The following is a 230686-nucleotide window of genomic DNA, read 5'->3' as shown; positions in this document are numbered from 1 at the left end:
ATCACCGCGCTCATTTCGGTCATGCCGTAGACCTGCATCAGGCTGGCGCCGGGGAGCGCCGCCTGGGTGCGGTCGAGCAGCGCTTCGGAGGCCGGCGAGGCGCCGTACATGATCCGCTTGACGTTGCCGAGATCGCGGCCCTTGGTACCGGGGAAATCGACGACCGCCTGCAGCATCGCCGGCACCAGCAGCAGGTCGCTGATCTTCTCGGCCTCCAGCACATCGAGCACCAGATCCGGGCGGAACACCGGCAGCATCACGTGGCGGCCGCCGCGGAGCAGCAGGCAGGTGATCAGCATCATGTCGGCGAGGTGGAACATCGGCGCGGCGTGCAGGCCGATCGCGCCTTCCGGCAGCGCACCTTCGGCGAGCAGGTTCAGCGCCGAGCTGCAGACGTTGAGATGCGACAGCATCACGCCCTTCGGTTTGCCGGTGGTGCCTCCGGTGTAGAAGACGCCGAACAGGTCGTTGCCGCCGGCATCGACGTCGGCCACCGGCTCGCTTCCGGCGAGCAGCGCTTCGAAACCGATGCAGCCGGCCGGTGCTGCGCCTTCACCGGCAAAGATGACTTCGCGCAGGCTGGGTGTACCGGCGCGGATCGCGTCGATCATCGGCGCGAACTGGTCGTCGACGATCAGCGCGATGCTGTCGGAATCGTTCATCGAATAGATCACTTCCGGCGCGCTCCAGCGGAAGTTCGCCGGGTTGACCACTGCACCGAGCCAGGCCAGCGCCAGGTAGCTTTCGAGATAGCGATCGGAATTCAGTGACAGGATGCAGACCCGCGTGCCGCGCTCGATGCCGAGGCTGCGGAGGCCACCGGCCAGTTTGGCGACTCGGTCGCGCAGTTCGCGGAAGCTGTGGCGGCGGTCCTTGCAGACGGTGGCGATGGCATCCGGCTGCTGCTGCACGGCCCGGCGCAGGCCCTGTGTGAATTGCATGTGCACTCCTCGTTATTGTCTGGTCCGGGCGCGCAATCGGGGCGGCCGGAAGGGTGCCGCATGGTCGCCGATGCTGTCGCCGAATCAAACCCGCCATAAGTTAGGCGCGGTTTGCCCGTCAGCCTCTAGGATTCGCCATCCCCAACGAGACACCCCATGAGCCAGCCGCCGCGCAAAGCCGAGTCCCTGTACAGCGACATCTTCCTGCCCGAGGAAACCAAGGCGATTCGCAAGGAAGTGCGCGCGTTCTGCGACGAAGTGCTGGCGCCGGTCGCCCATCGCCTGAACACCACGCCGGAAGCGAAGGAGAACTTCGCCCGCGCCGAATTCGAGGCGATGGCGAAAGCCGGCATCTACGAAATTCCCTACGCGGCAGACGTCGGCGGCCGTGGTCTCGAGTACCCGACGCTGGCGACCCTGACCGTGCTGGAAGAGCTGGCCTACTACTCGCCGTCGCTGGCCTCGGCGCTGTACGACGGCCAGGCGATTCTGGTCGGCAAGACCCTGGAACGCGCGCCGGCGCACATCCGCAATCACTACCTGCCGAAGCTGATCAAGGGCGAGTTCGTCGGCTGCTTCGCGACCAGCGAGCCGAATGCCAGCACCGATCTGTCGGTGAAGTCGATGGAAACCACCGCGACGAAAGTCGACGGCGGCTACCTCGTCAACGGCATCAAGCGCTGGATCACCAACTCGCCGGTCGGCGATCTGATCCTGGTGCTGTGCAAGACCGGCGAAACCCTGACCATGCTGGCGGCCGACATGCACCAGCCGGGCGTCACGGTCTCCGCACCGGATCTGAAGATGGGCAACCACGTGCAGCTGACAGCCGACATCACGTTCAAGGACGTGTTCGTCGCCGATGACCATGTCGTCGGCCCGAAGGAAGGCAGCGGCCTGCGCACCGCAATCAGCGCGCTGGTGCTTGGCCGCATGGGCATCGGCGCGGTCGGAGTGGCGATGGCGCAGTCGGCCTTCGATTTCTCCAGCCACTACATGACCCAGCGCAAGGTGTTCGGCCAGGAACTGGCCCGCATGCAGCACTGGCAGTACAAGTTCGCCGAGTACGCCACCCAGTTGGAAATGGCTCGCAGCCTGTACCAGAAAGCCGCCATCCGCTTCGACAAGGAAGGCGGTGCCGACATCGAAGCGGCGATGGCCAAGGTTGTCGGCTCGCGCCTCGCCTGCGACATGGCGCGCGACGCGATCCAGGTCTGCGGCGCCTACGGCTTCGTCAAGACCTTGTCCGGCCCGGGCAAGAACTTCCCGCTGGAATCGATCTACCGCGACGCCAAGATCGGCGAGATCTACGAAGGCGCCAACGAGATCCAGAGCTGGGTCATTGCGCGGCACATCTTCGGGCGCGAGTACACCGGCTGATCAATGCTCCAGCAATGACGGCGCCGCTCGCTGCGGGCAACGCTGCCGTTCGCAGACCTTGCAGCCGGTGCCGATCGGCGTTGCGGCCGCGGGGTCAGACAGATCCAGGCCGCGTGAGTAGATCAGCCGATGCGCATGGCGCAGATCGCAGCCGAGGCCGATCGCGAAGGTTTTCTGCGGCCGGCCGTAGCCGACCGGGCCGCTGACCACCTGACGGGCGAGCCACAGATAGCTGCGGCCATCGGGCATCACGGCGGTCTGGGTCAGCACTCGTTCGGGCTGGCTGAATGCTTCGTAGACGATCCACAGCGGGCAAGTGCCGCCGATCCGCGAGAAGTGGAAGTCCGCCGCCGAATGCCGCTTCGAGACATTGCCGGCACGATCGACTCTGACGAAGAAGAACGGTAGCCCCGGCATGCCCGGCCGCTGCAGGGTCGACAGGCGATGGCAGACCGCTTCGAAGCCGACACCAAAACGGTTTGATAGCCGCTCGATGTCGTAAGCCAGTTCCTCGGCCGATTGCAGGAAAGCCGCGTACGGCATCACCAGCGCGCCGGCGAAGTAGTTGGCCAGACCAATCCGTGCCAGGCGCCGCGATTCATCGCTGGTGAACTTGGCATGGGTGATCAGCGAGTCGAGCAGCTCGCCGATTTCCAGCTGCGCCAGCTGCACGGCCATCTGGAACGCCTGCTGGCCGGGGCGCAGGTGATCCGGCAGGCGCAGGGTTCGGGTTTCCGGATCGTAGGCTCGCTTGGCCAGCGCGCTGTCATCAATGCGGTCGTTGCTGGCCGCAATCTGCAGCCGCACGCCATGCCGCGTGTTCAGGCGCTGCGCGAGCCGGGTGGCGGCATCGCCGATGGTCAGGGCGCTGTCGGCGAAGATCGCTTCCGCCGCTTCGTCGAGTTCGGCGATGTGGTTGAGTCGTTGGTTGAAGTAGTCGCGCACCTCGTCGTGAGTTCCGGGCAACGCGAACGAGGCCAGCTTGTGACCGTCGCCGAGGCGCGCGGCGAAGCTGTCGGCGCGCTCGGTCAGGCTGCGGTTGCGGCGATGCAGTTCGACCACCGCGCGCGCCACCGCCGGCATGTTCGAGGCCAGCGAGCGCAGCTCGGCCATCGAGATCGTTTCGGTGCCGGCACCACCGCCGACTTCGGCAAGCACGTCGCGCACGTCGGCGATCAGGCCGGCTTCCTTGTCGTCCGAGAACAACTGCACGTCGACGCCGAACTGGGCGTTGATGCGCAGCAGGATCGGCACCGTCAGCGGCCGCTGGTTGTGCTCGATCTGGTTCAGATAGCTCGGCGAGATATCCAGCGCCTTGGCCAGCGCCACCTGGCTGATGCCGCGCTCCTCGCGCAGACGCTGCAGCCGCACGCCCATGTAGGCCTTGGCCATCTCAGGATTCTTCGCAATCTTTGCAAACGGAGCGGGCTTTCTTCACATCAATTCGCCTTTTCAGTGCTGTTTATTGGCTGCTGGATGCGAATAATGCAAAACATCGCCGCGCTTGAACAGGGCGCGCCCCAGCCCAGCGAATGGGCGATCCACCCGAGGCTTCCTGATGACCGTTGCTGACCGCTCCACCTTGCTGGCAATTCCCACCGTGAAGCTGCTGATCGGTGGCGAATTCGTCGAATCGCGCACCACGCAGTGGCGCGATGTCATCAATCCGGCCACGCAGGCCGTGCTGGCCCGGGTGCCGTTCGCCACGCCGCAGGAACTCGATGCCGCCGTCGAGTCAGGCAGACGAGCCTTCAAGACTTGGCGCAAGACGCCGATCGGCGTCCGTGCCCGCATCTTCCTCAAGTACCAGCAGTTGATCCGCGAGAACATGAAGGAGCTGGCTGCGCTGCTCACCGCCGAACAGGGCAAGACTCTGCCGGATGCGGAGGGCGACATCTTCCGCGGTCTCGAAGTGGTCGAGCACGCGGCCAACATCGGCATGCTGCAGATGGGCGAGCTGGCCAACAACGTCGCCACCGGCGTCGACACCTTCACGCTGAACCAGCCGCTCGGCGTCTGCGCCGGCATCACGCCGTTCAACTTCCCGGCGATGATCCCGCTGTGGATGTTCCCGATGGCGATCGCCACTGGCAACACCTTCATCCTGAAGCCGTCAGAGCAGGACCCGCTGGTGACCATGCGCCTGGTCGAACTGGCGCTGGAAGCCGGCATTCCGAAGGGCGTGCTGAACGTCGTCCACGGCGGCGAAGCGGTGGTCAACGGCATCTGCGATCACCCGGAAATCAAGGCGGTTTCCTTCGTCGGTTCGACCAAGGTCGGCACCCACGTCTATCGCCGCGCTACCCTGGCCGGCAAGCGCGCGCAATGCATGATGGGTGCGAAGAACCACGCCGTGGTGCTTCCGGACGCAAACCGCGAGCAGACCATCAACAATCTGATCGGCGCTGCCTTCGGTGCTGCCGGCCAGCGCTGCATGGCGGCATCGACGGTGGTCTTCGTCGGTGATTCCAAGGACTGGATCGCCGATCTCGTCGCCCGCTCCAAAGCCCTGAAGCTGAACGCCGGCCACGAGTCCGGCACCGATGTCGGCCCGGTGATCTCCTGCGCCGCCGTCGAGCGCATCAGCAGCCTGATCGAACGCGGCATTGCCGAAGGCGCCAAGCTCGAACTGGACGGCCGCAAGCCGCTGGTACCGGGCTACGAGCAGGGCAACTTCGTCGGCCCGACGATCTTCTCCGGCGTGAAGCCGGGCATGTCGATCTACGACGAGGAAATCTTCGGGCCGGTGCTGGTGATCCTCGAAGCCGCGTCGCTCGACGAAGCCATCGAACTGGTCAACAGCAATCCGAACGGTAACGGCACGGCGCTGTTCACCCAGTCCGGTGCCGCCGCACGCCGCTTCCAGGAAGACATCGATGTCGGCCAAGTCGGCATCAACGTGCCGATCCCGGTGCCGGTACCGCTGTTCTCGTTCACCGGCTCGCGCGCTTCGAAGCTCGGTGACCTTGGCCCGTACGGCAAGCAGGTGATCTTGTTCTACACGCAGACCAAGACCGTGACCCAGCGCTGGTTCGACGATGAGACCCTCCATGTCGGCGTCAATACCACCATCAGCCTTCGCTAAGCCGCCGAGCCCGGCGGCCGCGACCATGAACTTCGCACTCAGCGAGGACCAGCTGGCCTATCAGGACGCCGCGCGCAGCTTTGCGCGCGGCGAACTGGCGCCGCATGCGGCGCGCTGGGATGCCGACTGCGAGTTCCCGCTGGAGACCATCGCCAAGGCCGGCGAGCTGGGCTTCTGCGGCATCTACACGCCGGAAACGCTCGGCGGCCTGGGCCTCAGTCGGCTCGATGCTTCGATCATCCTCGAAGAACTCGCTGCCGGCTGCACCAGCACCGCGGCCTACATCACCATCCACAACATGGTCTGCTGGATGGTCGCGCGCTGGGCGCAGCCCGGCATCCGTGACGAGTGGGTGCCAAGACTCGCGCGTGGCGAAGCGCTGGGCAGCTACTGCCTGACCGAGCCCGATGCCGGCTCGGATGCCGCGTCACTGAAAACCCGGGCCGATAAGCGCGGCGACAAGTACGTGCTGAATGGCAGCAAGGTGTTCATCTCCGGCGCCGGCGCGACCCATCTGCTGGTGGTCTTCGCCCGCACCGGCAGCGGCGGTGCCAAAGGCATCTCGACCTTCGCCGTGCCGGCCGACGCACCCGGCATCCGCTACGGCAAGAAGGAACACAAGATGGGCTGGAACAGCCAGCCGACGCGGGCGATCAGCTTCGACAACGTCGAAGTGCCGGAAGGCAATCGCCTCGGTGTCGAAGGCGAAGGCTTCCAGATCGCGATGAAGGCGCTGGACGGCGGCCGCATCAACATCGCCACCTGCTCGGTCGGCACCGCGCAGTCGGCGCTCGATCGCGCCCAGGCTCATCTGAATACCCGCAAGCAGTTCGGGCAGACGCTTTCCCAGTTCCAAGGCTTGCAGTTCCGGCTTGCGGACATGCTGATCGACCTGGTGTCGGCCCGGCAGATGGTGCGGCTGGCGGCCTGGATGCTGGACAGCGGCAGCCCGGACGCCAGCACCTACTGCGCGATGGCCAAGCGCCACGCCACCGACATCGGTTTCGAAGTCGCCAACCAGGCGCTGCAGTTGCACGGCGGCTACGGCTACAGCCGCGAATACCCGCTGGAACGGCACGTGCGCGACAGCCGCGTGCACCAGATTCTCGAAGGCACCAACGACATCATGCGGGTCATCGTGGCCCGCGCCATCTTGCGCGAAGGCGCACCGGAGATATTGCGATGAGCAGCCCCAGCAACACGAGCTACACCAACCTGAAACTCGAAAAGCGTGGCCATACCGCCATCGTCACGCTGAACAATCCGCCGGCTCACACCTGGACTGCCGACAGCCTTGCAGCCCTGAAGCAGCTGGTGCTCGATCTGAACGCCGACCGCGACATCTACGCGCTGGTGATCACTGGCGAAGGCGCCAAGTTCTTCTCCGCCGGCGCCGATCTGAAGCTGTTCGCCGACGGCGACAAGGCCCGCGCTCGCGACATGGCGCGCCGCTTCGGCGAAGCCTTCGAAACGCTCAGCGCCTTCCGTGGCGTCAGCATCGCCGCGATCAACGGCTTCGCGATGGGCGGCGGTCTGGAATGCGCACTGGCCTGCGATATCCGCATCGCTGAAACCCAGGCGCAGCTGGCGCTGCCGGAAGCGACCGTGGGCCTGCTGCCCTGCGCCGGCGGCACGCAGAACCTCGCGGCGCTGGTCGGTGAAGGCTGGGCGAAGCGGATGATTCTCTGCGGCGAGCGCATCGACGCAGCGACTGCGAAAGACATCGGCCTCGTCGAACAAGTCGTGCCGACCGGCACCGCGCTGGAGGCCGCGCTGAAGCTAGCCGAAGCGACCGCGAAGCAGAGCCCGACCAGCGTCGCGATCTGCAAGACCCTGATCCAGAGCACGCGCGGCGTGCCGCTGAAGCAGGTGCTGCCGGTGGAGCGCGAAGCGTTCGTCGATCTGTTCGACACGCTCGATCAGAAAGAAGGCGTGAATGCCTTCCTCGAAAAGCGCAAGGCGGAGTGGTGCAATGGCTGATTCCGCAAACCTGCCCCAATCAAGCTCATTGGCAGCGCCCGTGCTGTTCCGCGAAGCCGCAGCGGCCGTGCTGTTCCGCGAAGCCGCAGCGGCCAACGGCAGGAAGATCGGCTACGCAAGCTTGAACAGCGAGAAATCGCTGAACGCGCTGAGCTTGGCCATGATCCGCCTGCTCGATGCGCAACTGCGCACCTGGGCCAGCGATCCGGCCATCGCCTGCGTGGTGCTGCATGGCGCCGGCGAGAAAGCCTTCTGTGCCGGCGGCGACGTGCGCAGCCTGTATGACGCGATGCGCCGTCATCCGGCCAGCCTGCCGAACCCAGACACCTTGCCGTTCTTCGCCGAGGAATACCGGCTCGACCATTTCATCCACCACTACCCGAAGCCGATCCTGGTCTGGGGCAGCGGCATCGTCATGGGTGGCGGTCTCGGCCTGTTCGCCGGTGCCAGCCATCGCGTGGTCACCGAAACCTCGCGGGTGGCGATGCCGGAAATCACCATCGGCCTGTTCCCGGATGTCGGCGGCAGCTGGTTCCTGCCGCGGATGCCGGGCCGCAGTGGCTTGTTCGTGGCGCTCACCGGTGCCTCGCTGAACGGCCACGATCTGCTGCGCGCCAAGCTCGCCGATCACTTCGTGCGCGCGGCCGATCGCGAGGCGATCTTCGCGGCACTCCCAACGGCTGAATGGACCGGCGATGCCGCGCTGGATCGCAACCTGCTCGGTGCTCAGCTCGAAGGCTTTTCGGCCCAGGCTGTCGACGCGCTGCCGCCCTCGAAGCTGGAAGAACACGCAGCCTTGATCGCCAGCCTGTGTGCAGGTGATTCGCTGGCCGCCGTGGTCGACGCCATCACCGCTTATGCCGGTGAAGACAACTGGCTGCGCAAGGCGGCGGCTGCGCTGAAAGCCGGCTCGCCGACCACCGCTGCGCTGATCTGGGCCTTGTTCCAGCGTGGCGCCGCGTTGTCGCTGGCCGAGGTGTTCCGCCTCGAACTGATCGTCGCGCTGCAGTGCTGCGCACAGCCGGATTTCGCCGAAGGCGTGCGAGCGCTGCTGGTCGACAAGGACAACGCACCGCGCTGGGCAGCGGTGACGCAGGCTCATGTCGATGGGCATTTCCTTGCGCCGGTCTGGCCGGAAGGCGTGCACCCGCTGGCTGATCTGTAGCGCGCCAGTCTCCCCTCTCCCGGAGGGAGAGGGCTATCACGCCTTTTCTTCAGCATTTTCTTCGAATTTCCGGAGTACCCAACATGCAACCAATCGCATTCATCGGCCTCGGCAACATGGGCGCGCCGATGGCCTTGAACCTGCTGAAAGCCGGTTTCCCGCTGCGCGTGTTCGATCTCGCTGCCGAGCCGCTGCGTCGCTTGGCCGAAGCCGGCGCGCAAGTCGCCAGCAGCCCGGCCGATGCCGTCGCCAGCGCCGAGATCGTCATCACCATGCTGCCGGCCAGCAAGCATGTCCGCAGCCTGTATCTCGGCGATGCCGGTGTGCTCGCCTCGGCGAAGCCGGGTGCGCTGCTGATCGATTGCAGCACCATCGCCGCCGATGCCGCACGCGATGTGGCCGCAGCGGCAACGGCGCTCGGCTACACGATGATCGACGCCCCGGTCTCCGGCGGCACCGGCGGCGCTACGGCCGGCACCCTGACCTTCATCGTCGGCGGCACGGCAGAAGCGCTGGAACGCGCGCGGCCGGCACTGAGCGCGATGGGCAAGAACATCTTCCACGCTGGCGGCAGCGGCGCAGGCCAGGTCGCCAAGATCTGCAACAACATGCTGCTCGGCGTGCAGATGATCGGCACCATCGAAGCGATCAATCTGGGCGTGGCCAGCGGCGTCGATGCCAAGGTGCTGTCCGAGATCATGGCGAAAAGCTCGGGGCGCAACTGGACCCTGGAGGTCTACAACCCCTGGCCGGGCGTCATGGAAACCGCACCCGCTTCGCGTGGCTACGCCGGCGGTTTCGGCAGTGATCTGATGCTGAAGGATCTCGGCCTCGCCGCCGAAGCCGCCGAGACTGCACAGCAGCCGATCGCCCTCGGCGCGCTGGCTCGCGAGCTGTACAAGCAGCATAGCGAAGCCGGTCATGGCGCGCTGGATTTCTCCAGCTTGCGCGAGCAAGCGTAGGTCGGGCCACGCCCGAAGGTGCCCCGGCCAACAAAGCGAGGGCCGCAGGGCGGGAAAGCGGTTTCATCGCGCATCCCGCCGTCCGCGAATGGCGGGATGCGCCGCGAGAAGATGCGGCTTTCCCGCCCTACCCCTGGCGGTCACGACCGTTACAATCTCCGGACCATACCGATAAGGGCAGGTCCGGTGGCCAACGACCTCAAGATGCCCGCCCGCAAGGCGAGAGGAGCAAAAGCAGGACGTCTGGAGCCACCGAGCTTCGCGTTCGCGTTGGTGCCAACCCGGCTGGTCGAGGAACTGACCCGCGACGACCTGCCGCTGCCGAAAGTGGTCACCGTCGTAGCACCCACCGGCTACGGCAAGACCGTGTTCTCGACGGCGCTGTACAAGCACGTCACCGCGCACGGCATGCACAGCCGCTGGATCGCGCTCGATGATCGCGACACGACGCTGGAGCGGGTCGTCCATCTGCTCGAAGACAGCCTCGACGCCCATCAGGCCGAGCTTGATCCGGTGCAGCACCTGACCCGCGGCGACGAGCCGATGGAAGGCCGCATCGACGCCGTGCTCGAAGCGGTGGCCCGGCTGCCCGATCCAACCCTGATCTTCATCGACAACCTCGGCTACTGCGCCGACGAGACACTCGGCACCCTGCTCGATCGTCTGGTGTTCCGCACGCCGTCGTCGGTGCATTTCATCCTGTCGAGCACCGAGCAGCTGCCGATGAATCTGGCCCGCGCCAAGCTCGAAGGCCGCTTGCGCGAAGTCGGCTACGCCGAGCTGAGCCTGCGGCCTGCCGAAGTGCGCAGCCTGCTCGGCCCCGAACTCTGCGCGCAGCTGGGGCCGGAGGCGGTCGACAGCATCGTCCGTCAGACCGAGGGCTGGCCGGCGGCGGTACGCCTGACCCAGATCATCCTGTCCGCCGCCGAACGGCCGCTGGAAGCGCTGGAGCGTTTTTCCGGTGCCGACGAGGATCTGTCGGATCTGCTGAATCGCCAGGTACTGGCCGATTTCACACCGGAAGCGCGGCAGTTCCTGCTCGAGATCGCACCACTGCGCAGCTTCTGCGCCGAGCTCTGCGGCCACGCCACCGGCGACGACAACGCGGCCAAGCATCTGGCGCTGCTGTTGCGCCGCAACGTGTTCGTGATCCCGCTCGATCGCAACCGCAGCTGGTATCGCCTGCACGGTCTGTTCCGCGAGTTCCTGATCGAGGAAGGCCAGCGCACCCTGAGCACCGAACGCCGCCACCAAGTGCTGGAACGCGCGGCCGAATGGAGCGAGCGCGGCGGCCATTGGCAGGACGCGATCGACTACGCGCTGCAGGCCGGTTCGGCAGCGCTTGCAACGGCGATGCTGGAGCGTGTCGCCGCCTTGTTCGTCCGCGATCGCGGCGATCTTCGCCAGTACATCGACTGGATCGAGCAACTGCACGCCGGCGGTCACGAGGTCGGCTGGGAAGCCTATTTCTGGTACGTCTGGGCGCTGGTCTTCCATCGCCGCTACGACACGGCGCGACTACAGAACGAGCGTCTGACCCAGCGTGTCGAACGCGAGCAGAAGGCTGGCCGCGATCCGGCGCAGATGGCCGACCTCAAGCGCCGCACCGAGGTGATCCGCGCCTGCGTCGACACCTATACCGATCGCCTGGTCGATGCCCATCGCCTCGCCAACGCCTGGCTGACTGGCATCGGAGCCGACGATCCGTTCAACGTGGCGACCGTCGCCAGTGCCGCCGGCATCTCGCTGAGCAGCGTCCACCGCTTTGTCGAAGCCCGGCAGGTGATGCGCACTGCGCAGGCGGCGATCGCCCAGTCACGCAGCGCGTATGGAATTGGCTGGGTATCGATGCTGACGGCGATGATCAGCATCTTCGAAGGCGATTTCGCCGCCGTCCACAACGACATCCTCGCCGCCCTCGCCCGCAGCCGGGTTGCGCTCGGCGACAACGCCGGCATCACACGCACCATCGCGCTGGTTGGCGCCAAGTGCGCGGTCGAGATGGGGCAGGACGAGGAAGCACGCGGCCTGCTCGCCCAGGGCCTGCACTGGGCGCATACCCACGGCATCGTCGATACCGCTGCGGTTGGTTTCGATGCAGCGCTGAAGCTGTGGTCCGGCCGGCCGGATGATCCAGTGGCGATCCCTCAGTTGCGCGAGATTGCCGCCGGCTATCCGCCACGGCTGGCGCTGATGCTGTCCTGCCTGATCGTCCAGCGTCTGGTGCGGCTCGGCCGGCTCGGCGAAGCGCTGACCGAAGCGGCGCAGATCGGCCTCGGCATCACGCTCAATGCCGATCGTCGTTTGCCGGCGATCGAAGGTATCGACAACCCGCGCGTCCGCGAGCTGTACGCCGCTGCGGAAATCGAGCTGCTGATCGCGGCCGGCCAGTTGCGTCAGGCAGAAACCCTGATCGCCGAGGAAACCCGGCTGGCCAAGCAGGACGGCCGCATTGCCCGGCTGGTCGAGCTGGCACTGGCGGAAACGACGATCGCGATCTGCTCGCACAACCCGCAACCGGCGGCGCGGCATTTCGTCCGCGCCATCGGGCTGGCGGCGCGCCGACGCATCGTCCGGCCGTTCCGGGATCGTGCCGAAACCATCGCCGGCCTGGTCAACGAAACCAAGGCCACCGCCTGGGGCTTCGCGCTGGACGAGGAGCGCAAGTTCTTCTTCGAGATCTGCAACGGCCTGCCGCTGACCAACTCCTTCCTCGTCGATCATCTCGACCAGCTGCAGGGCGACAACCCGTTGCTGGAAACGCCGACCGCCCGCGAACTGCAGCTGCTCAGCCTGATCGAAGCCGGGCTGTCGAATCAACAACTCGCGGACCGCCTGAACCTGTCGGTGGCGACGGTGAAATGGCATCTCTACAACCTGTACACCAAGCTCGGCGTGTCGAGCCGCTCGGCAGCGCTGGCACGCGCCCGAGCGCTCAACCTGCTGGCGCGCTAGCCGTCCGGACTAGGCGCGCGGATCGCCCGGCAGGAAGCTGCCGGTCACCGTCTTGTAGGCGTTCGAGGTCTTTTCGCCGGGCACGCCGTCAACCTTCAGGAAGATCTGCGGGAAGCCGCCGAGCCAGCGTTGCAGCGATTCCACCTGGGCGACAATCGCGACGTCGGTCGATTTCTTCATCGCGTAGCGCGGCACCGCCTGCGCAGCAGCGGGCACTGCAGCCGGCACGGTGAACGCGATCTCGCCCAGTTCGGCCATCCGGCGCAGCAGCACGGCGGCACCGCATTGATCGCTGGCGGCCGTCGGCGACCAGACGCCGTCCTTGACGTACTTGCCGCTGACATAGTGGTTCGAGAAGCTCCACAGATACGGCGACAGCGTTTCCGGATGATGGGTGCGATAGCCCCAGCCGTTGTACAGCTCGAGCCGGAACAGCGTGCCGGCCAGACTCCAGTCGGTGCTGGCGTCGAGCTTTTTCAGGCCCAGTGCATCGGTGGCGCTGACTTCCCAGGTGAACGGCGGCGGACCGAGCGGCCGGCCTTTCGGCACCTGCACGGTGCGCGCGGTCAGCGGATCGCCGTTGTGCAGATGCTTGGTGAAGTTCTGGCTGGACTCCATGTTGTGAGTCGCAGCGATGAAGTGCCAGGGCACGCCGGTCGCCCTCGATACCGCTTCATAGCGAGCGCGATTGCCGATCAGCTTCTTGACCAGATCGTTGACTGTCTTCGCTCGAGTCGGATTGATCACACAGCGGTTGAACAGCGATTCGTACTCGGCGCGGAGCGCGGCAGTCAGGGTCGGCATGGGAGACCTCGGCAATGGATGAGCGTGGTGCCATTGCAGCGACAGCTCGCATGGCCGTTGGAATCTAGCGAACTTGCTGGCCGCGTGATCGGTGATGACCGATGTCGGCCGTGAACCTGATCACGGCTGGACCTTACTTCCTCGAATCCCCGAACAAAAAAAGCCCCGGGACGACGTTGATCGTCCCAGGGTTGAGGTCAGCCATCTGCGGCAGTGCTGCCACGGATGGCTGTGTTGCGGAGTGCGGTGACTCGCTCAGCCCGAGGGCTTGGCGGTCTTGTCCGTCGCAACTGCTGGCGCCTGTGTGCTGCTGGTCTCGGCCGGCGGTGCTTCGCCTTCAGCCGGTGCGGCGGCAGGTGGCGCGACCACGGGTGCCGCAATCGGTGCCCCTAGCGCGGTCACGTAATCCTTGAGCATCGGCGCGCCGTACAGCGGCTTGTAGGCACCCTGATGGCAGGTCGCGCAATTGAGCTTGGCAACGTCGCCAAGCGGGCCCTTGCGCTCCTTCGGAAAGACATCGGTCAGCGACTGCAGGTAATCCTTGTTCAACTCGCGCGCCATCCGGATGCCATGCCAGGCAACGGCACGTTGCGGCGGCGCCTGCGTCCATTCGGCAAAGTTCCGGGAGTTGTGGCAGTACGTACAGTTGACGCCCAGGCTCTGCGACATGTGGGTCATCAGCGCGAACGTCCATTCTCCCTGCTTGATCGACTTGCGATTGCCCGGCGCCAGCGCCGTGGTGCCTTCGATGCGGATCGGTTCGGCGTTGAGCAAGAATGGCGTGAACGGATCGCCTGGCAGCGATGCGCCATTGATTGCGGCAGACGAGCGGTTCTGACCCGCGCGATTGCCCATCCCACCTTGCGCAGTGTTGTCGGCTTCGGTGTACCAGATGTTCGCCGGCACCGGCTGACCGCGATGGCAGGTGTAGCAGGTAACACCGGTCTCCTGGACGTGCGGCTTCCAGGTGCTGTTGATGTGCTGCGTCATCTCCAGCATTCGCCGGGCAACGACCTTCTGGTACTTGCTGTCCTCGGCGAGATTGGCCGGATTGTGGCAGTACGCGCAGCCTTCCTTCGGCGCCACCCAGGAGGTCATCGCCAGCATCGTGCGATTGAACTCGCCGATGCTCAGACCGCCCAGGACCTTGACGTTCTGGTAGATGGTGCCGGCAATCGGCCCGCCTTCCGCAGCGGCCGGCTGAGCCGCCGGCGCTGCGTTATGCGCAGCCTGTTCGGCGACGATGCGCGGGTTGTAGACCTGAACCATGCCGGTGCCGCGATAGCCATGCTGCACGTCCTCCACCGGAGGACGCTCGCAGCCGGCCAGCAACAGCGCTGCAGAAGCCAACGCCAACAGCGTCTTCATTCGATAGCCGGTCTGACTCATGGCAGCGCTCCTGGAAGCGTGGCGGGATCGACCGTTGGCGCCCACACGGCCGGATAGGCCGCGACGATGTGGTGCTTGATGCCCCACAGGTACCAGTTGTCGACGACGGTGCCGGTCAGCAGGATGCCGATGCCGCCGGTGATCGGGCACAGCACTGCAAACCACCAGGCCCAGCGATGCACCGATTCCATCGTGCCGTTGAAGCCCATCGTCCAGCGCCAGAACAGTGCTGCACGTTCCGAGGCCGTGCCGCGGTCGACGATCTGCTCCAGTTCGCGCTCACCGCCGTAACGGCTCACCGCGAGAATGGTGGCGCCGTGCATGGCGAACAGCAGCGTGGCGCCGTACAGGAAGGCGATCGATAGCATGTGGAACGGGTTGTAGAACAGGTTGCCGTAGCGAATGGAAAACGCGGCGGTCCAGTCCAGATGCGGGAAGATGCCGAACGGCACCGCTTCACCCCAGCTGCCCATCAGGATCGGCCGAAAGAAGCCGAGCACCAGATACAGCCAGATCGCCGCACCGAAAGCCCAGGAGACATGCGGGCCCATGCCATGCGCCTTGGCGCGCTGGTAAGTGCGCAGCCACCAGAGCAGCACCGATGACGTCAGGAAGAAGCCGGCGATCAGCCACCAGCCACCCTGATTCAGCGGCGGAAAGCTCAGGCCATACGACGGCGGCGGCGGTTCGAGTGCCAGCCAAGGCAACTGGCGGACGAACTCGATCCAGTTCCAGCCCACCGAGGCCAGCATGTTCAGGCCGATGATCTCGAAGGCGATGAAGCCGAACAGGATCGAAGTCAGGCCCGTCCAGCCGAGATAGATCGGGCCGATCTGGGCATCACCGAACTTGCCGATCAGGTGCGCCAGAAATGGCTTGCCGTCACGTCCGCCAATGGAGCCGTCGTTCGGCAGCGGCACGCCCGGATACGGCGGGGCGGTCACCTGAACTCTAGTGAAGATATTTTGGTATTCAGCCATGACTGCCCCCTTAGCCCCAGACCGGAAGATTGAGCCACCAGCTCCACCATTCCGGCCATCCATGGGTCCAGAACGGGCCGCTGATGACGATGCAGACCGCGCTCCAGAACACCGCGCTCAGCGCCAGGAACAGGCCGAGACGATGGATGCCGAGCGCGCCGATCGAGTAACCGATGATGTCGCGGAAGAAGGTGTTCTCGTGCTCGGCAGTCTTGACCGGCTCACCCTTGCGAGGGTTGGTAGCGGACAGGATCAGCGAGCCATGCAGCGACAAGGCCAGCGTGGTCGCGAAGAAGAAACTCACGCCGAGCATGTGCGCCGGGTTGTAATGAAAATGCAGATACTGGTAACCGGTGTTCGACACCCAGTCGAGGTGACTGGTGATGCCGTACGGGAAACCATGCCCCCAGGCTCCCATCAGCACCGGTCGAACGATGACCAGCGTGAAGTACGCGAGGATGGCAAACGCGAAGGCGAACGGTACGTGCAGACCCATGCCGAGCTTTCGGCATATCTCCACTTCCCGCAACGCCCAGGATACGAAGGAGCCGAGCGCGCAGACCGTGATGATCTGCCAGAGCCCGCCCTCCTTCAGCGGTGCGATGCCCAGTCCATACGACAGATCGGGCGGCGCAATGCTGATCTGCCAGACATTCCAGGTTGGCCCCAGCGAGGCGCCGTAGACGATCAGCGCAGTACCGAGTGCGGCAAAGAACGCGGTCGTGATGCCGAAGAAGCCGACGTAGAACGGCCCCACCCAGAAGTCGAACAGATCACCCCCGAGCAGGGTGCCTCCGCGGACTCGATATTTTCTTTCAAAGCTGAGCATCGCCATGACGAAGACCCCCTGGTCTGTCGGCTGTGATCGGTTCTTCTACCGCACTGCCACCGGTGGCAGATTGGGCAGGACGAGGTCCTGACCTCATCCGCCACCGGTTGCAGGCGTTGCCGTTACGACTTTCCTGCGGAGCCCTGCGAAGGCGGCAGCGGCGACAGCTGGGAAGTGGTGGTCGGTGCTGCAGCAGCCCCGCCGCCAATCCAGTTGTAGCGCCCGGTCCCGAGCAGGATGAAGTGAATCAGGATCGCCAGAACAAACAGGAACGTGAACAACGCAACCAGCGTTCTGCGCGGATCGAAAAGTAGCCAGACTCTCCACATGGGTTTTGCCTCCTAAAAACAGATCAATACGGAATCGACGTGCGCTGGAACAGATGTTCCTGTGCTCGCCAATCACTACACGGACAGCTCAGCCCCAGGGCTTCCAGCTCCAGACGAGATAATGCGCAACCACCGCAATCGCCGTGAACAGGATGAAACTGGTGATGAACACCCCGTGAAACTCCTTCGCTTCCTTTTCCGTCAGGCCCGACAGCGACCCGCTTCTTTCTTCCGACATGTCAATACCTCCAATCAGGCCTTGCGGCCGTTACCGCGCTACCTGCGCGGCGAGGACCCCGAAACGGATTGCTCCATTTCGCCGATTCGCTCGTCCGCCTTGCGAACGACTCCACATTCGATTGCCCGATTCAATATGGCACTCACGCTGAAACACCTTCGCCGAGCGCGCTGCGCGAGCGCTGCACGCGAGCTGCAGTGACGGCTTCTTCGCCCGCGCGACGAGCATCAGCCTCGGCGCGATCGCGCAGCCGCTTGGCCGCCGAGATGCGGACCAGCACCGGCTGCGCTTCAAGCAGTTCATCAAGCAAGGCCTTGGCGTCATCAAGCCAGGGCATCTCGGAAACGAGGCGCGACGGCGTGGGCTCGACCCGGTCCATGTCCGTGCCGAGCGGCAGGATGTGGAACAGCGCATCGAACAACGCGTTGCAGAATTCCTGGATCAGATAGGTCGCCCCGGCGTAGCCCATGAACGGCGTGCCGGTGTGGCGGCGGATGATCGCGCCCGGGAACGAGGCCGGAATGTAAGTGGCCTTCATCATTCCGCCACCGCCTGATTCGGCGAGATACATGCGCTCGTTGTAGCTGCCGTAGAGCACCAGCGGCGGCTTGTCCTTGATCAGCTGACGCACCGCTTCGTTATCGGTCTTCGCGCCGGCAATGCGGGAGATCGCGAAGTTACAGGGCATGCCCATCTCGTCTTCGAGGAAATGGCGCACGCCACGGGCGTAGGTATCGTTGGCGACGATGCCGAAGCTCGCCGTGCCATAAAAATCCTGCGTCACCGAGCGCCACAGATCCCAGATCGGCTTGATCGTCGTGTGCTTCTCTCGCTCGATGAACGGCTCCGGATCGAGCCCCAGCAGCTCGCCCAGCTTGCGCAGGAACTTGGTTGTCGAATGGAGTCCGATCGGCGCTTGCAGATAAGGACGCTCCAGCGTCTCGCAGAGCAGCCGTCCGAACTCGCGGTACAGGCAGACGTTGACGTCGGCGTTGATCAGCTTCGGGATGTCGGCCAGATGACTGCCGAGCGGAAACACCAGGTTGATCTCCGCACCAATGCCTTCGACGAGGCGGCGCATCTCGGCGAGATCGCTCGGCATGTTGAAAGTGCCGTAGCTGGGGCCGATCAGATTGACCCTCGGCTTCTCACCCTCTTTCCGTGCCTTCCGCTCGGGAATCTTCTTGGTGCCGTACTGCGTCCACAGCCAATTCATCGCGCGATTCGCGCACTGCCACTGATCTTCATCGATGGTGCGTGGCAGAAAGCGCATCAGGCCAGTGCCTTCCGGGGTGACGCCACCGCCGATCATCTCGGCGATCGAGCCGGTGACGACGACTGCGGGCATGTCCGGATCGAGTGCGGCATGCGCGCGCTTCATCGAGCCTTCGGTCCCTTCGCGGCCCAGCTGTTCTTCGGCCAGACCGGTGACGACGATCGGCAGTTCATGCGGCGGCAGCGCATCGGTGTAATGCAGCACCGAAGTGACCGGCAGATTCTCGCAGCCGACCGGGCCATCGATGACCACCTGCAGGCCCTTGATCGCCGTGAACACATACACGGCCCCCCAATAGCCACCTGCGCGATCGTGATCGAGGACGAGCATCAGATCGGCTCCTCGACCTTGGAAGCCTTGCGGGCCTTTTCCATCTTCTTGGCGTAGCTGGCCCGGAATTCGGGGCGTGCCTTGGGCAGTTCTTCCCAGACACCGGCGTTGTCGCCCTTGCCGACGCCGCCGAAGAATTCGTCCATCGCCAGGAAGCGGTCGCGATTGGCCATAGCCGCGTTGATGACCGTCGCCAGCGAACCGGCACCGGCCGGGCCCATCAACGGACGCGCGGAGATCAGATTGGTGAAATAGAGCGCCGGCGTCTTGCGTTCTTTCGCGTACTGCACGACCGGTGTGGTGCCGATCGCCAGATCCGGCTGGAATTCGCGGATCGCCGCAATGTCCTGTTCCAGCGAGGCGCGATACTGAACATGCACGCCTTTCGCCAACAGCCATTCACGATCCGGATCGCTCCATTTCGTCTGTGGGCAGGCGGTGCCGACATAGCGGACATCAGCGCCACTTTCGACCAGCAAACGCGCGACCAGCAGTTCGGAACCTTCATAACCGGACAAGGTGATGCGGCCCTTGATCGGCATCTTTGCCAGAGCGCCCTTGATCGCAGGCAGGAAACGGTTCTTCGCGGCACCGATCAAGGCTTGCGAAACATTGGTCGCCTGCCCGATCGCCTGCAGCCAGGCTTCGGTGCCGTCATAACCCACCGGCGCCGAGGCGACGACCTTGCGACCGGCGGCATCGAATTCACGGACGCTTGCGGTGTAGAACGGATGGATCGCGGCGACGGCCGCACAGTCCAGTGCCGAATAGAGTTCACGCCATTCGCGGGTCGGTACCACCGGGCCAGCCGCGAGGCCCATCGGCTCCAGCATCATGCCGATGATCACCGGATCGGCCGGGAACATTTCGCCCAGCAAGGTGATGGTCGGCTTGGCACTGATGCCACCGCGCGGCGCCTGTACCGGGCCGGCTTCGGCTTCGCTGCGGGCGTAACGGAGCATCGCGGCGGCAAGCACATCCTTCGCTTCGGCATGGGTCGGAACGCCGAAGCCCGGCACATCGATGCCGATCACGCGAACGCCGTTGATCTCTTTCGGCAGGATCTGCAGCGGCACGCCGCTGGCCGTCGGCACGCAGAGATTGATGATGACGATGGCGTCGTAGTTGACCGGATCGGCGAGCTTGAAAACCGCTTCGCGGATGTCTTCGAACAGCTTGCCGGTGACCAGCGTTTCGGAGTTGAACGGCACGTAGCCGACGGTGCGACGGGCGCCGTAGAAGTGCGAAGTGAAGGTCAGGCCGTATACGCAGCAGGCCGAACCACTGAGCACCGTCGCCGTGCGGCGCATGCGCAGACCGACTCTCAGCGAACCGAAGGCCGGACACATCGACTGCGGCTGATCGTGCGGCCCTTTCGGGTAATCCTTCGCGTACTGCTCCAGGGTGATGGTCTTGCCGGCAGCCTTCGCCGCTTCGAGCATCTTGTCCTTGCCCGAATGGCAGCCGAGCCCGTCGCTGTTCAGCGCTTGCGGATTCGACAGGATCGGGGCGTCGTCGGCCATGGCAGATTCAGGCTCTGGCTCAGACGTTGTCGTAAACGACTTCGAGCGAGGTCTTGACGATCTCGGTCTTGCCGCACATGTCGAATTCGGTGGCCGGCGTCAGCACGTAATCGCGGCCGGTGGAATGCGCCGAGAACAGGCCAAGCAGGCCGTCCTGGCTCAACGGTGTCGGCCGCATCGGGACGCTGTTGTGGACGTTCTCGGCCAACTCGGCGAACAACGGTCCCCATTGCGAACCCGGCCGGCCGACGATCTCGTAGTTCGCGCTCTTGCGGCGGATGTCGTCGTTGGCAGGAATCGTCGCCAGCACCGGAATGCCGACATGCTGCGCGAAGCTCGCTGCTTCACCAGTGCCGTCATCGCGATTGATGACCATGCCGGCGACGCCGACGTTGCCGCCGAGCTTGCGGAAGTATTCGACCGCCGAGCAGACGTTGTTGGCGACGTACAGGCTCTGCAGATCGTTGGAGCCGACGACGATGACCTTCTGGCACATGTCGCGGGCGATCGGCAGGCCGAAACCGCCGCAGACCACGTCACCGAGGAAATCGAGCAGTACGTAATCGAAGCCCCACTCGTGAAAGCCGAGCTTTTCGAGTGTTTCAAAGCCGTGGATGATGCCGCGTCCGCCGCAGCCGCGGCCGACTTCCGGGCCGCCGAGCTCCATCGCGAACACACCATCGCGCTTGAAGCAGACATCGCCGATCTTCACTTCTTCACCAGCCAGCTTCTTCTTCGAACTGGTCTCGATGATCGTCGGGCAGGCTCTGCCGCCGAATAGCAGCGAGGTGGTGTCGGACTTCGGATCGCAGCCGATCAGCAGTACCTTCTTGCCCTGCTGCGCCATCATGTAGCTGAGATTGGCGAGCGTGAAACTCTTGCCGATGCCGCCCTTGCCGTAGATCGCGATGATCTGCGTTTCCTTGGTCACCGGACCGGTGGCAATAGCGTCCGGTTCTTGCGCGGCTTCCATGCGCAGGTACTCAGTCAACTGGCTCAACGGAATGGCGCTCACGCCATCGTCGGGTGCGCTCATTGGGGCTTGCTCCAGTCGAGAATCATCTTCAGGCAGGCGGGATCGCCAAATGCCGTGCGGTAGGCAGCGTCGGCAGCCGCTACCGGCTGGCGATGAGTGATCAGGCCGTCGAGCGACAGCGCACCGGACTCGGCCAGGTGCTTCACGGCGAGCAGATCCTGCGGCTGCCATTGCGCTGCGATGCGCAGCCGCGCTTCACGCATGAACGCCGGTGGAAACGCGAACGACAGACGCTCGCTGTAGAAACCGGCCAGCACGATTTCGCCGCCAGGGGCGAGACGCGTGACCAGGGTGTCGAGCAGCGCGGAGTCACCGCTGACATCGACGATGGTTCGATAGTCGCGGCGTGTGTCGGCAGCCGGATCGACCACCGGATAAGCGATGGCGCCGCTGGCGCGATCGGGATTGCTTTCCCAGACGGTCGGCGCAGTGCCGCCCAGCGCCACCGTCAGGCGAGCCAGCAGACGGCCCAGCACGCCGTGGCCGACGATCAGATCAGGCAATGAAGCGTCGGCACCGGCCAGCGCGTGATAAGCAGTGGCGGCGAGCGCCAGCAAGGTGGCCTGTTCACCAAGACGTTCGTCGACCGGCATCGCCTTGGCGCCCGGTACCACCACCGTGGCCGCCGCGCCGCCGAACAGACCGTGAACGTGACCGAAGCAGCGGGCGCCCGGCACGAAGACCAGATCGCCGACCTTGCTGCCGGAGCTGGAACCCGCTTCCCGGATGCGGCCGACCGATTCGTAACCCGGCACCAGCGGATAACCCATGCCCGGAAACATCGGCATGCGGCCGGTCCAGAGCAGGCGTTCGGTGCCGGTGGAGATACCGCTCCAGCAGATATCGACCACCACATCGTCGTTGCCAGCCGGCTCCAGCTCCAGGCGCGTCAGCGCCAGGCGTTCCGGTTGTTCAAAGACGACGGCGATGGTGTTGATATCCGATCCCCCGGTTCGCACAGCCTGCGGTTCAGTCCGTTGATCGGACTTTTCCTGTGAGTGTCAGTTTAGTCAGACTATTAATACTGTCAAGATAAATTTACGCTTTCACCCGATTATTTGTCAGGACCAGTGGACAGCCCTCATCCGCTGACCTGCGCGACCATCACCGAGGTCTGCAGCGGCATCGAGGTCGGGATCAGCCGAGGCTTCACGAAACCTGCGTCGATCAGCATTTCGCCGATCCGCGCCGGGCTGCGCGGCCGTCCGCGGCCCATCGCCAGCAGGTAGAAACCGAAATAGGCGTCGCCGACGGTTTCGGCACTCGGCGTGTCCGACATCGGCTCGGCGATCAGCACCCGGCCGTCGCTCGGCAAAGCCGCGTGCGCCGCACGCAGCAGCTGCATCACCGAAGCATCGTCGTGGTCATGAAGCACGCGGACCAGGGTCAGCAGATCGGCGCCGAGCGGCAGCGGATCGCTGAGAAAGCTGCCGCCGATCGCCTGCGTGCGAGTCGCCAGCCCTTGCGCCGCGAAGCTCGCCCGCGCCCGTTCGGCCACCGGCGGCAGATCGAACAGGAACAGGCCGAGCTGCGGCCAGCGAGCGGCGACGGCGCTCAGAAACTTGCCTTCGCCACCGCCGACATCGAGCACACGACGATGGCGGTGCATCGGATAAGCCTGCAGCACGACATCGGCGATCAATGTTTGCGAGGCCGACATCAGCCGGCTGTAAGCGGCGACCCGCTCCGGCGCAAAACCTTCGCCACTGCGATTGGCGCAATACGGCCAGTAGCGCGCCAGCTCACCGTCTTCACGGGCACCATCGCGCAGCAGCGCCACCGGATCGCCGAGATCGGCATAGAACAGCGAGTGATGCTCGACCAGCGCACTGATGCCGGCATCGCCGGCGATCGGCGCACCGAGCGAGCCGAGCCGGATCCGGCCATCGCGATTGCGCGCCGCCAGCTTCAGCGCGACGGCGGCGTCGACCAGGCGTTGCAGGCCATCGATCGGCAAGCCGCAGCGGGCCGCAAGCTGGTCCACCGTCGCCGGCCCTTCCGCCAGCATTTCCAGCAAGCGCAGCCGTACACAGGCGAGCAGCACCTGGGAATAGACGAAGCCGGACACCAGATCGAACACGGCGCGCGCACGGCGACGAGCGATCGGCCGAGTCAGCGGAAAGTTCGCGGCAAAACGCCGGAACGCCGGGCTGGCGATCGCGGCATTGCAGGCCGCATCGAAGCGATCGAGCCAGGAGGCTTCCGGCGGCGCAGCGCCGAGCGTGGCCATGACAGATGGCGGTATCGGTCGCGAACTCAGGCCGCGTGGCGGAGTTCGACCGGCAGCAGGTTCTGCATCTCCAGCCGCATCGCCACTCGCAAGGCATGGGCGCCGATGCAATCCGGAATCGCGGCGATGGCGCCGTCGACCAGTGATTCGAGCCGGGCCAGCGCGCCAGCATGGCCGAGTTCACGCACCGCATTCGGCCGGCCGAGGGTGGCGTCCTGCCCGGTCGGCTTGCCGATCTTTTCCGCATTGCCGGCGACATCGAGAATGTCATCGGCCACTTGAAACGCTTCGCCCAGACGCTCGCCAAGCGCGCGCCAGAGCGTGGGATCAGCAACACCAGCGGCGGCGGCACCCGCCATCGTCGCGCCGGCGAACAGCGCGCCGGTCTTGGCCTGCTGGTAGTCGGACAGCGAGGCCAGCGGCTCGCACTCCCAGGCCTGGCCGGCGACGATGCCGGTCGGCGCGCTGATCGCTCGGCTGATGATCGGCACCAACGCAGCCAGGCGCTGCGCATCGTGGGCGAGCGCCGCCGCCAGCGACTGGAAGGCGACGACGATCAGGCCATCGCCGGCCAGCACTGCCAGCCGTTCGCCATAGGCGCGATGCACCGAAGCTTTGCCGCGACGCAGCTCGGCGTTGTCGAAACAGGGCAGATCGTCATGAACCAGCGAGGCGCAATGCAGCAGTTCGATCGCCGCCGCGGCCGCATCGGTCGCTGCCGGGTCCGGATCGCCATTAGCCATCGCCACGGCCAGGCAGAGTCGCGGGCGTATCCGCGCGCCACCAGGAAACACGGCATAACGCAGCGCCGCAGCGAGCTTGGGCGGGCAACCGGCCGCTTCGCCGGGTGCCAATGCGGAGATCAGGGCCTGCTCGATGCGCGTCACGTTCGCCATGTCGCCTCTCCCGTCGCTGCTGCAGGCCAGTCCAGCGTTCGCCGGGCGGCCATGATGTGTAAATCAATGTTTACGTTTTTAATGTAATTTAATATAGACATCGCACCCAGTCGCGTCAACGTGACGAGAAGCGGCGATGCAGGAGGAAGGCGAGCAATGCGAAAGCGCAGCGTGCTGATCGTCGGAGCCGGCATCGGCGGCCTGTCGGCGGCGATCGATCTGGCAGCGCAGGGTTGCTCGGTGACCGTGCTCGAACGGGCCTCGACCGTCGGCGGCAAGATGCGGACGGTCGCCATAGAGGGTCAGCAGATCGACTCCGGCCCTACCGTGCTGACCATGCGCTGGGTATTCGACGCACTGTTTGCATCCGCCGGACTGGACTTCGCCGCCGCCGTGCCACTCGATGCCGCCAGCGTCCTCGCCCGCCACGCCTGGGACGAAAGCGCGCGGCTGGATCTGCACGCCAACCTCGGCCGTTCCGCCGATGCGATCGGCGACTTCGCCGGCGCCGCCGAAGCGCAGCGCTTCATCGCGTTCAGCGAGCGCGCCCGGGCGATCTACCGCACGCTGGAAGGTCCGTTCATCCGCAACGCCTGCAGCGGCCCGATGGCCTTGAGCCGCGCAGTCGGCCTGCATCGTCTGCGCGAGCTTTGGCAGATCGCGCCATTCACCACGCTATGGCGTGCGCTCGGCGATCACTTCCATGATCCCCGTCTGCGCCAGCTGTTCGGTCGCTACGCGACCTACTGCGGCTCTTCGCCGTTCCGCTCGCCAGCGACCTTGATGCTGGTCGCGCATGTCGAGCAGGACGGCGTCTGGCGAGTGCGCGGCGGCATGCATCGCCTGGCGCAGGCGATGGCCGCCGCGGCGACCGGCCTCGGCGTGCAGATCCGCCAGGATTGCGAAGTCGGCGAAATCCTCGACGACGGTCAGCGCGCCACCGGCCTGCGGCTCGCCAGCGGCGAATGCCTGTACGCCGATGCGGTGATCGCCAATGCCGATCCTTCGGCCGTCGCTGCCGGTCTGTTCGGCGAGCGGGCCCGCCATGCGGTACGGCCGCTGAAGCCGGCGGCGCGGTCGCTGTCGGCGGTCACCTGGTCGATGCTGGCGCGCAGTTCCGGCTTTCCGCTGTCGCGCCACAACGTGTTCTTTTCCGGCGACTACCGCGCCGAGTTCGACGATCTGCGCCGCGCGCGGCTACCGCGCGAACCCACCGTCTACGTCTGCGCCCAGGATCGCGGCGATGGCTTCGACGAACAGGCGCCGGATCGCGAGCGTCTGTTGTGCCTGATCAATGCGCCCGCCACCGGCGACCGCTCCCCATTCGATGCCTCGGATATCGCCTCATGCACAAGTGCGACCTTCAAGCGGCTGGAACGCTGCGGCCTGAGCCTGCAGCAGCAGCCGGAACAGACCGTGCTGACCACGCCGGAGGACTTTCATCGCCTGTTTCCGGGAACTGGCGGGGCGCTGTACGGCCCGGCTTCGCACGGCTGGATGGCCTCGTTCCAGCGGCCGGGTTCGCGCAGCCGGATGCCGGGGCTGTATCTGGCCGGGGGCAGCACGCATCCGGGGCCGGGCGTGCCGATGGCGGCGATTTCCGGGCGGCTCGCGGCAGCCAGCCTGCTGGCGGACTTCGCTTCGACGCAGCCGTGGTTTCCGGGGGCTATCGCTGGTGGTATCTCGATGGACTCAGCGACGACGGCGAACACGCCCTCACCCTGATCGCCTTCATCGGCAGCGTCTTCTCGCCCTATTACAAGCGAGCACGCAAGCACGGCAGCAGCGAACCGCTCGACCACAGCGCCATCAACCTCGCGCTGTACGGCAAGAGCAGCCACCGCTGGGCAATGACCGAGCGCCGCCGCGGCAGCGTGCTGCGCGCGCCGGACGTGCTGGCGATCGGCCGTAGCGAACTGCGCTGGAACGGCCAGAGCCTGGTCATCGATCTCGACGAACGTACCGTGCCCTGGCCATCGCGGATTCGCGGACGCCTACGGCTGCATCCGCGCGCCTTGAGCGGGCATGTCGAAACCCTCGCTGCCAGCGGCCACCACGTCTGGACACCGATCGCGCCCAGCGCCCGCATCGAGGTCGAGCTCGACTCGCCGAAGCTGTCCTGGTCCGGCGAGGCCTATCTCGATGGCAATGCCGGCGACACGCCGATCGAAGATGCTTTCCGTTCCTGGCACTGGTCGCGCAACCCGCTGCGCGATGGCTCGGCCGTGCTTTACGACGTCGCCCGTCGCGATGGCTCGGCGCTGAACCTGGCGCTGCGCTTCGATGGCCACGGCGAGGTTTCGCGCTTCGAGCCGCCGCCTGCCGTGGTGCTGCCGAAAACCGGCTGGCGGATCGATCGCGCGTCGCGCGGCGAAGGCGGCGCTGCCGCGATCGTGCAGACGCTCGAAGACACGCCGTTCTACGCGCGCTCGCTGTTGTCGACGACACTCTGCGGCGAGCGGACCACGGGCGTCCATGAAAGCCTGGATCTCGATCGCTTCAGGCAGCCGGTGGTGCAGTGGATGCTGCCGTTCAGGATGCCGCGCGCCAGGCGCTGAAGCCGGATTTCAGCGCGGCTGATCGCGCTGCCGTTCCGCTTCACGACCGCGTCGCTGCGCCCGGCGCAGCGACCACAGCTCCCAGATCAGAAACGCCAGGATCGCGCCGAACGCGAGCCCCAGATCGAGCACCGCGAGCCAGTCGATCTTCATCGGCCGCTCAGGCCTCGCCGCGACTCAGCAGCAATTCGGTTTCAGTCCACGATGGGCTTGCCCGATGCCGCAGCGCCTGCGATTGCCGCTCCTGACGTTCCAGGCGCTCGAACAGATCCAGCACCCACAAGGCCCGGGCGCGGAAGCGCCACCAAGGCAGAGCCTGAATCTCATCGGCCCGCGCACTTGGCAGCGCGGCGGCCGCAACGGCATCGATCAGGAAACAGGTTTCGGGAATCGCCGGCTCGGCGGCACCGGCACGCACATCGAGCGGCCCGGCATAGGCCTGCATCAGCAGCGCCAGCTTGCGGCTGCCCGGCACCACGGCGCGCTGGCTGACTGAATCACCACCGCGGCGGCGTAGTTCCTGACCGATCTCGGCATACAGCAGGCGTGCAGCGTTGATCCCCGGCCGGCAGCCGGCCGGTAGCTGGGCAATGCCGGAATCGACGCGGGCATAGAGCCGGTCCGCTTCGATCAGCAGGCGTTCGATGACCGAGGCCAGCCGCGCATCGAACACCGGCGCCGTCAGCCAGAGATCGGCGTCGATGCCCGCCTCACGCAACCAGACTCGCGGCAGATACAGCCGGCCGTTGCGGGCGTCCTCGCCGACATCGCGGGCGATGTTGGTCAGCTGCATCGCCACACCGAGATCGCAGGCGCGGGCGATCGCTTCCGATGCGCGCACGCCCATCAGCAACGCCATCATCGCGCCGACCGCGCCAGCCACTCGCGCGGCATAGGCGTGCAATTCGCCAAGGCTTTCGTAGCGGCGAGCGCTGGAATCCCATTCGAAGCCTTCGATCAACGCATCGAGCAAGGTTCGCGGCAGCGCATGGCTGACGACGATCCGCGCCAGCGCACGATCCGCAGCGATGGCCTGCGGCGCGCCGGCATAGACGCGGTCCAGCCGCTCGCGCAGCCGGACGACGGCATGCTGGCCGCCGCCGTCGACATCGACCGCGTCGTCAGCCAGCCGACAGAACGCGTACAGCGCGCAAGCCGGATCGCGTACCGCTTTCGGCAACAGCAGCGACGCTGCGTAGAACGATTTCGAACCGGCGCGCAGCAGGCGCCGGCAGGCGGCGAGATCGGCGGCGGCGAGGTCGCGAGGTTCAGGCGTGGGCATGCGCAAACGTCTCCGCGTTGGGGACCACGGTATCGAGCACGCGCGCCGAGGACAGCACGCCCGGCAAGCCAGCACCTGGATGGGTACCGGCACCGACGAGATAAAGATTGTCGACATCCTCACTGCGGTTGTGCGGCCGGAACCAGGCGCTCTGGGTGAGGATCGGTTCCAGGCTGAAGGCCGCGCCATTGACCGAGTTCAGACGATCCTGGAAGTCCTGCGGCGTCAGCAGCCGGGAGGTCACGATCTCGTTTTCCAGCCCCGGCAGCAAGGTCGCCGACAGCAGCTTTTCGATCGACTTCCGGTAGCGCTCGGCTTCGTGAGCCCAATTCGTGCCGCTGGCCAGATGCGGCACTGGCGACAGCACGTAGAAGGCATCGCAGCCGGCCGGTGCCAGCGAGGGATCGGTCGCGGTCGGCCGATGCAGGTAGAGGCTGAAATCGTCGGCGAGGATCTTGCGGTCGAAGATGTCGGTCAGCAGTTCCTTGTAGCGCGGGCCGAGCAGGATCGTGTGGTGTTCGACCTCAGGATACTGACGACGGGTGCCGAAGTACCAGACGAACAGGCCCATCGAATAGCGCGCCCGCTTGAGCTTGGCGTCGCTCCAGCGCTTGCGCGCCGTGGTCGGCAGCAGCTTGCGGTAAGTCCAGGCGGCGTCAGCGTTGGAGACGACGATGTCGGCGGCCATCGTTTCGCCACTCGCCAGCCGCACGCCAGTCGCGCGGCGGCCATTAAGCGTGATCTCGGCGACTTCGCGATTGCAGCTCACCGCGCCGCCCTGCCCTTCGATCAGGCCGACCAGGCCGGTGACCAGACGGCCGGTGCCACCCATCGCGAAGTGCACACCCCATTTGCGTTCGAGATGCGAGATCAGGCAGTAGACCGAGGTCGTCGAGAACGGATTGCCGCCGACCAGCAGCGGATGAAAACTCAGCACCGTGCGCAGGCGCTCGTCCCGGATGTACTGCGACACCAGCCCGTAGACGGTGCGGTAGCTGGCCAGCTTCATCAGGTCCGGCGCGACCTTGAGCATGTCGAGGATCGAATCGAACGGCACATGGCCGAGCTCCTCGAAGCCGACCTTGAAGATCGCTTCGCTCATCTGCATGTAGCGCTCGTAGCCGGCGACGTCATCCGGCGAGAAGCGGGCGATCTCGCGGCGCATGGCTTCGGCATCACCGCTGTAGTCGAACACTTCGCCGTTGGCGAAACGGATGCGATAGAACGGCGCGACCGGCCGCAGTTCCACGTCATCGGCCAGTTGCTTGCCGCACAGGGCCCACAGTTCCTCGAACAGGAACGGCGCGGTGACGATCGTCGGGCCGGCGTCGAAGGTGTAGCCGTCCTGCCGGTAGACATAGGCGCGGCCACCGGGCGCATCGAGCTTTTCAAGCACCGACACCCGATAGCCGCGCGCCCCGAGCCGTACCGCTGCGGCCAGCCCGCCAAAACCGCTGCCGATGACGACGGCGTGCGGGCGATCGTCAACGCCCGACGAGAACTGGAAATGGCGAGGTGCATTCATTGATTGACAGTACATAAGTCAACTAATGATGACAATCATCGTCGGCCACGAGGACAACAAAAATCGATCGATCGGCCCCGCCGGAGTCCGATCGGCAGACCTCGATGCGATTGCAATGCGCGCGCAGCTTGAACCAACAGGTTCAGACCGTTACCGTGCAGGTATCCCGCGCACGAACCCTGAGCCCCTAGCCCGCCATGAAGTTGATCACTGGAATCATCAAGCCGTTCAAGCTGGACGAAGTCCGCGAGGCGCTCGCGAACATCGGTGTGAGCGGCATCACCGTCACCGAGGTCAAGGGCTTCGGCCGCCAGAAGGGCCATACCGAGCTGTATCGCGGCGCCGAGTACGTGGTCGACTTCCTGCCCAAGCTGAAGCTGGAAGTGGCGGTGCGTGACGAACTCGTCGAACCGACGATCGATGCGATCACCAAGGCCGCGCACACCGGCAAGATTGGCGACGGCAAGATCTTCGTCACCGAACTCGAACAGGTGCTGCGCATCCGTACTGGCGAAACCGGGCCGGACGCGGTCTGACTGATCCGCTTTTCCGGCCTGCCCGCAGCAATGGGCAGATCGGCGGACAACAAAAAAGGCGGCGCCTCGCAGCGCCGCCTTTTTTGTGGCTGAAGGAGCGGCTTGCGCCGATCCCTCAGCTTCCGGTCAGTCTCAGGCCGGGGCGAAGCAGTAGCAGGCGATCTTGTTGCCATCCAGATCGCGGGCGTAAGCAGCGTAGGCAGTCGGCGTGAACGAACGCGGGCCGGGCGCGCCTTCGTCCTTGCCGCCCTGCGCCAGCGCTACTTCATGGAACTTGTGCACGGCTGCGCGCGACGGTGCGTTGAAGCTGATCGTGCCGCCGTTGGCGAACGTCGGCGGCGCGCCGTTGCCTGGCTTGGTGATCATGAACAGGTCCGAACCTTCGGCACCCGTGCTCCACAGTGACGCGGCGTCGAAGTTCATCACCCGCTTCAGGCCCATCGTCTCGAGGACGGCGTCATAGAACTTGCGGCCGGCTTCGACGTTGCTCGTACCCACTACCACATGCGTGAAAATACCCATGTTCATTCTCCTCAATTGGTTGTCGTGTGCTCGATGGCGCAGGCGTCTTGTTGTCGCTCAAGCCTGTCACCCGCAGCTACTCTGGAGCAGCAATCAGCGAACAACAAGATGTGCGGAATTGCGCCAGCTTGGCGGCCACAACTGACACACCAAGCTGTTTGTCTTGCGGGCTAAAAGCTGCCGGACATCGTCGCGAACGATGAGCCCGACACGCCCAGCACGCCCGGCACCGTCGCCGGAACCTCATCGGTCCAGACCCGGAACGACTCCAGCGTGTGCTGGCCGTAGGTGGTGGTGATGGCGACGTCCGCAGCGTCGCGACCGCGTGCGATCAGGATGCGGCCGATGCGGGGCTGGTTGTTGCGCGGATCGAAGGGATGCCAGGCACCGCCGAGGAACACTTCCATCGAACCGGCGAAATCCATCGGCGCGTCGACTGGCGGCACGCCGATGTCACCGAGATAGGCGGTGCAGTAGCGGGCGGGAATGTTCAGGCAGCGGCAGAAGGTGATCGCCAGGTGCGCGTAATCGCGGCAGACACCCTGGCGTTCGTTGAAGGCTTCGAACGCAGTCTTGGTCGGCCGCGCGAACTGGTAGCCGAAGACGATGTGCTGGTTCACGTAATCGCAGACCGCCTGCACGCGCGCCCAGCCCGGCGGCGTGTTGCCGAACAACTGCCAGGCCGCGCCCATCAGCAGATCGGTTTCGCAATAGCGGCTGCCGAGCAGGAACACCAGCGTCTCCTGCGGCAGCTGCTCGACCGGATGTTGCTGCGCGTTCAGCAACACCGGCTCGGTACGGCCGTGATCGCGGATCAGGCCATCGGCCGTCAGGCGGATACGGCCCGCGGGCGCGACGATCCGGCTGCACCAGTTGCCGAAACCGTCCCGGTACATGGTCATCGGCACGGGCGGATCGATGCACAGCAAATCCGGCCGGATCAGGTCGGAGGCACGCGAGTAATGGGCGTGCAGGGTGAGAATCATCGGTGTCGGCTGCGGACACTGATAGACGATTTCATAACCGAAGCGGATCTGCATGGGGTTTCCGAGGGTTGATACGGGGGTGGTTAGCCACCCCTCCGGAAAAGTCGGCGAGGCGCGCTAAGGGAACGTCAGAAGCGAGGGCAGCAAGCGTGCCAGCAGGGCGGCCCAATACTGCTGGCCCGCCTCGTTGGCGATCAGGTCCTGCCGGATTTCCAGCTCGACATGAAGCAAACCGCGTTTTTCGCCATGCACCGGGATCGAATAATCGGTCTCGTCGCTGACGTCATACGGCTCGTTGTAGCCAACTATCGTGCCCGGCTCCCGTTCCAGTGCCGCGCCAAGCGCCAAGGCCAGCCGGGCATCACGGTGGTACAGCACGCCGACATGCCACGGGCGTGCCTTGCCCTGCCAAACCGGCGTGAAACTGTGCACCGCGATCAGCACGCTGCGCTGGCCGCGCGCCTCGCGGGCATCGAGCTGCGCAGTGATCGCCGCGTGATAGGGCTCGAAGATCGCATTACGGCGCTGCTCGGCGTCGGCAAAATTTACCGAGACATTGCCCGGAATTACCGTGCCATCACTGCGTTGCGCGATCGAGTCGGCGACCTGCGGCGGCCGGTTGCAGTCGATCACCAGCCGCGAATAGTTCTGCATCACCAAGGTCGCATCGAGATGCGCGGACAACAGCCTCGACGCTTCCGCTGCGCCGATGTCCCAGCCGATGTGGCGACGCCGTTCAGCGTCCGGCAATCCCAGCGCGGATAACGAACGCGGCACGGCGCAACTGGCGTGATCGCAGATCAGGAACAACGGCGAACTGCCGTCGGCACGAATGATGTCGACGGGCCCCGGCTCATCGGCAGCGATGAGAGGCTGGCTTGTGACCGGATTTGAAGTGTTGTTGATGGCCGAACCCGAGGATGACGACGGTGGGATTCAAGCTTGAGGAATCAGGCGTCTGCTGATTCCAGATATTCAAAAGTGGTCGGGGCGACAGGATTCGAACCTACGACCTCTTGCTCCCGAAGCAAGCGCTCTACCAAGCTGAGCTACGCCCCGCAAACTGCTCCGCTGTACGCGGCTACCGCTTGAACTAGCTTTCCCGTTGCAGGCAGAAATCGACCAGTTCCAGCAACGCTTTCTTGTAAGGGGTTTCGGGCAAACCCTGTAGCGTTGTGCTCGCCGAATGGCTGTACCGCTCGGCGAGGGCGCGAGTGTACGGGATCGCTCCAGTCGCTTCAACAGTTTCCAGAACCTCCTTGATGCGATCGACGCGACCGTTGGCAATGGCCTCGCGAATCATCGCCGTCTGGGCTGGGGAGCCGTTGCGCATCGCCACCAGCAGCGGCAAGGTCGGCTTGCCTTCGGCCAGATCGGTGCCCAGATTCTTGCCGCTGACTTCGGGGTCAGCGGTGTAATCGAGCAGGTCATCGATCAGCTGATAAGTCATGCCAAAGTCATGGCCGAAGTTGGCAAATGCGGCCTGCGTGGCTTCGCTGGCATCGGCACCAATGGCCCCCAGCGCGGCTGCCGCGCGGAACAGCTGCGCGGTCTTCAGCTCGATGACCCGCAGATAGCGCGCTTCGGTGATGTCCGGGTCGTTGCAGTTCATCAACTGCAGCACTTCGCCTTCGGCGATTGCATTGGTGGTGTCGGCCATCACCTGCATGACGCCCATGCGCCGACTTTCGACCATCAGCTGGAAGCTGCGCGAATACAGGAAATCACCAGACAGCACGGCACCGGCATTGCCCCAGACGGCGTTGGCGGTCTGCCGGCCACGGCGACGATCGGAATGATCGACGACATCGTCATGCAGCAAGGTCGCGGTGTGGATGAACTCGATGACCACCGCGAGCAGATGCGGCAGTTCGCCCTTGGCGCCGAGCGCCCGTGCCATCAAAACCAGCAGCGCCGGCCGCAGCCGCTTACCGCCGGCCTGGATGATGTAGCCGCCGATCTCGTTGATCAGCGGCACTTCCGACGACAGCCGCAGGCGGATCAGCGCATCGATAGCCTTCAGGTCATCGGCGATCGGCGACAGGATGGCTAGCAGTTCGGCAGATCGACCGTTGCCAACAGGCAGTTTGGGAAGGCCTGCGACGGCGACTGAGGAATCCACGGAGGTGATCGTCAAGAGAAGAGCTGGTTGAGGATGGCGGTGCCCGGCGGGCGGCCGTTCATCCTGCGCAAGAGGAATGCCGAAATTCTAACATCCGGCCTGACAGGGGCATGGGGCATGCCCGAAGCCAGGGCTCAGAGACCCGCCTCGACGGCCAGATCCTTCAGCAACAGCGTGGTATCGGCCAGACGTTCGGCGGCCACCGTTGCACGGGCACCGACCAGCTTCTTCATCACGCCGAAATCCTTCAGCTGGCTGACCGCATCGGCAGCGATGATCCGGCCGTCCTTCAGATAAAAGGCCGAGAACGCGCGGGTTTCGGTCGAACCGCGGATCACCACCTGGTCGTAGCCGCTCGACAGGCCGCACATCTGCAGCTTCAGCTCGTACTGATCCGACCAGAACCACGGCAGCTCGTCGTAAGCCTTGGGCTGACCGACCAGCAGCCGCGCCGCGTGACGGGCCTGATCCATCGCATTGGGCACCGATTCCAGACGCACTCTGCCGCCGAGCAGCGGGCTCGGCCGGTTCGCGCAGTCGCCGGAGGCAACGATGTCCGGGTCCGAAGTCTGGCCGTATTCGTCGACGACGATACCGTTGTCGACCGCCAGCCCGGCTGCCGTCGCCAGCTCGGTGTTCGGAATCAGACCGATGCCGACGATCACCACATCGGCCGCCACCCGATTGCCATCGGCGAGGATCACGGCGCTGACCTTCTTGCCATCGTTCTCGAGTGCAGCGATCTGCACGCCGACCTGGATATCGACGCCCGCTTCGCGATGAACGCGGGTGTAGAACGCCGACATTTCCGGCGCGGTGACGCGGGCCAGCACGCGCGGCGCCGATTCCAGCACCGTCACCTCGAGGCCAGCCTTGACCGCGACCGCTGCGATCTCGAGGCCGATGTAGCCGCCACCGATGATCACCAGGCGATGGCCGGCAACCAGATGCTCGCGAATCTTTTCGGCATCCGTCTGCGAGCGCAGCGACATTACATTGGCCATGTCCGCACCCATCACCGGCAGCGGCCGGGCGCGGCCGCCGGTGGTCAGGGCCAGCTTGTCGTAGCCGAGCGTCTGGCCGTCTGACAGGGTCACAGTCTTGGCGGCGCGGTCGATCGCGGTCACCGAGGTGCCGCCGATGAATTCGATGTTGTTCTTTTCGTAGACGGCGGCGTTGCGGATCAGCAACTGCTCGGCGGGAATCGCGCCGGTCAGAAAGCCTTTCGACAGCGGTGGGCGCTTGTACGGCAGGCCGGCTTCGTCGCCGATCATCACCACGCGGCCGGTATGACCCTGGGTGCGCAGTTCGGCGGCGAGTTCGCTGCCGGCCTGGCCAGCGCCGACGATCAATACGGTTCCGGTGGTGCTCATGCGCGGGCGTCCTGCGATGAAAGACGGGCGGCTCGGCAGAAGGTCATCGGGGACTCCGGATCGGGTTCAAGTGCGGCCCGAATGGTAGTCGGTTTTGGACGCGATCCTGAAGCAGGCCGCCGCTGCCGTAATCCGCCCCACGAAAAAACGCCCGGCCGAATCAATCCGGCCGGGCGTCGATGACGGCTTCGATGCTCAGAACTGGTAGCGCAGGAAGAAGCCGATGTTGTCGCGATCGCGGATCTGGTTGTTGGCTCCGCCGCGCGTGTACAGGTTGTAGGTGACGGTCAGCGAGGTCGATTTCTCGTAGCGGATCTCGAACAGCGAGTTCAACTGGATACGCCCTTCGACGAAGTTCGCGCCCGGCCCCGGCGAGTTGTTGTAGATGTCGTGCTGGAAGATCAGCAGCGGCTGGATCGAGATGCCCGGCAGCACCGATTCATAGCTGATGCGGCCAATCATGCGATAGCCGCCAGCGAACGAATTGGCGAACTGGTTGCGCTTGGCCTGATAGGGATTGAAACGCAGGCCGTCCGGGCCGATCGAGCAGCTCGGGTTGGTCGAACAGGCCAGCCGCGAACCATCGGCACCGCTGCCGTCGGCACCGGCCGAGGCATGGGTGTAAGCCGCGCCCGGGCCTTCGATCTGCAGCTGATTGAACTTCGGCAGGTTCAGCACATGGGTGGCCGCCACTTCATAGAGCAGGATCACCTGGTCGGCACCGATCCAGTTCTCGGTGCCGCTGAGCACGCGGGTGGCGCCGAAGGTGTACTGCAGCACCTTGCCGGGGATATAGCCCTGGATGTACGAGTTCGGTGCGTTTTCGCCGAGCGTGATGCCGCGATACGGCGTGATGAAGTTCGGGAACGAGCGCGCCGAACCGGGCACCGAGCCGACGATCAGGCTCAGGTTGTCCGGATAGGGATTGTTGCCGTTGGCATCGACGAAGTTGTTGCTCGGATACAGGCTGTACTGGTTGCCGCCGTTCTCGGTGAACGCCACCGTGTTGGTGGTGCCCTGGCAGCCGATGTTGATGTCGTGGCAGCGGGTCAGCGAAGGGCCGAAGGACGCGAACGCCAGATCGACCAGCGCCACCTGCAACGGCAGATTCGGCCGGTAGGCGATCTCACCCTGGTACGAGTAGTCGCCGTACGTGGTGTTGAAGCTGAAGCCGAACAGCTTGCGGTCTTCCGGATACTCGAGCATCACCCGAGCGGTATCGAAGCCGACGGCATCGGAAATCTGCATGCCCGGACGCGGCAGCAGCAGGTTCGCGAAGGCACCGAGATCGGTACCGATATCGAGTGCCGACAGCGGGCTCTGCGCCAGCAGGTTCAGCGTATCCAGCCCCAGCGCGGCCTGGCCGGCAAGCCCGCCGAGGGCGATCGGAAGATTCGGGCAGGACTGCAGGAACTCGGTGGTGTTGCGGGCATCGATGCCGATGGCGCTGCCTTCGCGGCGGGCGCAGCTGGCATTGGTCGCATAGGTGCTGACGTACGGCAGCTGCGAGTGGTAGTTCATGAAATAGCCACTCAGCTCGGTGCCGTTGTTCAGCCAATCGGCGTAATAGCTGAGCTTGAAACCGTACTGGCCCTGATCCGAAGCCTTGCGATCCGGCAGCCGCGGAATGATCAGCGCCGTAGGCGTGACCGCGGTCAGCGGATTGTCGAGCATGCCGCCGGCCAGGCTTTCCGGATCGTCGGCCGCCGAGCCGAAGCTGGCGTTGACGAAGTTGCGCAGATTGGTGGTGCCGAGATCGACGAAGGAATTGAAGGTGCCCGGCGTCGGGATCTCCACGTGCCGCGATTCGAACTGGTAATAGCCCTCGACGCTGAGGCCATCGACGATGTTGGTCGATATCCGGAACATGTTGACCGGGATGTACAGATCCTCGAGCAGGCCGTTGCCGCTGCGGAAGAAGTTGTTGGCGTTGATCGGCTGCGCCTGATTGATCGAGTTCAGGATCGCCACCGTCGACTCGCCCCACTGAACGGTCTGGCGGCCGAGGCGGAACTGCAGTTCGCGGTCGCCCGGAATCGGGATCGAGCCGAAGAAATTGGTATCGAGAAAGTCGTAGCGCAGGCCGATCTGCTGGGCCTCCTGCTCGTTGCGGTTCTCGCTGAACGCACCGCCCGGGCCGTAAGTGCGCGAGAAGTAGCGGTTCGACGTCCGGTTGCCGGCCTCGGCGGTGCCCACCGAATTGACGTTGGCGCTGGTGATCCGGTTTCGGTACTGCACCTGACCGTGGTACAGCGACGGATCGTAGATCGCGCGGCCGCGATAGAAGAAGCCGAACTTGCCCGATTCGATCTTCAGATCGTGAGTCCATACGACCGGCGACTGGGTGATGTCGCCCCGGTCGAAATTGAGGTCGCCATCATCGAAGTTCATCGAGGCGGCACCGGGCGAGCGGCGCAGCTTTTCGGCCGGATAGGTCTGGGTACGGTTCAAGCCCTGGCAGAGCTGGTAGACGCCGGTGCAGACGTTCGGGTCGATATTGCTCTTGCCGATCAGCCGCGAATCGCGCTCCTCGATTCGGAACGCCACGCCGGCGGTCAGCGTCTGGTTCAGCACCGCGTTGAAATCCTGCTCGCCGAAGTTGAAATCGAACTCGGACGCCGTCGCCGACATCGGCAAAGCCGCGCCCACTGCAACAGCCACGGCCAACGCCGCAAACTTGCTCGAAGCCATCTGCACCCCTCCCATTGATCCCGCCGCCACAGGCCCCTGCTGCTCGGTTCGGCATCCGGGTCATGGCCCGCCGCCGCCTTATCGATATCGCCGCCTTTCTGGCCGCGTGGACTAGAAACTACACGTTCATTCACTGGATTTGGATGGCTTTTCGAAGGAAGCCTGCAAAACCAGACTTTCGGCTAACCGACCGCAGGATCATCGGCTGCATGGACTCTGGCTCTATTTTCTTGGGCATTCATCCATTTATTTGACACATGTCTAATTTATCGGCAGCCTTCGACCATGGAAGGAATCGAAAGTCGCCGTCTGGAAGAGAAGGAACGCCGCCGCGAGGACATCCTCGATGCCGCCGAAGCCGTGTTCGCGGCCCGGGGCTTCGACGGCGCCAAGATGGATGACATTGCCCGCGGCGCGCGGGTCTCCCGAGCGCTGCTCTACATCTACTTCAAGGACAAGCGCGAGCTGCAGTTCGCACTTTGCCTCAGGGGTCTGGACCTGCTTCGCCAGCGCTTCGCCGAAGCTCGTGGCCGGCATGCTCGCGGTGTCGACCAGATCAAGGCGATCGGCCGCGCGTACATCGGTTTCGTGCAGGAATTTCCTGTCTATTTCAATGCATTGGCTAGCGCTGAAGCCCAGCACACCGAGCTTGAGGACGAGCGCAGCCTGTGCCACCAGATCATGCGCGCCGGTGGTCTGGCCCATGCCGAAACGATCAGCGCGCTGGTGGCGGGCCAGCGCGACGGCAGCGTCCGCAAGGATCTCGGCGAATTGCTGATGGTAGCGATGACCCTCTGGGGTTTCAGCCACGGCGTCGCTCAGCTGGCGATGACCAAAGGCGAAATCTTTGCCCATGAAGGCGTGCCGCTGACCACCTTCATCGATCATGCGATCGACATGGCCACACGCTCGATCGCCGCATGATCTCGGGCCCGGAGACTGACATGTGTCTAATTAATGGACGCAAATACAAGAAAAATGCCGTTCCCGGTCCTGTTCGAAGCCGGCTCTCCGGCCGGTGCTGGCTGACCATCCAAGCACTGCTCATCGGCCTTGCAGCGCCGGTAATCGCGCATTCCGACATGAACTCGGCAGCCGATTCCGCCGCCAGCTCGAGCGACTATCTCGCCGTCTATCTGGCCGAAGCGCTGGCCAGCAATTCGGCCCTGCAGGCCCAGGCTTTCGCCGTCGAAGCCGCCGCCCAGGGCTTGAGCGCCGCCCGCGCGCGCCGCGCACCGCAACTGGCATTGAACGCGCGTTACACGGTTGCCGAAGGTGGACGAGTCACCCGAATCCCGACTGGCGATCTGGTCAATCCGGTCTACCGCACCCTGAATCAGTTGACTGCCGGCACGCCGAACGCGACCAACTTTCCGGAGATCGGCAACAACGACATCAACTTCCTGCGCCCGCACGAGCAGGACACCCGGCTGACGCTCAGCGCGCCGCTGTACGCACCGCAACTCGCCGAACAGGTGCAGATCCGCGCCGCCGAGTTCGAAGGCAGCCTGGCGACGCGCGAAGCCTTTGCCCGCACCCTGGTCCGCGATCTGAAGCAGGCCTATTACCAGCTGGCTCAGTTGCAGGCCGGCATCGGCGTGCTCGAAGCCAGCCAGGCGACGCTGGCCGAGAACCGCCGGGTCGCCGATTCGCTGATCGCCGCCGGCAAGGCGACCCGCGACCGCGCGCTGCGCGCCGAAGCCGAACTGCTCGCCGTCGAACAGCGTCTGCTCGCCGCCCGCAACGATGAACGTGCTGCCCGCCGCTACCTGAACCTGCTGCGCAATCGCGATGAGGCCGAAGCCGTGCAGGTCTCGAGTACAGCGCTATCGGTCAACGGCGTTGCCGGCGATGAAGCGACGCGGCCGGAACTGCGCCGCCTCGATCACCAGATCGACGCCGCCGACCACGCCCGCAAGCTCGCCGGCAGCGGCTTCCTGCCGACCCTGTCCCTGGTCGCCGACAGCGGCATCCAGGGCACCGGTTACGCGGTCAATCGCGATTCCGATGTCAGCACCGCGTCGCTGGTGCTGAACTGGACCTTGTTCGATTTCGGCGCCCGCCGCGCCGCCGAATCGCAGGCCCGCGCGCAGACCTCGCAACTGCAGGCCACACGTGACGATGTGCGCCGCCAGCTGGTCCTCGCCAGGCTGTCCGCCGACGACAGCGCGCTCACCGCCGAACAGGCGTTGCGCACCGCCGAGGCTCGCATCGCTGCCGCCGAGGAAGGCTTCCGCATCGCCGAACGCAAGCGCGACGCCGGCCAGTTGTCGCAGATCGAATTCCTCGACGCCGAACGCGCCCAGACCGAAGCCCGCCTCGGTCTCGCAATCGCCCGCAGCAGCCTGCAAAGCGCACGCGCCGAGCAGGAATACAGCCGCGCCGCCTATCCCCTGCCCGCCACGCTCGCCTCCGGAGCAACCCCGTGATCGCTCGCCGAAATCTGTTGTTGCTGCCGATCGCCGCGAGCCTGCTGCTGGCCGGCTGCAGTCGCAAACCTGCGGAGGCGCCCGCCGCCACGCTGCCACGTGCGGTCCGGATCGCCACAGTCCGAGAAGGCCCGGCCGAACCGCCGGTGCTGGCGACCGGCCTCGCCGCCAGCCGAGACGAAGCGCGGCTCGGCTTCAAGGTCGGTGGCGTCATTGCCGCGATCGAGGTGCGCGAGGGCGACCAGGTGAAAGCCGGCCAGCGGCTGGCGCGCATCGAAGCCGCCGAGATCGACTCGTCGGTGACCCAGGCGCGCGCCGCACTCGACAAAAGCCGGCGTGACCGGGTGCGCGGCGAGAAACTGTTTGCCGACGATGTCGTGACCCGCGAGCAGCTCGACGATCTCGGCACCGCCGAAACCGTCGCGAAAGCGCAGCTCGATGCCGCCAGCTTCAACCGCCGCTACGCCGAGATCACCGCGCCCAGCGACGGCCGCGTACTGGCCCGGCTCGCCGAACCGCGCGAACTGGTGCAACCCGGCGCGCCGGTGCTGGTGCTGTCGGCCAGTGGCAGCGGCACCGTGCTCGAAGTCGGCCTGGCCGATCGCGATGCGCTGAGAGTGAAAGTCGGTGATGGCGCCGAAGTCAGTTTCGACGCCCTGCCCGGCCGCCGCTTCCCGGCCAAGGTGCAGGAGATCGCCCGCGCCAGCGATCCGCGCACCGGCACCTATCGCTGCGAACTGGCGGTCGATACCTCGGGCGCTGAACTGCCGGCATTCAGCGGCCTGATCGGCCGCGCCCGCATCGTGCCGGCGAGCAGCGCCGCGAGCAGCCGCAGCTATCTGCCGATCGAAGCCTTGGTCGAGGGCGATCAGGCGAAAGCGCGGCTGTATTTGTTCGATCCGACCACGTCGACCGTGAAAGCTGCCGAGCGCAGCGTCGCTTTCGTCAGCGGTGCTGATGTCGCGCTCGACGAAGCCCTGCCGGCTGGCACTCAGGTGATCACCGAAGGCGCGGCCTATCTGCGTGACGGCGAGACCGTGCGCGTCGTTGCGGATGAGATCGCTGCGCCATGAGCCTGTCCGAGTTCTCGGTCAAGAACTTCCCGTTCACCCTGGTGATGTTCGGCCTGCTGGCCGCGCTCGGCATCAGCAGCCTGCGCAGCATTCCGCGCACCGAAGATCCGTACTTCCCGATCTCGGCGTTCTCGGTTGTCGCCATCTATCCCGGCGCCGATCCGCTGGAAATGGAGCGCCAGGTCACCGAGCCGATCGAGGACGCGCTGAACGAGATCGATGACGTCAAGCATCTGTTCGCCAGCGCCGACGATTCGCTGTCGGTGGTTCAGGTCGAGTTCCAGAGCGACGTCGATGTCGCCAAGAAGTACGACGAGGTGACGCGCGAAATCGCCAGCCTGCGGCCGAAGCTGCCGGCCGGCGTGACGCGGCTGGAGGTCAAGAAGATCAATCCCGGCTTGGTCAACATCGTGCAGATCGCGCTGGTCTCCGACACCGCGAGCTACGGCCGACTGGCCGACCTCGCCGAAGCGCTCGAAGACCGGCTGGAAACCGTCGCCGCGGTGCGCGAAGCGAAGACCTGGGCGTATCCCGAACGCGAGCTGAGAGTCGCGCTCGACTTCCGTCGCCTCGCCGAACTGAAGCTGCGCGCCGCCGATGTGCTCAACGCGGTCTCGGGCGAGAACACCAACCTGCCCGGCGGGCCGGTCGAAGTGGCCGGGCGGCGCTTCAACCTGCAGACCAGCGGCAGCTATCGCTCGCTCGATGAAGTGCGCAACACCGTCATCGGCGGCAGTCCGGGCCGGCTGATCACCGTCGGCGATGTCGCCAAGGTCGACTGGGACTACGAATCGCTGGAATACACCGCGCGCTACAACGGCAAGCGTGCGATCTGGGTCACCGCGAACCAGAAGGATGCACAGAACATCTTCGTCACCCAGGAAAAGATCGAGCAGGTGATCGCCGAGTTCATTCCGACCCTGCCGGCCGATGTGAAGCTGGAACGTGCCTTCGATCAATCGAAGAACGTCGACCGCCGGCTGTCACGGCTGACGCTGGATTTCGCCTTGGCCATCGCCCTGGTCGCGATCACCTTGCTGCCGCTAGGCCTGCGCGCGGCCGGCGTGGTGATGATCTCGATTCCGCTGTCGCTGGCCACCGGCGTTGCGGCGCTGCAGTTCGCTGGCTTCTCGATCAATCAGCTGTCGATCGCCGGCTTCGTCGTCGCGCTCGGTTTGCTGGTCGACGACTCGATCGTGGTCACCGAGAACATCGCCCGCTTTCTGCGCATGGGCTATTCGCGGCGTGATGCCGCGATCCAGGCGACCAAGCAGATTTCGCTGGCGGTGATCGGCTGCACCGCGACTCTGCTGTTCGCCTTCCTGCCGCTGCTGATGCTGCCGGAGAACGCCGGCAAGTTCATCCGCTCGCTGCCGGTGGCCGTGGTGTTCACGGTGCTGGCCTCGCTGCTGGTCAGCCTGACCATCATTCCGTTCCTCGCTTCGCGGCTGCTGCCGGTGCATCAGCACGAGGATGGCAATGCCTTCCTGCGCGCCACCCTGAAGCTGATCCGCAAGGTCTACGCGCCGCTGCTGCATCGCGCGCTTGCCGCGCCGAAACGCACGGCGCTGGCCGCCGGTCTGCTGTTCGTCGTCAGTCTGGCGCTGGTGCCGGCGATCGGCTTTTCGCTGTTCCCGAAGGCCGGCACGCCGCAGTTCCTGGTCAAGATCACCTTGCCGGACGGCGCCAGCCTGAACGCCAGCGATCGGGTGCTGAAGCAGGTCGAAGCCGAACTGCGCGCCGAGCCAGATGTTGCCAAGACCATGGCCAATCTCGGCCGCGGCAATCCGCAGATCTACTACAACGTGTTCCAGAAGGAACTGGCCGCGAACTACGCTGAAGTGTTCGTCGAACTGACGCGCTACGACGAGCGCCGGACCACGGCGATCTACGACCGGTTGCGCACCCAGTTCGCGGCGATTCCCGGCGCCGAAATCGTGCTCAAGGAGTTCGAGAACGGCCCGCCGATCGCAGCCCCGATCGCGATCCGCATCGTCGGCCCGGGCTTGAGCGAACTGCGTCATCTCGCTGGCGAAGTCGAGGCCATCATCGCGTCGGTGCCCGGCACTCGCGACGTGATCAATCCGCTGCGCCGCGCCCGGCTCGATCTGGAACTGGCCGTCGACCCACAGCGCGCCGGCCTGCTCGGCGTACGGCCCATCGATCTCGATCAAAGCCTGCGCCTCGCGGTGGCGGGCCTGCCGGCTGGCGATTTCCGCACCGATAGCGGCGACAACTATCCGGTGGTGCTGCGCGCGCCGATGCAGGGCCGCAGCCGGCTCGACACGCTCGACGGCCTGCATGTCGGCACCGTCAACGGCACGCAGGTGCCGCTGGCGCAGCTTGCCGAACTGAAGCTGGTCGAATCACCCGCCGGCATCGAACGCTACGACCGCGCGCGCTCGGTGACGGTGTCGGCCTACTCCGGCACCGGCTACAACACCGATGCGCTGACCAGGGCAGTGATCGCCAAGCTCGACGCCTACAGCTGGCCGGCCGGCTATCGCTACGACGTCTCCGGCGAAGCCGAAAGCCGCGCCGAAAGCTTCGCCGGCTTCGGTGCGGCGATCACCATCACCGTGTTCGGAATCCTCGCCGTGCTGGTGCTCGAGTTCGGCAGCTTCAAATCGACGCTGATCGTCGCCACGGTGATTCCGCTTGGCGTCATGGGCGGCCTCGTCGCGCTGTTCCTGAGCGGCTATTCGATGAGCTTCTCGGCGATCATCGGCTTCATCGCCCTGATCGGCATCGAGATCAAGAACTCGATCCTGCTGGTCGATTTCACCAACCAGCTGCGCCGCGAAGGCATGGCGCTGAACGCCGCGATCGAACAGGCCGGCGAAGTGCGCTTCCTGCCGATCCTGCTGACCTCGCTGACCGCGATCGGCGGCCTGCTGCCGCTGGCGCTGCAGGGCTCGGGGCTTTACTCGCCGCTGGCCTGGGTGATCATCGGCGGCCTGGTCAGCTCGACCCTGATCGGCCGTCTGGTGACGCCGGTGATGTATCGCCTGCTGCCACCGGTCATTGAGCCGACAGAATCCGCAACCGCGAGCCTGCCAGCACGCGCCTGATCGCCCTTCAGGCGCGTGCTGGCAGGCAACGAACTTGGCGCCAGATCGCCTGCCCGGCGCGGTCGTAGGCGCGCACGGTTTCGACGAAGGCGTGGCGCGCGTCGACGTCGACCATCGGCGCCGGCAGCAGCGGATCGAACACCACCTGGCGGATCGCGTTGCGGCCCATCAGCAGCGATTCCCGGGCGGCGACTTCGGGTTCGAGTTTCGCCGCGCGCTGCATCCAGCTTTCCAGCTCGCGCCGCAGCTTCGCGTAGCTCGCATTCAGCGCCTTGCCGTCCCAGAGCCTGGCGATGCGCTTCTCGCGCGCGGCATCGAACTGGCTGGCGACGAAGACGCCGGCGCTGGCTTCCAAGCCCAGTTTCACCAGCCGCGCACGCACGGCGTCGACGCCGTTCTCGATGTTGTCCGGCCGCAGCCACAGGCCGGGATCGAGTTCGCGGAAGCCGAGCATGTCCAGCGCCCGCTGCCTGGCCTTGAGCCGTGCGCGATCGCTGCGTGCCAGCGGGCCGCTGTGCACCACCAGCCAGCCGCCGCTCCACGACCGGGTGCGCGCTTCGGCAGTGCGCCAGGTGGCGACTTCGTCGGCCAGTTCGTGGGCCGCGCCGCACAGCCGGTAGACGCCGCGATCGGTCGCTTCGATCAGGCCCTCGGCCGACAGCCGCAGCAGCACGACGCGGACGTTGTTCTCGCGGATGCCGAACAGCGCGCAGGAGCTGATCGCCTCGCGCGCCGACAGCGGCTCGCCTTCGGTCGCCAGCAGCAGGTCGAGGATCAGGGTCTTGGCGCTGAGTTTCATCGCTGAAAGGCTGACGGACAGTGGCAAGGATTGCAGATCGCGATCATTACAGATATTGTCGGTTTACGACTATTTTTGTAACGATATGAAAGCCACCGTCCATCTCGAACGCCGCCCGCCGCTGCTGATCGTCACCATCGATCGGCCGGAAGTGCGCAACTGCGTCGACCGGCCAACCGCCAACGCGCTCGCCGCAGCCTTCCGTGACTTCGATGCCGACGCCGAGCTGAGCGTGGCGATCCTCACCGGCGCCAGCGGTCATTTCTGCGCCGGCGCTGATCTGAAGGCCGTTGCTTCGGGCGATTCGGCGCGAGCGAATCAGATCACTGTCGACGGTGACGGACCGATGGGCCCGACGCGCATGCGCTTGTCGAAGCCGGTGATCGCTGCTGTCGAAGGTCATGCCGTTGCTGGCGGGCTGGAACTGGCGATCTGGTGCGATCTGCGGGTGGCTGCCGAGACCGCCGTGTTCGGCGTGTTCTGCCGCCGCTTCGGCGTACCGCTGATCGATGGCGGCACCGTGCGCCTGCCGCGCCTGATCGGCCAGAGCCGGGCGCTCGATCTGATCCTCACCGGCCGCGCCGTGGCTGCCGACGAAGCGCTGGCGATCGGCCTGGCCAATCGCGTCGTGCCGACCGGTACCGCGCTCGCCGCCGCCGAGGCGCTGGCCCTGCAGATCGCCGCGTTTCCGCAGGCCTGCATGCGCGGTGATCGCAGCAGCGCACTGGCCCAGAGCGAGTTGAGCGAGGCCGATGCGCTGGCGCAGGAATTCGGTTTTGGCCTGGCAACCCTGCGCTCCGGCGAAACCCTGGCTGGTGCCGCGCGCTTCAGCGCCGGCAGCGGCCGTCATGGAACCTTTACTGACGAGACTGCGAAATGACCACCGCCACCCGAAGCTATGTGCTCGATCCAGCACTGCGCGAGCAGTTCAAGGCGCGCTCGAACGGGCGCGGCGCGCTGTCGGTCGCCAAGGATTACGGCCTGCTGATCGCCGCGTTCGCCATCAGCATCGCCTGGCCGCATCCGCTGACCTGGCTGATCTCGACCCTGATGCTCTGCGGCGTCCATGTCGGCCTGGCGATCCTGACTCACGAGACCGCGCATCGCTCGCTGTTCGCCAATGCCAGGCTCAACGACTGGATCGGCCAGTATCTGTGCGCGCTGCCGAACTTCAACAACATGCCGATGTACCGCGCCTATCACATGGCTCATCACCGGCTGGCCGGCACGCCGGATGACCCGGATCGGGTGATGGTCGATCGCTATCCGGTCAGCCGCGCGAATCTGCGCCGCAAGCTGCTGCGCGATCTGTCCGGGCAGAGTGGCATCAAGTTCCTGATCGGCATCATCGGCATGAGTTCGGGCTACTGGAAGTTCCAGCAGAACGGCATCGTCGAAAAGCTGGCCTACGAGCGGCCGCAGCGCTTCGCCGATTATTTCAAGCGCTTCATCGCCAACGGCGGCGCGGGGTCGATCGCCTGGCAGCTGGCGATCTGGGCACCGTTGTACGCGCTCGGCCACGGCTGGCTGTATGCGCTATGGGTGCTGGCTTTCGTCATTCCATTCCCGCTGACCATGCGCATCCGGGTGCTTGCCGATCACGCCGCCGTGCACGATCCGGATTCCACCGATCCGCTGCTGCATGCGCGCAGCACGTCGGCAAACTGGCTCGAGAAGCTGCTGTTCGCGCCGCATCACGAGCACTACCACCTCGAGCATCATCTGATGCCGTCGGCGCCGCACTGGAATCTGCCGAAGCTGCACGCGGTGCTGATCCGCGATGGCGTGATTCCGCCGGCCAATCAGGCCAGCGGCATGATCGATGTGCTGAAGCGGGCGACGGCGATCTAGCTTCGGGAACGGCGGGCTCAGTCTCTTGGCGGTGGCGGCATATCCGGTGCGTCTGGCGACATCGGCCCGCGTAGCCTGAACTCGCCGCCGCCGATGCCGGGCGGTCCGCCACCGGCCATGCCAGGCGGCCCCATCGGCAAGCGGCCCATTGCTTTCGCGAAGGCCTTGCGGTCGTCGGCCGACAGTGTTTCCGCCAGCCTGATCACCCGTTGACCCATGGCCGTGGCGAGGCCCTGCTCGGCGGTTTCCATCTGCTTCTGAGCGACGTCGAAGGCCGCGCGATCGAACGGCTCGGAGCCGAAAGCGCTGGTCATCGCCATCCGCGCGCTGTGCAGCGCCTCGAGTTGCGGCCGTAGCGTTTCCCGATCTTCCTGATGCAGCTTGTGCAGCTGTTCGCGGCCGGCGGGCGACAGCATCCGGGCCGGGCCGAAGCCTTCCGGTGGAAAGCCGCGCTCGCCGAATGGCCCGCGCGGCGGGCCGAGCAGCACGGCACCGGCAATGCCGCCGAGCAGAAACAGATTCAGGGCGACCGAGGCAATCAGCCAGTTGTTGCGCTTGCGCGGCGGGTCGCCGTTCATGGCGGAGGTCATGGCGTGCTGCTCTCCAGATCAAGCATCAGGGATTCGGCGAAGCCGGGGGCGGCCAGCGTGTTGCTGCTGGCGCTCGCCGTTTGAGTCTGGGTTGCCGCGTTTGCAGTCCAGTTGCCGAGATCGGCATGCGAGCCGACGTTGACGCCGACGATCAGCGCCACGGCCATCGCCGGCAGTGCCAGACGCCAGCCACCGAGCAGGGCCAGCAGTTCCTGCCAGCGTCCCGAATGGATAGCGGGGCGGACCGAGATCGGCAACGGCATCGCTGTACGGCGCAGCGCCGCACCTGCGGGTTCGGGAATCGGCAAGGCGTCGAGACTGGCATCGAGCGCCAGCGCGTCGGCGAGCAGCACGGCGGCCTGCGCATCGCTGGCGGCGAAGCGCTGCGCAGCATCGCGCTCGGCCGCCGGCCAACGGCACGGGTCAGCGCCATAGGCGTCGACGATGACGGCAAATCGTTCCAGGTTCATGGCAGAGCTCATGTCAGATCTCCGATCAGCGACTGGCGCTCCGGCAACAGGGCCGCACGCAGCGCGCGGCGGCCGCGAGCCAGCAGCGACTCCAGCGCATCGACGGAAATCTCCAGGGTGGCTGCGGCTTCGATGTTGGTCATCTCCTCGTAGTGGCACAGGATAACCGCCGCCCGCTGGCGCTCGGCGAGACCGGCCAGCGCCAGCTGCACGCGCTGTGCCACGGACTGCTGCTGCAGGCCGTGATCGGGCGGCATATCGGACGACGCCAGCAGCGAGATGTCGTCCAGCGAAGTTTCGCGGCGGCCACGAACGCGGTCGATGCAGCGGGTCATCGCCACCCGATGCAGCCAGGTGGAGAACCGGGCTTCGCCGCTGCGCCAGTTCGCGGTCTGCTTCCAGGCGCGCAGGAAGACGTCCTGGACAACGTCTTCGGCTTCGGCGCGACTGCCGAGCATGCGCTCGGCGAAGCGGATCAGCGCATCGATATTGCGGCCGACGATTCTTGCGAACGCCAGCCGATCGCCCGCGCCGGCCAGCACGACATCGGCGAGATCCGCATCATCAAAGGCTGGGGGCGATAACAGGGCCATCATCGATGCGGGCTGCAAGGAGGACCGGGGCTCCGGCCTCTGAAGGCAGACCTCGAAACCGGTGGCACAGTTCGCCATCGTCGGATCATCGACTGTCGGCGGACGACTGCTCGGTCGACACGCTCAGCACCGGCAGGAAGCTCGACCGCTCGTGAAACACGCCTCGCGGCGGCACCGACGCCGGCAGATCGATCTGCGCCGTCAGCCGCTGCCGGCCACGCGCGGACAGCTGGACATCGAGCGGTGCGAACGGCCCGCGAGCATCGACCTTCAGCGGCTGGCGCGAGCCGTTCGCCGCCTCCAGCCAGGCACTGTCGGCAAACACCAGACGCAGGCCGACATAGTGGCCCGGCTGAACGCGGCCGCGCAGCGCCAGATGCAAGGGCGCGCTCCGAGCCTGCGGCGCAGACAGATCGATCTGGGCCGCATCGCGCAGCCGCAGCCGATGCAGCCGGCCATAGGGATCGAGCAGTTCGACGGCGACCGGCCGCACCAGCAAGTGACTTTCGGCAAGGCTGCCCTGCACGCTCAGCGACAGGTCCAGGCTCGTGTGACGCTGGCAGCCGCCGAGCAGCAGCAAGCTCAGCATCAGGGTGAGCGTGGCGCGCATCACTTGGTCCCGGCCGGATAGCCGCGCAGCACGGCGAATTCGCTGGCGTCGTCGACCGCGGCGGCGATCGTCGCGGTGACCGTGGTGGTCACCTCGGAATTCGGCACGGTGACCTTGCCCGCGTCGTCGACCAGGCCGGTGGCGAACACCACCGCCGTGTCATCGCTGCTCCAGGCCACGTGCCGGCTCACCGGCCGGCTGACGCCGTCATCGAACAGACCCACCGCTGTGAACTGGCCGGTGGCTGGATAGATCACGTTCAGCGTATCCGGGCTCAGGACAAAGCTCAGCAGTTCGGCGTCGGTGGTCTGCCAACGCTTGCTGGCGACGCTCAGGCTGCGATCCGGGAGCCGCAGCGTGAAACCGGTATCGGCGATCGTGTCCAGCGCCTGCACGTACAGCGCGTCGGTGCCGGGCGTGATGCTCAGGCGATCGTCGTCGAGCCCGTCGATCTCGACCAGGGTGCTGAGGTTCTGGGCGATGCTGCCCTCGGTCGCGAACTCGGCGTAGACGCTCAGCGCTTCGCTGTAGCCCACTGGCAGACGCAGTTCGCTGCCCTGTTCGTAATCGACTCTCAGATTGCGTGGCGTCGAGACCCGCAACGGCAGGCCGTATTCGCGGCCGCAGCCGAGCAGCCGGGCGCGCAGTTCGATGGCATCGCTGCTCGCCGAGTTCGCGGTGACGATGCCGGTGGTCGACTCTACCGCCGCACTCGCCGTCGGCCGCGCGAACGACCACACCACCGAACTGGTTTCGTCCTGCTCGGGGCTTTCGGCAGTCGGCCGCAGCAGCAGATGGAACGGCTGGGCCAGACGTTCGGTGATGTCGGTCAGCTGCGGATCGATGCGGGCGCTGTCCAGCGCGCGAATCTCGACGCTGGCGGTGGCGGTGAAGCTCGAGAAGGTCGCCGACAGCTGCGCCTGCCCGGGCTTCAGGCCGACGAGCGTGCCGGCCGCCAGCAGGATGCCGTCCGGGCCGGCGTTGATGCCATCGGCCACGTAGAGAATATCCGGCGCGTTCGAGTGCCAGACCACGCGACTGGTGAAATCGCCATTGCTCGATTCATCACCGCCGAACTGCAGGATCGCCGTCGCCTGCGTCGCCAGGCATTCGGGAATCTCGAACGCGCTGCTGCGCACGCCATAGGCGATGTACAGCCCGGTCGGCCCCGTGCCGGTGCCGACGTCGAGCGATGCGCCGCCGCAGGCCGTCAGCAGGCCGGCGGACGCCGCCAGCAGCCACCTCCAATACTGGGATCGCATGAGCCCAGTCATCAACCAGGGAACGCCAGAACCCGATGGTTGTTGCGATCGACCACGTACAGGGTGTTGGCGAACACGCTGACGCCGGTCGGCGAGGACAGGGTGCGCGCGCTCGGCGTGCTGTCGGTGACCGCGTCCTGGTTGTCGTCGTTCGGCGTGCGGTTGGTGAAGCTGTCGCGATCCTGGCCGTAGATGTCGGTGGCCAGCGCGCCGCTGGCGATCGGGAAGGCGTCGAATTCCAGCACGCGGTTGTTACCGGAGTCGGCGATCCAGATCCGGGTGCCATCGGAAGCGACGCCGGACGGCGTGCGCAGCGAGCCCTGGCCAACGCCGGCGGTGATCCGCGAGAAATCGCTCTGGCCGATCACGAAGCTGGCATCGGCACCGCTGGTGCGCGGCAGCTGCGTCCACAGCATCACGCGGTTGTTGCCCGAATCGGCGACCAGCAGGCGGAAGCCATCACTCCAGATGCCGGACGGCGTGGTCAGGCCGTCTTCCTCGTCGCGGGCGCTGCTGCCGGTGAAATCGGTCTGGCCGAGCACGACATCGGCTGGCGTGCCGTTGGCGGTCGGCACGGTGTTCCAGATCAGCACCCGGTTGTTGTCCTGATCGGAGACGATCAGGCGGTTGTTGGCGATCGTCGCGGCGACCGGAAACGACAGCTTGTCCGCCGCCGTACCGGGATCATCGGTGTTCAGATCGAGCTGCCCGACAACCACGTCAGGCGCGACATTGCCGACCGGCAGCGTGTTCCAGATCAGCACGCGATTGTTGCCGGCATCGGCGACGATCAGGCGACCATCGACGATCGACACGCTGGCCGGCAGCGCCAGCCGCGTCGGCCCGGTGCCGGGCAGATTGCCGGTGAACGATTCCTGGCCGAGCACGAACAGCGCCGGCGTCGTCGGGCCCGGCACGCTGGCGTAGCCGAGCACGCGGTGATTGCCGTAGTCGGCGATGAAGAAGTTGGTGCCGTCGGTGGCGATGCCGCCGAGCGGCTGGGCCAGACCGAGCGCCGAGACGCTGGTGGCGCGGTTGGCGCTGCCCGACACGTAATCGGCCTGGCCGATGACGTTGGTGGCGCTGATCAGTTCCAGATCGTCACTGCTGCTGCCACCGCCACCGCAGGCGGCCAGGGTGGCGCCGAGCACCACGCTCAGCAGCGGCCGCAGGTACGACGAAGGACGACGACGATCCAGCAGACGCAGCGAAGGCAGAGGCATGCGAGGCAACTCCATGAAGGTTCACGAGGGAACGGCCAGAGCCAGCCCGGCATTGGGTCTGGCTCTGGCCTGTGAACCTTCAACGGGGCTGCGTGGGGATTCCGTCGCTGCTTTGCGAAGTTTTTCTGAAGCGAATTTCTGTCATTCCCGCGCAGGCGGGAATCCGGTTCTGATACGACGCGCTACGGCCCAGACTGGATGCCCGCCTTCGCGGGCATGACGGAACTGTTTTTCAGGTGGTACGCGGCAACAAGCTCCGCATCCACACCAGCAACACCGGCATGCCGACAATCTCGATCGCGGTGGCGAGGATCACGAAGTTGCGGCCGAGGTCGGACGGCGGAAAGCCGAACTGGAACACCGAGGCCACGCGCCCCAGCCCACCGATGAACACGATGATGAAAGCGCCGCGAACGATGCTGGCGTACTTCGGCAGATCGCCCAGGCAATGCCAGAGCAGCACGCCGAAGCCGAACCAGACGGCGCCGAGGTAGCGCAGCTGGCTGTTCAGCAAGGGATCGGTGTAACCCTCGGCCAGAGCCGCGCCGATCTTCTGCTGGCCCGGCAGGCCGATCAGTACATCGACTGCGCCGGTGAGCAGCGCCAGCACGGCGAGTGCACGTACGACAACGCGAAAAGCCTTCATCAGCTTGCTCCAGTCAGCATCGGGATCCGGATGATGCGCCACTCAGTCTTCGAGCAGCACGTACTCGGATTTCGGTGCGCCGCAGGCCATGCACAGCCAGTCCTCGGGCACGTCTTCCCAGCGCGTGCCCGGCGCGATGTCGAACTCCGGCACGCCCAGCGCTTCGTCGTAGATTTCGCCGCAGAGCACGCACTGGAACTTGCGATACGGCTTGTTGAGTGGCAGTCATCGCGGCATCCTCAGTGCGTGGTTTCGAGCGTGTAGCGGATCGGCACCGACTTCGGCCCGGTGACGAATTCGGATTCGGTCATCCGGCCCTCGCCCGCCATGCTCACCGACGCCAGGCGCGGAATCAGTTCTTCCCAGAGCACCTTCATTTCCAGCCGGGCCAGATGCTGGCCGAGGCAGATGTGCGGCCCGTAGCCGAAGCCGACGTGGCGATTCGGCGAGCGAGCCGGATCGAAGGTGAACGGGTCCTTGAACACGTCCTCGTCGCGGTTGCCGGAGATGTACGACAGGTACAGCAGATCGCCTTTCTTGATCTGCTGGCCGCGCAGCGTGTAGTCCTCGGTGGCCGAGCGGATGAACTGCTGCACCGGGCTGGTCCAGCGGATGGTTTCCTCGACGAAACCGGGGATCAGCGCCGGATCGGCCTTCAACCGCTGCAGCAGGTCCGGGTTTTCGGCGAGCACCCACATGCCGGTGGCGGTGGTTGCCGAGGTGGTGTCGTGGCCGGCGGTGGAGGCGATCACCAGGTAGCTGATCATGTTGCGCTCGGTCATCGGGCAGCCGCCGATCTTGCCGTTGGCGATCGCCGAGGTCAGATCGTCGACCGGGCACTGCTGGCGCTCGGCGATCATCGATTCGTAATAGGCCTTGAACTCGTTGTAGACGATGTCCCAGGTCTTGATGATCTCGGCCGGGTCGGTGATGTTCGCGCCCGGCCGGCACAGGTCCGGATCGGCGTAGCAGAACAGCCAGTGGGTCAGATCGAGCATCTTCCTGTGATCCTGCTTCGGCACGCCGATCAGGGTCAGCACCACCTCGGCTGGATACGGGAATGCCAACTCGGTAGCGAAGTCGCCGGTGTTGTCGTTCTGTGCGCCCTTGGCCAGGAACGCGGTGATGTAGCTGCGCGCCATGTCCCGCACCATCGGCTCGACCTTGGCGATCGCCTGCGGATAGAAATGCGGCTGGGTCACGGCGCGATGCTCGGCGTGCTCCGGATCGTCCATGTGCACCAGCGTCTTGAAGATCGTCGGCAGGCCGCCGGAGTACTGGCGCATCAGCTGCTCGGCGATCTTTGAAGCCAGCGTCTTCGAGCGATCGGCGCTGTGGAAGATGTGGTCCTGCCGGGTGATCTCGCGGATGTCGTCGTACTTGGTGACGATCCAGTGCGGGTCATAGCCCGGCACTTCGGCGATCGCCAGCGGATAGTCCTTGCGCAGCCGCGTGAACAGCGCATGCGGCGCGCCGCGGATGCCGAAGGTGGCGGGATTGAAAGCGGGCGCAATCAGCTCGACCGGAATGATCGGTGCGTTCGACATGGTTCTCCTCCATTGTCTGGACGCCAGGCGGCGTCGGAACGGTTTCCGGCTGCCTTCTGCAGAAGCAGTCCCGAACCGCGCAGCGACGTTAACGCGCCGGTTTCACACACGCAATTTTGCGTATATTGAATACGCATTTTTCCGGATGCTCCTAATGAAGATGCGCGAGCTGGAGCGCCGCACCGGCGTCAATCGCGAAACCATCCGCGTCTACCTGCGCCACGGCCTGCTGCCGGACCCGCTGCGGCCGAAGGCCAATGTCGCCGACTACGGCGAGGAACATGTGCGCGGCATCTTCGCGATCCGCCAATTGCAGAAGGACAAGCGCCTGCCATTGCGGCGGATCAAGCGCGCGGTCGACGGCGATGCCAGCGCGATGCCGAGCGACGCCAGCCAGTTCTCGCAGCTCGACAGCCTGATCGCCGCCCGGGCCGGCATCGACGAAGCGCTGTTGCCGCTGGCGACGGTGCAGACACGCCATCCGAAGGCGGGCGACGACATCCGGCGGCTGGAGAAGATCGGCGCGATCAAACGCATCAGGCGCCGAGACGGTTTCTACCTGAGCCGCATCGACGCGCAGCTGGTCAGCCTCTGGGGTGACATGCGCGCCGCCGGCTTCACCGAGGCGCTGGGCTTCACGCCCGAGGTCTGCAAGCTGCACGTCGAGGCCGCCCAGGCCCTAGCCCATGAAGAGCTGAAAATCTTCCTCGCCCACCTCAGCGGCCAGCGCCATGAAGATCCGGCCGCCGACATGGCCCAGGCGGCGCTGACCCATCTGCTCAGCTTCTTCAGCCTGATCCGGATCAAGACCGTGCTCGATGATCTTCGCAAGCGCGGCTGAGGTCATCGAGCAGTAGCTTCGCGGCCACCGTCGCGCCATCGCTGCGGATCGTGCCGGCCACGGCTGCCGCTCGTTCGCCAGTCTCGGGCGTCAGCGCCATTCGGAGCGCGGCCGATAGCGAATCGAAGCTTGGTATGGCGCCATCATGGGCCGCGCCGATGCCCAGCTCGGCCACCCTTCCAGCCCAGAAGGGCTGATCCACCACCTGCGGGACGATTATCTGCGGCGCGCCTGCCTGCGCGGCCGCCGTCGTCGTGCCCGCGCCACCGTGATGGACGACGGCGGACACTCGGCCGAACAGCGCCTGCTGGTTGACCTCGCCGGTGATGAAGCAGTCATCCCGATCGTCGATCAGCGCCAGATCGGCCCAGCCGCGCAGAAGAAGCACGCGGCGGCCTTGCGCGCGGATCGCTTCGATGGCCACCTGGGCGGTGTCCTTCGACGCGCTCATCGGCATGCTGCCGAAGCCGACGCAGACCGGCGGCGTGCCGGCCTCGAGGAAGGCCTGCAGCTCGGACGGCAGCGGGCGTTGGTCGGGCAGGATCCAGGCACCGGTCTGCACGGCATCGACGAGGTCGCTCGCCCGCCAGGGGCTGAGGACCGGATCCGACGCCAGCCACGGACGATGCGTGAAGACCTGGTCGCGGACATTGTCGAGCGGCGGCAATCCGATCGCGGCGCGATGGCTGTTGACCGCCTCGCCGAACAGCGCGTTCTTCGCCTGGACATTGAACGCCCACAACGCCCGGTTGTCGGCGACGCCCGGCGGATGCGGCTGGCCGGGATACTCGAACGGCGGGTGGTGCGGCGATGGCAGCAGGAGCGGGCAGAAGCTTGCGAACACGTAGCGGATACCCCGCGTTTCGGCCACCGCTTGCGCAGCGGCCACGGACGGGAACAGACCGGTCGCCACGATCGCATCGCAGCCGTCGGCTGCCGCGGCCATCACCTCGAACTGGGCGGCGACCATGATCGCCGCGAGCCGGGGAAGACCGAGCGCCGCACGCCTCGCCATCGCCACCCATTCGCGCACCGACGAGAAGGCCGGCACCAGCGGCAGGCCGGCACGGTCGAGCAGCGCCACGAATTCCTGATCCGGCGGCGCGCACAGCTGCACGTCGACACCGTGCGCCTGCAGCGCCACCGCCAGCGCCGCCATCGGCTGGACATCGCCGCGTGATCCATACGTCGATAACAAAACGCGCATTTCATCGCTCCTGTCGGCCGCCATTTCTGGCGAGAGCCGGCGATGCTGCAACAGGCCCCGGGCCTTCCCGCAAGCCCCGGGGTCAGCGATAATCTGAAAGTGCCAGGACGTGCAAAGGAGCGATTCATCTCCTTCCCATCGATCGTCCGCCACGGCCAGCCAGCAGACGCTTCGACCAGGTTCAGCGTGATCTCATGCTGACGAGACGCTTGATCTGATCGCAGTGTCCTTCGAGCTTCCAGTCCGCTCGTCTGCAGCCACACCTTCCCACCGCCCTACCGGAGCCCCCATGCCTTCCTTCGATGTGATCTCGGAAGTCGACAAGCACGAGCTGACCAATGCCATCGATCAGGCGCGGCGTGATCTGGGCAACCGTTATGACCTGCGCGGCACCGATGCCCGCTTCGAGCAGGAGGACGACAACGTCATCACCCAGTTCGCGCCGACCGAGTACCAGCTCGACCAGCTGCTGGAGATGCTTCGCCTGCGCCTCGCCGGCCGGCATATCGATCTGCGCTGCATCGAGCTGGGCGATGTCGAAACCAACCTCGCCGGTGCCCGCCGCAAGATCACCATCAAGCAGGGCATCGAACAGCTGCAGGCGAAGAAGATCATCGCCAAGATCAAGGAAGCCAAGCTGAAGGTGGACTGCCAGATCCAGGGCGAGAAGCTGCGCATCAACGGCAAGAAGCGCGACGACCTGCAGACCACGATCGCCTTCCTGAAGAAGGCCGAGCTGGAAGTGCCGCTGCAGTTCGAGAATTTTCGCGACTGATGGAGCCGAGCCCGCCCATGTCCAACCATCAGAATCCGCCCGCGAAAGTTCCGCGCGACAAGGCCAACGACTACAGCGCCGAGATTGCGGCGGCGCGGCGCAGCTTCGTCGAGCAGCAGACCGGCGCGGCCCTGAACCACGTCGGCCATTACTCGTTCGATCCCGGCGTGCTGCCCGGCAATATCGAGAACTTCGCTGGCGTTGCCCAGGTGCCGATCGGCATCGCCGGGCCGCTGCGCATCAACGGCGAGCACGCGCGCGGTGATTTCTACATTCCGATGGCGACCACCGAAGGCACGCTGGTGGCGAGCTACAACCGTGGCATGCGGCTGCTCAGCGAATGCGGCGGCGTGAAGACCACGGTGGTCGAGCAGCACATGCAGCGCTCCCCGGTCTTCATGTTCGAGGATGCGCTGGCAGCGCGGGTTTTCGGCGAATGGATCGAGACGCATCTCGATGCCATTCGCGCCGTGGCGGAAGCGACAACCCGCGTCGGCAAGCTGCAATACATCGGCCAGTACGCGCTCGGCAATCTGCGCTATCTGCGCTTCAACTATTCGACCGGTGACGCGGCCGGTCAGAACATGGTCGGCAAGGCGACCCTGGCCGCCTGCCAGTGGATCCAGAGCGAGCATCCGGATCATCCGAACTTCATCCTGTCCGGCAACATCGACACCGACAAGAAGCACTCGCAGATCAACACGCTGCTGACCCGCGGCAAGCGCGTGGTCGCCGAGATCGTGCTCAAGGACTCGGTGCTGAAGCCCTTGATGGGCGTCACCGGCAAGCAGCTGTTCCATGCCCGGCAAATTTCTCAGGCCGGCGCCTTCATGGCCGGCTCGTCGAACAATGCCGCGCATTCGGCGAACGGCATCACCGCGCTGTTCATCGCCACCGGGCAGGACGTGGCCAACGTCGCCGAATCGCATGCGGCGATCACCTACTGCCAGCTGCTCGACAACGGTGACTACTACTGGTCGATCACCCTGACCTCGCTGATCTGCGCGACCTACGGCGGCGGCACGGGCCTGGCGACCCAGCGTGAATGCCTGGAGATGCTCGGCTGCTACGGCCAGGGCGGTGCCGACAAGTTCGCCGAGATTTGCGCGGCGACCGTGCTCGCCGGCGAAACCAGCTTGAGCAGCGCGATCCTGGCCGGCGACTGGGTATCGAGCCACGACCAGCTGGGCCGCAACCGGCCCTGAGTCTTTTGCCGGACGCGGCAGCCGCGTTACGGCTTCGAGCACGCACTGCACCATTTGCGCGCAGCGCCGCACGGCGCTGTCGTTCATCTGTCTCGCGCTACCGCTGGTCTCTGCGCGTGCACCGATTTAGGCCGCCGGCAGGCGGCTTCGCTGCCGTCCATCGGTACTCCATTTTTGCCGCCGACCGGGTTTCTACAGTCCGTTCACCGCCGTGCGCCTCAGGGGCTGTAACGGCAGGAACGGCAGCATCCCGATCGCAACACCGTGGAGACCAACATGCTCAACAAGACCCGCTACGTCCTCGCCTTTGCCACGATCACGCTGGTTGCCTGCGGCGGCGGTGGTGGCGGCAACGATTCGACTGCCCCAGGCAGCACGCCGAGCACCGCGCCGGCCGTCGCCGGTCCGCTGGATCCGGCGCAGGACGCAGTGGCCAACTCGGTGTTCGCGCCGCTGGTGGAAGCCACCGTCGGCACGCCGCTGCAGGGCGTCCTGGCCTGCGGCAATTCGATCGTCACCCGCAACGTGCTCGACATCGCCGATGCCTACGCCAACGGCCTGATGTCGCCGTCGACGCTGGTCAGCACCGCCCCGGCAGCGGCGCAAGGCGCTCTGACTGCGCTGGTCGGCAACCTGTCCGGCCTGCTCGGCTCGCTGACCGGTGCCACCACCTGCTTCGGCGGCAGCGCCGGCGACATCCCGGTGCCGACCACCAATCCGCTGGCCGGCACGCCGCTGGCACCGATCGGCGACGCCTTGCTGCCGGCACTGACCGCTGCCTCGCAGCAGCTCACCGCTTCGTCCAGCGGCACCGCGCCGCAGATCGGCGCCACCCAGCTGGCCACCATCGTCGCCCAGCTGTCCGATGCCTACAGCAGCGCGCTGACCCAGATCCCGCCGGAAGCGCTGACCGCGCCGATACTCGGTGGCACGCTGACCTCGATCGGCAACTCGCTGGCCGGTCTCGAAACCCTGACCACCCAGGCCGCCAGCGGCGCCGCCCCGGACGTGCTGGCAGCTTCGTTCCAGGCGCTGGCGACCGGCTCGCTCGATGACCTGCTGACCCTGGTGCTGCCAGTCGGCGTGCTGCAGGCCGGCGCCGGCAGCGGTGCCTCGACCAATCTGGTCACCACCCTGCAGGCCGCTGTGGCTTCGCTGACCGGTGGCCTCGCGGCCAATCCGACCACCACGCTGCCGGCCAATCCGCTGGACGCGACCAGCTTCGCGGTGCTGCCGGACATCATCAGCCAGCTGACCGCAGCCTTGCCGGCTGGCCTGGCCGGCACCGCCGGCACCACGCCGTTGGCCGCTGCCACCGGTCCGCTGCAGACCCTGCTCGGCTCGCTGCTGGCGCCGATCACCGGTGGCGGCTGCCTGCTGGCCATCCTTGGCCTCTGCTGATCCTTCGCAAGCTGTAAAAAGAGGCCGCCTGGTGCGGCCTCTTTTTTTGCCTGCGATCCGGTACGTCGCAATCAGCCGCAATGCAGTCGACACCAACCCGCTTGCGTCAACGTCCGCACGCAATCGGACACGCACTGCACCATTTGCGCGCAGGACAAGTCGCGATGACGTTCGTCCCCCGCAGACGACCGCCTGTCCCTGCCTACGAAACTCCGTCGGCCGCTTGCCAGCGCTTTCGTCGCCGTCCATCGGTTAGGCAATTTTGACCACAGAGGCGGTTTCTAAAGTCCGTCCATCGCCGAGGGCCGCTCACCGCGCTCCGGCCGAAACGAAGCGTCCTATAACCCCGGTGTGTGGAGAAAATCATGCTCAAGAAAACCAGCTGCGCCCTCGCAATCGCTGCCGTTCTGGTCGCCGCCTGCGGCGGCGGTGGCAGCGGTGGTACCGATGCCGGCACCGGCGGCGGCGGCTCCACCCCGGGCGGCACGACGACCCCGGCCCCGGCTGCGGTCGCCGGTCCGCTCGATACCGTGCAGACCTCGGTCACCGATACCGTGATCGCGCCGCTGGTCACCGCCACTGCCGGCACGCCGCTGCAGGGTGTGCTGCTGTGTGGCAACTCGATCGTCACCCGCAACCTGCTCGACATCGGCGACGCCATCGCCAACGGCCTGGCTTCGCCGTCGACCCTGGTCAGCACCGCGCCGGCTGCCGCCCAGGGCGCGCTGACTGCGCTGGTCGGCAACCTGTCCGGCCTGCTCGGTTCGCTGAGCGGCTCGGTGACCTGCCTCGGCGGCAGCACCGGCAGCACGCCGGTGCCCACCACCAATCCGCTGGCCGGCACGCCGCTGGCCCCGATCGGCGACGCCCTGCTGCCGGTGCTGACCGCCGCCATGCAGCAGCTCGCTGCCGCGTCCAACGGCACGATCCCGCAGATCGGCGCCACCCAGCTGGCGACCATCGTCGCCCAGCTCGCCACCGCCTATGACTCCGCCCTCGCCCAGCTGCCGGCGGATGCGCTGACCGCTCCCGTGGTCGGCGGCACCCTGGTCACGGTCGGCAATTCGCTGGACCAGCTGGTGGTGCTGACCAACCTCGCCGCCACCGGCGGTTCACCGACGGCGCTGGCCGGTGCCTTCCAGACGCTGGCCCAGGGTGCGCTGAATGATGTGCTGACCCTGGTGCTGCCGGTCGGCTCGCTGCAGGGCGAAGCCGGTGCCGGTGCGCCGACCGATGTCGTGGCCATGCTGCAGGCCGCGATCGCCAGCCTGACTGGCGGCCTCGGCACCAGCCCGACCACGCCGCTGCCGGCCAACCCGCTGGGCGGCACCGGCTTCGCTGCGCTGACCGGCCTGGTCACCCAGCTGACTTCGCTGCTGCCGACCGGCCTGACCGGCAGCGCCGGCACCTCGCCGCTGGCCACCGCCACCGGCCCGCTGCAGACCTTGCTGAGCTCGCTGCTCGCCCCGCTGACCGGCGGCGGCCTGCCCGGTCTTCCTGGCCTGCCGGGTCTCCCGGGCGGAACCACCGGCGGGACCACGGGTGGCACCACCGGCGGTTCGGGCGGCGGCTGCCTGCTGGCCTTCCTCGGCCTCTGCTAAACGCCGAGCTGCTGTGAAAGGAGGCCGCCTTGTGCGGCCTCTTTTCGTTATGCGCTGGCTCTACTGATCGTGGCAGGTGCCGATCTCGCGGACTTCCACCGTCGCCCAGGCCGTGGCCGGACATTCGGCCGCGATGGCGATCGCTTCGGCACGGCTGGCGACATCGAGCAGGAAGAAGCCGCCGATCATTTCCTTCGATTCCGCGAACGGCCCGTCGAGCACCAGCGCCCGGCCGCCGCGCGCACTGACCCGCACGCCCTCGGCATCCGGCTTCAGCGCCTCGCCGCTCTTGAGAATGCCGCGCGCGGCAAGGCCGGCACCGAAGCCCTGCATGGCGTCGTATTCGGTCATCGCATCCTGGCGGCTACGGCGACCGCGGCGGGCTCGTTCTTCGAGAATCAGCAGGGCGTAGGACATGGCGGTCTTGTTTCGCTGATGGAGTAAGGATTGCGAATGCTACGGCGGTAGCGCGGCGCCGTCATGACGCGGCGCTCTCGGCAGCCCGCTTGCGCAGGAAACGTTGTTCGCGTTCGTTCTGGGTCAGGCTCGCCGCGCGCAGGAATTCGGCTTCGGCTTCGCGATGCCGGCCGAGCTTGGCGAGCAGATCGCCGCGTACGCTCGGCAGCCAGGGATAGGCCGCGAGGCTGGCCAGGGCGACCAGCTCATCGACCTCGGCCAATCCGGCCGCCGGCCCTTCGGCCATGCCGACCGCCACCGCCCGATTCAGTGCCACCACCGGCGACGGCATCAGGTCCAGCAACTCGTCATAGAGCCTGACGATGCGCGGCCAGTCGGTGGCGGCGGCCGTGGCGGCGCGGGCGTGGCAGGCGGCGATGCCGGCTTGTAGGGTGTAGCTGCCGCGATGCTCGGCCAGCTTCTCGGCAGTGGCCAGCGCCGCCAGGCCGCGGCCGATCAGCAGCCGATCCCAGCGGGCACGGTCCTGATCCGGCAGCAGGATCGGCTCGCCTTCCGGGCTGGTGCGGGCACGCAGCCGCGAGGCCTGGATTTCCATCAGCGCCAGCAGGCCGTGCACCTCGGCAATACGCGGCGCGAGTCCGGCCAGGATGCGGCCCAGGCGCAGCGCTTCCTCGCACAAAGCCGGGCGCAGCCAGTCGACCCCGGCGGTGGCTGCATAGCCTTCGTTGAAGATCAGGTAGATGACGCCGAGCACCGAATCCAGCCTTGCGGCCAGCGCTTCGGCATCGGGCAGCTCGAAGGCGATCTGCCGTTCGCCGAGCGTGCGCTTGGCGCGGACGATGCGCTGGGCGATGGTCGGCTCCGGCACCAGGAACGCGCGGGCGATCTCGTCCGTACTCAGGCCGCCGAGCATGCGCAGGGTCAGCGCCACCCGCGCTTCCGGCGACAGCACCGGATGGCAGGCGATGAAGATCAGCCGCAGCAGATCGTCGCCGACCGTTGCACTCGGCGCGGCATCGGCATCCGGCTGCTCCTGGGCGTCGCGCAGCTGGGTTTCGATCTCGGCGGCCAGCGAGCCGGCCCGCTCGCGATGGAGGATGTCGCGGCGCAGGCGATCGATCGCCCGATGCTTGGCGGTGGTCATCAGCCAGGCTCCGGGATTGTCCGGCACGCCGCCTTCCGGCCATTGTTCGAGCGCGGCGAGCAGCGCGTCCTGAGCGAGATCTTCGGCGAGCCCGACATCACGCACCAACCTGACCAGCGCACCGATCAGCCGGCCTGATTCGATGCGCCAGATCGCCGCGATGCGCTCGGCGACCGCAGCCTTGGCCGAGGCGTGAACCGGGGCCGACATCAGTGCACAAGGCCGGTCGCCGCGCCTTCCGGCGACGGCGCCATCTTCGGCCGCAGCAGCACGCCGCCGATCAGCGCTGCCAGCAGCGCGAAACCGGTGCCCCAGACGAAGGCCAGCCGATGGCCGGCAGCCAGGGCGGCGATCTGTTCGACGCCAGAAGTGATCGCCTGCCGCGTCTCGCCATCGGCGAGGCTGGCCAGCACCGCTAGACCGAGCGCACCGCCCATCATGAACGCGGTGTTGACCACGCCCGAAGCGAGGCCCGCATCGGACGGCGGCACATCGTTCATCGCCGCCAGCAGCAGGGGATTGAAGGCCAGGCCGGCACCGAGGCCGAGCAGCAACATGCCCGGCAGCACGTCGACCAGGAAACGGCCCTCCAGCGGTGCCCGGGCGAACAGCGCCAGCCCGACTGCCGCCAGCAGCAGGCCGACCCACATCGGGCTGCGCAAGCCATAGCGGACGACGATGCGCGCCGAAAGCCCCAGCGAGAACGCCGCCATGATCAGATCCGCCGGCACGAAGGCGAGGCCGACATCGAGCGCCTTGTAGTCCAGCACCAGTTGCAGATACAGCGCCGAAATCACGAACCAGGCGAACATCGCCGCCGACCACAGCACGGCCACGACATTGGCCACCGCGATGTTGCGATGGCGGAACAGCGACAGCGGCATCAGCGGCTGGCGAACCCGCGATTCGATGATCAGGAAAGCGATGAACAGCAGCGCGGCGATGCCAAGCAGGGACAGCGTCTGCATCGAACGCCAGCCGGCTTCATTGCCGCCGACCACCGCGTAGACCGCGAGCATCAGCGAGCCGGTGATGGTGACCGCACCGGCCCAGTCGAGCTGCTGGCCGGCACCGACATCGTCCGCCGCATGCGGCAGCAGACGCCCGCAGCCGATGTAGACGAAAACGCCGATCGGCAGGTTGACCAGAAACACCCAGTGCCAGCTCAGGCCCGTGGTCAGCACGCCGCCAAGCAGCGCGCCGATGCTGCCGCCAGCGGCGCAGACGAAGCCGTAGATGCCCATCGCCTTCGCGCGTTCACCGTCTTCGGTGAACAGATTCATGATCAGCGACAGCGCCACCGCCGTGACCACCGCGCCGCCAAGCCCCTGCACCGCTCTGGCCGCGACCAGCATCAGCTGAGAACCGGCCAGTCCGCAGGCCAGCGAGGCCGCGGTGAACAGCACCAGGCCGGACAGGAACAGCCGCCGGTGGCCGTAGAGATCGCCAAGCCGCCCGCCGAGCAGCAGGAAACCGCCGAAGCTCAGCATGTAGGCGTTGACGACCCAGACCAGCGAAGTCTCGCTGAAGCCGAGATCGGCTTTCATCGATGGCAGCGCGACGGTGACGATGGTCGTGTCGAGCACAATCATCAACACGCCGAGGCAGAGCATGTACAAGGCCCGCCAGCGGCGGGCTCCTTCGAGTGGAGCAGTCATGAGCTCAGTGTCTTCCGAGGGTTCTGCGGCATTTTTTATCCACTTCTAGACCATAGTCATTCCCGCGCAGGCGGGAATCCAGTTCTTCTTTGCCAGCGGTGCGCGGAAGGCGAAACTGGATGCCCGCCTTCGCGGGCATGACGGTAAAACTCAGGACATCGGCTTCAGGCAGTTGATCATCCACGGCGTGCCGAAACGATCGCTGGCCATGCCGAAGCGCTGTGCCCAGAAAGTTTCGGCGATCGGCATGAACACCGTGCCGCCGGCACTCAAGGCCGCGAACAGGCGTTCGGCTTCATCGACGCTGTCGACGGTGATGGTCACACAGCCATTGCCCTGCGAAGGGCCGCAACCCTCTGCGTTCTCGGGGGCATCGGCGCCCATCAGCACCTGATCGCCGACGTGCAGCTGGGCATGCATGATCAGGTCGCGGCTGGCGGCCGGCAACTCGGCGGCTATCGGCGATTCGCCCTGGCTCATGATCATCGCGATCTCGCCGCGGAAGGTTTTCGCATAGAACTCGAAGGCTTCGCGGCACTGGCCCTTGAAGCTCAGGTAGGGATTGATACGCATGGTCTTGCTCCGTTGATGTTTGGGTAGGTTTGAATCAGTGCTGCGCTTCGATCTGCGCGCGCAGCTTGGCTTCCTGTTCCTGCAGTTCCGGGGTGAAGGCTTCACCGAAATCCGAGGCCTCGAAGACCTGGCGAATCTCGACTTCCGACTCGCCGATCATTGGGCAGGGGCAGCGCTTCAGCCATTCGATTGCTTCCTGCATCGAGCGCAGCTCCCACAGCCAGAAGCCGGCGATCAGTTCCTTGGTCTCCGAAAATGGGCCATCGATGACTGTGCGTTTGCTGCCTGAAAAGCGAACCCGCGCGCCCTTCGAGCTGGGATGCAGGCCTTCACCGGCGAGCATCACGCCGGCCTTGACCAGCTCCTCGTTGAACTTGCCCATCTCGGTCAGCAGTTTCTCGTCCGGCATCACGCCGGCTTCCGAGTTCGCATCGGCTTTGATGATCACCATGAAGCGCATTGGAATCTCCTGTTCGTGTCTGTCGTGAGCCCGGATTGTTCTGGGCTTTCAAGACAACGACGAAGCAGGCGCAGCGAAATCGACAGCCCGCGCGAAGATTTTTCGGGAAATTTCACAAGACGCTGATCGGCATCAGATTTTTATCGCCCTTCATGAGCCCCCGAGCAGTGCTTGTTAGGCTTCGCGCCATGAAGTCATCGCGCCCGACCACGAAGTCCGCACAGCAGCCACCGCGCCACGGCCTGGCCCGCGTGCTGTCGAAACTCGGCGTCTGCTCGCGCAGCCAGGCGGAGATCGCGATCAAGGCCGGACGGGTCAGCGTCGACGGCCGCATCGAGCGCAATCCCGAACGGCCGAGCGATGCCCAGCGTGAACGGATCGCGCTCGACGGCGTCGACGTGCAGGCCGCCGCCAAGCTCTACATCGCCGTCAACAAGCCGCGCGGCATTGTTGTCAGCGCGGCCGATGAACGTGGCCGCGACACCGTCTACAGCCTGATCGCCGACGCCGGCCTGCCCTGGCTCGGCCCGGTCGGCCGGCTCGACAAGGCCAGCGAAGGGCTGCTGCTGCTATCGAACGACACGGTCTGGGCGGCCGGCATCACCGAACCTGCCGGCGCGCTGGTCAAGACCTATCACGTGCAGATCAACGGTCTGCCGGATGCCGCGGCACTAGCGGCGATGGTGGCTGGCGTCGTCGATGGTGGCGAGCGCCTGTCAGCGGTCAGCGCCAGCCTGCTGCGCGCGGGCGAGCGCAATTGCTGGCTGGAAATCGTCCTCGACGAAGGCCGCAACCGGCATATCCGCCGGCTGCTCGAAGTGCTCGGTTACGACGTGCTGCGACTGCTGCGGGTGTCGATCGGCAGCCTGGCACTCGGTGATCTCGCCAAGGGTGCCTGGCGGCATCTGACCGCAGACGAGGTTGCGACGCTACACGTGATCGCCGGGTAGGGGCCGCCACACCCGGCTCGTCTTAAGGGCATCCCGCTCTTCAAGACGACGCCATGCGCCTGTTCCGTCTCGCCTTCGCCCTCTCCGCGCTGTCCAGCCTGCCGACGCTGGCCGCAGCGAGCTTCGCCGTCGAGGAAGCGACCATCGCCGACATTCAGAAAGCGATCCTGGCCAGGCAGATCACCGCCACCGACGTGGTGAATCTGCATCTGAAGCGCATCAAGGCTTACGACGGCGTCTGCGTGAAGCAGCCGGACGGCGTGCTCGGCAAGATCGAGACGATTCCCAACGCCGGCCAGATCAACGCCTATGCCACGCTCAACCTGCGCCCGGCAGCACTGAAGAAATGGGGCTTCAACCCGCACAAGGCGCGCAGCATGACCGACAAGGCCGACGCCGATCCGGCGCTGCCGGATGCGCTCGAAGCCGCGGCCGAACTCGACCGGCAGTTCGCCGCGACCGGCAAGCTGGTCGGCCCGCTGCACGGCATTCCGATCTCGGTGAAGGACCAGTACGACACCGCCGATCTGCGCACCACCTCGGGTGCCGATGCCCCTTACGCCAACGATCGGCCACCGCTGGACGCTGAGTTCGTCAAGCGCCTGCGCGCGGCCGGCGCCATCATCATCGGCAAGGCCAACATGGGCGAGTACGCCAGCGGCGATCGCAGCAGTTTTGGCGGCGTGCTCTGCAATCCCTATGACACCGAGCGCAGTCCCGGACGCTCCAGCGGCGGCTCCGGTTCATCGGTGGCGGCGAGCCTCGCCGTCTGTTCGATCGCCGAGGAATCCGGCCCTTCGGCACGCAACCCGGCGAAGAACAACAACGTCGTCGGCATCGCCGCGACGCAGGAACTGGTCAGCCGCGCCGGCATGATCAAGGCCAGCACCATGAACGATCGAGTCGGCCCGCTATGCCGCACGGTCGAAGACACGGCGACCGTGCTCGATGTGATTTCCGGCTACGACCCCAAGGACGAACTCACCGCCTTCGGCATCGGCCGCAAGCCGCCGCAGCCTTATGCGAGCTACACGCATGAGAAAAGCCTGAAGGGCCTGCGCATCGGCGTGCTGCGCGAATTCATGAACAAGGCGCTGTTCACCAAGGCCGACGAGCAGAGCATCGACCTCGTCGAGCGCGCGGTAGCGGATCTGCAGAAGCTCGGCGCGACGATCGTCGATCCCGGCGCCAGCGGCGCACTGTTCCAGCAATGCGTGGCCAAGTACGCGCCGTCGGCTTATTCGCGCGCCCTGATCCAGCAGAACCCGAAGCTGTTCCCGGCCGACAGCGATCACATTCCGCAACTGGTGGCGATGGCGGCCGACCCCAAGCTGTTTCCCGCCGACAGCCCGCTGACCATCCGCGATCTGGGCGCTGACAAGACCATCGGTGAAGGCCGCTTCGTGCTCGACCAGTATCTGAAGGCGCGTGGCGACGCCAACATCAGGAATACCGAAGACCTGATTAACAAGTCCCGCTTCTATACCGACGTGCGCGCCGGCACCGGCTTCTCGGACAAGAAGAAAAGCCTGGAAGAGAAGTTCAAGGACAAGACCCTGGATATCTCCGGCCGCCTGGAACAGCGCTTCGCCCTGCAGCAGATCGGCATCCAGTGCATGGCCGAGCAGAACCTCGACGCGGTGGTCTATCCGACCAGCAATATCCCCTCGCCCAAGCTCGGCATGCCCACAGAACCGAACAAGAACGGCCGCTCGGCGCTGGCCTGGACCTTGCTCGGCGCCAACGGCTTTCCGGCGCTGTCAGTACCGGCCGGCTTCACCACCGAGGTCTACGACCGCGTGCCGGACAAGAACGCTGAAGGCGGCACGAAGATGATCGGCCCGATCGCCGCGAAGCTGCCGGTGAACGTCGATTTTCTCGGCAAGCCTTTCGACGAAGCGACGCTGTTCAGGATCGCCGGCGCCTACGAGGCGGCAACCCGACATCGCCAGGCGCCAGCGGGTTTCGGGCCGGTGAAGAAGTAGCGCTCAATCGATCGGCCTGACCCGGAAGTTCTTGCCCTTGATCTTGCCGGCGCGCAGGCCGTCGATCGCGCCCTTGGCAAAGCGGCGGTCGATCGCGACATAGGTGCGGGTATCGAAGGTGTTGATCTTGCCGACTGCTTCCTTGGCGAGCCCGGCAGCGCCGGTGAGCGCACCGAGCAGATCGCCCGGCCGCAGCTTGTCGCGCCGGCCGGCGTCGACGCAGATGGTGACGAATACCGGCGGCACCGGACGATCCGGTGACAGTGCCGACATCGGCAGCTTGCCGATCGCCGCCTTGAAGCCGAGCTTGGCTTCGATCGCGGCAACGCGGCTGCGCTCGCGCGGCGCATACAGGTGCAGCGCCAGACCGCTCTTGCCGGCACGGCCGGTGCGGCCCACGCGATGCACGTGCTGGTCTGGCTCCAGCGGCAGCTCGTAGCTGATCACCAGCGCCAGATCCTTGATGTCGAGGCCTCTGGCGGCGACGTCGGTGGCGATCAGCACCCGCGCCGAGCCATTGGTGAAGCGCACCAGCACTTCGTCGCGATCACGCTGGTCAATATCGCCATGCAGGGACAGCACCGAGAAGCCGCGCTTGGCCAGCTGCACTTCGATGTCCTGGGCGTCGTTCTTGGTGTGCGCGAAGACCAGTGCCGATTCCGGCCGCTGGGTGCTGAGCAAATGCGCCAGCGCATCGAGACGCTTCATCGGATCGACCTCGTAGAAGGTCTGCTCGACCTGCGCGGTGACGATCTCGTTGTCGACGGTGATCTCCACCGGATTCAGCTGCAGGCGGCGGCTGATCGCGCGCACGGTGTCCGGGAAGGTGGCCGAGAAGAACAGCGTCTGGCGCGTCTTGGGGGCCAGATCGACGATCGCGCGGCTGGCCTGTTCGAAGTCGGAATCGAGCATGCGGTCGGCTTCGTCGAGCACCAGCACCCGCAGGCTATCGAGCTTGAGATTGCCTTCGTCGAGCAGCTCCTGCACGCGGCCGGCCATGCCGACGACGATGTGCGGATCGTGCTCCAGCGAAGCGACCTGCGGCCGCTTGGAAATGCCGCCGCCGAGCACGGTCAGTTTCACGTTCGGCATGCAGCGCGCGAGCCGGCGGATTTCCTTGGCGATCTGATCGGCCAGTTCACGCGTCGGGCAGAGCACCAGCGCCTGGGTCTTCATCAGGGTGGCGTCGATCTTCGACAGCAGGCCCAGGCCATAAGCCGCGGTCTTGCCGCTGCCGGTGCGCGCCTGGCCGATCACGTCACGGCCTTCCAGCATCGGCGGCAGGCTCATCGCCTGGATCGGCGTCATCGCCTTGTATTCGAGGGAATCGAGCGCCTGCAGCAGCAGCGGATTCAGCGGCAAGGACGAGAACGGCGAAGTTTCCACGGGGCACCTGGGGCAGTCGGCTGACGCATTCCGCGTCGGCAAGCCGCGAATTGTGAGGCCAGCGGGCGACGCGTGCCGGCCGACGATGCCGAGCAGCGTCGAGCGTGCCTCGGGCAAAGACTGAAACAGCTGCTCTCGGCTAGGCTCTGCTGGCACGAACCCTCATCAAGGAGCGCAGACATGGCACAGGGCGAAACCACCAGCAGCAGTGCAACCACGACCCACAAGGGCAGCTGCCATTGCGGGAAAATCGCCTTTGAAGTCGATGGCAGTTTCGACTCGGTGATGGAATGCAACTGCTCGCACTGCAGCCGGAAAGGCTACCTGCTGTCGTTCGTGCCACGCACTGCGCTGCGGATCACGACAGACGAGGCGGCCATCAGCACCTACACCTTCAACCGCCACGCGATCCGCCATCAGTTCTGCCCGCAGTGCGGCTGCGCGCCGTTCGGCCTCGGCACCGGCCGCGACGGCGTGGCGACGGCGGCGATCAACGTCCGCTGCCTGGAAGGCATCGAGCTGACGACCCTGGAACGCAAGTTCGTCGACGGCCGTTCGTTCTGAGCGACTGTTGCTGGACTAGGCTGTACCGGCATCCCGCCCGCAGGAGTGAGTCACCGTGAACCGCAAGACCATCGATGAGCTGACCGCTCGCCTCGCCGTCCAGGGCCATGAGGTCAGCCGCAGCGAGAAACGAGTCATCGAGCGGGTCGCCAGGCGGCTGCACATCAGCCGCGATGCCGGGCAGGAATTCGACGAGTCGATGGGCTTCGGCGAGCGCGTTGCCGATCGCATCGCCGCGTTCGGCGGCTCCTGGACCTTCATCCTGAGCTTCCTCGGCCTGCTGGTGGTCTGGGTGGTGCTGAACGCGGTGCTGCTGACCCGCAGCAAGGTGGGGCCGTTCGATCCCTACCCGTTCGTGTTCCTGAACCTGATCCTGTCGATGCTCGCCGCCCTGCAGGCGCCGGTGATCATGATGTCGCAGAACCGCCAGTCGGCGAAGGATCGCAAGGCGGCCGAGCACGACTACGAGGTGAATCTGAAATCGGAGCTGGAAATCCTCGGCCTGCATCAGAAGGTCGACAACCTGCGCGAGCAGCAATGGCTGGAACTGGTCGAGATGCAGCGCGAACAGATCGCACTGCTGACCCGGCTGCTGGAAGCGAAAGCCTGAGCGACAGGCCAGACAGCCTGATACCTTGCGTCGCCTTCCCGTTGCCCCGCCCCGATCACCGCCCATGTCCCGCAGCCATTCCGAACTGCATCGCTCCGACCGCATCAGCTGGCTGCGCGCGGCCGTGCTCGGCGCCAACGACGGCACCATCTCGGTCGCCAGTCTGGTGGTCGGGGTCGCAGCGTCCGGCACCAGCCAGCACAGCCTGCTGCTGACCAGCGTTGCCGGGCTCGTCGCCGGGGCGATGTCGATGGCGGCTGGCGAATACGTGTCGGTGCAATCGCAGGCCGATACCGAAAATGCCGATCTGGCCCGCGAGCGCGACGAGCTGCACCAAGAGCCCGATCACGAGTTGGAGGAACTCAGCGCGATCTACATGAGCCGCGGCCTCGACGCCGCGCTGGCCCGTCAGGTCGCCGAGCAGCTGACGTCGCACGACGCGCTGCAGGCCCACGCGCGGGACGAACTCGGCATCACCGATACCTTGCGCGCCCGTCCAGTACAGGCGGCGCTGGCCTCGGCGCTGGCGTTCACGCTCGGCGCCATCGTGCCGGTGCTGACGGTGCTGATCGCGCCGCGTGAAAGCGTGGTCGTCGCCACCTCGGTCGCGGCGATGGCCAGCCTGCTGGTGCTTGGCGCCGCCGCCGCCTGGGCCGGCGGCGCTTCGAGGGTCAAGGGCGCGCTGCGGGTCGCGTTCTGGGGCGCGCTGGCGATGGCGCTCAGCGCCGGTGTCGGCAACCTGTTCGGCGCCGCCGTCTAGGGCCATGAACGCCAGTCCACCAGACCTGTCGACCAGCCTGCCGCGCAACCCGCTGCTGGAACGTGGCCTCAGTTTTCTGGCCCGCTATCCGGCCTTGCTGCCGACTTTGAGTCTGGCCTTCGGCATCGGCAGTTTCGTGCTGGTGCAACGTGGCGAAAGCATGGCGCGGATGATGGCGTTCATCGCGCTGATCGGCTGGCCTTGGTTGCTGCTCGAAGACCTGATCGGCGGCTGGCTGAGCCGCCATTCGCGCGGCAGGCTGCCGCCGGCAACAGCGCGTTTCCTGACCCAGCAGGTGCAGCAGGAACTGCTCTATTTCTCGCTGCCGTTCCTGTTCATCGCTATGAACTGGGTGCCCGAGCAGATGGCCTTCGTCGCCCTCGCCGGCGGCCTGGCATTGGCTGCGACCCTGGACCCGCTGTACTGGCATCGGATCGCGCCGAACGCCAGCCTGTCGCTGGCTTTCCATGCTGCCTGCAGCTTCGTCGCTGCGTTGAGCATCCTGCCGATCGCCGTGCATCTGCCGGTGGAGCAGGCGCTGCCGATCGCCTTCGCGACCACGGCCGTGATCCTGCTCGCCAGCCTGCCGCGCACCGTCGTGCCGGCGCTTGACCTTCGTGCCGCGAGCACCGATCCGCTGCGCTGGCGCCAGCGGCTGCGTCGCTTCGCGATGCCCTTGGCGCTGGCCACGGTGCTGGCGCTAGCCTGGTTCGGCCGCGCGGCGATTCCGCCCGCCGGCCTGTGGGTACGCGATGCCCGCATCACCACCGCGATGGACGGCCACGAGCCCGGCCCGGCAATCACTTCGGTGGATGCCGCGACCCTGGTCAGCGCCGACGCTTCCCTGAGCGCCTTCGTCGCGGTGCGCGCGCCGCAAGGTTTGTCGCAGGCGGTGGTGTTCGAGTGGGTGCACAACGGCCTGGTCGTCGACCGCATCCCGGCCCAGATCGACGGCGGCCGCGAAGCCGGTTTCCGCACCTACAGCCGCAAGCAGCACTTCGGCCTGGCGCCACAGGGCAAGTGGCGAGTCGATCTGCGCACACCGCAGGGTCAGCTGATCGCGCGGCGGAGCTTCGAGGTCCGCTGAGCCCAGACAGCTTCCGGGCATCTCGAGTCTGGCGGGTTCCTTGCTGCGGCTTTTTCATCGCCGCCCCGCCATCACCCGAAACCATGAAAACTCTAATTAGCTTATCCAAGCTGCGCGCCTTCCTCGCGCTCGCGCTGAGCCTCACGCTCGCCTTCAGCGCAGCGGCTGCCGAGGCGAAGCGCAAGATCATCATCGACCAGGACGCCTTCGGCCCGGCGTCCTCGAACCTGCAGGCGATCCTGATGCTGATGCAGGCGCCGGGTGTAGAGGTGCTCGGCATCACCGTCACCAGTGGCGATGGCTGGCGCGACGAGGAAGTGGGCCATGTGCTGCGCCTGCTCGAAATCGCCGGCCGCACCGAGATCCCCGTCTACGCCGGCGCGGTCTTTCCGCTGGTCAACACGCAGGCGCGCAACAAGCTCTGGGAGCAGCTTTACGGCCCGCTCTACTACAAGGGCGCGTGGACCGAAGTCTGGCCCGATCAGGGCGCGCTGCAGCGCTCGCCGTATCACGCCGATCCCTACTTCGTTCCGCCATCGCCGGCCGGCACGCCGAAGCTCAAGGTGCAGAAGGAAAGCGCGGCGAACTTCCTGGTGCGCAAGGTTCACGAATTCCCCGGCCAGGTCACGGTCTGGGCCGGCGGGCCGCTGAGCAACCTCGCCGTTGCGGCCGCGCTTGATCCGCAGTTCGCATCGCTCGCCAGGGAACTGGTGTTCATGGGCGGCAGCTTCAACCCGATCGCCGCCGACAACGCCTTCGCCGCCGAGTACATCAACGCGCCCCGGCGCGAATTCAACATGCGCTGGGATCCGGAAGCCGCATCGATCGTGCTGCACCAGCCGTGGCCGAAAATCCTCCAGGTACCGGTCGACCCGACCACGAAGACCTTCTTCAAGCCGGAATTCTTCAAGCAGATCGCGAAAGGCAAGGCGCCTTTCGACGATTACCTCGTCAAGTTCGGCCAGTCATTCCCGATGTGGGACGAACTCGCCGCCGCGGTCTGGCTCGATCCCTTGATCGTCACCAGGAGCAGCACCGTGCTCGAAGACGTCGACACCAGCTTCAGCGCCAGCTACGGCAACACACTTAGCTGGGCCGTCGGCAGCGGCCCCGGCCTCGGCGAGCGCCCGGTGCAGGCGGTGCTCGATATCGACCTGCCGAAGTTCGAGCAGATGACCATCGACCTGCTGAGCAGGCCGAAGCGATAAGCGAGTAGCGAATCGCCACGGAACCTTAACGACCCTGGGAGAATGGGTAAGCTGTCACCGTAATTCGCAACATCGGATTAGGCGACAAGGTGACGCCTAAAATCATTCAGGCCGGGTTATCCGACATTTTTGTAGCTAATTGGCGTTGGGCATGAAATACCGATGAGCGAAGACGTCATCAGAGAGGTTGGCATCGACAACGAAGGTCGGCTCTACGTCCGGCCATCGCAACAACGCTTTCCTTATATCTATCGCGAGGCCATGGAGGTTTCCTGGCATGAGAGCAGCGGCACGCTAAGCGCACCAGTGCCTCGTGAGTGGTCTCATGCGCGTTGGTTTCAACAGATTCATACTGCGGCAAAACAACAAGGCTGCTTTCTTACATTGTCGCCAGGTACCGAGTGGCATTCCGTACCAGAGAGCACCCACCAAGAAATATGCGCCTACGTCGGCTCCGTTCATGCCCAACCACGCGCTCCAGCGGACGGGCTTCGCCCGCCGCTGAGCTAAGGCGTTAGGCCTCTTATGAACACAGTGTCACGTGGCAACCGCTTCGAAGATCGAGTCTTCGCCGCACTGCGCACCGAAGTCAATGCAGAGCGACTCGGCCTACTCCCGCGTCAGTGCGCGCTTTATCAGAAGAAGGGTTACTTCTCCCGGGACAGGAACTCCGATGTCATCGTAGACATCTCGATTGAGGTAACGATTCCTGGAGCAAAAGAGTGGTCCTTACTCTGGGTTTGCGAATGCAAGGACTACTCAGGTGCGATCCCAGTTAATGACGTCGAGGAATTCAAGGCCAAACTCGATCAGATTGCTGGAAAGAACGTCAAGGGGCTAATGGCGATAACTGGAGTACTTCAGACCGGCGCATCCTCCTACGCTCGTTCTCAAGGCATCGGAGTTGTCCGACTACTTCCATCGGACCAAGTGGAGTGGATGATGCATCTTGAGACGGGTTTCTCCGCCGAGCGGCGAATTGACGCCGGCGAGGTCAGCCGAGCACTCACTATTCCAGGTTATCGCAGCCGGGGCCAGGAGTTTTTTGGGCGCTCTGACGGATACGTCTTTGGGAACTGGGGAAGCCTGCTGAGGAAAGCCCTTGTCGCTGCCGAAGAGGCCTAACCCCTCGCTCAACCGGACCCGCTACGGCAAGCGCCGTAAGCCGGTTAGTTCGAACGTTAGGCCCCATGAACACCCTCCAACTCCGCCTAGCTAACTGGTTCCTTCCCAGAACTCTGCGCTGCCCGTGCCCCCAACTCGTACCGAGATCCGGTGCTGCAGGCGCCAAGGTGAACTGTTTCACTATTTATGTCGACAAGGCTAGCGATCCCTATCTCATCGTTCACACACTAACTGGTGGCATGCTCGAGTGTCACGAGTGGACAGGAGCCCAATTCGAAAAGCCAGTCGAAGTGGCTCTAGCGGATATTTCTGCGAACGACATATCCATCACGCACTTCTACGGCTTCGGTGAAGTCCAGTACAAGGGACTAGTCGACTTTGCGCTCGGCCGCACCTTCCTGCTTCCATACGCAAAGATTCACCTCGTTCGTGCGGTTGAGGCAGTCGACCAGTACTTCTTCAACAAGAAGAAGTTGATCACCAAGCAGCGAATCGATCTCCTCCGCTTCATGGTCCAGCGGCAGATGGACGGAAGCCCAATCTCGAGCCCGACCGATCTGATGACGGGTCTGTACTCAATCAAGTGGGTCTTCCATCCTGACAAGGACCCACAGCACAAGCGCCTCCGCTTCTACCTGGACTCGCTGGTCGATACCGGCGAACTTCGATTGAGAGACCATAAGTACGAACTGACTGGCGAGGCGCTGAAGGCTATAGAGATCTACGAAGAGCAGGAGCGAAAGCACACCGAGAACGTCAAGATCCAGCGCAGAATGCTCTGGCTGACCGTGGCCATAGTTCTCCTCACCGCAGCGCAGGCTGGCCTGTACAAGCTTCCAACCCTACTGGACCTCAGTAGCGCATGGGGCCTAACCACTCGTTCAACCGGACCCGCTACGGCAGGCACCGTAAGGCCGGTTAACTCGAACGTTGAAGGACATGAGAAAAATCTCGTCGTATTCCTAGAGACTCGAGATCATTCGAGGATTCATCAACGCCAGTTGGCATTCGCTTCCCAGAACGCAACGCTGCGCTGATAAGAGATGCGATCCAGCGCCACACCCGATCCACCTTCAGCAACGCCAAGCGAATTGCGCATCATCGTGATCGGTGCCATCGGGATGTCTTCCGGCTGCTCGGTGTACAGGCAGCCGACAATGCCCCAGTCGGCGGCGATCGGCGAACCCTCGCGAGCCAGTTGTTCGCGGCTGTAGAGGATCACCACCAGCCAGTTGGCGATCGGTGCTTGCACCCCTTCGAGCCAGCGGGTGAGCACCGGCAGCTCGTCCTGGTTGCGGGCCTCGTAGGCGCTCTTCAGCAGGTGGCGATTGCTGTCGCTGATCGGCACCGTCAGGCAGCGCGTGCTCGTCCAGTTGCGATGCACGTGCAGCTTGCAGAACGGTGCATAGCCGTCGAGCACCCGGTCCGGCTCGTGGCGGTTCAGGTGCTGCTCGAACTCGGCGGCGCTGATGTCCTGGATGGTGTTCGGGCGCGGCTTCTTCGGGAACAGGCGCGGGCGGGCAAACGGCGTCAGGACGATCGACATGGTGCGACAGGGTGGCGGCAGGGCAGCTCACCGTAGCGCATTGCCGGCGAGCTAGAGTGTGCTCCCGCTATCCATCTGCCCCGAGCCACCATGCCCCGCACACGCGTACCCGCCGCCGCCGCCCAAGCTGTCCGTCCGCGCGCTGTCAGGAAAGCACCGCCTGACACGGTGATGGTTGACGGCAAGCCGCGCTATCACGAGCCGGCACCGGTGGGCATCGACGTCGAAGCCTTCCGGCAGGTGGTGACCAGCCGGCGCTCGGTGCGCAAGTTCACTGACAAGGCGATTCCGAAAGCGGTGCTCGATGATTGCCTGGACATGGCCATGCTCGCGCCCTGCTCGTCCGGCCTGCAGCCCTGGGATTTCTATGTCGTGAAGTCGGCGGACAAGAAGCGAAAGCTGGTGAAGGCCTGCATGAGCCAGCTCGCCGCGAAGACTGCGGCCGAGCTGATCGTCTGCGTGGCGCGCATGGATCGGGTCGGCGCGTTCTCCAAGCAGATGCTGCGCGACTGGCCGATGCCCGACGTGCCGCCGCTGGTGAAGCGCTACTACCAGCTGATTCCCTACAACTACGCACCCGGCCCGCTGAACAGCTTCGCGCTGGTCAAGAAAGCGGCGTTCGCGGCCGGCGGCTTGGTGGCACCGGTGCCGCGTGGCCCCTGCACCCGCGCCGAAGTGCGGCTCTGGGCCGCCAAGAGCACGGCGCTGGCCTGCGAAAACCTGGTGCTGGCGCTGCGGGCGCATGGCTACGACAGCTGCATGATGGAAGGCTATGACGAGGTGCGCGTGGCCAAGCTGCTCGGCCTCGACGACGACCAGGCCTTCCCGATCATGGTGATCGGCGCTGGCGAGCGCGCCGAAGATGGCGTGTTCTGGCCGCAGCTCCGCTTCGAGCGCAGCCTGTTCGTGCACGAGGTCTGAACGATGCTGCCGGCCAACCATCCGCAACGCCTGATCGTCGCCGACGAGGTTCATGCCCGGCCATCAACCTCCGCGTTCACACCGAGCCGCGCGACTCACATCGCGCTGCTGGTTGCCGCCGAGGATCGCGAGCGGGAGTTCGCCCATCTGCAGCGCTTGTGCGCCGAATACGGCGTGACCTCGCCACCGGACGGCACCCTGCAGTTCAGCGTGCAGCTCGGCGACATCACGCTGAAGTGGGAACGGCATGGCGAGTTCTCCGGCATCACGCTGTTCGTGCCCGGCCCAGGTGCCGCGCCGTTCGCGGAGTCGGCCGTCAGCCTGCTGCCCAGGGGCTGGCTGGCCGGCTTGCCGGGCCAGACCCTGGTCGCCGCCAATGCGCTGCTGATCGAAGCCGATGACGGCCCGGCACCCAGCGCGCTGCTCGACGAGCACTTCGAGAACAACATCGCCGTCGGCGGGGAGATCGGCGATGGCGCTGGTCAGGCCTATACCGATTTCCGGATTCACGACGACGGCTTCTCGCGCTTCCTGATCCTCGATCGCAGCTTCACGCCGCGGCAGGCCGGCCGGATGCTGCAGCGGCTGTTCGAGATCGAGGTCTATCGAGTGCTGGCGCTGCTGGCCTTGCCGGTGGCGCGTGCGCAGGCGCCGCGGACGCGGGCGATCGAGCAGTCGCTGGGCGCACTGACCGAGCAGATTGCCGCCGAAGACGGCGCGGTGGCCGATGAAGCGCTGCTGCACGAACTGACCCAGCTGGCCGCCGCCGTCGAAAGCAGCCTGGCGACCACCGAGTTCCGCTTCAACGCCTGCATCGCCTATCACGCACTGGTCAGCACCCGCATCGAGGAACTGCGCGAACGCCGGCTGCCGGCCGTGCAACCGATCGGCGAATTCATGGCGCGCCGCCTGAGCCCGGCGGTGTCGACCTGCCGGCACACGCTGAAGCGCCTGCACGAGCTGTCCGATCGCGTCGCCAAGGTCAGCGGCCTGCTGTCGACCCGCGTCGACATCACTCGCGAGCGCCAGAACCAGGCGCTGCTGGCGTCGATGGAACGCCGCACCGGCCTGCAGCTGCGCCTGCAGCAGACGGTGGAAGGTCTGTCCGTGGCAGCGATCGTCTATTACGCCTCCGGGCTGGTCGGCTACCTGGCCAAGGCCGGCAAGGCGGCGCATCTGCCAATCGATCCGGATCTGGTCGTCGGCCTGGCGCTGCCGATGCTGTTCATCAGTGTCTGGTTGGGCCTGCGGCGCATGCACCGGAAGCTGCACGCCGCGGATGCGTGAAAGGCCAGCCGCTATACTGAAACCATCAACAGCAACCTGACCGGCAAGCACTCGTGACCACCAAACGCGCCAGGAAAACCCCGAGCAAGCAAGCCATCATTCGCGCCGTGGCCAGCTCGACTGCGATTGAAACCGGGCAACGCATCGAGCAGATCGAGCAGACGTTGCGCAGCAAGACCAGCAAGTTCGACAAGCTGCGTCTCGCCCGCTGATCCCGACAGATCAAACCCCGAGCGCAGTCGCTACCAGCTGCTTCATCGGCTCGTAGTCATTGGCTAGCCCTCGCCGGATCGCATCGAAGTAGCTTTGTCGATCGGCATCCCAAGGGCTGTAGTCCAGCGGATCGCGCCCAGCCTGCACCGCCATCACGTCTGCAAGCAGACGAGACAAGCGGCCGTTTCCCTCGCGAAACGGGTGGATCAGGATGAATTCGACATGGGTCACGGCAATCGCTTCGATCAACGCCTCATCCGTCAGGGAATCACAAGGCGTGAAGCGCAGCAGACAGTCCCGCTCCAGAACGCTCAACAGCCTTGGAATCTGCGCTGCAATCGCAAAATGGAAGTCGCCCTTGCTCAGATTGACCGAGCGCTCCTCGCCAGCCCAGGAATAGACGTTGCCTAGCCAGCGGCGATGCCAGATCCTCAGATCGGCCACCGTCAATGCGCGTTCCGGCAGCGCGTCGACCAGTACTGCGTCGTAGAGCTTCTCGAGCAGTATCAACTCGGCTTCTTCGATGTCGGCGATTTCGGTGATGCCCAGCTTGTTGGCCAGCACCTGCCCGCCTGAACCTGGCTCGAAGTCCACTTGCGGACCATCGGCTTGGTAGCGGTCAGTCATCGACTGTTCTACGGCCAGTGACTGGCAGGCTGCCCGCTTGAACTGACTTTCCAGAGCCGATCGGTGATTGCGCCACGGAACACGCCCTCAGTGCAGAACTGTCGCGCAAACATACCGTAGCTCGCAACGATCGCTCGGTTTGCACCATTAAACGCGGACAACTAAACTCCGCGTTATGGCGCATCTGGGAAATAGTGTCGAATACGGGCTGCATTGCCTGCTCTGGCTGTCGGCGCCCGATGCGGCGCCCGCCAGCAGCCGTGATCTGGCCGAGTTGCAGGGCGTGTCGCCCTCGTTCGTCGCGAAGATCTTTCCCAAGCTCGAGAAGGCCGGGATCGTCAGCGCCAGCGCTGGCATCCACGGCGGTTACCGGCTCGCGCGCCCGGCGGCGAAGATCACCGTGCTCGACGTGGTCGACGCCATCGAAGGCCACAAGCCCTTGTTCGACTGCCAGGAAATCCGCGGCCGCTGCGCGATCTTCAAGGGCAAGGCACCGGCCTGGTCGACCCAGGGCGTCTGCTCGATCCACGCGGTGATGCTGCGTGCCGAGCAAAGCATGCGCGCCGAACTCGCCAGCGCCACGCTGGCCGATCTGGCGACGACGGTCGCCCGCAAGGCACCAACCGGCCTGCCCTCCGAAATCAAGGTCTGGCTGAGCGGACGGATGGCCGCGCGATCCGAAGCGCAAGCGGAAGGCCGTACTGCGCAAGCGAAGCAAGCCGCTGCGTCGAAGCTGCGACGACGGCCGGAACATTAGTCCACCGAACCCATGAGATTCCACCCCCTGCTGGACGCACGCCTTGGGCGCGCTGCGGCGTCAGAAATGCTCGCAATAGAACAACTATTGCTGTGCTTTCTTCCTTGCATCGCATCCCAATTCGCACGCCCTTCAGGGGGTGAACTCACCGGTTCGGCGGACCAGGCAAAAACTCAAACGACAAAACCAAGGGGAGAACAACCATGATCGAGACCAGAAACACCCGTCAGGCAGCAGCGGTGCTCAGCACCTTCGCCGTCATTCATTGCGCAATCGCGCTCTGGCATGGCGGCGCTCATCTGTCGGTGCCGGTGGAACTGGACCCGCCGAAGATGGCTTTCGTTGGGCTGGTAGTTGTCATCCTGCCGCTGCTGGCCGCGGCGCTGCTGTGGACGAAGCTGAAGAAAGTCGGCGTGGTGCTCTACACCGGATCGATGGCGGCGGCGCTGGTGTTCGGCATCGTCAATCACTACATCCTGATTTCGCCGGACAATGTCACCTGCGTGCCGCCCGGCGATCACCAGATGACCTTCATCGTCTCGGCAGGATTCGTCGCTGGCAGCGAACTGATCGGCACGCTGCTCGGCGTGCTCGCGCTGCGGCGCTGGTTCAACTGAACATCGGCCAAAAATAAAGCGGGACGAAAAGAACGCCGCCGGGTCTCACGGCTTTGAAGCCTTGGCATAGTTGGTTCTCCTAGTTGGCAGAAATCGGCCGAGGCCCCGTTCTTTTATCGGCTCTGAAGCGTCTCTGGCAAGCTGTATTCCGCGAACTGCTTGCGTAGCGCGAGCTTGTGAACCTTGCCGGTTGCTGTGTGAGGCAACTCGTCAACGAACGCCACATCGTCCGGTGTCCACCATTTGGCAATACGCCCGGTGAAGTGGGCAATCAGTTCTTCCTTTGAGACTTCAAGATTCGTGCGCTTGACCACGATCAGCAATGGCCGTTCGTCCCAACGTGGATGCACGATTCCGATGACCGCGGCCTCGGCCACCGCCGGATGGCTCATCGCCACGCCTTCGAGTTCGATCGAACTGATCCATTCGCCGCCGGACTTGATCACGTCCTTTGAACGATCCGTAATCGTGAGCATGCAATCCGCATCGAGCGTAGCCATATCGCCGGTGGGAAACCAGCCGTCAACCAGTGCGCTGCTGTCGGCCCTGAAGTAGCGCTCGACGACCCATTGACCACGCACCATCAGGTCGCCCGCCGCGACGCCGTCGTGCGGCAGCGCATCACCATCGGCGTTGACGATTTTCAACTCGACGCCAAAGGGCGGGCGCCCTGCCTTGAGTTCGATATGGCCTTGCGCTTGCGCCGGCAAACTGCGATGACGAGACTTGGGGCTATTGCAGGTGCCCAGCGGCGACGTCTCGGTCATGCCCCAGCTTGATTGCAGCTTGATGCCGTACTCTTTTTCGAAAGCCTCTTTGAGCGGCGCGGGACAAGCCGAGCCGCCCACCGAGCAGCGCTTCAAGCTCGGTACTTGCATTTGTCGCTCGCGGAGATGATTCAGCAGCGCAAGCCAGATCGTTGGCACGCCTGCTGAAAAACTCACCGACTCGCTGTTGAACAACTCGCAAAGACTGGCGCCGTCCAGCGCGGGGCCCGGCAGCACGAGCTTGAAGCCGACCAGCGCAGCAGCGTAAGGAATGCCCCAGGCATTGACATGGAACATCGGCACCACCGGCAACACGGTGTCGCAGGCGGAGACATTGAGCACATCCGGCAGCGCCGAGGCATACGTGTGCAGCAAAGTCGAACGATGCGAATACAGCACTCCCTTGGGATTGCCGGTGGTCCCCGAGGTGTAGCACAGGCAGCACGCCTGATTCTCATCAAACTGCGGCCAGCTGAATGCGTCGTCCTCGGCCACAAGCAGCGTTTCGTAGCAGAGCAAGTCTGGAATGTTATGAGTCGGCAGGTGCGCGGCATCGGTCATCGCCACCCAATGTTTGACCGTTGGGCATTGCGGCACGAGTTGCTCGACCAGCGGTGCCAGATTGATGTCGAAGAACAGCACCTGGTCTTCGGCGTGATTGATCATCCACACGATCTGTTCCGCAAACAGGCGCGGATTGATCGTGTGAGTCACGGCGCCACTACCGGAGATGGCGTAGTACAGCTCGACGTGTCGGTAGCCGTTCCAGGCCAGTGTTCCGACGCGATCGTCTTGCTGAACACCCAAACGCTTCAAGGCATTCGCCAGCTGCCGAGCTCTCGCCGCAAGGTCTTTCCAGCCGTAACGATGGAAGCGTGCATCGCCGCTTGCCGGTTCGACGATACGCGACACGATTTCCGTGTCGGCGTGACAGGTTTCGGCGTGGCGCAGCAGTCCGCTGATGAGCAGCGGCTGATTCATCATCTGGCCCTTCATCGCGGGGTCCTCTTCAACGCGGATTGAATCAGGCGACCGATCTTATCCATCGCTGTCGCCGCTTCGGGGATGGCCGCGTCCATCAACAGGAATCCGTGAATCTGGCCCGAGAATCGCAGTTCCTGCACTGGTACACCGGCGCTCTTCAATGCCGCGCTGTAGGCAAGGCCGTCGTCGTGCAGCGGATCGTGGCCGCAGACGAGAACCGTCGCCGGCGGCAATCGCGCATGACTTTCCGCCAGGGCCGGAGATGCGCGCCAGTCCTTGGCGTCCGCTTCCGAGCCCATATAGACGGCCAGGAAGTGACGCATCATCGCCTCGGTCAGAAACAGACCGTCGATCGGCTCAGCGGACAAATTGGTCGCGGGATAGATCAGCGTCTGGTGCGAGATGGTTGGCGCGCCAGCTTCACGGGCCATCAGGCAGACCACGGCGGCGAGGTTGCCGCCGGCGGAATCTCCCGCCACTGCAAGCCGCTCAGCGTCAATAGCGAGCCGGCCTGCGTTTGCCGCAATCCACTTGAGGGCAGCAAAGGCGTCTTGCGGTGCCGCAGGGAACTTGTGTTCCGGCGCGAGACGATAATCGACCGAGATCACCACGCAGTTCGCTGCCCGACACAGGCGACGGCACTGGCGATCAAACACTTCCAGGTCTCCCAGGTAAAAACCACCGCCGTGGAAGAACACGATCGCGGGGGCCGGCGTCTGCGGGTCAACGCTCAGCGGCCTGTAGCTGCGCATCGGAATCGCGCGATGCGCGGTTTCCGCAACCAGATCCTGGATCGGACCCACCTCGATCGGCCGGGCCTGAAGCATCGACATGCCGATCGCGAAGGCTGCGCGAGCCTCTGCAGGAGACAAGGTTTCCAGGCCGGGCTGGCCGGCTGCCGCCATCGCATCGACGACTAGCCGGGCCGAGGGATCGAGCTCTGTCACAGGTCTTAGCTCCAATGAAAGTCGTGATGGTTGTCGCGTGAAAACGCTTGCGTTCGCGCAGAGAAAATCGACGGCTGAACCAGCCGCTTTTCGTGAGCGCTTGCCAGCGTGGCTCTGCAGCGTGATGTTGAGGGCGCTGCCGCGAGTCGGGATGGACACGGGGTCCTTGCTAACCGCTTGCTCAGACAATGCTGGCGCCGCCGTCGACCGCCAGAACCTGACCGGTAACGTAGCGGCTGGACTCTGCTGCAAACATGAGTACGGGGCCGATCAGATCCTCGTCACCACCAAGGCGCCCCACAGGCACATTGGCCGTCATGCGCTCATTGCCGACCGCATCGATCAAGCCATTGGTCAGATTCGAGGGAAAGAAACCCGGGGCCAGAGCATTCACAGTGATGCCGTAATGCCCCCATTCCGCGGCGAGCGCACGGGTAAAATTGATCAGGGCACCCTTGCTACTGTTGTAGGCAATCGCCCGCATGACGTCGGGCATCGTACCTTGCAGGCCACCGACCGAAGCGATGTTGATCACGCGCCCGTAGCGGGCGGGGATCATGCTTTGCTTGGCAATGTTGCGGGTCAGGATGAACTGCCCGCGCACGTTCAGGTTGAAGACACGATCCCAGCCATCGGTTGGATAGTCCTCCGCCGGAGCGCCCCAGGTGTTGCCCGCGTTGTTGATGAGAATATCGACGCGCCCTGCAAGCTTGAGGGCCTCCTCCGACAGTTTGGTGATGTCTGATTCCTTGGAGGAATCCGCGGCAATCCAGTTCGCCTCGATACCCATACCCGTCAGTTCCGCCGTCGCCGCCTCCAGTTCTTCGATCTTGCGGGCGGAGATGACGATACGCGCGCCCTGCTTGCCGAGCGCCTTGGCCATCTGCAATCCAAGATTGCGCGAGCCTCCGGTGACCAGCGCGGTGCGGCCGGACAGATCAAACGGCGAGGTGTTTGTGTTCGCGCTCATAGCATGTCCTCGCTGGCGTCCAGAGTGATGCGATCCAACCGCTCCAGCAGTGCAAGCTGAGGCTCGATCCTCGGCAGTTCGTAGACGAAGAAAAACTTGCAGGCATTGCGCTTGGCCCGATGGAACGGGCTTTGGGAATCGCCACAGGCCAATGCCTGATCCAGCCAGATCCACGCCAGTACGATGTGCCCGAAGGCTTCGAGGTAAGCCGTTGCATTGGCAAGACGCTGCGCGGGATCCTCGCAGTCGAGCAAGATTCGGGTGACCTGCGCCAGACGCTGCATCTGCTCGGACAATGCCTCGGCCATTGGATGCAATTCGGCGTTCGCAGATTCACGCGCCTTTGCGATGCTCTGCCCGATGCGCTGCGTGAGCAGGACCAGTGCAGTGCCGTTTTCCATCACCACCTTGCGTCCCAGCAGATCCAGTCCCTGAATCCCGTGCGTGCCTTCGTGAATCGGATTGAGGCGATTATCACGGTAGAACTGCTCCACCTTGAACTCGCGCGTGTAGCCGTAGCCGCCGTGAATCTGGATGGCCATGTCGTTACCCACCACGCACCACTGTGACGGCCAGCTCTTGGCAATCGGCGTGAGAATTTCCAGCAGTAGATGCTGCCGCTTTTTCTCGGCCTCATCCTCTGAAGTGCTCATCTGATCAATCAGCACCGAGCAGTACATGTTCAGCGCCATCGCACCTTCGGCGTAGACCTTCTGCGCCAGGATCATGCGCTTGACGTCTGCGTGGTCGGAGATCCGCTGCTGCGGCGTGCTCGGGTCTTTCAAGCTGCGGCCCTGCAGCCGCTCCTGCGCATATTTTCGCGAGTGCAGATAACCGGTGTAGCCCAGCGCTGTGGCACCCAGGCCGACGCCGATGCGCGCCTCGTTCATCATGTGAAACATGTAGCTCATGCCCTTGCCGGCCTCGCCAATGCGATAGCCGATCGCACCGGCACGACCACCTGGCTGATGCTCGCGTCCTTCACCAAAATTGAGCAAGCAATTGGTGGTGCCGCGATAACCCATCTTGTGGTTCAGACCACCGAGGACAACGTCATTGCGCTCGCCATCGCTGCCGTCGGCATTCACCACAAACTTGGGCACGATGAACAGCGACAAACCCTTGACGCCGGGGATTGATGCGCCGCTTTCATCGACCGTTCTTGCCAATACCAGATGGACGATGTTTCGCGTGATCTCGTGCTCGCCGGCAGAGATCCACATCTTGCTGCCGGTTAGCCGATATTGCAGGCCGAGTTCCGATTCAGCCTCAAACTCCGCGCGGGTTTTGATATCCGACAGCGAGGATCCGGCCTGCGGCTCGGACAGGCACATGGTTCCGAAGAACTCGCCCTTGAGTGTGGGCTCTGCAAAGCGTTTGATCTGCTCCTCGCTGCCCAGCGCCACCAGCAGGTTGGCATTGGCGATGCTGAGGAAAGGATAGGCGGCAGTGCCCACATTGGCCGCCTGCAGATACGCCATGCCGGTACGCTCGATCACCGAAGGCAACTGCATGCCACCGCGGTCATAGTCGTGTCCGGCCGCCATCAGTCCTGATTCCGCAACCGCCTTGAGCGCGGTAGCGATTTCCGGAATCAGTCTGGCCTTGCCATCAATGAACAGCGGCTCTTCGCGATCGGATTTCTGATAATGCGGCTCGAACAGATCGGTGGCGATGCGCTCGAAAGTATCGAGCACCGCATCAAATGTTTCTCTGGAATGATCTGCGAAACGCGGCGCCTTGGTCAGCGCCTCAACATCAAGCCATTCGTACAGCATGAATTCGAGATCGCGCCGGGAAAGCAACAGAGACGTTGTGCCAGACATAAAAGGTATTCGTTTGAAATTGGGCAGGGATCAGCCGGACGGCCACCAGGGATCTGCATGATCCGGTTCCGTTGCGCATCACAGCGGGGGTGGGAGGCGGACGATGATTCCGTCCAGCGCCGGGGACATCCGGATCTGGCAGGTCAGTCGGCTGTTGGGCTGCTCATGGTCGGCGCCATCCAGCATCAGGCGCTCGTCATCACTCTGCTCGCCGGCGGCCAGCTGCCAATGTGTATCAATGTAGCCGTGGCAGGTGCCACAGCTGCAGCAGCCGCCGCAATCGCCGACGATACCGGGCACGCGGTGGTTCAGCGCGCACTGCATCAGGCTCTCGCCGCTTTCGGCCTCAACGATGTGCTGGCTGCCATCGTGCTCGATGAAAATGATTTTGCTCATGGCTTTCGCAGGCTGCTCGGAAACGTGGATGCAGTTCAGGGAGTCACTGCTCAGGGCTGCGAAGATGGCAGGTGCACCACCATGCCCTCGATTGCTGCGGATACCAGAATCTGGCAGCTGAGGCGGCTGTTGGGACGATAGTTCTCGGAGAATTCCAAGAGCATTCTTTCGTCCTCGCACGCCGTGCCGGTCGCGTTCAGCCAAGGCTCGTCGATGTAGCAATGGCAGGTGCCGCAGACGCGGGCACCACCGCACTCGGCGATGATCCCGCGCACACCATTCTGTGTGGCGGCCTGCATCAAGGTCTGTCCGTCCACAGCATCTATGATTCGGCTACGGCCATCGTGTTCAGTGAAAGTGACCCGACGCATATGACGATCCCCTATCAGCGGCTGTCATCGCTCGCGACACGGACGACAAGCTTTCCAAAGTTCTTCCCTTCGAGAAGTCCAATGAACGCTTCTGGTGCCTTGTCGATTCCCTCGACGATGTCTTCGCGTACCTTCATCTTTCCTTCGGCCAGCCAGCCCTGCATGTCGCGAAGGAAGCTGGCGTGGTGCTCCGGATACTGGTCAATGATCACGAAGCCCTGCATCTGCACACGCTTGACCAGCAGGGGTGTCAATACTTCTGCTGCGAGCACAGGCTTGGCCGACTGATCGCCGTTGTACCAGGCGATCAGGCCGCAAAGGGAAATACGGGCAAAGTCATTGAGCAGTGGCAAAACAGCACGCAGGATCTCGCCGCCGACGTTCTCGAAATAAACATCGATCCCATCGGGACAGGCTGCCTTGAGCTCGGAAGCAAAGTTGGGCGATCGATGGTCCAGGCAAGCATCGAATCCCAGTTCGTCGACGGCATAGGCACACTTGTCCGTCCCACCCGCGATGCCCACCGCACGGCAGCCCTTAAGCTTGGCGATCTGACCGACCACGGATCCGACCGCCCCTGTGGCAGCTCCGACGACGACGGTGTTTCCGGGCACAGGCTTGCCGATATTGAGCAGTCCGTGATGAGCCGTGAACCCCGGCATTCCGAGCAGGCTCAGCGCCAGGGAGGGTTGAGCCATCTTGCGCGGCAAACGGGCCAGGGTTTCGTCAGCGGTGACGCTGAAACTTTCCCAGCCGGTATAGCCGGTGACCAGGTCACCGGCAGAAAACCCGTCGCGACGAGATTCCACAATCCGCCCCACGGTGCCACCGAACATCACTTCGCCAATCTGTACCGGATCGGCATAGGAATCGGAGTCACTCATGCGCATGCGCATGTAAGGATCAAGCGATAGATACAGCGTCTTGACCAGGACCTCGCCGTCCTTCAGTTCTCGGATCGGCGCCGTTTCGAGTCGAAAATTCTCCAGCGTTGGCGAACCATTGGGACGGCTCGCCAGTACCACGCGTTGGTTGTTCATGGTGTCATCGATAAGTGGTGGATCCGGCGGATTGCCAACTCAGACAGCAAGTTCGTACTCGGCAAGATTCGGCTCGCGCAGTTCCTTGCGGAAGCGATTGCCGCTGTACGGCCAGGCCGACGGCACTCCGTTCTTGCTCATGTACCAATTCGTGCAGCCCGTCACCCAGATGGTGTCGGGCATGGCTGCGCGAATGAAGGCGTTGAACTTTTCGGTGGCCTCCGGCGTGGGATGAAGCGTCCGGAACTTGCCGTCCCGGAACATTTCGATGCAGCGCAGGATGTAATTGATCTGCGTCTCGGAGATGCTGATCGCAGAGAAATTTCCAATCGGACTCTGCGGCCCCAGCGTGAAGAAGAAGTTTGGAAAGCCCGGCACTGCAACGGTACGCAATGCATAAGGACCTTGCTTCCAGGCCTCACTTAAAGTTCTGCCCTGGACATTGCGGAGTTCGAGTGGACGGAAATAAGCATGCGCATCAAAGCCTGTGGCAAGCGCCAGCACATCGACTTCATGCAGAACACCATCCTTGGTCACTACACCCCGGGCGTCGATATGGTCGATTTCATCGGTGACAAGGGAAACGTTTTCGCGCTGGATCGCCGGATAAAACTCCATGCTCATGACGAGGCGTTTGCATAGCGGCTGATAGTCCGGCGTGAGCTTCGCTCTCAGCGCGGGGTCCTTGACGGTATTCAGATTCCATTTGCAAAGCCAGCTCATCAGGCGTCGTTGCCAGCAGGGCTTGAGCACCGCCGCAGCAAATAGATTCTCGAACGCCACCCGGTACACATGGTGGATGATCCGCCCGACCCAGGGAAAAGCTCGTAGCAACGATTTTTCTATCTGCGAGTAGCGGCGATCCGGGAGCGGAAAGATCCATTGCGGTGTTCTCTGGAACACTTTCAGATCCAGCTTGCGCTCTGAAAGCTTGGAGATGATCTGCGCGCCGGTGGAACCGTTGCCGATAACGCCGACCCGCCTACCCTCCAGCGGCACCGAGTGGTCCCAGCGCGCGGAATGAAACTTGGCGCCCTTGAAATCGCCAAGTCCTGGAATGTCGGGATAACGCGGATGGTGCAGCAGGCCGCAGCAGGCAACCACGAAATCCGCCTCAACCACCTCGCCATCCTTGAAACGCACTGTCCAGCGCTGCCCATCGTGATCGGCCCGGGCGACTTCCTTGTTAAAAGCGATACGTCGACGCAGGTCTCGCTGCTCGGCCACGCCGAGCAGGTATTTCTGGATTTCGGCACCCTGCGGTAGGCGCGTGCTCCACTCCGGATTAGGAACGTCCTGGTAGGTGTAGTAGTGCGCCGCCACGTCGCAGCCGATACCGGGATAGGTGTTCTCACGCCAGGTGCCACCAATCTCGCTGGCCTTGTCGTAGATCTGGAAATTATCCATTCCCGACTCGATCAGCTTGATCGCCATCAGCATGCCGGACATGCCGGCACCGATGATGATGACCCGCGGTTCGCGCTTGCCGTTCACAGGACTTCGAAGATGTCGTAGACGACATTGCCGCCGCCGAAGCTACGCATCTTGCCGACCGCAACGACGTTATTCAGCCAGCCATATTTTTCCGACGGTGTCTGGAAGTAAGGTGCGCTGCGGAAATACAGCTCGCTGCCCGGAATCTCCTCGCCGCTGGCCAAGCGCTCGCCGAGACCGGGATCCATGCGCAGGATTCCGCTGTACTGCGCGTAGATCGGACAGCCGTCATCGGCTTCCATCAGCAAGCGAACATCGAGCTTCCAGTTACCGTTGTCCTGCACCTGAACCCAGTCGCCGCTCGGCGGAAGAATCTTGGCCTTGAGTCGTGGACTGTCGATCGTGGCGTCCAGCACATTGAAGATCATCAGCGAAGGAGAGATGACGACCGGCTTGGGGATACTGCCCTGAAGCGTCATCAGCCAGCGGGTTTCGAGTGTCGATTGAGTCATGGTCGGTTTACCTTTGCAGTTTCAGCGTGATGGCAGGAGATTCGATGTCATGCGAATTGGCGAACAGTCGGCCGTTAAAATTGATCGTTCAAATGGAAGCGTCGCTGGCCGCATTTGCACGGAGCACGTAGCTAGCGCTTGCGACCGCCGCGATAAAGCAACCGAGGACGGGCCGCCACATCGCGCCGGTGAACAGCGAAGTCAGCGAGTGCGCGAGGTCGGGACAATTCAGCGGAATGCGATCGGCAGACTTGCCATCACGCGGAAGAACGAGTGCGACCATTCGAGCTTGCCCTGCTCGATACGCAACCCCTTGGTTCGCTGCGCGAATTCGCTGAAGGCATGACGCGCTTCCATCCGGGCCAGGGTGTTGCCGATGCAATGGTGAATGCCACCGCCGAAGGCCTGGTGGGACACGTCCTTGCGCTCGATGTCGAATACGTCTGGATTCTCGAATCGGGCGGGATCGCGATTGGCCGAGGCCAGCATCTGCCAGATCACGGCATCCGCCGGCAGGGTTTTGCCTCCGACTTCGAAGGGTTCCTGTAGCACGCGCCAGTTGAAAAGAATCGGCGTGTCGTACCGCAGGCACTCGTTGACCGCGTTGTTGACCAGATCCGGTTGCACGCGCAGTTTCTCGGTCTGGTCCGGATGGTCCAGAAGCGCGCGCATGCCGTTGCCGATCAGGCCAATGGTGGTTTCGTAGCCGGCAATGATGATGCCGATGGCCTGGATCACCAGGGTGTCATCGCTGAGTTTGTCGGCGGAATCATTGGCCCGGATCATGGTGCTGATCAGATCGTCGCCGAGATTCTTGCGTCGTTCGCGCATCAGCGCTTCGAAGTAGTCCGCCATTGCATTGCCGGCGTCTCGCGTACGCTGCTGTACCTCAGGTGGCAGGAACTTGGCGAAGAACGCGTTGGTACGTGCTGCCGTCCATTCATTGAATTTTTCCCGGTCGCACTCCGGGATGCCCATGATCTTGCAGACCATGCGAGACGGCACGTTGTGTGCCATGTGCGGGACCACGTCCATGCCGCCGCGCTTGAGCGCCTCGTCCATGGCGTCCTTGACGGTCAACTTGACCTCGTCCTCCATCATCCGCGCGGTCTTCGGATTCAGCGTTAGCGTGGCTAGCCGGCGCAGCACCAGATGCTCGGGATCGTCCTTGTTGAGCATGAACTCGAGGAAACTACCGCGCTTGTCGAGTGGATCGAAGTTCGGCGACTCGCCATTGGACAGCGTCATACTGGTCTTGGCTGTGCGAAATATTGCAGCCACGTCGTCGTAGCGACTGATGCGCCAAGTGCCGACCGGGGTCAGGTTGACCGGATCGCGCTCACGAAGACCATGCAGCGCGGGATAGGGATCGTCGCGAAAACTCGGGGCGAAAGGGTCTGCACCGCACCAGTCTCCAGCCGATTCGGTTGCCGGTTCCGTGACGTTCGTATCGATTGCGGATGTCATGACTGCTTCTCCAATGTCGCGTATTGATCGGCTTACTGTGCAACCCAGCCGCCATCGATGGGCAAGGCTGCGCCTGTGACAAAGCTCGATTCCTGGGACAGCAGCCAGGCCACTGCATGAGCGATTTCACTCGGCTCCGCGATGCGGTTTTGAGGGGACATTGCCGCGAGTGCGGTGTCGGTGATGCCGGCCTGTTCGAGATGACGCAGGATCGCCGTGCGCACGGCGCCGGGACAGATCGCGTTCACCCGGATATTGCTGGCTGCGCCTTCCACGGCCGCTGCCTTGCTCAGCCCGACGACGCCATGCTTGGTGGCGGTGTAGGCACCCTGACCCGCCAAAGCAACTAAGCCGGACACCGAAGCGTTATTGACGATCGAGCCGCCGCTGCGGCTGCGCATGTGTTGAATCTGGTGCTTCATGCAAAGCCAGACGCCTTTGAGATTCACCGCCACGATACGGTCAAAATCCGCTTCGTCGAGGCTATGCAGCGAGATTGTCGGCACGCCGATACCGGCATTGTTGAAGGCTCCGTCGACGTGACCCAGCAGGTCCACCGAACGCTGCATCGCTTCCTCGACTTGAGCATTGCTGCTCACGTCCACGCCGAGGCCGATGCACAAGCTGCCTGACTGCCGAAGCGTTTCCGCAATGGCGGTCACTGCGGAAAAGTCGATGTCCCAGAGCGCTAGGCTCGCCCCGCGAGCAGCCAGTTCCAGTGCTGCGGCATGGCCCATCCCGGATGCTGCGCCTGTCACCACGATATGCCGCCCAGTCAGCGTGTCAGCCATGCTGCTTCTCCTCCGTCCGCTTCTGCGGATCGCATTTATTAGAGCAATTACTCTAATTAAAATAGAGAATGTGCTCTAGTTTTCAACCTGTCAAGGGGGAGCGCGATAAATTCCTTCGTGCACGCGGCGACAACCGGAAGACAAGGAATGTCTCGGTTAACCGTGGAAAACCTGGCAGCTCTACTGCATCAACTGGTCAGGGAGAGCGCTTACCGGATGGTGCACATCCACGCCGTCACTAAAGATGCGCACGATCCGGCAACGGACACGCGTCCCGTAAGCCCTACCGACTCGGGCCGTCACTATTTTGAGAGAGTCGGCCCGAAGAATGAGTCGCCGACGTAACAGATGCTTTGTGCTCAGCTTTTGTCGCGTTGCAGCTCGGCGACGAAGCGGTGCAGTTGTCGCTTGGTCTTCTGGTAGTACGCGGCGTCGAGATAGGGCGACAGCAGGAAGGAGATCTGCTCCAGGCCTCGGCCGATATCCGATTCGCCCAGTAGTTGGCCGGGCATGCTCAGTTCCGAATAACGAGGCCAGCTCACCCACACTACCCACATGGTTTCAGCGATATGTTCGCATTCGCGCACGGTCGGTCGACATAGGCCAGGTGCATCCCTTACAGCTCCCTGGATGATGAGCCGCATGTAGCTTTTCGAACGAGCGCTGAACTCCTGGTACTTCTTCGCCAGACTTTCGTCGCGACTGATGAAATCAGTGGCCGAAGCAAAAAAGAAGCGGTAGCGCCACAAGACCTTGCTGCCACCGATGTAGCAGGACACGAGCCGCTCGACCGGGATCGACTCGCCGGGCTGCACCCTTAGGACCTCATCCAGATCCCGGGTCAATCCGTCGAACAGTTCGCGCAGAATCTCCTCGCGGTTGCGAAAATGATAGTAAAGATTGCCCGGACTGATTCCGAGAAATTCTGCAATCTGCGAGGTGCCTACCGCCCCGCCGTGCTCGTTCATGAGCTTGACGGTGGCCTCGATGATCCGTTGCCTGTTACCTGGCTTCGGTTGGGATCTTGCTGACGGCATGTTCCTTTTTGTCAGTCCGGTCTTGATTGTCCTGAGATTATCGCCGTTATCGATCCGGACATCGGATCGAAACCCACCTTAAGTGCTCGCGAACCGGTCCAACCCCATCAGGACTGAAACTAAAAAATCAGAGATCAGCCTTCTCGCTTGTTGGTGCTCGTGATGGTATCGGGCATTCCCCGTTAGAGGACGGATGGCAGCTTCGGGCTACGGATTCAACCGGTAGATGCAACAGCTTGGCGATACCATCCGGCCGCTCGTTTCCGGACCTCTGGACAAAGACTCCGAGGCGCTCTGCATGGCTTCATCGGCTCAAATGCGGGGCCTCAATGGAACTCGAAGATATTTTGTTGACGATGTTACGTTAATCATGTTTACTCAAACGCATGCCCCGCCCAAAGTTCACTGACGACCAACGTGCGCATAAGCGCGACCAGATTCTGGGTGCCGCCATGTCGGTGTTCGAGAAAGAGGGTGGCGAAGACGCAATCAGCTTCCGCCGCCTCGCGACGGAACTGGGCTTGAGCTATACCGCGCCCTACCGCTACTTCGCCGACAAGCAGGAGTTGATGAATGCCCTGCGCGCCCGCGCCTTCCGCTGGATCGAGGCCGAGATGCGAGAGGCCATAGCGGGCTTGAGCGAGCCGAAGCAGCAGCTGGAATCCCTCGCGGCCGCCTACATCCGCAGCGGCATGGCTCATCCGCACCGCTACGCGCTTATGTTCTTTGCTCTCGACCAGCTCGAGGTGGCAAAGCGTTCGATAGAGCTGAAGGCTGCCAAGCGTGATGCGCTGGATGTGTGCACTCAGGTCATTGCCGCTGGCCAGGCACGCGGCGACTTTCCACGGGCCTTCGACCCGCTAACGGCCAGCCATCTGTTCTGGATTGGTGCACACGGTCTGGTGTCGCTGCAGGTGGCCGGGCAGTTCGTGATGGGTCGCGATGTGCAGGTGCTTGTGCCCACGTTGATCCACGCGCTTCGCACCGGCATGGAGCACGCCGATGCCGCAGAAACAGTCCCTACCAAGGAGAAACGTCATGGTTGAAGCCCCAAACGGCCTGGCCCCGCTGGCGATTGAGCCCACGCCCGTTCCGCGTCGGATCGCCTTCGAGTTTCCCGACGACATCGACCCCCAGTGGATCCCGGGCAAGCCCGAGCTGGCCGCGATGATGAACGGCGGATCGCTGACCATGCCGTATCTCGAACCGTTTCTGATCCGCACCGTGCGTGAGGTCACGCAGCTAATCGGCGATGAGCACCTGAGCGAACAGGGCCGCGTCTTCAACATCCAGGAGCAGCATCACTACCAGGTCCATCGGCGCTTCAACGAGATGCTGAAAGCCAAGCGCTACCCGGAGCTTGCCGCCATCGAGCGCGACATGCAGGCGGCCTATGCACGCCTCGCCCAGCGTCCACTGCGCACCCGCATGGCCTACACCGCGGGCTTCGAGTCGATGACCCTGGGCGTGACCAAATGGCTCATCGAGCAGCGCGTGGCCTTGTTCAAGGATGCGGACACGCGCGTGGTGTCCTTCGTGCTCTGGCACATGGTGGAAGAAACAGAGCACAAGTGTGTGGCCTTCGATATCTATCAAGCGGCCTTCGGCCGAAGCCTGAGCGGCTACCTGGCGCGGGCCTATGGGGTCTTTCACGGCTCGCTGCAAGTGATGTGGTTTTCGATGCGCGCCTATAAGGCCATGTTGCAGCATGAAGGCCTGTGGCGGCAGCTGCGCTCGCGGCTGCGGTTGGCCCGGCACATCACCTCTTTCATTCGCCACGTCGGCCCCTACCTGCTGCGCGCCGCGCTGCCTGGTCATTCGCCACGCAGCGAGAAAGATCCGCAATGGGTACTGGACTGGATCGCCGGTCACGGTGCCGCGCCGCTGGATCAGATCCCCCTGCTGGACACTCACTCGCCGCAGATTCCTGTCCCCTATTCCCAGTCGCTGGCCAAGGCCGCCTGAACACACATAACGACCGGTACAACAAAAGGAGAGCGCGGTGAATAACGAAACGTGGGTGGTCGCGGGCCAGGGACTATCGAGCCGTATCGGCGGCAAGCTGCTGGTGCATTGCTTCGTGATGATGTTTCTGGGTTTCTGCGGAGGTTTTGTCTGGCTGATCGCACTCGCCGACAACGTGCTGCACATCTTGCCTATGCCGCGCTTCGAGATACCGGTGCCCGACCAGAAGGAGCTGCTGCGCAACGCCCACGTCGGCCCCTTGATGAACTCCATGTATGTGATGGCGATGGTGCTCTTGAGCTCGCGGCTGCACTTCAGCATGCGGCAGGCCCAGTGGTTCTACTACGCGGCGATTGTGATGCTGTGGGGCAACGCCATCGGCTACGCGACCGCCGTCTATGCTCCGGAACGCGGCCTGCAGCCCATCGGTGACTGGCCCAATCTGGTGAGCTACGGCACGTTCTATGTGGCGGTGATAGGAGCCACGATCACGACAGGTATTTGCCTGACGAACGCACTGCGAGCAGCTCGAGGCTGACCCATCCTGCTTCATCAGGCGTCAAACGACCTTTTCAGAGATCTTCAGGGACCGATCGGTGAGCGATGCGTGCAGCCGGCTGTAGCCGTAGCACCCTCCCGAGCGACCTAAACGGTAATCGCGGCCGGAAAATCTGTGGGGGCATTTGTGGGGGCACAGAGCGAAAATGCCGTCTGACCCACAATGCACAATCATCTTAAGCGATTGATTTATATGGTCGGAGAGACAGGAATCGAACCTGCGACCCCCTGCTCCCAAAGCAGGTGCTCTACCAAGCTGAGCTACTCTCCGACTGGGCGCGCAGTCTAACCGTTTTGGTGGCCGGATTTGGCACTCAGCCCGGAGATATTTCAGATTGGCGCTGCGTTCAGGTTCGTCCGGCGCTCGCGGCGGCGGCGGCGCCAGCCGGTGATCTTCTCGAAACCGAGGTAGACGATCGGGGTGGTCAGCAGGGTCAGCAGCTGACTCAGCAGCAGACCCCCGATGATCGCGACGCCGAGCGGCTGACGCAGTTCCGAGCCCGTGCCCAGGCCGATCGCCAGCGGTACGGCGCCGAATACGGCGGCCATGGTCGTCATGGTGATCGGTCGGAAGCGGGTCATGCAGGCTTCGAAGATCGCGTCGCGCGGGCTCATGCCGCGGTGGCGCTGGGCTTCCAGCGCGAAATCGATCATCAGGATGGCGTTCTTCTTGACGATGCCGATCAGCAGGATGATGCCGATGATCGCGACCAGGGACAGTTCCATGTCGAAGGCCAGCAGCGCCAGCAGCGCGCCGATGCCGGCCGAGGGGATCGTCGACAGGATGGTCAGCGGATGCACCCAGCTTTCGTAGAGCATGCCGAGCACGATGTAGACCGCGAGCAGCGCGGTGAGCAGCAGGATCGGGAAGGCATCGAGGCCGCTGGCGAACAGCGCGGCACTGCCGCCGAAGCCGCCGCGTATCTCGCCCGGCATCTGCAGATCGACCATCGCCTTGCCGATCTGCGCTTCGACCTGCGGCAAGCTGGCGCCCGGCATCAGATTGAAGGTCAGATTGACGACGGTGAACTGGCCTTCGTGATTGATCGACAGCGGCGCGGTGCCGAACTCGAAGCGGGCGATCGCCGACAGCGGCACCGCGACACCGGACGGCGTGGCCACCTGGATGCGGGCCAGTTCGGAAGGATCCTGCTGCTCGTCCGGCGTGGCTTCGAGGATTACCCGATGGGTGTTGGTACGGTCGTAGATCAGCGCGATCTGGCGCTGGCCGAAAGCGTCGTACAACGCTTGGTCGACGGTGGCCGGACGCAGGCCGAGACGTGACGCAGCATCGCGATTGACGATGACATTCAACTGCAGCGCGCCGGTTTCCAGATCGGAGGAAACGTCGACCAGCTGCGGCATCTTCTTCAGGCGCTCGACCAGCTTCGGCGTCCACTCGTACAAGTCCTTCGCTTCGGGCGCGCGCAACGCGTACAGGTATTGCGAGCGGCCGGAGCGGCCACCGGCGCGCAGATCCTGCACCGCCTGCAGATACATCTCGATGCCTTCGACTTTCGCGGTCTTCGGCCGCAGCCGTTCGATGACCTTGTCGGCGCTGATCTTGCGGCCCTGCTCAGGCGTCTTCAGGTTGATGAACATGCGCCCGGAATTCGAGGCGCCGCGGCTGCCGCCGACGAAGTACACCGCCGACTGCACGGCCGGATCGGCGAGCACGACATCGGCCACCTTCAGGGTCTTTTCGGCGATCGCCGCGAACGAGGTGTCCTGCGCGGCCACCAGATTGCCGGAGATGAAACCGGTGTCCTGCTGCGGGAAGAAGCCCTTCGGCACGATCGTGTACAGGTAGCCGGTGAGGAACACGGTGCCGAGCGTGAACAGCGCCATGATCCGCGTGTGGCGCAGCGCCCAGAGCAGCAGCACCCGATAGCCGGACAGCAGCCAGGCCAGGCCGGCTTCCAGGCCGCGTTCGAGCCGGCCCGGCACGCGCTCATGATTTTCGGGGCGCAGAAACTTCGCGCACAGGGTTGGCGTCAGGGTCAGCGAGATCAGCGCCGATACCGCGACGGCAACCGCCAGGGTTACCGAGAACTCGCGAAACAGCCGGCCGGGAATGCCGGCCAGGAACAGGATCGGGATGAACACGGCGATCAGGGACACGGTGATCGACAGCACCGTGAAGCCGATTTCCTTGGCCCCGCGCAGCGCGGCATCCCGCGGCTTCTCGCCGGCCTCGATATGGCGAACGATGTTCTCGATGACCACGATCGCATCGTCGACGACGAAACCCACCGACACCGTCAGCGCCAGCAGCGACAGGTTGTCGAGGCTGTAGTCGAGCAGCCACATCGCCGCGAAGGTCGCAGCCAGCGCCAATGGCACGGTGACGCCGGCGATCGCCGTCGGCACGCCCCGGCGCAGGAACAGGAACATCACCAGGATCACCAGCGCGGTCGACAGCACCAGCGCAATCTGGACCTCGTCGACCGAAGCGCGAATGGTCTGCGTGCGATCGGCCTGGATCGACAGCTCGACACCCGGCGGCAGGCTGGCGCGCAGGGCCGGCAGCTGATCGAGAATCTGGTCGACGGTCTCGATGACGTTGGCATCGGCCTGCTTGCGGATGAACACCAGCACCGCGCGCTTGCCGTTGTACCAGCCGGCCAGGCGGGCGTTCTCCTGGCCATTGATGACCGTGGCGACCGAGGACAGCGGAATCGGCACGCCGTCACGGGTGGCGATGATGGCATTGCGGAAATCCTCGACGGTGGCCAGCTGATCATCGGCATCGATGACCCAGGTCTGCGCCTCGTCGCTCAAGGAGCCCTTGGCGCGATTGACGGTCAGCGCGTTGACGGCGGTGCGCACCGTCGCCAGCGACAGGCCCATCTGCGCAAGCTGCGCCGGGTTCGCCTGGATGCGGATCGCCGGCTTCGCAGCGCCGGAGATCTGCACTTCGGCAACACCTTCGACCTGCGACAGACTCGGGTTCAGCTGGTTGTCGGCGAACTCGTAGACCTTGTCCAGGCCGACGGTATCGGAGGTCAGCGCCAGGATCAGGATCGGTGAATCGTTGGGATTGGCCTTGCGCCAGGTCGGCGGCGCCGGCAGGCCCGCAGGCAGATCGGCGAGCGAGGCATTGATCGCCGCCTGCACGTCCCGCGCGGCACCATCGATGTCGCGATCGAGATCGAACTGCAGCACCACGGTGGCGCTGCCCAGCGCGCTCGACGAAGTGATCTCGTTGACGCCGGGAATCTGCCCGAAGCGCCGTTCCAGCGGCGCGGCCACGGTCTGCGCCATGGTTTCGGGCGAAGCACCCGGCTGCTGGGTCGAGACAAAAATGATCGGAAATTCCACCTGCGGCAGCGGGGCCACCGGCAGCCGCGCGTAGGCGATCACGCCGAGCAGGAAGATGCCGATCGCCAGCAGCGAAGTGCCGATCGGCCGCGCGATGAAGGGCGCGCTGAGGTTCACTTCAGGTGCACCACCGCGCTCGGTTCGGCTTCGCCGTCCTTGCGGCTGAAGCGCTTGGCCAGCTTGTCCATCGCCAGATAGATGACCGGCGTCGTGTACAGGGTCAGCATCTGGCTGAGGATCAGGCCGCCGACGATGGCGATGCCGAGGGGATTGCGCAGCTCCGAGCCAGTACCCGATTCCAGCGCCAGCGGCAGCGCGCCGAGCAGCGCGGCCATCGTCGTCATCATGATCGGCCGGAAACGCAGGCAGGCCGCTTCGAAGATCGCCTCATGCGGCGGTTTGCCCTGATCGCGCTCGGCCTCCAGAGCGAAGTCGATCATCATGATCGCGTTCTTCTTGACGATGCCGATCAACAGCACCACACCGATCAGCGCCACCACCGAGAAGTCCTGCCCGGTCAGCAGCAGCGCCAGCAGCGCGCCGACGCCGGCGGACGGCAGGGTCGACAGGATCGTGATCGGGTGGATGTAGCTCTCGTAGAGCACGCCAAGCACGATGTAGATCACGACAATGGCCGCCAGGATCAGCCAGGGCATGCTGGCCAGCGAAGTCTGGAATTCGGCGGCACTGCCGGAGAAGCTGCGCTGCACCGAGGTCGGCAGGCCGATCTCGGCGGCCGCTGCATCGATCGCCGGCAAGGCGTGGCTCAGTGACTGTCCGGCCGCGAGATTGAACGACAAGGTGGCCGCCGGCAGCTGGCCGAGATGGCTCAGCACCAGCGGGCCGCGCACCGTCGTCGCCGTCGCCACCGCGGACAGCGGCACCAGGCTCCCGGTGGTCGATTTCACATAGAGCTGATCGAGCGCATCGGGCCGCTTGCGGAACTCCGGAGGCACTTCGAGCACCACCCGGTACTGGTTGATCGCGGTGAAGATGGTCGTCACCTGGCGCTGACCGAAGGCGTCATACAGCGTGTCGTCGATCGCCTGCACCGGCACACCGAGGCGGCTGGCGCGATCGCGCTGGATGTCGAGCTTCAGGTACAGGCCATCGACCTGCTGATCGGTGGTGACATCGGTCAACTCGGGCTGGCGTTTCAGCGCATCGATGAACTTCGGCGTCCACTCGGCCAGCTCGGCGGCATCGAGGCTTTTCAGCACCAGTTGAAACTGGGTACGGGCGATGCGGCTGTCGATCTGCAGATCCTGCACCGGCTGCATGAACAGGGTGATGCCTTCGACATTGGCGGCGAGCCGCTTCAGCCGGCGAATGACGCCATCGGCACTCGTGCTCCGTTCGCCACGCGGCTTCAGCACGATGTTCAGGCGGCCGGTGTTCAAGGTCGGATTGATGCTGCCGGAGCCGACGAACGCGGCAACGCTCTTCACGTCCGGATCGACGCGAATCGCCTCAGACAGCGCGAACGTACGCGCCTGCATCGCCGGGAACGAGATGCTCGCCTCGGCTTCGGCAACGCCGACGATCACGCCAGTGTCCTGCTGCGGCAGCAGGCCCTTGGGAATGCTGATGAACAGCCAGGCGGTGGCGATCAGGGTGAGGCCGAAGACCAGCAGGGTCTGCTTCGGCCTTGCCATCACCCAGCGCAGGCTCCGGGAATAGCCATCGAGCAAGTTGTCGAACTGCCGCTCGCTCCACTGGAACAGCTTGCCGTGCTTGGCATTCGGGTCTTCGGCCTTGAGCAGCTTGGCGCACATCATCGGCGTCAGGGTCAGCGAGACGAAGGCCGACAAGGTCACGGCGATGGTCAGCACCAGCGCGAATTCGCGGAACAGCCGGCCGATGACGCCGCTCATGAACAGTAGCGGGATGAACACCGCGATCAGGCTGACGGTCAGCGACACCACGGTGAAGCCGATCTGCTTGGCGCCCTTGCGCGCCGCGGTTTCCGGGTCTTCACCGGCTTCGATGTAGCGGACGATGTTCTCGATCATCACGATCGCATCGTCGACGACGAAACCGGTGGCGATGGTCAGCGCCATCAGGCTCAAATTGTCGAGCGAGAAGCCGCACAGCGCCATGACGCCGAAGGTGCCGATGATCGACAGCGGCAGCGCCACGCTGGGGATCACCGTCGCCCACAGCTTGCGCAGGAACACGAAGATCACCATCACCACCAGCACCACGGTGAGCATCATCGTGAACTGCACGTCGTGCACCGAGGCGCGGATGGTTTCGGTGCGATCGGCGAGCACTTCAAGATGGATCGACGCCGGGATGTTCGCGGTCAGCTGCGGCAGCAGCGCCTGGATGCGCTGCACGGTTTCGATGATATTGGCGCCGGGCTGGCGGCGGACATCGACGAGCACCGCGCTGCGGGCACCGACCCAAGCCGCGAGCTGTTCGTTCTCGATACCTTCAATAACCGAGGCGATGTCGCTCAGGCGCACCGGCGCACCATTGCGGTAAGCAATGATCACCGGCTTGTATTCGTCCGCCGAAATGATCTGGTCATTGGAGCCGATCGTGAAGCTCTGCTTCGGGCCATCGAAGCTGCCTTTCGGCGCGTTGACGTTGGCCTGCTGAAGCGCGGTGCGGATGTCTTCCAGCCCCAGCTGCAGCCCGGCCAGCGCGGTCGGATTGGCCTGGATGCGCACCGCCGGCCGCTGGTTGCCCTGGATCGACACCAGACCGACGCCACTGACCTGCGACAGCTTCTGCGCCAGCACCGAATCGGCGAAATCAGCGACCTGGTTCTGCGGCAGCACTTCGGAGCTGATCGCCAGCTGCAGGATCGGCGCATCGGCCGGGTTGACCTTGTTGTAGACCGGCGGATACGGCAGGTCATTCGGCAAGGTGCCGCGCGCCGCGTTGATCGCTGCCTGCACGTCCTGCGCGGCATTGTCGATGTCGCGGTCGAGCACGAACTGCAGCGTGATCGTCGACAGGCCGAACGCCGAGTTCGAGTTCATCGACGACATGCCGGCGATGGTGCCGAACTGCCGCTCCAGAGGTGTCGTCACCAGCGATTCGATCACCTGCGGGCTGGCGCCCGGCAACTGCGTGGTGACCTGGATGGTCGGGAAATCGACGTCCGGGAGAGCCGCGATCGGCAAGCCGCGATAGCCGAGTGCACCGAGCAGCAGCACCGCGATCATCAACAGCGTGGTCGCGATCGGGCGCGAGATGAAGGGCTCGGAGACGCTCATGGCTGGGTCGCTCGTCCGAAGCTGGTCGGTAGGCTCAACGTGACGCCGCTGCGCCAGCGCCTGCGCGCTCACTAGCCTTGCCGGCAGCCTTGGCATCCGGTGCCGGATCGCTGGCCAGACGAATCTTCGAGCCCGGCTGCAGGCGGTACTGGCCCTCGACGACGATGCGATCGCCGTCGTTCAAACCCTTGGCGATCAGCGCCGTGCCGTTCTCGCTGCGGGCGACGGTGACGTCGCGCTTGTCGGCGATGCGGGCGCCCTGGTCGTCGGTCTTCTCGACATAGACGAAGTCGCCGTTCGGGCCGCGCTGCACGGCGCTGGCGGGAATCACCAGGCCGTTCTTCTCGGTGCGCACCAGCAACCGCATGTTGACGAACTGGCCCGGCCACAGCGCGCGATCCTGGTTGGCGAACGTCGCTTTCATGCGGATGGTGCCGGTGGTCTGGTCGATCTGGTTGTCGACCACGGTCAGCTCGCCGGTGGCGATCTGCTTGCTGTTGTCGCGATCGAAGGCCAGCACCTTGACGCCTGACTTCCCCGCTCCGCCCGCGGCGCGGATATCGGCCAGGCTCTGCTCGGGCAAGGTGAACACCACCGAGATCGGCATCACCTGGGTGACCACGACGATGCCGGTGCTGGTGCCGGCGTCGACGATGTTGCCGACATCGACCAGCCGCAGGCCGGTGATGCCGGAGATCGGCGCGGTGACCCGCGCGAAGCCGAGCGAGATGCGCGCGCTCTGCACGGCGGCCTCGTTGGCGCGCACGGTTGCTTCGGTCTGGGCCACGGTCTGGGCCTGGGTGTCGAGCTGCTGCTTCGACACATAGCCATCGCCCACCAGTTCGCTGAAGCGCTGCAGATCGCGTTTGGCGGTATTCAGCAGCGCCTGGTTCTGGGCTTTCTGCGCCTGGGCCTGCTGCAGCTGCGCCTCGAAGTTGCGCGGATCGATCTGCGCCAGCAGCTCGCCGGCCTTCACCGTCTGGCCTTCCTCGAAGGCCACCGAAACCAGCTGGCCGCTGACCTGCGGCCGCACCGTCACCGTGTTGAACGCCTGCACGGTGCCGAGGCCATCGAGATAGATCGGCACATCGCGGCGGCCGACATCGGCGATCAGCACCGGAATCGGCCCATTCGCGCCGGAGTGACCGCCCTTGCCCGCGCCGGGCTCGGCCGCGCTGCCAGCGGCGGCCTCATGACTGGCGCCGGACGCGGCCGGCTTGCGCAACACGAAATACCCGGCCAGCAGGGCAATCGCGCCCAGCACCAGCGCGACGGCAATGACTCTGCGCATGCGTTTGTTCTCATCCATCAGAAAGTTTGCTTGCCATGAAGCCGGCCCGCACCCAGCGGGGTGCGATTGAGCCGGTTGGACGTGCCGCGCCCTCAATGGTTCGCGGTGACGGCCGGAAATCGACTGAAAATCAACTGGAAATTCACTCGACGATCCCGATCGCTACCTTGCGTCAGCGCGGCGCCGGCCTGCAAGCAACCGGAAGTGAAGTTCGGTAACGACGCTCAGATCCATTGAATCACCAGGCCAACCAGCAGGCCCACTTCGACCAGTTCGATGCCAGCGCCGAGCGCATCGCCACACTGGCCGCCGAGCCGGCGCTTCAGGAACAGGCCCCAGCCGGCGATCAGGATCGGCGCGATCAGCAGCCGCGGACTGAGCCAGGCGCTGGCGACTGCCAGGGCCAGCGCCCACAGCAGCACCGCCCAGGGCTGGCGATCCCAGGCGAAGCGATCGCCCATGCCGCCATGCAGCGGCGGCAGCCACCAGACCCAGACCGGTGGCGCCAGCCGCGCCCAGGCCGGGATCAGCAGCAGGGCCGCGAAACTGGCTCCAGGCAGGGTCAGCAGCACCAGCTTGGCGAGCAGCATCAGCACTAGCGCCAGCACGCCGAAGCTGCCGAGGTGCGGGTCCTTCAACACCTCGAAGAAGCGCTTCGGATCGCGATGCGAAGCCCCGAGCGCATCGGCGAGATCGGCCAGGCCATCGAGATGCAGCCCGCCGGTGACCCAGACCCAGAGCGCCAACACCAGCAGCGCGGCAAACGCCGGATGCTGATCGCGGACCAGCATCGCCAGCCCGGCCAGCAACGCGCCGATGATCAGGCCGACCAGCGGAAACCAGGCCGCGCAGCGGGTCAGATCGGCAGGCTCGAAGTCGCGCACCTGAGGCGTCGGCAGGCGGGTCAGGAACTGGATGGCGAGGATCAGACCGCGCATGGCGGCCTCAGCGCGAGCAACACCGGATCACCGCCCTCCGGCAGCAGAAATTTCAAGGAAGTCGCCGGCGGCACCGCGATCCGCCAGTGATCCTCGACCCGCAGCCATGCCTGCAACAGCACGCGGATCACGCCGCCGTGGGTCAGGCACAGCCAGTCGCCGTCCGGGGCAGTGGCACGCCATTGCGCCAGCGCGGCGAACACACGCGAGCGGAATGCCGGCAGCGCTTCGCCTCCCGGCGGCATCAGCGTTTCCGGATCAGCCTGAAACGCGGCGTAGCGCGCGCCATCGCTGGCCATCACCTCGGCCGGTGTCAGGCCCTGCCAGACGCCGAAGTGCATCTCGCGCAGGTCGTCGATCACCTGGCAGTCCGGCTGCAGATCTTGCGCAAAGCTTCGGCAGCGCTGCAGTGGCGAACTGATCACACCGGTCCAATGTTGGCCGGCAACCGCACGCTGCATCGCCGCGTGGCCGGCGGCGCTGACCGGCGGATCGAGCTGCCCCCAGAGCACGAACGGCCGCTCATCGACCGCACCATGACGCAGCAGGGTCAGGCTCAGCATGGCGGACCTTCACTGACACCCGCACTGGCGAACGTCGCCATCTGGTTGTGTAGCGCGCAGGCCAGGCGCAGCAGCGGCACCGCGACTGCCGCGCCGCTGGCTTCACCGAGGCGCAGGCCGAGATCGAGCAGCGGCTCGGCATTCATCGCCGCCAGCATCCGCGCATGGCCGGGCTCCGCCGAGCGATGGGCGAAGATCAGCCAGGGCAACACGGTGGGGTTCAGGCGCACGGCGCACAGCGCGGCACTGCTGGCGATGAAGCCGTCGACCAGCACCGGCACGCCGCGTTGCGCGCAGGCGATGGTGCTGCCGGTGATCGCCGCGATCTCGAAGCCGCCGAGTCTGGCCAGCACCGCTTCCGGCGAAACCAGATGTGCAGCGTGCAGCGCCAGCGCTTCCGCGATCACCACCGCCTTGGCCCGGACCCCTGCGGCATCGAGCCCGGTGCCCGGTCCGGCCAGCTCGTTCGGCGCGGCACCGAGCAGCGCGCTGGCCAGCGCCGTCGCGGCACTGGTGTTGGCGATGCCCATGTCGCCGGCGATGAACAGGTCGACATCCCCTGCCCGCTCAACCGCCCCATGCCCGGCGATCAAGGCCTGCTCAAGCTGCGCCGCGCTCATCGCCGGCCCGCGCGAGAAATCCGCAGTGCCCGCCGCGACTCGCGCATCGACGACACCAGCCGGCACCACGCAGATGTTGATGCTGCCGACATCGACCACTTCCAGACTCGCGCCCAGCGCCCGCGCCAGCACGCTGATCGCCGCGCCGCCACCCGCAAAATTGCCGATCATCTGCTGGGTCACCGCCTGCGGAAACGCCGATACGCCACGCGCAGCGATGCCGTGATCGGCCGCGAACACGGTGATCGCGATCCGCTCGGCACGCGGCTGTTCGCGGCGCTGCAGAGCCGCCAGCCGTATCGCCATAGTCTCCAGTTGCCCGAGCGATCCGGCTGGCTTGGTCAGCTGGGTCTGTCGCAGCCTTGCGGCCTGTTCGAAGCCGGAATCCGGCGTCTGCGCGGCTTGCGTCCACCAGCTCATCGCGTCACCTCCTTCAGCACCATCGGCAGGCCGGCAACGGTGAACACCACCCGCTCGCATTGCGCCGCCAGTGCCTGATGCAGCCAGCCGGCTTCATCGCAGTAACGCCGGGTCAGCTCGCCGAGCGGCACCACGCCGAGACCGGTTTCATTGCTGACCAGGATGATCTCGCCGGGCAGGGTCGGCAGCGTCGCCAGCAAGGCATCGCGCTCGGCGGCGAGACGGCTGCCGTTCTCGAAGAGCAACAGATTGGTCAGCCACAAGGTCAGGCAGTCGACCAGGATGCAGCGGCCCGGTGCGGCGACCGCGCGCAGGGTCGAAGCCAGTGCCAGCGGCTCCTCAACCAGCTGCCAGTTAACAGGCCGAGAAGCGCGGTGATGAGCGATACGACTGGCCATCTCGCCATCGCCAGCCTGCGCGGTGGCGACGTAGCTGACCAGCAGGCCGCTGGCCTCGGCCAGGGACTGGGCGTGACGGGTCTTGCCGGAGCGGACTCCGCCGAGGATCAGGCTGCGCATGCTTTGAGAGATTTGAACAAGAGATCAAGGTCGAGGTGTTGTTCGATGCTGTCGGCGAGGCGGTCGATCGCCGTTTCTCGCCGCGCCGCATGATCGCTGACCACAGGCTTGGCGAGCCCGGCCCAGCGCAGCAGCGCGGTGCAGGCTTCGGGGCGATCGAACAGGCCGTGGACGTAGCTGCCGAGGATCTGGCCGTCGACACTGATCGCACCATCGGTGCCGGCATCCAGCAGCGCGCTGGGCAAGGACAGCGCCGGGCCGCTGCTGACGCCGCCATGAATCTCGTAGCCGGCGATCGGCACGCCGCCGTCGAGCAGCAAGCTGCCGGCGACATTGCGCAACTGCTTGGTCGCTGCAAGCCGGGTCTCGAAATCGAGCCAGCCAAAGCCTGCGCTACCACCTGCGGCGCCTTCGAGACCGAGCGGATCGTCGATGCGCGTGCCCAGCATCTGGAAGCCGCCACAGATGCCGATCAGCTTGCCGCCGTAGCGCAGATGCCTGGCGAGATACGCCTCCCAGCCCTGGGCGCGCAGATGGGCGAGATCGGCACGGACCGACTTCGAGCCCGGCAGGATCACCAGATCGGCCGGCGGTGGCGTTTCACCCGGGCCGACGAAGTGCAGGTTCACCTGTGGCAGCGTGCGCAGCGGCTCGAAATCGGTGTGATTGCTGATCCGCGGCAGCACCGGCACGACGACGCTCAGCGCCGCACCGGGCTGGCTCTGGGCGTTGCCGGCAATCGCATCCTCGGCATCAAGCGCCAGACCGTGGAGATAGGGCAGCACGCCGAGCACCGGTTTGCCGGTGTGCGCTTCGAGCCAGCGCAGGCCGGATTCGAGCAGCTTGATATCGCCGCGAAAACGGTTGATGACGAAGCCGGTGACTCGCGCCTGCTCGGTCTCGCTGAGCAATTCCAGGGTGCCGACCAGATGCGCGAACACGCCGCCGCGATCGATGTCCGCGATCAGGATCACCGGGCAGTCCACCGCTTCGGCGAAGCCCATGTTGGCGATGTCGCCGTCTCTGAGATTGATCTCGGCCGGCGAGCCAGCACCTTCGACGATGATCGCGTCGTAAGCCGCGCTCAGCCGCGCATGCGAAGCCAGCACCGCTTGGTGGGCGACCTTCTTGTAGTCGTGATAGACGCCGGCTTCCATGTTGGCGACGGCGCAGCCGTGGATGATCACCTGGGCGCCGGTATCGCTGTTCGGCTTGAGCAGCACCGGGTTCATGTCGGTGGTCGGCAGCACGCCGGCCGCCAGCGCCTGCAGGGCCTGCGCGCGGCCGATCTCGCCGCCATCGGCCGTCACCGCGCTGTTCAGCGCCATGTTCTGTGGCTTGAACGGCGCGACCCGGATGCCGCGCCGAAGCAGCACACGGCAGAGGCCGGCGACCAGGGTGCTCTTGCCGGCATCGGAGGTCGTGCCCTGCACCATCAGCGTGTTCGGGTTCATGCGCGCGCCGCGGCCGTGATCAGCGCATGCAGCTGCACCAGCCCATCGCTCAGCGCCGCCGGGCCCGGCTGCAGGATGTCGCAGGACTTGATCTCGTGCAGCTGACCATTGCGCACTGCCGGAATCGCCTCCCAGCCCGGACGCGCGGCGACTCTTTCGGCACTGAATTTCTTGCCGCACCAGGAGCCGATGATCAGCTCCGGCGCGCGGCGAATGATCTCAGTCGGATCGGCGATGATCCGTGCCTTGCCACCCGGCTCCGCAGCCAGTTCCGGGAACACGTCATCGCCACCGGCGATGCCGATCAGTTCGGAGACCCAGCGGATCGCCGAGATCTGCGGCTCGTCCCATTCCTCGAAATAGACCTTAGGCCGGCGCGGCAGCTTGGCGGCGGCGGCGCTTACCTCGTCGATGCCGCGCTGAAGTTCATCGAGCAGCAGCGCGGTGCGCGCCTGCGCACCAACCATCGCGCCGAGCATGCGGATGAATTCGAGGATCTCGGCGACGCTGCGCTGATTGAACACGTGCACCGGAATGCCGGCGCGGATCAGTTCGGCAGCGATGTCGGCCTGCAGGTCCGAGAAGCCGAGCACCAGGTCCGGCTTCAGATCGGCGATGCGCCCGGTCTTGGCGCTGGTGAATGCCGAAACCTTCGGCTTCTCCTTGCGCGCCTGCGGCGGCCGCACCGTGAAGCCGGAGATGCCGACAATGCGATCCTGCTCGCCGATCCGGTACAGGGTTTCGGTGGTTTCCTCGGTCAGGCAGACGATGCGCTGCGGGCCGATGCTCAACGCGGCCATCGGTTCTCGTGCAGCAGTTCTTCAAGCGGCCGCGGCTCGCGCCAGCGTTCCTGCTGCAGCATCGGCGCTGCGTAGAAGGCCTTGACCGGGCCCAGGCAGAGCACGGCGATCGGCTGGGTATCGGCCGGCAACTGCAGCAGCCTGGCCAGTTCGGCAGGCTCGAACATCGACACCCAGCCGAGGCCCAGACCTTCGGCGCGCGCCGCCAGCCACAGGTTCTGGATCGCGCAGGCGACCGAGGCCGTCGACATCATCGACGGCATGGTCCGGCGGCCGAAGATTTCGGTATCCGGCCCGGCATCGTGGACGGCGGCGATCAGCAGCTCGGCGCAGTCGCGGATGCCTTCCACCTTCAGTTTCAGGAACTCGTCCTGCCGCGAGCCGAGGGCTACTGCGGTGCGCGCCACTTCCTGCTGAACCTGCGCGTATACCGCCTCGCGCAGCGCTTCGTCGGTAATCCTGAGGAAGCGCCAGGGCTGGCTCAGGCCGACGCTGGGTGCCGCGTGGGCGGCTTCGAGCAGGCGCTGCAAGGTCGCGGCTGGGACCGGCTCGCGGACGAAATGGCGCATGTCGCGCCGCTCGTGGATGGCGCGGTAGACGGCCGCGCGTTCGGCGTCCAGGAAATCGGGTTCGGTCACGGAAATGGTGGCGCAGCGGCCTCGGGATGAGGCGCAGGCTCGCAGTTTGCAACACTCCGTGACGGCCTGAAGCCAAGGCATACTCCGCCCCATCGCGGGTGCCAAACTCGCCCCCTCTTCGCAAAGGATTCCGACGTGGCTGGATCTAGCCTGTTTCTGTTGATCGACGATATCGCGACCATGCTCGACGACGTCGCCACGATGACCAAGGTGGCGGCGACCAAGACCGCCGGCGTGCTCGGCGACGATCTGGCATTGAACGCGCAGCAGGTCTCCGGTGTTGCCGCCGATCGCGAGCTGCCGGTGGTCTGGGCAGTGGCCAAGGGCTCGTTCGTCAACAAGCTGATCCTGGTGCCGGCGGCACTCGGCATCAGTGCCGTAGCGCCGATGCTGATCCAGCCGCTGCTGATGTTCGGTGGTCTGTACCTGTGCTTCGAAGGGGTCGAGAAGCTGGCCCATCCGCTGCTGCATCCGGCCGATGGCCACGAGCAGGAGGAGCGTCTGAAACTGCTCAGCGATCCGAAGCTCGATCTCGTCGCCTACGAGCGCGACAAGATCAAGGGCGCGATCCGGACCGATTTCGTGCTGTCGGCGGAAATCATCGTCATCAGCCTCGGTACCGTCGCCACGGCCACGCTGACCGAACAGCTCGCAGTGCTGGCTGGTATCGCGGTGATCATGACCGTTGGCGTCTACGGTTTGGTCGCCGGCATCGTCAAGCTCGATGACGCCGGCCTGTATCTCAGCCGCAAGCCGAGTGCCGCGCTGCGCGGCTTCGGCCGCCTGCTGCTGGCGGCGGCGCCGAAGCTGATGAAGACGCTGTCGATCGTCGGCACGGCGGCGATGTTCATGGTCGGCGGCGGCATCCTGGTGCACGGCGTGCCGGCCGCCGGCGAAGCGATCCATCATCTGCTCGAAGGCAGCAACGGCGTGATCGCCTCGATCGCCAATGCAGCGATCGGTGGCGTCGTCGGCCTCATCGCCGGTGCGCTGGCGCTGGCCGTGTTCCTGCTCGGCAGCAAGCTGTTCAGGCGCGACAAGGCTGCGTCCGCGCACTGAATCGGCCCGTAAGCACAGCGACCTCAATCCCCACTTACTTGATCGTTTCGCCCATGCCCAGCGATATCGAGATTGCCCAGGCCGCGCGCCTGCAACCGATCATTCCCCTGATCGAAACCTGCCTCGGCATTCCCACCGAAGCGATGGAACCCTATGGCCATTACAAGGCCAAACTGTCGCTGAGCTACATCGACACGCTGAAGGATCGGCCGGACGGCAAGCTGGTGCTGGTCACCGCGATCACGCCGACGCCGCCCGGCGAGGGCAAGACCACAACCACCGTCGGCCTTGGCGATGCGCTGAACCTGATCGGCAAGCGCGCCATCACCTGCGTGCGGGAACCGTCGCTCGGCCCCTGCTTCGGCATGAAGGGCGGTGCCACCGGCGGCGGCCAGAGCCAGGTGCTGCCGATGGAGGACATCAACCTCCATTTCACCGGTGATTTCCACGCCATCGGGCTGGCCAACAACCTGCTCGCGGCGATGATCGACAACCACATCCACCACGGCAATGCGCTGCAGATCGATCTGCATCGCATCTCCTGGCGAAGAGTGGTCGACATGAACGACCGGGCGTTGCGCGACATCGTCGTCGCGCTCGGCGGCAAGGCCAATGGCCTGCCGCGCGAGGATCACTTCAGCATCGTCGTCGCTTCCGAAGTGATGGCGATCCTGTGCCTGGCAACGTCGCTGGCCGATCTCAAGGCGCGCCTCGGCCGCATCATCATCGGCTACAGCACAAGCGGCACGCCGATCACGCCGCGCGATCTGAAATGCGATGGCGCAATGGCCGCGCTGCTCAAGGACGCGATCAAGCCGAATCTGGTACAGACCATCGCCGGCAGCCCGGTGCTGATCCACGGCGGCCCGTTCGCCAACATCGCCCACGGCTGCAATTCGGTGATCGCGACCAAGGCGGCGCTCAAACTCGGCGACTACGTGGTGACCGAAGCCGGCTTCGGCGCCGATCTCGGTGCCGAGAAATTCATCGACATCAAGTGCCGACAGGCGGGCCTCAATCCGGCGGCGGCAGTGATCGTCGCCACCGTGCGGGCGATCAAATTCCACGGCGGCGTGGCGATGGCCGACATGGGCCACGAGAACCTCGATGCGGTGAAGAGCGGCCTGTCGAACCTGCGCCGCCACATCGAGAACATCCGCGAGGTCTACGGTCTGCCCTGCGTGGTGTCGATCAATCATTTCACCGCCGACACCGAAGCCGAACTGGACCTGATCCACGCGGCCTGCGCCGAACTCGGTGTGCCCTGCGTGGTGTCGCATCACTGGGCGCTCGGCCCGGCCGGTGCCGAAGCGCTGGCGCGGATCGTCGTCGAACTCTGCGAAGCCGCACCGGCCTCGCCAAGCTTCGTCTACGACGATGCGCTGCCGCTGCTGGACAAGATCGAAACCGTCGCCCGGCGCATCTATCGCGCGTCCGGCGTCAGCGCCGATGCCAAGGTCCGCAAGCAGCTCAAGGAATGGACCGACGCCGGCTACGGCCGCCTGCCGGTGTGCATCGCCAAGACCCAGTACTCGTTCTCGACCGATGCCGCACTGAAGGGCGCACCGGAAGGCCATGTGTTGCCGATCCGCGAAGTGCGGCTGTCTGCCGGTGCCGGCTTCGTGATCGCGATCTGCGGCGACATCATGACCATGCCCGGCCTGCCGCTGCATCCGGCGGCCGAGCACATCGATATCGATGACGACGGCAACATCACGGGCTTGTCCTGAGCGATGTAGATCGCCCCATGGATGACTGCGCGCCCGCTCGCCGGCAAAGGCGTGTCGGGCGTGGCCCGACCTACGAAAGCACGGCTACCAGATCAGATCGTCCGGCACCTTGAAGTCCTTGTACGGATCGTTCTCGTCGACCTTGTCGGCTTCGCGGTTGATCGTTGCAACCGCGCGCGGATCGCGCTCGCGGATCTTGTCGGCGACTGCGCCCGGCACCAGCGAATAACGGCCTTCGCAGCGAGCGATGCCGATACGGCCATCGATGATCTGCGCGCGCAGTTCCGGCGTCACGGCAATGCGGCGGATGTTGTTCTTGTGGTCGACGAAGTTGTAGAGATCTTCGCTGACCACCGGCGGCAGCTTGTTGGCTTCGACCAGTTGCTTGATCTCGGCGTACTTCGCTTTCAGTGCCTGCTTTTCCTTGGCCTTGTCCATCAGCTCGCGATCCTTCGCGGCCTTGGCCTTGCGCGCTGCTTCCGCGGCTTTCAGCGCTTCGGCGTTCGGCGCCTGCGCGGTGATCTGCTTGCCGTGGTTGTGCTGGCCACGCGGCTTGTCCTTGCCGGTTGCGGCTTGCGCCTTTTCGGCCTGCTTCTTGGAGATGAGACCGGCCTGCAGCAGCTGGTCGCGCAGCGAAAGACTCATGGGGTTCGACTCGAAAACACGAAGGACGATGGCAGTCTGCGCGAGGCTTATTCCGCGCGGACCGCCATCGTCCTGATTCCGCTGCCAAGGCGCAAGCCTTGGCTGATGACCGAGGCGGTGCTGGCTCGATTCAGACCAGGCGATAGTCACGCAGTTCGAAGCTCGCCATCTGCCGCGCGAACTGGGTGGCGAAGCCCGGATACATCGTCGAATTGAAGCCGTCTTCAGACAGATACCAGCTCTTGCAGCCCGAGTTCCAGTTGGTTTTCGCGAGCCGCTTCTGGATGCCCTCGTTGTACTTCTTCTGCGCATCGGCCCGCACGTCGACGTACTTCAGCTGGCCACCGGCCACCTGGCCAACCGAGCGGACGATGTAATCGATCTGCGATTCCATGTAGACCAGCGCGGAGTTGTGGCCGGGGCCGGAGTTCGGGCCGAAGGTGAAGTACAGGTTCGGATAGCCGGACACCTGCACGCTCTTGTAAGCCTGCGCGCCGCGCGACCATTCGGCGTTCAGATCGCGACCGCCAAGGCCATGCACCGGGAACGGCGTGCCGTTCTTCGATACTTCGAAACCGGTGGCGAAGACGATGCAGTCGACCTGATGTTCTATGCCTTCGACGCTGCGAATGCCCTTTTCCGAGAGATTGGCGATCGGCCAGGAGATCAGTTCGCAGTTCGGCTGCTGCAGCGCCGGGTAGTAGTCGTTGGTCATCAGCACGCGCTTGCAGCCGATCTTGAAGTCCGGCGTCAGCTGGCGGCGCAGCCAGGCGTCCTTGACCTGCGCTTCGCGGAAACGGGTGCCAAGCAGTTCCAGCGCGCGAGTCATCGGCGTGTTCCAGATCATGCCGAGCGCCATCGACTCGTGAACCCAATACATCGCTTCGCGCACGGCGGTCTGGCTGAACGGCAGCTTCTTGAACAGCGCCTTGGTCCATTCGGGAGACTGGAAATCGAGACGCGGCAACACCCAGCCCGGCGTGCGCTGGAAGACCTTGACCTTGTCGGCGACCTTCACCAGCTCCGGGATGATCTGCACCGCACTCGCACCGGTGCCGATCACCGCGACTCGCTTGCCGGTGAAGTCGTAGGAATGATCCCAGCGGGCGCTGTGAATCATCTTGCCCTTGAAGCTTTCGATGCCGCGCATGTTCGGAAAGCCGGCGTTTGACAGCGGGCCCTGCGCCATTACCACCGAACGCGCGGTAATTGGATCACGGCCGGTCAGCGTCACCGTCCACAAGCCCTTGCCGCCGTCGAAGCTCAGCGCTTCGACGTTGTGCTGGAAGCGGATCAGCGGCAGCAGATCGTTGTCGCGCGCCAGGCCGCGGATGTATTCGAGGATTTCCCGGCTGCCCGAATAGCCGCGCGTCCACTCGGGGTTCTGGGCGAACGAGAACGAGTAGAGGTTGGACGGGATGTCGCAGGCCGCGCCCGGATACTGGTTGTCGCGCCAGGTGCCGCCGACTTCGCTGCCGCGCTCGACGATCGCGACATCGGTGATGCCGGCAGCGCGAAGGCGGATCGCCGCGCCGAGTCCGGCAAAGCCGGCGCCCACGATCAGCACTTCCACCACTTTCACGGCAACGGGATCGACCGCGCGGCGTGAACGGCGGCCGGCGACGGGGGCTTCATCTTGGTACTGGGTCATCGAATGATCTCTTGCTTGTGCGTGTGCTCCTTCCCCTCGTGCGAGGAAGGAGAAAGGCGATCAGGCCGCCGTCTTCCAGGTCAAACCCTTGACCCAGGTCGGCGTCGCCTTCAGCCAGCGGCGCGGGTAGAAGTCGGTGAGGCGGACCAGCGCGTCGACGGGCACGTGGTACAGCGACTTGCGATTGACCACCATCGCCGACTGGTTGCTGATGATCTGGAACCAGGGATTGCGGCGCCCCTGCTCGGTACGGCCGCCGATCTTCTTGTACTTGTTCATCGCTTCGTACAGGCGCTCTTCCTTGAGGCCGAGCTTCACCAGGTTGTCGCGCATGCGATTGAGCAGCGGCAGATAGGCCGCGATGCCGATCAGCAGCTTCGGATTCAGCAGGGTGCCAGCGGTGCGCACGGCGAGCTGGTACGTCTTGCCGTAGCCCATCATTTCGAGCACGTGGAAGCCGACGCCGAGATGGCGCGCTTCGTCCTCGTTGATCTTCTCGAACGCGGAGTGGCAGACCGGATCCTTGACGGTGTCGAGCAGGAACTTGCAGAGCGCGCCGTCGAGGGCGATCTCCAGGCTCGGAATCACCGAGCCGAGCACTTCCAGCGGCATCTCGTCGCTGTAGGTATCGAGCCAGTCGATGACCAGCCGCAGGTTGATGTTCGGCTCCGGCAGGATCGGATTGTCATGATCGCCTTCGAGCATGCCCCAGCGCTTCATCAGCGCCATTTCGACATTGGCGTGGCGCTGTTCTTCGGCGTGGAAGTAGCGATAGATCTCGGCCAATGTGTCGTTCGGCGCCTTCTTCGCCATCGCCGCGAACGCGCGGGCGCCCACGTGCTCGATCCACATCAGATCGGCCATGAACACTTTCAGCTTCGCGTACTGCTCTTCGTTCTCGGTGACCAGTTCACGGCCGGGCGCATCCCAGTCGATATCGGCCAGCGCCCACTGGGTGTTCTTGATCTTGACCAGCATCTTGTCGATGTCGAGTTGCATGGTTTCAGTTCCTGTTTTTGAGAGGGGAATTCGGGCTCAGGCGCGATTGCCGGCGAGGCGATTCAGCCAGCCGATGCCGCGGCCATAGCCGACCGGCGCCAGGCGCTTCATGCGCCAGATCAACTTGGCGTCGACCTGCGGCAGCACGTAGAGCTGGTTGCGGTCGAGTGCGTCGAGCGTGGTCTTGGCGACACTTTCGGGGGTGACCGAAGTCCACTGCATCAGCCGCTCGGCCATCTTCGAGGAGCTTTCGCTGATCCGGCCGTCCTTGACGATGTTGGTGGCGACGAAGGTCGGGCAAAGGGCGGTGATCTTGATGCCGGTGCCGGTGAACTCCGAGGCCAGCGTTTCGCTGAGCGCCAGCACGGCGGCCTTCGACACGTTGTATGGCCCCATCAGCGGGGCAGCGGCGAAGCTCGCCGTGGAGCCGACATTGACGATGCCGCCACGACCCAGCGCACGCAGCTTCGGCGCGAACACATGGCAGCCATGGATCACGCCCCAGAGGTTGACGCCGAGCACCCAGCGCCAGTCGTCGATCGGCGTCTCGCCGACCACGCTGCCGCCAGCGCCGACGCCGGCGTTGTTGATCACCAGATCGACCGGCCCGGCCAGCCACTGTTCGGCTTTTCCGGCGAGCTTTTCGACCTGTTCGAGCTTCGATACGTCGCAGGCAATGGCGGTGGCCTGGCCACCGGCAGCCCGGATCTGGGCGGCGGTTTCCTCGGCGGTCGCCAGCTTCAGATCGGCACAGACCACACGGCCGCCACGGACGCCGAGTTCCAGCGCAAACGCCCGGCCGATGCCGCTTCCAGCGCCGGTGACCACGGCCGATGCGCTTCTTGATACCTTCCTGCCTGCCATCGCTGCTCCTCGTTATTGGCCTGACTTAATGTCAATGTCACGAAATGACAGTGACATTGAGTGATGGCACGATAATCCGAGCTATTGTTCGGATTCAATTCGGAATCAGGATCGAGCGGGAGAAGCATGGCCAGAAAGCCACAGCAGGAGCGTTCCAAGGCGACGATGCAGGCGATCGTCGAAGCCGGCTTCATCAGCCTGCAGACCCACGGCCTGGGGCAGACCACGACGCGGCATATCGCCGACATCGCCGGCGTCGGCGTCGGCTCGCTGTACGAGTACTTCCCGAACAAGGAAGCGGTGTTCAAGGCGATGAACGCGCACCTGACCGCCGAGATCGTGGCCATGGTGCGCGAGCTGATGCCGAGCCTGGTGCGCCTGGACATCCGCCCGATGGTGATCCGCCTGCTCGGCCATTTCCGCGAGCTGCTGAACCGCAACGACGGCCGTTATCTGAAGTACGCCGGCTTCACCATGCAGGCCGAACGCGGCCGTCAGCTCGAAGCGATCCAGCAGCTGCTGGTCGAATTGATCATGCAGTACGCGCTGCACAACCCGCAGCTGACGCGGCTGAAGAACCTGCCGGTGATGAGCTACATCTTCATCCACGGCAGCGTGTTCACGATCATCCGCCACCTGAGCGAACCGAATCCGAACATCAGCTTCGAGCAGCTATCGGAAGGCCTGGCCGAGATGATCGCCAGCTATGCGGAAGCGGAACTGGCGAAGCTCGACGCCGCGCCGCTGTCCTGACTAGTCCGCTGCCTGACCGCCGTACGGCACCTGCACGCTGAACCTTGTGCCGCGGCCAAGCACCGACGACACCTCGAGCGGCACCTGTAATTGCAAGGCCGCCTGCTTGACCAGTGCCAGGCCCAGACCCAGCCCTTCGCTTTCCGGATTCAATTGCTTGAACGGGGAGAAGATCGCCTCCTGGTGGCTCGGCGCAATGCCGACACCGGTGTCGTAGACGCAGACCTCCAGTCCCTTTCTCCGCCGCCGGCAGCCGATCAGGATGCGGCCGGTGCGGGTGTACTTGATGGCGTTGCCGACCAGATTGCCGAGGATCGAACTCATCAATCGCCGATCGCTGAGCACTTCGGCGCTGGACGGCACCACGTCGAGCTGAATGCCCTTCGACGCGGCGTGCGATATCCAGCCGGGGCCGAGTGCATCGAACAGCTCGGCCATCTGGAAAGACACCCGCACCGGGGCTGTTTCCACGGTCGAGCCGCTGCTGGTGGCGGCCGTCACCAGACCATCCAGTTGCTGGACCAGCGAATCCACCGCGCGCTGCGCCAGGCCAAGCTGACGCGGCATCGAGGGATGATTCGGCGCAGAGAGGCCCGTGGCTATTGCATTGGAGATGATGCCTAGCGGCTGGCGAAGATCGTGCCCGGCAACCGCCATCAGATGCGCCTGTCTCTCGACGATATCCAGCGACAACCGCAGCGCCCTGCGCAATTCCAGCAGCGCCATCGTCTGCCGCGCCAGACCTTTCAGGAAGCCACGCTGATCTTCGCTGAGTTGCCGGGGCTTGCGATCCAGCACGCAAACCGTTCCCAGCGCGATTCCTTCAGACGTGCGCAGCACCGCGCCGCCGTAGAACCGCACGAACGGCTCGGCAGTCACCAGCGGGTTCTGGGCAAAACGGGGATCCACGGCCAGATCGGGGATTTCAAAGAACTCGTACTGGCGAATGGCATGCGCGCAGACGGAAGCCGAGATCGGCGTTTCACGGCAGGCCAGGCCCTGCTCGCTCTTGAACCACTGCCGGGATTCGTCGACCAGACTGATCAGGGCGATCGGAACATCCAGCGCAAACATCGCCGAACGGGTGATGTCGTCGAACGCGGGCTCCATCGGCGTGTCCAGCACACGGTATTCGCCGAGAACCGTGATTCGATCCCGTATGGGTTCCTGATCGCTGCCCGTCATGATTGGCGGAGGGTGTGCTTGGATGCGTCTGGGATGAAGGCGGGTGACCACTTGGCTTCGCAGCGCCACTCGTTTCCGAACGCCTGCGCCACTGCGGATTCCCTCGCGATCTTACTTCGCCCGTCACGCAGCCTGCCTAGACAATAAAAAACCCCTGATCTCTCAGAGGTCCAATAAGTCCAGCGGTGTGAAGCTGCGCAAAAGTGGTGGGTCGTCTGGGACTCGAACCCAGGACCAACGGATTAAAAGTCCGATGCTCTACCGACTGAGCTAACGACCCCCGTTTCGCGAGGCGCGGATTATAGCTGCAACAGCCTTGCCGTCGGCGAGCGGCTCAGGAAACGGTGTAGCGGGTCGGATCGGGCAAACCGGCGGCGGCAAAACCCTCGCGGCGCAGGCGGCAGGAATCGCAGCGGCCACAGGCGCGGCCTTCACTGTCGGCCTGATAGCAGGACACGGTTTCGGCGAAGTCGACGCCAAGTGCAGTGCCGCGACGGATGATCTCGGCCTTGCTCAGCTTGATCAGCGGGGTTTCGATTTTCAGCGCCGTGCCTTCGACGCCGGAACGGGTCGCCAGCTGGGCGACTTTCTCGAAGGCTTCGATGAACTCGGGCCGGCAATCCGGGTAGCCGCTGTAGTCGACGGCATTGACGCCGATGTACAGCGCTTCGGCACCCTGCACTTCGGCAAGGCCCATGGCCAGCGACAGAAACAGCGTGTTGCGCGCGGGCACGTAGGTGATCGGGATGCCAGGCGTCTCGCCCTCGGGCACGTCGATCGAGCTGTCGGTCAGCGCCGAGCCGCCGATCAAATCGAGATTGACGTGGATCAGGCGATGGGAAGCCGCGCCGAGCCTGGCCGCGACCCGCACCGAAGCATCGAGCTCGGCGCTGTGGCGTTGACCATAGGCCACGCTCAGGCAATGGCAGACATAGCCTTCGCTGCGTGCGATGGCCAGCGCCGTCGCCGAATCGAGCCCGCCGCTGAGCAATACGACGGCTTTTCGTTGTCCCGCCATCTGCAACTCCTGTCGAAAGATTTCCTGCCATCCCTGGCGAGACGACGCACTGCTTGAACAACTACCGGCACAGCGTCGCGCGGAGCGGTGCCGCGCTAGCGTCCCGGCTCTGTGCCCCAGAGCAGCTTGTGCAACTGCATCTGGAAGCGCACGTGCAAGCGATCGGCGACGATCCAGTCGGCCAAGTCACGGGCGGCGATCTGGCTTGCGCTCGGCGAGAACAGCACCGTCTGGCGTTCGCACAAACCGTGCTCGGCAACGATGGCTTTCGCCCAGTCGTAATCGGCACGGCTGCAGAGCACGAACTTGATCTGGTCCTGCGGGTTCAGCAGCGGCAGGTTCGACCAGCGGTTGCGCTCGACTTCGTCGGAACCCGGCGTCTTGATGTCGAGAATCTTGACCACGCGCGGGTCGACACCGGACACATCGATGGCGCCGCTGGTTTCCAGCGATACCGTGTAGCCGGCATCGCAGAGCGCGGTCAGCAGCGGCAGGCAGGCTTTCTGGGCGAGCGGCTCGCCGCCGGTCACGCAGACGTGGCGGACGCCGTGGCTGGCGACGCTGACCATCACCTCGGCCAGCTCGTGCCAGTGGCCGCCGTGGAAGGCGTAGGCGGTGTCGCAGTACTGGCAGCGCAGCGGGCAGCCGGTCAAGCGCACGAACACGGTCGGGCAACCGACGAAGGTCGACTCGCCCTGCAACGACAGAAAGATTTCAGTGAGCTTGAGACGCGTCGCCGATGCTGCCGGGCGCGTCTGGCGCCCGGGCTCGACGGCGATGGAACTCACGTCATGACTCAGTGCAGCTGACTGAGCCGCGTGCGTGCCTGAGGGGCAGCGCTGGAATTCGGGAACTCCTTGATCACGCGGTTATAGGCCGCCTTGGCCTGATCCGCCTTCTTCTGATCCTGCTGGATGATGCCGGTCTTCAGCAGCGCATCCGGAACCTTCGGACTCGCCGGAAATTTCTCGAGCAACGAGCGATAGCTGGTCAGCGCGTTCGGATAATCCTTCTTGATGTAATACGACTCACCAGTCCAGTACCAGGCGTTATCCGAGTAATTACCCTGCGGATACTTGGCGAGCATGGCCTTGAAACCGGCCGTTGCGTCGTCGTACTTGCCAGCCTTGAGCTGGTCGAAGCTCTTCAGGTACAGCGCTTCTTCATCGGCAGAGGTGCTGAGCGGTACGTTCGCCGGCGGAGCCACCGTGCCGCCGAACGGCTGCGCAGCGGGATCGCCCGTTGCCCCACCGATGCTGCCGTCGGCCGTACCGATGGCATGCGCTTCGAGCGCCTTGATGCGGGCGTCGAACGATGTGATCGCTTCCTGCTGACGCCGTTCCGACTGATCGAAGTCGTAACGCAGCTGCTCGATCAGGCCGCGCAGCTTGCCGAGATCCTCGCTGACCTTCTGATCACGGCCGGCATCGACCGTGGTCTGACGTCGCGAGACTTCCGCGAGCTTGGTCTCTACAGCCTGCAGGCGTCGCTCTTCAGGACTCAGCGCCTGCTGGCCGTTGATCGGCCCGCCGTAATTGTTCGCAGCACAGCCGGTCAGCGCCAGCACCGCAAGCAGCGGTGCCAGTCTGGCCGAACGGGTGATGCGATGACGTGCAGCAACAATCACGGCGGCCGACATTCGACTTACTGACCGACGATTTCGACGCGGCGATTCTGCGACCACGACGCTTCGTCATGGCCCAGCGCGACCGGCTTCTCTTCGCCGTTCGAGGTCAGCTCGAGCTGGCTGGCGCTGACGCCGGCAGCCTGCAGAGCGGCGCTGACGGTGGCCGAACGACGCTCGCCGAGCGACAGGTTGTACTCACGCGTGCCGCGCTCGTCGGTGTTGCCCTGCAGCTGGGCCTTCGAGGTCGGATTGGCGGTCAGATAGCGCGCCCAGGCAGCGACGACGTCCTTCGACTCAGCCTTCAGATCGCTCGAATCGAAGTCGAAATAGACGATGCTCTGAGCCGAGGCCGGGGTGCTGGCGCCGGTGCTCTTGCCGCCAGCCGAGGTGGCAACGCCGCCCTGGGAGGTGGACGTCGGCGAAACCGCATCCGCCGGGGCGTTGGCGTTCTTGTCACCGGTGCTGGAGCAGCCTGTGGCGATGGCGGCGACAGCGAGGGTTGCGCAGACGAACCACTTGTTGTTCAACATTTTTCAAACTCCTTGACGACGATTTTGTTGGCGATGATGAACCCTTGCGGGTGACAAGCTGAAGAACCGCAATGAAGCAGACAAATCAGGGCTTGGTGTACGGTGCCCAGGCCGGTTCCCGGACATCGCCGGTGTGCCGCAAACGTTGGCGGATGGAGCCATCGGTCGAAACCGTGGCTAACTCGGCACCGGAGGAACCTTGTCGTGTGTAAATCACGACCGCGCTGTTGGGCGCAAAACTGGGACCTTCATCCAGGGGGCCGTCGCTGACCAGGCGCATGACGCCCGTTGCGATATCCACAAGCCCGATACGATAACCGGAACCATTGTAATTAACCAGTGCAAGAGTCTTGCCATCCGGTGAAAAACGTGGCTGCTCGTTGCGGCGGCCCTCGAAAGTGAGCCGTTTGGCTTCGCCGCCATCGATGCTCATCGTGTAGATCTGCGCGGTACCGCTGCGATCGGACAGGAAGGCAACCGTGCGGCCATCCGCCGAGACTGTCGGCGAAGTATCGATGGCGAAGCTGTCGGTGAGGCGGCGGCGGCTCTTGGTCGCCAGATCGATGACGTAGATGTCCGCGTTCTTCTGGAAGCTCAGCGTCACAACGAGCTTAGTGCCGTCTGGCGTCCAAGACGGCGCGCTGTTGATGCCTTTCTCGCCGAGAAAGGTCACGTATTCGCCGGTTGCCGGCGTCTGGATGATGATCTTCGAGCGACCGTCCTCGAAGGTGACATAGGCGATACGACGGCCATCCGGCGACCATGACGGCGACAGCAGCGGCTCGAAACTGCGGGCGATCTCGCGCGGGTTCTCGCCATCGGCATCGGCCCAGATCAGCTTGAACTGGCGGCGTCCGCCGGTCTGGATCGAGGTGATGTAGGCAATGCGGGTATCGAAGATGCCTTTGGTGCCGGTCAATTTCTCGTAGATCTGATCAGCCACCTTGTGCGCCATCGACCGCCATTCGGTCGCCCGCGTCGCGGTCGCCTCGATGGTCATGATCTTCTGGGTGCGGAACACGTCGTACAGCTCCGCTGTTGTTTTCGCACCACCACCCGGCAGGATCTGCACCTGACCAATCACCAGCGCTTCCTGGCCGAGTGCGCGCCAGGTGCGGTAGTCGACCTGCGGCTCGGTCACCGGCAGCGGATCGAAACCTTTCATGTCGGCGCGTGCCAGCGACAGAAACTGGCCGCTGCGATCGAGATCGGCGGCGACGATCTGGGCGACATCGACCGCCCCGCCCGGCGCCTGCTGGAATGGCACCACGGCGATCGGCTGGGCGCGCTTGGAGCCGCCGACCACGGTGATGTCGAGATCGGCCTGCGCCGCGAGACTCGCGATCAGCAGGCATCCGGTGAGCAGTCTTTTGAGCATGTCGTGATCCGTTTGTACGAGTAGGTCGCGGGGACTTACTGCGGTTTGAAAGTGATGTTGACGCCGGACTGGAACGCCCGTGGATCCTTGGGCAGCGGCATCGGGCTGGCCTTGTAGACAGCGCGAATGACCGAATCGTCGATCAGTGCGTTGCCGCTTGATTTCCGGATCGTTGCCGATTGCACGTCACCGGTCGCCGACAACTGCATATTGACCACGCAGACGATGCTTTGATCGGCTGTGCCAGGCGGACGAGTCCAGACCCGCTGGATCGCAGCCACCAGCTGCGTACCCCAGATGCTGACTTCCTGCGCGGTACGTTCGGCCACTTCAGCACCCATCGCTGCCGACAGCTCCGCCTCCATGGCGCGTTTCGCTTCGGCCTCGCGCTTGGTCTGCTCGGCTTTTTTCTTCTTGTCGGCGGCGAGGCGCTTTTCCTCTTCCTCGATCGCCGAGCGCGCCAGATCGTCCTGGCGCTGCTTGTCTTCCGCTTCCTTCTTTTTCTTGGCGTCCTCGGCGACTTTCTTCTTGTCGGCAAGTTCGTCGGCCTGCTTCTTCAGCAGCGCCTCCTGCGCAGTCTTCAGCTCGGTGGCTTTCTGCTCAGCCGCTTTCTGTTGCTGCTGCTTGGCTTCCTGTTCCTGCTGCTGCTTGCGCTGGGCTTCGGCCGGGTCCGGCTTCGGCGGCTCGGGCGGCGCTTCGGGCTTCGCCGGTTCCGGGGCCGGCGGCTCGGGTGTCGGCTCCGGCTTCGGCGCAGCGTTCGGCTTCGGCAGCTCGTTCGCGGAAATCAGCTGACCCTGGATGATCGACACCGGCTCGGGCACGCGGCCGCACTGCACGCCGCTGAACAGCAGCCCGAATACCGCGAGATGCAGCGCAACGGCTGCAACGATATGGCGCGTCTGAACCTTCATCCGCGCTCGGATTTGGAGGAGGTTGCCCGTGGCACCGTCGGCGCATCGGTGACGAAGCCGATCTTGGCCGCACCGGCGGCCTGCAGCAGCGACATGCCGTTGGCGACCCGGTCGTACCTGACGCCCTTGTCGGCGCGGATCAGCACCATCGTCTGCGGCTTGTTGCGCAGGATCGCACCGACCCTGTCGATCACCGTCTGGTCTTCCAGTGCCTTCTTGGCATCACCGCCGGCATCGAGGAAATACTCGCCGCGAGCACTGACGAACAGGGTCAGTGGCTCGTCGTCGGCAGACAGCGTTTCCGCCGTCGCCTGCGGCAGCTCGACATCGATGCCCTGGGTCATCAGCGGCGCGGTGACCATGAAGATCACCAGCAGCACCAGCATCACGTCGATATACGGCACCACGTTCATCTCGGCGCTCAACCGCCGCTTGCCCTTCTTGGGCGAGACCGAACCCGCCATCAGCCGGCCCTCGAACCGCCGCGCAGGCCGCGATCGACGATGCCGGTCAGCTCTTCGGCGAAGGTCGAGAAACGATTTTCAAGGCGATCGACGCGGGCGACGAAGAAGTTGTAGGCGACGACTGCCGGAATCGCGGCGAACAGGCCGATGGCGGTGGCGATCAGCGCTTCGGCGATGCCCGGGGCGACCGAAGCGAGCGTCGCCTGCTTGACGTTGCCGATCGAGACGAAGGCGTTGACGATGCCCCAGACGGTGCCGAGCAAGCCGACATAGGGGCTGGTCGAGCCGATCGTCGCCAGCAGGCTCAGGCCACCTTCGAGCTTCTCGGTTTCGCGGGCCATGACCACGCGCATCTGGCGCTGCACGGCGGCCAGCGCGTCATCGGGCGGGATGTTGGCGACCTGCTGACGTTTGAATTCCTCGTAGCCGGCGCGAAAGATCAGCGGCAGGCCTTCTTCCGGCGCGCCGCCACGGCGGTGGGATTCGTACAGGTCATCCATCGAACCACCGGACCAGAAGCGCGTTTCGAACGCGACCGCCTGATTCTCGATACGGGAAAGCAGGCCGCGCTTGGCGAGGATCACCGCCCAGGACGCCAGCGAAGCGGCAATCAGCACACCCATCACCAGCTTCACCGGAATGGTGGCCTCCAGAACCAGCTGTGTCAGCGAAAATGTGCCACTCATTCGATACCTACCCCTGTGTTCGTTTACGTGTTCGGTTGCGGTTATGCGGCGCTGCTTGATGGGTTGCGAGATGCAGCATTTTCCACTGTCTGGACGCGATTGCGAAAGCCGTCCGGCAGCGCGCAGGGTTTGAAGCTGGCGGCATCGACGCTGACCACTTTGACTTCGGCCTCGGCCAGCAGTCTGCCGTCGATATCGCCGAGTCGCAGTTGCTGCGTCATCACCAAGCTGGCCCGCTTCAGTTCCGTCACGGCAACTGTGGCAATCAGCTGGTCATCGAGCCGGGCGGGAGACCGGAAAGCGACTTCCACACGGCTGACCGTGAATGCCACCTCCACCTCGTGCCGCAGGCTTTCTTGAGAATAGCCGAGCGAGCGCAGCCATTCGGTACGGGCGCGCTCGAAGAATTTCAGATAGTTGGCGTGGTAGACCACACCGCTGACATCGGTGTCCTCGTAATAGACCCGCAGGGGCCACGAGAAGCCTGATGAGCTGATCGACATCCAGTGATTATCCCTGTTTTTGCGGCAGCGCAACAATCGACCTTGCAAACGGGCGCGAGTTCAAGATTTTCGACCCGGCACCGGTCACTCGGCACCGGTCTCCGTGAACAGGTCCGGCTCATTGCGCTTCGGCAGCGGAATTCCGTAGTGCTGATAGGCCAGCTTGCCGACCATCCGGCCACGCGGTGTGCGCAGCAGATAGCCCTGCTGGATCAGGTAGGGCTCGATGACATCCTCGATGGTGTCGCGCGCCTCGCCGATCGCGGCGGCCAGATTGTCGAGCCCGGCCGGGCCGCCGTCGAAGCGTTCGATCAGCGCCATCATCAGTTTGCGGTCCATCAGATCGAAGCCGTTGGCATCGACGTCGAGCATCTTCAACGCCGCGGCAGCGATCACCGCACTGATCACGCCGGTGCCGCGCACTTCGGCGTAGTCACGCACCCGGCGCAGAAGGCGATTGGCGATGCGCGGCGTGCCGCGCGAGCGACGGGCGATCTCGTAGGCACCTTCTTCCTCGATCGGAACGTTCAGGATCGAGGCCGAGCGCTTGACGATGGTGGTCAGGTCGGCCACCGAATAGAACTCCAGCCGCTGGATAATCCCGAAGCGATCGCGCAACGGCCCGGTCAGGCTGCCGGCGCGGGTGGTGGCACCGATCAAGGTGAACGGCGGCAGATCGAGACGGATCGATCGCGCCGCCGGCCCTTCGCCGATCATGATGTCGAGCTGGTAATCCTCCATCGCTGGATACAGCACTTCCTCGACGACCGGGCTCAGGCGATGGATTTCGTCGACGAACAGGATGTCGCGCGGTTCCAGATTGGTCAGCAGTGCGGCCAGGTCACCAGCCTTCTCGAGCACCGGGCCGGAGGTCTGGCGCAGGTTGACGCCGAGTTCGGCGGCCAGGATGTGCGCCAGGGTGGTCTTGCCGAGACCGGGCGGGCCGAAGATCAGCACGTGATCCAGTGCTTCGGCGCGAGCGCGGGTGGCGCTGATGGCGATGCTCATCTGTTCGCGCACCGCCGGCTGGCCCACGTAGTCCTCGAGCCGCTGCGGCCGAATGGCGCGATCGACCCGTTCCTCGTCGCTGCGCGCGCCTGAAGAGATCAACCGTTCCATGGGGCGGTCCGGCGGGCTGTCATCGTGGGTACGGGGCATGCCGCATTGTAGAGGGCCTTCCGCGAGTGCGGACATGCTGCGGCTTCGGCAACTTCTGAGCGACTTGCTGTCTCACCGGTGCAGCAGGCAGTGGACTATGGTGTTGTCAGCGCTTCAGGGCAGGCTTCATCCCGGCAGAACCATCTCGCAACAATAACGAGGAGCAAAGGCATGAACAAGGTCAAGGCAGTCGTTGCCTATCACAGCGGCTACGGCCACACGAAGAAGCAGGCGGAAAGCGTCGTCGCCGGGATTACCGGGGCCGGCGGCGTTGGCGTGCAGCTGATCAACGTCGCCGATCTCAACGACCACGTCTGGACGGCGCTCGAAGAAGCCGATGCCATCGTCTTCGGCTCGCCGACCTACATGGGCGGCGTGTCGGCGGACTTCAAGAAATTCGCCGATGCCAGCTCCAAGCCGTGGTTCGGCCAGAAGTGGAAGAACAAGATCGCCGGTGGCTTCACCAACTCGGCGACCATGAACGGCGACAAGTTCTCGACCATCCAGTACATGATCACGCTGTCGATGCAGCACGGCATGATCTGGGTCGGCACCGGCATGATGCCGGCCAATTCCAGCAAGGCGACGCGTAACGACGTCAACTACGTCGGCGGCTTCTCCGGCGCGCTCGCCCAGTCGCCCAGCGATCTCGGCCCCGACGAAGGCCCGCTGCCCGGCGATCTGGAAACTGCCCGCCTGTACGGCGAGCGCATTGCGCAGATCACCAAGCAGTTCAAGGGCATCACAAGCTAGCCAGGACTACGGTGGGCCGTAGCTCACGGCCGCCAGTTCCACCTCGGCCTCGCCACCGGGCAGCATCAGCTTGACCACCTCGCCGGCCCGGCGCTTGAGCAGCGCACGGGCCAGCGGGGAATCGATCGAGATATAGCCGCGCTCCGGATCGATCTCGTCCGCACCGACGATCCGGTAGCGCTTCTCGTCACCGTGATCGTCGTGCACCTGCAGCCAGGCGCCGAAGTAGACGCGCTCGGGATCGCTGGGCACCGCATCCACCACTTTCAGTTCCGGCAGCCGCAACTGCAGGTAATGGACTCTCCGATCGATCTCGCGCAGTTCCTTCTTGCGGTAGATGTACTCGGCGTTCTCGGAGCGATCCCCCTCGGCCGCTGCGGCCGACAGTGCCCGCACAACTTCGGGCCGGCGCACGCGCCACAACTGCTCGTACTCGGCACGCAAGCGTGCCGCGCCTTCTGCGGTGATGTACGGCGAACTTTTCGGTGGCGGTTCCCGGTAGCGACTCATTCAGACAGTGTGGCTGGTTCAGCCGTCGCGAGGCGGATTGAGCAGGCTGGCGTGCACACGAGCGACGAAGTCGGCGCTGCGAATCGGGCCCTGGCCCCAGCGCGCATCGAGATCGGCGGTCAGGCGGGCGGCCTGGATCTGCTTCAGCGTCTGGCCGTGCTGCATCGCAGCCTGAACCCGACCGCGAACCGTCGACAGCATGTCGCGATAGGCGATCAACTTGTCACGCGACACCGGCTCGCCGCGCGCCGGCACGAACAGCACTTCCGGCCCGCCGATATTGACCAGCCGGCCGACTGCAGCAATCAGCCCGGATATCGAGCCGCCGCGAGCGACATCGATCGCCGGGTATTGGCCCGGCGTGTACAAGCGGCCGACGTGCAGCAGATGCGCCGCCGGAAACAATGCCGCGCAAGCACCCGCCACAAGGCCGCTCTGCACCCGGAACAAGCCGATCTCGTCGCCATTCAGATGCACCGTATCGCTGTCGGCGAGCGCCACGATCATCCTGGTCGGTGCCGCCGCTGACACTTTGCTGGCAGGTACCTTCAGCAGGCCATCGAGCGTTGCATGGCGCAGTCGGCCATTGGCCATGTAAAGCACCGAGCCGTCGCCCCGGCTCATGATGAAACCGGCATCCGGATCGGTATCGACGATGACCTTCGGCACGTCGCCGCCCAGCATCGCGACGATGTCACCCTGTCGCTTGATGTCGACATCGCCGACCACCAGCAGGCCATCGCGGCCTTTGGAGACGATCAGATTGCCGGTCGGCTGCTTGAGGATCGTCACGCCGCGATCAAGCGCTGTTGCCGCGGCAACCGGAAACAGCAACAGCCAAGCGGCCGCCATGCCGAGGCGGCGCATCATTGGTACGGTCATCTCCCCTCCTCCCACTCGACGTTTTGTCTTGCTGTTTTTATTTTCCGCAGGCCTTCAGACCTGCTGGTAAACACCCGGCGACAGTGACTGGAATCACCGCCGACTGCGCCTAGCGTAACAGTGCTGTCATACGCGCGATGCGTTCGGCCTGGATACGGTTCAGATTGCGGAACACCGTTGCAGCGATCGAGGGATAGCGTTCGCGCAGTCTTTCCAGGTCCTGCGAGTTGAAACGGAGCAGGCGTACCGGGCTGGTGGTATCGACACTCGCCGTGCGCCGCTGGCCGAAATAACCGGCCTCGCCCATCACTGCGCCGCGAGTCATCGTCGACAACACCAGCCGTTCTTCGTTGCGTTCGATGGTCGCTTCGACCGCACCATCGACGACCACGTAAATGTCCCGCGACAGATCGCCTTCCTGGATGATCCGGGTACCTGCCGGATGCTTTTCCAGCCGCGACATCAGCGCGAAAAGCCTTGCTTGGCGCATCGACAGACCGGACAGCAGCGGAATCGTGTGCTGCGGACTTTTGCCTAGATCGAGCCGCAGCAAGTCCCACAGCGTGACGATGCGCAAGCGAGAACCGAGCGCCGGCGTCAGGGTCATGTCGACGATCCAGGCGACGAACAAGGTCCAGGCCGCCAGCCCACCGAACTGCCGCTGGTTGTTCAGTTCCGAACCGGCGAAAACCAGAAAGCCGAGGCACAGGCAGACCGTCGCCAAGGTGATCGGCCGCAGCACCGAGCCCAGCGCCGAGCGCACGGCTCCAGCCTCGGTGCCTTGCTCGCGGGCGTCCGCATTGAAGCGTGCGAGAAAGTGCACGGTGTCGTTGACGGCGATGCCGAGCACGATGCAGGCGATCAGGCTGGTGGTCGGGTTCAGCGGAATGCCGAGTGCGCCGAGCGTGCCGAAGTAGACGGCGATCGGCACGATGTTCGGCACCGTCGCGATCAGGCCGGCCTTGATCGAAGTGAACATCAGCGACAGCAGCGCGCCGATGGCGACCACGGCAATCGCGATCGACGCCAGATGGCCGCCGGCCAGCGCTTCGACGGCGCGGGTGGCGAGCACCGCGCTGCCGGTGAAGCGCGCGTCGATCGGCGACGGCAATTCGGCAGCGCGCGCTTCGACGCGGCGCAGGAAGGCGCCGATCGCCGTCGAGCCATCGACATTGAGACGCAGCGAGATGACCGCGGTGCGGTACTGCGGATCGATGACCCGGTTCAGCGCTTCGCTGCTGGCAAACAGCAGGATCTGCTTCACCGCCGCGCCATCGGCCGGCACGCCGAAGTACAGCGGCTCGTTGTTGTGCAGGACCAGATTGGTCAGCTTCAGCTGATCGACGAAGGACACCGCCGCGCCCACTTCGGGCTGGGCGCGCAGCCAGTCCTGAAAGCTGTCGACAGCATCGATCAACGTCGGGTTGGTCAACGCATCGGGCGCTTTGCCGTCGATCAGCACGGTGACGAAATTGGCACCGTTGAACGCCTTGGCGACTGCTTCGAAATTCTGCCGGACCGGCGTGTCTTCATCGAAGCTGTTGATGAAATCGGCACCACCTTCGATGCGGCTCGCGGAGATGAAACCGCCCACGATCAGCAAGGCCGATGCGCCGATGATCCAGCGCCGCCAGCGCAGATCGAAGCCGGTCAGCAGCTCCGCGAAGCGGCCGAACACGCGGGTGGCGATCGGCGGCGTCTCGCGATTGCAACCGGTGGCATTGAGCAGTGCCGGCAGGAACAGATGGGTCAGCGCGCCAACATACAAGGTGCCGAGGCTGGCCAGCACCGCGAAGCCGCGCACGGCGGGCAACGGATTCAGCAACAGGCTCAGGAAGCCGATCACCGTGGTTGTTGCCGACAGGGTCAGGCCGGTGGAGATGCGCTTCATCACCCAGTCGGCGCGCTGCGAATCGCGCGCATCGGGCAGCACGCTGCGCGACAGGAAATGCGCGGCCAGCAGATGGATCGTGTACGACAGGCCGATGGTGATCACCAGCGGCGGCACGATGGCACTGACCAGGTTGAACTCGATGCCGAGCAGCACCGCCGAAGCCACCGTCCAGATCAGCGCGATCGCCACCGACAGCAGCGCGGAGGCCGCCGCCATCGGGCTGCGGAAAGTCGCCAGCAGCAGCACGGCGATCACCGCGAACACAGCCGGCACGGTGAAACGCAAGGTGCGATCGAGCGCGCCACTGGTCGCTGCACGAACCGGCAGCGTGCCGGTCAGATAAACCGCATCGGCACCGCCAACCTCCTGCACCGCACGCCGCACCTGACCATCGAAATCGAGCGCCACATACTGCTTCGGCGTCAGTGCCGCCGTGGTGCTCAGCGCAAACGCGGCCGTGGTGCCGTCGTCCGATACCAGGGTGCTGCGATAGAGCGGATTGGCGAGGATCTGCGCGGCAAAAGTCTGCACCACCGCCGGATCGCGCGCGGCCTGATCGGTGAACGAAGTGACATCGATCTCGTCGCCGCTGGCCAGCAGGTTCGGCGCCGTCGCCAGCGAGAACACTTCGCTGACTTCAGGCAACTGCTTGAACTGCGCCGAGAGCTTGGCGATCCGTTCAAGGTTCTCGGCGCTGTAGACATTGGGCTCGAAACGCACCGCAACGATCAGCGGATCGTCGATGCCGAAGGTTCTGCGCACCTGGTCGAGCACCGCACGGCCGGGATCATCGACCGGCAGCAGCGCTTCGGCGGACGGATCGATGTGGAAGCGCACCGTGCGCGTGACCGGATCGATGCAGAGCAGCAGGCCGATGATCGTCGCCAGCGCCACCGCCAACAGCACGCGGCGCGGATGCTGCGCGACCGAGCCGAGCCAGGCAACGGTGTTCATCGGGCGCCCGCGGCCTCAGTTGCCACGATAGAACGAGGTGGGATCGAACAGCCGCGACGGCAGTTCCTGCTCGCTGCCGACGACGCCGACCACCTTGAGCCGGGTGCTGGTGTTCTCCTTGACGTCACGCATCGTCAGATCGGACAGATACCAGTAGCCATCGGCACGCTTCAGGCTGTCGGCCGGCGCGCTGAGTTCCTTGCGAAGCACGTTGCCTTCGAAGAATTCGGCCTTCAACGCGACGCAGGTTTTCTGGTCGACATAGGTACGAACGCGGCTGTAGCGAGCGCCGGAACCAGCTGGCGGCTGCAGTTGCAGCACGTGGACCGGACGCTGTTCCAGGATTGTCGGCTTGTCGAGGCTGGTCTGGGAATCGCCGAACGCCGCCTGCAGCTGCTTCATGTCGTTGTAGCTGAAATCGGTGCCGAGCAGCGGCGCATCGGCGGAGCCGCCACTGATCTTGCGCACGCGCTGGAGTGCCGGCAGATACAGGAAGATGTCGTCCTTCTTGCTGGCGCCACCTTCGCGCATCAGATAAGCCGCGCCGTCGAGATCGTTGGGCTTGGAGATGCGCAGCAGCACGCGGATCAGGCCGTTGTCGCGGCTGACATAGACCTTGCCTTTGAGCAGCCGCTCTGCGCCGCTGCGATCGACCGAAGCCAGTTCCACTTCCTTGATCTGCAGCGAGGGCGGAATATTCGCCCGCATGCAATTGAGCACCTTCTGCGTCGCATCATCGGCGCGCGCGCCGAGGCTTGCCGCCAGCAGGCCTGAGCACAGCCATCGACCAGCATTCATGGTGATCCCCAAGTCCCCGACGACAAGATTACCGCGCTGCCGTGAACCGGGCAGTCCCTCAGCTTTTCGGTTTTGCCGCCTCGAACGCCGCCTGCTGCGCGGGCGTGGCTTCCTGCTGATGCAAGCGCTTCCAATCCGCATAAGGCATGCCGTAGACGCGCTCTCGGGCTGCGTCGTCGCTGACTGCCACGCCGGCATCTTTCGCCGCCGCCGCGTACCACTTGGACAGGCAATTCCGACAGAAGCCGGCGAGATTCATCAGCTCGATGTTCTGTACGTCCTTGCGCTCATCAAGGTGCTTGAGCAGGCGCTGAAGCACGGCGGCATCAAGACGGTCCCGAAGTTGCTGGTCCATGGTCGTTGCTGGGTTCCGAAAGGGGAAACGATTGTGCGCGGATTGTGCGCGAAGCCCCGAATACCTGCGACAAGCCAGCGACTAAACTCCGCCCCCATTGCCTTTGCGTTGCTTCCAGACCACCCCCTCATCATGTCTACCCTTCCCCGTGTCGTCATCGTCGGCGCCGGCTTCGGCGGCCTCACTGCCGCCCGCGCGCTCGATGGCGCGGCTATCGAACTGACCGTCGTCGATCGCCGGAATTTCCATCTTTTTCAGCCACTTCTGTATCAGGTCGCGACCGCCGGCCTGAATCCTTCCGATGTCGCCTGGCCGGTCCGCGGCATTCTCAGCAAGCAGAAGAACGCCCGTGTGCTGCTCGGCCAGGTGACCGGCATCGACAGCGACGCTCGTATCGTGCTGCTCGATGACGGCCGCAGCCTGCCTTACGACTGGCTGATTCTCGCCACAGGCGCCACCCACACCTACTTCGGCAATGACCAGTGGGAGACACACGCCCCGGGACTGAAACGTGTCGATGACGCCACACTGATTCGTCGCCGACTGTTGCTGGCGCTGGAACGCGCCGAGAACAGTGACGATCCCGTCGAGCAGCAGCGGCTGATGACCTTCGCGATCGTCGGCGCCGGGCCGACTGGCGTCGAACTGGCCGGCGCAATCGCCGAACTGTGCAAGCGCGTGCTGATTCATGATTTCCGCGCCATCGATACCCGCAAGGTCCGGGTCGTGCTGATCGAAGGTGCCGATCGGGTGCTGCTGTCGTTCCCGCCGGAGCTGTCGACCTTCGCGCTCAAGGAGCTGCAGAAGAAAGGCGTGGACGTGATGCTGAATACCAAGGTCAACGGCTGCGATCCGGGTGGTCTGAGCTTCGGCGACGGCAGCGGCCTGGCCGCCGCGACCATCCTCTGGGCCGCTGGCGTCGCGGCCTCGCCGGCAGCGCGCTGGCTCGGCGCACCGGCCGATCGCGCCGGCCGCGTCCAGGTGCTGCCGGATTTGTCGGTGCCAGGCCACGAGCGCGTGTTCGTGATCGGCGATACCGCCACCGTGCAATCGAACGGCAAGGCCGTGCCGGGCGTTGCGCCCGCCGCCAAGCAGCAGGGTCAGCATGTGGCAAAAACCATCCGCGCCGCATTGTCCGGAAAATCCGCGCCGGGGCCGTTCCGCTATCGCGATTTCGGCAATCTGGCGACTATCGGCCGGCATTCGGCGGTGATCGATTTCGGCTTCCTGCGCATGAAGGGCCTGATCGCCTGGTGGCTGTGGGGCATCGCCCACGTCTACTTCCTGATCGGCGCCCGCAACCGCATGCTGGTGGCCACGCAATGGTTCTTCAACTATCTGAGCTATAGCCGCGCAGCAAGACTGATCGTCGGCAGCGATGACGATGCCGACAGCCACCGACCGTTGCAAAGCCAGTCGCAGACCCAAACTCAAGCCAGACGATGATCCTGCCCGCCATCACGCCTCGTTTCGCCGCACTCGGAGAGCCGTACTCGACGGCCATCCCGGCCCGCCCATTGCCCGCGCCGAGCCTGCTGCACGTCAATGCGGCCCTGGCCGATCAACTCGGGCTGTCGCCATCGATCGCCAGCCCCGAGTTCATTGCGCTGATGGCCGGCAACACGGCGTGGCCCGGCTACGAATCTCGGGCTTCGGTCTACGCCGGCCATCAGTTCGGTCAGTTCGTGCCGCAGCTCGGTGACGGCCGTGCGCTGCTGATTGCCGAGATCGACGATCGCAACGGCCAGCCGCAGGAAGTGCAGCTGAAAGGCGCCGGGCCAACACCGTACTCGCGCCATGCCGATGGCCGCGCCGTGCTGCGTTCGTCGATCCGCGAATACTTGTGTTCGGAAGCGATGCACGGCCTGGGCATTCCGACCACGCGGGCGCTGGCGCTGGTCGGCTCGCCGCAACCGGTGCGCCGCGAGACCGTCGAGACCGCCGCCGTGGTCTGCCGTGTCGCGCCAAGCTTTCTGCGCTTCGGCCATTTCGAGTTCTGGTACTACCGCGGCGAAACCGAGCGCCTGAAACCGCTGGCCGATCTGCTGATCGATCAGCACTTCCCCGAGTTCACCGGCAAGCCGGATCGCCACGCCTTGTGGCTGACCGAAGTGGTGCGCCGCACCGCCGTGCTGATGGCGCATTGGCAGGCGGTGGGTTTCTGTCACGGCGTGATGAACACCGACAACTTCTCCGCGCTCGGCCTGACCATCGACTACGGCCCTTTCGGCTTTCTCGATGCCTTCGACAGCCACCACATCTGCAATCACAGCGACGACAGCGGCCGCTACGCCTGGGATCGCCAGCCGGTGATCGGCCACTGGAACGCCACCAAGCTGCTGCAGGCCTGCCTGCCGCTGCTGGCCGACGAACCGAAGGCCGCCGTCGAACGCGCCCAACCGATCGCCGACAGCTATCCGGACGCCTATGGCAAGGCGATGCTGAAGCAATGGACGGCAAAGCTCGGCCTTCGTGAAGTGCGCGATGGCGACGAAACCTTGATCAACGGCTGGCTGAACCTGATGCAATCCAGCCGTGCCGATTTCACTCGCAGTTGGCGACACTTGTCGCGAGTCAAGGCCAATGAAGACGGACCAGCGCATGGCCTGCGCGACGAAATTCTCGACCTCGTCGCACTCGACGCCTGGATTCCGGACTACCGCAGCCGGCTGCGCGCCGAACAATCCGAAGATGCCGAACGTGCCGTGCGGATGAACGCGGTCAATCCGAAATACGTGCTACGCAATCACCTCGCGCAGCGCTCGATCGAACGCGCTGAAGCGGGTGACCTGTCCGAGGTCGCGACGCTCTTCGAACTGCTGCAACGGCCGTTCGACGAACAGCCGGCGTTCGAGGCTTATGCCGCCGAACCACCGCCGGAAGCGCGGATGATCGAGGTCAGCTGCTCGTCCTGAGCACCAAGCGCGCTTAGGCTTAGAACGCTGCCGCGCGCACGAACTCTTCCACGCTTCGCGCCAGCGCGAACAAGTCATAACCGCCTTCCAGCGTCGCCACAACGCGGCCCTGCGCATGCTCATCCGCCCACTCGCGGATGCGCCCGCCGATCCAGGCATAGTCGGCGAACGTCAGGTTCAAGCCGGCCAGCGGGTCCTCGCCATGGGCATCGAAGCCGGCGGAGACCAGGATCAGCTCCGGCTTGAATGCGGCGATCGCCGGGGCCCAGTGGGCTTCGACGGCGGTTCGGAATTCGGCGCTGCCATCGCCGGCGCGCAGCGGCGCATCGACGAGATGCCGGTTCTCCGGATCGCTGACCCAACCCGGGTAGTACGGGTCCTGGTAGGTGTTGCAGACCAGCACGCGGGGATCGTCGCGGAAGATGTCCGAGGTGCCGTTGCCGTAGTGGACGTCGAAATCAAGTACGGCGACTCGCTTCAGACCACAGGCCAGCGCATGCGCCGCACCGACGGCCACGCTGTTGAAAAGACAGAAGCCCATCGCCCTGCGTCGTTCGGCGTGATGGCCGGGCGGACGCACTGCGCAGAACGCGAAGCGGGTATTGCCGGCCAGGACTTCGTCGACGCCGTGGATCACCGCGCCGGCCGCCGCCTGCGCGGCTTCGGCGCTGTGCGCATTCAGCGCGGTATCCGGATCGATGCGGACCAGGCCCTGGGCTGGACGCGTCGCGAGAATGCCGTCGACCAGCCGCGCATCATGGACGCGGACCAGCGCCTCGCGCGGTGCCAGCGGTGCGGTGACGGTGCGAAACATCGGCAGCAGGCCGCTGGCGTTCATGCGGTCCTGGATCGCGTGCAGGCGGGCAATCGATTCGGGATGGCCGGCGCCCATCTCGTGCTGGCTGCAGGCGGGATGGGTGATCCACAAGGGAATGGCGGCGTTCATGAGCTGCATTTCGGGTAGCCGGCCGTTGACTGTCAAGCGCGTTAGCCTCGAACGTTCCTTCGCCCGTGGTTTCGTGCTTTGCTTGCCGCCGTGAACAACCCTCCCGAACCACCATCGGCATGAGTAACGACGATCACCCGAATGCCGCCTCGGCACCGGAAACCCTGGGCGCCGCGGCGCGCCGCGTGCCGGTGCTCGACTGGCTGCTGCTGATCCTGGCGCTGGTGTCGATCGCGCTGCTCAGTTACGAGACCTGGGGCGACGTCACGCCGGAATGGCGCCGCTGGCTGATCCGAGGCGATTACGCGATCTGCGCGATCTTCGCGGTGGAGTTCACCTGGCGCTGGTCGCGCGACGGCTGGACGCGCGGCTATCTGCTGCGCAACTGGTACGAGATCCTCGGCATGATTCCGGTGTCCGAGCCGGCGCTGCGCGGCTTCCGGCTGTTCCGCGTGGTGCGCATCGTCATTTTGCTGTCGCGCTTCGGCATGGCGGCGGATCGGGCGCTCGGCGACGAATTCACCTACCGGCTGGTCAACCGTTTCCGCGACAGCATCATGCGGGCGGTCGGCGGCATGATCACCCTGGCGGTGCTCGCCGAAGTGTCGGACGTGCTGAAGCGTGGCACCTACACCCGCAACGTCGCCCGGGCGCTGGAGGAGAACGATCGCGAGCTGCGGGCGATGATCACGGAGAAGCTCAGCCACAACGCCCGCACCAAGACCCTGAGCCGGCTGCCGTTCTACAACGACATCGTCAATTCGGTAGTCGATGCGGCACTGGAGCTGGCGCACGATGTGCTGAACGATCCGCGCACCGACGAGCTGGTGGCCGACATCCTGCGCGAGAACGTCGACCAGCTGCGTGCCGCCGTCCAGGCCAAGGAAGACGCCAAGCATCAGGCGGTGTCGCCCGTTGCTCAGGAATAGCCGGCCAGCCATGCGGCGCAGGAATATCGTGCGGATTGGCAGCCTTGGACGCCGGCCAGGCACCAAAGACTGCAGGAGAGGCAAAACGCGGTGATCACCAGGCGCAAGCGCCGATTGGCATTGATTGCGGTCGCCGCGGTACTGGCGGGCATCCTGCCGGCCGGGCTAATGCTGGCGATCACCTATCGCCAGGCGACGACGGCCGCCGGCGTTCGTCTCGATCACTACGCCGCCGTGCTCGAGAACCACGCCGACGAAATCTTCGGCACCGCCGAAAACGTGCTGGAAACCATCGGCACGACTATCGATCGCAGCTGCAGCGCGGCCAGCGTCGATACCTTGCGCAAGGCGGTCTACAACTCGCTGTACTTCCGCGAAGCCGCGCTGATCTATCGCAGCGCCGTGCAGTGCACCAGCGTGCGGGTACCGGAAACCTCGATCCTGATCAGCAATGCCGATCTGCTGATCTGGCCGACCGCCGGCATCCATATCGCCGCCCCCGATCTGACTTTGGAAGACGAGGTATCGATCACCGTGCTGCGCGGCATCGACCGGGCGCCCGGCATGGCGGTCAGCCTGATGATGAATCCGCGCCAGTTGCTGGAGCCGGTGCGGGCGGCAATCGTCGAGCAGCAGATCGCGCTGCGTATCGAACGCAACGACGGCATCGTGCTGTCGCGCGCCGGCAGTCTGCTGGTCGGCGATGACGATCCGGCCAGCCTGGTCAGCAGACGCAGTTTCAAGCATTACCCGCTGCGCGCCGTTGTCGCCGGCAACCGCGATGCGCTGCTCGAAGGCTGGTGGGAGAACGCCACGCTGTTCGTGCTGCTCGGCCTCGGCCTGTCGCTGCCGCTGTTCCTGGTGCTGGCCTATGTCGATCGCCGCGAGCGCTCGATGGATGCGCAGCTCAGCGATGCGCTGGAGAATGACGAGCTGCATGTCCACTACCAGCCGATCCACGAGACCGGCAGCCTGCGCACCGTCGGCGCCGAAGCGCTGCTGCGCTGGCAGCATCCGCAGCGCGGCATGATCCTGCCCAGCGTGTTCGTGCCGCTGGCCGAAGCCAGCGGCCTGATCAATCCGCTGACTGACTGGCTGATGAAAAGAGTCGCCGCCGACCTCGACGGCCCGCTCGCCGATCACCCCGATTTCTACGTCGCGCTGAATCTGAGCCCCGCGCACTTCAGCGATGCCGAACTGCCGGAACGGGTGCGCAGCATCTTCGGCAAGGCCTGCCGCGCGGGGCGCGTCGTGTTCGAGGTCACCGAACGGGAAATGCTTTCGTCGTCCGACGATCTCGCCCGCACCGTCATCGACACCTTGCGCAGCGACGGCGCCCGGATCGCGCTCGACGACTTCGGCACCGGCTATTCCTCGCTGCGCTATCTCACCCAGTTCCCGTTCGATCTGCTCAAGATCGACAAGAGCTTCATCGACGCCATCGGCACCGAATCGATCACCGCCGGGCTGGTCGACGACATGGTGGCGATGGCGCGCCGTCTCGGGCTGGCGACGGTCGCCGAAGGGGTGGAGACCGCTGCCCAGCTCGAGCATCTGCGCAAGATCGGCGTCGAGTACGTGCAGGGCTGGTACCTGTCGCGGGCACTGCCGATGGATGAGTTGAAGGCCTATCTCGCCAGAACCTAGGGCGGACCCGATGACGAGCCTGATCCCTGGCCACGGTGGCCGAACCCGGGAACCTCGCTGCTAGACTCCTGCGCCTGAGTCCAAGCCACGAAAATGCCGCAATGAACCCACCCAAGACTGAGGCAAGCGCCGCCAGCCCGCTCGACACCGCCGGTGCCGTGCGCGACGAAAACGCCTTCGATCCGGCGCTGATCCTGCCGTTCCTGAAATCGCAGATTCCGGACCTCGTCGAGGGCTCGGTCGAGCTGCGCCAGTTTCCCGGTGGCGCCTCGAACCTCACCTATCAGCTGACCATCGGCGGCCGCGAGATGATCCTGCGCCGGCCGCCGGCCGGCACCAAGGCCAGGGGCGCGCACGACATGGGCCGCGAGTTCCGCGTGCTGCAGCGCCTGCATCCGCACTTCAAGTGCCCCAAGCCGCTGGCCTACTGCGAAGACACCGGCCTGATCGGCTCGGATTTCTACGTGATGGAAAAGCTCGCCGGCATCATCCTGCGCCGCGATCTGCCGTCCTCACTCCGCTACAGCCCGGAGCGCGCCCGTCAGCTGTGCCTGAACCTGATCGACACCCAGATCGCGCTGCATGAACTGGATTACGAAGCCGCCGGCCTCGCCGACATGGGCAAGCCGGCCGGTTACGTGGCACGCCAGCTCAGCGGCTGGAGCGAGCGCTGGAACAAGGTGCTGACCGATGACATCCCCAGCTACGACGCGATCATCGCCTGGCTGACCAGCAACCAGCCGGCGGACTCGGCGCGGCCGGGCATCATCCACAACGATTACCGCTACGACAACGTCGTGCTGTCGGCCGACGACCAGCTCAGCGTCATCGGCGTGCTCGACTGGGAAATGGCCACGCTCGGCGATCCATTGCTCGATCTCGGCTCCTCGCTGGCCTACTGGGTGGAAGCCGGCGATCCGCAGGAGATGCAGTCGATCCGCATGCAGCCGTCGAACATCCCCGGCATGCTCAGCCGCGCCGAGATCATCGACCGCTACGCCGAAAAGACCGGCCGTGAAGTGCGCAATGCCGACTGGTACTACGTGTTCGGCCTGTTCCGCCTCGGCGTCATCGCCCAGCAGATCTACTACCGCTACAAGCTCGGCCAGTCGAAGAACCCGAAGTTCGCCGCCTTCGGCCTGTTCGTGACCGTGCTCGCGCAGGTCTGCGAGCGGGTGATCAACCGGGCCAAGGTCTGAAGGCATGCCGCTGCGCGAACCGATCAGCGCCGAAGATGCGGCGCGCCACGAGCGCATCCTCGAACGCCTGCTGAGCGCCGCCACCAGCATGACCGGCATCTGCGTCGGCCTGCTCGGCGCCGTCAACGCCTTCGCGCGATCGCAGAACACCGAAACCTTCGCCGACGACGTGCTGGCGATGAACGCGATGCTGTTCCTGGTCTGCTGCTACCTGATCGTCTGGGGCCTGCGCTCGAACAGCCGGCAGCTGACCGCGAGGCTGCTGCGCATCGTCGAGTACACCTTCCTGGGCGCGATGAGCCTGCTGGTGCTGATCGGTTTCTTTGTCGTCTATTCGGTGTTGTAAGAGGCTGTCATTCCCGCGAAGGCGGGAATCCAGTTTTCTCGTCGAGGAGGGCGAACCGCTGGACAAGGAACCTTGCATTTACATTCTCGCCAGCGGACGCAACGGCACCTTGTATATCGGCGTGACCAGCAACCTGCAGCAACGTCTGTGGCAGCATCGCGATGGCGCGGTTACCGGTTTCAGCACGAAGCACCGAACGCAGAGGCTGGTCTGGTTCGAGCGCTGCGATGACATGCTGGCCGCCATCACGCGTGAGAAGCAGTTGAAGAAGTGGAACCGGATGTGGAAGCTGCGGCTGATCGAGGAGCAGAACCCGGAATGGCGGGATCTGGCCGTCGATATGGGCCTCTTTGCTGATGACGGCGGCACTGGCAGCAAAACTGGATTCCCGCCTGCGCGGGAATGACATTCAAAAAATCAACACGGAATCAACATGGCCACCCAACTATTTGACCTGACCGGCAAGGTCGCACTGATCACCGGCGCCTCGCGCGGCATTGGCGAAGCCACGGCGCGCTTGCTTGCCGAGCAGGGCGCCCATGTGGTGATTTCCAGCCGCAAGCAGGAAGACCTCGACGTGGTGGCTGCCAGCATCATCGCCAACGGCGGCAAGGCCACGGCGATCGCCGCGCATCAGGGCGAATCGGCGGCGCTGAAGGCGCTGATCGGCGAGATCGAAGCGGGCCTGGGCCGGCTCGATATCCTGGTCAACAACGCAGCCACCAATCCCTACTTCGGCCATATCAGCGATACCGAGATGTCGATGGTCGACAAGACCATGCAGGTCAACATCAAGGGTTATTTCGAGCTGGCCGCGCTCGCGTCCAAGCTGATGAAGAAGGGCGGCGGCGGCGCGATCGTCAACATCGCCTCGATCAATGGCGTGAAGCCCGGCATGTATCAGGGCATCTATTCGATCACCAAGGCGGCGGTGATCAACATGACGCAAGCGTTTGCCAAGGAATGCGCGATCTGGAACGTGCGCTGCAATGCCGTGCTGCCGGGCCTGACCGAAACCAAGTTCGCCTCGACCCTGACCAAGAACGAGTCGCTGATGAAAGCGGTGCTGCCGCAGATTCCGCTCGGCCGCGCGGCCCAGCCGAACGAGATCGCCCCGGCGATCCTGTTCCTCGTCTCGCCAGCCTCGAGCTATGTGACCGGCACCACCTTGACCGTCGACGGCGGCCTGATCGGCTGCGGCGGGCTCTGAGCGGAGTCCGCGCGGCAATGGAAATTCCGATCTTCCCGCTCGGCACTGTGCTGTTTCCCGGCGGGCGGTTGCCGCTGCGCATCTTCGAGCCACGCTATGTCGAGATGACCAAGGCCTGCATTCGCGACAAGCAGGTCTTCGGCGTCAGCCTGATCCGCGCCGGCTACGAGGCCGGCACGCCGGCCGTGCCGTCGGACATCGGCTGCACGGCGCGGATCATCGAATGGGAAGAGCCCAGCCCCGGCCAGTTCACGCTGAACACGCAGGGCGAAACCGCTTTCCGGCTGTTGTCTCGCCGGATTCAGGCCGATGGCCTGATCGTTGGCGAAGTCGAATTCATCGAGCCGCCCGATCCCATCGGCATGCCCGAGCGCTACGAAAAGCTGCAGCAGCTGCTGACCGATCTGGTCAAGGAAATCGGCCCCGAGAACTTCACCCGGCCACCGCGCTTCGACGACGCAGCGTGGGTCGGCAGTCGGCTCGCCGAACTGTTGCCGGTGCCGCCGGAACGCAAGCAGAAACTGCTCGAAGAAAACGACCCGCTGTGGATGCTGGCCGAAGTGGAGAACATGCTGCGCGACCTGCGCGAAGATCCCTCCGAGAGCTGATCAAGGATGATTGAGGACTGCCGATGAGCCCTGCCCTGCACCCCGTTGAAACCTCCGTGCGCGGCTGGCTGGAAAGCATCGTCATCGGCCTGAACCTGTGCCCGTTCGCCGGCAAGCCGTTTCGCGAGAACCGCATCCGGGTTTTCGTCAGCGAAGCGAAGACACCGCTGGACCTGCTCACCGATCTGCAGCTGGAACTGACCCGGTTGCACGACACGCCGGTCGAGCAACTGGAAACCACCTTGATCGCCGTGCCGCTGATGCTCGCCGACTTCGCCGATTACAACGATTTCCTCGACGAAGCCGACGCCCTGCTCGATCAGTACGAATGGTCCGGCGATTTCCAGGTCGCCAGCTTCCATCCGGACTATCAGTTCGCCGACACCCTGCCGACCGACGCCAGCAACTACACCAACCGCTCGCCGGTGCCGCTGCTGCACCTGCTGCGCGAAGACAGCGTGGAAACCGCGATCGCCCTGCATCCGGACCCGGATGGCATCCCGGAAACCAACATCGCCAAGATGGAAGCGATGACCTTGAGCGAGCGGCGGGCGTTGTTCGCGTTCCTGGAACCGCGCTGAACCGGGTCTGCCCTGCATCGTCGCCCGCAGCCCTCGCCGGCTATAGTTCGCGACACCGCACGGCCCGCCGGATCGCGGCCTGCGACAACAACGATCCGCCTGCCGCAGCCTCGTTATGAGTGCTGCGGACTCGCCGGACCCAAAGCCAGAGCGCATTGACAGCGCATCAACAAGGAGACTGCCCGTGACCCGTCTTGCACCGATCGAACGCACGCCATCCGCGTACGACTACCAGCTGCTGATCAAGCACCTGCTGACCAGCCCGATCGCGCGGGCCTCGAAGAACGAGATCGTCTATCGGGACAAGGCGCGCTTCAGCTACCCGGCCTTCGTCGAGCGGGTCAACAAGCTGGCCAACGTGCTGAGCTCGCTCGGCGCCAAGCCGGGCCAGACCATCGCGGTGATGGAGTGGGACAGCCACCGCTATCTGGAACTGTATTTCGCGATCCCGATGCTCGGCTGCGTGATGCAGACAGTGAACATCCGCCTCAGCCCGGACCAGATCCTGTACACGCTGAACCACGCCGCTGCCGACATGGTGCTGGTCGCCACCGATTTCGTGCCGGTGCTGGAATCGCTCTCGGACAAGCTGGAAACCGCGAAAACCTTCGTGCTGATTTCCGATGACGGCTCGAAGCCGAACTCGAAACTGCCGTTCGCCGGCGAGTACGAAACCCTGCTCGCGCAGGCCGGCGGCAGCTTCGAATTCCCGGAGTTCGACGAGAACGCACGGATGTCGACGTTCTACACCTCGGGCACCACCGGCTTACCCAAAGGTGTCTACTACAGCCATCGCCAGATGATGCTGCACACGCTCAGCGTGGCCGCGACCTTTGGCACTGCCGCCGTGCAGGGCCGCGTCCATCAGGACGACGTGTACATGGCGATCACACCGATGTTCCATGTCCACGCCTGGGGCATGCCGTACGTCGCGACCATGCTCGGCATCAAGCAGGTCTACGCCGGCCGCTACACGCCGGACATGCTGCTGCAGCTGATCGCCAAGGAAAATGTCACCTACTCGCACTGCGTGCCGACCATCCTGCACATGATCCTCAGCCACCCGATGGCCAAGGAAGTGGACCTGTCGCGCTGGAAGGTGCTGGTCGGCGGCTCGGCCTTGCCGAAGGGCCTGGCCAAGGCCGCGCTCGATCGCGGCATCGACGTGTTCACCGGCTACGGCATGTCTGAAACCGGCCCGCTGCAGATCATCAACCACATCCCCACCGACCAGCTCGGCGGCGACAACGATCACCAGGCGTCCTTGCGCGTGCGCACCGGCCGCCCGGCCCTGCTCTGCGATGTGCGTGCCGTCGATGCCAACGTCAAGCCATTGCCGAACGACGGCAAGTCCACCGGCGAAATCGTCTTCCGCTCGATCTGGACCACCCAGGGCTACTACAAGAACCCGGCTGCCTCGGAGGAACTCTGGCAGGGCGGCTGGATGCACAGCGGAGACATCGGCAGCTTCGGCGACGACGGCGTGCTGGTGATTTCGGATCGCGTCAAGGACGTGATCAAGACCGGCGGCGAATGGGTGTCCTCACTCGACATCGAAAACCTGATCTCCGCCCACCCCTCGGTCAGCGAAGTCGCCGTGATCGGCATCAAGGACGCCAAATGGGGCGAACGCCCGGTGGCGCTGGTCGTACCGAAAGCCGACGCCGTGCAGGACGAAGCCGAAATCAAACGCTACATGATGACCTTCGCCGACAAGGGCGTGATCTCCAAATACGGCGTGCCGGAACGCGTGCTGTTTGTTGAAGCGTTGGACAAGACCAGCGTCGGCAAGCTTGATAAGAAGGTTTTGCGGGTGAAGTACGCGGAGGCGGGTTCGGCTTGAGGCGGACGTAGGACGGGTCGCGGCCCGCCCTACTCGTGCTTCCAGCTGACGTATTTTCCTCCGCTTTGCTCTCGCCAATCTGCAGTTTAAGCAGCGTTGGGTCTCTCATCATCCACAGAGCATGCCTAGGCTAAGCCACAAACAAGACGTCTTGCGGGCGCTCTTCGCGCGCTCGGGAAACCGATGCGCGTTTCCTGGTTGTACGGCGGTTCTAGTCAACGAGAAGAATCAGTTCGTAGCACAGATATGCCACATCAACGCCGCCGAACCTGGCGGTGAGCGCTTTGATGCATGTCAGTCTGACGAAACGCGACGAAGCTATGACAATCTGCTAATTCTCTGTTATCCACATCATGTAGAGACAGACGACGTGGATGCCTTCCCTGCAGAAGTTCTGAGGAGCATGAAGTCGGACCACGAGGCGGACTTCGGGCGGAAGGTCTACAAGATCAACGAAAGCCTTCTGTACAAGATCGCGTCCGAGATGGAGGCTTTTTGGCAGAAGGCAGAGCGGCTCCATCAACAGCACCAGGCAATGTCTGATCTGGCGCTGGAGATCGAAGTCAACGCAATTTACGCGGAGCTTGCGGATGCGGCGCACCTGAGCGTTAAAGACATACTCTCTTTGCGAGACATGCTGATCGGAAATGACGACGCCATGGGCCGCTACATTGCTTCGCTACGTAGTGCTTTATTAAGTGGAGGAGTCGCGCTGATTGACGAACATCCCAAGACTTCTGGACCAAACAACTTTGAATTGCTGAATCTCGGCATTACCAACACTGCGACCAAGCTCTCCGTCCTTCTAGTGCAGATGGAGTTACGTTTTCTCGAAGCACATCTGAAGCTCAATCCGCTGGACGCTGCTTCTCGAAGTCGACTCGATAAGGCCAAAGCAAGGTTCTCGGAACTGGCTGCATCGGCGGGCTACGTCGACTGAGCCATAGCCGGACAAGGGCGGGGAGCCGCAGGCGCGTTCTGCAACGAAATAGACAAAAGGGGCCAGGCTCAACGCCACCCTATCCAGACAAAGCGTCCGACGCTTCCTTACTACCGCCAGCACCCACCAATGCGGGTCCACCCTCATCGACCCCCCGCCCGCTTCGCGCTCAAGCTCCCGAGACCAACCATAACGACGGAGCACGATCATGAATCAGGGCGGATTCGCGGTATTCGGCGGCAGCGGCGGTCTCGGCGAGGTCGTGGCGCGCCAGTTGGCGCAGCGCGGTCCGGTGCAGGTCGGCTACCTGCGCAATCAGGCCAAGGCCGACGCACTGTGTGCGGCGATCAACGCTACCGGCGGACGCGCGCACAGTGCTGCAGTGGATATCCGTGATCCCGCGTCCGTGCAGCAGTTCATCGAGCAGGCGCGCGGCACGCTCGGGCCGCTGGCCGGTGTGGTGTCGGTGACCGGTCCGGCAATTCCATTGCGGCCGTTGGCCGAGGTCGGGCTGGAGGATTTTCGGCGGATTCTCGAAATCGACGTGCTCGGTAGCTTCAACATCCTGAAGGCGGTAGTGCCGGTGCTGAAGGCCGATGGCGGCGGGGCGATCGTGATGTTCGTGACCACCGCCGTGCTGCGGACGCTGGAGAACGACGGCATGTCGTCTACGCCAAAGATGAGCGTTGCCGGACTGGTACGGCTGATGGCGCGCGAGGCCGGGCCGGACAATGTGAGGGTCAATGCCATCGCGCCAGGCGTGATCGACGCGGGCATCGTGCACAGCTCTTTCGAGGTCGATGAAGTGGCCAAAGGCGTGATCGAGTCCTGCCTCGCGCAGACGCCGATGCGGCGCATGGGCCGACCGGAAGAGATTGCTGCGACGGTCGATTTCCTGATGTCGCCGGGCGCGGGGTACATCAGCGGACAGATTCTGGCGGTGGACGGCGGTTACAGCGCCTGAATCGGTCTGGCGTCGGCATCAATGCCTGGCAAGGGCCGAGTCAAGAGGGCTAAGCCCGTGTAGCAACCCTATCTCGTCGGGCGCGAGGGACGAGACAGGATTGCTACATTTCAAATCAGCGCCAACACCATGTCGCAACGATCGATACCCGGTGCAAAGCCTCCGGGCACGATCAGCTTGGTGACAAAGCCGAAGCGCTGATAGAAACCGGCCGCGTGCTGGCTGGTGCTCAGGCGGACTTCGCGCACGGAGCCTTCGCTGCGGATCGCCTGCAGGCGGGCATCAAGCAGCAGCCTTCCCAGCCCTGCGCGGTGCTGCTGGCGGTGGACCATGGCCCAGCACAGATCGGCGGCATCGCCCGCCGTGTTGAGCGCGTAGCCGGCACAGCCCTGCACTTGGCCATCGGCATCCACGGCGACGAAGTAGCGGCCCGGATGCTGATCGAGGAAGGATTCGAAATCCGCCCGCTCGGAGGCATCGAAGTAGACCGGCACATTGCTGTCGAAGGCCGCGAGGCAGGCCGCGCGGTCCTCGGGGCGATAGGGACGGGTGCCAGCAGTTTGTGGGGCTACGGTCATGGCGATGGCTGGACGGGAGACTCAGGCCGCATCGTGCCAGACAACGCCGCTGCGGCGGCGCGCCCAGTCTTCGAAGAACGGCGTGTAGGCGTCCTCGACGGCGTTGCGCTTGATCTTCAGGGTCGGCGTGATGAAGCCGTTCTCGACGGTCCACGAGCCGGGCACGACGACGATGTGGGTCAGGTGCTCGTGCGGGTCCGCCTGTTCGTTGGCAGCGCGCATCGTCTCTTTCAGACTGCCGCTCAGCGCTTCGCGTAGTTCCGGCTTGGCGAAGGCGGCCGTGGCCTCGGGGCTGAGGATGACGATGGCGAACGGCTGCGGGAAGCCGGAGCCGGTGACGCACACCGCTTCGACGCTGCTGTTGGCTTGCAGGCGGCTTTCAATCGGCGCCGGGGCCACGTACTTGCCCTTGCCGGTCTTGAACAGCTCCTTCACACGGCCAGTGATCCGCAGGCGATTCTGGGCGTCGATCTCGCCGCGATCGCCGGTGTGCAGCCAGCCGTCTTCGGTCAGGGCTTCGCGAGTTTTTTCCGGCTCCTTGAAGTAGCCGATCATGTTGCAGTGGGAACGGACCAGGATTTCGCCGCTGTCGGCAATGCGGTGATCGACACCCTCATACGGCACGCCGACATAGCCGGGCCTGCCCTCGCCCGGCTTGCTGCCGTGCGAGACGCCGAAGTTCTCGGACATGCCATAGCCTTCGAGCAATTCCAGGCCGAGCTTGCCGTACCACTCGATCAGGCTGCCCGGCATCGGCGCGGCACCACCGCCGGCAAAGCGCACCGTGTCGAAGCCGAGCTGGGTCAGGATTTTCTTCTTGACCATGCGGCCCAGGAACGGGATGCGGAACAGGCGATCGAGCTTCTGCTTCGGCGCCTTGGCGAACACGCCCTGCTGGAATTTCACCCACAGGCGCGGCACCGAGACGAACAGCGTCGGCCGGGCGCGCTGCAAGTCCTTCAGAAAGGTTTCCTGCGTTTCGGCGAAGAAGATCTGCATGCCGCAGCGGATCGATACCGATTCCACCGTCCAGCGTTCGGCGATGTGCGACAGCGGCAGGTAGGACAGCACGCGGTCGGCGGCGGTGGGGTTGATGCGCTGCTCCATCGTGATCGGCGCGCGGGCCACGGTGGCGAAGCTGTGCATCACGCCTTTCGGCATGCCAGTGGTGCCGGAGGTGTAGATGATCGTTGCCATCTCGTCGGGATCGCGGCGGGTCTCGCCGGTCATCGGCGGATTGCTGGCGATGATGTCGCCCCACTGGCGGTGATCGTCCTGCGGTGACAGCACGCAGCCGAAGCGCTGCACGTTGTCCGGAATGCCCGGCCGCATCGTTGCGTAGTCGTCGAGCTTGCCGACGAAGATCGCCCGCGCTTCGCTGTGCTCGAGGATCTGCCGCACGCTGTGCGCGGTCAGCGTCGGGTACAGCGGCACGCTGACGTAACCGGCCATCCAGATCGCGATGTCGGCCATGATCCAGTGCGCGCAGTTCTTCGACAGGATCGCCACCTTGGCGTCCTTGTCCCAGCCTTGGGTGCGGCCCTGCGCCTGCAACCATTCGGCGATCCGCCGAGATTCGTTGACCGCTTCGCTCCAGGTCCAGGTGCGCACCTGACCGGCGCCCATCGGCTGGGTCAGCCAGGGCTGATCGGCCAGCTCTTTTTCCCAGCGATAGACGCGGGCCAGCGGCATGCTGTCGGGGGCAACGGGGCTCAGGATCTGCGCCATCTTGGGTATGTCCTTGGTGCTGTTACGGTAATCAGCGTTGTTGTAACGCATATTGTTGTGGCGTGATGGTACGCCGAGCCCCTACAGTATTGGTAGTTTTCACAGAAACAGGATGATTACCGTGACCCGTGCCATCAGCCCCAGCATTGCCTCCCCGTTCTACACCGATGAGCACGAAGCCTTCCGGACCCAGGTCCGTCGCTTCGTCGAACGCGAGTGCGTGCCGCATATCGAAACCTGGGAAGCGGCCGGCGAACTGCCGCGCGCGCTGCACGAGAAAGCCGCGGAAGTCGGTCTGCTCGGCATCGGTTTCCCGGAGGCCTACGGCGGCATCGCGGTGCCGGACCTGTTTTATCTGGTCATCGCCGTCGAGGAACTGGCGCGCACCGGCAGCGGCGGCCTGATCGCCAGCCTGCTGTCGCACGGCATCGCCACGCCGCCGCTGGTCCACATGGGCTCGCACGAGCAGAAGGAAAAATTCATGCGTCCGGTGCTCGCCGGCCAGAAGGTCGCCGCACTGGCGATCACCGAGCCGGGCGGTGGTTCAGACGTCGCCAACCTGCGGACCAAGGCGGTACGCGATGGCGATCATTACGTGGTCAACGGCAGCAAGACCTTCATCACCTCCGGCATGCGTGCGGACTATCTGACCGTCGCCGTGCGTACCGGCGGCGACGGCATGGGCGGCGTCTCGCTGCTGGTGATCGAAGCCGGCACGCCGGGCTTCTCGCGCTCGCCCTTGTCGAAGATGGGCTGGTGGTGCTCGGACACCGCCACCTTGTACTTCGAGGATTGCCGGGTGCCGGTCGCCAATCGCATCGGCCCGGAGAACGCAGGTTTCATGGCGATCATGATGAACTTCAACAACGAGCGGATCATGCTCGCCGCGCAGGCCTGGGCCTCGGCACAGGTCGCTTACGAAGATGCGCTGGCCTGGGCTCGCGAACGCCAGACCTTCGGCAAGCCGCTGCTGATTCGGCAGGTGATCCGCCACAAGCTGCTCGACATGAAGATGCGCATCGACGCCGTGAAGGCGCAACTCGACATCCTGTGCTGGCGCATCGCGCAGAAGCAGCTGCCGGTCGCCGATGTCTGCCTGCTGAAGAACCTGGCGACCTCGACGCTCGAATACGTGGCTGGCGAAGCCGTGCAGATTCTCGGTGGCGCCGGCTATCTCAGGGGCGCGAGAGTCGAGCGCATCTTCCGCGAGACCAAGGTGCTGTCGATCGGCGGCGGTGCTTCGGAAGTGATGAAAGATCTGGCAGCGAAGCAGCTGGGCTGGTGATCGGTTTGTATTGGGCAGGCGAGGCAGTGAGACAATCGCGGCATGAACGATCAAGCCTCTGACCCTCTGGCCGCGCTCGCAGCCACCGATTTCATCGATGCCGATCACCCGACGATCCGCGCCTTCGCGGCCGAGGTCATCGGTGATCTGACCGATCCGCGCGAGAAAGCCGTGGCGCTGTATTACGCGGTGCGCGATCGCGTCCGCTATGACCCGTACTCGATCGACCTGTCCGATCACGGCCTGAAAGCCAGCACCACCTTGCAGGCCGGCCGTGGCTGGTGCCAACCGAAAGCGACCCTGCTTGCAGCGGCCTGTCGTGCGGTCGGCGTGCCGGCGCGAGTCGGCTTTGCCGACGTGAAGAATCATCTGTCGACCGAGCGCCTGCGCCAGGTCATGCAGACCGACACCTACTACTGGCATGGCTACACGGCGATCCTGCTCGATGGCCGCTGGGTCAAGGCGACGCCGGCGTTCAATATCGAGCTGTGCCGGAAATTCCAGCTGCAACCGCTGGAGTTCGACGGCCGCGAGGATTCGATCTACCACCCCTTCGATCTGAGCGGCAATCGGCACATGGAGTACGTGAACCTGCGCGGTGATTTCGACGAGGTGCCGATCACCGCGATACGCGAAGACTTCGCGCGCTACTACCCGCGGATGATGGGCCTCGACACGGCGGCGAACTCCGGGGCGGACTTCGACGCCGATGTCGAAGCCGAGATCGCGGCCCAGCCGCGCGGCTGAGTCGCGTCTTCGATCAGGCCGCTGGCGTCATCTTCACCAGCAGCTGCCGCGCTTTGACCTGATCACCCGCAGAGACGCTGACCGCCTCGATGCTGCCGGCGATCGGCGCCGCCAGCTGGAACTCCATCTTCATCGCTTCGAGCACGGCCAAGGTCTGGCCTTTGGCGACGGTCTCGCCCGGCTTCACAAACACCGCGACGATCTTGCCGTCGCTGTGCGCGACGATGCGGCCATCCGAGCCAGCGGCCGAGGTTTCCGCCGGCGCGTAGGTGCGATCGACGAAGGCTTCGGTGACGCCTTCGGCCATCAGCCACAGCGCGTCGCCGGTGCCGCGTGCGTAACGCGCGCTGCCCTGCACGCCGTCGGCTTCATAGCGGAACGCGCCGGGCTGCAAGGCGGAGATCGCCAGCTCGATGCGGGCGCCGGCGACTTCGGCATGGAAGCGTCGGCCCGCATCGGCCAGCACTTCGATGTCCTGATCGACCGTGCCCCAGCGCAGGCGGAAATCGATCGGCGCTTTCTGAGAGGAATGCCAGCCGAGCATCTCCTCGCTCAAGCCATGCTCGGCGGCAAGCTTCTGCGCATCGTCGAGGTACAGCGCAACGGCTGCGAGCAGCCAGACTCTCGCTGAAGGCTGCGCGACAGCGATCCGTTCCTGCGGGAAATGCTGGCCGACGAAGGCGGTGCTGAAGGCACCGGAGGCGAAGGTTTCGGTGGCGAGAATCTCGGCGAGATAATCCTTGTTCGAACGCACGCCGAGCAGCGCGGTATCGCGCACCAGCTTCAACAAGCGCGTGCGTGCGGTTTCGCGATCCTCGCCCCAGGCGATCAGCTTGGCCTGCATCGAGTCGTAGTAAGGCGAGATCGCGCGGCCGGTTTCCAGATAGCTGTCGATGCGCAGGCCATCGCCAGCCGGCGCATCCCAGAGCAGCACCGGGCCGGTCTGCGGCAGATAGTTCTGGCGCGGGTCTTCCGAACACAGGCGCACTTCGATCGCATGGCCATGACCACGAGCAAGAATCTGGTCCTGCGTCATCGGAAGCCGCTCGCCCTGCGCGACCTTCAACTGCCAGGCAACGAGATCGACGCCGTAGACGAGTTCCGTCACCGGGTGCTCGACCTGCAGCCGCGTGTTCATCTCCAGAAAATAGAAACTGCCATCGGCACCGAGCAGGAACTCCACGGTGCCGGCGCCGACGTAGTTCACCGCTTTCGCGGCAGCGACCGCAGCCGCGCCCATGCGCGCGCGCAGCGCGGCATCGACAGCCGGGCTCGGCGCTTCCTCGACCACCTTCTGATTACGGCGCTGGATCGAGCAATCGCGCTCGCCGAGGTGGACGACGTTGCCTTGGCGATCACCGAACACCTGGATCTCGACATGGCGCGCGTCGATCACCGCTTTCTCGATCAGCAGCTGGCCGCTGCCGAACGCGTTCGAGGCTTCCGAGCGTGCCGAGGCAATCGCTTCGGCGAGCTGCGCTGGGTCGTGCACCAGACGCATGCCGCGGCCACCGCCACCGGCTGCGGCCTTGACCATCACCGGCAGACCAGCCTTCTTCGATTCGGCGATCAGGATCGCATCGGTCTGATCGTCACCCTGATAGCCCGGCACGCAGGGCACGCCGGCCGCGAGCATGCGGATCTTCGAGGCGCTCTTGTTGCCCATCGCATCGATCGATGATGGATCGGGGCCGATGAAGATCAGGCCGGCGTCCTGCACGGCGCGCGCGAAGTCCGCGCGCTCGGACAGGAAGCCGTAGCCCGGATGGATCGCTTCGGCGCCGCTGGTCTTCGCTGCGGCGATGATCTGTTCGATGACCAGATAGCTGTCCTTCGCCGGCGCCGGGCCGATGCGCACCGCTTCATCGGCAACGCGAACATGCAGCGCGCCAGCATCGGCATCGCTGTAGACGGCGACCGTGCGATAGCCCTGGGCCTTCGCGCCACGCAATACGCGGACGGCGATCTCGCCGCGATTGGCGACCAGCACTTTGGTGAAACGCTTCATGGCAGTGGTGTTCAAGCAGGCATTCCTTGGCGATCGATTGCCGGGGGGAAAGCCGCGAGCCAGTCGGCGCGGCGGCTTTCGAAATACGCGAGCGGGCCGCAGCTCACGAGGTTTGGATGGGGGAACTGGCGGTCGGCCAGACGCGTGAGCCCGATGTTGCTCAGCACGCGCTGCGAGACCACGTGGTCGAGATCGGTGATCGCGCTGATCACTTCGAGATCTTTGCGCGTGTAGCCGTAAAGCATCAGCGCCAGCGCCATCTCGGTGGCGTAACCCTGGCCCCAATGCGCTCGGGCGATGCGATAGCCGACCTGGATCAGCGGCTCGCCGTGGATGTGGTTCAGGCAGTGCATGCCGATGGTTTCGCCGCTGCGGCGCAGGGACGTCACCCAGATGCCGTAGCCCGGATGCTGATCGTAGTAGGCGGTGATCCGGTGCTCGAACATGGTCTGCGACTGCTCAGGCGTCAGCACGCCACCGAGATAGCGCATCACCGCCGGGTCCGCGTTCATTGCGATCAGCGATGGCAGATCGGCCTGCGTATAGCGGCGCAGCACCAGACGCGCCGTGCTCAGGCCATCGCCGGCATCGGCAGGCAGGTGCACGGCCAGGCTCACGCCGGGTTCGCCCACTTCGGCTTGCGCTTCTGCACGAAGGCGGCCACGCCTTCCGGCGCTTCGCTGCCGCGCACGGCCTCGGCGAATTTCTGCGCCGCGTCGTCGAGCACTACGCTCATCGGCTTGTGGCCGACGTCGAGGAGGATTTCCTTGGTGACGGCATTGGCCATCGGTGCGCAGCTCAGCACCTGCGCCAGGGTCGCCTCGAGCTTCGCCGACAGCTCCGCTTCATCGGCAAAGCCCTCATGCACCAGTCCGAGCCTCAGCGCTTCGGCACCGTCGAACAGTGCACCGGTCAGGCACAACCGACGCGCCTGGGTCAGACCGATGCGCTCGACGACGAAGGGCGCAATCTGCGCCGGCAACAGGCCGCGCACAGTCTCTGGCAAGCCGAACTTGGCGTCGTTCTTGGCAAAGGCGATATCCGAGACGCAGGTCAGACCGACACCACCACCCAGCACCGCGCCTTCGCAGATGACGATGACCACCTGCGGCGCCGCCTGGATCAGTTGCAGCGTTTCGCCGAAGACCCGGGAGTTCAGCGCGATCGGATCGGTTGCACCATCGACGATCGGGCCGATGCCGCTGGCCAGCATTTCCTTCAGGTCACCGCCAGCACAGAAATGGCCACCAGCACCACGCAGCACGATGGCCCGCACGCTGCGGTCGTCGCGCACCGCTTCGAACAGCGCGCGGATCGCCAGGACCATGTCCTGGGTCATCGCATTGCGCGCTTCGGGGCGATTCAAGGTGGCGTACAGCACGCCGCGCTCGAAGCGAGTTGGAAAGTGGGGGTGTTGCGGAATCGTCATCGAATCGTCCTCAGGATGGGATGGCCCGTTGATGTCCGGCGATCCCTGTCGCACCTTGCCGCTCTATTGCTGCTGTCACGATGACGATGCTTCTCACGAAGCCTTCCGCTTGCCCCCGTACCCCAAACCCTTTGCCAGAATTCTCAGCATGATTTCATCGGCGCCACCGCCGATCGAATGCAGGCGCAGATCGCGATAGAACTGCGCGACCGACGATTCCCACATGTAGCCCTGACCGCCCCAGTACTGCAGGCAGCTGTCGGTCACTTCACGCGCCAGACGGCCGCTCTTGAGCTTGGCCATCGACGCCAGCATCGTCGCGTCGCGGCCGGCGATGTGCTCGGCGGTGGCGCGGTAGGTCAGCGCGCGCAGCGCTTCGACTTCGGTGGTCAGCTCGGCGAGCCGGAAGCTGATCACCTGGTTGTCGAGCAGGGAGCCGCCGAAGGCCTTGCGCTGGCGGGTATAGGTGGCCGTGTCGTCGATCACCCGCTCCATCGCCGCGATGATGCTGGCCGACAGGAACAGCCGCTCTTCCTGGAACTGCTGCATCTGATAGACGAAGCCGCGGCCTTCTTCGCCAATCAGGTTGCGGGCCGGCACACGCACTTCATCGAGGAAGATCATCGCCGTGTCGCTGGAGCGCTGGCCGAGCTTGTCGAGCTTCTGCGAGCGATCAACGCCCTTGGCATCGAGCGGCACCACAATCAGCGATTTCGAGGCGTGCTGGTTGATGCTCGGATCGCCAGTATTGACCAGCATGCAGGCCCAGTCGGCCTGAGTGCCATTGGTGATCCACATCTTCGAGCCGGTGATCACGTACTCGTCGCCAACCTTGCGAGCGACGGTCTTGATGCCGGCGACATCGGAACCCGCACCCGCTTCGCTGACCGCGATTGCCGCGACCATGTCACCCGCGACGGCCGGCTTCAGGAAGTTCTCTTTCAGATAGTCACTGCCGAAGCGCGCCAGGGCAGGCGTGGCCATATCGGTCTGCACACCGATCGCCATCGGCAAGCCGCCGCAGCTGCAATGACCCAGCGCTTCGGCGAACGCGACCTGATAGCTGTAGTCGAGCCCGAGACCACCGACGCTTTCCGGCTTGGCGATGCCCAACAGACCGAGATCGCCCATCTTCTTCAGCACTTCACGCGCCGGCCAGATGCCCGCTTCTTCCCATTCCTTGACGTTGGGATTCAGCTCGGTCTCGACGAACTTCTTGGTGGTGTCGTAGAGGGATTGGTGTTCGTGGGTGAAGTTCATCGTGCTCTCCAATTTGTTCGGATCGTCATCCCCGCGAAGGCGGGGATCCAGTTCTCGGTTGCCAGCGACGCGCCAACGTCAGAACTGGATTCCCGCCTTCGCGGGAATGACGGAATTCGTGGTATCGGCCTAGAAACGAGCAACACCAAAGCTGTTCGGCGTCACCTGCCGCCCCTGCGCTTCGCGGCAGATCGACAAGGTCATGCCCAGCACCTTGCGGGTATCGCGCGGGTCGATCAGGCCGTCGTCGAACAAGCGGGCGCTGGCGGCGAATGCAGTGCTCTGCGCATCGAACTGCTTGACGATGTTCGACTCGATCGCCGCCAGTTGCGCTTCTTCCGCATCACCGATCACCTTGCCTTCCTTGATCCACTTGTCGCGAGTGACGATGCTCATCACTTTCGCAGCCTGCTCGCCGCCCATGACCGCCGTGCGCGAGTTCGGCCAGGCGAAGATGAACTCCGGGCCGAAGCCGCGGCCGCACATGCCGTAGTTGCCGGCGCCGAAGCTGCCGCCCATGACGATGGTGATCTGCGGCACGGTGGCGTTGGCCACCGCCTGAATCATCTTCGAGCCGTGCTTGACGATGCCGCCCTGCTCGCTTTCGGTACCGACCATGTAGCCGGTGGTGTTCATCAGGTAGACCAGCGGAATATCCGACTGGCAGCACATCTGGATGAACTGGCCGGCCTTGGTCGCGCCACGCACGGTGATCGGCCCGTTGTTGCTGATGATGCCGACCTGATGGCCGTGGATCACCGCGCGGCCGCAGATGGTCTGCTGGTCGTACTCGTTCTTGAACTCGAGGAATTCCGAGCCATCGACCAGACGCGCGATCACTTCGCGGCAGTCATAGGGCTTGCGGTAATCGGCCGGGACGACGCCGCAGAGTTCGTCGATGTCGTACAGCGGCGCGCGAACTTCGCGCAATACGGCGGCCGGCTTGTTCCGGTTCCAGTCGAGGTTGCGGACGATGTCCCGCGCGATGCGGATGCCGTCGGCATCGTTCTCGGCCAGGAATTCGCCGGTGCCGGCAACCTGGGTGTGCATCTCGGCACCGCCCAGGTCTTCGTCGATCGCGATCTCGCCAGTCGCAGCCTTCAACAGCGGCGGCCCGGCGAGGAACACCTTGGCGTTCTTGCGGATCATCACCACGTAGTCGGACAGGCCGGGCATGTAAGCGCCGCCGGCGGTGCTCGAACCGTGGACGATGGTCACCTGCGGAATGCCGGCTGCGGACAGCCGCGCCTGGTTCGCGAAGGTGGTGCCGCCGGGGATGAACAGCTCGGCCTGGTACATCAGGTTGGCGCCGCCGGATTCGATCATCGAGACGACCGGCAGCTTCTGATCGAGCGCGATCTGCTGCAGGCGCAGGGTCTTCTGAACGCCGAACGGCGTCATCGTGCCGCCCTTGATCGCCGAGTTCGAGGCGATGACCATGCAGCGCACGCCGGAGACATAGCCGATGCCGGTGATCATGTTGCCGCCGGCCAGCGAGCCGTCCTTGTCGTCATGCATCTTGTAGCCGCACAGGGTCGAGAGTTCGAGCCATGGCGAGCCGCGATCAAGCATCAGGTGCACGCGCTCGCGTGGCAGCAACTGCTTGCGCTGGTGATAGCGGGCACGCTTGGTTTCTTCTTCGGCGCGGCCCTTGTCCTCGATTGCGCGGAACTCGGCAATCTTCGCCAGCAGGTCCTCGCGATGCTGCTTGAACTGAGGACTGTGGGTATCGACCTTCGATTCGATGACAGGCATGAGCGGCTTCCAGAGCGCATTCCAATTGGCGAGCGGAATCTAGCACAAGAAATGAAGTAATCTTCATTTCTTGAATTCCCAATCATTTGTAGACCTTTCCTTTGGCCTATCGTCGTTCCCCGCTGATGGAAGAACGCCTCGCGAGCAATCGCGAGCGAATCCTCGACGCCACCCGCGGCCTGATTGCCGGCGGTGGCTTGCGCGGCGCACAGATCAGCGCCGTGGCCAATGTCGCCGGCATGTCCACCGGCGTGATCTACCGTCACTTCAAGGCCAAGACCGATCTGTTCGTCGAAGTCCTGGCGGCAGCGGTGACCTACGAAATCGAGATCCTCGACGCGATCCGGACCGGCCCCGGCACCGCCACCGAGCGCCTGTTCGCGGCCGTCGAATCCTTCACCCGCAGGGCGCTGAACGGCCCCAATCTGGCCTATGCGTTCATTGCCGAACCGGCCGATCCGGAAGTCGACATCGCCCGCATCCGCGAGCGCAAACGCTTCGCCGACGTGATTCGCGCGATCCTGGCCGATGGCATTGCCAACGGAGAATTCCCGACCCAGAACCTTGATGCCAGCGCCGCCTGCATCGTCGGCGCGTACACCGAAGCGCTGGTCGGGCCGATCGGCCCCGCTCGCGAAGTGGTCAAGGATCGCGAGGCGCTGATCCGCTCGATCTGTGTGTTCTGCGTGCGGGCGGTCGGGGGAACGGCCGCGGCACGCTGACGATTAACGATTAAGCTCGAAGTTCTTACGAGGACACACCGATGGTGCGCATTACCCGCCAGACCGTCGCGAGTTGTGTCCTGGGGCTGACCAGCCTCGGCAGCCTGCCCTGCTTCGGCCAGCTTCCAGCCGACGATCCGAAGCTCAATACCCCGTCTCAGCAGAAGGCACCGAACGCCTTTGCAGAAGGCTCGCCGAAACCGGTGCTGAACTGGGGCAAGGGCGACGGCAAGAGCTACTGGCTGACGGCCTTCGACATCATCACTTTCGACATGCTGCTGAATCGGGTCGACCGCTACTTCGTCGACAAGGACGAATACAACGTCACCCTGGATTCGATCCGCCGCAACGTCGGCGGCAAATGGGTGGTCGACAATGATCCGTTCGCGATCAACCAGTTCGGCCATCCGTATCAGGGCTCGATGTATCACGGCTTCGCGCGCTCGGCCGGTCTGGATTACTGGCAGGCCTCGGCGGCCACCCTGCTCGGCAGCCTGTTCTGGGAGCTGGCCGGCGAAACCACGGCACCGTCGATCAACGATCAGTTCACCACCGGTATCGGCGGCAGCTTCCTCGGCGAGCCTTTGTTTCGCATGGCCAGCCTGCTGCTGGAAAGCGGTACCGGCCGTCCGGGCGTGCTGCGCGAGATCGCCGCGGCGCTGATCTCGCCGTCCACCGGCTTCAACCGTGCGGCCTATGGCGACCGCTTCGACGGCGTGTTCCGCAGCCACGCGCCAGCGGTCTACACGCGTGTGCAGCTGGGCGTGAACTTCGATGCCGACGTCAGCTCGAACGTCAACAGCAACCGCACTGTCGGTGGCCCGGTGATTCCGCAGAGCTATCGCAACGGCGAAGGCACGGCTGATTTCACCATCGCCTACGGTCTGCCCGGCAAGCCGGACTACCGCTACGACCGGCCGTTCGACTACTTCCACTTCCAGTTCACGGCCTCGACCGCCAACGTCTTCGAGAACGTCATCACCCGCGGCCTGCTGCTTGGCGAACCGTACTCGGCCGGCGCCAACGTGCGCGGCGTCTGGGGCCTGTATGGCAGCTACGACTACATCTCGCCGCAGATCTTCCGGGTGTCGACCACTGCAGGCGGCCTCGGCACCACCAATCAGTGGTGGCTGTCGCGCACGATCGCATTGCAGAGCACGGCGCTGGCCAGCCTCGGTTACGGCTCGGCAGGCGCGGTCCGCGGTGCCGGCGAGCGTGACTATCACAACGGCATCGCGCCCCAGGGGCTGCTGACCTCGCGGCTGATCCTCGGCGATCGCCTGTCGATCGAAGCGACCCTGCGTGATTACTACGTCGGCAGCCTGGCCTCGAAGGACACGTCGGGCGAAGAAAACATCCTGCGCGCCGAAATCGGCCTGACCGGGCGCATCTACAACCTGCACGGCCTGACCCTGAAGTACACGATGTCACGCCGTGACGCGAGCTATGTCGAGACCGGCAATACCCGCCAGAGAGTCGGCGTGTTCAGCCTGGCCTACAGCTTCCTGGGCCAGACGCGCTTCGGTGCTGTCGACTGGCGACCGAAGCTCGGCGAGCCTTAGAGCTTCAAACGCCGACAAGTAACCGACGGGCAAGACCGCTTGCTTCCTTGCGGCAGAAAAGACGAAGGCCGGTTTCCCGGCCTTCGTGGGTTCAGCTAGCGATGTTGCCGCGAATCAGACCTTCGATTCGAGTTCCGGCACCAGCGTGAACAGATCGCCGACCAGACCGTAGTCCGCCACTTCGAAGATCGGAGCTTCCGGATCCTTGTTGATGGCGACGATGGTGCGCGCGTCCTTGATGCCGGCGAGATGCTGGATCGCGCCCGAGATACCGATCGCGAAGTACAGCTCCGGCGCGATGATCTTGCCGGTCTGACCGACCTGCATGTCGTTCGGCACGTAGCCCGAGTCGACGGCAGCGCGCGAGGCGCCGACGCCGGCCTTCAGCTTGTCGGCCAGCGAGTAGATGATCGAGAAGTTCTCGCTCGATGCCAGCGCACGGCCGCCGGAGACCACGCGAGTGGCACTCTGCAGTTCCGGACGCTCGCTCTTCTGCGCTTCCAGCTTCACGAAGCGGGTGTGGGTCGGCAGGGTCACGTCGAGGGTCTGCTTCTCGATCGGCGCGGCAGCGGCGGCATCGCCGGCTGCCTGGAACGAGGCCAGACGGATCGTCGCGACGACGCAAGGCTCGGCCGGGGCTTCGACGGTGAGGATCGCGTTGCCGGCGTAGATCGGGCGATCGAAGCTGGTGGCGCCGTGCACGGCCATGATGTCCGACACCTGCTGCACGCCGAGCTTGGCGGCAACGCGCGGCAACAGGTCCTTGCCGAAGGTGGTGCCGGCCGCGAACACGTGGCTGTAACCGGTCTTGGCGAGGGCGACGATCTGCGGCTCGACGATCACGGCGAGGCCGTGGTCGTTCTCGGCGCGGTCGATCTGGATGACCTTGGTGACACCGTCGATGGCGGCGGCCTGGGCGGCAGCGGCGCTGCCATCGGCTGCGAAGACGACGACATGGATTTCGCCGCCGATGGCCTTGGCCGCGTTGACGACCTTGGCGATACCGCTGTTCAGCTTGCCTTCGGCCTGCTGGCCGATGATCAGAATCTTGCTCATGAAAATACTCCTAAGGTTGAAGACGGTTAGATCAGGCCCTTGCCCTTGAGCGCGGTGACCAGTTCGTCAACCGTCTTCACCATCACGCCCTTCGAGCGCTTCGGCGGGGTGGCGACCTTGACGCGCTTCAGGGCGGCGGCGGCGGTGACGCCGAGATCGGCGAGGCTGACCACTTCGATCGGCTTCTTCTTCGCCTTCATGATGTCCGGCAGCTTCAGATAGCGCGGCTCGTTGAGGCGAAGATCGGTGGTGATGATCGCCGGCAGATCGATTTCCAGCGTTTCCAGACCGGCATCGACTTCACGGGTGACCGTGGCCTTGCCGCCGTCGATGTCGACCTTCGATGCGAACGTCGCCTGCGGCAGATCAAGCAGTGCGGCAACCATCTGGCCGGTCTGCGCGGCATCGTCGTCGATCGCCTGCTTGCCGAGGAAGAAGATTTCGGTGCCTTCCTTCTTGAACACGGCGGCCAGCGCCTGTGCGGCGGTCAGCGACTGGATTTCTTCATCCACCTTCACGTGCACGGCGCGGTCGGCGCCGAAGGCCAGTGCGGTGCGCAGGGTTTCTTCGCACTTCGCGCCACCGACGGTGACGGCGATGATTTCCGTGACCTTGCCTTTCTCTTTCAGACGAACCGCTTCTTCCATCGCGATTTCGTCGAACGGATTGACGCTGTGCTTGACGCCGTCCGTGACCACGCCCGAGCCATCAGGCTTGACCTGGATGCGAACGTTGTAGTCGATCACTCTTTTGACGCTGACCAGTGCTTTCATCTTTTCTCTCTAGCGGGCAACGGGAGGTAATAAAAACTTGCGGGAAAGTTTGCCGGGACTGACGCGATGACGGCTCAGGCAGTCAGGCCGGGGACGCCATGTTGCCGCAGACGTGCGAATTCTGCGGCGCTGCCGGCGCTGAAGCCGGTCTCGCGAGCCAGACCATCCTTGAGCCCATAGACCCAGGCATGAACGCGCAGGTTCTGACCGCGTTCCCAGGCATCGCGAACGATCGTCGTTTCGCAGATGTGGCTCGCCTGCTCCAGAGCATTGAGTTCGCAGAGCAGATCGGCGCGACGATCGTCGTCCGACTCCGCGGTCAGACGCTCGCGATGCTTGGAAGCAATGTCGCGCACATGCTGCAGCCAGTTGTCGGCGAGACCGACGCGGGTGCCATCCAGTGCCGCACGGACGCCGCCGCAGCCGTAATGGCCGACCACCAGCACGTGCTTGACCTTCAGCACGTCGACCGCGTACTGCAGCACTGACAGGCAGTTGAGATCGGTCGGCACCACAACGTTGGCGATGTTGCGGTGAACGAACACGCCGCCCGGATCGAGGCCGATGATCTCGTTGGCCGGCACCCGGCTATCGGCGCAGCCGATCCACAGATATTCCGGCACCTGCTGCTTGGCCAGCCCGGCGAAGAAGCCAGGACGGGTGCGATCAATCTCGGCCGCCCAGCGGCGGTTATTGTCGAGCAGATGCTGGATGTCGGACATCGGAGCGCCGGTGTGTGCGGATTACATCGCCGCGTAGTTGGGGCCGCCCGAGCCTTCCGGAGCGATCCAGGTGATGTTCTGCGCCGGGTCCTTGATGTCGCAAGTCTTGCAGTGCACGCAGTTCTGGGCGTTGATCTGGAAGCGCTTGGCATCACCCTCGCCGATCACTTCGTAGACGCCGGCCGGGCAGTAGCGCTGCGCCGGTTCGTCGTACATCGGCAGGTTCTTGTCGATCGGGATCGACGGATCGGCGAGCTTCAGATGCACCGGCTGCTCTTCCTCGTGATTGGTCGAGGACAGGAACACCGACGACAGCTTGTCGAACGTCAGCTTGCCGTCCGGCCGCGGGTATTCGATCTTGGTGCTCTGCGCCGCCGGCTTCAGGGTCAGATAGTCCGGCGTGGTGTCGTGCAGGGTCAGCGGAATCTTGCCGCCGAACAGATTCTGGTCCACCCAGTTGAAAGCGCCGCCGAACAGGATGCCGAACTTGTGCAGCGCCGGGCCGAAATTGCGGCTGCAGTACAACTCTTCATGCAGCCAGCTGGCCTTGAACGCGGTCGGATAACCGCTCAGCACGTCGCCACCCTCGGCGCCGGCCAGCAGCACCTGGGCTGCGGCTTCGGCGGCGAGCATGCCGCACTTCATCGCCGTGTGGCTGCCCTTGATCTTGGAGAAATTCATCGTGCCGAGATCGCAACCGACCAGCGCGCCGCCCGGAAACGCCATCTTCGGCAATGAATTGTAGCCGCCCTTGGCAATTGCGCGCGCGCCGTAGGAAAGACGTTCGCCGCCTTCCAGATGCTGCTTGATCACCGGGTGCTGCTTGAAGCGCTGGAACTCGTCGAACGGCGACAGATACGGGTTCGAGTAGGACAGATCGACGATCAGACCGACCGCGATCAGATTGTCTTCGAGGTGATACAGGAACGAGCCACCGGTCGATTCCGAACCGAGGCCCAGCGGCCAGCCGGCGCCGTGGACGACCAGACCCGGCTGATGCTTGGCAGGATCGATCTTCCAGAGTTCCTTGAGGCCGATGCCGTAGTGCTGCGGATCGGCGTCCTTGTCGAGCGCGAAATCCTTGAGCAGACGCTTGCCGATGTGGCCGCGGCAGCCTTCGGCGAAGAAGGTGTACTTGGCGCGCAGTTCCGGGCCCGGCGCGAAATCGGCGGTCTGGTTGCCGTGACGATCGACGCCCTTGTCGCCGATGGTGATGCCACGAACGATACCGTCTTCGATGATCACGTCCTGAGCGGCGAACTCGGGAATGATGTCGACGCCGAGGCCTTCGGCCTGCGTCGCCAGCCAGCGCACCAGCTTGCCGAGGGAAATGATGTAGTTCCCTTCGTTGTGCATGGTCTTAGGCACGAACAGGCCGGGCAGCTTGATCGACGCCGATTCGCTGGTGAACAGATAGATGTCGTCGCGCTTGACCGGCGTTTCCAGCGGCGCGCCAAGCTCTTTCCAGTTCGGAAACAGTTCGTTCAGCGCACGCGGCTCGAACACCGCGCCGGACAGGATGTGGGCACCCACTTCCGAGCCCTTTTCCACCACGCAGACAGAAATTTCGCCCCCGGCTTCGGCGGCTTTCTGCTTCAGACGGCAGGCGGCGGCAAGACCGGCAGGGCCGGCACCGACGATGACAACGTCGTACTCCATCACATCGCGTTCAACAGTCATGTTGGCTCGAATCAGGCAGTGGCTAGTTATGGATACTGCAGAGTATGGGTTGGCAATTGTACCCGCGCGTGACGCATTGCAACATGCAGATCAGCCGAAAATTGGTATGCAATCATACTATCTGGTCGCCGAACTGTGCATCCCAAGCCGGATGGAACAGCCAGACCGCTGCCAGATCATTGAACCAAGGCTGGTTCCATCAACAGAGCCGCCGGCACCAAGATCGGAAATTCGAGCAGCATCTGGGCAAAGCATTTGCCCTGCGGATCGCTGCGCAGACTGGCCGCGCCGCCGCCGCCGAGCGCGTGGTGAAGCAGGAAATTCAGGCTGGATGTACCCGGCAGATCCCAGCGCTCGACCTTGCCCGGTGCCGCCAGCACTTGGGCGAACCAGCCGGCCACGGCGGCTTCGCTGAGCGCCGCGCGGATCGCCGGCAGGAACTCGGGTTTGCGCGCGGCGACGCCGATGTTGGCGTGGTCGCCCTTGTCGCCAGACCGAGCGATTGCCAGCCGGATCAGCGGCACGGTCACCGTCTCGTCACTCGACAGAATCTTCGCATCGCTGACCCGTGACGGCCCCGGATGGACGAAGCCGCCAGCGGTCGGCACCACGACCGGGAAACGCTGATCGCCGATCACCACTTCGATCGCCAGCCGGTCTTTCGCGACCAGGGTCGTGAACAGGCGCGGGATCATGCTCGGCTCCGGTCGGCCGCCGCCGAAGTAGCCGGTGTAGCCGGGTGCCATCGCCGTCGCTGCCTGGACGATCTCGCGGGCGAACAAGCGCGTCGCTTTCGAGTTCGGATGCTGAACCGCGATCTTGACCACCACTTCGCGGGTTGCCGCCGCTGCAATCCGGGCCTGCGCGCCGTAGCTTTCTTCTGCGCCGATGCAGTGAATGTCGACGCCGGTGAAATCACCGAGCTTCTGTTCGAGCAGTTGCCGGCGCACCTTCTCGATGATCGCGTTCGCCGAGGCCCTGCCCTTCTTCGCCGCGTCGATGCCGCCGATCATGAACAGCGCGGCACAGCGCATACCGGCCGGATAGGTGGCGCTGACCTTGTAGCTCGCTGTCGGCGCCCGGCCGATCGCGCCGCTGACCCGCACCCGATCCGGCCCGATCTGTTCGAGCGCAACGTCCGAGAAATCGCAGGACACGTCCGGCAGCAGATAGGCGCGGGGATCGCCGATCTCGTAGAGCATCTGTTCGAGCACGGTGGGCACCGAGACGAGGCCGCCGGTGCCCTCGGGCTTGGTCACGACGAAGCTGCCATCGACGGCGCATTCTACGATCGGAAAACCCATGTCGGTATAGCCCGGCGCCACCAATTCCCAGTCGGTGAAGTTGCCGCCGGTGCACTGCGCGCCGCATTCGATGATGTGGCCGGCGAGACTGCCGGCGGCCAGGCGGTCGTAATCGGTCTCGGCCCAGCCGAACTCGTGCATCAACGGCCCGAGCACGACCGCGGAATCGACACAGCGGCCGGTGATGACGATGTCGGCACCAGCCGCCAGCGCTCGTGCGATCGGAATCGCACCCAGGTAGGCGTTCATCGACAGCAAGGTCGCAGGCGCGGCAGCACCGGTTTCCCATTCGACCAGATCGGCGAATGCCGGCTTGCGTGGCATCAGGTCATCGCCGAGCACCACCGCGACCCGAAGATCGACACCGGCCTTCACCGCCGCTGCTTCCAGCGCGGCCTTGCAGGCCAGCGGATTCACGCCACCGGCGTTGGCGACCACCTTGACGCCCTGCCGCTTGATCTCCGGCATCAGCGGCGCCATCACGTGCTCGACGAAATCGGTGGCATAGCCGTCGTTGGCATCCTTCATCCGCTTGGCGGCGAGGATCGACATGGTGATCTCGGCGAGGTAGTCGAAAACCAGGTAATCGAGCGTACCTTTGCTTAGCAACTGCGCCGCTGCAGTGTTGGTGTCACCCCAGAACGCGGAGGCGCAGCCGATACGGATTTTCCGGGTAATCATCAATTTTGATTGCTTGAATCGGCAATGGCCGAGACGCCAATCTGCACGATGTACAGATGGATTGCCAGAACACGGCTGCTTACCGCCTTGGCTTCAGATGGCCAGCAAAGCCAGCAGCACCAGCGCCGCGAATACGCCAGCGACCAGATCATCGACCATGATCCCGACGCCGCCCTGCATCCTGGCATCGAGCCAGCTGATCGGCCAGGGCTTCCAGATATCGAAGATGCGGAACAGCACGAACGCGGCGATCAGTCCCGGCCACAGCCCGTGGCGGTTCAGCGCCAGCACTGGCAGCAAGGGTGCGGCGGCGATCACATAGCCGACGATTTCATCGAAGACGATGCCGCCGTAGTCATGCACGCCGAGCCGGCGCGCCGATTCACCGCAGACCCAGCAGCCGAAGATCGAGAGCACCACGGTCAGCGCAGCGAAGACCGGCAGGCTCAGATGCATCATCGCCAGGAACAGCGGAATGCCGACCACGGTACCGGCGGTGCCCGGCCCTTTCGGCATCAGGCCACTGCCAAGCCCGAACGCGAGCAGATGCACCGGCGACGTCATGATCTCGCGGGCGTTCGGGCGCCAGGCGTTGCGGGCCGATTTCGATTGCATGCTCAGCGGGCTCCGTCGTCTTCAGTAAGTGCATCCGCGTTGATCGCACCGCCCCACAAGCAGCTGCCGACGCGATTCATCTGCTGCAACTCGCCCGAGCTGTACCAGCGAAGCGCACCTGCCGCGGCGGCGGAATCAACGGCTGGCAGCAGGCTGTCGACTCGCCTCGCAACCGCCTCGCCGGTATCGAGCAGCACCACGTCCGGCCCGACGATCTGCGCCAGCGCCTCGCGCAGAAACGGATAGTGCGTGCAGCCGAGCACCAGCGTATCGGCACCTGCCGCCAGCAGCGGCAGCGCGTACTCGCGCAGCAGCGCCACGGTAATCGGGCCATCGAGATCACCGGCCTCGACCTGCTCGACCAAGCCCGGACAAGGCTGGGTGATCACGCGAACGCTGCCGCGATGGCGGTCGATCAAGGTCAGCAACTTGTTGCCGGCGAGCGCAGCACCGGTAGCCAGCACGCCGATGACGCCGGAGCGCGTGCGGGCTACGGCCGGCTTCACCGCCGGCTCCATGCCGACGAAGGGGACCGAATAGTTGGCGCGCAGGTATTCGACGGCGGCGATCGTCGCCGTGTTGCAGGCAACGACAATCAGCTGCGCGCCCTGCGCGAGCAGGAAATCGGTGATCACCGTCGCCCGCTCGATGATCTGATCGGCGGACTTCACACCGTAGGGGCAATGGCCGGAATCGGCGACATAGATCGCCGACATATCCGGACGCCTGGCAACGATCTCGCGCAGCACCGACAGACCGCCGAGGCCGGAGTCGAAGACGCCGATCATGGGTGAGCCGTCATGCTGCGCGAGCATGTCTCGCGATGACGGCGAACGACCGGCCATGGATGGCCGGGCCGGCGGTGGTGATAAGGAACTCAGTCTCGCCATGGATGGCCGGGAGGATCTCAATCAGGTAAGCAGCGGTCATCGAAGTGCTGGTAGCTGTGCAACTCGGGGTCCAGCAATGCGCCATCGGCGGCATGCCAGCGCAGGCCGGGTTCGGCGCTGATCGTGCCGATCACCGTCAGCGGTAACGGTGAGATGGCCGCCTGTGCCGCGGCCAGACGATCAGGCGACAAGCAGATGCAGAGTTCGTAGTCATCGCCGCCAGCGGCCTGCAAGGCGAGACGGTCGCCCGCTTCGGCCTGTCGGGCGAAAGCTTCGGACATCGGCAGCGCATCCGCCCGAAGACCGGCACCGACACCGCTGGCCGCGAGCACATGGCCGAGATCGCCAGCGAGGCCGTCGGACAGATCGATCGCGGCATTTGCGAATCCCCGAAGCGCGAGGCCTGCTTCGATGCGTGGCACTGGCCGATCCAGCCGCGCACGCAGTGCGACGAGATCATGTTCGTCCTGTGCGCAGGGCGAACGGCTTTCAATGCCATTCAATCTCAGACCCAGCGCGGCATCGCCAAGCGTGCCGGTGACGCAGATCTGATCGCCGGGCTTGGCGCCATCGCGGCACAACGCGGAACCCGCGGGCGCCGACCCGACAGCGGTGATCGTGATCGACAGATTGCCGCGCGTGGTGTCACCGCCGACCAGCGCAATGCCGTGCTTGCGGGCCAAGCTGCCGAGGCCAGCCGCGAAGCCGGCGAGCCAGGCTTCATCGGGTTGCGGCAGGGTCAGCGCCAACAGGAACCAGAGTGGCTCGGCGCCCATCGCCGCGAGGTCGGACAGGTTCACGGCCAGCGCTTTCCAGCCGATGTCGTACGGCGCAGTGGTTAGCGGGAAATGCCGACCGGCGACCAGGGTGTCGCTGGTCATCAGCAGCTCATGGCCGGCTGGTGGCGCAAGGATCGCGGCATCGTCGCCGATGCCGAGCACCACGCCTTCGGCCGCTGGGCTCAGTGGCGCGAAGTAACGGCGAATCAGTGCGAACTCGTCCATGGATCGGCCGAGCGCGCGCTTGCTCAGCCGCCGATTTCGGTGGCCCGCACCTGGCGCGCGATCTTGTCGAGCACGCCGTTGACGAACTTGTAGCCGTCTTCGGCACCGAACACCTTGGCCAGGTTCACGGCTTCGTTGACGACCACGCGATACGGCACTTCCGGCCGGTTGTTCAGCTCGTACACGGCCATCAGCAGCACTGCATATTCGACCGGATCGAGCTGATTCAGCGGGCGATCGAGATGCGGCACGATCTGCGTGGTCAGCGTTGCGGCATCGGCGACGGTGCCGCGCAGCAGTTCACCGAAGTATTCCGGGTCGGCACGGCCGAGGCCGTCCGGCATTTCGCGGAATTCCTTGATCAGGGTTTCCGGCGCGGTCTGATTGAGAATCCACTGGTAGACCGCCTGCACGGTCAGACGCCGGGCCAGGCCGCGACGGCTGGTCGGGTTGACACCCAAGCTGGCAGCGTTGCTGGCTGAACTGTTCGGTGAATGGCTGGGCACAGGCTCAGACATCGATCGAATCCAGCAGGCGAATCATCTCGAGCATCGCGGCGGCCGCTTCGTAGCCCTTGTTTTCCTTGCCCGGCTTGCAGCGCTCGTAAGCCTGCTCCGCCGTGTTGACGGTCAGCACGCCGAAGCCGAGCGCAACACCGTAGATCTGCGCCGCTTCGCGCAGGCCGCGGGAGCATTCGCCGGCAACGAACTCGAAGTGCGGCGTATCGCCGCGGATCACCGCGCCGAGTGCCACCACGCCATCGAACTTGCCGCTGTCCATCAGCGCCGAGGCCGCCAGCGGCAGCTCGAAAGCGCCGGGGACCATGAACGACTGCACGCTGCGCGGCGACACGCCCCAGTCCTTCAGACACTTGTGAACGCCGACGGTCAGCGCTTCGACAACTTCGACGTTCCACCGCGTCGCGACCACGGCGATACGCTTGCCTTTGAACTCGCCTTTCTCCGGCTTCGGCGGCGCGGCGTAGCCACTCTTGTGGGCGCCCTTGTGAGCGACAGGCTGCGGCAGCTTCACCGTAGCTTTCTGGACAGCTTTCTTGACGGCTTTGGGCACGGAGCGCTCTGCGGTGGACATCAGTGGGTATGAACGTATTCGACGACTTCGAGACCGAAGCCGGACAGTGCCTGCATCTTGCGCGGCGCGCCGGACAGCACGCGCATCTTGCGCACGCCGAGGTCGGTGAGGATCTGCGCGCCGATGCCGTAGGTGCGCAGGGTCTGCGCCTCGTCCGAGGTCTGCGACGGCGCCGAAGCGTGCGGCGTGCTCAGGGAAACGATCTGCTTGACGACATCGCGCGGCGAGCTGTTCTTGCGCAGCAGCACGATGACCCCGCTGCCCGCTTCGGCCACGCGCTGCAGCGCCTTGCGGATCGGCCAGGAGAAATCGCTGTGCTCGACGCAGAGCACGTCGGACAGCAGGTTGCCGATGTGGACGCGGACCAGGGTCGGCGTTTCCGCATCGACCGTACCGCACACCATCGCCATGTGCAGCGTGTTCTCGACCGCATCCTGGTAGGTGACCAGGCGGAAATCGCCGAACTCGGTATGCACCGTGGTTTCGGCAACGCGCTCGATGGTGTGCTCGTGATGCAGGCGGTAGCGGATCAAATCGGCGATGGTGCCGATCTTCAGGCCGTGCTCGCGGGCGAACACTTCCAGATCCGGACGGCGGGCCATGGTGCCGTCGTCGTTGAGAATCTCGACGATCACCGAGGCCGGCTCGACACCGGCGAGGCGGGCCAGATCGCAGCCGGCTTCGGTATGACCGGCGCGGGTCAGCACGCCGCCCGGCTGGGCCATCAGCGGGAAGATGTGGCCGGGCTGGACGAGATCTTCCGGACGCGCATCGGCCTTCACCGCGGCCTGCACCGTGTGGGCACGGTCATGCGCGGAAATGCCGGTGGTCACGCCTTTCGAGGCTTCGATCGACACCGTGAACGCGGTCTGATGCAGGTCGTCGCCATAAGCGACCATCGGTGGCAGACGCAGCTGGCGGCAGCGTTCGGCGGTCAGGGTCAGGCAGATCAGGCCGCGGCCAAAGCGCGCCATGAAGTTGATGTCCTCGGCGCGGCAAAGGCTCGCCGCCATGATCAGATCGCCTTCGTTCTCGCGATCCTCGTCGTCCATGATCACGACCATCTTGCCGGCGCGGATGTCGGCAACGATGTCTTCGATCGGATCGAGCGTGCGCCCGCGCGCGTCGGCAGCGCGAGCTTCGGAAATCGGATGGATGCTGCTGATCTTGCTCATGCTTGTCTCGCCTCCAGCAGGCGTTCGAGGTAACGGGCAATCAGATCGACTTCGAGGTTGACCTTGCTGCCCGGCACCAGCGCGCCCAGCGTCGTGTTTTCCCAGGTGTGCGGCACGATATTCACTTCAAACCGGCTGCCGGCCACTGCATTGACCGTTAAGCTTACTCCGTCGATCGCGATCGAGCCCTTGCGGGCGATGTAGCGGGCGATGAGTTGCGGCGCTTCGAACGTCAGCCGCCAGGAGCGCGCATCGACGTGTTTCTCGACCAGATGGCCGACGCCGTCGACATGCCCGGACATCATGTGGCCGCCGAGTGGCTTGTGCGCGGTCAGCGCCCGCTCGAGATTCAGCGGCGTGCCGGCGACCCAGCTGCGCGCAGTGGTCGCGTCCAATGTCTCCACCGAAACATCGGCGACAAACGCCTTGCGCGGCAGCGCGACGGCCGTCAGGCAGACGCCGTTGGAGGCGATCGAATCGCCGAGATTGACGCCATCCAGATAGGCGCCGTCGGTGGCGATGGTCAGGCGCACATCACCGCCGACCGCTTCCAGCTTTTCGATGCGCCCCAGCGCTTCGACGATTCCAGTGAACATCCTTAACTTCCCTTGCTCGTCAGGCGAGCGGTGATTTTGAGATCCGGGCCGAGCAGCTCGGCCGAAGTGAATGCCAGCGCCACATGATCGGCCAGTCGCTCCAGGCCCGGCAGGCGGACGAGCCCGCGGGCGGCGTCACCAAGCAGTTTGGGAGCCGCGTAGACGATCAGCTCGTCGACGAGATTCGCGCGCAGCAGGCTTCCGGCGAGGCGCGGGCCGCATTCGACCAGCACTTCGTTGATGTCGCGCGTGGCGAGGAAAGCCAGTGCTGCGGCCAAGTCGACCTGGCCGTTGGCGTCGCGCGGCATGACTACGGTTTCGACGTTTTCGGCTGCGTTCATGCCGGCTTCGGCGGTCAGCCAAAAACGCCTCGCACCTTCACGCCAGACCTTCGCCGTCGTCGGCACGCGGGCGCTACTGTCGAGCACGATGCGATCCGGCTGCCGGAGATAAGGAACAGTGCCTTGAATGGCACTGTTCCCTCCGGCAGGCGACGCTAGGGATGGCGTCGCAGGGGGTCGATCGGCGTGACCGGCCTCGCCAGGGAAGGCATGACGAGGCCAGAAATAATCGGTCGGCAAACGAACATTCAACTCGGGATCATCGGCGAGCACTGTTTCGCTGCTGCTGAGCACCGCGCCGGCTTCGGCGCGCAGGCGGTGCACGTCCGCGCGCGCCTGCTCGCCGGTGATCCAGCGGCTTTCGCCATTGGCCATCGCGGTGCGGCCGTCGAGGCTCATCGCCAGCTTCAAGCTCACCCAGGGCCGGCCGCGTTCGATGCGTGACAGGAAGCCGCGGCACAGGGCGCGCGCTTCGGTTTCCATCAGCCCGGAGGCGCATTCGATACCGGCCGCGCGCAGCTTTGCAAAGCCCTTGCCGGCGACCTTATCGAATGGGTCGCCAACGGCCGCGAACACGCGGGCAACGCCGGCGGCGATCAGCGCATCGGCACAGGGCGGCGTGCGGCCGTGATGGGCGCAGGGTTCCAAACTCACGTAGACATCGGCGCCACGCGCTAGCTCGCCAGCAGATCGGAGCGCGAATACTTCGGCATGCGGCTCCCCAGCGCGTTGATGCCAGCCTTCACCAATGATTCGCCCATCGCGAACGATCACGCAGCCGACCCTGGGATTGGGATGAGTCGTCGCTCGGCCCTGCGCGGCCAGCGCCAATGCGCGGGCCATGAACGTCCGCGGCTCGATTGGCGACTCGCTCACTTGACCCGCTTGGTCGCCCTGGCAGGCTTTTCGTGTTCGGTGGCGAGGCGCTTGGCGGTGGCGGCGGCGATCGCTTCCGCGGCGGGCAGTTCAGCGGCGATCAGCGGCAACTGGCTGCGCCGGGCTTCCGGCGTCGGCAACTGTTCCAGGCGGTTGATCTCTTCGCGGAAGGCGTTGACGTCCTGAAACGAGCGATAGATCGACGCGAAGCGCACATAGGCAACGTGGTCGAGATCGCGCAATTCGTCCATCACCCATTCGCCGATCCGCATCGATGCCACTTCGCGTTCGTTGACCGCGCGCAAGCGACGCATCACGTTCTCGATCGCGTGATCGACCTTGTCCGGAGGCACCGGCCGCTTGAAGATCGCGTGCTCGATGCCGCGGCGCAGCTTGTCCTCGTCGAAGGGTTCCGGCGTGCCCGAACGCTTGAGCACGTAAGGCATCTGCAGCAGCGCGCGCTCGTAGGTCGTGAAGCGGGCATCGCAGACCGGGCACTCGCGGCGGCGGCGAACCTGGGTGCCGTCCTCGAACAGCCGCGAGTCGATGACCCGGGTGTCGGTGGCTTTGCAGAACGGGCATTGCACGCGCGCGCCGACCTCAGTTCGAGGACGACAGGTAGCGCAGCAATGCCCTGTTCATCGGCTCACGCAGCCTTTTTCAGGGCGCGATAGACCGGGAAGCGCGTGCACAGCGCTTCGACTTCGCCGCGCACGCGCAGCACCGTGGCATCGACGTCACCGCCGCTGCTCATCGCATCGACGATGTCGGCGATCCAGCCGGCGACCGAGGCCATTTCCGCTTCCCTGAAGCCGCGCGTGGTCGAGGCCGGCGAGCCGAGGCGCAGGCCCGAGGTCACGAACGCCGACTTCGGATCGTTCGGTACCGAGTTCTTGTTGGCGGTGATGTGCGCCTTGCCGAGCGCAGCTTCGGCGTCCTTGCCGGTGATGTTCTTGGCCACCAGATCGAGCAGGAACAGATGGTTGTCGGTACCGCCCGACACCACCTTGTAACCGCGATCGAGGAACACCTTGGCCATCGCGCGGGCATTGGCGACGACCTGCTTCTGATAGACCTTGAACGACGGCTGCAGCGCTTCGCGGAAGGCCACCGCCTTGGCGGCGATGACGTGCATCAGCGGGCCGCCCTGGATGCCGGGGAACACCGCCGAATTGAGCTTCTTGTACAGTTCCTCGCCCTGCCCCTGCGCGAGGATGATGCCGCCGCGCGGGCCGCGCAGCGTCTTGTGCGTGGTGCTGGTGACGACGTGGGCGTACGGCAGCGGGCTCGGGTATTCGCCGGCAGCGACCAGACCGGCGACATGCGCCATGTCGACCCAGAAATAGGCGCCGACCTTGTCGGCGATTTCGCGCATCCGCTTCCAGTCCTTGACTCGCGAGTACGCCGAGAAGCCGCCGATCAGCAGCTTCGGCTGGTGCTCCAGCGCCAGACGCTCCATCTCGTCGTAGTTGATCAGGCCGGTTTCCGGGTCCAGACCGTAGGGCACGATCTTGTACTGCTTGCCGGAGAAATTCGCCGGATGGCCGTGGGTCAGATGACCGCCCTGCGCCAGGTTCATGCCCATCACCACATCGCCCGGATTGACCAGCGACAGGAAGATCGCCGCGTTCGCCTGTGCGCCGGAATGCGGCTGCACGTTGGCGTAATCGCAGTTGAACAGCTGCTTGACGCGATCAATCGCCAGCTGCTCGGCAACGTCGGCGAACTCGCAGCCGCCGTAATAGCGCTTGCCCGGATAACCCTCGGCGTACTTGTTGGTCAGCTGGCCGCCCTGCGCTTCCATCACGGCCGGGCTGGCGTAGTTCTCGGACGCGATCAGCTCGATATGCGCCTCCTGACGGCCGGCTTCGGCGACCAGGGCGGCGTTGAGTTCGGGGTCGGACTGGGCGAGTGACGGAGCGTTGGTGAACATGGGCTTCTGAGTGAGGCGTGGAGTAGTACGTGATTGGGGCGAGGCAAAACGGCGACGGCGTTCGGCCTTTACGCCTCACGCCATCGCCAGACAGATCAGTCGACGACTTCCATCATCAGATCGAGCGCGCGCCGAGCCGGCACGGCGATCTCCTGCGGCACCCGGATGCGGTTGACGACCTGGCCGGCGACCAGGTTGTCGAGCACCCAGGCGAGATGCTGCGGATCGGTGCGGAACATCGTCGAGCACATGCAGACCATCGGCGACATGAACTGCACGGTCACGCCTTTCGGCTTCATCTCGTCGCGGAGACGGTTGACCAGATTCAGTTCGGTGCCGACCAGCCAGTGCGAACCCGGCTCGGCGGCGCGGACGATGCGCAGGATGTATTCGGTGGAACCGACGAAATCCGAGGCCTGACAGACCTCGTAGGAATTCTCCGGATGGCTGATGACGTGGCCGTTCGGCACTTCCCGGCGGAATTTCTCGATCTGCGCCGGATGGAACATCTGGTGCACCGAGCAGAAGCCCTTCCAGAGAATGATCCGGGCGTTGCGGATCTCGTCGTCGGTCAGGCCGCCGCGGGGCTTCATGAAGTCCCAGGTGACCATCTGCTCGAGCGGGATGCCCATGGTCAGGCCGGTGTTGCGGCCGAGGTGCTGGTCCGGGAAAAACAGCACTTTCTCGCGCCGGCCGAACGACCATTCGAGCACCGCGCGGGCATTGCTCGACGTGCAGACGATGCCGCCGTGGTTGCCGCAGAAGGCTTTGAGATCGGCCGCCGAATTGATGTAAGTGACCGGCGTGACTTTCTCGTCCGGATCGAGGATCGCAGACAACTCTTCCCAGCACTTGCGGACCTTGACCAGGTTCGCCATGTCGGCCATCGAACAGCCGGCGGCGAGATCGGGAAGGATCACGTTGCGCTGGCCGTCGGTGACGATGTCGGCGACTTCGGCCATGAAATGCACGCCGCAGAACACGATGTATTCGGCCGTGGTCTTGGCGGCAAGCTGCGACAGCTTCAGCGAATCACCCGAGAAATGGGCGTGCTTGAACACTTCGTCGCGCTGGTAATGGTGGCCGAGAATGGCCAGACGATCGCCGAGAATCGCTTTCGCGGCCTCGATGCGGGCATCGCAGGACTCGTCGTCCAGCAGGTTGAACTGATCGATCTTCAAAGCGGCTGACATGCCGGACCTCCTTCGATCGCCGCCAGCGGCGCTGTGCGGCAGTGCGTCATTTTAGTCGAACTACCCCGCCCGAGCGCTGCTCCGACCGGATGGCACCATCGTCGATGGTGCCATCCGGCCTGGAACCGTCCCTGCTACGTCTTCAGGGCGCGGGTGTAGGCGCGGCGGTCGTCGTGAATGATGCGGTAGCAGTGAACGGCATCGTGCCCGCGGTATCGGTCGGATTGGCCACCGAGGCGGTGATCTTCGCGGTGCCAACGGTCGGACCACCGGAAACCACCTGGCCGGCGGTCTGGGTGTTGTTGCTGACGTTGACGATGGCCGTGTTTTCCGAGGTGAACAAGGTCCGGCGCGTGACGTCCTGCGTCTTACCGCTGGCGTAGGTACCGGTGACGACCAGCGGCGTGATCAGGTTGCTGCCGGCCGGGAACGTCACTTCGGCCGGCGCCATCGAGATACCGTTCAGCACGTCGACCGCCGTGGAGACCGATACCACCTGCGTCGGGAACACCGTCCCGTCGGCGGTGGCCGTCTTGCCGACGGTAAACGTGGCACTGACATCGGTCGATCCCGCCGTCAGCGAGCTGAGCAGGTTGGTGATGCCGGGTACCAGATTGAATGCCGCGACCGCCGTGTTCGTCGACGTGTACACCGCCTGAAGGCTGATGTCCTGCTGCGGTCCACCGTCGCCGAAGTCGGCCAGCACGGTGAACGGCTGGGTATTGCCGACGATCAGGGGATCGCTGGCCAGCGCCGGCGGCGGCACCATGGTGATCGCCGTGATCGGCGCCACGGTGATCGCGGTGTCCACGGTGTTCGAGCAGGACGCGAACGAGACGCGGGCGGTCAGCGGATCACCAGCGGCGACTCCGACGATCACGCCACTGGCTGGATCGATCGTCGCAACCGCGGTGTTCGGCGTCACGAATGCCCAAGCCGCAGCCGCATCGACATTGACTGTCGCCCCGTCGAGGATCGCCTGGACGTCGAGATCGATGGCCGTGTTCGGACCGATGCGCATTGCACCACCGGGAATATCGGTGGCGATATTGGTCTGCGGATTCTTGGCCTGGACGAAGAAGCCGCTCGGGGTGCCGACGGTGATGACGATCGAGTCGGAGAAGCCGCTGAACGTCGCAGTGACCGTCGAAGTGCCCGGCGCGACCGGCGTCACCACACCCGGCTGGTAGAAACCGACTGCCGGCGACGGCAACGGTTCATCGCCATTGCTGATGCGCAGCACTTCCGGGTTCGAGCTGGTCCAGCGCACCCGCTGGGTGAAGTCGGCGAGACCACCGTCATCGAAGATCAGGGTTGCCGAAACACCGGTGCGCAGACACTGGAACACCCGGCCGGCCGCGGCATCGGTTGTGCCGTCCGGCGAATTGACGACCAGACGGACCGGACCGGCACCGCTGCCGATCGGATCGCAGCCCGACAGACCGAGCAGGCTCGCTCCAAACAGCAGCGGCAACAGAAGACGCACAGCCGACAGGCGAAACTTGATCATTGGACCTCAGGCCTCGGTAACGGAAACGGCACGCGGAGCCGCTGCCGGAGAGACAGTGGAACGGATCGACAGTTCGCGCAGCTGCTTGCCGTCGACCGTGCCGGGGGCATTGGTCAGCGGGCAATGGGCGGTCTGGGTCTTCGGGAAAGCGATCACTTCGCGGATCGACTGGGCGCCGGTCATCAGCATCACCAGACGGTCCAGACCCAGCGCGATACCGCCATGCGGCGGCGCGCCGAACTTCAGCGCATCGAGCAGGAAGCCGAACTTCTCGCGAGCTTCCTCATCGGAAATGCCGAGCAGGCGGAACACCGCGCTCTGCACATCGGCGCGATGGATACGGACCGAACCGCCGCCCACTTCCACGCCGTTCAGCACCAGGTCATAGCCCTGCGACAGCACGGTGCCCGGGTTGGCTTCGATGTCGGCAACGTCGAACACCTTGGGCGCGGTGAACGGATGATGCAGCGCCACCCAGCGGCCTTCGTCCTCGTCGAACATCGGCCAGTCGACCACCCAAAGCGCGCGCCAGCCCTGCGCGGTGAAACCGTGGTCGAGGCCCACCTTGATGCGCAGCGCGCCCATGGCGTCGCAGACGATCTTGTACTTGTCGGCACCGAAGAACAGCAGATCACCGTCGACGGCGCCGCTGCGGCTGATGATGCCGGCGAGTGCAGCATCGGACAGGTTCTTGACGATCGGCGACTGCAGGCCGTCACGGCCCTTCGCGGTCCACTCGTTGACCTTGATCCAGGCCAGGCCGCGGGCGCCGTACTGGCCGACCATCTTGGTGTAATCGTCGATCTGCGAGCGCGGAATCTTGCCGCCACCCGGCACCCGCATGACCACCACGCGGCTCTTCGGGTCGGCAGCCGGTGCGGCGAACACCTTGAACTCGGAATCGGCGACGAGATCCTTGATCTCGACCAGTTCCAGCGGGTTGCGCAGATCCGGCTTGTCCGAGCCGAAGCGGCCCATCGCGTCGGCGTAGCTCATGTGCGGGAGCTTGCCCAGGTCGACATTCATGACCGACTGGAACAGGTCGACGAACATGGTTTCGATCAACGCCATGATCTCTTCCATCGACAGGAACGAGGTCTCGACGTCGAGCTGGGTGAATTCCGGCTGGCGATCGGCGCGCAAGTCCTCGTCGCGGAAGCAGCGGGCGATCTGGTAGTAACGGTCCAGCCCGCCCATCATCAGCAGCTGCTTGAACAATTGCGGGGACTGCGGCAGCGCGAAGAACTTGCCTTCGTGCGTGCGGCTCGGCACCAGATAGTCGCGCGCGCCTTCCGGCGTGGCACGAGTCAGGATCGGCGTCTCGACGTCGATGAAGCCGAGCTCGTCCATCTTGTTGCGGATGCGGCGGATCACGTCGTGACGCAGGCGCAGGTTCTTCTGCATCAGCGGCCGGCGCAGATCGATGTAGCGATACTTCAGGCGCGTTTCCTCGCCCACCGAATCATCGTCGAGCTGGAACGGCGGCGTTTCCGACTTGTTCAGCACTTCCACCGAGCGGCCGAGCACTTCGATGCGGCCGGTCGGCAGATTGGCGTTGACCGTGCCTTCCGGACGGGCGCGAACCAGGCCGGTGATCTGCACGACGTATTCGCTGCGCAGGCGTTCGGCGGCGGCGAAGGTTTCGGCGTTGTCCGGATCGAAGACGATCTGCAGCAGGCCTTCGCGGTCGCGCAGGTCGATGAAGATCACGCCACCGTGGTCGCGGCGGCGCTGGACCCAGCCGCAAACCTGGACGGTCTGGCCGGTCAGCGCTTCAGTGACCTGGCCGCAATAATGGGAACGCATCATCGAAATCACACAACGATATGAACAGGGCGGCGATTGTACGTCAGGCGCTTCAGCGCGGGCTGACGGGCAGCCCCGATTGCGTAACGGCCGGCGTGGTGCCGGGCGCGACGACGCCGAGCGAGATGATGTAGCGCATGCCTTCCTCGACCGTCACATCGAGGAATTTCAGTTCGGCGGCCGGCACCTGCATGATGAAACCGCCGGTCGGGTTCGGCGTGGTCGGCACGAACACCGGGATCAGATCCTGGCCGGTGGCTTCACGCACCACTTTCAGCGGATCTCCTGCCTGGAAGCCGATCGTCCACAGCCCGGCGCGCGGCCATTCGATCAGCACCACGCGCTTGAACGCCGTCGATTCCCGCGAGAACAACGTCTCGGCGAGTTTCTTGACGCCGCCGTACAGGGTCCGCACCAGCGGAATGCGGAACAGCATTTCCTCGGCCCAGTGCAGCAGCCGTCCGCCGAGGTAATTCGCCGCCAGCGCGCCGGTGCCAAACACCAGGCCAACGCTCAGGAACACGCCGAGCCCGGGGAAATCCGGGCGCAGCGACGGCGGGATCAGCAGCAGGCTGGTATCGAGCAGGCCGATCAGGAAGCGGATCACCAGCAAGGTGGCCGCCAACGGCACCCAGATCAGCAGCCCGGCGAAGAACCATTGCCGCAGAACCACGCGCAGCAGGCGCGGCGCAGGTTCGGGCGGCGGCGACGCTTCCGGCAGCGGCTCGCCGAGGTCGCTCACCGGCTCAGGCAACCGGCGTGGTCGGTGCCGGAGGAGCAGCGGGCGCCGCAGCAGCGGGCGCAGCGGCTGGCTTGTCGGCAACCTTGTCAGGCTTGACGGCGCTTTCGGCACTGTCGCCGGCGAGATTGCGCTTGTTGTCCGACTTGAAATCGGTCTCGTACCAACCCGCGCCCTTAAGGCGGAAGCCGGCGGCGGAAATCTGCTTGGTCAGGCTGGGCGTGTGGCAAGCCGGGCAATCGACGGCCGGCGGATCGGACAGCTTCTGCAGGATCGTCGTCGGCTTGCCGCAGTTGGTACAGGCGTATTCGTAGAACGGCATGGTTCACCTCTAAAACGCGATTCTATTCCGAGATGGCACGGTGGGACTGCCAGCGCCGAATTCAAGCCAGAAACGGGCCACCGTCGACGTTCGCCGCAGAGGCCTTCAAGGTCGGGTATCCACGGGCGAGGCCGTCTACAGGGCAGTGCGGCCGTTCCGTTCCGCACTGGACGCTACCGGAGACGACCTTGAAAATGCTCGCAGTCCTGGCAATCCCTGCCGCGCTGTTCCTGCAGGCAGCAGCGCCGGCGCAGGCCGCGCCGACGGTGCACGACCTGAAGGCGACGCCGACGACCGTGCATCGCGGCTTCTTCGATGCCTCGCTGCCGCCGGTGCTGAGCATCGACTCCGGCGACATCGTGCGTCTGGAAACCGCCAGCGGCAATCCGCGCTACTTCGAGAATCTGGGCGTACCGAAGGACAAGATTCCGAAAGAGCTGTACGCGGCCTTCGAGGGCGTCGAAGGCGCCAGCCGCGGCGACCACACCTTGAACGGGCCGATCCTGGTCCGCGGTGCCGAGCCCGGCGACGTGCTGGAAATCCGCATTCGTTCGGTGGAGGTGCGGCTGCCGATCGCCGGCCAGGGCTTTCGCCCCAAGCGCGGCGTGCTGCCCGACGAATTCGATTACCAGAAAGACCGCGTGCTGTGGATCGACATGAAGCGCCAGAGCGTCGAATACGCGCCGGGCGTCGAAGTGCCGGTCAAGCCGTTCTGGGGCGTGATCGCGGTGGCCCCGGCCGCCAGCCGCGGCAGAGTGCCCAGCGGCCCGCCGGATGTGTTCGGCGGCAATCTCGACAATCGCGATCTCGGTGCCGGCAGCACCGTGTTCCTGCCGGTACAGAGCTCGGGCGGGCTGGTATCGATCGGTGACGGCCACGCCGTGCAGGGCCACGGCGAGGTCTGCCTGTCGGCCGTGGAAGCCTCGCTGAAAGGCGAAGTGCAGATCATCCTGCACAAGAACAAGGCGCTCAAAGGTCCACGCGCGGAAACCGCGACCCACTACATGAGCATCGGCCTGAATCCCGATCTCGATGAAGCGGCCCGCCTGGCGACCAGTGACATGGTCGACTTCCTGGCGACCACCAAGGGCCTGTCGCGGGATGACGCCTACATGCTGTGCAGCGCGGCGATGGACCTGATCATCTCCGAGGCGGTTGACGGCACCAAGGGCGTGCACGCGATGCTGCCGAAATCGATCTTCCGCAAATAGCCGCGGTATCGCAGACAGCAGAAAAGCCCGGACGACTCGCGCCATCCGGGCTTTCGGCGCATCAACGGCTCGGCAGGCTCAGAACGAGTCGCCCGGCACTCGCACCCAGCCCTCCATCAGCACGCGGGCGGAGCGCGACATGATCGCTTTCTTGACCACCCACTGACCGTTCTCTTGCGTCGCTTCCGCACCCACCCGCAAGGTGCCGGATGGATGACCAAAGCGCACCGCCGTCCTTGCGCCGCCACCGGCTGCGAGATTGACCAGGGTGCCGGGAATCGCCGCCGCGGTGCCGATCGCCACCGCCGCCGTGCCCATCATCGCGTGATGCAGCTTGCCCATCGACAGCGCGCGGACGTTGAGATCGATCTCGCCGGCCTTGATCGACTTGCCGCTCGACGAGACGTAGTCGGTCGGCGGCGCCACGAACGCCACCTTCGGCGTGTGCTGGCGCTTGGCCGCTTCGGACACATCCTTGATCAGGCCCATGCGCAGCGCGCCGTACGCGCGGATGGTCTCGAACTTCGCGAGCACTTCCGGCTTGGTGTTGATCGCTTCGCGCAGCTCGGTGCCGGTGTAGCCGATCTCCGCCGCGTTGATGAACACAGTGGGGATACCGGCGTTGATCATCGTCGCCTTCAAGGTGCCGATGCCAGGCACTTCGAGATCGTCGACCAGATTGCCGGTCGGGAACATCGACCCGCCGCCGTCGCCATCGCCGTCGTCGGCCGGATCGAGGAACTCGATCTGCACCTCGGCCGCCGGGAAGGTCACGCCGTCGAGCTCGAAATCGCCGGTCTCCTGCACCGCGCCGTTGCTGATCGGCACGTGGGCGATGATCGTCTTCAGGATCTGCACCTGCCAGATGCGCACCGTGCAGATGCCGTTCTGCGGAATCCGCGCGGCATCGACCAAGCCGTTGCTGATCGCGAACGAACCGACCGCCGCCGTCAGATTGCCGCAGTTGCCGGACCAGTCGACGAAGGCCTTGTCGATCGACACCTGACCGAACATGTAGTCGACGTCGTGATCGGCCTTCGTGCTCTTGGTGAGGATCACGGTCTTCGAGGTCGAAGACGTGGCGCCGCCCATGCCGTCGATCTGCGCGCCGTAGGGATCAGGCGAACCGATGACCCGCAGCAGCAGCTTGTCGCGTGCCTCGCCCGCGACCTGGCAACGCTCGGGCAAGTCCGTGAGCTTGAAGAACACGCCTTTGCTGGTGCCGCCGCGGACGTAGGTGGCGGGGATTTTGATCTGCGGAACGTGAGTCATGAGAAGTCAGCTCGGTTGTAATCGTTAATTGCTTTAGTCACCCCTCTCCCCTCGCGGGAGAGGGGCCGGGGGGAGAGGGGGATACCGCCGCCCAAATCAAATCCAAAACGCTGTCCGTGCTCTGCAGAATCTGATCATTCCAGAAGCGCAGCACCTTGAAGCCCTGACCTCTCAACCAGGTGTCGCGCACTTCGTCCGACTCGCTTTCATTGTGCTGGCCTCCATCTGCCTCAACGATCACTTTCGCGCCAAGATGTACGAAGTCCACCACATAAGGCCCGATCGGCTGCTGGCGTCGAAACTTCTGACCATCCAGGCGATGCGCCCTCAAATGCTTCCACAACAGCCTTTCGGCTTCCGTCATGTTCAGACGTAGATATTTGGCGAACTGTTGCTGGTTCATCGCGCCCCCTCTCCCCAACCCCTCTCCCGCGAGGGGAGAGAGGCTAAGTGCCCGCCAATTCGACGAACCGGTTACTGACGCGCAAGGTCCAACTCCACTTGCACGTCCTTAAAGCAAACCAAATTGCCGCTGAGGCGGCTCGAGCGCTGCCGCAAGCGGCCAGCGACCAACCACTTCATACCGATACGGCTGGCCGCAGCCGCGGACCAGCAGCAGTTCATCGACTGTCCACTCGATCGGTTCAATGGCCACCGATGGCAGCGGAGACGGCGCCTTGTAGCTGATGGTCAGATGCGGGCCGTGACCCGAATCGTCATCGATGCCTTCGGCCAGCAATGCTGCTCGCACCGAGGTCAGCACGGCCTCCAGTCCCTTGGGTTTGCCCATGGCGCGAAACGCCCAATGAATGCCCCTTGGCCCGGCGCCGGTTCCGTTGATGCGATTGAGCGTCATCACGAACGATGGCGCTGAAACCCGGGCACCGGCACGCAACATCGCAGCCCGGATCTTCGGCTTGTCATCCTGGCGATCGGAGAAAGACTGATGCCAGTTGCCCGACTCGAACTGCGCCGAGCCAAGCCGCTCGTCAAGACCATTGGCGGCAACTGCAGCTTCCATGCGCGTACGAATCGCAAGCTGTGGCTGCGCCATGAAGATCAGTGGATCCAGCTTGGCCACGACGAAGTCTCAGGCCGCCTTCGTCTGCGCCAGGAAATCCATCGCGAAGCGCTGCAACACGCCGCCCGCTTCATAGACCAGCACTTCCTCGTCCGAATCCAGACGGCAGGTCATCGGCACTTCGAGCTTCTCGCCGTTCTTGCGGGTGATGACCAGGGTCAAGGTCGTGCGCGGTGCGAGCTTGCCGGTGACGTCGAAGGTCTCGGTGCCGTCAATGCCCAGGGTCAGGCGGGTGGTGCCCGGCTTGAACTCCAGCGGCAGCACGCCCATGCCGATCAGATTGGTGCGGTGGATGCGCTCGAAGCCTTCGGCGGCGATGACTTCGACACCGGCCAGACGCACGCCCTTCGCGGCCCAGTCACGCGAGGAGCCCTGACCATAGTCGGCACCGGCGACGATGATCAGCGGCTGCTTGCGCTCCATGTAGGTTTCGATCGCTTCCCACATGCGCACGACCTTGCCTTCCGGCTCGATGCGCGCCAGCGAACCCTTCTTGACCTTGCCGTCGACCACGGCCATTTCGTTGACCAGCTGCGGGTTGGCAAACGTCGCGCGCTGCGCGGTGAGATGGTCGCCGCGATGCGTTGCGTAGGAATTGAAGTCTTCTTCCGGCAGACCCATCTTGTGCAGGTACTCACCTGCGGCGCTGTCCATCATGATCGCGTTCGACGGCGACAGATGATCGGTGGTGATGTTGTCCGGCAGCACCGCCAGGGCACGCATGCCCTTGAGCGTACGGGCACCAGCCAGCGCGCCTTCCCAGTACGGCGGACGGCGGATGTAGGTGCTCATCTTCCGCCAGTCGTACAGCGGGCTGATCTTCTCGTCGCCGAGCACCTTGAAGGTGAACATCGGGTCGTAGACCTTGCGAAACTGCTCCGGCTTCACGGAGCTGGCGACCACCGAATCGATCTCGGCATCGGTCGGCCAGATGTCCTTCAGGGTGACCGGCTTGCCATCCTTGTCGATGCCGAGCACGTCCTTCTCGATGTCGAAGCGCACGGTGCCAGCGATCGCATAGGCAACGACCAGCGGCGGGCTGGCGAGGAAGGCCTGCTTCGCATACGGATGAATGCGGCCATCGAAATTGCGATTGCCGGACAGCACGGCGGTGGCATACAGATCGCGGTCGATGACTTCTTTCTGGATCTTCGGATCGAGCGCGCCGGACATGCCGTTGCAGGTCGTGCAGGCGAAGGCGACGATGCCGAAACCGAGCTTTTCAAGCTCACCCAGCAGGTTCGCTTCCTCGAGATAGAGCTGCACGGCTTTCGAGCCGGGGGCCAGCGAAGACTTCACCCAAGGCTTGCGCGTCAGACCACGGGCATTGGCGTTGCGCGCCAGCAGCGCGGCGGCAATGACGTTGCGCGGGTTCGAGGTATTGGTGCATGACGTAATGGCCGCAATGATCACGGCGCCGTCCGGCATCTCGCCCGGCACTTGTTCCCACTTTGCGGCGATGCCGCGCTCGGCGAGTGCCGAAGTCGGCAGACGCTTGTGCGGGTTCGACGGGCCGGCCATGTTGCGAACCACGGTCGACAGATCGAACTTCAACACGCGCTCGTATTCGGCGGTCTTCAGATCATCGGCCCACAGGCCTGTGTGCTTCGCGTACAGCTCCACCAGCTTGACCTGCTCGTCGGCGCGGCCGGTGAGCTTCAAGTAGTCGATGGTGTTCTTGTCGATGAAGAACATCGCGGCGGTGGCGCCGTATTCCGGCGCCATGTTGGAAATCGTCGCGCGATCACCGAGCGTGAGCGCGGACGCGCCTTCGCCGTAGAACTCCAGATAGGCGCCGACGACTTTCTGCTGGCGCAGGAACTCGGTCAGTGCCAGCACCACGTCGGTCGCGGTGATGCCTTCATGCGGCTTGCCGCTCAACTCCACTCCGGTGATGTCCGGCAGGCGCATCCACGAGGCACGGCCGAGCATGACGTTCTCGGCTTCGAGGCCGCCGACGCCGATCGCGATGACGCCCAGCGCATCGACGTGCGGCGTGTGGCTGTCGGTGCCGACGCAGGTATCCGGGAACGCCAGACCGTCCTGCGTGTAGATCACCGGGCTCATTCTTTCCAGATTGATCTGATGCATGATCCCGTTGCCTGGCGGGATCACTTCCATGTTCTTGAACGCCTTGCGAGTCCATTCGATGAAATGGAATCGATCGTCGTTGCGGCGATCCTCGATCGCACGATTCTTCTTGAACGCATCCTTCTCGAAACCGCCGTGCTCCACCGCCAGCGAGTGGTCGACGATCAGCTGCACCGGCACCACCGGATTGACCTTCGCCGGATCGCCACCCATGTCGGCAATCGCATCACGCAGGCCGGCGAGATCGACGAGTGCCGTCTGACCGAGAATGTCGTGGCAGACCACGCGCACCGGAAACCACGGGAAATCCAGATCCCGCTTGCGTTCGATCAGCTGGCCCAGATAAGCGGTGAGCTTCTCCGGCTCGCCCTTGCGCACCAGATTCTCGGCATGCACGCGCGCCGTGTACGGCAGCGTCGCGTAAGCGCCGGGCTTGATGGCATCGACGGCCGCGCGGGCATCGAAGTAGTCGAGCGAAGTGCCGGGGAGGTTCTTGCGATACTGGGTGTTCATGGCTCGGGGAATCCGTAGGGTGGGCAGGTTCATCTGCCTACGCGGGACAACGGTCTGGCTGGGGTGCAGCGGCGGACAGATGAGGCTTGCCCGCCCTACAACGGCGTCATTCCCGCGCAGGCGGGAATCCAGTTTCGACTTGCACGCACCGCCGGCAACCGAAAACTGGATCCCCGCCTTCGCGGGGATGACCTTCGCTTCAGGCGAAGGTCACTTGCGGTCTTTCAGCGGCACGAAAGTCAGATCTTCCGGCCCGACGTAATTCGCGCTCGGACGAATGATCTTGCCGTCGATGCGCTGCTCGATGATGTGCGCACTCCAGCCGCTGGTGCGGGCAATGACGAACAGCGGCGTGAACATCGCCGTCGGCACGCCCATCATGTTGTAGCTGACGGCGCTGAACCAATCGAGATTCGGGAACATCTTCTTGATGTCCCACATCACCGTTTCCAGACGCTCGGCGATGTCGAACATCTTGGTGCTGCCCGCTTCCACCGACAGATCCTTGGCAACCTGCTTGATCACCTTGTTGCGCGGATCGCTGACCGTGTACACCGGGTGGCCGAAGCCGATCACCACTTCCTTCTTCTCGACTCTCGCCTTGATGTCGGCTTCGGCTTCGTCCGGATTGTCGTAGCGCTTCTGGATCTCGAACGCCACTTCATTGGCGCCGCCGTGCTTCGGGCCACGCAGCGCGCCGATGCCGCCGGCGATGGCCGAGTGCATGTCCGAGCCGGTGCCGGCGATCACGCGAGCAGTGAACGTCGACGCGTTGAACTCGTGTTCGGCATACAGCACCAGCGAGGTGTGCATCGCCTTGACCCAGGAATCGCAGGGCTTCTCGCCATGCAGCAAGTGAAGGAAGTGGCCACCAATGGAGTCGTCATCGGTCTCCACGTCGATGATGTTGCCGTTCTGGCTGTAGTGGTACCAGTACAGCAGCATCGAACCGAGCGAGGCCATCAGCTTGTCGGCGATGTCGCGGGCACCCGGATGATTGTGGTCGTCCTTCTCCGGCAGCACGCAGCCGAGCACCGAAACGCCGGTGCGCATCACGTCCATCGGATGGCTCGCCGCCGGCAGCGCTTCGAGCGCAGCCTTGACCGCAGCCGGCAGGCCGCGCAGCGCCTTCAGCTTGGTCTTGTAGGCCTTCAGTTCGGATGCCGTCGGCAGCTTGCCGTGCACCAGCAAATGGGCGATTTCCTCGAATTCGCAGGCGTTGGCGACATCGAGGATGTCGTAGCCGCGGTAGTGCAGGTCATTGCCGGTACGGCCGACGGTGCACAGCGCCGTGTTGCCGGCAGTGGTGCCACTGAGGGCAACGGACTTCTTCGGCTTGAAGCCGCTCGCGGGGGCAGCGGTTGTTTCGCTCATGAGGTCTCCTGAGACTGTTCGGGTGTTGTTATTCGAGGTCGCTTTCGGGGCGGGGTAGCACGCGTCAGTGCTTACTTCTTCTTCGCCGCAAACAGGGCGTCGAGCCGGTTCTCAAACGAGTGGTAGCCGATGCGGTCATACAGCTCGGCACGCGTCTGCATCAGCTCGATGACGTCCTTCTGGTGCCCCTCGCGGCGGACCGCAGTGTAAACGGCCTCCGCCGCCTTGTTCGCCGCGCGGAACGCCGACAGCGGATAGAGCTGGATGGCGACACCGACCGAGGCCAGCTCGTCACGGGTGAACAAGGGCGTGGCGCCGAATTCGGTGATGTTGGCCAGCACCGGCACCTTCACGGCATCGACGAAGCGCTTGTAGGTGGCGAGGTCGTAGGCGGCTTCGGCGAAGATGCCATCGGCACCGGCTTCGACGCAGGCGATCGAACGCTCGATCGCGGCATCGACACCTTCGGCCTGGATCGCATCGGTGCGGGCGATGATGAAGAAGTTGGCATCGGTCCTGGCATCGGCAGCGGCCTTGACGCGGTCCGCCATCTCTTCCTTCGAGACGATTTCCTTGCCCGGACGATGACCGCAGCGCTTGGCGCCGACCTGGTCTTCGATATGGCAGGCGGCAGCGCCGGCCTTGATCAGCGCCTTCACCGTGCGCTCGATGTTGAAGGCGCTGGCGCCGAAGCCGGTGTCGATGTCGACCAGCAGCGGCAGGTCGCAGACATCGGTGATCCGGCGGGTGTCGATCAGTACGTCGTCCATCGTGTTGATGCCGAGATCCGGCATGCCGAGCGAACCGGCAGCGACGCCGCCACCCGACAGATAGATCGCCTTGAAACCGGCGCGCTTGGCCAGCAGCGCGTGGTTGGCGTTGATCGCGCCGATGACCTGCAGCGGCTTTTCGGCAGCAAGGGCGGCGCGGAATGCGGCTCCGGCGGAATGGGTCATGGACAGCTCCTCAGATGGCGGACGGGCGACGGGTGCGGCCTGAGCCGGACTTCGCGACCCGCCGATGGTGACGGGTGGCCCTGTTACTCAAGAGCCGTGCCACCATCGAGGAAGATCCGTCGGCAACTTTTCATCGCTCTCAACATGCTGAATCGATTATCTATTCTCGATATTCATCAGCACCGACGATGACTGAACGCCACGTCTCGACCGCATGACACGGTGTCTCATGAAACATTTGAAACGTCCAATGGAACATAATTCGCGACATGCAGAACAACGAATCCTTCCTGCCGGCGATCTGGACGGTCAGCGTCACCCGGCTGTCGCGATTGATGCGCGAAGTCACCACCGAGTTCGACGGCCGCGCCCATATCGAGACCATCGACCTCGGCTTCGAAGAGGCGGTCACCCATATCCGCGAACGGCTGCGAGATGAGGACTGCGATGTCGTGCTGTCGGCCGGCTCCAACGGCGAGTACCTGCGCAATCGCATCGACAAGCCCATCGTCCTGGTTCGGCCGGACGGCTTCGACCTGATGCAGGCGCTGACCCGCGCGCGTCGTCATTCGAGCAAGGTCGGCATCATAAGCTACGGCGACGCCCTGCCCGCGTTCAGCGCCTTCAAGCAGGAGTTCGGCCTGGCAATCGAACAGCGTTCGTACAGCAACACCGAGGAAGTGCGCGACTTGGTCGCCGAACTGGTTTCGCTCGGCTGCGGCGTCATCGTCGGCACCGGTTACGTCTCCGAACTCGCCGACCGCGCCGGCGCCATCGGCATCCTGATGTACTCGCCGGACTCGATCCGCCGCGCCTTCGAGCAGGCCATCGATCTCGCCCGCATGCTGTCGGCGGCACGCAGCGGCGTTCGTCGCGCACCGACCACGCCGGACTCGCGCTACAGCCTGCGGCGCCTGATCGGCAACAGCGACAAGATGGTCGCGCTGCGCGATCAGGTGCGGCTCTACGGCGCCAGCGACCGCACCGTGCTGATCACCGGCGAGACCGGCACCGGCAAGGAACTGGTGGCGCAGGCGCTGCATGGCGCCAGCCCGCGACGCAGCGCGCCGTTCATCGCGGTGAACTGCGGCGCGATCGCCGAATCGCTGCTCGAATCGGAACTGTTCGGCTATGCCGACGGCGCCTTCACCGGCTCGCGCCGCGGCGGCCGAGTCGGCCTGATCGAAGCCGCCAATGGCGGCACGCTGTTTCTCGACGAGATCGGCGAGATGCCGCTGGCGTTGCAGACCAGGTTGCTGCGCGTGCTCGAAGAACGCGAAGTGCTGCGGGTCGGCAGCGTGCGGCCGACACCGGTGGACGTACGGGTGATCGCCGCCACGCTCTGGGAACTTGACGCGCTGGTTGCCGAGAACTGCTTCCGCCGCGATCTCTATTACCGGCTCAATGTGCTGCGCCTGGCGCTGGCACCGCTGCGCGAACACGCAGACGACATCCCGCTGCTGCTGATGAGCTGCCTGCGCGCAGTGGGTGTCGGCGCGATGGTGATCGACGGCCCGGCGCAGGCCGCGCTGCAGCAGCACACCTGGCCCGGCAATGTCCGCGAGCTGCGCAACCTCGCTGAACGCATCGCCGTGCTCGGGCTGGCGGAGTCACCGCTGTCGGCGCTGACCCGTCCGCTGCTGCTGCGTTGTGCGCCGGAGTTGTTTGCCAAGGCGGCGCTGCCCGATCCTGCAGCCGCGATCGATGGTGACCCTGCAAAAGATCGCGAGGCGATCAGCCCATCACGCAAGCGTCCGGAAGCGGCTGCCTTGCGCGCCTTGCTGCAGCGACATCGCGGTCAGCGCGGCGCCGCGGCCAAGGCGCTCGGCGTTTCGCGCAGCACCTTGTGGCGCTGGCTGCAGGAAGACGGCAACAGCTGACGAAGCGCTTCAGGCGCCGTGCGCATCCATCAGCACGCGCGCAGCATGCAGCGCGCTGGATACCGGCCCGCCCTTCGGGAAGGTCAGCCGCGCCAGATAGCCGCCTTCCATCAGCAGCATCAGCGCATCGCCGAGCTGTTCGGGATCACGCGCCTGCATGGCTTTCGCCAGCGCCCGGAAGCGGCGGCGGATTTCGCTCTTGTGGGCGATGACCACGGCGCGGCCGGGATGCTCGTCCTCGACGATCTCGACCGCCGCATTGGCCAGCCCGCAGCCACGCGATTCCTTCGAGCAGGTCTTGTTGACGTGAGCCTCGAACAGCGCTTCGGCCTGGGCACGCGGCTGGCCCTGATGGGGCGCCACGATGCCATCCCACCAGATCCAGAAGTTGCGATCCTTGAAGCGCAGATATTCGGCGACCAGCTCATCCTTGCTCGCGAAGCTGCGGTAGAAGCTCATCTTGTTGGTGCCGGCTTCGCAGGCGATGGCGTCGACACCGATCGCGCGAATGCCATGCCGATAGAACAGTTCGCAGGCAGTCTCGAAGATGCGATCACGAACGCGCGGCCGGCCGGCCTGCTCGGCAAGGGTCGGGTCTTCGGACTTCACGGTGTTCATCATCGCATCCACTCCAGCAGCAACCTGACCGCATTTTCGCACGTGACGGCCCCGTCAATGGGGCGAACCCCTGGCCGGCTTGACAGCCTTGTTACCGATCAGTAACGTACCGCCACTGTTACCGATCGGTAACAACCTCAGGTTCGCGGTGTTGCAGCTTGATGTCAAGCCGCTGCACCAGCAGAACCGCAGTTACGGAGAGACAGATGAGCAAGATTGCCTTGATCACCGGTGCCAACAAGGGCATCGGCTACGAAACCGCCAAGCAGCTGACCCAGGCTGGCGTGCAGGTGCTGGTTGCCGCCCGCTCGCAGGACAAGGCGGATGCCGCCGTCGCCAAGCTGGCCGCCGAAGGCTTCAAGACCGAAGCGCTGGCGCTCGATGTCACCGACGCCGCCAGCATCGCCAGCGCCGTCGCTGTCGTGCAGAAGAAGCACGGCCACCTCGACATCCTGATCAACAACGCCGGCGTGATGAACGACGACGGAAAGAAGAAGGTCAGCGAGCAGAGCCTGGACATCTGGCGCAGCACCTTCGACACCAACGTCTTCGGCGTGATCGCCGTCACCCAGGCGTTCCTGCCGCTGCTGCACAAGTCCGCAGCCGGCCGCATCGTCAACCTGTCCAGCATCCTCGGCTCGAACACCTTGCACAGCGATCCCGCCTCGCCGATCTACGACTTCAAGGTGCCGGCCTACAACGTTTCGAAGACCGCGCTGAACGGCTGGACCGTGCAGCTTGCGTATGAACTGCGCGACACCAACATCAAGGTCAACTCGGCCCATCCCGGCCACGTGCAGACCGACATGGGCGGCCCCGAAGCACCGATGGCGATTCCCGATGGCGCGAAAACCAGCGTCGAGCTGGCACTGCTGCCAGCCGATGGCCCGAACGGTGGCTACTTCCACATGGGCCAGGCGCTGCCCTGGTAACCCCGCTGCAAAGCTCTCGAACAACCCTCAGATAAATTCAGGACTTCACTCATGACCCAGCAACTGCTCACGCCGATCAAGGTCGGCCATCTCACCCTTCCGAACCGCCTGGTGATGGCGCCGCTGACCCGCGCCCGCGCCGGCACCACGCATGTGCCGCATGCGCTGATGGCCGATTACTACTCGCAGCGCGCCAGCGCCGGCCTGATCATGACCGAGTGCACGATGGTCGCCGATGACGCCAGCGCCTTCATCGCCGAAGGCGGCATCTTCAGCGACGAAACCGTGGCCGGCTGGAAGCTGGTCACCGATGCGGTTCACGCCAAGGGCGGCCGGATCATCATGCAGATCTGGCATCCGGGCCGCGCCGCGCATTCGGGCATCAACAACGTGCAGCCGATCTCGTCCAGCGCCAAGGCGATCAACGACAGCACCCACACCTTGAAGGGCAAGCTCCCGTACGAAGTACCGCGCGTGCTCGCCGAGTCTGAGATGCCCGGCATCGTCGAACTGTTCCGCAAGGCTGCCGAGCGCGCCAAGGCCGCCGGTTTCGATGGTGTGCAGATTCACGGCGCCCACGGCTATCTGGTCGACCAGTTCCTGCGTGACAGCCAGAACGATCGCAGCGATGGCTACGGCGGCACGCTGGAAAAGCGCGCCCGCCTGCTGCTGGAAGTGACCGACGCCGCGATCTCGGTGTTCGGCGCCGGCGGCGTCAGCATCCGCATCTCGCCGCTGGTGGCGTTCAACGACATGAGCGACTCCGATCCGAAGGCGCTGGTGAAGTACGTCGCCCAGCAGATGTCGGCCCGCAAGATCGCATTCTTCGAACTGCGCCACGACCAGCATGATCGTCCCGCGGAAATCGAACTCGCCAACATCGCCCGCGCCAACTTCGATGGCGTGCTGATGCTCAACGGCGGCTTCGATCAGGCCTCCGGCGAAGCCGCCGTCGCCAGCGGTCTGGCCGACGCGATCGTCTACGGCAAGCTGTTCATCGCCAACCCGGATCTGGTCGAGCGCTTCAAGCAGCACGCCGAACTGAATCCGCTGGACATGGCCTCGCTGTATGGCGGCAACGAAAAGGGCTACACCGATTACCCGACGCTGGAAACAGCGGCAGCGTAGAGGCGAGCTCACGCAAGGACGTCGAAGGCGCCGAACAGAAAAGCTTTCCCCCCGGAGCTTTCCCCGCGTCTTCCGTCCTTGCGTGAGGCAAGCTTGCGCGACACCGCACAGGCCAGCCTGATGAATGACACCCGGCAACACGACCCTGCCCTGCCAGCGCATCGCGATGCGCAGGGCAATTTTCACAATCCGCCGAGCGCGCCCCGCGTCCGCGGCACCACCGCGGACTGGCTGCGCTTCTTCCGCGATATCAGCTTCGGCGCCAAGAGCTTGCGTCAGCCGGCAATCCCGGCTGGCCATGTGCTCGATGAAAAAGCCGCACTCGCACAGCTCGCATCATTCGGTGATCGCGACACGCTGACCTGGCTCGGCCACGCCTGCTTCCTGATCCGGCTCGATGGCAAGACCATCCTCACCGATCCCTATCTCAGCGCTCACGCATCACCGGTGCAGGGCTTCGGGCCAAAGCGCTTTGCCGGCAGCGGTATCGCAATTGAACACCTGCCGAAGCTCGATGCGATCCTGCTGTCGCACAACCATTACGACCATCTCGATGCCGTGGCGCTGCGCAAGCTGGCCCGACACAGCAGCGAGGCCTGCTTCGTCATTCCGCTCGGCCTGAAGCCGCTGATCGAAAGCCTGGGCTACACCAACGTCCACGAACTGGACTGGGGCGATCAGCACGTCGAGAACGGCCTGACCGTCACCGCCGTTCCGGCCGTGCATTTCTCGTCGCGTACGCCGTTCGATCGTAATCGCACCCTGTGGTGCGGCTTCGCACTCGCATCGGAGAAGCACCGCGTCTACTTCGCCGGCGATACCGGCTGGGGCGAAGTGTTCGAGCACGCAGGACGACGCTTCGGCCCGTTCGATACCGCACTGGTGCCGATCGGCGCCTACGAGCCACGGCCGCTGATGCAGGCCGTGCACGCCAATCCCGAAGAAGCGGTACGTATCGGCAAGGCCATGCAGGCGCAGCGCCTGGTGGCGATGCACTGGGGCACGGTCGCGCTGACCACCGAGCCGGCCTTCGATCCGCCGCCGCGTTTCCTCGCGGCGGCTGACCGGTCCGGCTATGCGCCGGAGCAAGCCTGGGTCATGAAGATTGGCGAGACACGGGCCTTGGCAGGCGCAGACTGAATCTGAAGCGGGGCCGGCGGCTTAACTTGAGGCCTTAGGCGCCACAAGAACCGTCCTTCATGCCGGGCTCAGTCGCCATCTTCATTCTCCTGCGCAAGCTGCGACTTGAGATGATAGGCACCGATGTCGAAGTCGGTACTGTCCGAGGCCGCCTCCAGTACCAGAGGCAGAACGCGCTCGCGTTCTTCCTCGGTCTCGAAGCTTGTGAAGCCGGCCTCAGCCGCCTCAGCGAACAGTTGCACCGACAGCCGTTTTGCCTTGGCTTCGTAGCTCTCCAGGTCGGGATTGGCGCCGGGAGGAATGTTGTCCTCGATCCATGTGTGGACCCACCTCAGGAAGCGATTGCTCATGATTGCCCATCTCCTGCGTCGAGTTCGGCGCCGGGTTCCCGGCCCACTGTGACTCGCCCGATGCTTGGGTCCGAGTCAGTAAAAGCTTAGCCCTTCTTCTCCGCCAACCACTTCGTCACCACCTCATCAAGCACCGGCAAAGGCAAGGAGCCACTGCCGAGCACCACCTTGTGGAATTCCTTGAGGTCGAATTTGTCGCCGAGTTGAGTCTTGGCGCGCTCGCGCAATTCGAGGATCTTCAGCATGCCGAGCTTGTAGCCGAGCGCCTGGCCGGGCCAGACCAGATAACGCTCGATCTCGGCGGTGGCTTCGGTGTCGTTCATGCCGGTCTTGTCGATCAGATAGGCCAGCGCCTGTTCGCGGCTCCAGCGCTTCGCGTGCATGCCGGTGTCGACCACCAGACGCACGGCGCGGAACAACTCGGCCTGCAGCCGGCCCAGGTTGTCGAACGGATCTTTCTCGTAGCCGAGTTCCCAGGCCAGACGTTCGCTGTACAGCGCCCAGCCTTCGGCATAAGCGTTGAACGGCAGCACGTTGCGAAAGATCGGCACGTCTTTCAGTTCCTGGGCGAGCGCGATCTGGAAATGATGGCCGGGAATCGCTTCGTGATAGGCCAGCGTGCGCATGTGGAATTTTTCTATTTCCCCCAGCTTGCGCAGGTTGACGAAGAACACACCGGGGCGTGAGCCATCGAGCGCGCCGGGTTCGTAGTAGCCGCCGGGTGCATTGGCTTCCTTGAATGCCGGCACCGCTTTCACTTCCACACCTAGCTTGGGCCGTGCTTCGAAGTAAGGGGCGAGGCCGGTGTCGATCTCGTTGATGATCTTCTGGAAATCATCGAGGCATTGCTGGCGCCCTTCCGGCGTGTCCGGATACAGGAAGCGCGGCTCCTTGCTCAGCGCCACCATGCGCGCACCGATGCTGCCTTCGGCATAACCCTCGGCGACCAGCAGCGCATTCATTTCGCTTTCGATCCGCGTCACTTCGGCAAGACCGATCGCGTGGATCTCGTCAGGCTTCAGGTTCGAAGTGGTCTGGTCCTTCACCGCCCAGGCGTAGAACTCGTCACCGGCCGGCAGCGCCCAGACGCCGTTGTTCTCGGTGACCGTCGTCGCCAGCGCTTCGAAGTTCTCGATCAAGCGGCCGTACGCGGGATAGACCACGCCCTGGATGATGGTCGCCGTCTTGATCAGCGCATCCTTCTGCTCGGCATCGCTCATGTCCTTGAGCTTCTTGATCTTGTCTGCGAACGCGACGTACAGCACGTTCTCCTCGGGCTTCCTGGCGATGAACTCGCGCATCTGGATGAGTGTTTTATCGACGACGAACTTCGGCGGCTTGATGCCTTTCTCCGCCCTCAGCTTCAGGCCTTCGAGCACCTGATCGTAGTAGCGGCCAAACAGATTCAGGCGCGCCATGTAGCTGTCGACATCGGCTTTCGAATCGATCGGATGCTGGCCGGCCAAGAAGCTCGGCAGCTCGCTCTGCAGGCCGGCCGTGGGGTTCAGCGGATAGTTGTAGAGCAGCCAGCGCTCGCCTTCGACCGTGGTGCTCAGGAAGTAGTCGAGGATGTCGAACGACAGCTGCTGGCCCGGGTTGAGCGCGGCGCGATCATAGGAGTGCAAGGTCTCCAGTTCGCGCTTGACGAAGGCCGCCTGCTGCTCCTGCGTGGCCGGCGAAACATCGCCGAGGCGGCGATCGAAATAGCGGATGCCGAGCGGATGCGGCACCAGGCTGGTGACCAGTTCCGGGTTCTGCAGCGCGAAGCGCACGAACACGCGGTTGTAGAACAGATCGATCGAATACGGCTTGTACCAACCGACATTGACGATCCAGACGCCGGCACCGATCACCAGGATCAGCAACAGCGCACCGACGATCTTGAAAAACTTCTTCATGGTCCATCGCTCCTTGATTTCACTCACTGCCGTGCACGGACTGCCGCGCCGACTCTTGACCGAGTTTCGCAGCAATCGAGTCGTATGGGGCCGTGTTGGCACGAATCTCGGTTGCCATCTGCCCGGTCAGACCCCGTTGGGTCTCAATCGCTGGAATACATGGTTTGGGGGAAGCACATGAAAGCAGTCATCACCAAAAAAGGGCGGCGGATCGGTCTCGCATCGCTCGCGTCGGCACTGATCAGCAGCATGATCCTGTTCGGTAGCGGTGCAGCGCAGGCGGCCGACGGGCCGGCGCAGCGCCTGATCGTCAAGTTCAAGGACTCGTCGAAGCTGCCTACCACGCACCAGACGCAGGCCACTGCGCTGGCGAGCCGCATCGGCGCGCGTCGTGGCGTGGCGCTGCAATGGCTGCGGACCACCGGCACCAACGCCGATGTGCTGCGCATCGGTCGCACGATCGACGCCAGCGAACTCGCGGCGCTGATCGCCGAGTTCAGGGGCGATGCCCTGGTCGAGTACGTCGAGGAAGATCGCCTGCTGCAGCCGACGCTGACGCCGAACGATCCACGCTACAGCGAGCAATGGGGCTATTACGAAGCGATCGGCGGCATCCGCGCGCCGGCTGCCTGGGACGTGACCACCGGTACCGGCGTGATCGTCGCGGTGATCGATACCGGTTACCGGCCGCATGCCGATCTCGCCGCCAACATCATCGGCGGCTACGACATGATCAGCGACCTCGACATCTCCAACGACGGCAACCTCCGGGATTCCGACGCCCGCGATCCCGGCGACTGGGTCGGCAACTTCGAGTGCGGCATCAATCTGGCCACCACCAGTTCCTGGCACGGCACCCACGTGTCCGGCACCATCGCGGCACTGACCAACAACGCCCTCGGCGTTTCCGGCGTGGCCTACGGCGCCAAAGTGCTGCCGGTGCGCGGGCTCGGCAAGTGCGGCGGCTACACCTCGGACATCGCCGACGGCATCATCTGGGCCTCCGGCGGCACGGTGCCCGGCGTGCCGGCCAACCCGAACAAGGCGCAGGTCATCAACATGAGTCTGGGCGGCTCGGGCGCCTGCGACAACACCACGAAGCTGGCGATTCAGGGCGCCAACAGCCGAGGCACCACCGTGGTGGTCGCCGCCGGCAACAGCAATGCCGATGCCAGCAAGTACAGCCCGGCCAGCTGTCCGGGCGCGATCGCCGTCGCCGCCGTCGGCCGCAACGGTGGACGCGCCAGCTATTCCAACTTCGGCAACGTGGTCGCCATCGCCGCGCCAGGTGGCGACAGCAAGGCTGCCGGCAACGGCGTGCTGTCGACTCTGAACGCCGGCACCAAGGGCCCGGGCGCAGATGCCTACGCGCTCTATCAGGGCACCAGCATGGCGACGCCGCATGTCGCCGGTGTCGCAGCACTGCTGTACAGCATCAAGCCGACGATCACGCCCGCCGAAGTGAGGACCGCACTGACCACCACCGCGCGCGCGTTCCCGGCCACCTGCACTGGTTGCGGTGCGGGCATCGTCGATGCGGCAGCGGCGGTTGCCTACGTCCAGGGCACGATCGTCGTCGAGCCACCGCCCCTCTGCCCGACCGGCTTCACCGCCTATCCGGGCGAACTGACGACCAAGGGCGCACTCGCGGCGCATCCCACCGAGGCTGGCTTCACGCTGACGGCGACGACCTTGCTCGATGGCACGCTCACCGGCCCGGCCGCCAGCAACTTCGATCTCTACCTGCAGCGCAAGAGCGGCAGCGCCTGGGTGATCGTCGCGCGCTCGGATGCAGCCGCCACCTCGGACGAGAGCATCAGCTTCAGCGGTGCTTCGGGCAGCACCTATCGCTGGGGCGTGCGTGCCACTTCGGCAGCCGGTGCCTACACGATGTGCGGACGTCCGCAGTAGCAACACGCCGTTCGATCACCAAGCCCCGCAGATGTTTGCGGGGCTTCTTCTTGCCCGGTATCCGGCTAGCTCAAGATCATCTGCGTGCAGCGGAACGCCGCGATCAGCTTGCCGGCGTCATTGCTGACTTCGGCATCCCAGACCTGCGTCGTCCGGCCACGATGGCGCGACGTCGCCGTGCAGTGGATGTAGCCATCGAGCGCAGTGCCGAAGAAATTGCTTTTCAGCTCGATCGTCGTGAAACCCCTGGCACCTTTCGGCAGATGCGCGAACGTCGCGTAGCCGGCGCAGGTATCGGCCAGCGCGATGATGCTGGCGGCGTGCAGGAAACCGTTCGGCGCATGGTGCCGACGCTCGACCTTCATGCGGCCTTTCAACAGGCCCTCGCCCACTTCGAGCACTTCCAGGCCCAGCAGATCCGGCAAGGTGCCGGGCTGCAGCTTCATGAAGTAGTCCAGCGTGGCTTCGGGAAGGAGATCGCTCATGAGGCTCGTGGAAATCAAAGGTCCCGGGAAGCTTAGCTGCCCGGGTCCTGGTTACGACAGCGTGCGAGCGATCAGCGTGAGTTCACCGTCCACGCGGCCGAGAAGGTGCCGACGGTCAAGGTCGCCGTCACCGAACCACCCGGAGCTGATGAAGCCGCCACCAGCATCTGCACACGATCGCCGTTGACCACCGTCGACGGCCCGGTGAACGGCCGGTTGTTGATGCTGTAGCTGCGGGCGCCGGCATCGATGCTGATCGGCGCAGGGCCGTTGAGGCCACTGATGGTGATCTCCTTCGAAGCGACAAAGGCACTGCGCTGGGCATTGCTGCGTGCCGGGAACTTGAAGCTGTCCGGCGTCTGGTCGAGGCCGGTGGTCACCGACCATTCATCGCTGACGCCGCCGACGGTGATCGTTGCCGACACCACATCGCCGGCATTCGGACCCGAAACCGCCTGCAGCAGGATGCTGTTGTTGCGCGAGATCAGGCCCGGTTCGCGAGTCAGCGGTCCGTTGTTGATCCGGTACATGACGTTCGGATTGCCACTGATGCTGATCGCCGCAGGTGCCGCGATACCGGTGATCTTCACCCGTTCGCTGCGCACGGTGGCCGACGAAGCCTGATCACTCAGATCGACGAAGCGGAACTGATCCGGCGTGGTGTCGACCGCCGAAGTCACGGTGGTGACCTTGAAGTCGGCACTGACGGAATCGATGCTCAGGGTCACCGTCGTCGTGGTCGCCGGCAGGTTCGAGGCCGTCTGGCGCAGCCGCACGGTGTCGCCATCGTTGACCACGGCGCCGACCAGGCTGCTGAACGCGCCGTTGTTGATCGAGTACTCGCCACCGCTGACGGTGATCGCCGCCGGCGCATTGATGCCGAGCACGACGATCGAATCCGAAACCACCACGGCGCCGAGCGCGACATCGGTCTTCGCCGCGAAGCTGAACGGCAGCGGCGTGGTGTCGACCGGCGGCCGCACCGTGACGCTGGTGCTGGCCGAGTCGGCAGCGCCTTCGTCATCGCTCACTTGCAGTGTGAAGCTGAGCAGGGTCGTGCTGCTGACCGAGGGCGCGGTGAAACTGGCCGTAGCGCTCGTGGCGCCGCTCAGGCTCACGGCCGGTCCGCCGGTCTGCGTCCAGGCGTAGGTGGCGATGCGGCCGTCACTGTCGGTCGAGGCAGTGCCATCGAGGCTCACCAGGTTGCCGCCGGTGGTCGTCGCCGGCACGGCCGTGGCAACGGCAGACGGCGCGGCATTGGCCGGCAGCAGGAACGAGGACAGCAGCGCGTCGTGATCGCTGGCCTGGTCGGCGTACTCGGCGTTGATGTGCAGCGCTTCGTACTGCGCGCCGGCGTTCAGCAGGCGCGGCGTCGACAGGATGTGATCCAGCTCTTGCGAGTTGCCTTCGAACACGTAGCTGTAGCGCTCGGCCGGATTGGCGACCAGCTCGGTGCCGAGATTGCGCAAGGTGTCGCGCGTGCCGTCCGTGCCGGTGCGCAGGATGCGCAGCGGCGCGCTGAAGTCGAAGTCATTGAGGTCGCCGAGCACCATCACCCGCGCCTGTGGATCGAGGCTCTGCAGGCTGTCGACGAAGCTGTTGACCAGGGTCGTCTGCTGGCGGCGCTGCACTTCGCTGCTCAGCACGGCCGGCTGGTTGACGCCGAACAAGGGCTGATCACCGCCCTTCGAGTTGAAGTGCACGTTGATGATGACCACGCGGCGGCCGTTGAAATCGTAAGTCACTGCCAGCGGCTTGCGGCTGGCGTTCCAGGCGCTGTCGGTGGGCGCCACTCGGCCCGGCGAAAGCGTCAGCGCCAGCTTGCCGCCGGCCAGAGTTGGCGCCGTGGCGTCCAGCGAACCACCGGAGCCGGCGGTGCCCGGCACGAACGTCACCCGCAGCGGGTTGTAGAACTGCACGACGCGGATGTTGCCGCCGGGCTCGCCGCCATCCTGGTTGTTGACCGGGTTGATCTGCACCGCTTCATAGCTCGGACCACCGGCTGCGACGATCGCATCGTGCAGCAGCGCGATGGTCTGGTCGGCGCTGATAGTGCCGTTGTTGGTTGCACCGTTGTTGTCCTGCAGCTCGCTCAGCGCCAGCACGTCCGGCGCGCCGATGGCGTTGACGATCTGGCCAGCGAGACGCGCGAACGAAGTGTCGTTCGGGTCGAGATTCTCGACGTTGTAGGCGCCGACGCTGAGACGGTCGCCGCCGACCTGGATGCTGCGCACGCCTGGCGGCAGCGGGTTGACCGTCACCGTAGGCGCCTGGGTCAGCAGCAGCTCGTAGTTGTCGAACGAGTAGCTGATCACGCCGGTCACCGTGCCGAGGCTGTCACCGGTGTTGATGCCGGCCGGCATGGTGATGCCGTTGAGGCCGTCGTCGAGCTGGATGCGCTCCGGGTTGTAGTCGATGCCGGTCGCGCGTTCGACCAGCGCAACGCCGCCGCGCGCAGTGACGCCGGTGGCGTTGCTGCCGTTGTCGCCCAGCACCCAGACCTCGCCGAAGCTGTTGCGCGGGCCGGTGGCGCGGGCGTTGTTGACCTGTACCAGCATGCCTTCCAGCGATTCGTCGAAATCGAGACCGTCCTGCGCCGGATCGAACAGGCTGGTGCCGCTGGTCTCGACATTGCCGAGGCTGTCGTTGTCGATGATGTCGGTCGGCGGGATGCGGCCGCCGTTGCCGAGGATCGTCGGCGTGATCACGGTGTTGGTGAACAGCGCATTGCCGACGTACGGCGTCACCGTCGGCGAGCCGATCTGGGTGACCGTCAGGTTCTCGGCGTCGTTGCCCGGGCGGAACTCCGACACCGTGCCGGAGACCAGCACCTGAGCACCGACTGCCGCAGCCACCGGCGGTGCCGTAGAGGTGAACACGAAGATGCCGTCCGAGGTGGCGGGATTGCCGTCACCATCGCCGTCCTGCATGTAGAAGCCGTTGGCAGCCCGAGCGGTGACGATGCCCGGCACATTGCTGACCGCCATGTTGACCATCGGCGAGCGGTGCTGCGCGCCCTGGATCTGGTAGATGCGCGCGCCGACCGTTGGCGGCGGCGCTTGATCGTTCTCGACGATCGTCGCGGTGACATTGTTCGGCGTGCCGGCGCTGGCATTGCTCAAGGTGCCGAGCGTGGCGGTGATGGTTTCGTCGCCTTCGAAGATCGAGTCGTCGATCGCGCTCAGGGTGAGCGTGGCGGACAGCTCGCCGGCCGGAATGCTCAGCGACGCGCTGCTAGCCGAGTAGTCCGTGCCACTGCTCGCCGCGCCACCGAATACCAGGTTGACGGTGACCGGCGAGGTGGAGGCCGCCGACAAGGTCGCGGTGACCACGGCCGAGCCGCCGAGCTCGCTGAACGCAGCCGGTTCCACGGCCAGGCTGACGGTCGGCAGGTTGCTGCCACCGCCGCCGATGATCGTCGCGCTGTTGCGCGGAGCGCCCGCTGCGGCTGGGCCGGGGAAGTCGGTGGCGTTGTCGTTGCCGTCCTGCACGACACCGGCGACCAGTCGGCGCAGGAACGCCGTGTTCGCGCCGGTGGTGCTGGGGGTGACGATGCCGCTGCCTTCGCGGCAAGGGCTGGCACCGCTGCCGACACCGTCGACCGCGACGCCGCTCAGCGCAACGGAATTGCTCGGCACCAGGCGGATGCCGGAGAAGCCGGTGGTGGACAGATCGGTGATGCCGGTCGCGTAGGTCGCATCCGGCGCAACACCCAGCGAATAGCCGGCGGCCGCGGTGTTGGCGAACAGGTAGAACTGGCCGGCCGCCAGGCTGGTGCCGCCCGGCACCGTGGCGCGCACCGAAGGATTGCCCGGTGTGCCGTTGGCGCAGCCCTGCAAGGTCCAGCCGCCGATGGCGATCGGTGAGGAACCGGTGTTGAAGATTTCGACGAACTCGTCGTTGCCGCCCGCAGGTCCGCGCACCGCGAACTGCGAGATCACCACGCCGCCGGCCGCTTGTGCGAACGCCGAGCTCGCCGAAAAGAGCGTCGCCGCTGCCGCCACCAACACCTTCACCCGATTGCCTTCCATAACGCCCCCAAGTCTGTTTTTTGAATGTCGAATCGCTAGTGACCGGAGCCTGCCGCCGCGACGTGACGAGCAGGCGACAGGCATTTGACAGTTCTCGGGCCGGTACACTCGGGCTCATGCACGCGAACCCGGCAAGCAATGACGCGATCCTGGCCTCGATAACGGGCGAGGCCGATGCGCTGCGCGACACGCTGCTGCGGCTGTCGAACCAGAACTCCGGCAGCTTCAATGTCGACGGCGTCGATGCGGTCGGCGCCAGCCTGCTGACGCTGTTCGCGCCGCTCGGTGCCAGCGCTGAAACCATCGCGCTGCCGCAGTACATCGCAACGGGTGATCGCGGCGAGCGCAGCAGCCGGCCGATCGGCCATGCCCGCCGCTTGCGGCTACGGCCGGAGGCGCCGCTGCAGGTCTTTCTCTGCGGCCATCTCGATACCGTGTTCGGCGCGGCGCACCCGTTCCAGCAGGCGCGCTGGCTCGATGCCGACACGCTCAACGGCCCCGGCGTCGCCGATCTGAAAGGCGGGCTGCTGACCATGTTGCTGGCGCTCACGGCGCTCGAGCGCAGCTCGCAGCGCGAACGCATCGGCTGGGAAGTGCTGCTCAATCCGGACGAGGAGATCGGCAGCCAGGGTTCGGCACCACTGCTGCTCGAAGCCGCCAGTCGCCATCACTTCGGCCTGATTTACGAGCCGGCTTATGCCGACGGCGGCCTGGCTTCCGAGCGCAAGGGCAGCGGCAATTTCGATCTGGTCATCGAAGGCCGCGCCGCGCACGCCGGGCGCAATCCCGAAGATGGCCGCAACGCCATTGCAATCGCCGCCGAGCTGGCGCTGCAACTGCATCGCCTGAACGGCCAGCGCGATGGCTTGACCCTGAATCTGGGCTACACCCACGGCGGCGGCGCGCTGAACATCGTGCCGGACCGCGCGGTGCTGAAGTTCAATGTGCGCACCTCGCAGCCGTCCGACGAATGCTGGCTCGATGATCAGCTCGATCTATTGCTGACCCGCGCCAACGATCGCAATGGCTTCAAGGTCGAACGCCACGGCGGCTTCACCCGGCCACCGAAAGTGATCTCCGCCGGCACCGCGCAGCTGCAGGCCTTGCTCGGCGACTGCGGCCGCGACCTCGGCCTGGAGCTGCAATTCCGCCCGACCGGCGGTTGCTGCGACGGCAACAACCTCGCCGCCGCCGGGCTGGCCAATGTCGACAACCTCGGCGTGGTCGGTGGCGATATCCATTCGGATCGCGAATGGATGCGCTGGTCCAGCCTCGCCGAACGCGCGCGGCTCAGCGCCAGCCTGCTGCTGAAGCTCGCCAGCGGCGAACTTCACTGGCCGCTGTCGACACCACGACCATGATCGACCAGACCCCGGCTGCACCGACCGACATCGACACCTTCTTCGCCTGTGATCTGCGCGTTGCCACGGTGCTGGCTTGCGAGCCGAACGCCAGGGCGCGCAAGCCGGCCTACCAGCTGACCTTGGATTTCGGCGCGCTCGGCATCAAGACCAGCAGCGCCCAGATCACCGAGCGCTACACGCCTGCCGATCTGATCGGCAAGCAGGTGATCGCCGTCATCAATTTCCCGCCGCGCAAGGTCGCCGCCGTCGTCAGCGAATGCCTGGTGCTTGCCGTCGATTCGCCGACCGGGCTGGTGACGCTGAGCGTCGATCAAGTGGTCGAAAACGGCCTTCGCGTCTATTGAAACGAGCCCAATGAAATTGATCCGCCCGATTCGCGCTGCCGATCTGTCCGCCCTGGTCGAGATGGCCGAAACCGCTGGCGCCGGCTTCACCTCGCTGCCGCCGGTGCCGGAGTATCTGGCCGCGAAGATCGCGCTATCCGAAGCTTCGTTCGCGGCCGATGTCGATGAACCCGGCCAGCAGCGCTATCTGTTCGTGATGGAGGAAACCGACACCGGCGAGATCGGTGCCTGCTGCGCGATCGAAGCCTCCTGCGGACTCGATGAAGCGTTCTACAGCTACCGGGTGGGTACCACGATCCACGCCTCGCGCGAACTCGGCATCTACAACCGGGTGCCGACCCTGTACCTGTCGAACGATCTGGTCGGCACCAGTGTGCTCTGCTCGCTGTATCTGAAACCCGGCTTCCGCGGCGAAGGCGCCGGCAAGCTGCTGTCGAAATGCCGCTTCCTGTTCATGGCCAATTTCCCGGATCGCTTCGCGAAGAAAGTGATCGCCGAGATGCGCGGCGTCTCCGACGAGAACGGCCATTCGCCGTTCTGGGAAGGCCTGGGCCGGCACTTCTTCACCGTCGACTACGACCGCGCCGAGCACATCGTCGGCACCGGCAACAAGGCCTTCATCGCCGAGCTGATGCCGCCCCACCCGATCTACGCGGTGCTGCTGCCGAAAGCCGCGCAGGCGGTGATGGGCAAGGTGCATGCGCAGACCGAGCCGGCGCTGCATCTGCTCGAACAGGAAGGCTTCCGCTATCAGGGCTACATCGACATTTTCGATGGCGGACCAAGTGTCGAAGCGCCGCTCGACGAGATCCGCACGATCCGCCGCGCCCAGGTGGTGACCGTGTTCATCGGCAAGCCGCTGCAGGGCGCGCCCTGCCTGATCGCCAACACCCAGCTCGACGCCTTCCGCTGCGCCTACGCCGAGATCGCGATCAAGAACGGCCACATCACCCTGCCACCGGAGCTGGCCAAAGCGCTCGATGTCGATAGCGGCGACGAGGTGCGGTTCAGCTCGCTGGCTTGAGCGAGCACTACGGGTTTTCCTGATTGGCGAGCACCGACCAGGCGCGGCTGCATCGAATGTGGCTGCGTTCCTCATCACGCAACCCGTCATGCAGCACATAGCGCACCGCCAGCCCCAGCTGATCAGCCAACCGCAGCCCGGCATCGGGCCCGAGCACGCTCAGTGCCGTCGACCAGCCATCGGCTTCTCGGCACAACGGATGGATGACGGTGACCGCCGTCGGCGCATCGGCGAGTGGTGCGCCGCTGCGCGGATCGAGCGTATGCGCGTAACGCTGGTCACCATGCTCGAAGTGTCGATAGGCATCGCCTGAGGTGGCGACGCTGAGGCCGTCGAGCGCGATGCGGGCGAGTGCCTCCATCGCTGCACGGCCATCGATATCGACCCACCACGGCGAGCCATCGGGCTTGACCCCCTGACCCCGGAGTTCACCGCCGATCTCGACCAGGTGATGCGGCAGGCCGGCGCTGTGCAGCCAGAGCGCCACGCAATCCACCGCATGACCTTTGGCGATCGCCGAGAAATCCAGTGCGATGCCGCCCGGCTGCTGCAGACGATCGCGATCACGGCGCAGCTTCTGCCAGCCGATGCGACTGCGCGCAGCTTCGATTTCGGCCTTCGATGGCGGCTGCGCACGCGGCCCCGGCGGGCCGAAGCCCCAGAGATCGACGAGCGGGCCGGCGGTGGGATCAAGCGCGCCGTCCGTGGCTGTGGCGATGCGCAGCGCAGCGTCGAGCACTTCGGCGAAATCGCCCGGCAGTTGCTGCCAGCTGCCGGCCGGTGCCGCGTTGTAGCGACACAGCGCCGACGAAGGCTCCCAGTGACTGAGCTGGGCAACGAGATCGGCCAGCACCGCTTCGATGCCGACCTTGACCGCGTCCTGCCGATCCGCGGCGCGCATCGCGCAGCGGACCGACCAGGTGGTGCCCATCGTGATGCCGGACAGCGCCACCACCTGGGCCGAGCGATCCGGCCCGGCGTGGGTGGCGGCGCTGAACTGCGCCGGAATCAGCAGTTCGACCGGCCGATCCGCGGGCGGCGCGCCATCGTCCATCAGAGCGCCGATCCCTGGCGCATTACGGCGACAGCACTTCCACGGTCGCGGTGTAGCTGGCGCGACGTTCCTTGGCCTGCGGCACGCTGGTCCTGGCGTCCTGCACGCTGGCGCTGAGGTAGTGCAGGCCGGGCTCGGTCCAGCTCAGTTTCACCTGGCCTTCAGCATCGGTCTTGAAGGTCTTCTCGCCGATGGCATTGCGGTAGCGGGTACCGTCGCGGATCACTTCCACTTCGAGGTTCGGCGCCGGCTTGCCGTCGAGCAGGAAGCGGAACGTCGCTTCCTCGCCAACGAACAGATCGGCGATACCGCTGACCGGCACCAGCTCCAGGCCCTTGCCGGTCGGCTTCAGGGCGGTGTCGTTCGGCTTGCCGGCAGTGGCAAAAGTTTCCAGACGGCCCTGCGATTCGCTGACCTTCAGGCCTTCCGCCTTGGCCGGCACTTCGGCCGCGAACTTGTCGGCCGTACCGCGCCAGCGCTTCGGCTTGCCATCTTCGGTCCAGCTGGCGTTCAGGCCTTCGTTGAGGATGGCGATGCGGTAGGTGCCAACCTGCTTCAGCTGCAGATCGAAAGTCGAACGCAGCTTGCCGCTGGCGGTGTTCTCGGCAGGCACTGTGCTGCCGTCCGGCGCGGTGATCACCAGGTTGTCGAGCTTCATCGCGTTGTGATCGCGAACGAAAGGGTCGGTGGAGACGCCGGCATCGACGGTGATCCACTGATCGACGTTGAGCACGGTCTTCGACGGCGCCAGCCAGCCCTTGTGGGCGTGTGCGGCGAACGGCAGCGCGGCAGCGAGCAGCAACAGCGCGAGCTTGGGCATGGGCTTGGTCATGAGGGACTTCCGGTTCATGGTTTGACGGCGACGCGAATGGCGCCGAGTTCTGATTTGCCTTGCGCATCGACACTGGTCGCGGCCTTGGCCGGCCACTCGAAGGCAAGGTCGACGAGTTCACGGCCGCCGTCCTCGCGTGCCGCTTCGACGACCAGCTTGTAGCGGCCCGGCGGCAGTGCGGCGAGCGGGCTCTTGTCGCCAAAGCTCTGCTCGTAGGTGCCGACCGGCTTGGTGGCGCTGCTCAGGCCGTCGCTCGGCATCGTCAGATCACGGCCGCCGCGGCGCCACCACTGGCGCAGATCGGGCAGCCACTTGGTGCCGGATTCGCTGCTCGCCGGCTTGGCGCCAGGTGCCAACGGCTGTGCCTGCGGCGGACCTCCGCGCTTGACCTGGTACCAGACGCTCAGATTGGCAGCGACGCTGCGATCCTCGCGCTCGACCCAGACGGCGACATACGGCCGGTGATATTCGGCGACATCGAGCTGCGGAATCTGCACGCTGACATCGAGCTGGGCGGCGCTGGCCGGCAGCGCACCGAGCGCGGCGAGCAGCGGCAGGAGGTGGTTCTTGTTCACTGATTTCTCTAGTCGTGAGTGGATTTCAAATGGAAGACGTCATTCCCGCGCAGGCGGGACCGATTCGCCGGGAGCGAATCGGAGCGCGAGCCTGCGCAAGCAGGTCGAGTACAGGGATGCGCTCGACAATCCAGTTCTGATGCTCGCGCACCGCTGGAAGCAGGTGAACTGGATCCCCGCCTGCGCGGGGATGACGCTTGAATGGGGATGCGTTCATTCGGCGATCAGTGAATGAAGATCAGTGCGACGACGACCGGCACCAGCATTCCGAAGCCGACCAGCGGCCAGGTGAGCTTGCGGCCCTTGGAATGCAGGTGCAGCAGCCACAGGCCGGTCAGCGAAAACAGCAGGCAGGCGACGGCGAAAGCATCGAGAAACACGCTCCACGCGAAGCCGGTGTGACGGCCCTTGTGCAGATCGTTGAGATAGCTGATGACGCCGCGATCGGTGGTTTCCCGTTCGACTTCGCCGGTGGCCAGATCGACGTTGATCCAGGCGTCACCGCCCGGCCGCGGCAGCGAGACGTAGACCTCTTCGGCCGACCATTCGACGGCGTGGCCGGCGACGTGGATATCGAGCGCCTTCACCAGCCAGTCGGCGGCAGCTTCCGGCATCGCCGGCGTCGCGCCGTCGTCCACCGCCTGCTTGGCGACCACGCGCAACTCATCGAGCAAGGACTCCGGCAGCGCAGCCTGGCTGCGCGCCACGACCGGCTTGGTCGGGATGTCTGCCGCGTGATTGAGCGTGATGCCGGTGACCGAGAACAGCAGCATGCCGATCAGGCTGATCGCGGCACTGATCCAGTGCCAGGTGTGCAGCTGCTTCAGCCACCACGCGCGGCGCTTCTGCTTGGCGCGCGGATCAATGGCCGGCGTCGATCGGGTGCTGGCAGCGTTCACGGCTTGTTGGGCGGCGTGGCCGGCTTCTCGGCCGCACTGGAAACCGGCATCACGCTGGCCAGCGGCGCGCCGCTGGGATCGGTGACGAAGCCGACCTTGGTGACGCCGGCCTTCGCCGCTTCGCTCATCACCGTGGCGATGATCTCGTAGCGGGCATTGCGATCGACCCGCAGATGCAGTTCCGGCGATGGCGTCTGGCTGCCGGCCGCGCGCAGGTGTTCGATGGTCTGTGCCTCGTCCACCTTCTCGCCGTTCCACCAGCGCTGGCTGTCGGCGTCGATCGCGAACTGGATGTTGTCGGCCTGCTGCACGTTGGTGGTGCTGTCGGCCTTCGGCAGATCGATCTTCACCGCGTGGGTCAGCAGCGGTGCAGTGATGATGAAGATCACCAGCAGCACCAGCATGATGTCGACCAGCGGGATGACGTTGATCTCAGCCATCGGCGCACTGTTGCGGGCGCCGCCGCCAAAGCTTCCGAAGGCCATCTCAGCGCGCTCCGCTGACCTTGAGCGGCGTGACGTTGCCGCCGGCCGAGTCGATCTTGGCACCGGTGCCGAGGAAGGCGAACAGATCGTGCGCGAAGGCATCGAGCTGCGCCAGAGTCAGGCGATTGGCGCGGACGATCAGGTTGTAGCCGAGCACCGCCGGAATCGCGACCGCCAGACCGATGGCGGTCATGATCAGCGCTTCGCCGACCGGGCCCGCCACCTTGTCCAGGGTGCCGGCACCGGACACGCCGATCGCGACCAGCGCGTGGTAGATGCCCCAGACCGTGCCGAGCAGGCCCACGAACGGCGCGGTGGAACCGACCGAGGCGAGCACCGTGAGGCCCGATTCCAGACTCGCGGTTTCTTCATCGATGGTCTTGCGCAGGGTGCGGGTGACGAAATCGCTGCTGCTGCCAGCTTCGTTCAGGCGATTGATGCCATGACGCTCGTGATGCCGGCTGGCGACGATCGCGTGATAGACCAGATGCGAGAACGGCTCGTCCGGATGCTTCTGCTCGATCTGCGCGGCGACCACGTCCAGCGACGGCGCGTTCCAGAAGAAATCGAGAAATGCCGAGCTGCGCCGCTTGGCGCGCGCATAGCTGACCAGCTTGGTGACGATCAGATACCAGCTCGCCGCCGAGGCCACGGCCATCAGCACCAGAATGAATTTCGCCACGCCATCGGCCTGAGCGAGAAAATGGCCGAAGCCGATACCGGGTGTTGCTGCGTCCATTTCAATTCCTGATCTTTCAATTCAAAACAGCTCTAGCCCTCTCCCCTCGGGAGCGGGAGAACAACAGTCTTCTCGACCGCCTTACGCCTTCAGCTTGAACTCGATCGGCACGATCACCCAGGCTTCCACCTTCTGATCGCCGCGCTTGGCCGGCACGAAACGCCAGCGCTTGAAGACGATGTCGCGCCCCGCGTTGTCGAGGCTCGATGAACCGCTGGACTTCTCGATCGTCACGTTCCCGGCAACGCCTTCCGTGGTCACCAGCACCCTCAAGAACACCGTGCCGGATTCACCGCGCTGCTTGGCCGAAAACGGATAGATCGGCGCCGGGTTGTTCAGATACGCGGCAACGAAGTTCGGCGGCACGATCGCCGGCTCTGCAGGTGGCGACGATGCGGGCGCTGCCGGAGGTGCTGGCGGACTCGGTTCTTCGGCCACCGCTTCGGTCACCGGCTCGTCATCCGGTGGCGGCGTGACGATCGCCGACGGTGTCGGCTTGGCGGTCGCCATCAGCCGCGGCTGGGGCTTCGGCTTCACTGGCTCGGGTGGCGGTGGCGGCGGTTCGATCATCACCACCGGCGCCTCCGCGATCATCGTCACCTGCATCACCACCGGCTCCGGCGCTGGCAAGGCTTCGCTGCGGGCGATCAACAAGCTCGTGAAACCGCCAAGGTGCAGACCGATCACGACGATGGCGGCAATGACGCGACCCCGCGCCGACATCCGCTGGCCGCACCGATAACCGTGTTCCTGGATCGCGATCGTGCTCACAGATCAGACCATTTGCGCAGCAGGTTGTGATACGTGCCGGTCAGACGGATCAGCGCCGGATGGCCTTCGGGATGCAGTTCGCGCAGCGTCATCAATGCCCGGTCCATGTCGTACAGCAGACGCCGGTTATCGTCGTCGCGAACCATGCTCTGCACCCAGAAGAATGAAGCCAGACGCGCACCGCGCGTCACTGGCCGCACTTCATGCAGATGCGTCGCCGGATACAGCAGCAGATCACCGGCCGCGAGCTTGATCGCCTGTACACCGCCGATCTCATCACTGTCGCCAATGACCAGTTCGCCGCCGTCATAGCTGTCCGGATCGGCGAGAAAAAGAGTTGCCGACAGATCCGTACGTACCCGATGCGGCGGCTGCCGGCTCAGGCGTACGGCGGTGTCGATATGTGCACCGAAATGCCCACCGCCGGTGTAGCGGTTGAACATCGGCGGGAACACCTTCAGCGGCAGCGCCGCCGAGGTGAACAAGGCACTGCGTGACAAGGCCACCAGCACCACTTCGCCCAGCTCCTTTGCCAGCGGATGGTCTTCGGTGAGCTGGTCGTTGTGCTTGACCTTCGCCGCCTGCGGCCCGGCCGTGACTCGTCCGTCTTCCCAGTCGACCGTGGCCAGCCGCTCGCGGATGAACGCGAGCGGACGGGCTTCAAGCAGACCAGGAATTCGGACGATCATGAGCGGGCAGCAGATCGGAACATCAGTACGTGAAGTTCAGCGCCAGCAGGAACGAACGCGGGATGCTCGGCTGATAGCGCTGGCCATTGTTGTTGACCGCACCGACATAGTCCTCGTCCAGCAGGTTGTAGATGTTGGCCTGGAGACCGAGGTTGGCCGTCACTTCGTAGCTCACAACCGCATCTACAACGAAATAGTCCTCGACCTTGACGACGCCGGTGGTCACGCTGCCGAGATTGTTGTTGATCGTGCGTGCCTGGCTGTCGATGTAACGCAGGCCACCACCGATGGTCAGCGGACCGGTGATCGGACCGAAGGCGAGCGGCAGCTTGTAGCTCGTCCAGGTCGTGATGCTGTTCTTCGGCGAGAAGTTGACTGCGGCGCCGCTCTGCGTCGAGGTGCCGTCGGTGGCAATCGTGCCTTCGGAGACTTTCGCATCCTGGAACGTGTAGCCCGCCGACAACTGCCAGGCCTCGGTGAGATTGCCAACCACTCCGAGTTCCACACCCTGGATACGGCGCTTGCCGTACTGGACGATCTCGTTGCCGGACTGACGGGCGATGTCGTTCTTCGATTCGGTACGGAACAGCGCGCCGGTCACCGCCAGCTTGTTGTCGAGCAGATCCCACTTGGTACCGACTTCGACGCTGTCGGCCTTCGATGGCGCCAGCGCGGTCGAATTGATGTTGGTCGTCGTCGCGCTCAGTGCGAAGTTGTCTCCGCTCGGCGGACGCTTGCTGGTGCCGTACGAGGCGTAGACCGAACCATTCGGCAGCGGCTTCCACAGGCCACCGGCCTTGTAGGTGACCAGCGTGCCGCTCTTGGTGAGCCGCGAGCCGAGCAGCGTGCCGACCGGCGTCACGCCCGGGTTCGCAGCGGCGGTCGACAGCGTGCCGGCCTCGGTTTCCGTGCGATAGCGCTCGAAGCGCAGGCTGCCGCTGAGCTGGAACTGGTCCCGCTCGCCGAACTTCGCGGTGTCATTCAGGTAAGCCGCACCGGTCTGCGTGCGGCCGTCGGTGTACGCACCGTTGTACGACAGATCGACACCCGGATCGGAAGCGTTCGGGTTGTAGACGTCGGCGCGCTGCTGCACCTGCGCGGGCGTGGTGGCCGTGACGGCGTAGGTCGGCTGACTCTGCGATTCCTGGATGAATTCGAAGCCGCTGGCGAAATCGTGCTTGATCACGCCCGTGGTGAGCGAACCGCGCAGATTGGTCTGGTTGGTCAGCAGCTCGTTGTGGCGGACGATGCCCTGACGCGAGCGGCCAACGGTCCAGGTGGAGGGATCGTTGACATCGCCGAAGGTCGGCGCACCGCTCGGTGCGGTGAGCACGCGCCACTGGGAAGCCCGGCTGTAACGCGAGGTGTTGGTGACCGTGTAGCCCGGCTTGATGTCGTGCTCGAAACGTCCCGTGTAGGTGTTGACGTCGATGTTCTCGTAATCGGTGTCGAGACCATAGAAGTTCGAACTGTCGACCCGCTCGGCGACAACGCCGTTGGGATTGGTTTCCGGACTATCGAGCGTCGGATTGCGCCAGCCGGAGACACCGACCGACACCACGCCGCCATCCGGCACATTGTCGTGGAAGATGTGCTGGGTGAACAGCGTGATCCGCGTCGGGGTGCCAAGCCCGAAGGCGATGCTCGGTGCCACACCCCAGCGCTGGCTCTCCACCTTGTCACGGCCGGCAACACCGCCGTCCTGGCCGACCACGTTCAGGCGCACGGCGATGTCGTCGGTGATCTTGCGGTTGACGTCGACGGTGCCGCGGCGACGGTCACGCGTGCCGTAAGCCAGCGAGCCACCGATGGCGTCATCGGCGAACGGCGTCTTCGACACCAGATTGATGTAGCCCGAAGCGACGCCGCGGCCGTTGTCGGCACCGGCCGGACCCTTGACGATCTCGACCTGCTCAAGATTGAACAGATCGCGCGTTGCCGGCGAAATGTCGCGGATGTTGTCGACGAAGATGCTGCCCTGCGAATCGAAGCCGCGCAGGAACACGGCGTCACCGCTGGTGGTGTTGCCGTTCTCGCCCTGCTGGAAGGTGATGCCCGGGGTCAGGCGCAGCGCGTCGCTGAGCGTCAGTGCGCCCTGCTGCTTCATCAGCTCCTTCTTCACCACGCTGATCGTCTGCGGCGTGTCGAGCAGCGGCTGGGTGAATTTCGGCGAGCTGACCTTGTCGGCCTTGATGCCGCCAGCGGCGGAGTCTTCAACCTTGACCGTCGGCAGCGTCGTTGCCGGTTCGGCGGGGGCCGTCTGGGCTGCGGCGGGGCCAGCATGGAAAGCGAGGACGGCAGCGGCGATCGGGCTCAGGCGAAACAGGGGCGACGACATTGACGAGTTACTCCGAAAGGGGTCAATAAGCCCCGCGCCGCCGTCTTGACGAGGCTGCGGGACAGTGGATCTTTTCGGTATGTACCGAAGCGATGCCGCTGCCCGGTTGTGCCTGACGAGATGCAGGCATGATAAATGATAGGCGTTCTCATTTGCAAAGACTTGCAGGCTTTAGGTGCGAAATACCCGCGAACACGCCGATATCTCTACGCAAAATTCACAAAATCGCCCTTTTCCGACGCCTTGATCGCCTCAAAGGCTCCGGAATTGCTTCACCGAACGCTGCTGCACCGCGGCGCTGGTTGATGACCGCTCCGACATAATCGCCACTGACCTTCATCGGAAGACACGCGATGCTTTACATCGCTGGCCATTGGCAAGCCGGACACGGTCCCGAGTTCACCCGGCGCAATCCTTCGACCGATGCCGAAATCTGGCGTGGCCAGGCGGCTGACGCTGCTGACGTCGACGCCGCTTTCGCCGCCGCACGCACTGCCTTCGAGGCCTGGGCGGACACCGGCTTCGAGCACCGCGCCGCCCTCGCCCGCCGTTATGCGGACCTCCTGCGCGAACGCAGCGAAGCGATCGCGCTGACCATCGCCCGCGAAGTCGGCAAGCCGCTGTGGGAAGCGCGGACCGAAGTGGCGACGATGGCGGGCAAGATCGAGCTGTCGATCCAGGCCTGGAACGAACGCACCGGCCACAAGGAGCAGACCACCGCCTTCGGCCGTCACCGCCTGGAGCACCGTCCGCATGGCGTGGTCGCGGTGTTCGGCCCGTACAACTTTCCCGGCCATCTGCCGAACGGCCACATCGTGCCGGCGCTGCTGGCCGGCAATGCGGTGATCTTCAAGCCCAGCGAGCTGACGCCGATGACCGCGGCGGCGATGGTCCAGACCTGGATCGATGCCGGTCTGCCGCCGGGCGTACTGAACCTGCTGCAAGGTGAACGGGCGACCGGCGAAGCGATTGCCCGTCATCCCGATCTGGACGGTCTGTACTTCACCGGCAGCTCGCGCACGGGAGCCTTGCTGAATCAGCAGTTCGCCGCCCATCCCGGCGCGATCCTGGCGCTGGAGATGGGTGGCAACAATCCGCTGGTGGTCGGCAGTCGCTACGACATCGCCGCCGCCGTGCATGAAATTGTTCAAAGCGCCTGGATCACCAGCGGCCAGCGCTGCACCTGCGCACGCCGGCTGTTCATTGCCGACGATGCCCAAGGCGATGCACTGGTGGCCGCGCTCATCGATGCGGCAAGCGCGCTGACCGTCGGCCCGGCGGAAAGCCTGCCGCAGCCGTTCATGGGGCCGGTGGTGTCCGGCCGGGTCGCCGAAGCCCTGCTCGCGGTGCAGGCCGATCTCCTCGCTCGCGGCGCGACTGCCTTGCTGCCGATGACCCAGCTGTCACTCGGCGCGGCCTACGTGACGCCGGCGCTGATCGACGTGACCGCGATCGCTGACAGCCTGCCGGACGAAGAACACTTCGGCCCGTTGCTGAAGCTGATCCGCTACTCGAGCTTTGACGCAGCGCTGCGTGGTGCCCGCGCCACCCGCTACGGCCTGTCCGCCGGCCTGCTGAGCGATGACGACGCGGAATGGACCGCCTTCCAGCGGGCCAGCCGCGCCGGCATCGTCAATCGCAATCGCCCGACCACCGGTGCCAGCGGTGCCTATCCCTTCGGCGGCGTCGGCGCCAGCGGCAACCACCGCGCCAGCGCCTACTACGCCGCCGATTACTGCAGCTATCCGGTGGCGACGACCGAAGCCGATCGCCTGTTGCCGCCGCCGGGCTTCGACGCCGTAGATCCATCTGCCTACGGCGTGCACTCAGCGGCCGTGAAGCCGTACTGATAGCGAACTCCGAGAATCGCGCCGCTGGCGTCGACCGACAGCGACAGATTGGTCGTGTTCAGTGTGCCGTTCGGCGTGTAACCCACCGAGATCACCTGCTTGTGCGATGCGAAGGCATTGTCGGCAGGCGCATAGGTGGTGCTGTCCTCGAAGTAATAGCTCTTGTACTCGTTGTACTGCGCCGGGCTGACCGAAAGGACGCCGAGGCTTATCGAGCCATCCGCCGCGATCGAGAACGCGGTGCTGCCGCTGGGCACGCCGGCCGCAGTGCTTGCCGGGCAGTTCAGCGTGGCGGTGCGGGCATAGCCGCCGACGATCGCCGCAGCGTTCACAGCCGCAAGATTGGCGCGGCCGCTGACACCCGTGCAGTTGCGGCTCTTGCTGGTCTCGAAGGCAATGACGTTGACGGCTGCGGGCTGGATGCTGCCATCGGGCAGGAACTGCAGCAGGAAACGCGACGTATAGCTGCCGGACTGGCGTAGCGAGCTGTAAGCTCTGTTGCCCTGCAGGATCACGCCGCCACCGTTGCCGGCATCGACGCTGGCCAGGCCGTCGACACTGCCGGTGCCATCGGCATTGATGACGATCGTGCGGTTGACCGTGCCGCCGCTATCGGTCGGACAGGCGACAACGTACTGGCCGACATAGGCGGCGCTGAGCTGTGCCGCCAGCGAGTCTGCAGGCGTGGTGGGTGTGAGAGGCGGCGGCGTGACATCGCGCTGCCTGGAGACCAGTAGCACCCCGCTCTCGGCACCGGCGAAGCCCTGCGCGGTCAGCGTCAGATAGCCCAGCGCCGGCTCGTAGGTGATGAACAGATCGATCGAACTGCCGTTGGCGGCGTAGTAGCGGGCGATGTCCTTCTCGGTGGCAGTGCCCGGGTTGTCTTGCGTGTAGTCGCTCAGCGTGCGCTGGACATAGCGATAGCTGACGGTCTGCGTGTTGCCGATCAGGTTCACCGTACCGTCGGCGAGGATCTGGACACTGTGCAGGCTGGCGTTCGGGAACTCGCCCTCGGCGCCGCCGTAGACGTTGCTGACCTGCAGCCGGTAGTCACCGGCCAGTGCACCGAAGAACGCGCCGAGGGTGGCCGAGCCCGGCGCGGTCAGCGGGCCGGACACGACATCGGTAACCGGCGGAGGGGGTGTTGAAGGTGCGGCTGCCAGCGCGCCACCCGAAGTGAAGTCGCCGCGTGCCGCTGCGTAGCTTCGGCTCGCAGTGCTGAGCGCCTGGGCGTAGAGATCGAGCAAGCCGTCATAGGCGTCGCCGGCCGTGCCGGGTGCGATCGCGGCAATGACAGGATCGAAATCCGCCGCGGGCAGCGTGTAGCCGGCAGTGGTCAGCGCCGCGCGCAGGGCCGCGACGGCGGCATCGATTCCGCTGGCGACCTGCGGCAACTGGGTGGCGAGATTGGCGCCGCCGAACCAGGCATCGAGCGCCAGCCCGGTCGCGGTGTTTACGGCTTGCGCCAGCGCCAGATCGGTCAGCGGCGTGGTGTTGGCGATCGCCGCCGCGCTGCTGCCACGGGCCAGCGAGTAGAAGGTCTCGGCATTGGCAGCCACCGCCACCGAACCGCCGGACAACTGGATCGCGCAAGGCAGGGCCGTAGTCGGCACCTGCACGGTCCAGGCCCCATCGCTGCCGCTGCTGGCGCTGGCCGTGCTGCCATCGCCGCAGCGCAGGCTGATCGCGGCAGCCGTGATCGGCGCGCCGATCGCAGCGCGGCCGCTGACCGTGGTCATCGCGACCGGCGTGGGTGGTGAAGGTGGTGGAACACTGCCGGCATCGTTGCCGTTGCAGGCCGACAGCAGCGCCGTCAGGGCCAGAAAGGCGCCTGCAGCAGGCGACGGAATTCGCATCGGACTCATGATTTCTCTCCTCGGATTGAAACGTGTTTTTGGTTTTTTTTGCGGCCCTTCAGGGCCTTCAGTGAGCGCTGCCCAGCGCCTGCAGGAAGGCCGCCGTGGTCTCGCCGATCAGCTTGTCGAACGTCGCCTTGTAGGCGTCTTCGCTTTCAGGCTTCGAGACGAAGCTCTTGGTTTTCTGGGTGCCGCTGCCGAGCAGGATGCCGAGCGCGTTGGTGACGCCGTCGCCCTTCTTGTCGGCGGCCGAGGTCGATTCGCTCATCGTGAAGATGTCTGGCTCGGCGACGGACGGATCGTCCAGGTAGATCGCGCCGCCGAAACGGGCGCGCTTGCTGGTGGTGAAAGTGCGGGCGCCGCCCGGGCCGTTGATCTGCCATTCGGTGTCGCCCGCCAGCAGCACCGGCGCCGACTGGATACTGGCGTGGCTCGAGGTGCCGGCAATCAGGCGCCAGCCGCGCTTCGGCTTGGAGGTGAGGCCGAAGCTGGCCAGGTAATGGATGTGCAGCAGGCTGGCATCGAGCGCCTTGGCGATCTCGCCGGCCTTGGCGCCGCGGCCCTGATTCTGGGAGTCGACCCGCTGGCCGAGGCTGCCGCGGCCGATGCTCGACGAGAAGAACGCCTTCATGCCGGCCGGCGCGAAGATCTTGCTGATCTGCGGATTCTTTTCGCCGAAGCTCGAATCCGAAAACGTGAACGGTGATTCCAGGCCGTACTTGGCGAGTTGTCCCTGCCAGATCTCGTTCGCCGCCAGGGTCGCCGGATCGACGACTTCGTAGCCCGCCGCCTGCAGCGCAGCGACGGTATCGGCGTAAGCCTGGTCGGTGATCGCCTGCATGGTGGCGTCGCTGACGCCTTCGAGCGTCGCCGTGACCATCGCCGTCGAACTGCCGAAGGCGCCGCCGTTGCCACGATCCTGCGCGTAGATCTGGGTGTAGAACTCGACGCCGAACTCGGCAATCGCCACCCGCTTGGCACCTTGCACCGCCCCGACGTTATCGGTGCCGACATCCGGCGCTGCCGACACCGCCGATGAAGTCATCGCCAGCAGGCCCAGCAGCAGCCCCGCTCCCTGTTTCCAGATCTTGTTGAAGCCCGTCATGGTCATCCCCGGTGTTGCCGAACGGGCCGTTTGCCCGCTGCGGAAACTCTAGGGATCGCCGGTTCCGGCCGAACCCCCTAGCTGGGGGGTGTGGCTTGACGCCGACAAGACCGGATCGCCAGTCTCGCTGCATCAGAACTTGGGGCTGCAGGCATGAAGACCGCATTGATCGTCGAAGACCAGACGCCGCTGGCGCAGTGGCTGGAGCAGACGCTGCGCGAGGCCTTCGACGGCATCGTGGTCAGCCGGGTCGACAGCCTGCTGTCCGGCCGGCGCTGGCTGCGCGGTCTCACCGCAGAGACCGGGCCGGAACTGGCGCTGATCGACCTCGGCCTGCCCGACGGCTCCGGCGTCGAACTGATCCGCGAACTGAGCGCGGCGCACCCGCGCTGCCAGTGCATCGTCTCGACGATCTACGCCGACGATGCCCACGTGTTCCCGGCGCTGCGGGCCGGCGCGCGCGGCTACCTGCTCAAGGATCAGCCGCGCGAAAAGATGGTGGCAGCACTGCGTGGCATCGCTGCCGGTGAGCCGCCGCTGTCGGCGACCATCGCCCGCCGCCTGCTGCGGGTGTTCGGTGATGAACCGGGACGCGCCGCTGGCACCGAGCAGCCGCTGTCGCCGCGCGAGCGCGAAACCCTGGTGCTGATTGCCAAGGGCTGCCGGCTGCCGGAAGTCGCGCTGCACCTCGGCGTGACCCGCAACACCGCCGCCGGCTTCATCAAGAACGTCTACCGCAAGCTCGAAGTCAGCAGCCGCGCCGAAGCGACGATCGAGGCGACGCGGCTCGGCCTGGTCAATCCGCAGCTCTGAAGCGGCCTCGCGAACCCCGGTTCGCGCAGTCTTGACGCGGTCCGTTACGATCGCCGCCCAAACTCCGTGAGCGCCTGACGATGGTCGAAGCCGACAACGACGCGATGCCGGCGCGGATTGGCCCGTATCGCATCCTGCGCCTGCTCGGTGAGGGTAGCCACGGCCGCGTCTATCTCGCTGAGGAAAGCGATCCGCCACGCCGCATCGCGCTGAAAGTGCTGCGCGCCGCCAGCGCCGGCGAGGACCTGCGCCGCCGCTTCCGGCGCGAGATCGAGCTGCTGGCCGCACTCGAACATCCGGGCATCGCACGGCTCTATGCCGCCGGTGTTGCCGACAGCGATGCCGGCCCGCTGCCCTGGCTGGCGATGGAATACATCGAAGGCCAGGACCTGCTGGCCTATGCCGACAACGCGAAGCTCGATCTGCGCGAACGGCTGGCGCTGCTCGCCGAGATCAGCCGCATCGTCCATTTCGCGCACACGCGCGGCGTCGTCCATCGCGACCTGAAGCCGGCCAATCTGCTGGTCGACGCATCCCGCAAGCCGCGCGTGCTGGACTTCGGCATCGCCCATCTGGTGCTCGACGAGGCCACGCCGATGACCCGGGTCGGCCAGGTGCTCGGCACCGTGCCGTACATGAGTGCCGAGCAGTTGGCCGGCACCGACCGCGCCGATCCGCGCAACGATGTCTATTCGCTCGGCGTCATTGCCTACGAGCTGCTCAGCGGCCACCTGCCCTATCCCGGCCTGTCGAAATCGACCGTGCTCGAAGCGTTGGCGATGATCCGCGCCGGCCGCATCGAGCGGCTGTCGCAACATCTGCCGGCCGCGCGCGGCGATACCGAAACCGTGGTGATGAAGGCGATGGCGCAGGAGTCCGCGCATCGCTACGGCTCTGCTGCCGAACTGGCCGGCGATCTCGATCGCTTGCTGCTGAGCCAGCCGATCGAAGCACGGCCGCCGACCGCCGGCTACCTCGCCGGCCTGTTCGTGCGCCGGCACAAGGCGATCACCGCGGCCGCGGTTGTCGCGGTGCTGGCGCTGATCGGCGGTGCCGCAGTCGCGATCCGCTACGGCCTCGCCGAAGCCGAAGCGCGGCAGCAGGCCGATGCCCGCAGCGCCGAGGCCGAAGCGGTGAACGCATTTCTCGAAAAGATGCTGACCGCCGCCACGCCGGACGAGGAACTGGGCCGCGATCTGCGCGTGCGCGAAGTGCTGGATTCGGCCCGAGCCTCGCTCGGCGCCGAACGCAACGAGGCCTTGTCGTCGACCCTCTACCGCACGCTCGGCGCCAGCTATCTGGCACTGGCCGACAGCGATACCGCGCTGACGCTGCTCGATGAAGCTCGCAGGCGCGCCATCGCGTCCTACGGTGCCGACAGCACCCAGGCTCGCGCCGCGAAACTGCTGCACGCCGAAGCGCTGGTGCAGAAGAATCAGCTGGCCGAAGCCGGTAGCGAAATCGCCGACATCACCACGGCGACACAGCCCGAGCTTGACGCCCGCAAGCAGGCACTGCGCGCACGCCGTCTGCAGGGCACGATCCAGCGCGAGCAGGGCCAGTTCGCCGAGGCGGAAAAGATCTGGGCTGGCGTCCATGCCGACGCTCTGAAGCTGCTCGGGCCAGACGATGATTTCACCCTGACCGTAGCCGGCGATCACGCCGTGGCCTTGCAGGACAACGGCGATCTCAAGGGCGCGCGTGCCGAGCAGGAACAGTTGCTGGAGCAGCAGACGCAGCGGCTCGGCCCTGATCATCCGGACACGCTGACCGCGCGCTCCAGCCTTGCTGCGACCACCGCCTATCTCGGTGATCTGCCAGCCGCCGTGGCGATGATGCGCGAGGTCGTCGCCGGCATGCGCAAGACCTTCGGCGATACGCATCCGGAAACGCTCACCGCGATGGGCAATCTCGGCGCGATGCTCAATGACACCGGCGCCGAAGCCGAAGGCCTGAAGCTCAGCCAGGAAGTGCTCGACGCGCGCCTGCGCCATCTCGGCCCGGCCAGCCGCAACAGCATCGATGCCTATACGACAGTCGGCGTCGCCCAGGCCGCGCTGGGCCAGAGTGACGCGGCCGAAAAGACCTTCCGCACTGCGCTGGCGGCTGCCGATACGCAACCCCAAGTGCTGGCCGAATCGGCACTGCTGGTGCGCGCCAATCTGTCCTCGCTGCTGATGAAGCTGAACCGGCTTGCCGAGGCGCGGCACGAACTGGAGCTGACCGTCGCCAGCAGCATCGCGATCAAGGGCAAGGACAACTGGCAGACCGCCGCGTCGCAAAGCCTGTACGGCGAATGCCTGTTCCGGCTGCGCGACCTGCCAGCCGCCGAAGCGGCACAGCAAGCGGCGCTGACCGCCTTCACGGCCACGCTCGGACCGGAACACGATCGCAGCCAGCTGGCGCGTGAACGTTTGCAGAAAGTTCTGCTCGCCGAAGGCAAGGCCGATCAGGCCGCCGCGCTCGCGCCAGCGAAAGTGCCGGCCGTGACGCCATGAGCATCGCGGTGGTGATCGTCATCCTGTTGGCAGTGGCCTGCATGTGGCTGCTGCGCCAGCGCGCGCAACTGAAGCGCGAACTCGCCGTGCTGGAACTGCACAAGACCGGCGAAGCCGACAGCCGTCGCCAGGCGATTGCCAGCGAACGCAGCCGCCTGCTCGGTGATCTGCATGACGACATCGGCGCCAAGCTGCTGACCCTGATCCACAGTCTCGATCGCCCGGAGCAGGCCGACCTCGCCCGCGCGGTGATGCAGGACCTGCGCGACATCGTCAGCCGCAGCCAGCTCGAACCGCTGAGCCTGCTCGAAGCACTGGCGCAGATGCGCGAGGAAACCGAGGAGCGGCTGGCGGTGATCGGCAGCAGCCTGGAATGGCAGCAGGATGGCGAACTGCCGGACCCGCCACTCGACGAAGCGCAGGCCCTGCATCTGTTCCGCATTGGCCGTGAAGCGGTGACCAACGCGCTGCGCCACGGCCATGCGACGCATCTGCGTATCCGCATCCGCGCCGCCAGCGGCATGCTGCTGTTCGATCTCACCGACGACGGCCCCGGTCTGCTTGCCGATGGCCCTTCCGGCCGCGGCACCACCGGCATGCGTCGCCGCGCCGAGGAACTGCAGGGCTCGATCGCCTGGACCGCCGGCACGCGCGGCGGCACCAAGGTGGTGCTGCAGTTCCCGCTGCCGGAATCGAACGGGATCAACAGCCCCTAGAATCGGCTCAATCCCGGCACATCCAATCCCATGTCGCAAACCCTGATCGACCTGCGCAGCGACACCGTCACCCGCCCGACCACCGCGATGCGCGCGGCCATGGCCGCTGCCGAAGTCGGCGATGACGTCTATGGCGACGACCCCAGCGTCAACCGTCTGCAAGCGATCGCCGCCGAGCGCTTCGGCTACCAAGCGGCGTTGTGGTTTGCCACCGGCACGCAGTCCAACCTCGCGGCGCTGATGGCTCATTGCGGGCGCGGCGACGAGTATCTGGTTGGCCAGGACGCGCACACCTACAAGTACGAGCAAGGCGGTGCCGCCGTGCTCGGCTCGATCCAGCCGCAGCCGATCAGCAATCAGCCGGATGGCTCGATCGCGCTGGCCGACATCGCCGCGGCGATCAAGCCGGACGATCTGCACTTCGCACGAACGCGCCTGCTGGCGCTGGAGAACACCATCGGCGGCAAAGTGCTGCCACAGACGTATGTCGCCGATGCCACGGCCTTCGCGAAATCGCGTGGCCTGGCGACGCATCTCGACGGTGCGCGGCTATGCAACGCGATGGTTGCGGGTGGACTGAGCGCGCGCGCAGCCGTGGCCGGTTTCGATTCGGTGTCGCTGTGCCTGAGCAAGGGTCTGGGCGCGCCAGCCGGTTCGCTGCTGTTCGGCAGCACGGCGTTCATCGCTGCGGCGAAGCGCTGGCGCAAGGCGCTCGGCGGCGGCCTGCGTCAAGCCGGCATCTATGCGGCAGCCGGGCTATACGCGCTGGAGCATCACGTCGAACGGCTCGCCGAAGATCACGCCAATGCCGCGCATCTCGCGGCCGGCCTGGCGGCGCTCGGGCTGAAAGTGGAACCGGTGCAGACCAACATCGTGTTCGTCGAGATCGCGTCAGAAGACCTTCCGGCGCTCAAGCTCTACCTGCCCGAACAGGGCGTGATCGCCACACTCGGTACGCGTACGCGGCTGGTCACGCACCTGGATTTGCCGCGCGCGAAGATCGATGCCGCACTGGCGGCGTTCGAGCGTTATTACGCGGTCAAGAAGCACGCTTCGACCTTGTTTTCAGCACCGAAACCGGGCGGCACCTTGCCGCCGGGCATGGCCGAGTTGTACGGGAAGATGACGTGAGCGCCGTGGACAGCAGCGACGAGAAAAAGCCGGTCAGCATCGAAGCGAACTTCGATGGCCTGGTTGGCCCGACGCACAACTACGCCGGGCTGGCGCAGGGCAACAAGGCCGCGGAGAAGAACGCCGAGCAGCCGTCGAACCCGCACGCCGCGGCCTTGCAGGGATTGGCCAAGATGCGGGCGCTGGCGGCGATGGGTTTTGCCCAGGGCGTGCTGCCGCCACAGGAGCGGCCGCATATCCCGACCCTGAAGCTGCTTGGCTTCGAAGGCCGCGATGCCGAGGTGCTGATGCGCGTGCGTCGCGATGCGCCGGAACTGCTGGCGGCGATGTCCTCGGCTTCATCGATGTGGACCGCCAACGCGGCCACCGTGTCACCAGGCGCCGATACTCGCGACGGCCGCGTCCATTTCACGCCGGCCAATCTCGCCACTCACCTGCATCGCTCGATCGAACCGGTGGTCACCGGCCGCGCGCTGGCGACGATCTTCCGCAGCGAGAAGCACTTCGTGCACCACGCGCCGTTGCCGGCGACGCCGCAGATGGGCGACGAGGGCGCGGCCAATCACACCCGGCTCTGTGCCGAGCACGATGGCCACGGGCTGGAGCTGTTCGTCTATGGCGAAGCTGGCGAGAAAGACCCGAAACCTGCGGTACACCCGGCGCGCCAGAACCGCGCAGCCGGCGAAGCGATCGCCCGTCTGCATCATCTCGATCCGGACTATGTCCACCACGCCCAGCAGAAGCCGGACGCGATCGATGCCGGGGTCTTCCACAACGACGTCATCGCGGTCGGCCATCGCCATCTGCTGCTGCATCACGAGCAGGCTTTCGTCGACGGCAAGGCAATCCGCAACTGGGTCAAGCGGCGCCTGAAGGGCCGCGATCCGGTGTTCATCGAAATCAAGGATCGCGAGCTGAGCGTCGAAGACGCGGTCAATTCCTACCTGTTCAACAGCCAGATCCTCAGCCTGCCTGATGGCACGATGCGGCTGATCTGCGCCCACGAATGCCAGGAGAACCACAAGGTCTGGGCGGCGATCCGGCGCATCGTCGACGACCCGCTGAACCCGATCACCGACGTGCAGTCGTTCGACCTGCGCCAAAGCATGCGCAACGGCGGCGGCCCGGCTTGCCTGCGCTTGCGCGTCGTCCTCGACCCGGCCCAACGCACGGCAGTGAACCCGAAGGTGTGGATCGACGATGCACTCGCCATCCGGCTCGAAGCCTGGATCAGCAAGTACTACCGCGACCGCCTGGTACTGGCCGATCTCGCCGATCCGCAACTGCTCGACGCTTCGCGCAGCGCGCTGGACGAGCTGACCCAGATTCTGGGTCTGGGCAGCTTGTATGACTTTCAGCGCTAGATCAGGGGCTGGACGCGCAAGGCGGCTCCTCATCGCCTTCAGACAATTACAGGCACTGCACCAAGGCTAGACCGGAGATCGCGGAACCAACCCGATCTCCGGTCTTTGCAACAGCCTACAGAAGCTAGCTGCCAGGCCTGCCTCTACCTGAGCGAAGGCAGGATGCCGATCCTCAGGAAGAAATCGAGTTCCTGAGCACGCGACTCTTCCGTCTTGCCCGGAGTCTCCGGCCAGTCGTGACCCAGTCCCGCTTCATTGACGAAATCGCAGACTCGTCCCATCGCTCGCAGCGAAGTACAGAGACGCAGGTTCGCCGTCTCGGCGAAGACCATATCGCCGTCCGCGTGGAAGATCAGATAAGGCGGTATCTGACTGTCGATTCCCAGTTCGGGGCTGATGGTATCGGCGAACGGTCCAAAGCGATCCAGCTGAGTCTGACCGAGCTGCGCATCCGGTGCCGTGGAACTGACACCTGAACGCAATACCACGGCGCCTACACGGAATGGCGGGGTGTTGCGGAACGAGGTCGTCACCGGCGGCTCCAGCAACGAAGCCCATACCGCGTTGCCGCCGCCGGAACTGGTTCCGGTCACGACAATGCGCGACGGATCAATACCCAGCTGTGCAGCATTCTCCTGAGCCCAGCGCACCACCAGTCGTGCATCGTCGGCGTGGACATAAGCGTAGGTGCCGAATCGATCGTTGACGCGCTGATCCGGTGCGATCACGACCATGCCCTGCTCTGTCGCCCAGTAGCGGGAACGAGAGCCCGGGAGACCGCTGCGCGCCCAACCGCCACCACTCCAATCGATATATGCCGATCGACGATCCGAGGGCTGCCAGCCTGCCGGATTGAATACAAACGCACGCAGCGGAATGATCCCGTCTGTACGCAGGACATAGTTGGCCGAGGAACCTCCGACATTCGCTGGCGTGTTGGCGACTGGATCAATCGTCGTGGAGATGCTCTGCGTCGATTGGGTATTACCCAACCTCAGGTTCACCGACGTACTCGTCGAGTAAGTGGACGGCATCACGAACCGAACGACCACCCGATCACCTTCGGCGACCGTACCCGCTGCAGAGGTGTAGGGGCCGCCATTGATGCTGTACTGCCCTCCCGTCACCGTAACAGCCGTGGGACCAGTGGAATTGGTCACCACAACAGGCTGAGTGAACTGCACCGAACCAGGCACCACCAAGGCACCAGGATACGTGGACGCAATTGCCAGAGTGAACCGGGCAGGACGGGTAGCGGAGCCAACCGTGCGCACCGGCCAGTTGATCACCGTCTGACCAATCGATATATCCACTGAATAGCTACGCCCGAAATCAGGCCCGGTTACCACCTTTACTCGCAGTACGTCCCCCGCCACAACAGTCCCCGCCGCTCCGGTGTAGGGGCCGTTATTCAGGCTGTACATATAAGGGGCGTTGATCGAGATCGGAACCGGCACATTGATGCCATTGACCGTTGTCGGCGGAGATACCACCTCGCTGTTGACGGAGGCACCCTGCGTAGTCGGGAATCGCAGCAGATCCACCAGAACATCGACAGGTGCTTGCGTCGTTACCGTCCACGATGTGCTGTAGCTGCCGACCGAGACCGTACCGGTGCGCTGGTCATTGAGCATTGGACCTGCCGTCACCAGCAATTTAAGCGTGTCTCCGTTACGAATAAGGCCGGTCGTCGAACTGAAGGGACCGCCATTGATGCTGTATTGGCCTCCAACGATCTCGACACGACCCGCTCCGGTAATCCCGGAAACCGTCACGGTATCGCTGAAGGTTCCGAGCAACGGGAAGCCGGAGCTTGCCGCGAACGTGAAGGCTGACGGCGAAACGATGCCGGAACCTGTCAACGCTCTGAAACTTGCGCTCACGTCGCCAATCGTCAGTTCCACATTCGACTCCGACCCTGGCACGGCCAGCGTCGATAGCTGAACCCGCGCGCCCGGTTGAACGGTTCCAGAGTCCGTCGTCAGAGGACCGCCATCGATCCGGTAAGAGCCCCCGTTGACTGAAATCGGAGTGCCGGTGTTGATGCCGGACACCGTGATCTCGTCACTGAACTGAATGAAGAATGGCGTTGCGTTGAACGCTGGCGCGAACGCGAACGCGTTGGGGTGCGTGTCGGCCGCAAGAGTCTCAACCGAGTAGGTGGCGCTGTAATCACCCACGGTCAGCACCGCACTCGCAGGAAGGCCAAACGCTTGCGATGACTGCAGCTGGATATCGACGACGTCGCCGTTGACCACGGTACCAACCGCCGAAGTGCGCGGCTGGCCATTGATGCTGTAGCTACTGCCACCCGTGATCGAGATCGGCGTAGGTACATTGATCCCGCGAATCTGCTCAGGCTCACTGGTATAGGCCGTATCGCGCGGCACGCTGTAAACGTTCGTGAACGTGAATGGATCAGGCGAGCCATCCGCGACGAACGCTTTGGTAGTGACAGAGAAGTTTCCGGAAACCCCACCGATCGTCAGCACCGCCTCCGTCGTCGTGAGGAAACTGGATGAGGCCACCAACTTGACGGATACGATATCGCCGTTCCTGACCACAGACGCAGCGCTACCGAACGGTCCGCCGTTGACGTTATAGCTGCCGCCCGTCACGGAAATCGGCGTCTCTACCGTGATTCCGGTGATGGGAACTGAATTGCTGGTCTGTTCGGACCCAGGTTCGACATTGGTGATCGGCATGAAGCTGAACGCGTCCGGTGTCGTGTCCGCGACCACGGATTTCGTCGTCACTCTGAAGTCAGCACTCACGCCGCCAATGTTCAGTGTCGCAGTTGCCGTTGTGGAGCCTGTGAACGGTGCCAACAACTGAACGGACACCGTATTCCCCGGACGGATAGTGCCCGGATCGCCCGAATAGGCACCGCCATTGACGCTGTACAGCCCCCCAATGACCGAGACCGGGGACGGCACATCAATGCCTGTGATCGCGATCGAGTCACTGTTCTGGGTACTGCTAGGATCAACATCGACCAGCGCGCGGAAACTGAAGGCATCGGGAACGGAATCGCCGGCACGCGCCGTCGTGACCGAGAAGCCGGCGCTGACACCACCGATCGTCAAGGTCGCTACCGTTGTCGTACTGGCTGAGCTAGAGGCGGTCTGCCTGACTCGCACGGTCTGGCCCACAGTCACAGTCCCCGCCGCAGCCGTGAAGGCACCGCCGTTCACGCTGTAGCTGCCGCCAGACACAGTGATCGGCGTATCCGTGTTGATACCACTGACGATGACGCCGTTGCTTGTTTCAACGCTGCCCGTTGCGGAATCGACAACCGCGCCGAACGAGAACGCATCCGGTGTCCGATCACCGTCGTCGTCAATGATCGTGCCAGTAGCAACGCCACGCCCGATCGCTACTCCACTTGACGCACCGCTGAGCGTGACGAAGAAAGTTTCATCGGGCTCAATGGTCGTGTCACCACGCACCGAGATTGGAGCACTCTTCGACGTCTCGCCGGGTGCGAAGGAGATGGTCACCGAGCCGCCACTGTAGTCAGAACCATTAGTCGCGGTGCCGTCTGATGTTGCGGCGCGAACCGTCGTGGTGGTTGCCGAAGCGGGACTCAGCGTGATCAAGAACACGATGTTCCTGGATCCGGAATTACCCTCGATGACCGAGGCGTCCGCCACGCTGAGTGTGGGCAGCATGACGTCATCGTTGGTGATCGTGATCACGCCTTGGCCGTCACTGATCGCTGCGCCCGATGCGCCAGTCAGATTCACCAACACCGTCTCATCACTTTCAAAAACTGTGTCGCCCAGTATTCCGATGGTCACCGGCTGAGTGGTCACGCCAGGTGCGAACGTCAAGGTTCCACTGGTCGCCACATAGTCGCTTCCCGCCGTCGCAGTGCCGTCCGCTGTCGCGTACATCACCGTCACCGTCGTCTGGCTCGCAGAAGACAGACTGACCGTCAGCACTGCGTTCGTCGTACCACTATTGCCTTCAACCAGGCTCGCATCGTTGATGCTCAGCGTTGGCTGAACGACATCGTCATTGGTGATCGTGATGACTCCCGCGCCACGACCAATGGTCGCGCCGCTGGCATTCGTCAGGCTAACCAACACTGTCTCATCGCTTTCAAAGACTGTATCGCCCAGTATTCCGATGGTCACCGGCTGAGTGGTCACGCCAGGTGCGAACGTCAAGGTTCCACTGGTCGCCACATAGTCGCTTCCCATCGTCGCAGTGCCGTCCGCTGTCGCGTACATCACCGTCACCGTCGTCTGGCTCGCAGAAGACAGACTGACCGTCAGCACCGCGTTCGTCGTACCACTGTTGCCTTCAACCAGGCTCACATCGTTGATGCTCAAGACCGGTCCGACCGTGGTCACCGAGTAATTCGCACTGACGCCACCGATGGTCAGCGTCGCAACCGTCGTCGTGCCCGCCGTATTCGAGGCGGTCTGCTGCACCCGAACCGTCTGGCCTACCGTCACCGTGCCCGACGTCGTCACAAACGCGCCGCCGTTGACGCTGTAGCTGCCGCCCACAACCGAGATCGGGCTCGCCGCGTTGATCCCCGCCACCGTGATCGGATTACTCGTCTGCACGCTGCCCAGCGCCACATCCGTTACCGACGCGAAGCCAAACTGATCCGGCGTCGTGTCCGCAGCGACGTCGTCATTCAGAATCGTGCCCGTCGCCTGCGATCGGCCCA

The 230686-nt window shown here is 64.7% G+C and carries 209 protein-coding genes, 3 tRNA genes and 2 pseudogenes (1 of these 214 cut by a window edge); 76 read left to right on the top strand and 138 right to left on the bottom strand.

The features are described 5' to 3' along the window. Positions 1-941 carry the 5' portion of a long-chain-fatty-acid--CoA ligase gene (locus G513_RS0114620; protein ID WP_022977600.1) on the bottom strand. Its footprint begins 616 nt before the window's first position, so only the first 941 of its 1557 coding nucleotides appear in the window; it begins with the start codon at positions 939-941; its stop codon lies off the left edge, out of view. Positions 942-1097: 156 nt separating this feature from the next. Between G513_RS0114620 and G513_RS0114615 the strand changes: the two genes are divergently transcribed. After that, a complete protein-coding gene (locus tag G513_RS0114615) occupies positions 1098-2321 on the top strand; it encodes an acyl-CoA dehydrogenase family protein (RefSeq protein ID WP_022977599.1) in 1224 nt (407 codons plus the stop codon). Here the strand turns inward: G513_RS0114615 and G513_RS23210 are convergent, their stop codons facing one another. Further along, complete coding sequence (locus G513_RS23210; RefSeq protein ID WP_022977598.1) at positions 2322-3713, bottom strand: short-chain fatty acyl-CoA regulator family protein; 1392 nt, start codon at positions 3711-3713, stop codon at positions 2322-2324. A gap of 166 nt (positions 3714-3879) precedes the next feature. Between G513_RS23210 and G513_RS0114605 the strand changes: the two genes are divergently transcribed. From G513_RS0114605 to G513_RS0114580, 6 genes are all read left to right on the top strand, one after another. Continuing rightward, entirely contained in the window at positions 3880-5406 is a 1527-nt protein-coding gene (locus G513_RS0114605; protein ID WP_022977597.1) for a CoA-acylating methylmalonate-semialdehyde dehydrogenase, read from the top strand. 25 nt (positions 5407-5431) lie between these two features. Further along, positions 5432-6592 (top strand): acyl-CoA dehydrogenase family protein, encoded by a 1161-nt coding sequence (locus G513_RS0114600; protein WP_022977596.1) that lies wholly within the window; start codon positions 5432-5434, stop codon positions 6590-6592. After that, positions 6589-7386 carry an enoyl-CoA hydratase gene (locus G513_RS0114595; protein WP_022977595.1) on the top strand — a complete coding sequence of 266 codons (798 nt, stop codon included), beginning with the start codon at positions 6589-6591 and terminating at the stop codon, positions 7384-7386. Before G513_RS0114600 ends, G513_RS0114595 begins: the two co-directional genes overlap by 4 nt. Next, a complete protein-coding gene (locus G513_RS0114590) occupies positions 7379-8551 on the top strand; it encodes an enoyl-CoA hydratase/isomerase family protein (protein ID WP_084711549.1) in 1173 nt (390 codons plus the stop codon). Before G513_RS0114595 ends, G513_RS0114590 begins: the two co-directional genes overlap by 8 nt. An 83-nt stretch (positions 8552-8634) precedes the next feature. Then, positions 8635-9513, top strand: a complete 879-nt coding sequence (gene mmsB, locus G513_RS0114585; protein ID WP_022977593.1) for a 3-hydroxyisobutyrate dehydrogenase — start codon at positions 8635-8637, stop codon at positions 9511-9513. Between the two features lie 186 nt (positions 9514-9699). After that, positions 9700-12468 (top strand): helix-turn-helix transcriptional regulator, encoded by a 2769-nt coding sequence (locus G513_RS0114580; protein WP_169560659.1) that lies wholly within the window; start codon positions 9700-9702, stop codon positions 12466-12468. Positions 12469-12477: 9 nt separating this feature from the next. Here the strand turns inward: G513_RS0114580 and G513_RS0114575 are convergent, their stop codons facing one another. From G513_RS0114575 to G513_RS0114520, 12 genes and pseudogenes are all read right to left on the bottom strand, one after another. Beyond that, a complete protein-coding gene (locus G513_RS0114575; RefSeq protein ID WP_022977591.1) occupies positions 12478-13272 on the bottom strand; it encodes a hypothetical protein in 795 nt (264 codons plus the stop codon). Between the two features lie 255 nt (positions 13273-13527). Further along, positions 13528-14661 carry a photosynthetic reaction center cytochrome PufC gene (gene pufC, locus G513_RS23205; protein ID WP_022977590.1) on the bottom strand — a complete coding sequence of 378 codons (1134 nt, stop codon included), beginning with the start codon at positions 14659-14661 and terminating at the stop codon, positions 13528-13530. Then, entirely contained in the window at positions 14658-15641 is a 984-nt protein-coding gene (gene pufM / locus G513_RS0114565; protein ID WP_028475577.1) for a photosynthetic reaction center subunit M, read from the bottom strand. The genes pufC and pufM overlap by 4 nt, the downstream gene beginning before the upstream one ends. A 10-nt stretch (positions 15642-15651) precedes the next feature. Continuing rightward, positions 15652-16476, bottom strand: a complete 825-nt coding sequence (pufL, locus tag G513_RS0114560) for a photosynthetic reaction center subunit L (RefSeq protein ID WP_022977588.1) — start codon at positions 16474-16476, stop codon at positions 15652-15654. Between the two features lie 116 nt (positions 16477-16592). Continuing rightward, positions 16593-16799, bottom strand: coding sequence for a light-harvesting antenna LH1, alpha subunit (gene pufA / locus G513_RS0114555; protein WP_022977587.1), 207 nt, complete (start codon positions 16797-16799; stop codon positions 16593-16595). Positions 16800-16893: 94 nt separating this feature from the next. Further along, a pseudogene (pufB, locus tag G513_RS25525) lies at positions 16894-17037 on the bottom strand (light-harvesting antenna LH1, beta subunit); the annotation flags it as partial. A 142-nt stretch (positions 17038-17179) separates the two neighbouring features. Beyond that, complete coding sequence (gene bchZ / locus G513_RS0114545; protein WP_022977585.1) at positions 17180-18643, bottom strand: chlorophyllide a reductase subunit Z; 1464 nt, start codon at positions 18641-18643, stop codon at positions 17180-17182. Continuing rightward, a complete protein-coding gene (gene bchY / locus G513_RS0114540; protein ID WP_022977584.1) occupies positions 18643-20166 on the bottom strand; it encodes a chlorophyllide a reductase subunit Y in 1524 nt (507 codons plus the stop codon). Before bchY ends, bchZ begins: the two co-directional genes overlap by 1 nt. Positions 20167-20185: 19 nt before the next feature. Further along, positions 20186-21202 (bottom strand): chlorophyllide a reductase iron protein subunit X, encoded by a 1017-nt coding sequence (locus G513_RS0114535; RefSeq protein ID WP_022977583.1) that lies wholly within the window; start codon positions 21200-21202, stop codon positions 20186-20188. Beyond that, positions 21199-22140, bottom strand: coding sequence for a chlorophyll synthesis pathway protein BchC (gene bchC / locus G513_RS0114530; RefSeq protein WP_028475574.1), 942 nt, complete (start codon positions 22138-22140; stop codon positions 21199-21201). Before bchC ends, G513_RS0114535 begins: the two co-directional genes overlap by 4 nt. A gap of 143 nt (positions 22141-22283) precedes the next feature. Further along, on the bottom strand, positions 22284-23432 hold the full coding sequence (locus G513_RS0114525; RefSeq protein ID WP_022977581.1) for a methyltransferase: 1149 nt from the start codon (positions 23430-23432) through the stop codon (positions 22284-22286). A 26-nt stretch (positions 23433-23458) separates the two neighbouring features. Continuing rightward, positions 23459-24328, bottom strand: coding sequence for a polyprenyl synthetase family protein (locus G513_RS0114520; protein ID WP_022977580.1), 870 nt, complete (start codon positions 24326-24328; stop codon positions 23459-23461). Positions 24329-24484: 156 nt separating this feature from the next. Between G513_RS0114520 and crtD the strand changes: the two genes are divergently transcribed. Both crtD and G513_RS23195 read left to right on the top strand, forming a co-directional pair. Beyond that, on the top strand, positions 24485-26053 hold the full coding sequence (gene crtD, locus G513_RS23200) for a 1-hydroxycarotenoid 3,4-desaturase CrtD (RefSeq protein ID WP_022977579.1): 1569 nt from the start codon (positions 24485-24487) through the stop codon (positions 26051-26053). Further along, a complete protein-coding gene (locus G513_RS23195) occupies positions 25981-26886 on the top strand; it encodes a carotenoid 1,2-hydratase (protein WP_033417843.1) in 906 nt (301 codons plus the stop codon). Before crtD ends, G513_RS23195 begins: the two co-directional genes overlap by 73 nt. Positions 26887-26895: 9 nt before the next feature. Here G513_RS23195 and G513_RS25835 read toward each other — a convergent pair whose 3' ends face one another. Genes G513_RS25835 through G513_RS0114495 form a run of 3 tightly spaced genes read right to left on the bottom strand, consistent with a single transcriptional unit; the run spans position 26896 to position 29693 of the window. After that, positions 26896-27039: a hypothetical protein gene (locus tag G513_RS25835; RefSeq protein WP_022977577.1), complete on the bottom strand. Its 144-nt coding sequence runs from the start codon at positions 27037-27039 to the stop codon at positions 26896-26898. A 7-nt stretch (positions 27040-27046) separates the two neighbouring features. Then, positions 27047-28168, bottom strand: coding sequence for a phytoene/squalene synthase family protein (locus tag G513_RS23190; protein WP_022977576.1), 1122 nt, complete (start codon positions 28166-28168; stop codon positions 27047-27049). Beyond that, complete coding sequence (locus G513_RS0114495; protein ID WP_022977575.1) at positions 28155-29693, bottom strand: phytoene desaturase; 1539 nt, start codon at positions 29691-29693, stop codon at positions 28155-28157. Before G513_RS0114495 ends, G513_RS23190 begins: the two co-directional genes overlap by 14 nt. Before the next feature lie 197 nt (positions 29694-29890). On the opposite strand from G513_RS0114495, the gene G513_RS0114490 reads away from it, so the two are divergent. Then, positions 29891-30229 carry a P-II family nitrogen regulator gene (locus G513_RS0114490; protein ID WP_022977574.1) on the top strand — a complete coding sequence of 113 codons (339 nt, stop codon included), beginning with the start codon at positions 29891-29893 and terminating at the stop codon, positions 30227-30229. A 132-nt stretch (positions 30230-30361) separates the two neighbouring features. On the opposite strand, the gene G513_RS0114485 is transcribed toward G513_RS0114490, so the two are convergent. The 7 genes from G513_RS0114485 to G513_RS0114450 all read right to left on the bottom strand — a co-directional run bounded on the left by G513_RS0114485 (position 30362) and on the right by G513_RS0114450 (position 37923). Next, positions 30362-30751 carry a VOC family protein gene (locus tag G513_RS0114485; RefSeq protein ID WP_028475573.1) on the bottom strand — a complete coding sequence of 130 codons (390 nt, stop codon included), beginning with the start codon at positions 30749-30751 and terminating at the stop codon, positions 30362-30364. A gap of 170 nt (positions 30752-30921) precedes the next feature. Beyond that, positions 30922-31791, bottom strand: coding sequence for a transglutaminase-like domain-containing protein (locus G513_RS23185; protein ID WP_022977572.1), 870 nt, complete (start codon positions 31789-31791; stop codon positions 30922-30924). A gap of 63 nt (positions 31792-31854) precedes the next feature. Beyond that, positions 31855-32643 carry an N-formylglutamate amidohydrolase gene (locus G513_RS0114475; protein ID WP_028475572.1) on the bottom strand — a complete coding sequence of 263 codons (789 nt, stop codon included), beginning with the start codon at positions 32641-32643 and terminating at the stop codon, positions 31855-31857. Between the two features lie 76 nt (positions 32644-32719). Further along, positions 32720-32796, bottom strand: a tRNA-Pro gene (locus G513_RS0114470). 34 nt (positions 32797-32830) lie between these two features. Further along, positions 32831-33793, bottom strand: a complete 963-nt coding sequence (locus G513_RS0114465) for a polyprenyl synthetase family protein (protein ID WP_028475571.1) — start codon at positions 33791-33793, stop codon at positions 32831-32833. A 200-nt stretch (positions 33794-33993) separates the two neighbouring features. Then, a complete protein-coding gene (locus G513_RS0114460; RefSeq protein WP_022977569.1) occupies positions 33994-35232 on the bottom strand; it encodes an NAD(P)/FAD-dependent oxidoreductase in 1239 nt (412 codons plus the stop codon). A 195-nt stretch (positions 35233-35427) separates the two neighbouring features. Beyond that, on the bottom strand, positions 35428-37923 hold the full coding sequence (locus G513_RS0114450; protein ID WP_022977567.1) for a DUF1302 domain-containing protein: 2496 nt from the start codon (positions 37921-37923) through the stop codon (positions 35428-35430). Positions 37924-38208: 285 nt separating this feature from the next. On the opposite strand from G513_RS0114450, the gene G513_RS0114440 reads away from it, so the two are divergent. The 4 genes from G513_RS0114440 (at position 38209) to G513_RS0114425 (ending at position 44496) form a co-directional block, all read left to right on the top strand. Then, positions 38209-38847: a TetR/AcrR family transcriptional regulator gene (locus tag G513_RS0114440; protein WP_022977565.1), complete on the top strand. Its 639-nt coding sequence runs from the start codon at positions 38209-38211 to the stop codon at positions 38845-38847. A 158-nt stretch (positions 38848-39005) separates the two neighbouring features. Next, positions 39006-40352: a TolC family protein gene (locus G513_RS0114435; RefSeq protein ID WP_022977564.1), complete on the top strand. Its 1347-nt coding sequence runs from the start codon at positions 39006-39008 to the stop codon at positions 40350-40352. Further along, positions 40349-41425: an efflux RND transporter periplasmic adaptor subunit gene (locus tag G513_RS0114430; protein ID WP_022977563.1), complete on the top strand. Its 1077-nt coding sequence runs from the start codon at positions 40349-40351 to the stop codon at positions 41423-41425. The genes G513_RS0114435 and G513_RS0114430 overlap by 4 nt, the downstream gene beginning before the upstream one ends. Then, positions 41422-44496, top strand: coding sequence for an efflux RND transporter permease subunit (locus G513_RS0114425; RefSeq protein ID WP_022977562.1), 3075 nt, complete (start codon positions 41422-41424; stop codon positions 44494-44496). Before G513_RS0114430 ends, G513_RS0114425 begins: the two co-directional genes overlap by 4 nt. A gap of 7 nt (positions 44497-44503) precedes the next feature. On the opposite strand, the gene G513_RS23180 is transcribed toward G513_RS0114425, so the two are convergent. Then, entirely contained in the window at positions 44504-45295 is a 792-nt protein-coding gene (locus tag G513_RS23180) for a PaaX family transcriptional regulator C-terminal domain-containing protein (RefSeq protein ID WP_022977561.1), read from the bottom strand. 85 nt (positions 45296-45380) lie between these two features. Between G513_RS23180 and G513_RS0114415 the strand changes: the two genes are divergently transcribed. Together G513_RS0114415 and G513_RS0114410 are read left to right on the top strand one after the other, a co-directional pair. After that, a complete protein-coding gene (locus G513_RS0114415; RefSeq protein ID WP_022977560.1) occupies positions 45381-46175 on the top strand; it encodes a crotonase/enoyl-CoA hydratase family protein in 795 nt (264 codons plus the stop codon). Continuing rightward, positions 46172-47146, top strand: a complete 975-nt coding sequence (locus G513_RS0114410; protein WP_022977559.1) for a fatty acid desaturase family protein — start codon at positions 46172-46174, stop codon at positions 47144-47146. The genes G513_RS0114415 and G513_RS0114410 overlap by 4 nt, the downstream gene beginning before the upstream one ends. Before the next feature lie 17 nt (positions 47147-47163). On the opposite strand, the gene G513_RS0114405 is transcribed toward G513_RS0114410, so the two are convergent. The 9 genes from G513_RS0114405 to G513_RS0114365 form a co-directional block, all read right to left on the bottom strand. Further along, positions 47164-47736 carry a periplasmic heavy metal sensor gene (locus G513_RS0114405; protein WP_022977558.1) on the bottom strand — a complete coding sequence of 191 codons (573 nt, stop codon included), beginning with the start codon at positions 47734-47736 and terminating at the stop codon, positions 47164-47166. Then, positions 47733-48218 carry a hypothetical protein gene (locus G513_RS25030; protein ID WP_156891693.1) on the bottom strand — a complete coding sequence of 162 codons (486 nt, stop codon included), beginning with the start codon at positions 48216-48218 and terminating at the stop codon, positions 47733-47735. The genes G513_RS0114405 and G513_RS25030 overlap by 4 nt, the downstream gene beginning before the upstream one ends. Next, positions 48215-48802, bottom strand: coding sequence for an RNA polymerase sigma factor (locus G513_RS0114395; protein ID WP_022977556.1), 588 nt, complete (start codon positions 48800-48802; stop codon positions 48215-48217). The genes G513_RS25030 and G513_RS0114395 overlap by 4 nt, the downstream gene beginning before the upstream one ends. Before the next feature lie 82 nt (positions 48803-48884). Next, complete coding sequence (locus G513_RS0114390) at positions 48885-49409, bottom strand: hypothetical protein (protein ID WP_022977555.1); 525 nt, start codon at positions 49407-49409, stop codon at positions 48885-48887. Further along, entirely contained in the window at positions 49409-50671 is a 1263-nt protein-coding gene (locus G513_RS0114385) for a hypothetical protein (RefSeq protein WP_022977554.1), read from the bottom strand. The genes G513_RS0114390 and G513_RS0114385 overlap by 1 nt, the downstream gene beginning before the upstream one ends. An 11-nt stretch (positions 50672-50682) precedes the next feature. Continuing rightward, positions 50683-51894 carry an NHL repeat-containing protein gene (locus tag G513_RS0114380; RefSeq protein ID WP_022977553.1) on the bottom strand — a complete coding sequence of 404 codons (1212 nt, stop codon included), beginning with the start codon at positions 51892-51894 and terminating at the stop codon, positions 50683-50685. Positions 51895-52126: 232 nt separating this feature from the next. Beyond that, positions 52127-52540 (bottom strand): DUF4345 domain-containing protein, encoded by a 414-nt coding sequence (locus G513_RS0114375; protein ID WP_156891692.1) that lies wholly within the window; start codon positions 52538-52540, stop codon positions 52127-52129. A 42-nt stretch (positions 52541-52582) separates the two neighbouring features. Then, positions 52583-52765 (bottom strand): rubredoxin, encoded by a 183-nt coding sequence (locus G513_RS0114370; protein WP_028475568.1) that lies wholly within the window; start codon positions 52763-52765, stop codon positions 52583-52585. A 14-nt stretch (positions 52766-52779) separates the two neighbouring features. After that, positions 52780-54087 (bottom strand): cytochrome P450, encoded by a 1308-nt coding sequence (locus G513_RS0114365; protein WP_022977550.1) that lies wholly within the window; start codon positions 54085-54087, stop codon positions 52780-52782. Between the two features lie 154 nt (positions 54088-54241). On the opposite strand from G513_RS0114365, the gene G513_RS0114360 reads away from it, so the two are divergent. After that, positions 54242-54928 carry a MerR family transcriptional regulator gene (locus tag G513_RS0114360; protein WP_022977549.1) on the top strand — a complete coding sequence of 229 codons (687 nt, stop codon included), beginning with the start codon at positions 54242-54244 and terminating at the stop codon, positions 54926-54928. On the opposite strand, the gene G513_RS0114355 is transcribed toward G513_RS0114360, so the two are convergent. Next, the gene (locus G513_RS0114355) at positions 54891-56135 is read right to left on the bottom strand and encodes a glycosyltransferase (RefSeq protein WP_028475567.1); all 1245 of its coding nucleotides are present in this window, start codon (positions 56133-56135) and stop codon (positions 54891-54893) included. The genes G513_RS0114360 and G513_RS0114355 overlap by 38 nt on opposite strands. Before the next feature lie 289 nt (positions 56136-56424). On the opposite strand from G513_RS0114355, the gene G513_RS0114350 reads away from it, so the two are divergent. The 4 genes from G513_RS0114350 (at position 56425) to G513_RS0114335 (ending at position 61117) form a co-directional block, all read left to right on the top strand. Continuing rightward, the gene (locus G513_RS0114350) at positions 56425-56910 is read left to right on the top strand and encodes a YajQ family cyclic di-GMP-binding protein (RefSeq protein WP_022977547.1); all 486 of its coding nucleotides are present in this window, start codon (positions 56425-56427) and stop codon (positions 56908-56910) included. 17 nt (positions 56911-56927) lie between these two features. Next, the gene (locus tag G513_RS0114345) at positions 56928-58115 is read left to right on the top strand and encodes a hydroxymethylglutaryl-CoA reductase (protein ID WP_028475566.1); all 1188 of its coding nucleotides are present in this window, start codon (positions 56928-56930) and stop codon (positions 58113-58115) included. 276 nt (positions 58116-58391) lie between these two features. Beyond that, positions 58392-59516 (top strand): hypothetical protein, encoded by a 1125-nt coding sequence (locus G513_RS0114340; protein WP_156891690.1) that lies wholly within the window; start codon positions 58392-58394, stop codon positions 59514-59516. Between the two features lie 365 nt (positions 59517-59881). After that, positions 59882-61117 carry a hypothetical protein gene (locus tag G513_RS0114335; protein ID WP_022977544.1) on the top strand — a complete coding sequence of 412 codons (1236 nt, stop codon included), beginning with the start codon at positions 59882-59884 and terminating at the stop codon, positions 61115-61117. Positions 61118-61177: 60 nt separating this feature from the next. Here the strand turns inward: G513_RS0114335 and G513_RS0114330 are convergent, their stop codons facing one another. The 5 genes from G513_RS0114330 to G513_RS0114310 all read right to left on the bottom strand — a co-directional run bounded on the left by G513_RS0114330 (position 61178) and on the right by G513_RS0114310 (position 65369). Beyond that, positions 61178-61534, bottom strand: a complete 357-nt coding sequence (locus G513_RS0114330) for a YciI family protein (RefSeq protein WP_022977543.1) — start codon at positions 61532-61534, stop codon at positions 61178-61180. A gap of 61 nt (positions 61535-61595) precedes the next feature. Then, positions 61596-62888, bottom strand: a complete 1293-nt coding sequence (locus G513_RS0114325; RefSeq protein ID WP_022977542.1) for an RNA polymerase sigma factor — start codon at positions 62886-62888, stop codon at positions 61596-61598. Beyond that, on the bottom strand, positions 62888-64336 hold the full coding sequence (locus tag G513_RS0114320) for a DHA2 family efflux MFS transporter permease subunit (protein WP_022977541.1): 1449 nt from the start codon (positions 64334-64336) through the stop codon (positions 62888-62890). The genes G513_RS0114325 and G513_RS0114320 overlap by 1 nt, the downstream gene beginning before the upstream one ends. 150 nt (positions 64337-64486) lie before the next feature. Further along, positions 64487-64909: a VOC family protein gene (locus tag G513_RS0114315; protein WP_022977540.1), complete on the bottom strand. Its 423-nt coding sequence runs from the start codon at positions 64907-64909 to the stop codon at positions 64487-64489. 34 nt (positions 64910-64943) lie between these two features. Next, positions 64944-65369 (bottom strand): YciI family protein, encoded by a 426-nt coding sequence (locus G513_RS0114310; protein WP_022977539.1) that lies wholly within the window; start codon positions 65367-65369, stop codon positions 64944-64946. Between the two features lie 188 nt (positions 65370-65557). Between G513_RS0114310 and G513_RS0114305 the strand changes: the two genes are divergently transcribed. Both G513_RS0114305 and G513_RS23170 read left to right on the top strand, forming a co-directional pair. Next, a complete protein-coding gene (locus G513_RS0114305; protein ID WP_022977538.1) occupies positions 65558-66319 on the top strand; it encodes a pseudouridine synthase in 762 nt (253 codons plus the stop codon). A gap of 53 nt (positions 66320-66372) precedes the next feature. Beyond that, positions 66373-68304: an amidase gene (locus G513_RS23170; protein WP_022977537.1), complete on the top strand. Its 1932-nt coding sequence runs from the start codon at positions 66373-66375 to the stop codon at positions 68302-68304. A 3-nt stretch (positions 68305-68307) separates the two neighbouring features. Here G513_RS23170 and dbpA read toward each other — a convergent pair whose 3' ends face one another. After that, on the bottom strand, positions 68308-69690 hold the full coding sequence (gene dbpA / locus G513_RS0114295) for an ATP-dependent RNA helicase DbpA (protein ID WP_022977536.1): 1383 nt from the start codon (positions 69688-69690) through the stop codon (positions 68308-68310). 180 nt (positions 69691-69870) lie between these two features. Here dbpA and G513_RS0114290 point away from each other — a divergent pair, with 180 nt between their 5' ends. The 8 genes from G513_RS0114290 to G513_RS0114260 all read left to right on the top strand — a co-directional run bounded on the left by G513_RS0114290 (position 69871) and on the right by G513_RS0114260 (position 76081). Next, entirely contained in the window at positions 69871-70254 is a 384-nt protein-coding gene (locus G513_RS0114290; RefSeq protein WP_022977535.1) for a GFA family protein, read from the top strand. A 55-nt stretch (positions 70255-70309) separates the two neighbouring features. Continuing rightward, a complete protein-coding gene (locus tag G513_RS23165; protein ID WP_033417841.1) occupies positions 70310-70864 on the top strand; it encodes a DUF1003 domain-containing protein in 555 nt (184 codons plus the stop codon). A 64-nt stretch (positions 70865-70928) separates the two neighbouring features. After that, positions 70929-71624, top strand: coding sequence for a VIT1/CCC1 transporter family protein (locus G513_RS0114280; RefSeq protein WP_022977534.1), 696 nt, complete (start codon positions 70929-70931; stop codon positions 71622-71624). A 4-nt stretch (positions 71625-71628) separates the two neighbouring features. After that, a complete protein-coding gene (locus tag G513_RS0114275) occupies positions 71629-72711 on the top strand; it encodes a DUF5924 family protein (protein ID WP_022977533.1) in 1083 nt (360 codons plus the stop codon). Between the two features lie 83 nt (positions 72712-72794). After that, on the top strand, positions 72795-73919 hold the full coding sequence (locus G513_RS0114270; protein ID WP_022977532.1) for a nucleoside hydrolase: 1125 nt from the start codon (positions 72795-72797) through the stop codon (positions 73917-73919). 162 nt (positions 73920-74081) lie between these two features. After that, on the top strand, positions 74082-74429 hold the full coding sequence (locus tag G513_RS25830; RefSeq protein ID WP_156891688.1) for a hypothetical protein: 348 nt from the start codon (positions 74082-74084) through the stop codon (positions 74427-74429). A 15-nt stretch (positions 74430-74444) separates the two neighbouring features. Then, positions 74445-75044, top strand: a complete 600-nt coding sequence (locus tag G513_RS23160) for a restriction endonuclease (RefSeq protein WP_022977531.1) — start codon at positions 74445-74447, stop codon at positions 75042-75044. Between the two features lie 65 nt (positions 75045-75109). Beyond that, entirely contained in the window at positions 75110-76081 is a 972-nt protein-coding gene (locus G513_RS0114260) for a hypothetical protein (protein WP_156891686.1), read from the top strand. Here G513_RS0114260 and G513_RS0114255 read toward each other — a convergent pair. Then, positions 76036-76590 carry a DUF3228 family protein gene (locus tag G513_RS0114255; protein WP_022977529.1) on the bottom strand — a complete coding sequence of 185 codons (555 nt, stop codon included), beginning with the start codon at positions 76588-76590 and terminating at the stop codon, positions 76036-76038. The genes G513_RS0114260 and G513_RS0114255 overlap by 46 nt on opposite strands. Before the next feature lie 171 nt (positions 76591-76761). Here G513_RS0114255 and G513_RS0114250 point away from each other — a divergent pair, with 171 nt between their 5' ends. Genes G513_RS0114250 through G513_RS25965 form a run of 3 tightly spaced genes read left to right on the top strand, consistent with a single transcriptional unit; the run spans position 76762 to position 79010 of the window. Beyond that, on the top strand, positions 76762-77511 hold the full coding sequence (locus tag G513_RS0114250) for a nitroreductase family protein (protein ID WP_022977528.1): 750 nt from the start codon (positions 76762-76764) through the stop codon (positions 77509-77511). Positions 77512-77514: 3 nt separating this feature from the next. After that, positions 77515-78798, top strand: a complete 1284-nt coding sequence (locus G513_RS0114245; protein WP_028475561.1) for a DUF3422 family protein — start codon at positions 77515-77517, stop codon at positions 78796-78798. Positions 78799-78851: 53 nt separating this feature from the next. Further along, positions 78852-79010 (top strand): hypothetical protein, encoded by a 159-nt coding sequence (locus tag G513_RS25965; RefSeq protein ID WP_022977527.1) that lies wholly within the window; start codon positions 78852-78854, stop codon positions 79008-79010. A 10-nt stretch (positions 79011-79020) separates the two neighbouring features. On the opposite strand, the gene G513_RS0114235 is transcribed toward G513_RS25965, so the two are convergent. Continuing rightward, entirely contained in the window at positions 79021-79638 is a 618-nt protein-coding gene (locus G513_RS0114235) for a Fic/DOC family protein (RefSeq protein WP_022977526.1), read from the bottom strand. Between the two features lie 175 nt (positions 79639-79813). Between G513_RS0114235 and G513_RS23155 the strand changes: the two genes are divergently transcribed. Then, positions 79814-80395, top strand: a complete 582-nt coding sequence (locus G513_RS23155) for an RrF2 family transcriptional regulator (RefSeq protein WP_022977525.1) — start codon at positions 79814-79816, stop codon at positions 80393-80395. 203 nt (positions 80396-80598) lie between these two features. After that, entirely contained in the window at positions 80599-81012 is a 414-nt protein-coding gene (locus tag G513_RS0114225; RefSeq protein ID WP_022977524.1) for a hypothetical protein, read from the top strand. 113 nt (positions 81013-81125) lie between these two features. Here the strand turns inward: G513_RS0114225 and G513_RS0114220 are convergent, their stop codons facing one another. The 12 genes from G513_RS0114220 to G513_RS25025 all read right to left on the bottom strand — a co-directional run bounded on the left by G513_RS0114220 (position 81126) and on the right by G513_RS25025 (position 93554). Beyond that, a complete protein-coding gene (locus tag G513_RS0114220; protein WP_022977523.1) occupies positions 81126-82775 on the bottom strand; it encodes a 3-(methylthio)propionyl-CoA ligase in 1650 nt (549 codons plus the stop codon). Beyond that, positions 82772-83869: an alpha/beta hydrolase gene (locus tag G513_RS0114215; RefSeq protein ID WP_211219680.1), complete on the bottom strand. Its 1098-nt coding sequence runs from the start codon at positions 83867-83869 to the stop codon at positions 82772-82774. Before G513_RS0114215 ends, G513_RS0114220 begins: the two co-directional genes overlap by 4 nt. A 22-nt stretch (positions 83870-83891) precedes the next feature. Then, positions 83892-84680 (bottom strand): SDR family oxidoreductase, encoded by a 789-nt coding sequence (locus G513_RS0114210; RefSeq protein ID WP_022977521.1) that lies wholly within the window; start codon positions 84678-84680, stop codon positions 83892-83894. Further along, on the bottom strand, positions 84677-86506 hold the full coding sequence (locus G513_RS0114205) for an acyl-CoA dehydrogenase (protein ID WP_022977520.1): 1830 nt from the start codon (positions 86504-86506) through the stop codon (positions 84677-84679). The genes G513_RS0114210 and G513_RS0114205 overlap by 4 nt, the downstream gene beginning before the upstream one ends. A 78-nt stretch (positions 86507-86584) precedes the next feature. Next, positions 86585-86902 (bottom strand): 2Fe-2S iron-sulfur cluster-binding protein, encoded by a 318-nt coding sequence (locus G513_RS0114200; protein ID WP_022977519.1) that lies wholly within the window; start codon positions 86900-86902, stop codon positions 86585-86587. A 50-nt stretch (positions 86903-86952) separates the two neighbouring features. Further along, a complete protein-coding gene (locus tag G513_RS0114195; RefSeq protein WP_022977518.1) occupies positions 86953-87273 on the bottom strand; it encodes a 2Fe-2S iron-sulfur cluster-binding protein in 321 nt (106 codons plus the stop codon). Positions 87274-87287: 14 nt separating this feature from the next. After that, positions 87288-88313 (bottom strand): NADPH-dependent curcumin/dihydrocurcumin reductase, encoded by a 1026-nt coding sequence (curA, locus tag G513_RS0114190; protein WP_022977517.1) that lies wholly within the window; start codon positions 88311-88313, stop codon positions 87288-87290. A 39-nt stretch (positions 88314-88352) separates the two neighbouring features. Continuing rightward, complete coding sequence (locus G513_RS0114185; protein ID WP_022977516.1) at positions 88353-89807, bottom strand: flavin-containing monooxygenase; 1455 nt, start codon at positions 89805-89807, stop codon at positions 88353-88355. Beyond that, positions 89804-90259 (bottom strand): DUF3237 domain-containing protein, encoded by a 456-nt coding sequence (locus G513_RS0114180; protein ID WP_022977515.1) that lies wholly within the window; start codon positions 90257-90259, stop codon positions 89804-89806. The genes G513_RS0114185 and G513_RS0114180 overlap by 4 nt, the downstream gene beginning before the upstream one ends. Before the next feature lie 228 nt (positions 90260-90487). Beyond that, positions 90488-91726, bottom strand: coding sequence for a cytochrome P450 (locus tag G513_RS23150; protein WP_022977514.1), 1239 nt, complete (start codon positions 91724-91726; stop codon positions 90488-90490). Positions 91727-91758: 32 nt separating this feature from the next. Further along, the gene (locus G513_RS0114170; protein WP_022977513.1) at positions 91759-92517 is read right to left on the bottom strand and encodes an SDR family NAD(P)-dependent oxidoreductase; all 759 of its coding nucleotides are present in this window, start codon (positions 92515-92517) and stop codon (positions 91759-91761) included. 359 nt (positions 92518-92876) lie between these two features. Continuing rightward, positions 92877-93554 (bottom strand): TetR/AcrR family transcriptional regulator, encoded by a 678-nt coding sequence (locus tag G513_RS25025; RefSeq protein ID WP_022977512.1) that lies wholly within the window; start codon positions 93552-93554, stop codon positions 92877-92879. Positions 93555-93940: 386 nt separating this feature from the next. Between G513_RS25025 and G513_RS25020 the strand changes: the two genes are divergently transcribed. Genes G513_RS25020 through G513_RS0114150 form a run of 3 tightly spaced genes read left to right on the top strand, consistent with a single transcriptional unit; the run spans position 93941 to position 96057 of the window. Next, a complete protein-coding gene (locus G513_RS25020; RefSeq protein WP_022977511.1) occupies positions 93941-94600 on the top strand; it encodes a TetR/AcrR family transcriptional regulator in 660 nt (219 codons plus the stop codon). After that, positions 94593-95519, top strand: a complete 927-nt coding sequence (locus G513_RS23135; RefSeq protein ID WP_022977510.1) for a metal-dependent hydrolase — start codon at positions 94593-94595, stop codon at positions 95517-95519. Before G513_RS25020 ends, G513_RS23135 begins: the two co-directional genes overlap by 8 nt. A 37-nt stretch (positions 95520-95556) precedes the next feature. Beyond that, positions 95557-96057, top strand: coding sequence for a styrene oxide isomerase (locus tag G513_RS0114150; protein WP_156891684.1), 501 nt, complete (start codon positions 95557-95559; stop codon positions 96055-96057). A 214-nt stretch (positions 96058-96271) separates the two neighbouring features. Here G513_RS0114150 and G513_RS0114145 read toward each other — a convergent pair. The 11 genes from G513_RS0114145 to bluB form a co-directional block, all read right to left on the bottom strand. Beyond that, positions 96272-96348, bottom strand: a tRNA-Pro gene (locus tag G513_RS0114145). Positions 96349-96407: 59 nt separating this feature from the next. Continuing rightward, positions 96408-99515, bottom strand: coding sequence for an efflux RND transporter permease subunit (locus G513_RS0114140; protein ID WP_022977508.1), 3108 nt, complete (start codon positions 99513-99515; stop codon positions 96408-96410). Beyond that, positions 99512-102625, bottom strand: coding sequence for a multidrug efflux RND transporter permease subunit (locus tag G513_RS0114135; protein WP_022977507.1), 3114 nt, complete (start codon positions 102623-102625; stop codon positions 99512-99514). Before G513_RS0114135 ends, G513_RS0114140 begins: the two co-directional genes overlap by 4 nt. Positions 102626-102659: 34 nt before the next feature. Then, entirely contained in the window at positions 102660-103934 is a 1275-nt protein-coding gene (locus tag G513_RS23130; RefSeq protein ID WP_022977506.1) for an MdtA/MuxA family multidrug efflux RND transporter periplasmic adaptor subunit, read from the bottom strand. A 206-nt stretch (positions 103935-104140) separates the two neighbouring features. Beyond that, positions 104141-104854: an adenosylcobinamide-GDP ribazoletransferase gene (cobS, locus tag G513_RS0114125; protein ID WP_022977505.1), complete on the bottom strand. Its 714-nt coding sequence runs from the start codon at positions 104852-104854 to the stop codon at positions 104141-104143. Then, entirely contained in the window at positions 104842-105417 is a 576-nt protein-coding gene (locus tag G513_RS23125) for a histidine phosphatase family protein (RefSeq protein ID WP_022977504.1), read from the bottom strand. The genes cobS and G513_RS23125 overlap by 13 nt, the downstream gene beginning before the upstream one ends. After that, entirely contained in the window at positions 105411-106457 is a 1047-nt protein-coding gene (gene cobT, locus G513_RS0114115) for a nicotinate-nucleotide--dimethylbenzimidazole phosphoribosyltransferase (RefSeq protein WP_022977503.1), read from the bottom strand. Before cobT ends, G513_RS23125 begins: the two co-directional genes overlap by 7 nt. After that, a complete protein-coding gene (gene cobU, locus G513_RS0114110) occupies positions 106454-106975 on the bottom strand; it encodes a bifunctional adenosylcobinamide kinase/adenosylcobinamide-phosphate guanylyltransferase (protein ID WP_022977502.1) in 522 nt (173 codons plus the stop codon). The genes cobT and cobU overlap by 4 nt, the downstream gene beginning before the upstream one ends. After that, entirely contained in the window at positions 106963-108429 is a 1467-nt protein-coding gene (locus G513_RS0114105; RefSeq protein WP_022977501.1) for a cobyric acid synthase, read from the bottom strand. The genes cobU and G513_RS0114105 overlap by 13 nt, the downstream gene beginning before the upstream one ends. Further along, positions 108426-109220, bottom strand: a complete 795-nt coding sequence (locus tag G513_RS0114100; protein ID WP_028475557.1) for a cobalamin-binding protein — start codon at positions 109218-109220, stop codon at positions 108426-108428. Before G513_RS0114100 ends, G513_RS0114105 begins: the two co-directional genes overlap by 4 nt. Then, positions 109217-109867 carry a 5,6-dimethylbenzimidazole synthase gene (gene bluB, locus G513_RS0114095; RefSeq protein WP_022977499.1) on the bottom strand — a complete coding sequence of 217 codons (651 nt, stop codon included), beginning with the start codon at positions 109865-109867 and terminating at the stop codon, positions 109217-109219. Before bluB ends, G513_RS0114100 begins: the two co-directional genes overlap by 4 nt. Positions 109868-110002: 135 nt before the next feature. Here bluB and G513_RS0114090 point away from each other — a divergent pair, with 135 nt between their 5' ends. Then, positions 110003-110926 (top strand): DUF808 domain-containing protein, encoded by a 924-nt coding sequence (locus G513_RS0114090; protein WP_022977498.1) that lies wholly within the window; start codon positions 110003-110005, stop codon positions 110924-110926. Between the two features lie 53 nt (positions 110927-110979). Next, the gene (locus G513_RS0114085; protein ID WP_022977497.1) at positions 110980-112656 is read left to right on the top strand and encodes a formate--tetrahydrofolate ligase; all 1677 of its coding nucleotides are present in this window, start codon (positions 110980-110982) and stop codon (positions 112654-112656) included. Between the two features lie 84 nt (positions 112657-112740). Here the strand turns inward: G513_RS0114085 and G513_RS0114080 are convergent, their stop codons facing one another. From G513_RS0114080 to G513_RS0114065, 4 genes are all read right to left on the bottom strand, one after another. Continuing rightward, the gene (locus G513_RS0114080) at positions 112741-113301 is read right to left on the bottom strand and encodes a DUF2058 domain-containing protein (RefSeq protein ID WP_022977496.1); all 561 of its coding nucleotides are present in this window, start codon (positions 113299-113301) and stop codon (positions 112741-112743) included. 130 nt (positions 113302-113431) lie between these two features. Beyond that, complete coding sequence (locus G513_RS0114075; RefSeq protein WP_022977495.1) at positions 113432-114952, bottom strand: flavin-containing monooxygenase; 1521 nt, start codon at positions 114950-114952, stop codon at positions 113432-113434. Between the two features lie 60 nt (positions 114953-115012). Further along, positions 115013-115951 (bottom strand): hypothetical protein, encoded by a 939-nt coding sequence (locus G513_RS0114070; RefSeq protein ID WP_022977494.1) that lies wholly within the window; start codon positions 115949-115951, stop codon positions 115013-115015. 36 nt (positions 115952-115987) lie between these two features. Continuing rightward, entirely contained in the window at positions 115988-116815 is an 828-nt protein-coding gene (locus tag G513_RS0114065) for an SDR family NAD(P)-dependent oxidoreductase (RefSeq protein ID WP_022977493.1), read from the bottom strand. 126 nt (positions 116816-116941) lie between these two features. Between G513_RS0114065 and G513_RS0114060 the strand changes: the two genes are divergently transcribed. Then, positions 116942-117568 carry a TetR/AcrR family transcriptional regulator gene (locus G513_RS0114060; RefSeq protein ID WP_022977492.1) on the top strand — a complete coding sequence of 209 codons (627 nt, stop codon included), beginning with the start codon at positions 116942-116944 and terminating at the stop codon, positions 117566-117568. Here the strand turns inward: G513_RS0114060 and G513_RS0114055 are convergent, their stop codons facing one another. The 12 genes from G513_RS0114055 to ruvB form a co-directional block, all read right to left on the bottom strand. Then, positions 117569-118753, bottom strand: coding sequence for a GAF domain-containing sensor histidine kinase (locus G513_RS0114055; protein ID WP_022977491.1), 1185 nt, complete (start codon positions 118751-118753; stop codon positions 117569-117571). A gap of 204 nt (positions 118754-118957) precedes the next feature. After that, positions 118958-119033 (bottom strand) — tRNA-Lys (locus tag G513_RS0114050). 54 nt (positions 119034-119087) lie between these two features. Continuing rightward, positions 119088-119771 carry a 7-cyano-7-deazaguanine synthase QueC gene (queC, locus tag G513_RS0114045; protein ID WP_022977490.1) on the bottom strand — a complete coding sequence of 228 codons (684 nt, stop codon included), beginning with the start codon at positions 119769-119771 and terminating at the stop codon, positions 119088-119090. A gap of 95 nt (positions 119772-119866) precedes the next feature. Further along, the gene (queE, locus tag G513_RS0114040) at positions 119867-120550 is read right to left on the bottom strand and encodes a 7-carboxy-7-deazaguanine synthase QueE (RefSeq protein ID WP_051144453.1); all 684 of its coding nucleotides are present in this window, start codon (positions 120548-120550) and stop codon (positions 119867-119869) included. Between the two features lie 17 nt (positions 120551-120567). Beyond that, positions 120568-121398 carry a tol-pal system protein YbgF gene (ybgF, locus tag G513_RS25015; protein ID WP_169560655.1) on the bottom strand — a complete coding sequence of 277 codons (831 nt, stop codon included), beginning with the start codon at positions 121396-121398 and terminating at the stop codon, positions 120568-120570. 17 nt (positions 121399-121415) lie between these two features. Then, entirely contained in the window at positions 121416-121928 is a 513-nt protein-coding gene (pal, locus tag G513_RS0114030; RefSeq protein WP_022977487.1) for a peptidoglycan-associated lipoprotein Pal, read from the bottom strand. An 85-nt stretch (positions 121929-122013) separates the two neighbouring features. Next, positions 122014-123306 carry a Tol-Pal system beta propeller repeat protein TolB gene (gene tolB / locus G513_RS0114025; protein WP_022977486.1) on the bottom strand — a complete coding sequence of 431 codons (1293 nt, stop codon included), beginning with the start codon at positions 123304-123306 and terminating at the stop codon, positions 122014-122016. A gap of 35 nt (positions 123307-123341) precedes the next feature. Then, positions 123342-124217 carry a cell envelope integrity protein TolA gene (tolA, locus tag G513_RS0114020; protein ID WP_022977485.1) on the bottom strand — a complete coding sequence of 292 codons (876 nt, stop codon included), beginning with the start codon at positions 124215-124217 and terminating at the stop codon, positions 123342-123344. Next, the gene (gene tolR, locus G513_RS23115) at positions 124214-124681 is read right to left on the bottom strand and encodes a protein TolR (RefSeq protein ID WP_022977484.1); all 468 of its coding nucleotides are present in this window, start codon (positions 124679-124681) and stop codon (positions 124214-124216) included. Before tolR ends, tolA begins: the two co-directional genes overlap by 4 nt. Continuing rightward, positions 124681-125367, bottom strand: a complete 687-nt coding sequence (gene tolQ, locus G513_RS0114010) for a protein TolQ (RefSeq protein ID WP_022977483.1) — start codon at positions 125365-125367, stop codon at positions 124681-124683. Before tolQ ends, tolR begins: the two co-directional genes overlap by 1 nt. A 41-nt stretch (positions 125368-125408) precedes the next feature. Then, a complete protein-coding gene (gene ybgC / locus G513_RS23110) occupies positions 125409-125870 on the bottom strand; it encodes a tol-pal system-associated acyl-CoA thioesterase (RefSeq protein WP_022977482.1) in 462 nt (153 codons plus the stop codon). An 84-nt stretch (positions 125871-125954) separates the two neighbouring features. Continuing rightward, positions 125955-126989, bottom strand: a complete 1035-nt coding sequence (gene ruvB, locus G513_RS0114000; protein WP_022977481.1) for a Holliday junction branch migration DNA helicase RuvB — start codon at positions 126987-126989, stop codon at positions 125955-125957. A gap of 210 nt (positions 126990-127199) precedes the next feature. Here ruvB and G513_RS0113995 point away from each other — a divergent pair, with 210 nt between their 5' ends. Beyond that, on the top strand, positions 127200-127781 hold the full coding sequence (locus G513_RS0113995) for a flavodoxin family protein (RefSeq protein WP_022977480.1): 582 nt from the start codon (positions 127200-127202) through the stop codon (positions 127779-127781). Between the two features lie 6 nt (positions 127782-127787). Here G513_RS0113995 and greB read toward each other — a convergent pair whose 3' ends face one another. The 5 genes from greB to G513_RS0113970 form a co-directional block, all read right to left on the bottom strand. Next, on the bottom strand, positions 127788-128291 hold the full coding sequence (gene greB, locus G513_RS0113990) for a transcription elongation factor GreB (RefSeq protein WP_022977479.1): 504 nt from the start codon (positions 128289-128291) through the stop codon (positions 127788-127790). A gap of 18 nt (positions 128292-128309) precedes the next feature. After that, entirely contained in the window at positions 128310-129173 is an 864-nt protein-coding gene (locus tag G513_RS0113985; protein ID WP_156891680.1) for an MBL fold metallo-hydrolase, read from the bottom strand. Between the two features lie 109 nt (positions 129174-129282). Continuing rightward, positions 129283-132021 carry an MMPL family transporter gene (locus G513_RS0113980; RefSeq protein WP_022977477.1) on the bottom strand — a complete coding sequence of 913 codons (2739 nt, stop codon included), beginning with the start codon at positions 132019-132021 and terminating at the stop codon, positions 129283-129285. 15 nt (positions 132022-132036) lie between these two features. After that, positions 132037-132819, bottom strand: a complete 783-nt coding sequence (locus tag G513_RS0113975) for an outer membrane lipoprotein-sorting protein (protein ID WP_022977476.1) — start codon at positions 132817-132819, stop codon at positions 132037-132039. Positions 132820-132877: 58 nt separating this feature from the next. Further along, on the bottom strand, positions 132878-133174 hold the full coding sequence (locus G513_RS0113970; protein ID WP_022977475.1) for a DUF1244 domain-containing protein: 297 nt from the start codon (positions 133172-133174) through the stop codon (positions 132878-132880). A 132-nt stretch (positions 133175-133306) separates the two neighbouring features. Here G513_RS0113970 and G513_RS23105 point away from each other — a divergent pair, with 132 nt between their 5' ends. Then, a complete protein-coding gene (locus G513_RS23105) occupies positions 133307-134620 on the top strand; it encodes an NAD(P)/FAD-dependent oxidoreductase (RefSeq protein WP_051144433.1) in 1314 nt (437 codons plus the stop codon). Next, positions 134617-136089, top strand: coding sequence for a protein adenylyltransferase SelO (locus tag G513_RS0113960; RefSeq protein ID WP_022977473.1), 1473 nt, complete (start codon positions 134617-134619; stop codon positions 136087-136089). The genes G513_RS23105 and G513_RS0113960 overlap by 4 nt, the downstream gene beginning before the upstream one ends. A 19-nt stretch (positions 136090-136108) precedes the next feature. Here G513_RS0113960 and G513_RS0113955 read toward each other — a convergent pair whose 3' ends face one another. Continuing rightward, on the bottom strand, positions 136109-137035 hold the full coding sequence (locus tag G513_RS0113955; protein ID WP_028475553.1) for a histone deacetylase family protein: 927 nt from the start codon (positions 137033-137035) through the stop codon (positions 136109-136111). A 119-nt stretch (positions 137036-137154) separates the two neighbouring features. Here G513_RS0113955 and G513_RS23100 point away from each other — a divergent pair, with 119 nt between their 5' ends. The 11 genes from G513_RS23100 (at position 137155) to G513_RS0113900 (ending at position 147302) form a co-directional block, all read left to right on the top strand. Then, the gene (locus tag G513_RS23100; protein WP_022977471.1) at positions 137155-137964 is read left to right on the top strand and encodes an ion transporter; all 810 of its coding nucleotides are present in this window, start codon (positions 137155-137157) and stop codon (positions 137962-137964) included. A gap of 90 nt (positions 137965-138054) precedes the next feature. After that, positions 138055-139611 (top strand): EAL domain-containing protein, encoded by a 1557-nt coding sequence (locus G513_RS25010; RefSeq protein ID WP_156891678.1) that lies wholly within the window; start codon positions 138055-138057, stop codon positions 139609-139611. 101 nt (positions 139612-139712) lie between these two features. After that, the gene (locus G513_RS0113940) at positions 139713-140810 is read left to right on the top strand and encodes a phosphotransferase family protein (protein ID WP_022977469.1); all 1098 of its coding nucleotides are present in this window, start codon (positions 139713-139715) and stop codon (positions 140808-140810) included. Between the two features lie 4 nt (positions 140811-140814). Then, positions 140815-141156, top strand: a complete 342-nt coding sequence (locus G513_RS0113935) for a hypothetical protein (protein ID WP_022977468.1) — start codon at positions 140815-140817, stop codon at positions 141154-141156. A gap of 109 nt (positions 141157-141265) precedes the next feature. After that, positions 141266-141562, top strand: coding sequence for a GIY-YIG nuclease family protein (locus G513_RS23090; RefSeq protein WP_245563122.1), 297 nt, complete (start codon positions 141266-141268; stop codon positions 141560-141562). 27 nt (positions 141563-141589) lie between these two features. Next, positions 141590-142366, top strand: a complete 777-nt coding sequence (locus G513_RS0113925) for an SDR family oxidoreductase (protein ID WP_022977466.1) — start codon at positions 141590-141592, stop codon at positions 142364-142366. A gap of 17 nt (positions 142367-142383) precedes the next feature. After that, positions 142384-142974 (top strand): LON peptidase substrate-binding domain-containing protein, encoded by a 591-nt coding sequence (locus G513_RS0113920; protein WP_022977465.1) that lies wholly within the window; start codon positions 142384-142386, stop codon positions 142972-142974. Between the two features lie 23 nt (positions 142975-142997). After that, positions 142998-143555: a DUF1415 domain-containing protein gene (locus G513_RS0113915; protein ID WP_022977464.1), complete on the top strand. Its 558-nt coding sequence runs from the start codon at positions 142998-143000 to the stop codon at positions 143553-143555. Positions 143556-143739: 184 nt separating this feature from the next. Next, positions 143740-145398: a fatty acid--CoA ligase gene (locus G513_RS0113910; protein WP_022977463.1), complete on the top strand. Its 1659-nt coding sequence runs from the start codon at positions 143740-143742 to the stop codon at positions 145396-145398. A gap of 403 nt (positions 145399-145801) precedes the next feature. Continuing rightward, complete coding sequence (locus G513_RS0113905; RefSeq protein ID WP_022977462.1) at positions 145802-146338, top strand: hypothetical protein; 537 nt, start codon at positions 145802-145804, stop codon at positions 146336-146338. A 208-nt stretch (positions 146339-146546) separates the two neighbouring features. Beyond that, on the top strand, positions 146547-147302 hold the full coding sequence (locus G513_RS0113900) for an SDR family NAD(P)-dependent oxidoreductase (RefSeq protein ID WP_022977461.1): 756 nt from the start codon (positions 146547-146549) through the stop codon (positions 147300-147302). Positions 147303-147412: 110 nt separating this feature from the next. Here G513_RS0113900 and G513_RS0113895 read toward each other — a convergent pair whose 3' ends face one another. Together G513_RS0113895 and G513_RS0113890 are read right to left on the bottom strand one after the other, a co-directional pair. After that, the gene (locus G513_RS0113895) at positions 147413-147880 is read right to left on the bottom strand and encodes a GNAT family N-acetyltransferase (RefSeq protein ID WP_022977460.1); all 468 of its coding nucleotides are present in this window, start codon (positions 147878-147880) and stop codon (positions 147413-147415) included. A 21-nt stretch (positions 147881-147901) separates the two neighbouring features. Continuing rightward, a complete protein-coding gene (locus tag G513_RS0113890; protein ID WP_051144451.1) occupies positions 147902-149608 on the bottom strand; it encodes an AMP-binding protein in 1707 nt (568 codons plus the stop codon). 145 nt (positions 149609-149753) lie between these two features. Here G513_RS0113890 and G513_RS0113885 point away from each other — a divergent pair, with 145 nt between their 5' ends. Both G513_RS0113885 and G513_RS23085 read left to right on the top strand, forming a co-directional pair. Next, complete coding sequence (locus G513_RS0113885) at positions 149754-150893, top strand: acyl-CoA dehydrogenase family protein (protein ID WP_028475546.1); 1140 nt, start codon at positions 149754-149756, stop codon at positions 150891-150893. Positions 150894-150935: 42 nt separating this feature from the next. Further along, positions 150936-151640, top strand: a complete 705-nt coding sequence (locus G513_RS23085; RefSeq protein WP_022977457.1) for a transglutaminase-like domain-containing protein — start codon at positions 150936-150938, stop codon at positions 151638-151640. Positions 151641-151653: 13 nt separating this feature from the next. Here the strand turns inward: G513_RS23085 and G513_RS0113875 are convergent, their stop codons facing one another. From G513_RS0113875 to G513_RS0113855, 5 genes are all read right to left on the bottom strand, one after another. Continuing rightward, positions 151654-153648 carry an acetyl/propionyl/methylcrotonyl-CoA carboxylase subunit alpha gene (locus tag G513_RS0113875; RefSeq protein ID WP_028475545.1) on the bottom strand — a complete coding sequence of 665 codons (1995 nt, stop codon included), beginning with the start codon at positions 153646-153648 and terminating at the stop codon, positions 151654-151656. Between the two features lie 11 nt (positions 153649-153659). Continuing rightward, positions 153660-154265 carry a GNAT family N-acetyltransferase gene (locus G513_RS23080; RefSeq protein ID WP_169560653.1) on the bottom strand — a complete coding sequence of 202 codons (606 nt, stop codon included), beginning with the start codon at positions 154263-154265 and terminating at the stop codon, positions 153660-153662. Next, the gene (locus G513_RS0113865; protein WP_051144432.1) at positions 154262-155077 is read right to left on the bottom strand and encodes an enoyl-CoA hydratase/isomerase family protein; all 816 of its coding nucleotides are present in this window, start codon (positions 155075-155077) and stop codon (positions 154262-154264) included. Before G513_RS0113865 ends, G513_RS23080 begins: the two co-directional genes overlap by 4 nt. 93 nt (positions 155078-155170) lie before the next feature. Beyond that, positions 155171-156337, bottom strand: coding sequence for an acyl-CoA dehydrogenase family protein (locus tag G513_RS0113860; protein WP_022977453.1), 1167 nt, complete (start codon positions 156335-156337; stop codon positions 155171-155173). 129 nt (positions 156338-156466) lie between these two features. Then, positions 156467-158092: an acyl-CoA carboxylase subunit beta gene (locus G513_RS0113855; protein ID WP_022977452.1), complete on the bottom strand. Its 1626-nt coding sequence runs from the start codon at positions 158090-158092 to the stop codon at positions 156467-156469. 101 nt (positions 158093-158193) lie between these two features. Here G513_RS0113855 and G513_RS0113850 point away from each other — a divergent pair, with 101 nt between their 5' ends. Then, a complete protein-coding gene (locus tag G513_RS0113850) occupies positions 158194-158814 on the top strand; it encodes a TetR/AcrR family transcriptional regulator (protein ID WP_022977451.1) in 621 nt (206 codons plus the stop codon). A 41-nt stretch (positions 158815-158855) separates the two neighbouring features. Beyond that, positions 158856-160376: a DUF3943 domain-containing protein gene (locus G513_RS0113845; protein WP_022977450.1), complete on the top strand. Its 1521-nt coding sequence runs from the start codon at positions 158856-158858 to the stop codon at positions 160374-160376. A 114-nt stretch (positions 160377-160490) separates the two neighbouring features. Here the strand turns inward: G513_RS0113845 and G513_RS0113840 are convergent, their stop codons facing one another. The 20 genes from G513_RS0113840 to G513_RS23050 all read right to left on the bottom strand — a co-directional run bounded on the left by G513_RS0113840 (position 160491) and on the right by G513_RS23050 (position 180684). Continuing rightward, positions 160491-161432 carry an electron transfer flavoprotein subunit alpha/FixB family protein gene (locus G513_RS0113840; protein WP_022977449.1) on the bottom strand — a complete coding sequence of 314 codons (942 nt, stop codon included), beginning with the start codon at positions 161430-161432 and terminating at the stop codon, positions 160491-160493. Between the two features lie 26 nt (positions 161433-161458). Then, positions 161459-162205: an electron transfer flavoprotein subunit beta/FixA family protein gene (locus tag G513_RS0113835; RefSeq protein ID WP_022977448.1), complete on the bottom strand. Its 747-nt coding sequence runs from the start codon at positions 162203-162205 to the stop codon at positions 161459-161461. A 74-nt stretch (positions 162206-162279) separates the two neighbouring features. Continuing rightward, on the bottom strand, positions 162280-162927 hold the full coding sequence (gene can / locus G513_RS23075) for a carbonate dehydratase (RefSeq protein ID WP_022977447.1): 648 nt from the start codon (positions 162925-162927) through the stop codon (positions 162280-162282). A gap of 21 nt (positions 162928-162948) precedes the next feature. Then, on the bottom strand, positions 162949-164619 hold the full coding sequence (locus tag G513_RS0113825) for an electron transfer flavoprotein-ubiquinone oxidoreductase (RefSeq protein WP_273454050.1): 1671 nt from the start codon (positions 164617-164619) through the stop codon (positions 162949-162951). Between the two features lie 164 nt (positions 164620-164783). Further along, positions 164784-166592: an acyclic terpene utilization AtuA family protein gene (locus tag G513_RS0113820; protein ID WP_022977445.1), complete on the bottom strand. Its 1809-nt coding sequence runs from the start codon at positions 166590-166592 to the stop codon at positions 164784-164786. Between the two features lie 93 nt (positions 166593-166685). Continuing rightward, positions 166686-167207: a phosphatidylglycerophosphatase A family protein gene (locus G513_RS0113815; protein WP_022977444.1), complete on the bottom strand. Its 522-nt coding sequence runs from the start codon at positions 167205-167207 to the stop codon at positions 166686-166688. A 2-nt stretch (positions 167208-167209) separates the two neighbouring features. Beyond that, positions 167210-167995, bottom strand: a complete 786-nt coding sequence (gene murI, locus G513_RS23070) for a glutamate racemase (protein ID WP_051144450.1) — start codon at positions 167993-167995, stop codon at positions 167210-167212. Between the two features lie 119 nt (positions 167996-168114). Then, complete coding sequence (gene thiL, locus G513_RS0113805; RefSeq protein ID WP_022977442.1) at positions 168115-169101, bottom strand: thiamine-phosphate kinase; 987 nt, start codon at positions 169099-169101, stop codon at positions 168115-168117. A 23-nt stretch (positions 169102-169124) separates the two neighbouring features. Further along, positions 169125-169619 (bottom strand): transcription antitermination factor NusB, encoded by a 495-nt coding sequence (gene nusB / locus G513_RS0113800; RefSeq protein ID WP_084711539.1) that lies wholly within the window; start codon positions 169617-169619, stop codon positions 169125-169127. Continuing rightward, positions 169612-170172, bottom strand: a complete 561-nt coding sequence (gene ribH / locus G513_RS0113795; protein WP_245563120.1) for a 6,7-dimethyl-8-ribityllumazine synthase — start codon at positions 170170-170172, stop codon at positions 169612-169614. The genes nusB and ribH overlap by 8 nt, the downstream gene beginning before the upstream one ends. A gap of 20 nt (positions 170173-170192) precedes the next feature. Then, positions 170193-171368, bottom strand: coding sequence for a bifunctional 3,4-dihydroxy-2-butanone-4-phosphate synthase/GTP cyclohydrolase II (ribBA, locus tag G513_RS0113790; protein WP_022977439.1), 1176 nt, complete (start codon positions 171366-171368; stop codon positions 170193-170195). Next, on the bottom strand, positions 171365-171964 hold the full coding sequence (locus G513_RS23065; protein WP_022977438.1) for a riboflavin synthase: 600 nt from the start codon (positions 171962-171964) through the stop codon (positions 171365-171367). Before G513_RS23065 ends, ribBA begins: the two co-directional genes overlap by 4 nt. A gap of 2 nt (positions 171965-171966) precedes the next feature. Continuing rightward, positions 171967-173166, bottom strand: coding sequence for a bifunctional diaminohydroxyphosphoribosylaminopyrimidine deaminase/5-amino-6-(5-phosphoribosylamino)uracil reductase RibD (gene ribD / locus G513_RS0113780; protein WP_028475538.1), 1200 nt, complete (start codon positions 173164-173166; stop codon positions 171967-171969). 11 nt (positions 173167-173177) lie between these two features. After that, positions 173178-173768 (bottom strand): transcriptional regulator NrdR, encoded by a 591-nt coding sequence (nrdR, locus tag G513_RS23060; protein WP_022977436.1) that lies wholly within the window; start codon positions 173766-173768, stop codon positions 173178-173180. Between the two features lie 59 nt (positions 173769-173827). Continuing rightward, the gene (glyA, locus tag G513_RS0113770) at positions 173828-175114 is read right to left on the bottom strand and encodes a serine hydroxymethyltransferase (RefSeq protein ID WP_022977435.1); all 1287 of its coding nucleotides are present in this window, start codon (positions 175112-175114) and stop codon (positions 173828-173830) included. 95 nt (positions 175115-175209) lie between these two features. Further along, entirely contained in the window at positions 175210-176307 is a 1098-nt protein-coding gene (nadA, locus tag G513_RS0113765) for a quinolinate synthase NadA (protein ID WP_022977434.1), read from the bottom strand. A 142-nt stretch (positions 176308-176449) separates the two neighbouring features. Continuing rightward, positions 176450-177817, bottom strand: a complete 1368-nt coding sequence (locus G513_RS23055) for a hypothetical protein (protein WP_022977433.1) — start codon at positions 177815-177817, stop codon at positions 176450-176452. Positions 177818-177823: 6 nt separating this feature from the next. After that, entirely contained in the window at positions 177824-179626 is a 1803-nt protein-coding gene (aspS, locus tag G513_RS0113755; protein WP_022977432.1) for an aspartate--tRNA ligase, read from the bottom strand. Positions 179627-179675: 49 nt separating this feature from the next. Next, complete coding sequence (locus tag G513_RS0113750) at positions 179676-180365, bottom strand: DUF502 domain-containing protein (protein WP_211219678.1); 690 nt, start codon at positions 180363-180365, stop codon at positions 179676-179678. A 4-nt stretch (positions 180366-180369) separates the two neighbouring features. Then, positions 180370-180684, bottom strand: coding sequence for an FmdB family zinc ribbon protein (locus G513_RS23050; RefSeq protein WP_022977430.1), 315 nt, complete (start codon positions 180682-180684; stop codon positions 180370-180372). Between the two features lie 194 nt (positions 180685-180878). Between G513_RS23050 and G513_RS0113740 the strand changes: the two genes are divergently transcribed. Next, on the top strand, positions 180879-181895 hold the full coding sequence (locus G513_RS0113740) for an acetamidase/formamidase family protein (RefSeq protein ID WP_022977429.1): 1017 nt from the start codon (positions 180879-180881) through the stop codon (positions 181893-181895). A 78-nt stretch (positions 181896-181973) separates the two neighbouring features. Here G513_RS0113740 and prpF read toward each other — a convergent pair whose 3' ends face one another. From prpF to prpB, 6 genes are all read right to left on the bottom strand, one after another. After that, on the bottom strand, positions 181974-183167 hold the full coding sequence (prpF, locus tag G513_RS0113735; protein WP_022977428.1) for a 2-methylaconitate cis-trans isomerase PrpF: 1194 nt from the start codon (positions 183165-183167) through the stop codon (positions 181974-181976). Between the two features lie 37 nt (positions 183168-183204). Then, positions 183205-183570 carry an endonuclease domain-containing protein gene (locus tag G513_RS0113730; RefSeq protein ID WP_022977427.1) on the bottom strand — a complete coding sequence of 122 codons (366 nt, stop codon included), beginning with the start codon at positions 183568-183570 and terminating at the stop codon, positions 183205-183207. A 108-nt stretch (positions 183571-183678) separates the two neighbouring features. Next, the gene (locus G513_RS23045; RefSeq protein ID WP_022977426.1) at positions 183679-184248 is read right to left on the bottom strand and encodes a 2'-5' RNA ligase family protein; all 570 of its coding nucleotides are present in this window, start codon (positions 184246-184248) and stop codon (positions 183679-183681) included. Positions 184249-184257: 9 nt separating this feature from the next. After that, positions 184258-186852, bottom strand: coding sequence for a Fe/S-dependent 2-methylisocitrate dehydratase AcnD (gene acnD, locus G513_RS0113720; protein ID WP_022977425.1), 2595 nt, complete (start codon positions 186850-186852; stop codon positions 184258-184260). A 210-nt stretch (positions 186853-187062) separates the two neighbouring features. Further along, a complete protein-coding gene (gene prpC / locus G513_RS0113715) occupies positions 187063-188226 on the bottom strand; it encodes a bifunctional 2-methylcitrate synthase/citrate synthase (RefSeq protein WP_022977424.1) in 1164 nt (387 codons plus the stop codon). A gap of 71 nt (positions 188227-188297) precedes the next feature. Then, the gene (gene prpB / locus G513_RS0113710; RefSeq protein ID WP_022977423.1) at positions 188298-189182 is read right to left on the bottom strand and encodes a methylisocitrate lyase; all 885 of its coding nucleotides are present in this window, start codon (positions 189180-189182) and stop codon (positions 188298-188300) included. A gap of 269 nt (positions 189183-189451) precedes the next feature. Here prpB and prpR point away from each other — a divergent pair, with 269 nt between their 5' ends. Further along, entirely contained in the window at positions 189452-191062 is a 1611-nt protein-coding gene (prpR, locus tag G513_RS0113705) for a propionate catabolism operon regulatory protein PrpR (protein ID WP_022977422.1), read from the top strand. A gap of 9 nt (positions 191063-191071) precedes the next feature. Here the strand turns inward: prpR and G513_RS0113700 are convergent, their stop codons facing one another. After that, positions 191072-191680 (bottom strand): TetR/AcrR family transcriptional regulator, encoded by a 609-nt coding sequence (locus tag G513_RS0113700; protein WP_028475535.1) that lies wholly within the window; start codon positions 191678-191680, stop codon positions 191072-191074. 206 nt (positions 191681-191886) lie between these two features. Here G513_RS0113700 and G513_RS0113695 point away from each other — a divergent pair, with 206 nt between their 5' ends. The 3 genes from G513_RS0113695 to G513_RS0113685 all read left to right on the top strand — a co-directional run bounded on the left by G513_RS0113695 (position 191887) and on the right by G513_RS0113685 (position 194880). Continuing rightward, positions 191887-192612, top strand: coding sequence for an SDR family oxidoreductase (locus tag G513_RS0113695; RefSeq protein WP_022977420.1), 726 nt, complete (start codon positions 191887-191889; stop codon positions 192610-192612). Positions 192613-192663: 51 nt separating this feature from the next. Next, the gene (locus G513_RS0113690) at positions 192664-193740 is read left to right on the top strand and encodes an alkene reductase (protein WP_022977419.1); all 1077 of its coding nucleotides are present in this window, start codon (positions 192664-192666) and stop codon (positions 193738-193740) included. Between the two features lie 78 nt (positions 193741-193818). Next, positions 193819-194880, top strand: coding sequence for an MBL fold metallo-hydrolase (locus G513_RS0113685; RefSeq protein ID WP_169560651.1), 1062 nt, complete (start codon positions 193819-193821; stop codon positions 194878-194880). Between the two features lie 68 nt (positions 194881-194948). On the opposite strand, the gene G513_RS0113680 is transcribed toward G513_RS0113685, so the two are convergent. Together G513_RS0113680 and G513_RS0113675 are read right to left on the bottom strand one after the other, a co-directional pair. Next, on the bottom strand, positions 194949-195230 hold the full coding sequence (locus G513_RS0113680) for a DUF768 domain-containing protein (protein WP_022977417.1): 282 nt from the start codon (positions 195228-195230) through the stop codon (positions 194949-194951). Positions 195231-195316: 86 nt separating this feature from the next. Further along, positions 195317-197128 (bottom strand): DUF885 domain-containing protein, encoded by a 1812-nt coding sequence (locus G513_RS0113675; RefSeq protein ID WP_022977416.1) that lies wholly within the window; start codon positions 197126-197128, stop codon positions 195317-195319. 177 nt (positions 197129-197305) lie between these two features. On the opposite strand from G513_RS0113675, the gene G513_RS23040 reads away from it, so the two are divergent. Further along, entirely contained in the window at positions 197306-199039 is a 1734-nt protein-coding gene (locus G513_RS23040; RefSeq protein ID WP_022977415.1) for a S8 family peptidase, read from the top strand. Positions 199040-199104: 65 nt separating this feature from the next. On the opposite strand, the gene G513_RS0113665 is transcribed toward G513_RS23040, so the two are convergent. Together G513_RS0113665 and G513_RS23035 are read right to left on the bottom strand one after the other, a co-directional pair. After that, on the bottom strand, positions 199105-199524 hold the full coding sequence (locus tag G513_RS0113665; protein WP_022977414.1) for a PaaI family thioesterase: 420 nt from the start codon (positions 199522-199524) through the stop codon (positions 199105-199107). Positions 199525-199595: 71 nt separating this feature from the next. Beyond that, positions 199596-203555: a DUF8508 domain-containing protein gene (locus G513_RS23035; protein ID WP_022977413.1), complete on the bottom strand. Its 3960-nt coding sequence runs from the start codon at positions 203553-203555 to the stop codon at positions 199596-199598. Between the two features lie 116 nt (positions 203556-203671). Here G513_RS23035 and G513_RS0113655 point away from each other — a divergent pair, with 116 nt between their 5' ends. The 3 genes from G513_RS0113655 to astA are packed head-to-tail and all read left to right on the top strand — an operon-like array spanning position 203672 to position 206287. Then, the gene (locus tag G513_RS0113655; RefSeq protein ID WP_022977412.1) at positions 203672-204916 is read left to right on the top strand and encodes a hydrolase; all 1245 of its coding nucleotides are present in this window, start codon (positions 203672-203674) and stop codon (positions 204914-204916) included. Beyond that, entirely contained in the window at positions 204913-205263 is a 351-nt protein-coding gene (locus tag G513_RS0113650) for a tRNA-binding protein (RefSeq protein ID WP_022977411.1), read from the top strand. Before G513_RS0113655 ends, G513_RS0113650 begins: the two co-directional genes overlap by 4 nt. Before the next feature lie 10 nt (positions 205264-205273). Then, the gene (gene astA, locus G513_RS0113645; protein WP_022977410.1) at positions 205274-206287 is read left to right on the top strand and encodes an arginine N-succinyltransferase; all 1014 of its coding nucleotides are present in this window, start codon (positions 205274-205276) and stop codon (positions 206285-206287) included. A 7-nt stretch (positions 206288-206294) separates the two neighbouring features. Here astA and G513_RS0113640 read toward each other — a convergent pair whose 3' ends face one another. Genes G513_RS0113640 through G513_RS0113630 form a run of 3 tightly spaced genes read right to left on the bottom strand, consistent with a single transcriptional unit; the run spans position 206295 to position 208748 of the window. Further along, a complete protein-coding gene (locus G513_RS0113640) occupies positions 206295-207341 on the bottom strand; it encodes an FAD:protein FMN transferase (RefSeq protein ID WP_022977409.1) in 1047 nt (348 codons plus the stop codon). Positions 207342-207363: 22 nt separating this feature from the next. Further along, complete coding sequence (locus G513_RS0113635; RefSeq protein ID WP_022977408.1) at positions 207364-208173, bottom strand: DUF4198 domain-containing protein; 810 nt, start codon at positions 208171-208173, stop codon at positions 207364-207366. 14 nt (positions 208174-208187) lie between these two features. After that, positions 208188-208748 carry a DUF2271 domain-containing protein gene (locus G513_RS0113630; RefSeq protein WP_022977407.1) on the bottom strand — a complete coding sequence of 187 codons (561 nt, stop codon included), beginning with the start codon at positions 208746-208748 and terminating at the stop codon, positions 208188-208190. On the opposite strand from G513_RS0113630, the gene G513_RS25825 reads away from it, so the two are divergent. Beyond that, a complete protein-coding gene (locus tag G513_RS25825) occupies positions 208741-208983 on the top strand; it encodes a hypothetical protein (RefSeq protein ID WP_156891672.1) in 243 nt (80 codons plus the stop codon). The two genes, G513_RS0113630 and G513_RS25825, sit on opposite strands and share 8 nt — an antisense overlap. Here G513_RS25825 and G513_RS0113625 read toward each other — a convergent pair. The 6 genes from G513_RS0113625 to G513_RS0113600 form a co-directional block, all read right to left on the bottom strand. Continuing rightward, positions 208973-209647, bottom strand: a complete 675-nt coding sequence (locus G513_RS0113625) for a PepSY-associated TM helix domain-containing protein (protein ID WP_022977406.1) — start codon at positions 209645-209647, stop codon at positions 208973-208975. The genes G513_RS25825 and G513_RS0113625 overlap by 11 nt on opposite strands. Then, the gene (locus tag G513_RS0113620) at positions 209644-210132 is read right to left on the bottom strand and encodes an ExbD/TolR family protein (RefSeq protein ID WP_022977405.1); all 489 of its coding nucleotides are present in this window, start codon (positions 210130-210132) and stop codon (positions 209644-209646) included. Before G513_RS0113620 ends, G513_RS0113625 begins: the two co-directional genes overlap by 4 nt. Position 210133: 1 nt before the next feature. Then, complete coding sequence (locus tag G513_RS0113615; protein WP_022977404.1) at positions 210134-210871, bottom strand: MotA/TolQ/ExbB proton channel family protein; 738 nt, start codon at positions 210869-210871, stop codon at positions 210134-210136. Between the two features lie 81 nt (positions 210872-210952). Beyond that, positions 210953-211642: an energy transducer TonB gene (locus G513_RS23030; protein ID WP_022977403.1), complete on the bottom strand. Its 690-nt coding sequence runs from the start codon at positions 211640-211642 to the stop codon at positions 210953-210955. Beyond that, on the bottom strand, positions 211639-212331 hold the full coding sequence (locus tag G513_RS0113605; RefSeq protein ID WP_022977402.1) for a Fe2+-dependent dioxygenase: 693 nt from the start codon (positions 212329-212331) through the stop codon (positions 211639-211641). Before G513_RS0113605 ends, G513_RS23030 begins: the two co-directional genes overlap by 4 nt. A 22-nt stretch (positions 212332-212353) precedes the next feature. Then, a complete protein-coding gene (locus G513_RS0113600; protein WP_022977401.1) occupies positions 212354-214669 on the bottom strand; it encodes a catecholate siderophore receptor Fiu in 2316 nt (771 codons plus the stop codon). A gap of 353 nt (positions 214670-215022) precedes the next feature. Here G513_RS0113600 and astD point away from each other — a divergent pair, with 353 nt between their 5' ends. After that, on the top strand, positions 215023-216519 hold the full coding sequence (astD, locus tag G513_RS23025; protein ID WP_022977400.1) for a succinylglutamate-semialdehyde dehydrogenase: 1497 nt from the start codon (positions 215023-215025) through the stop codon (positions 216517-216519). Here astD and G513_RS0113590 read toward each other — a convergent pair. Together G513_RS0113590 and G513_RS0113585 are read right to left on the bottom strand one after the other, a co-directional pair. Further along, positions 216483-218384, bottom strand: coding sequence for a hypothetical protein (locus tag G513_RS0113590; RefSeq protein ID WP_156891671.1), 1902 nt, complete (start codon positions 218382-218384; stop codon positions 216483-216485). The two genes, astD and G513_RS0113590, sit on opposite strands and share 37 nt — an antisense overlap. A gap of 58 nt (positions 218385-218442) precedes the next feature. After that, entirely contained in the window at positions 218443-219480 is a 1038-nt protein-coding gene (locus G513_RS0113585) for a hypothetical protein (protein ID WP_156891669.1), read from the bottom strand. A 153-nt stretch (positions 219481-219633) separates the two neighbouring features. Between G513_RS0113585 and G513_RS0113580 the strand changes: the two genes are divergently transcribed. From G513_RS0113580 to astB, 5 genes and pseudogenes are all read left to right on the top strand, one after another. Further along, positions 219634-220293 carry a response regulator gene (locus G513_RS0113580; RefSeq protein ID WP_022977397.1) on the top strand — a complete coding sequence of 220 codons (660 nt, stop codon included), beginning with the start codon at positions 219634-219636 and terminating at the stop codon, positions 220291-220293. 80 nt (positions 220294-220373) lie between these two features. Further along, positions 220374-222791, top strand: coding sequence for a serine/threonine-protein kinase (locus tag G513_RS0113575; protein WP_022977396.1), 2418 nt, complete (start codon positions 220374-220376; stop codon positions 222789-222791). Further along, a complete protein-coding gene (locus G513_RS0113570; protein ID WP_022977395.1) occupies positions 222788-223507 on the top strand; it encodes a sensor histidine kinase in 720 nt (239 codons plus the stop codon). The genes G513_RS0113575 and G513_RS0113570 overlap by 4 nt, the downstream gene beginning before the upstream one ends. A gap of 42 nt (positions 223508-223549) precedes the next feature. Further along, positions 223550-224554, top strand: a pseudogene (gene ltaE / locus G513_RS23020) (low-specificity L-threonine aldolase); the annotation flags it as partial. Positions 224555-224643: 89 nt separating this feature from the next. After that, the gene (astB, locus tag G513_RS0113560; protein WP_028475528.1) at positions 224644-226002 is read left to right on the top strand and encodes an N-succinylarginine dihydrolase; all 1359 of its coding nucleotides are present in this window, start codon (positions 224644-224646) and stop codon (positions 226000-226002) included. Positions 226003-226145: 143 nt separating this feature from the next. Here astB and G513_RS25005 read toward each other — a convergent pair whose 3' ends face one another. After that, positions 226146-230594: an alpha/beta hydrolase gene (locus tag G513_RS25005; protein WP_211219677.1), complete on the bottom strand. Its 4449-nt coding sequence runs from the start codon at positions 230592-230594 to the stop codon at positions 226146-226148. Positions 230595-230686 lie beyond the last annotated feature (92 nt).

The organism is Nevskia ramosa DSM 11499, assembly GCF_000420645.1.
GTDB classification, from domain to species: domain Bacteria; phylum Pseudomonadota; class Gammaproteobacteria; order Nevskiales; family Nevskiaceae; genus Nevskia; species Nevskia ramosa.
Note: the sequence above shows the minus strand (reverse complement) of the source record. Positions and strands in the feature narration are given on the sequence as shown.

What these genes read in the sequence shown, in the direction of transcription:
- G513_RS0114490 (WP_022977574.1), top strand. Translation starts at nt 29,891, where the DNA reads ATGAAGTTGATCACTGGAATCATCAAGCCGTTCAAGCTGGACGAAGTC.
- G513_RS0113875 (WP_028475545.1), bottom strand. Translation starts at nt 153,648, where the DNA reads ATGAAGCGTTTCACCAAAGTGCTGGTCGCCAATCGCGGCGAGATCGCC.
- G513_RS0113835 (WP_022977448.1), bottom strand. Translation starts at nt 162,205, where the DNA reads ATGAAAGCACTGGTCAGCGTCAAAAGAGTGATCGACTACAACGTTCGC.
- G513_RS0113865 (WP_051144432.1), bottom strand. Translation starts at nt 155,077, where the DNA reads ATGACGATTCCGCAACACCCCCACTTTCCAACTCGCTTCGAGCGCGGC.
- bchZ (WP_022977585.1), bottom strand. Translation starts at nt 18,643, where the DNA reads ATGCTCGTCCTCGATCACGATCGCGCAGGTGGCTATTGGGGGGCCGTG.
- G513_RS23105 (WP_051144433.1), top strand. Translation starts at nt 133,307, where the DNA reads ATGTCTACCCTTCCCCGTGTCGTCATCGTCGGCGCCGGCTTCGGCGGC.
- G513_RS0114435 (WP_022977564.1), top strand. Translation starts at nt 39,006, where the DNA reads ATGAACTCGGCAGCCGATTCCGCCGCCAGCTCGAGCGACTATCTCGCC.
- G513_RS0114260 (WP_156891686.1), top strand. Translation starts at nt 75,110, where the DNA reads ATGAACACCCTCCAACTCCGCCTAGCTAACTGGTTCCTTCCCAGAACT.
- G513_RS23065 (WP_022977438.1), bottom strand. Translation starts at nt 171,964, where the DNA reads ATGTTCACTGGAATCGTCGAAGCGCTGGGGCGCATCGAAAAGCTGGAA.
- G513_RS0114380 (WP_022977553.1), bottom strand. Translation starts at nt 51,894, where the DNA reads ATGCCTCTGCCTTCGCTGCGTCTGCTGGATCGTCGTCGTCCTTCGTCG.
- G513_RS23100 (WP_022977471.1), top strand. Translation starts at nt 137,155, where the DNA reads ATGAGTAACGACGATCACCCGAATGCCGCCTCGGCACCGGAAACCCTG.
- G513_RS0114425 (WP_022977562.1), top strand. Translation starts at nt 41,422, where the DNA reads ATGAGCCTGTCCGAGTTCTCGGTCAAGAACTTCCCGTTCACCCTGGTG.
- G513_RS0113970 (WP_022977475.1), bottom strand. Translation starts at nt 133,174, where the DNA reads ATGGACCAGCAACTTCGGGACCGTCTTGATGCCGCCGTGCTTCAGCGC.
- G513_RS0113920 (WP_022977465.1), top strand. Translation starts at nt 142,384, where the DNA reads ATGGAAATTCCGATCTTCCCGCTCGGCACTGTGCTGTTTCCCGGCGGG.
- G513_RS0114590 (WP_084711549.1), top strand. Translation starts at nt 7,379, where the DNA reads ATGGCTGATTCCGCAAACCTGCCCCAATCAAGCTCATTGGCAGCGCCC.
- G513_RS0114330 (WP_022977543.1), bottom strand. Translation starts at nt 61,534, where the DNA reads ATGTCCTACGCCCTGCTGATTCTCGAAGAACGAGCCCGCCGCGGTCGC.
- G513_RS0113985 (WP_156891680.1), bottom strand. Translation starts at nt 129,173, where the DNA reads ATGACCGTACCAATGATGCGCCGCCTCGGCATGGCGGCCGCTTGGCTG.
- G513_RS0114410 (WP_022977559.1), top strand. Translation starts at nt 46,172, where the DNA reads ATGACCACCGCCACCCGAAGCTATGTGCTCGATCCAGCACTGCGCGAG.
- G513_RS0114135 (WP_022977507.1), bottom strand. Translation starts at nt 102,625, where the DNA reads ATGAGCGTCTCCGAGCCCTTCATCTCGCGCCCGATCGCGACCACGCTG.
- G513_RS0114220 (WP_022977523.1), bottom strand. Translation starts at nt 82,775, where the DNA reads ATGAAGGGCCAGATGATGAATCAGCCGCTGCTCATCAGCGGACTGCTG.
- G513_RS0114355 (WP_028475567.1), bottom strand. Translation starts at nt 56,135, where the DNA reads ATGCGCGTTTTGTTATCGACGTATGGATCACGCGGCGATGTCCAGCCG.
- G513_RS0113570 (WP_022977395.1), top strand. Translation starts at nt 222,788, where the DNA reads ATGAGCATCGCGGTGGTGATCGTCATCCTGTTGGCAGTGGCCTGCATG.
- G513_RS23170 (WP_022977537.1), top strand. Translation starts at nt 66,373, where the DNA reads ATGCGCCTGTTCCGTCTCGCCTTCGCCCTCTCCGCGCTGTCCAGCCTG.
- murI (WP_051144450.1), bottom strand. Translation starts at nt 167,995, where the DNA reads ATGATCGGCGTCTTCGACTCCGGCCTCGGCGGTCTGTCGGTGCTGCGC.
- G513_RS0114405 (WP_022977558.1), bottom strand. Translation starts at nt 47,736, where the DNA reads ATGACCTCCGCCATGAACGGCGACCCGCCGCGCAAGCGCAACAACTGG.
- G513_RS0113840 (WP_022977449.1), bottom strand. Translation starts at nt 161,432, where the DNA reads ATGAGCAAGATTCTGATCATCGGCCAGCAGGCCGAAGGCAAGCTGAAC.
- pal (WP_022977487.1), bottom strand. Translation starts at nt 121,928, where the DNA reads ATGTTGAACAACAAGTGGTTCGTCTGCGCAACCCTCGCTGTCGCCGCC.
- G513_RS0114060 (WP_022977492.1), top strand. Translation starts at nt 116,942, where the DNA reads ATGGCCAGAAAGCCACAGCAGGAGCGTTCCAAGGCGACGATGCAGGCG.
- G513_RS0114280 (WP_022977534.1), top strand. Translation starts at nt 70,929, where the DNA reads ATGTCCCGCAGCCATTCCGAACTGCATCGCTCCGACCGCATCAGCTGG.
- astD (WP_022977400.1), top strand. Translation starts at nt 215,023, where the DNA reads ATGCTTTACATCGCTGGCCATTGGCAAGCCGGACACGGTCCCGAGTTC.
- G513_RS23055 (WP_022977433.1), bottom strand. Translation starts at nt 177,817, where the DNA reads ATGATCAAGTTTCGCCTGTCGGCTGTGCGTCTTCTGTTGCCGCTGCTG.
- G513_RS23135 (WP_022977510.1), top strand. Translation starts at nt 94,593, where the DNA reads ATGGTTGAAGCCCCAAACGGCCTGGCCCCGCTGGCGATTGAGCCCACG.
- G513_RS0113855 (WP_022977452.1), bottom strand. Translation starts at nt 158,092, where the DNA reads ATGCCTGTCATCGAATCGAAGGTCGATACCCACAGTCCTCAGTTCAAG.
- G513_RS0113615 (WP_022977404.1), bottom strand. Translation starts at nt 210,871, where the DNA reads ATGGACGCAGCAACACCCGGTATCGGCTTCGGCCATTTTCTCGCTCAG.
- tolQ (WP_022977483.1), bottom strand. Translation starts at nt 125,367, where the DNA reads ATGAGTGGCACATTTTCGCTGACACAGCTGGTTCTGGAGGCCACCATT.
- G513_RS0114325 (WP_022977542.1), bottom strand. Translation starts at nt 62,888, where the DNA reads ATGTCGGCCCCGGTTCACGCCTCGGCCAAGGCTGCGGTCGCCGAGCGC.
- G513_RS0113730 (WP_022977427.1), bottom strand. Translation starts at nt 183,570, where the DNA reads ATGAACCAGCAACAGTTCGCCAAATATCTACGTCTGAACATGACGGAA.
- nadA (WP_022977434.1), bottom strand. Translation starts at nt 176,307, where the DNA reads ATGTCAGCCGCTTTGAAGATCGATCAGTTCAACCTGCTGGACGACGAG.
- cobS (WP_022977505.1), bottom strand. Translation starts at nt 104,854, where the DNA reads ATGCGCGGTCTGATCCTCGCCATCCAGTTCCTGACCCGCCTGCCGACG.
- G513_RS0113960 (WP_022977473.1), top strand. Translation starts at nt 134,617, where the DNA reads ATGATCCTGCCCGCCATCACGCCTCGTTTCGCCGCACTCGGAGAGCCG.
- G513_RS0114595 (WP_022977595.1), top strand. Translation starts at nt 6,589, where the DNA reads ATGAGCAGCCCCAGCAACACGAGCTACACCAACCTGAAACTCGAAAAG.
- G513_RS0114180 (WP_022977515.1), bottom strand. Translation starts at nt 90,259, where the DNA reads ATGACTCAATCGACACTCGAAACCCGCTGGCTGATGACGCTTCAGGGC.
- G513_RS0113940 (WP_022977469.1), top strand. Translation starts at nt 139,713, where the DNA reads ATGAACCCACCCAAGACTGAGGCAAGCGCCGCCAGCCCGCTCGACACC.
- queC (WP_022977490.1), bottom strand. Translation starts at nt 119,771, where the DNA reads ATGGCGGGACAACGAAAAGCCGTCGTATTGCTCAGCGGCGGGCTCGAT.
- G513_RS23035 (WP_022977413.1), bottom strand. Translation starts at nt 203,555, where the DNA reads ATGGAAGGCAATCGGGTGAAGGTGTTGGTGGCGGCAGCGGCGACGCTC.
- G513_RS0114320 (WP_022977541.1), bottom strand. Translation starts at nt 64,336, where the DNA reads ATGACTGCTCCACTCGAAGGAGCCCGCCGCTGGCGGGCCTTGTACATG.
- G513_RS0113600 (WP_022977401.1), bottom strand. Translation starts at nt 214,669, where the DNA reads ATGTCGTCGCCCCTGTTTCGCCTGAGCCCGATCGCCGCTGCCGTCCTC.
- G513_RS0114395 (WP_022977556.1), bottom strand. Translation starts at nt 48,802, where the DNA reads ATGATGGCCCTGTTATCGCCCCCAGCCTTTGATGATGCGGATCTCGCC.
- G513_RS0113700 (WP_028475535.1), bottom strand. Translation starts at nt 191,680, where the DNA reads ATGAACACCGTGAAGTCCGAAGACCCGACCCTTGCCGAGCAGGCCGGC.
- G513_RS0114415 (WP_022977560.1), top strand. Translation starts at nt 45,381, where the DNA reads ATGAAAGCCACCGTCCATCTCGAACGCCGCCCGCCGCTGCTGATCGTC.
- G513_RS0113635 (WP_022977408.1), bottom strand. Translation starts at nt 208,173, where the DNA reads ATGACCAAGCCCATGCCCAAGCTCGCGCTGTTGCTGCTCGCTGCCGCG.
- G513_RS0114255 (WP_022977529.1), bottom strand. Translation starts at nt 76,590, where the DNA reads ATGTCGATCGTCCTGACGCCGTTTGCCCGCCCGCGCCTGTTCCCGAAG.
- G513_RS0114525 (WP_022977581.1), bottom strand. Translation starts at nt 23,432, where the DNA reads ATGGCCACGCTCGGCGCTGCGCCGCCGGAAGCCTCCTGGCTCGATCGC.
- curA (WP_022977517.1), bottom strand. Translation starts at nt 88,313, where the DNA reads ATGAACAACCAACGCGTGGTACTGGCGAGCCGTCCCAATGGTTCGCCA.
- G513_RS0114575 (WP_022977591.1), bottom strand. Translation starts at nt 13,272, where the DNA reads ATGCCGACCCTGACTGCCGCGCTCCGCGCCGAGTACGAATCGCTGTTC.
- prpB (WP_022977423.1), bottom strand. Translation starts at nt 189,182, where the DNA reads ATGACCCATTCCGCCGGAGCCGCATTCCGCGCCGCCCTTGCTGCCGAA.
- G513_RS0114495 (WP_022977575.1), bottom strand. Translation starts at nt 29,693, where the DNA reads ATGAATGCACCTCGCCATTTCCAGTTCTCGTCGGGCGTTGACGATCGC.
- acnD (WP_022977425.1), bottom strand. Translation starts at nt 186,852, where the DNA reads ATGAACACCCAGTATCGCAAGAACCTCCCCGGCACTTCGCTCGACTAC.
- G513_RS23210 (WP_022977598.1), bottom strand. Translation starts at nt 3,713, where the DNA reads ATGGCCAAGGCCTACATGGGCGTGCGGCTGCAGCGTCTGCGCGAGGAG.
- G513_RS0113740 (WP_022977429.1), top strand. Translation starts at nt 180,879, where the DNA reads ATGCTCGCAGTCCTGGCAATCCCTGCCGCGCTGTTCCTGCAGGCAGCA.
- tolR (WP_022977484.1), bottom strand. Translation starts at nt 124,681, where the DNA reads ATGGCGGGTTCGGTCTCGCCCAAGAAGGGCAAGCGGCGGTTGAGCGCC.
- greB (WP_022977479.1), bottom strand. Translation starts at nt 128,291, where the DNA reads ATGAGTCGCTACCGGGAACCGCCACCGAAAAGTTCGCCGTACATCACC.
- G513_RS0113690 (WP_022977419.1), top strand. Translation starts at nt 192,664, where the DNA reads ATGACCCAGCAACTGCTCACGCCGATCAAGGTCGGCCATCTCACCCTT.
- G513_RS0114450 (WP_022977567.1), bottom strand. Translation starts at nt 37,923, where the DNA reads ATGGCTTCGAGCAAGTTTGCGGCGTTGGCCGTGGCTGTTGCAGTGGGC.
- G513_RS0114085 (WP_022977497.1), top strand. Translation starts at nt 110,980, where the DNA reads ATGCCCAGCGATATCGAGATTGCCCAGGCCGCGCGCCTGCAACCGATC.
- G513_RS0113655 (WP_022977412.1), top strand. Translation starts at nt 203,672, where the DNA reads ATGCACGCGAACCCGGCAAGCAATGACGCGATCCTGGCCTCGATAACG.
- G513_RS25025 (WP_022977512.1), bottom strand. Translation starts at nt 93,554, where the DNA reads ATGCCGTCAGCAAGATCCCAACCGAAGCCAGGTAACAGGCAACGGATC.
- G513_RS0113575 (WP_022977396.1), top strand. Translation starts at nt 220,374, where the DNA reads ATGGTCGAAGCCGACAACGACGCGATGCCGGCGCGGATTGGCCCGTAT.
- G513_RS0114385 (WP_022977554.1), bottom strand. Translation starts at nt 50,671, where the DNA reads ATGCGATCCCAGTATTGGAGGTGGCTGCTGGCGGCGTCCGCCGGCCTG.
- G513_RS0114375 (WP_156891692.1), bottom strand. Translation starts at nt 52,540, where the DNA reads ATGAAGGCTTTTCGCGTTGTCGTACGTGCACTCGCCGTGCTGGCGCTG.
- G513_RS23125 (WP_022977504.1), bottom strand. Translation starts at nt 105,417, where the DNA reads ATGCTGAGCCTGACCCTGCTGCGTCATGGTGCGGTCGATGAGCGGCCG.
- G513_RS0113640 (WP_022977409.1), bottom strand. Translation starts at nt 207,341, where the DNA reads ATGGACGATGGCGCGCCGCCCGCGGATCGGCCGGTCGAACTGCTGATT.
- G513_RS0113895 (WP_022977460.1), bottom strand. Translation starts at nt 147,880, where the DNA reads ATGACCGTAGCCCCACAAACTGCTGGCACCCGTCCCTATCGCCCCGAG.
- G513_RS0113935 (WP_022977468.1), top strand. Translation starts at nt 140,815, where the DNA reads ATGCCGCTGCGCGAACCGATCAGCGCCGAAGATGCGGCGCGCCACGAG.
- G513_RS0113680 (WP_022977417.1), bottom strand. Translation starts at nt 195,230, where the DNA reads ATGAGCAATCGCTTCCTGAGGTGGGTCCACACATGGATCGAGGACAAC.
- G513_RS0114340 (WP_156891690.1), top strand. Translation starts at nt 58,392, where the DNA reads ATGCTCAACAAGACCCGCTACGTCCTCGCCTTTGCCACGATCACGCTG.
- G513_RS0114235 (WP_022977526.1), bottom strand. Translation starts at nt 79,638, where the DNA reads ATGACTGACCGCTACCAAGCCGATGGTCCGCAAGTGGACTTCGAGCCA.
- G513_RS0114305 (WP_022977538.1), top strand. Translation starts at nt 65,558, where the DNA reads ATGAAGTCATCGCGCCCGACCACGAAGTCCGCACAGCAGCCACCGCGC.
- G513_RS0113695 (WP_022977420.1), top strand. Translation starts at nt 191,887, where the DNA reads ATGAGCAAGATTGCCTTGATCACCGGTGCCAACAAGGGCATCGGCTAC.
- G513_RS0113905 (WP_022977462.1), top strand. Translation starts at nt 145,802, where the DNA reads ATGAAGTCGGACCACGAGGCGGACTTCGGGCGGAAGGTCTACAAGATC.
- G513_RS0114615 (WP_022977599.1), top strand. Translation starts at nt 1,098, where the DNA reads ATGAGCCAGCCGCCGCGCAAAGCCGAGTCCCTGTACAGCGACATCTTC.
- G513_RS0114245 (WP_028475561.1), top strand. Translation starts at nt 77,515, where the DNA reads ATGCTGCCGGCCAACCATCCGCAACGCCTGATCGTCGCCGACGAGGTT.
- G513_RS23040 (WP_022977415.1), top strand. Translation starts at nt 197,306, where the DNA reads ATGAAAGCAGTCATCACCAAAAAAGGGCGGCGGATCGGTCTCGCATCG.
- G513_RS0114345 (WP_028475566.1), top strand. Translation starts at nt 56,928, where the DNA reads ATGTCCAACCATCAGAATCCGCCCGCGAAAGTTCCGCGCGACAAGGCC.
- G513_RS23130 (WP_022977506.1), bottom strand. Translation starts at nt 103,934, where the DNA reads ATGGATGAGAACAAACGCATGCGCAGAGTCATTGCCGTCGCGCTGGTG.
- crtD (WP_022977579.1), top strand. Translation starts at nt 24,485, where the DNA reads ATGCGAAAGCGCAGCGTGCTGATCGTCGGAGCCGGCATCGGCGGCCTG.
- G513_RS0114360 (WP_022977549.1), top strand. Translation starts at nt 54,242, where the DNA reads ATGAAGATGCGCGAGCTGGAGCGCCGCACCGGCGTCAATCGCGAAACC.
- G513_RS0114440 (WP_022977565.1), top strand. Translation starts at nt 38,209, where the DNA reads ATGGAAGGAATCGAAAGTCGCCGTCTGGAAGAGAAGGAACGCCGCCGC.
- G513_RS0113900 (WP_022977461.1), top strand. Translation starts at nt 146,547, where the DNA reads ATGAATCAGGGCGGATTCGCGGTATTCGGCGGCAGCGGCGGTCTCGGC.
- G513_RS25835 (WP_022977577.1), bottom strand. Translation starts at nt 27,039, where the DNA reads ATGAAGATCGACTGGCTCGCGGTGCTCGATCTGGGGCTCGCGTTCGGC.
- G513_RS25030 (WP_156891693.1), bottom strand. Translation starts at nt 48,218, where the DNA reads ATGAGCTCTGCCATGAACCTGGAACGATTTGCCGTCATCGTCGACGCC.
- G513_RS0113590 (WP_156891671.1), bottom strand. Translation starts at nt 218,384, where the DNA reads ATGAGTCCGATGCGAATTCCGTCGCCTGCTGCAGGCGCCTTTCTGGCC.
- thiL (WP_022977442.1), bottom strand. Translation starts at nt 169,101, where the DNA reads ATGGACGAGTTCGCACTGATTCGCCGTTACTTCGCGCCACTGAGCCCA.
- mmsB (WP_022977593.1), top strand. Translation starts at nt 8,635, where the DNA reads ATGCAACCAATCGCATTCATCGGCCTCGGCAACATGGGCGCGCCGATG.
- G513_RS0114105 (WP_022977501.1), bottom strand. Translation starts at nt 108,429, where the DNA reads ATGAACCCGAACACGCTGATGGTGCAGGGCACGACCTCCGATGCCGGC.
- ruvB (WP_022977481.1), bottom strand. Translation starts at nt 126,989, where the DNA reads ATGGAACGGTTGATCTCTTCAGGCGCGCGCAGCGACGAGGAACGGGTC.
- can (WP_022977447.1), bottom strand. Translation starts at nt 162,927, where the DNA reads ATGTCCGACATCCAGCATCTGCTCGACAATAACCGCCGCTGGGCGGCC.
- G513_RS23150 (WP_022977514.1), bottom strand. Translation starts at nt 91,726, where the DNA reads ATGACATCCGCAATCGATACGAACGTCACGGAACCGGCAACCGAATCG.
- cobT (WP_022977503.1), bottom strand. Translation starts at nt 106,457, where the DNA reads ATGAGCTGGTGGACGCAAGCCGCGCAGACGCCGGATTCCGGCTTCGAA.
- G513_RS0114080 (WP_022977496.1), bottom strand. Translation starts at nt 113,301, where the DNA reads ATGAGTCTTTCGCTGCGCGACCAGCTGCTGCAGGCCGGTCTCATCTCC.
- G513_RS0113955 (WP_028475553.1), bottom strand. Translation starts at nt 137,035, where the DNA reads ATGAACGCCGCCATTCCCTTGTGGATCACCCATCCCGCCTGCAGCCAG.
- pufA (WP_022977587.1), bottom strand. Translation starts at nt 16,799, where the DNA reads ATGTGGAGAGTCTGGCTACTTTTCGATCCGCGCAGAACGCTGGTTGCG.
- G513_RS0114065 (WP_022977493.1), bottom strand. Translation starts at nt 116,815, where the DNA reads ATGGCAGGCAGGAAGGTATCAAGAAGCGCATCGGCCGTGGTCACCGGC.
- G513_RS0114225 (WP_022977524.1), top strand. Translation starts at nt 80,599, where the DNA reads ATGATCGAGACCAGAAACACCCGTCAGGCAGCAGCGGTGCTCAGCACC.
- G513_RS0114205 (WP_022977520.1), bottom strand. Translation starts at nt 86,506, where the DNA reads ATGTCTGGCACAACGTCTCTGTTGCTTTCCCGGCGCGATCTCGAATTC.
- G513_RS0114195 (WP_022977518.1), bottom strand. Translation starts at nt 87,273, where the DNA reads ATGCGTCGGGTCACTTTCACTGAACACGATGGCCGTAGCCGAATCATA.
- G513_RS0114315 (WP_022977540.1), bottom strand. Translation starts at nt 64,909, where the DNA reads ATGCGTATCAATCCCTACCTGAGCTTCAAGGGCCAGTGCCGCGAAGCC.
- tolA (WP_022977485.1), bottom strand. Translation starts at nt 124,217, where the DNA reads ATGAAGGTTCAGACGCGCCATATCGTTGCAGCCGTTGCGCTGCATCTC.
- G513_RS0113650 (WP_022977411.1), top strand. Translation starts at nt 204,913, where the DNA reads ATGATCGACCAGACCCCGGCTGCACCGACCGACATCGACACCTTCTTC.
- G513_RS0113820 (WP_022977445.1), bottom strand. Translation starts at nt 166,592, where the DNA reads ATGATTACCCGGAAAATCCGTATCGGCTGCGCCTCCGCGTTCTGGGGT.
- G513_RS0114535 (WP_022977583.1), bottom strand. Translation starts at nt 21,202, where the DNA reads ATGAGCGCACCCGACGATGGCGTGAGCGCCATTCCGTTGAGCCAGTTG.
- G513_RS0114335 (WP_022977544.1), top strand. Translation starts at nt 59,882, where the DNA reads ATGCTCAAGAAAACCAGCTGCGCCCTCGCAATCGCTGCCGTTCTGGTC.
- G513_RS0114170 (WP_022977513.1), bottom strand. Translation starts at nt 92,517, where the DNA reads ATGGCTGACACGCTGACTGGGCGGCATATCGTGGTGACAGGCGCAGCA.
- ribBA (WP_022977439.1), bottom strand. Translation starts at nt 171,368, where the DNA reads ATGAGCAAGATCAGCAGCATCCATCCGATTTCCGAAGCTCGCGCTGCC.
- G513_RS0114365 (WP_022977550.1), bottom strand. Translation starts at nt 54,087, where the DNA reads ATGTCGAACGCACCGATCATTCCGGTCGAGCTGATTGCGCCCGCTTTC.
- G513_RS23185 (WP_022977572.1), bottom strand. Translation starts at nt 31,791, where the DNA reads ATGCAGATCCGCTTCGGTTATGAAATCGTCTATCAGTGTCCGCAGCCG.
- ybgC (WP_022977482.1), bottom strand. Translation starts at nt 125,870, where the DNA reads ATGTCGATCAGCTCATCAGGCTTCTCGTGGCCCCTGCGGGTCTATTAC.
- pufL (WP_022977588.1), bottom strand. Translation starts at nt 16,476, where the DNA reads ATGGCGATGCTCAGCTTTGAAAGAAAATATCGAGTCCGCGGAGGCACC.
- prpR (WP_022977422.1), top strand. Translation starts at nt 189,452, where the DNA reads ATGCAGAACAACGAATCCTTCCTGCCGGCGATCTGGACGGTCAGCGTC.
- G513_RS0114275 (WP_022977533.1), top strand. Translation starts at nt 71,629, where the DNA reads ATGAACGCCAGTCCACCAGACCTGTCGACCAGCCTGCCGCGCAACCCG.
- astA (WP_022977410.1), top strand. Translation starts at nt 205,274, where the DNA reads ATGAAATTGATCCGCCCGATTCGCGCTGCCGATCTGTCCGCCCTGGTC.
- G513_RS0113975 (WP_022977476.1), bottom strand. Translation starts at nt 132,819, where the DNA reads ATGAATGCTGGTCGATGGCTGTGCTCAGGCCTGCTGGCGGCAAGCCTC.
- G513_RS23155 (WP_022977525.1), top strand. Translation starts at nt 79,814, where the DNA reads ATGGCGCATCTGGGAAATAGTGTCGAATACGGGCTGCATTGCCTGCTC.
- G513_RS0114290 (WP_022977535.1), top strand. Translation starts at nt 69,871, where the DNA reads ATGGCACAGGGCGAAACCACCAGCAGCAGTGCAACCACGACCCACAAG.
- G513_RS0113860 (WP_022977453.1), bottom strand. Translation starts at nt 156,337, where the DNA reads ATGAACTTCACCCACGAACACCAATCCCTCTACGACACCACCAAGAAG.
- G513_RS0113845 (WP_022977450.1), top strand. Translation starts at nt 158,856, where the DNA reads ATGGTGCGCATTACCCGCCAGACCGTCGCGAGTTGTGTCCTGGGGCTG.
- G513_RS0114520 (WP_022977580.1), bottom strand. Translation starts at nt 24,328, where the DNA reads ATGGCGAACGTGACGCGCATCGAGCAGGCCCTGATCTCCGCATTGGCA.
- G513_RS23190 (WP_022977576.1), bottom strand. Translation starts at nt 28,168, where the DNA reads ATGCCCACGCCTGAACCTCGCGACCTCGCCGCCGCCGATCTCGCCGCC.
- G513_RS0114350 (WP_022977547.1), top strand. Translation starts at nt 56,425, where the DNA reads ATGCCTTCCTTCGATGTGATCTCGGAAGTCGACAAGCACGAGCTGACC.
- G513_RS0114390 (WP_022977555.1), bottom strand. Translation starts at nt 49,409, where the DNA reads ATGCGCGCCACGCTCACCCTGATGCTGAGCTTGCTGCTGCTCGGCGGC.
- bchY (WP_022977584.1), bottom strand. Translation starts at nt 20,166, where the DNA reads ATGGCCGACGACGCCCCGATCCTGTCGAATCCGCAAGCGCTGAACAGC.
- G513_RS0114200 (WP_022977519.1), bottom strand. Translation starts at nt 86,902, where the DNA reads ATGAGCAAAATCATTTTCATCGAGCACGATGGCAGCCAGCACATCGTT.
- G513_RS23160 (WP_022977531.1), top strand. Translation starts at nt 74,445, where the DNA reads ATGAACACAGTGTCACGTGGCAACCGCTTCGAAGATCGAGTCTTCGCC.
- G513_RS0113995 (WP_022977480.1), top strand. Translation starts at nt 127,200, where the DNA reads ATGAACAAGGTCAAGGCAGTCGTTGCCTATCACAGCGGCTACGGCCAC.
- pufC (WP_022977590.1), bottom strand. Translation starts at nt 14,661, where the DNA reads ATGAGTCAGACCGGCTATCGAATGAAGACGCTGTTGGCGTTGGCTTCT.
- G513_RS0114600 (WP_022977596.1), top strand. Translation starts at nt 5,432, where the DNA reads ATGAACTTCGCACTCAGCGAGGACCAGCTGGCCTATCAGGACGCCGCG.
- G513_RS0113925 (WP_022977466.1), top strand. Translation starts at nt 141,590, where the DNA reads ATGGCCACCCAACTATTTGACCTGACCGGCAAGGTCGCACTGATCACC.
- G513_RS0114055 (WP_022977491.1), bottom strand. Translation starts at nt 118,753, where the DNA reads ATGACGGGCAGCGATCAGGAACCCATACGGGATCGAATCACGGTTCTC.
- G513_RS0113890 (WP_051144451.1), bottom strand. Translation starts at nt 149,608, where the DNA reads ATGGCGCAGATCCTGAGCCCCGTTGCCCCCGACAGCATGCCGCTGGCC.
- G513_RS0113620 (WP_022977405.1), bottom strand. Translation starts at nt 210,132, where the DNA reads ATGGCCTTCGGAAGCTTTGGCGGCGGCGCCCGCAACAGTGCGCCGATG.
- G513_RS0113980 (WP_022977477.1), bottom strand. Translation starts at nt 132,021, where the DNA reads ATGAACACCGTTGCCTGGCTCGGCTCGGTCGCGCAGCATCCGCGCCGC.
- cobU (WP_022977502.1), bottom strand. Translation starts at nt 106,975, where the DNA reads ATGCGCAGCCTGATCCTCGGCGGAGTCCGCTCCGGCAAGACCCGTCAC.
- tolB (WP_022977486.1), bottom strand. Translation starts at nt 123,306, where the DNA reads ATGCTCAAAAGACTGCTCACCGGATGCCTGCTGATCGCGAGTCTCGCG.
- G513_RS25830 (WP_156891688.1), top strand. Translation starts at nt 74,082, where the DNA reads ATGAGCGAAGACGTCATCAGAGAGGTTGGCATCGACAACGAAGGTCGG.
- G513_RS0113675 (WP_022977416.1), bottom strand. Translation starts at nt 197,128, where the DNA reads ATGAAGAAGTTTTTCAAGATCGTCGGTGCGCTGTTGCTGATCCTGGTG.
- aspS (WP_022977432.1), bottom strand. Translation starts at nt 179,626, where the DNA reads ATGATGCGTTCCCATTATTGCGGCCAGGTCACTGAAGCGCTGACCGGC.
- G513_RS0113815 (WP_022977444.1), bottom strand. Translation starts at nt 167,207, where the DNA reads ATGCAATCGAAATCGGCCCGCAACGCCTGGCGCCCGAACGCCCGCGAG.
- G513_RS0114210 (WP_022977521.1), bottom strand. Translation starts at nt 84,680, where the DNA reads ATGAGCGCGAACACAAACACCTCGCCGTTTGATCTGTCCGGCCGCACC.
- G513_RS0114270 (WP_022977532.1), top strand. Translation starts at nt 72,795, where the DNA reads ATGAAAACTCTAATTAGCTTATCCAAGCTGCGCGCCTTCCTCGCGCTC.
- G513_RS0114250 (WP_022977528.1), top strand. Translation starts at nt 76,762, where the DNA reads ATGGTTGACGGCAAGCCGCGCTATCACGAGCCGGCACCGGTGGGCATC.
- nusB (WP_084711539.1), bottom strand. Translation starts at nt 169,619, where the DNA reads ATGTCTGAGCCTGTGCCCAGCCATTCACCGAACAGTTCAGCCAGCAAC.
- glyA (WP_022977435.1), bottom strand. Translation starts at nt 175,114, where the DNA reads ATGTTCACCAACGCTCCGTCACTCGCCCAGTCCGACCCCGAACTCAAC.
- G513_RS0113585 (WP_156891669.1), bottom strand. Translation starts at nt 219,480, where the DNA reads ATGACGGGCTTCAACAAGATCTGGAAACAGGGAGCGGGGCTGCTGCTG.
- G513_RS0114460 (WP_022977569.1), bottom strand. Translation starts at nt 35,232, where the DNA reads ATGAGCACCACCGGAACCGTATTGATCGTCGGCGCTGGCCAGGCCGGC.
- G513_RS23085 (WP_022977457.1), top strand. Translation starts at nt 150,936, where the DNA reads ATGAACGATCAAGCCTCTGACCCTCTGGCCGCGCTCGCAGCCACCGAT.
- G513_RS0114485 (WP_028475573.1), bottom strand. Translation starts at nt 30,751, where the DNA reads ATGGGTATTTTCACGCATGTGGTAGTGGGTACGAGCAACGTCGAAGCC.
- G513_RS0114070 (WP_022977494.1), bottom strand. Translation starts at nt 115,951, where the DNA reads ATGCAACTCGACATCGACAAGATGCTGGTCAAGATCAAGAACACCCAG.
- G513_RS23050 (WP_022977430.1), bottom strand. Translation starts at nt 180,684, where the DNA reads ATGCCGTTCTACGAATACGCCTGTACCAACTGCGGCAAGCCGACGACG.
- G513_RS0113915 (WP_022977464.1), top strand. Translation starts at nt 142,998, where the DNA reads ATGAGCCCTGCCCTGCACCCCGTTGAAACCTCCGTGCGCGGCTGGCTG.
- G513_RS0113605 (WP_022977402.1), bottom strand. Translation starts at nt 212,331, where the DNA reads ATGATCGTCCGAATTCCTGGTCTGCTTGAAGCCCGTCCGCTCGCGTTC.
- prpC (WP_022977424.1), bottom strand. Translation starts at nt 188,226, where the DNA reads ATGAGCGAAACAACCGCTGCCCCCGCGAGCGGCTTCAAGCCGAAGAAG.
- G513_RS0114310 (WP_022977539.1), bottom strand. Translation starts at nt 65,369, where the DNA reads ATGCGCTTCATGGTGATCATCAAAGCCGATGCGAACTCGGAAGCCGGC.
- G513_RS0113665 (WP_022977414.1), bottom strand. Translation starts at nt 199,524, where the DNA reads ATGAGCGATCTCCTTCCCGAAGCCACGCTGGACTACTTCATGAAGCTG.
- prpF (WP_022977428.1), bottom strand. Translation starts at nt 183,167, where the DNA reads ATGACTCACGTTCCGCAGATCAAAATCCCCGCCACCTACGTCCGCGGC.
- G513_RS0113580 (WP_022977397.1), top strand. Translation starts at nt 219,634, where the DNA reads ATGAAGACCGCATTGATCGTCGAAGACCAGACGCCGCTGGCGCAGTGG.
- G513_RS25020 (WP_022977511.1), top strand. Translation starts at nt 93,941, where the DNA reads ATGCCCCGCCCAAAGTTCACTGACGACCAACGTGCGCATAAGCGCGAC.
- G513_RS23180 (WP_022977561.1), bottom strand. Translation starts at nt 45,295, where the DNA reads ATGAAACTCAGCGCCAAGACCCTGATCCTCGACCTGCTGCTGGCGACC.
- G513_RS0114605 (WP_022977597.1), top strand. Translation starts at nt 3,880, where the DNA reads ATGACCGTTGCTGACCGCTCCACCTTGCTGGCAATTCCCACCGTGAAG.
- pufM (WP_028475577.1), bottom strand. Translation starts at nt 15,641, where the DNA reads ATGGCTGAATACCAAAATATCTTCACTAGAGTTCAGGTGACCGCCCCG.
- G513_RS0114075 (WP_022977495.1), bottom strand. Translation starts at nt 114,952, where the DNA reads ATGACCCAGTACCAAGATGAAGCCCCCGTCGCCGGCCGCCGTTCACGC.